At 44.3% G+C, this 189,208-nt stretch carries 173 protein-coding genes and 1 pseudogene (1 of these 174 running past the window's edge); 70 read left to right on the top strand and 104 right to left on the bottom strand.

What is annotated here, in order from left to right:
• Positions 1-489: 489 nt before the first annotated feature.
• The 4 genes from K0O23_RS09930 to K0O23_RS09915 all read left to right on the top strand — a co-directional run bounded on the left by K0O23_RS09930 (position 490) and on the right by K0O23_RS09915 (position 7,823).
• Entirely contained in the window at positions 490-1,125 is a 636-nt protein-coding gene (locus K0O23_RS09930) for a response regulator transcription factor (RefSeq protein WP_219877263.1), read from the top strand.
• Positions 1,126-1,260: 135 nt separating this feature from the next.
• A complete protein-coding gene (locus K0O23_RS09925; RefSeq protein WP_219877262.1) occupies positions 1,261-4,008 on the top strand; it encodes a sensor histidine kinase in 2,748 nt (915 codons plus the stop codon).
• An 883-nt stretch (positions 4,009-4,891) separates the two neighbouring features.
• A complete protein-coding gene (locus K0O23_RS09920) occupies positions 4,892-7,432 on the top strand; it encodes a PAS domain-containing sensor histidine kinase (protein ID WP_219877261.1) in 2,541 nt (846 codons plus the stop codon).
• A 1-nt stretch (position 7,433) separates the two neighbouring features.
• Entirely contained in the window at positions 7,434-7,823 is a 390-nt protein-coding gene (locus K0O23_RS09915) for a response regulator (RefSeq protein WP_219877260.1), read from the top strand.
• A gap of 160 nt (positions 7,824-7,983) precedes the next feature.
• Here the strand turns inward: K0O23_RS09915 and mnmE are convergent, their stop codons facing one another.
• The 9 genes from mnmE to K0O23_RS09870 form a co-directional block, all read right to left on the bottom strand.
• A complete protein-coding gene (mnmE, locus tag K0O23_RS09910) occupies positions 7,984-9,363 on the bottom strand; it encodes a tRNA uridine-5-carboxymethylaminomethyl(34) synthesis GTPase MnmE (RefSeq protein WP_219877259.1) in 1,380 nt (459 codons plus the stop codon).
• A 250-nt stretch (positions 9,364-9,613) separates the two neighbouring features.
• Positions 9,614-10,180 carry a thioredoxin family protein gene (locus tag K0O23_RS09905; RefSeq protein ID WP_219877258.1) on the bottom strand — a complete coding sequence of 189 codons (567 nt, stop codon included), beginning with the start codon at positions 10,178-10,180 and terminating at the stop codon, positions 9,614-9,616.
• A gap of 61 nt (positions 10,181-10,241) precedes the next feature.
• Complete coding sequence (locus tag K0O23_RS09900) at positions 10,242-11,120, bottom strand: metal ABC transporter permease (protein WP_219877257.1); 879 nt, start codon at positions 11,118-11,120, stop codon at positions 10,242-10,244.
• A 133-nt stretch (positions 11,121-11,253) separates the two neighbouring features.
• On the bottom strand, positions 11,254-12,537 hold the full coding sequence (locus K0O23_RS09895; RefSeq protein WP_219877256.1) for a metal ABC transporter permease: 1,284 nt from the start codon (positions 12,535-12,537) through the stop codon (positions 11,254-11,256).
• Between the two features lie 266 nt (positions 12,538-12,803).
• Positions 12,804-13,595 (bottom strand): metal ABC transporter ATP-binding protein, encoded by a 792-nt coding sequence (locus K0O23_RS09890; RefSeq protein ID WP_219877255.1) that lies wholly within the window; start codon positions 13,593-13,595, stop codon positions 12,804-12,806.
• Positions 13,596-13,598: 3 nt separating this feature from the next.
• Positions 13,599-14,534, bottom strand: coding sequence for a metal ABC transporter solute-binding protein, Zn/Mn family (locus K0O23_RS09885; protein ID WP_219877254.1), 936 nt, complete (start codon positions 14,532-14,534; stop codon positions 13,599-13,601).
• A 16-nt stretch (positions 14,535-14,550) separates the two neighbouring features.
• Positions 14,551-15,207, bottom strand: a complete 657-nt coding sequence (locus tag K0O23_RS09880) for a metal-dependent transcriptional regulator (protein WP_219877253.1) — start codon at positions 15,205-15,207, stop codon at positions 14,551-14,553.
• A 166-nt stretch (positions 15,208-15,373) separates the two neighbouring features.
• A complete protein-coding gene (locus K0O23_RS09875; protein WP_219877252.1) occupies positions 15,374-16,372 on the bottom strand; it encodes a 3-oxoacyl-ACP synthase III family protein in 999 nt (332 codons plus the stop codon).
• An 81-nt stretch (positions 16,373-16,453) separates the two neighbouring features.
• Positions 16,454-17,581: a glycosyltransferase gene (locus K0O23_RS09870; protein WP_219877251.1), complete on the bottom strand. Its 1,128-nt coding sequence runs from the start codon at positions 17,579-17,581 to the stop codon at positions 16,454-16,456.
• Between the two features lie 51 nt (positions 17,582-17,632).
• Here K0O23_RS09870 and K0O23_RS09865 point away from each other — a divergent pair, with 51 nt between their 5' ends.
• Complete coding sequence (locus tag K0O23_RS09865) at positions 17,633-18,445, top strand: 2,3,4,5-tetrahydropyridine-2,6-dicarboxylate N-succinyltransferase (protein ID WP_219877250.1); 813 nt, start codon at positions 17,633-17,635, stop codon at positions 18,443-18,445.
• Between the two features lie 537 nt (positions 18,446-18,982).
• On the opposite strand, the gene K0O23_RS09860 is transcribed toward K0O23_RS09865, so the two are convergent.
• Together K0O23_RS09860 and K0O23_RS09855 are read right to left on the bottom strand one after the other, a co-directional pair.
• On the bottom strand, positions 18,983-19,372 hold the full coding sequence (locus K0O23_RS09860; RefSeq protein ID WP_219877249.1) for a VOC family protein: 390 nt from the start codon (positions 19,370-19,372) through the stop codon (positions 18,983-18,985).
• A gap of 2 nt (positions 19,373-19,374) precedes the next feature.
• Positions 19,375-20,280 carry a 3-hydroxybutyryl-CoA dehydrogenase gene (locus tag K0O23_RS09855; RefSeq protein WP_219877248.1) on the bottom strand — a complete coding sequence of 302 codons (906 nt, stop codon included), beginning with the start codon at positions 20,278-20,280 and terminating at the stop codon, positions 19,375-19,377.
• Positions 20,281-20,716: 436 nt separating this feature from the next.
• Here K0O23_RS09855 and K0O23_RS09850 point away from each other — a divergent pair, with 436 nt between their 5' ends.
• Both K0O23_RS09850 and K0O23_RS09845 read left to right on the top strand, forming a co-directional pair.
• Entirely contained in the window at positions 20,717-20,869 is a 153-nt protein-coding gene (locus tag K0O23_RS09850; protein WP_162426218.1) for a lmo0937 family membrane protein, read from the top strand.
• A gap of 69 nt (positions 20,870-20,938) precedes the next feature.
• On the top strand, positions 20,939-21,088 hold the full coding sequence (locus K0O23_RS09845; protein ID WP_187065451.1) for a lmo0937 family membrane protein: 150 nt from the start codon (positions 20,939-20,941) through the stop codon (positions 21,086-21,088).
• A gap of 83 nt (positions 21,089-21,171) precedes the next feature.
• On the opposite strand, the gene K0O23_RS09840 is transcribed toward K0O23_RS09845, so the two are convergent.
• Entirely contained in the window at positions 21,172-21,861 is a 690-nt protein-coding gene (locus K0O23_RS09840; protein ID WP_219877247.1) for a hypothetical protein, read from the bottom strand.
• A 27-nt stretch (positions 21,862-21,888) separates the two neighbouring features.
• A complete protein-coding gene (locus K0O23_RS09835; protein WP_219877246.1) occupies positions 21,889-23,514 on the bottom strand; it encodes an ABC-F family ATP-binding cassette domain-containing protein in 1,626 nt (541 codons plus the stop codon).
• Positions 23,515-23,849: 335 nt separating this feature from the next.
• On the opposite strand from K0O23_RS09835, the gene K0O23_RS09830 reads away from it, so the two are divergent.
• Together K0O23_RS09830 and K0O23_RS09825 are read left to right on the top strand one after the other, a co-directional pair.
• Positions 23,850-24,320, top strand: a complete 471-nt coding sequence (locus tag K0O23_RS09830; RefSeq protein WP_219877245.1) for a DUF4199 domain-containing protein — start codon at positions 23,850-23,852, stop codon at positions 24,318-24,320.
• A 34-nt stretch (positions 24,321-24,354) separates the two neighbouring features.
• On the top strand, positions 24,355-24,813 hold the full coding sequence (locus K0O23_RS09825) for a DUF4199 domain-containing protein (protein WP_219877244.1): 459 nt from the start codon (positions 24,355-24,357) through the stop codon (positions 24,811-24,813).
• An 85-nt stretch (positions 24,814-24,898) separates the two neighbouring features.
• Here the strand turns inward: K0O23_RS09825 and K0O23_RS09820 are convergent, their stop codons facing one another.
• Positions 24,899-25,132, bottom strand: coding sequence for a hypothetical protein (locus K0O23_RS09820; RefSeq protein ID WP_219877243.1), 234 nt, complete (start codon positions 25,130-25,132; stop codon positions 24,899-24,901).
• Between the two features lie 321 nt (positions 25,133-25,453).
• Between K0O23_RS09820 and K0O23_RS09815 the strand changes: the two genes are divergently transcribed.
• Positions 25,454-25,852 carry a hypothetical protein gene (locus tag K0O23_RS09815; protein WP_219877242.1) on the top strand — a complete coding sequence of 133 codons (399 nt, stop codon included), beginning with the start codon at positions 25,454-25,456 and terminating at the stop codon, positions 25,850-25,852.
• A 62-nt stretch (positions 25,853-25,914) separates the two neighbouring features.
• On the opposite strand, the gene K0O23_RS09810 is transcribed toward K0O23_RS09815, so the two are convergent.
• On the bottom strand, positions 25,915-26,238 hold the full coding sequence (locus tag K0O23_RS09810; protein WP_317195672.1) for a hypothetical protein: 324 nt from the start codon (positions 26,236-26,238) through the stop codon (positions 25,915-25,917).
• A gap of 327 nt (positions 26,239-26,565) precedes the next feature.
• Between K0O23_RS09810 and K0O23_RS09805 the strand changes: the two genes are divergently transcribed.
• Complete coding sequence (locus tag K0O23_RS09805) at positions 26,566-27,378, top strand: murein L,D-transpeptidase catalytic domain family protein (RefSeq protein ID WP_219877240.1); 813 nt, start codon at positions 26,566-26,568, stop codon at positions 27,376-27,378.
• A gap of 74 nt (positions 27,379-27,452) precedes the next feature.
• Here the strand turns inward: K0O23_RS09805 and K0O23_RS09800 are convergent, their stop codons facing one another.
• On the bottom strand, positions 27,453-27,644 hold the full coding sequence (locus tag K0O23_RS09800; RefSeq protein ID WP_317195671.1) for a hypothetical protein: 192 nt from the start codon (positions 27,642-27,644) through the stop codon (positions 27,453-27,455).
• Positions 27,645-27,953: 309 nt separating this feature from the next.
• Between K0O23_RS09800 and K0O23_RS09795 the strand changes: the two genes are divergently transcribed.
• The 3 genes from K0O23_RS09795 (at position 27,954) to K0O23_RS09785 (ending at position 30,228) form a co-directional block, all read left to right on the top strand.
• The gene (locus K0O23_RS09795; RefSeq protein ID WP_219877238.1) at positions 27,954-28,766 is read left to right on the top strand and encodes a M48 family metalloprotease; all 813 of its coding nucleotides are present in this window, start codon (positions 27,954-27,956) and stop codon (positions 28,764-28,766) included.
• A 146-nt stretch (positions 28,767-28,912) separates the two neighbouring features.
• Complete coding sequence (locus K0O23_RS09790) at positions 28,913-29,185, top strand: hypothetical protein (RefSeq protein WP_219877237.1); 273 nt, start codon at positions 28,913-28,915, stop codon at positions 29,183-29,185.
• A gap of 134 nt (positions 29,186-29,319) precedes the next feature.
• A complete protein-coding gene (locus tag K0O23_RS09785) occupies positions 29,320-30,228 on the top strand; it encodes a diacylglycerol/lipid kinase family protein (RefSeq protein WP_219877236.1) in 909 nt (302 codons plus the stop codon).
• A 453-nt stretch (positions 30,229-30,681) separates the two neighbouring features.
• Here the strand turns inward: K0O23_RS09785 and K0O23_RS09780 are convergent, their stop codons facing one another.
• Together K0O23_RS09780 and K0O23_RS09775 are read right to left on the bottom strand one after the other, a co-directional pair.
• The gene (locus tag K0O23_RS09780; RefSeq protein ID WP_219877235.1) at positions 30,682-31,893 is read right to left on the bottom strand and encodes a metallophosphoesterase; all 1,212 of its coding nucleotides are present in this window, start codon (positions 31,891-31,893) and stop codon (positions 30,682-30,684) included.
• A 22-nt stretch (positions 31,894-31,915) separates the two neighbouring features.
• Positions 31,916-32,551: an LON peptidase substrate-binding domain-containing protein gene (locus K0O23_RS09775; RefSeq protein ID WP_219877234.1), complete on the bottom strand. Its 636-nt coding sequence runs from the start codon at positions 32,549-32,551 to the stop codon at positions 31,916-31,918.
• A gap of 174 nt (positions 32,552-32,725) precedes the next feature.
• On the opposite strand from K0O23_RS09775, the gene mtgA reads away from it, so the two are divergent.
• Entirely contained in the window at positions 32,726-33,460 is a 735-nt protein-coding gene (gene mtgA, locus K0O23_RS09770) for a monofunctional biosynthetic peptidoglycan transglycosylase (protein ID WP_219877233.1), read from the top strand.
• Positions 33,450-33,911 (top strand): YybH family protein, encoded by a 462-nt coding sequence (locus tag K0O23_RS09765; protein WP_246597021.1) that lies wholly within the window; start codon positions 33,450-33,452, stop codon positions 33,909-33,911. Before mtgA ends, K0O23_RS09765 begins: the two co-directional genes overlap by 11 nt.
• Before the next feature lie 90 nt (positions 33,912-34,001).
• Here the strand turns inward: K0O23_RS09765 and K0O23_RS09760 are convergent, their stop codons facing one another.
• The 3 genes and pseudogenes from K0O23_RS09760 to K0O23_RS09750 form a co-directional block, all read right to left on the bottom strand.
• Positions 34,002-35,132 (bottom strand): acyloxyacyl hydrolase, encoded by a 1,131-nt coding sequence (locus tag K0O23_RS09760; protein WP_246597020.1) that lies wholly within the window; start codon positions 35,130-35,132, stop codon positions 34,002-34,004.
• 123 nt (positions 35,133-35,255) lie between these two features.
• Positions 35,256-35,933, bottom strand: a complete 678-nt coding sequence (locus K0O23_RS09755; RefSeq protein WP_219877232.1) for a hypothetical protein — start codon at positions 35,931-35,933, stop codon at positions 35,256-35,258.
• A 157-nt stretch (positions 35,934-36,090) separates the two neighbouring features.
• Positions 36,091-36,883, bottom strand: a pseudogene (locus K0O23_RS09750) (tyrosine-type recombinase/integrase).
• 171 nt (positions 36,884-37,054) lie between these two features.
• Between K0O23_RS09750 and K0O23_RS09745 the strand changes: the two are divergent.
• Together K0O23_RS09745 and K0O23_RS09740 are read left to right on the top strand one after the other, a co-directional pair.
• Positions 37,055-37,432: an endonuclease domain-containing protein gene (locus K0O23_RS09745; RefSeq protein ID WP_219877231.1), complete on the top strand. Its 378-nt coding sequence runs from the start codon at positions 37,055-37,057 to the stop codon at positions 37,430-37,432.
• Positions 37,433-37,578: 146 nt separating this feature from the next.
• Complete coding sequence (locus tag K0O23_RS09740; protein ID WP_219877230.1) at positions 37,579-37,746, top strand: hypothetical protein; 168 nt, start codon at positions 37,579-37,581, stop codon at positions 37,744-37,746.
• Between the two features lie 54 nt (positions 37,747-37,800).
• Here the strand turns inward: K0O23_RS09740 and K0O23_RS09735 are convergent, their stop codons facing one another.
• From K0O23_RS09735 to K0O23_RS09720, 4 genes are all read right to left on the bottom strand, one after another.
• Positions 37,801-38,946, bottom strand: a complete 1,146-nt coding sequence (locus K0O23_RS09735; RefSeq protein WP_219877229.1) for an App1 family protein — start codon at positions 38,944-38,946, stop codon at positions 37,801-37,803.
• A gap of 57 nt (positions 38,947-39,003) precedes the next feature.
• The gene (locus K0O23_RS09730) at positions 39,004-39,834 is read right to left on the bottom strand and encodes a M48 family metalloprotease (protein WP_219877228.1); all 831 of its coding nucleotides are present in this window, start codon (positions 39,832-39,834) and stop codon (positions 39,004-39,006) included.
• 221 nt (positions 39,835-40,055) lie between these two features.
• A complete protein-coding gene (locus K0O23_RS09725; RefSeq protein ID WP_219877227.1) occupies positions 40,056-42,905 on the bottom strand; it encodes a M16 family metallopeptidase in 2,850 nt (949 codons plus the stop codon).
• An 81-nt stretch (positions 42,906-42,986) separates the two neighbouring features.
• On the bottom strand, positions 42,987-43,391 hold the full coding sequence (locus K0O23_RS09720) for a hypothetical protein (protein ID WP_219877226.1): 405 nt from the start codon (positions 43,389-43,391) through the stop codon (positions 42,987-42,989).
• Positions 43,392-43,533: 142 nt separating this feature from the next.
• On the opposite strand from K0O23_RS09720, the gene K0O23_RS09715 reads away from it, so the two are divergent.
• Positions 43,534-44,628 carry a DNA topoisomerase IB gene (locus tag K0O23_RS09715; RefSeq protein ID WP_246597018.1) on the top strand — a complete coding sequence of 365 codons (1,095 nt, stop codon included), beginning with the start codon at positions 43,534-43,536 and terminating at the stop codon, positions 44,626-44,628.
• Between the two features lie 521 nt (positions 44,629-45,149).
• On the opposite strand, the gene K0O23_RS09710 is transcribed toward K0O23_RS09715, so the two are convergent.
• Together K0O23_RS09710 and K0O23_RS09705 are read right to left on the bottom strand one after the other, a co-directional pair.
• Positions 45,150-45,779, bottom strand: coding sequence for a DNA-3-methyladenine glycosylase family protein (locus tag K0O23_RS09710; protein ID WP_246597017.1), 630 nt, complete (start codon positions 45,777-45,779; stop codon positions 45,150-45,152).
• Positions 45,780-45,950: 171 nt separating this feature from the next.
• Positions 45,951-46,994 (bottom strand): threonine aldolase family protein, encoded by a 1,044-nt coding sequence (locus K0O23_RS09705; protein WP_219877225.1) that lies wholly within the window; start codon positions 46,992-46,994, stop codon positions 45,951-45,953.
• A 79-nt stretch (positions 46,995-47,073) separates the two neighbouring features.
• On the opposite strand from K0O23_RS09705, the gene K0O23_RS09700 reads away from it, so the two are divergent.
• Positions 47,074-47,262 carry a hypothetical protein gene (locus K0O23_RS09700; RefSeq protein WP_187065478.1) on the top strand — a complete coding sequence of 63 codons (189 nt, stop codon included), beginning with the start codon at positions 47,074-47,076 and terminating at the stop codon, positions 47,260-47,262.
• A 108-nt stretch (positions 47,263-47,370) separates the two neighbouring features.
• On the opposite strand, the gene K0O23_RS09695 is transcribed toward K0O23_RS09700, so the two are convergent.
• Complete coding sequence (locus K0O23_RS09695; RefSeq protein ID WP_219877224.1) at positions 47,371-47,868, bottom strand: metallophosphoesterase family protein; 498 nt, start codon at positions 47,866-47,868, stop codon at positions 47,371-47,373.
• Between the two features lie 345 nt (positions 47,869-48,213).
• On the bottom strand, positions 48,214-48,852 hold the full coding sequence (pyrE, locus tag K0O23_RS09690) for an orotate phosphoribosyltransferase (protein ID WP_219877223.1): 639 nt from the start codon (positions 48,850-48,852) through the stop codon (positions 48,214-48,216).
• 109 nt (positions 48,853-48,961) lie between these two features.
• Here pyrE and K0O23_RS09685 point away from each other — a divergent pair, with 109 nt between their 5' ends.
• On the top strand, positions 48,962-49,642 hold the full coding sequence (locus tag K0O23_RS09685; protein WP_219877222.1) for an NUDIX hydrolase: 681 nt from the start codon (positions 48,962-48,964) through the stop codon (positions 49,640-49,642).
• Here the strand turns inward: K0O23_RS09685 and coaD are convergent.
• From coaD to K0O23_RS09665, 4 genes are all read right to left on the bottom strand, one after another.
• Positions 49,596-50,075: a pantetheine-phosphate adenylyltransferase gene (gene coaD, locus K0O23_RS09680; protein ID WP_219877221.1), complete on the bottom strand. Its 480-nt coding sequence runs from the start codon at positions 50,073-50,075 to the stop codon at positions 49,596-49,598. The genes K0O23_RS09685 and coaD overlap by 47 nt on opposite strands.
• Positions 50,076-50,112: 37 nt before the next feature.
• Entirely contained in the window at positions 50,113-50,490 is a 378-nt protein-coding gene (locus tag K0O23_RS09675; protein ID WP_219877220.1) for a four helix bundle protein, read from the bottom strand.
• Positions 50,491-50,568: 78 nt separating this feature from the next.
• A complete protein-coding gene (locus tag K0O23_RS09670) occupies positions 50,569-51,456 on the bottom strand; it encodes a DUF3822 family protein (protein WP_219877219.1) in 888 nt (295 codons plus the stop codon).
• An 82-nt stretch (positions 51,457-51,538) separates the two neighbouring features.
• Complete coding sequence (locus K0O23_RS09665) at positions 51,539-52,030, bottom strand: NUDIX domain-containing protein (protein ID WP_219877218.1); 492 nt, start codon at positions 52,028-52,030, stop codon at positions 51,539-51,541.
• A gap of 37 nt (positions 52,031-52,067) precedes the next feature.
• Between K0O23_RS09665 and K0O23_RS09660 the strand changes: the two genes are divergently transcribed.
• The 3 genes from K0O23_RS09660 to K0O23_RS09650 all read left to right on the top strand — a co-directional run bounded on the left by K0O23_RS09660 (position 52,068) and on the right by K0O23_RS09650 (position 54,745).
• The gene (locus tag K0O23_RS09660; protein ID WP_219877217.1) at positions 52,068-52,517 is read left to right on the top strand and encodes a PaaI family thioesterase; all 450 of its coding nucleotides are present in this window, start codon (positions 52,068-52,070) and stop codon (positions 52,515-52,517) included.
• A 295-nt stretch (positions 52,518-52,812) separates the two neighbouring features.
• Positions 52,813-54,219, top strand: coding sequence for an ATP-dependent DNA helicase (locus K0O23_RS09655; protein WP_219877216.1), 1,407 nt, complete (start codon positions 52,813-52,815; stop codon positions 54,217-54,219).
• 79 nt (positions 54,220-54,298) lie between these two features.
• Complete coding sequence (locus K0O23_RS09650; RefSeq protein WP_219877215.1) at positions 54,299-54,745, top strand: DUF1573 domain-containing protein; 447 nt, start codon at positions 54,299-54,301, stop codon at positions 54,743-54,745.
• Between the two features lie 144 nt (positions 54,746-54,889).
• Here K0O23_RS09650 and K0O23_RS09645 read toward each other — a convergent pair whose 3' ends face one another.
• From K0O23_RS09645 to K0O23_RS09615, 7 genes are all read right to left on the bottom strand, one after another.
• The gene (locus K0O23_RS09645) at positions 54,890-55,267 is read right to left on the bottom strand and encodes a DUF423 domain-containing protein (protein ID WP_219877214.1); all 378 of its coding nucleotides are present in this window, start codon (positions 55,265-55,267) and stop codon (positions 54,890-54,892) included.
• An 18-nt stretch (positions 55,268-55,285) separates the two neighbouring features.
• Positions 55,286-55,735 (bottom strand): DUF2750 domain-containing protein, encoded by a 450-nt coding sequence (locus tag K0O23_RS09640; protein ID WP_219877213.1) that lies wholly within the window; start codon positions 55,733-55,735, stop codon positions 55,286-55,288.
• Positions 55,736-55,852: 117 nt separating this feature from the next.
• Positions 55,853-56,773, bottom strand: coding sequence for a glycerophosphodiester phosphodiesterase (locus K0O23_RS09635; protein ID WP_219877212.1), 921 nt, complete (start codon positions 56,771-56,773; stop codon positions 55,853-55,855).
• Between the two features lie 68 nt (positions 56,774-56,841).
• Complete coding sequence (locus K0O23_RS09630) at positions 56,842-57,525, bottom strand: YggS family pyridoxal phosphate-dependent enzyme (RefSeq protein ID WP_219877211.1); 684 nt, start codon at positions 57,523-57,525, stop codon at positions 56,842-56,844.
• A gap of 288 nt (positions 57,526-57,813) precedes the next feature.
• Positions 57,814-58,866 carry a VWA domain-containing protein gene (locus K0O23_RS09625; protein WP_219877210.1) on the bottom strand — a complete coding sequence of 351 codons (1,053 nt, stop codon included), beginning with the start codon at positions 58,864-58,866 and terminating at the stop codon, positions 57,814-57,816.
• Positions 58,850-59,815 (bottom strand): hypothetical protein, encoded by a 966-nt coding sequence (locus K0O23_RS09620; RefSeq protein WP_219877209.1) that lies wholly within the window; start codon positions 59,813-59,815, stop codon positions 58,850-58,852. Before K0O23_RS09620 ends, K0O23_RS09625 begins: the two co-directional genes overlap by 17 nt.
• Positions 59,754-60,635 carry a DUF58 domain-containing protein gene (locus K0O23_RS09615; RefSeq protein ID WP_219877208.1) on the bottom strand — a complete coding sequence of 294 codons (882 nt, stop codon included), beginning with the start codon at positions 60,633-60,635 and terminating at the stop codon, positions 59,754-59,756. The genes K0O23_RS09620 and K0O23_RS09615 overlap by 62 nt, the downstream gene beginning before the upstream one ends.
• A 59-nt stretch (positions 60,636-60,694) precedes the next feature.
• Here K0O23_RS09615 and K0O23_RS09610 point away from each other — a divergent pair, with 59 nt between their 5' ends.
• On the top strand, positions 60,695-61,075 hold the full coding sequence (locus tag K0O23_RS09610) for a DUF4296 domain-containing protein (RefSeq protein ID WP_317195670.1): 381 nt from the start codon (positions 60,695-60,697) through the stop codon (positions 61,073-61,075).
• An 11-nt stretch (positions 61,076-61,086) separates the two neighbouring features.
• Here the strand turns inward: K0O23_RS09610 and K0O23_RS09605 are convergent, their stop codons facing one another.
• A complete protein-coding gene (locus K0O23_RS09605) occupies positions 61,087-61,443 on the bottom strand; it encodes a tRNA-binding protein (protein WP_219877207.1) in 357 nt (118 codons plus the stop codon).
• A gap of 285 nt (positions 61,444-61,728) precedes the next feature.
• Between K0O23_RS09605 and K0O23_RS09600 the strand changes: the two genes are divergently transcribed.
• On the top strand, positions 61,729-63,258 hold the full coding sequence (locus K0O23_RS09600; RefSeq protein ID WP_219877206.1) for an FAD-dependent oxidoreductase: 1,530 nt from the start codon (positions 61,729-61,731) through the stop codon (positions 63,256-63,258).
• Between the two features lie 82 nt (positions 63,259-63,340).
• Here K0O23_RS09600 and K0O23_RS09595 read toward each other — a convergent pair whose 3' ends face one another.
• The 5 genes from K0O23_RS09595 to egtB form a co-directional block, all read right to left on the bottom strand.
• Positions 63,341-63,928 carry a DUF922 domain-containing protein gene (locus K0O23_RS09595; RefSeq protein WP_219877205.1) on the bottom strand — a complete coding sequence of 196 codons (588 nt, stop codon included), beginning with the start codon at positions 63,926-63,928 and terminating at the stop codon, positions 63,341-63,343.
• Positions 63,929-63,997: 69 nt separating this feature from the next.
• Positions 63,998-65,347 carry an MATE family efflux transporter gene (locus tag K0O23_RS09590; protein ID WP_219877204.1) on the bottom strand — a complete coding sequence of 450 codons (1,350 nt, stop codon included), beginning with the start codon at positions 65,345-65,347 and terminating at the stop codon, positions 63,998-64,000.
• 401 nt (positions 65,348-65,748) lie between these two features.
• Entirely contained in the window at positions 65,749-66,906 is a 1,158-nt protein-coding gene (locus tag K0O23_RS09585; protein WP_219877203.1) for an aminotransferase class I/II-fold pyridoxal phosphate-dependent enzyme, read from the bottom strand.
• Between the two features lie 36 nt (positions 66,907-66,942).
• Positions 66,943-67,950 (bottom strand): L-histidine N(alpha)-methyltransferase, encoded by a 1,008-nt coding sequence (egtD, locus tag K0O23_RS09580; RefSeq protein ID WP_219877202.1) that lies wholly within the window; start codon positions 67,948-67,950, stop codon positions 66,943-66,945.
• Between the two features lie 4 nt (positions 67,951-67,954).
• A complete protein-coding gene (gene egtB / locus K0O23_RS09575; protein ID WP_219877201.1) occupies positions 67,955-69,223 on the bottom strand; it encodes an ergothioneine biosynthesis protein EgtB in 1,269 nt (422 codons plus the stop codon).
• A 238-nt stretch (positions 69,224-69,461) separates the two neighbouring features.
• Here egtB and K0O23_RS09570 point away from each other — a divergent pair, with 238 nt between their 5' ends.
• The gene (locus tag K0O23_RS09570) at positions 69,462-70,547 is read left to right on the top strand and encodes an o-succinylbenzoate synthase (RefSeq protein ID WP_219877200.1); all 1,086 of its coding nucleotides are present in this window, start codon (positions 69,462-69,464) and stop codon (positions 70,545-70,547) included.
• Between the two features lie 19 nt (positions 70,548-70,566).
• On the opposite strand, the gene K0O23_RS09565 is transcribed toward K0O23_RS09570, so the two are convergent.
• From K0O23_RS09565 to K0O23_RS09545, 5 genes are all read right to left on the bottom strand, one after another.
• Positions 70,567-71,028: a DoxX family protein gene (locus tag K0O23_RS09565; protein ID WP_219877199.1), complete on the bottom strand. Its 462-nt coding sequence runs from the start codon at positions 71,026-71,028 to the stop codon at positions 70,567-70,569.
• 149 nt (positions 71,029-71,177) lie between these two features.
• Positions 71,178-71,624, bottom strand: coding sequence for an RDD family protein (locus tag K0O23_RS09560; RefSeq protein ID WP_219877198.1), 447 nt, complete (start codon positions 71,622-71,624; stop codon positions 71,178-71,180).
• Positions 71,625-71,730: 106 nt separating this feature from the next.
• Positions 71,731-72,342, bottom strand: coding sequence for a trimeric intracellular cation channel family protein (locus tag K0O23_RS09555; protein ID WP_219877197.1), 612 nt, complete (start codon positions 72,340-72,342; stop codon positions 71,731-71,733).
• Between the two features lie 275 nt (positions 72,343-72,617).
• On the bottom strand, positions 72,618-74,891 hold the full coding sequence (locus K0O23_RS09550; RefSeq protein WP_219877196.1) for a TonB-dependent receptor: 2,274 nt from the start codon (positions 74,889-74,891) through the stop codon (positions 72,618-72,620).
• A 460-nt stretch (positions 74,892-75,351) separates the two neighbouring features.
• Complete coding sequence (locus tag K0O23_RS09545) at positions 75,352-76,047, bottom strand: SIR2 family NAD-dependent protein deacylase (RefSeq protein ID WP_219877195.1); 696 nt, start codon at positions 76,045-76,047, stop codon at positions 75,352-75,354.
• Positions 76,048-76,314: 267 nt separating this feature from the next.
• Here K0O23_RS09545 and K0O23_RS09540 point away from each other — a divergent pair, with 267 nt between their 5' ends.
• On the top strand, positions 76,315-77,538 hold the full coding sequence (locus K0O23_RS09540; RefSeq protein ID WP_317195669.1) for a pyridoxal phosphate-dependent aminotransferase: 1,224 nt from the start codon (positions 76,315-76,317) through the stop codon (positions 77,536-77,538).
• Between the two features lie 222 nt (positions 77,539-77,760).
• Positions 77,761-78,723, top strand: coding sequence for a hypothetical protein (locus K0O23_RS09535; RefSeq protein ID WP_219877193.1), 963 nt, complete (start codon positions 77,761-77,763; stop codon positions 78,721-78,723).
• A 157-nt stretch (positions 78,724-78,880) separates the two neighbouring features.
• Here the strand turns inward: K0O23_RS09535 and K0O23_RS09530 are convergent, their stop codons facing one another.
• The 4 genes from K0O23_RS09530 to K0O23_RS09515 all read right to left on the bottom strand — a co-directional run bounded on the left by K0O23_RS09530 (position 78,881) and on the right by K0O23_RS09515 (position 83,642).
• Positions 78,881-80,710, bottom strand: a complete 1,830-nt coding sequence (locus K0O23_RS09530) for a M2 family metallopeptidase (RefSeq protein WP_219877192.1) — start codon at positions 80,708-80,710, stop codon at positions 78,881-78,883.
• A gap of 140 nt (positions 80,711-80,850) precedes the next feature.
• Positions 80,851-81,378, bottom strand: a complete 528-nt coding sequence (locus K0O23_RS09525) for a nuclear transport factor 2 family protein (protein WP_219877191.1) — start codon at positions 81,376-81,378, stop codon at positions 80,851-80,853.
• A 96-nt stretch (positions 81,379-81,474) separates the two neighbouring features.
• On the bottom strand, positions 81,475-82,821 hold the full coding sequence (gene rmuC / locus K0O23_RS09520; RefSeq protein ID WP_219877190.1) for a DNA recombination protein RmuC: 1,347 nt from the start codon (positions 82,819-82,821) through the stop codon (positions 81,475-81,477).
• Between the two features lie 200 nt (positions 82,822-83,021).
• Positions 83,022-83,642: a hypothetical protein gene (locus tag K0O23_RS09515; RefSeq protein WP_219877189.1), complete on the bottom strand. Its 621-nt coding sequence runs from the start codon at positions 83,640-83,642 to the stop codon at positions 83,022-83,024.
• A gap of 351 nt (positions 83,643-83,993) precedes the next feature.
• Between K0O23_RS09515 and K0O23_RS09510 the strand changes: the two genes are divergently transcribed.
• From K0O23_RS09510 to K0O23_RS09500, 3 genes are read left to right on the top strand one after another with little or no spacing between them, the layout of a single operon-like run.
• Positions 83,994-84,539, top strand: coding sequence for an RNA polymerase sigma factor (locus K0O23_RS09510; RefSeq protein ID WP_219877188.1), 546 nt, complete (start codon positions 83,994-83,996; stop codon positions 84,537-84,539).
• Complete coding sequence (locus tag K0O23_RS09505) at positions 84,536-85,093, top strand: hypothetical protein (protein ID WP_219877187.1); 558 nt, start codon at positions 84,536-84,538, stop codon at positions 85,091-85,093. Before K0O23_RS09510 ends, K0O23_RS09505 begins: the two co-directional genes overlap by 4 nt.
• A complete protein-coding gene (locus K0O23_RS09500) occupies positions 85,077-85,541 on the top strand; it encodes a hypothetical protein (protein ID WP_219877186.1) in 465 nt (154 codons plus the stop codon). The genes K0O23_RS09505 and K0O23_RS09500 overlap by 17 nt, the downstream gene beginning before the upstream one ends.
• A 235-nt stretch (positions 85,542-85,776) precedes the next feature.
• Here the strand turns inward: K0O23_RS09500 and K0O23_RS09495 are convergent, their stop codons facing one another.
• Both K0O23_RS09495 and dbpA read right to left on the bottom strand, forming a co-directional pair.
• Positions 85,777-86,772, bottom strand: coding sequence for a zinc dependent phospholipase C family protein (locus tag K0O23_RS09495; RefSeq protein ID WP_219877185.1), 996 nt, complete (start codon positions 86,770-86,772; stop codon positions 85,777-85,779).
• Between the two features lie 43 nt (positions 86,773-86,815).
• Positions 86,816-88,324 carry an ATP-dependent RNA helicase DbpA gene (dbpA, locus tag K0O23_RS09490; protein WP_246597016.1) on the bottom strand — a complete coding sequence of 503 codons (1,509 nt, stop codon included), beginning with the start codon at positions 88,322-88,324 and terminating at the stop codon, positions 86,816-86,818.
• Between the two features lie 4 nt (positions 88,325-88,328).
• Here dbpA and K0O23_RS09485 point away from each other — a divergent pair, with 4 nt between their 5' ends.
• Positions 88,329-89,441: an AI-2E family transporter gene (locus K0O23_RS09485; protein WP_219877184.1), complete on the top strand. Its 1,113-nt coding sequence runs from the start codon at positions 88,329-88,331 to the stop codon at positions 89,439-89,441.
• Between the two features lie 12 nt (positions 89,442-89,453).
• Here the strand turns inward: K0O23_RS09485 and K0O23_RS09480 are convergent, their stop codons facing one another.
• From K0O23_RS09480 to K0O23_RS09470, 3 genes are all read right to left on the bottom strand, one after another.
• Complete coding sequence (locus K0O23_RS09480) at positions 89,454-90,215, bottom strand: hypothetical protein (RefSeq protein WP_219877183.1); 762 nt, start codon at positions 90,213-90,215, stop codon at positions 89,454-89,456.
• Positions 90,216-90,276: 61 nt separating this feature from the next.
• A complete protein-coding gene (locus K0O23_RS09475; RefSeq protein WP_219877182.1) occupies positions 90,277-91,023 on the bottom strand; it encodes a LytR/AlgR family response regulator transcription factor in 747 nt (248 codons plus the stop codon).
• 336 nt (positions 91,024-91,359) lie between these two features.
• The gene (locus K0O23_RS09470; RefSeq protein ID WP_219877181.1) at positions 91,360-92,397 is read right to left on the bottom strand and encodes a sensor histidine kinase; all 1,038 of its coding nucleotides are present in this window, start codon (positions 92,395-92,397) and stop codon (positions 91,360-91,362) included.
• 210 nt (positions 92,398-92,607) lie between these two features.
• Between K0O23_RS09470 and K0O23_RS09465 the strand changes: the two genes are divergently transcribed.
• Complete coding sequence (locus K0O23_RS09465; RefSeq protein ID WP_219877180.1) at positions 92,608-93,708, top strand: DUF5694 domain-containing protein; 1,101 nt, start codon at positions 92,608-92,610, stop codon at positions 93,706-93,708.
• 104 nt (positions 93,709-93,812) lie between these two features.
• Here the strand turns inward: K0O23_RS09465 and K0O23_RS09460 are convergent, their stop codons facing one another.
• The 3 genes from K0O23_RS09460 to K0O23_RS09450 form a co-directional block, all read right to left on the bottom strand.
• Positions 93,813-94,973, bottom strand: a complete 1,161-nt coding sequence (locus K0O23_RS09460) for an acyltransferase family protein (protein ID WP_219877179.1) — start codon at positions 94,971-94,973, stop codon at positions 93,813-93,815.
• A gap of 97 nt (positions 94,974-95,070) precedes the next feature.
• Positions 95,071-96,207: a helix-turn-helix domain-containing protein gene (locus K0O23_RS09455; RefSeq protein ID WP_219877178.1), complete on the bottom strand. Its 1,137-nt coding sequence runs from the start codon at positions 96,205-96,207 to the stop codon at positions 95,071-95,073.
• Between the two features lie 117 nt (positions 96,208-96,324).
• The gene (locus K0O23_RS09450) at positions 96,325-99,135 is read right to left on the bottom strand and encodes an outer membrane beta-barrel protein (protein WP_219877177.1); all 2,811 of its coding nucleotides are present in this window, start codon (positions 99,133-99,135) and stop codon (positions 96,325-96,327) included.
• A gap of 422 nt (positions 99,136-99,557) precedes the next feature.
• On the opposite strand from K0O23_RS09450, the gene K0O23_RS09445 reads away from it, so the two are divergent.
• Positions 99,558-99,992, top strand: a complete 435-nt coding sequence (locus K0O23_RS09445; protein ID WP_317195668.1) for a DUF2062 domain-containing protein — start codon at positions 99,558-99,560, stop codon at positions 99,990-99,992.
• A 75-nt stretch (positions 99,993-100,067) separates the two neighbouring features.
• Here the strand turns inward: K0O23_RS09445 and K0O23_RS09440 are convergent, their stop codons facing one another.
• The 4 genes from K0O23_RS09440 to K0O23_RS09425 all read right to left on the bottom strand — a co-directional run bounded on the left by K0O23_RS09440 (position 100,068) and on the right by K0O23_RS09425 (position 103,524).
• Positions 100,068-100,946, bottom strand: a complete 879-nt coding sequence (locus K0O23_RS09440; RefSeq protein ID WP_219877175.1) for an OmpA/MotB family protein — start codon at positions 100,944-100,946, stop codon at positions 100,068-100,070.
• 101 nt (positions 100,947-101,047) lie between these two features.
• On the bottom strand, positions 101,048-101,908 hold the full coding sequence (locus K0O23_RS09435; protein WP_219877174.1) for a methylated-DNA--[protein]-cysteine S-methyltransferase: 861 nt from the start codon (positions 101,906-101,908) through the stop codon (positions 101,048-101,050).
• Positions 101,909-102,002: 94 nt separating this feature from the next.
• Positions 102,003-102,722: a tetratricopeptide repeat protein gene (locus K0O23_RS09430; RefSeq protein WP_219877173.1), complete on the bottom strand. Its 720-nt coding sequence runs from the start codon at positions 102,720-102,722 to the stop codon at positions 102,003-102,005.
• A gap of 73 nt (positions 102,723-102,795) precedes the next feature.
• Positions 102,796-103,524, bottom strand: coding sequence for a tetratricopeptide repeat protein (locus K0O23_RS09425; RefSeq protein ID WP_219877172.1), 729 nt, complete (start codon positions 103,522-103,524; stop codon positions 102,796-102,798).
• A 354-nt stretch (positions 103,525-103,878) separates the two neighbouring features.
• Here K0O23_RS09425 and K0O23_RS09420 point away from each other — a divergent pair, with 354 nt between their 5' ends.
• The 3 genes from K0O23_RS09420 to K0O23_RS09410 all read left to right on the top strand — a co-directional run bounded on the left by K0O23_RS09420 (position 103,879) and on the right by K0O23_RS09410 (position 105,407).
• Positions 103,879-104,376 (top strand): cupin domain-containing protein, encoded by a 498-nt coding sequence (locus K0O23_RS09420; protein ID WP_219877171.1) that lies wholly within the window; start codon positions 103,879-103,881, stop codon positions 104,374-104,376.
• Positions 104,377-104,520: 144 nt separating this feature from the next.
• A complete protein-coding gene (gene parS, locus K0O23_RS09415) occupies positions 104,521-104,949 on the top strand; it encodes a type II RES/Xre toxin-antitoxin system antitoxin (protein WP_219877170.1) in 429 nt (142 codons plus the stop codon).
• Positions 104,946-105,407 (top strand): RES family NAD+ phosphorylase, encoded by a 462-nt coding sequence (locus tag K0O23_RS09410; protein ID WP_219877169.1) that lies wholly within the window; start codon positions 104,946-104,948, stop codon positions 105,405-105,407. The genes parS and K0O23_RS09410 overlap by 4 nt, the downstream gene beginning before the upstream one ends.
• A gap of 327 nt (positions 105,408-105,734) precedes the next feature.
• On the opposite strand, the gene K0O23_RS09405 is transcribed toward K0O23_RS09410, so the two are convergent.
• The 4 genes from K0O23_RS09405 to K0O23_RS09390 all read right to left on the bottom strand — a co-directional run bounded on the left by K0O23_RS09405 (position 105,735) and on the right by K0O23_RS09390 (position 109,820).
• Positions 105,735-107,117, bottom strand: coding sequence for an MBL fold metallo-hydrolase RNA specificity domain-containing protein (locus tag K0O23_RS09405; protein WP_219877168.1), 1,383 nt, complete (start codon positions 107,115-107,117; stop codon positions 105,735-105,737).
• A gap of 73 nt (positions 107,118-107,190) precedes the next feature.
• Positions 107,191-107,721 carry a GNAT family N-acetyltransferase gene (locus K0O23_RS09400; protein ID WP_219877167.1) on the bottom strand — a complete coding sequence of 177 codons (531 nt, stop codon included), beginning with the start codon at positions 107,719-107,721 and terminating at the stop codon, positions 107,191-107,193.
• A gap of 189 nt (positions 107,722-107,910) precedes the next feature.
• Positions 107,911-108,516 carry a hypothetical protein gene (locus K0O23_RS09395; protein WP_219877166.1) on the bottom strand — a complete coding sequence of 202 codons (606 nt, stop codon included), beginning with the start codon at positions 108,514-108,516 and terminating at the stop codon, positions 107,911-107,913.
• A gap of 320 nt (positions 108,517-108,836) precedes the next feature.
• The gene (locus K0O23_RS09390) at positions 108,837-109,820 is read right to left on the bottom strand and encodes an N-acetylmuramoyl-L-alanine amidase family protein (protein WP_317195667.1); all 984 of its coding nucleotides are present in this window, start codon (positions 109,818-109,820) and stop codon (positions 108,837-108,839) included.
• 329 nt (positions 109,821-110,149) lie between these two features.
• Between K0O23_RS09390 and K0O23_RS09385 the strand changes: the two genes are divergently transcribed.
• Positions 110,150-110,542 carry a hypothetical protein gene (locus tag K0O23_RS09385; RefSeq protein ID WP_219877165.1) on the top strand — a complete coding sequence of 131 codons (393 nt, stop codon included), beginning with the start codon at positions 110,150-110,152 and terminating at the stop codon, positions 110,540-110,542.
• 147 nt (positions 110,543-110,689) lie between these two features.
• Here K0O23_RS09385 and K0O23_RS09380 read toward each other — a convergent pair whose 3' ends face one another.
• The 6 genes from K0O23_RS09380 to K0O23_RS09355 all read right to left on the bottom strand — a co-directional run bounded on the left by K0O23_RS09380 (position 110,690) and on the right by K0O23_RS09355 (position 121,934).
• Complete coding sequence (locus K0O23_RS09380; protein ID WP_219877164.1) at positions 110,690-113,587, bottom strand: PD-(D/E)XK nuclease family protein; 2,898 nt, start codon at positions 113,585-113,587, stop codon at positions 110,690-110,692.
• 145 nt (positions 113,588-113,732) lie between these two features.
• A complete protein-coding gene (locus tag K0O23_RS09375; protein WP_219877163.1) occupies positions 113,733-114,194 on the bottom strand; it encodes a hypothetical protein in 462 nt (153 codons plus the stop codon).
• 129 nt (positions 114,195-114,323) lie between these two features.
• Positions 114,324-114,758: a VOC family protein gene (locus K0O23_RS09370; RefSeq protein WP_219877162.1), complete on the bottom strand. Its 435-nt coding sequence runs from the start codon at positions 114,756-114,758 to the stop codon at positions 114,324-114,326.
• A gap of 201 nt (positions 114,759-114,959) precedes the next feature.
• Positions 114,960-117,203 carry an ATP-binding protein gene (locus K0O23_RS09365; RefSeq protein WP_219877161.1) on the bottom strand — a complete coding sequence of 748 codons (2,244 nt, stop codon included), beginning with the start codon at positions 117,201-117,203 and terminating at the stop codon, positions 114,960-114,962.
• Between the two features lie 153 nt (positions 117,204-117,356).
• A complete protein-coding gene (locus tag K0O23_RS09360) occupies positions 117,357-120,758 on the bottom strand; it encodes a UvrD-helicase domain-containing protein (RefSeq protein WP_219877160.1) in 3,402 nt (1,133 codons plus the stop codon).
• Between the two features lie 636 nt (positions 120,759-121,394).
• On the bottom strand, positions 121,395-121,934 hold the full coding sequence (locus K0O23_RS09355) for a hypothetical protein (protein ID WP_219877159.1): 540 nt from the start codon (positions 121,932-121,934) through the stop codon (positions 121,395-121,397).
• Positions 121,935-122,571: 637 nt separating this feature from the next.
• On the opposite strand from K0O23_RS09355, the gene K0O23_RS09350 reads away from it, so the two are divergent.
• A complete protein-coding gene (locus tag K0O23_RS09350; protein ID WP_219877158.1) occupies positions 122,572-124,440 on the top strand; it encodes a DEAD/DEAH box helicase in 1,869 nt (622 codons plus the stop codon).
• A gap of 649 nt (positions 124,441-125,089) precedes the next feature.
• On the opposite strand, the gene K0O23_RS09345 is transcribed toward K0O23_RS09350, so the two are convergent.
• The 3 genes from K0O23_RS09345 to K0O23_RS09335 all read right to left on the bottom strand — a co-directional run bounded on the left by K0O23_RS09345 (position 125,090) and on the right by K0O23_RS09335 (position 127,854).
• Entirely contained in the window at positions 125,090-125,542 is a 453-nt protein-coding gene (locus tag K0O23_RS09345) for a ferritin-like domain-containing protein (protein ID WP_219877157.1), read from the bottom strand.
• Between the two features lie 81 nt (positions 125,543-125,623).
• Positions 125,624-126,862: a BaiN/RdsA family NAD(P)/FAD-dependent oxidoreductase gene (locus K0O23_RS09340; RefSeq protein WP_219877156.1), complete on the bottom strand. Its 1,239-nt coding sequence runs from the start codon at positions 126,860-126,862 to the stop codon at positions 125,624-125,626.
• Between the two features lie 131 nt (positions 126,863-126,993).
• Complete coding sequence (locus tag K0O23_RS09335) at positions 126,994-127,854, bottom strand: SDR family oxidoreductase (protein ID WP_246597015.1); 861 nt, start codon at positions 127,852-127,854, stop codon at positions 126,994-126,996.
• A 42-nt stretch (positions 127,855-127,896) separates the two neighbouring features.
• Between K0O23_RS09335 and K0O23_RS09330 the strand changes: the two genes are divergently transcribed.
• Positions 127,897-129,351: a phytoene desaturase family protein gene (locus K0O23_RS09330; protein WP_219877155.1), complete on the top strand. Its 1,455-nt coding sequence runs from the start codon at positions 127,897-127,899 to the stop codon at positions 129,349-129,351.
• Positions 129,352-129,513: 162 nt separating this feature from the next.
• A complete protein-coding gene (locus K0O23_RS09325; protein ID WP_219877154.1) occupies positions 129,514-130,401 on the top strand; it encodes a DNA/RNA non-specific endonuclease in 888 nt (295 codons plus the stop codon).
• A gap of 55 nt (positions 130,402-130,456) precedes the next feature.
• Here the strand turns inward: K0O23_RS09325 and K0O23_RS09320 are convergent, their stop codons facing one another.
• Positions 130,457-130,858, bottom strand: coding sequence for a nuclease A inhibitor family protein (locus K0O23_RS09320; protein ID WP_219877153.1), 402 nt, complete (start codon positions 130,856-130,858; stop codon positions 130,457-130,459).
• A 125-nt stretch (positions 130,859-130,983) separates the two neighbouring features.
• Between K0O23_RS09320 and K0O23_RS09315 the strand changes: the two genes are divergently transcribed.
• Positions 130,984-131,859, top strand: a complete 876-nt coding sequence (locus K0O23_RS09315) for an SDR family oxidoreductase (protein ID WP_219877152.1) — start codon at positions 130,984-130,986, stop codon at positions 131,857-131,859.
• 74 nt (positions 131,860-131,933) lie between these two features.
• On the opposite strand, the gene K0O23_RS09310 is transcribed toward K0O23_RS09315, so the two are convergent.
• From K0O23_RS09310 to K0O23_RS09285, 6 genes are all read right to left on the bottom strand, one after another.
• Positions 131,934-132,566 carry a hypothetical protein gene (locus K0O23_RS09310; protein ID WP_219877151.1) on the bottom strand — a complete coding sequence of 211 codons (633 nt, stop codon included), beginning with the start codon at positions 132,564-132,566 and terminating at the stop codon, positions 131,934-131,936.
• Positions 132,567-132,678: 112 nt separating this feature from the next.
• Entirely contained in the window at positions 132,679-133,491 is an 813-nt protein-coding gene (locus K0O23_RS09305) for a class I SAM-dependent methyltransferase (protein ID WP_246597014.1), read from the bottom strand.
• 72 nt (positions 133,492-133,563) lie between these two features.
• Positions 133,564-134,760 (bottom strand): dipeptidase, encoded by a 1,197-nt coding sequence (locus K0O23_RS09300; RefSeq protein ID WP_219877150.1) that lies wholly within the window; start codon positions 134,758-134,760, stop codon positions 133,564-133,566.
• 133 nt (positions 134,761-134,893) lie between these two features.
• Complete coding sequence (locus K0O23_RS09295) at positions 134,894-135,766, bottom strand: TolB family protein (protein ID WP_219877149.1); 873 nt, start codon at positions 135,764-135,766, stop codon at positions 134,894-134,896.
• A gap of 51 nt (positions 135,767-135,817) precedes the next feature.
• The gene (locus K0O23_RS09290; protein WP_219877148.1) at positions 135,818-136,321 is read right to left on the bottom strand and encodes a GNAT family N-acetyltransferase; all 504 of its coding nucleotides are present in this window, start codon (positions 136,319-136,321) and stop codon (positions 135,818-135,820) included.
• A gap of 91 nt (positions 136,322-136,412) precedes the next feature.
• On the bottom strand, positions 136,413-137,234 hold the full coding sequence (locus K0O23_RS09285; RefSeq protein WP_219877147.1) for an ankyrin repeat domain-containing protein: 822 nt from the start codon (positions 137,232-137,234) through the stop codon (positions 136,413-136,415).
• 297 nt (positions 137,235-137,531) lie between these two features.
• On the opposite strand from K0O23_RS09285, the gene K0O23_RS09280 reads away from it, so the two are divergent.
• Positions 137,532-137,948: an endonuclease domain-containing protein gene (locus tag K0O23_RS09280; RefSeq protein WP_219877146.1), complete on the top strand. Its 417-nt coding sequence runs from the start codon at positions 137,532-137,534 to the stop codon at positions 137,946-137,948.
• Positions 137,949-138,059: 111 nt separating this feature from the next.
• Here the strand turns inward: K0O23_RS09280 and K0O23_RS09275 are convergent, their stop codons facing one another.
• Positions 138,060-140,384, bottom strand: coding sequence for a S46 family peptidase (locus K0O23_RS09275; protein ID WP_219877145.1), 2,325 nt, complete (start codon positions 140,382-140,384; stop codon positions 138,060-138,062).
• A 352-nt stretch (positions 140,385-140,736) separates the two neighbouring features.
• A complete protein-coding gene (locus tag K0O23_RS09270) occupies positions 140,737-141,189 on the bottom strand; it encodes a YkvA family protein (RefSeq protein ID WP_219877144.1) in 453 nt (150 codons plus the stop codon).
• A gap of 209 nt (positions 141,190-141,398) precedes the next feature.
• On the opposite strand from K0O23_RS09270, the gene K0O23_RS09265 reads away from it, so the two are divergent.
• From K0O23_RS09265 to K0O23_RS09255, 3 genes are read left to right on the top strand one after another with little or no spacing between them, the layout of a single operon-like run.
• The gene (locus K0O23_RS09265) at positions 141,399-141,974 is read left to right on the top strand and encodes an SRPBCC family protein (RefSeq protein ID WP_219877143.1); all 576 of its coding nucleotides are present in this window, start codon (positions 141,399-141,401) and stop codon (positions 141,972-141,974) included.
• A 17-nt stretch (positions 141,975-141,991) separates the two neighbouring features.
• On the top strand, positions 141,992-142,372 hold the full coding sequence (locus K0O23_RS09260; protein WP_317195674.1) for an FMN-binding negative transcriptional regulator: 381 nt from the start codon (positions 141,992-141,994) through the stop codon (positions 142,370-142,372).
• A gap of 15 nt (positions 142,373-142,387) precedes the next feature.
• Positions 142,388-142,648, top strand: a complete 261-nt coding sequence (locus K0O23_RS09255) for a hypothetical protein (protein WP_219877141.1) — start codon at positions 142,388-142,390, stop codon at positions 142,646-142,648.
• Between the two features lie 85 nt (positions 142,649-142,733).
• On the opposite strand, the gene K0O23_RS09250 is transcribed toward K0O23_RS09255, so the two are convergent.
• From K0O23_RS09250 to K0O23_RS09230, 5 genes are all read right to left on the bottom strand, one after another.
• The gene (locus K0O23_RS09250) at positions 142,734-144,146 is read right to left on the bottom strand and encodes a PhoH family protein (protein ID WP_394371695.1); all 1,413 of its coding nucleotides are present in this window, start codon (positions 144,144-144,146) and stop codon (positions 142,734-142,736) included.
• A gap of 269 nt (positions 144,147-144,415) precedes the next feature.
• A complete protein-coding gene (locus K0O23_RS09245; protein ID WP_219877139.1) occupies positions 144,416-144,634 on the bottom strand; it encodes a hypothetical protein in 219 nt (72 codons plus the stop codon).
• Between the two features lie 514 nt (positions 144,635-145,148).
• The gene (locus K0O23_RS09240) at positions 145,149-145,682 is read right to left on the bottom strand and encodes a hypothetical protein (protein WP_219877138.1); all 534 of its coding nucleotides are present in this window, start codon (positions 145,680-145,682) and stop codon (positions 145,149-145,151) included.
• Between the two features lie 95 nt (positions 145,683-145,777).
• Positions 145,778-146,434 (bottom strand): AlbA family DNA-binding domain-containing protein, encoded by a 657-nt coding sequence (locus K0O23_RS09235; RefSeq protein WP_219877137.1) that lies wholly within the window; start codon positions 146,432-146,434, stop codon positions 145,778-145,780.
• Between the two features lie 148 nt (positions 146,435-146,582).
• The gene (locus K0O23_RS09230; protein ID WP_219877136.1) at positions 146,583-146,948 is read right to left on the bottom strand and encodes a DUF3127 domain-containing protein; all 366 of its coding nucleotides are present in this window, start codon (positions 146,946-146,948) and stop codon (positions 146,583-146,585) included.
• 176 nt (positions 146,949-147,124) lie between these two features.
• Between K0O23_RS09230 and K0O23_RS09225 the strand changes: the two genes are divergently transcribed.
• The gene (locus K0O23_RS09225) at positions 147,125-148,057 is read left to right on the top strand and encodes an isoaspartyl peptidase/L-asparaginase family protein (protein WP_219877135.1); all 933 of its coding nucleotides are present in this window, start codon (positions 147,125-147,127) and stop codon (positions 148,055-148,057) included.
• 89 nt (positions 148,058-148,146) lie between these two features.
• On the opposite strand, the gene K0O23_RS09220 is transcribed toward K0O23_RS09225, so the two are convergent.
• The gene (locus K0O23_RS09220) at positions 148,147-149,037 is read right to left on the bottom strand and encodes a cyanophycinase (protein ID WP_219877134.1); all 891 of its coding nucleotides are present in this window, start codon (positions 149,035-149,037) and stop codon (positions 148,147-148,149) included.
• 362 nt (positions 149,038-149,399) lie between these two features.
• Here K0O23_RS09220 and K0O23_RS09215 point away from each other — a divergent pair, with 362 nt between their 5' ends.
• Complete coding sequence (locus K0O23_RS09215; RefSeq protein WP_246597013.1) at positions 149,400-149,876, top strand: ferritin-like domain-containing protein; 477 nt, start codon at positions 149,400-149,402, stop codon at positions 149,874-149,876.
• Between the two features lie 164 nt (positions 149,877-150,040).
• Here the strand turns inward: K0O23_RS09215 and K0O23_RS09210 are convergent, their stop codons facing one another.
• Positions 150,041-151,903, bottom strand: coding sequence for a M1 family metallopeptidase (locus K0O23_RS09210; RefSeq protein WP_246597012.1), 1,863 nt, complete (start codon positions 151,901-151,903; stop codon positions 150,041-150,043).
• Positions 151,904-152,280: 377 nt separating this feature from the next.
• On the opposite strand from K0O23_RS09210, the gene K0O23_RS09205 reads away from it, so the two are divergent.
• The 5 genes from K0O23_RS09205 (at position 152,281) to K0O23_RS09185 (ending at position 157,973) form a co-directional block, all read left to right on the top strand.
• Positions 152,281-154,032, top strand: coding sequence for a L,D-transpeptidase family protein (locus tag K0O23_RS09205; protein WP_219877131.1), 1,752 nt, complete (start codon positions 152,281-152,283; stop codon positions 154,030-154,032).
• A gap of 45 nt (positions 154,033-154,077) precedes the next feature.
• Positions 154,078-154,611 (top strand): plastocyanin/azurin family copper-binding protein, encoded by a 534-nt coding sequence (locus K0O23_RS09200; protein ID WP_219877130.1) that lies wholly within the window; start codon positions 154,078-154,080, stop codon positions 154,609-154,611.
• Between the two features lie 599 nt (positions 154,612-155,210).
• The gene (locus K0O23_RS09195; RefSeq protein WP_219877129.1) at positions 155,211-155,639 is read left to right on the top strand and encodes a helix-turn-helix domain-containing protein; all 429 of its coding nucleotides are present in this window, start codon (positions 155,211-155,213) and stop codon (positions 155,637-155,639) included.
• Positions 155,640-155,748: 109 nt separating this feature from the next.
• Positions 155,749-157,101 carry a DUF2254 domain-containing protein gene (locus K0O23_RS09190; RefSeq protein WP_219877128.1) on the top strand — a complete coding sequence of 451 codons (1,353 nt, stop codon included), beginning with the start codon at positions 155,749-155,751 and terminating at the stop codon, positions 157,099-157,101.
• A gap of 41 nt (positions 157,102-157,142) precedes the next feature.
• Positions 157,143-157,973, top strand: coding sequence for an ion transporter (locus K0O23_RS09185; RefSeq protein ID WP_219877127.1), 831 nt, complete (start codon positions 157,143-157,145; stop codon positions 157,971-157,973).
• Positions 157,974-157,983: 10 nt separating this feature from the next.
• Here K0O23_RS09185 and alr read toward each other — a convergent pair whose 3' ends face one another.
• From alr to K0O23_RS09160, 5 genes are all read right to left on the bottom strand, one after another.
• Positions 157,984-159,135, bottom strand: a complete 1,152-nt coding sequence (alr, locus tag K0O23_RS09180) for an alanine racemase (protein WP_219877126.1) — start codon at positions 159,133-159,135, stop codon at positions 157,984-157,986.
• 6 nt (positions 159,136-159,141) lie between these two features.
• Positions 159,142-160,296 carry an amidohydrolase gene (locus tag K0O23_RS09175; RefSeq protein WP_219877125.1) on the bottom strand — a complete coding sequence of 385 codons (1,155 nt, stop codon included), beginning with the start codon at positions 160,294-160,296 and terminating at the stop codon, positions 159,142-159,144.
• A gap of 203 nt (positions 160,297-160,499) precedes the next feature.
• Positions 160,500-164,771 (bottom strand): PAS domain-containing hybrid sensor histidine kinase/response regulator, encoded by a 4,272-nt coding sequence (locus K0O23_RS09170; protein ID WP_219877124.1) that lies wholly within the window; start codon positions 164,769-164,771, stop codon positions 160,500-160,502.
• A 157-nt stretch (positions 164,772-164,928) separates the two neighbouring features.
• Positions 164,929-166,287 carry a sigma-54-dependent transcriptional regulator gene (locus K0O23_RS09165; RefSeq protein WP_219877123.1) on the bottom strand — a complete coding sequence of 453 codons (1,359 nt, stop codon included), beginning with the start codon at positions 166,285-166,287 and terminating at the stop codon, positions 164,929-164,931.
• Positions 166,288-166,821: 534 nt separating this feature from the next.
• A complete protein-coding gene (locus tag K0O23_RS09160) occupies positions 166,822-167,664 on the bottom strand; it encodes a DUF1206 domain-containing protein (protein WP_246597011.1) in 843 nt (280 codons plus the stop codon).
• 303 nt (positions 167,665-167,967) lie between these two features.
• Here K0O23_RS09160 and K0O23_RS09155 point away from each other — a divergent pair, with 303 nt between their 5' ends.
• A complete protein-coding gene (locus tag K0O23_RS09155; protein WP_219877122.1) occupies positions 167,968-168,483 on the top strand; it encodes a DUF4136 domain-containing protein in 516 nt (171 codons plus the stop codon).
• 677 nt (positions 168,484-169,160) lie between these two features.
• Here K0O23_RS09155 and K0O23_RS09150 read toward each other — a convergent pair.
• The 3 genes from K0O23_RS09150 to K0O23_RS09140 all read right to left on the bottom strand — a co-directional run bounded on the left by K0O23_RS09150 (position 169,161) and on the right by K0O23_RS09140 (position 172,833).
• Positions 169,161-171,155 (bottom strand): cation:proton antiporter domain-containing protein, encoded by a 1,995-nt coding sequence (locus K0O23_RS09150; RefSeq protein ID WP_219877121.1) that lies wholly within the window; start codon positions 171,153-171,155, stop codon positions 169,161-169,163.
• 493 nt (positions 171,156-171,648) lie between these two features.
• A complete protein-coding gene (locus K0O23_RS09145) occupies positions 171,649-172,305 on the bottom strand; it encodes an HD domain-containing protein (protein ID WP_219877120.1) in 657 nt (218 codons plus the stop codon).
• 42 nt (positions 172,306-172,347) lie between these two features.
• Complete coding sequence (locus K0O23_RS09140; protein WP_219877119.1) at positions 172,348-172,833, bottom strand: hypothetical protein; 486 nt, start codon at positions 172,831-172,833, stop codon at positions 172,348-172,350.
• A gap of 285 nt (positions 172,834-173,118) precedes the next feature.
• Here K0O23_RS09140 and K0O23_RS09135 point away from each other — a divergent pair, with 285 nt between their 5' ends.
• From K0O23_RS09135 to K0O23_RS09065, 15 genes are all read left to right on the top strand, one after another.
• Positions 173,119-173,952: a DUF481 domain-containing protein gene (locus K0O23_RS09135; protein ID WP_219877118.1), complete on the top strand. Its 834-nt coding sequence runs from the start codon at positions 173,119-173,121 to the stop codon at positions 173,950-173,952.
• An 89-nt stretch (positions 173,953-174,041) separates the two neighbouring features.
• A complete protein-coding gene (locus tag K0O23_RS09130) occupies positions 174,042-174,863 on the top strand; it encodes a polysaccharide biosynthesis/export family protein (protein WP_219877117.1) in 822 nt (273 codons plus the stop codon).
• A gap of 31 nt (positions 174,864-174,894) precedes the next feature.
• Positions 174,895-177,255, top strand: coding sequence for a GumC family protein (locus tag K0O23_RS09125; RefSeq protein ID WP_219877116.1), 2,361 nt, complete (start codon positions 174,895-174,897; stop codon positions 177,253-177,255).
• A gap of 281 nt (positions 177,256-177,536) precedes the next feature.
• A complete protein-coding gene (fcl, locus tag K0O23_RS09120; RefSeq protein ID WP_219877115.1) occupies positions 177,537-178,481 on the top strand; it encodes a GDP-L-fucose synthase in 945 nt (314 codons plus the stop codon).
• 192 nt (positions 178,482-178,673) lie between these two features.
• The gene (gmd, locus tag K0O23_RS09115) at positions 178,674-179,786 is read left to right on the top strand and encodes a GDP-mannose 4,6-dehydratase (RefSeq protein ID WP_219877114.1); all 1,113 of its coding nucleotides are present in this window, start codon (positions 178,674-178,676) and stop codon (positions 179,784-179,786) included.
• A gap of 91 nt (positions 179,787-179,877) precedes the next feature.
• Positions 179,878-180,753, top strand: coding sequence for an ABC transporter permease (locus K0O23_RS09110; RefSeq protein WP_246597009.1), 876 nt, complete (start codon positions 179,878-179,880; stop codon positions 180,751-180,753).
• Positions 180,754-180,787: 34 nt separating this feature from the next.
• The gene (locus tag K0O23_RS09105; RefSeq protein ID WP_219877113.1) at positions 180,788-182,056 is read left to right on the top strand and encodes an ABC transporter ATP-binding protein; all 1,269 of its coding nucleotides are present in this window, start codon (positions 180,788-180,790) and stop codon (positions 182,054-182,056) included.
• Positions 182,057-182,148: 92 nt separating this feature from the next.
• Positions 182,149-183,486 carry a glycosyltransferase gene (locus K0O23_RS09100; RefSeq protein ID WP_219877112.1) on the top strand — a complete coding sequence of 446 codons (1,338 nt, stop codon included), beginning with the start codon at positions 182,149-182,151 and terminating at the stop codon, positions 183,484-183,486.
• Entirely contained in the window at positions 183,483-184,190 is a 708-nt protein-coding gene (locus tag K0O23_RS09095; RefSeq protein WP_219877111.1) for a WbqC family protein, read from the top strand. The genes K0O23_RS09100 and K0O23_RS09095 overlap by 4 nt, the downstream gene beginning before the upstream one ends.
• 59 nt (positions 184,191-184,249) lie before the next feature.
• Positions 184,250-184,894, top strand: a complete 645-nt coding sequence (locus tag K0O23_RS09090) for an acetyltransferase (protein WP_219877110.1) — start codon at positions 184,250-184,252, stop codon at positions 184,892-184,894.
• Between the two features lie 9 nt (positions 184,895-184,903).
• Positions 184,904-186,055: a dTDP-4-amino-4,6-dideoxygalactose transaminase gene (rffA, locus tag K0O23_RS09085; protein ID WP_219877109.1), complete on the top strand. Its 1,152-nt coding sequence runs from the start codon at positions 184,904-184,906 to the stop codon at positions 186,053-186,055.
• A gap of 176 nt (positions 186,056-186,231) precedes the next feature.
• Positions 186,232-187,026: a glycosyltransferase family 2 protein gene (locus K0O23_RS09080; RefSeq protein ID WP_219877108.1), complete on the top strand. Its 795-nt coding sequence runs from the start codon at positions 186,232-186,234 to the stop codon at positions 187,024-187,026.
• Positions 187,027-187,046: 20 nt separating this feature from the next.
• The gene (locus tag K0O23_RS09075) at positions 187,047-187,763 is read left to right on the top strand and encodes an FkbM family methyltransferase (protein ID WP_219877107.1); all 717 of its coding nucleotides are present in this window, start codon (positions 187,047-187,049) and stop codon (positions 187,761-187,763) included.
• Between the two features lie 75 nt (positions 187,764-187,838).
• Entirely contained in the window at positions 187,839-188,876 is a 1,038-nt protein-coding gene (locus K0O23_RS09070; RefSeq protein ID WP_219877106.1) for a glycosyltransferase family 61 protein, read from the top strand.
• A 67-nt stretch (positions 188,877-188,943) separates the two neighbouring features.
• Positions 188,944-189,208 carry the start of a glycosyltransferase family 2 protein gene (locus tag K0O23_RS09065; RefSeq protein WP_219877105.1) on the top strand. The gene runs 569 nt beyond the window's last position, so the window shows 265 of its 834 coding nt (coding positions 1-265); it begins with the start codon at positions 188,944-188,946; its stop codon lies off the right edge, out of view.

Raw genomic sequence — 189,208 nt, 5'->3', positions numbered from 1 at the left:
TGGTCTGTTCTGTCATGGCTGTTACGAATTAAGTCTGCAAACTTTAAAACGTACAACAGCCGCTGGCAGAACAGATTTTTTGTGTTAAACCGCGTGTACTATCACGCAACTTGAGTTAATTAGTAAGCATGTAGTATAGGGAAACTTCAGGTAGCTCCTGAAGGCCGCGCCTATGTCACTCTGAACATCAAATGGCGGCATACTAAGAAACTTATGTCAGTTTATCCTCATGAACACGTATAGTGCTATGTAAATAACTTTTTGAGTGAAACATGCTCTAACATACAGCTTATAAAATGTGTTTCTTTGCGCCCCTTGCACTAATATCTATAGCAAGTCTTGGGGATGATAAAAATGAATGCATATTAATTTATGGGCACTGATCTTTACTATAAGCGTTAGGGTATGACAACTGATGTAGGCAAAGTGACTAGCTCAAAGAGCAGAGGCGATGCAGTTTAGAGAGGACTAATTAGTATTACATAACACATGACAAAAGTATTGCTCGTAGATGATTTTGCAGTAGTTCGGGAGGGCCTCAAAAGGCTGTTAAGCGGAGAAACTGGCATTGAAGTGGTGGCGGAGACAGGTGTTGGCGGGGATGTGCTTCGGATGGTAGAGAAACACAAGATAGACCTGATTATACTGGACATCAATTTGCCTGGTAAGAGTGGGGTTGACGTTCTGCAAGAGGTAAAGAAATATTTCCCAAAAGTAGTTGTACTGGTTCTAAGCATGCATGCGGATAAAAACTATGCTGTTCGTACGCTTAAGCTCGGCGCCTCTGCTTATCTCAGAAAAGACGCAGCCCCGGAGGAAATATTGAGAGCGATACGAAGGGTGCTGGCAGGAGGAAAGTACATCACTCCTGAATTGGCGGAATTCCTGGCGGATTTCCTGACAGAAGGTGACTTAAGGGAAGGCAAGCATAACTTACTGTCTAACCGTGAGTTTGAGGTTATGCGTAAACTTGCCGCCGGGCTTACACTCTCTCACCTGGCCAGGGAGATGAGTATTTCCGTGAGTACCGCCACAACCTATAAAAACAGAATTTACAGGAAGATGGGTTTTGCCTCTTCCACTGATCTGATCCGTTACTGCCTTGCTCACAACTTGGTGGATTAGGCATAATGAATCACGGTCTCAATTACAGTTAAACGTTACATAGGCTGAAAAGCCTGCTATGGGGAGAAACTTAATGTGTTGCGAGAGGTGTTGAGAAATGTTATCTACCATAAGCAACATCAGACTCATAAAAGTATGTTAACAAATGCCGCTAACCCGCCGGTAGAAGTATTGAAAGCCTTCGAAACAGTGCCGGACTTATACCTGATTATTTCCCCTGATTTGATCATTCTCACAGCTTCAGATGCTTATCTGCAGGCTACGCTCACTAGCCGCGAGAACATAGTGGGCAAGCTTATATTTGATGCTTTTCCGGATAATCCTGAGGCTGATGGTGCAAACGCAGTAAAAAACCTGCATGCCTCGCTGCAGCAAGTTTTGCTTACAAAGAAGGCGCACCGGATGGCCATTCAGCATTACGATGTGCCAATGCCGAAAGAGAAGGGAGGAGGGTTTGCCTTCCGGTACTGGCTTCCGCTTCACACGCCTGTACTAAATGAGCAGGGGGAGGTGAGCTATATTATTCAGAAGGTTGAGGATGTAACAGAACTTGTTACCAGTTCACGTCAGATAGAAAATTATGAGCGCATCATCCGAATGCAGCGACTGAAGAAGGGAATAACTGAAAAAAATGAACTCCAAGAGGAGTCCGAAATGGAGCTCACCAACAAGCTTTTCCGCTTCCTGGATATGTACAGGCTTGCCGTGGACCACACCCCCGACTTTATTACCCGGTGGGACCGGAATCTGAGGCTTGTTTTCGCTAATCCAGCCTTGGAAATCAAGACGGGTATCAGCTTAGAGCATCTGATGGGCAAAACTACCCTGGAGATGGGGCAGCCTGAAGAAAAGGCACAGGCCTGGATGGATAAACTGCAGTTAGTACTTGCCACAGGCGAACAAAAGGAACATTATAATACTGTCAAAACATTAAAAGGGGAGCGGCTGTACTATACACGCTTTATGCCAGAGTTTGACGAGGATGGTAATGTGGAATATGTGTTAGGCATTGGCCGAGACATCACAGACCTCAAAAATGCAGAGCTGGACCTAAAGGCAAGCAAGGACCTTTTACAGGCTGTCTTTGATACCTCCAGGGCTGGGATTGCGGTACTCGAGGCCGACGTTGCTGAAGATGGAAAGGCAGCTGACTTTGTCCACCGGTTGGTAAACAAGGAGCTTAAAAGGATGGGCGGCCGTGATCCTATAGGCACCAGGTTAACGAAATTTTACCCTGATGCGGAGAAGACAGGAATTCTGCAGGCATTTCAACAGGTTCATAATACAGGTCTGGCGGCAGACTTCGAACAGCCTTGTGGGGAGAACTGGTTCAGGTATGTTGTCATCAAACTTGAGGAGAAGCTCGTCTGTACCGTTGAGGACATCACGAAGCGAAAGAAGGATGAGCTGAAGCTCAGAGAGGCGCATGCCAATATTGAAGCTTCCAATACTACCTTTCAGCGCATGCTGGACGGGAGCATTTCAGCGATTTGTCTCCTGGACACAGTACGAGGCGTTGAGGGAGAAGTTATAGATTACGCATTCAGGGGCGCGAATAAGGCCTTTGAGGAGCTGTGCAAAGTCTCCGTGGAAGAAGTGTTGGGCAAAGGATTGCTGGAGGTGTTCCCAGGAGTACGGAAAGTGTTTTATGAGGATTATGTCAGGGTTATTGAGTCTGGTCAGCCCGTGCGCCTGGAGCGTTATTATCATGAAGACGGCTTGGACTTTTGGTTAGATGTTTCTGTTATAAAGAACGGGGATGGCATCATCCTGACTTTCCTTGATGTAACCTATAGAAAGGAAGTGGAGAAAACGCTCCAGAAACAGCTCCAGGTGCTCAGGCAGTCCGAGGAAGTAGTCCGCATGGGCAGTTGGGAGTATGATGTGAACTCCGGAACGCTTTACTGGTCGGAAGGAATGTATCACCTACTCAATCTTCCAAAAAGCATATCAGTAAGTTTAGAGACTTATCTGGACTTTACTGTCGAGGAGGATAAGCTGATTGCTAAAAATTTTGTGAATAGTCTGTGTACAGGCGGAAACATCTCCAATGAGCTGATACTTCGCCTGAGCGTTTCAGGGCAGGTACTTACCCATAAGATTACAACTTTTGCTATTTGGGAAGATGGGATGCCCTCTAAGGTGCTGGGGGTGAATGTTGATATTTCAGAGACAAAGCGGCTTGAGAAGGAAAACCTGTGCATGCAGTTGGAGCAGCAGAAAATACAGCTTTTAACTATTTTGGAAACACAAGAGGCGGAGCGGAAAAGAATCTCTGAGTCACTGCATAATGGTGTCAATCAGCTTCTTTTTGCTACTAGATTAAACCTACATGAGGCACAGAAGCATTTTGAAAGGAACAGTTTAGGAAGCATTGCCCTTTCATCGGCGCAGGAACTACTGAATGAGGCAATCAGCGCTACAAGAAGTTCAGCTCATGAGCTTATGCCGGCTTTGTTGCACGATTTTGGGTTAAAGGAGGCGCTCTGCAATTTGTGTTCTAATTACAGTCAAAGCGCTCTTCAGGTACATTGTGATACTACCGGTTGTCACGACAGACTGGAGCCACACCTGGAGATTGTACTGTTTCGTGCTTGTCAGGAATTAATCAACAACGTCATTAAGCATGCGCAAGCTTCTAAGGTATACATACTGCTATCGATGAAAAAAGGAAAGGTTCATTTGAATGTTAGTGATAATGGCATTGGGTTTTCTTATGCCTCAAGTAAAGCAAAAGGGCTGGGGCTAAGAAATATAAGAGATAGAATAAACCTACTGAACGGAAAGCTCACCATTAGGCACAGGGGCAAAGGAAAAGGAACGTTGGTGAAGATAACGGTTTCCTATAGTTTCTCTCATGAACTTTATACGCTTAGCAAGTAGAAGTTAATTCAACTGTACACATTTTATTGATGTGCATATCAAGCAGTTTAAAAGTATATACTGTAGTTGTTTTTAAAGCGATAATGGAAAAATGCTATTTGGACTTTTGCGCGATGCAAATTGGAGATTGCAATAAAACGTAGTCAATAGGATTAAAGAAGCGAACATGCTAATCAAGATAGTTATTTGATCAACATATTAGAAAATTAGTAAGCTCCACTTAATAAACATAAAAATGGAAGATTTATCTAAGTGATTTGAGCCATAAAAGCTAGCAGAAGTTAAAGCAGGCGCTGCCTATTATAAGTTCCTGCAACAAGCGAGCTGTCCCTCTTGTGGTTAGCATAAGAGGAGTGGTTAACACCGTTTTTTTTTGGTTAAAACCAGTTGCAACTGACGTGACTTGCCGCACGATTTACCGGCTGGCTGTATACAGTTGTTCTAGTCGCTGGATCAAGGACAGCATTTGTGCAGCCACCTCGATACTATCAGGGACACCGGAGACGAGCTCAGTCGCTTTGTCGAAAAGCTATGGGGTTGGTACCGACATGAGACATGGTGTCTCTGATGTACTTCCTGCTCTTAAGTTTGCCATCAAGCCTGTAGTTTGGTAGTGTTCTATAGGTGTTGAAGCATATTTCTGGCGACTCAGACTTAAAAATAGATGGTAGTATGTAAGAGGGAGCTCAACCTTAGCTGGAGCATGGACTTTATGAGTGACAGCCTTGCCTAGGGCAACAGGTTCAGGATTTTGAACGTGATAGACAATTGCAACCAGGACGCTGGCTATAGAAGTGGCCACTTCTATAGCCTCGATCAGAGTGATTAGCTAAACCAATACCGCATTTTAGGACAAAACGGAAAAAAATATTTAAAGCTAAGTATGAGTTCAGGTGTAACATCTCCCAATTACGAAAGGATGGTGAGGTATTCTCTCGATATAATCGGGAGTATTGACCGCAATGGTCTTATTGTTTATTCAAATGAGGCATGTAAAGCCATATTGGGGTATAGTAGCGAAGAAGTAATTGGACAACACTTCACCAGGTATTTACACCCCGATGAGGCGATTTCAGCCACACAGGCTATTAGCGAGACGCTTGCAAGCGGTAAAAAAGTCAATTTTGACACCAGCTTTTTTCACAAGTCAGGACATGTAGTTCCGATACGTTGGTCGGGATTTTGGTCTGAGGAAGATGGACTGATATACTGTGTGGGGCGTGACATGACAGATCAGGTTGAGCAAAAAAAGCTACTTGTGGAGCGGGAGCAGCGCTTCAGAACCCTATTTAACAATAGTCCTGACCTCGTCTTCGTGGAAAGCAGGGAAGGCGTGATCACTGAAGCCAATCAACAGTTTTTGTCTGTACTCGGCATCGTGGGAACGGAGGCTATTGGCTCTCCTGCATCCTCTTTCCTGTCCCCTCCAATGGCTTCCGTTAATGAAGCGAGTCTGCAACAAGTGTTTTTGGGGAAAACCGTGCGGTTCGATCTCGTGCTTGAGCATAACGGGGAAAAGAGCGTCTACGACACGGAGAAGCTTCCGATCAAGGTAGAGGGTAAGATTGTAGGTGCGCAGACCATTGCAAGGGACATCACCCCTATGCTGCATTCCTACGACACCATTCAGCGGCAGGCGCAGAAGCTCAACAGCATCTTCGAGAGCATCACTGATGCTTTCTTTGTACTAGACAAAGACTGGAACTTCGCCTATATCAACAGCGAAGCCGAGCGCCAGCTGGGATTAAACCGCACTTACCATATCGGGCGCAATGCTTGGCAGGAATTCCCGTCTGAGGTCAACGGTGATTTCTACAAGCAGTATCACCGCGCTGTTGAAACAGGGAAAGCCGTGCATTTTGAAGCTTATTTTGCGGGAACGGATATATGGGTGGAAGTAAAGGCATTCCCCTCCAATGAGGGCTTATCTATTTATTTTGATGATGTGTCAGAAAAGGTCAGGTCAAGGGATGAACTAAAGAAATTGTCCTTGGTTGCCAGCAGGACCACAAACGGAGTGATCATCATGGATAGAGCATTTCAGATCGAGTGGGTGAACGATGGCTTCACCAAGTTAACGGGGTATAGTCTTGCTGAGGCACGTGGTCATACACCCTTCGATCTGCTCTACCATCCTGAAGGGGATAGCAGTACTATAGATACAATAAAGGAGAAGATGATCCAGGGCAAGCCTGTTTCCTTTGAGGCGCTAAGGCGAAGGAAAGACGGTGGTGATGTGTGGATGTTGGTGCAGGTCAATCCTGTGCTGGACGATAAAAGCGAAGTGACACAATATGTGTTCATTCAATCTGATATCACAGAGAAAATCAAAACGAAGAAGGAGCTGGAATTGCTCTCACTTGTTGCAAGCAAGACCAACAACAGCGTTATCATCGCCAACAAGGACTGGCGGATCGAGTGGGTGAACGAGGGCTTCACAAGGCTGCTGGGCTACTCATTGGAAGAGGCTGTCGGCAAAAGACCCTCCGAGTTTCTCCACAACCACAAGACCGACAGTACAGCCTTCAACTCTCTTGAGGGCAGGCTGCTGCAGGGCAATCCAATCTCCTTTGAGGTGCTCAACATCACAAAAAGCGGTGAGGAAGTGTGGGTAAAGGTGGATATTACTTCTCTTTTCGACAAGAAGGGGGAGCTAACAAGGTTCGTAGAGGTCCACACGGACATAACGGCACTTAAAGCGAAAGAAGAGGAGTTGACCCAGTTAGCACAGGATCTCTACCGGCAGAACAAGGACTTGCAGCAGTTCACCTATATCGTCTCCCATAATTTGAGAGCTCCTGTTGCTAGCGCCTTAGGGCTTGCCAATTTAATTCCCCGAATCGATAAGCATACTGTCTTGCACGACAAATCCATGGTGCATTTGAAAGAAAGTATGCAGCGGCTCGACACCGTCCTGCGGGATTTGAATACGATACTCAGCATTCGAGACAGCAAGACAAGCTTGGAGAAAGAGGATATTAACCTGAAGCTTGTAATTGAACAGGCGCTCTCCTCCCTGCAGGAGCAAATCATCAAGTGCGGGGGCAATGTCACGGTTGACGTGACTGAAGACACCTTTGTCTATGCGAACAGGGCTTACATGTACAGTATCTTCTATAACCTGCTGTCCAATGCCATCAAGTACAGGTCCAAAAAACGAATTCTTGAAGTGCATGTCAAGTGTGAGGGCAGCGCAGAGAAGGGCACTCTTATTGCTATAAGCGATAACGGTTCTGGCTTTGATATGGACAAAGTGAAAGATCAGGTTTTCATGCTGTACAAGCGCTTCCATACTGACAGAGAGGGGCGGGGGATCGGCTTATACTTAGTCAAAACTCATATCGAGGCCATGGACGGACATATTGAGGTAAATAGCCAACCTGACAAGGGTACAACCTTCAATATATATTTACACAAAAATTAACATGAAAATTTACATCATAGACGATGATCATTTGAGTATATTCCTGACAGAGAACATGCTTTTATTGGAATATCCCACACTTGAAATCCGTACATACCTCTCTGCCCATGAAGTGTTGAGTGCTTTAGGTACCGAAGGCAGCGACTCGTACCCTGACATTGTCTTTCTGGACCTGAATATGCCCGCCATGGACGGTTGGGGATTTTTGGATGAGTTAAAGCAGCTTCACCCAGAAATAAAGAATAGGTGTAGGATCTTTGTGCTGACTTCATCTCTGAGCCTGGCAGACTCAGAGCGTTCTAAAGACTATGCCATCGTCTCTGGGTTGATACACAAGCCTCTACATCAATTAGATATAAAGCTTGTTTTTCAACAAAAAACAATAAATTAGATTATTTTAAATTACTACTAATCTATAGCTTGAGGTAGAAATAGATAACGAACTTGATATATATTTACAAATATTTTATTGTTAAAAGCAAGTTAAATAGCAAAAAAAGCCTGATTATCAGGCTTTTGATAAATGGTTGGAATTGTATTATTTTACAGAGTTACTTGCCGATGCAGAACTTGGTGAAAATATTGTCCAGTAGATCATCCGTTGTGATCTCTCCTGTTATCTCGCCTAAGCTGTAAAGTGCCCTGCGGATGTCGGCAGCTACCAGGTCGCCGCTCATGCTCAGGGCAAGGCCGTTAAGCACATCGTCCAGGGCTGCGTAGGTCTTGTTCAGGCTGTCTACGTGGCGTAGGTTGGTGACGATGGTTTGTTGCTGGGTGTTAAGCTTGCCCAGGTTCACTTTATTTACCAGGGCTTGCTTCAGGTCTTCCAGGTTGGCTCCTTCGGCTGCAGAGATCTGCACCAGGTTTTCTATACTTTCAAAAGCAATCAGTTTCTCATTTGATGCCTGGTCAATTTTGTTAGCTACAGCTATTAAAGGTAGGTTTTTCGGGTTTAGCCTGTCTAGCTCCGCCTGTACTTCATCGGCGGTTACTTCGGTGATGTCGAACAGGTAAATGATCAGCGACGACTGGCTTAGCTTCTGCATGGTGCGCTCTACACCAATGGCCTCTACTTTGTCGGTAGTTTCGCGCAGTCCAGCTGTATCGATGAAGCGGAAAGTTATACCTTCAATATTGATCTCATCCTCAATAAAATCACGGGTAGTGCCCGGTACATCCGATACAATCGCTTTCTCCTCGTTCAGGAGTTTATTAAGCAGCGTAGATTTCCCGGCATTCGGGTTGCCTACTATTACAGTGGGTACTCCGTTCTTGATCACGTTACCCAGCTCAAACGACTTGAGTAACTCCCGTATTATACCTTGGATATTTAGGATAAGCGTGCGCAACTGGTCACGGTCTGCAAACTCTACATCTTCTTCGCCGAAGTCCAGCTCCAGTTCTATCATAGAGGCGAAGTGAACCAGCTCACCACGAAGGCGTTTGATCTCCTGCGAAAAACCACCGCGCATCTGCTTCATGGCTACCTCATGCGACAGGGCAGAGTCGGAGGAGATCAGGTCGGCTACTGCCTCAGCCTGGGCCAGGTCGAACTGTCCGTTCAGGAAAGCGCGTTTTGTAAACTCACCTGCATTAGCCAGGCGTGCGCCGTTCTTCAGCAGCAACTTCACGATCTGCTGCACGATAAAGTCGGAACCGTGGCAGGAAATCTCTACCACATTCTCTTTAGTGTAGGAGTGCGGGCCAACAAACAGCGAAACCAGTACTTCATCCAGGATCTTGCCCTCGTCGCGGATGGAGCCAAAGTGAATGGTGTGGCTGGCTTGTTTTGTAAGGTCTTTGCCTTTAAAAACACTATTGGTAATGGTAATAGCCTCCGGACCGGACAAGCGGATTACGGCAATAGCACCCGTGCCCGAAGCAGTGGCTACGGCTACGATGGTATCAGTATTGTGAAGTGGATTGATCAAAGCAAGTATAAATTATGCGCTGTGCAAATTTACGGATTATTGTCTGAACTGTGATTTATTTGATTTTTTATGATGAACAGGACAACTTGTCGGGCTTAGTAACTATTTAGTTTTTGCATAATGCTACTTAGAGAAGTTCCTATCTACTCCCCTTAAATCCATTAACCCTAAAAATCCTGTTTAAGAAAAAATCAAACCAATCCCTGGAATCCCCTTAATCACCGGTCTTGTTTTTCGTATTCTTTAAAGTTCATTTCTTATGGTGATCTTCTCCGAAATAGCGCAGAATTTTGGAGAAGTTTTTAGCGTCCAGGTAACCGGGTACCGGGGCAATCATGTTAAATTTTTCGTCGAGGTAAACAGTGGTAGGGTAACTCATTTGCCCTTGCAGCAAAGCTACAGCCAACTCATGCGACCTGTATTCCGGTTTAAAAGTATAGGTATGGCCGTTCAGGGTGATTGGGTCTTTGCCTTCGGCATCTAATTTTACAGCATAGAAATGCTTGTTTACCAATGCGGCCACTTCCGGGTCTGTAAAAGTGCTCTTATCCATCTTTTTGCACCATCCACACCAGTCTGTGTATACATCGATCACTACTTTGCGGGGCTCCTGTTTCATGCGCGCTGCGGCCTGTTCTATGGTTAACCACTTAATTTTTTCGGCAGGTTTTGTGGTTGGTTTATCCGTGCTGGCAGATGCAGAGGCTGTTTGTTCTGCCGGAACCGAAGCATCTGTAGCAACCGTTGGCTGACTGTTGGTGCACGAGGCAAGTATACTTAAGGCAAGTATAGGAAGTATGGCTAGTTTGTTGAGCATGTATGTTTTTCTTTAATTACGCTTTGTTAACAAAGTACTGCCGGCGTAGGTTCTTTTATACTTAGTGCTGCACCGGTTGTATCAGTTTTTTGCTGATAAGGATGCCTCGCGACGGAGAAAAAAGAAACGCTAGCATAAACTCAATTCCTGTAACTGTGGCAATGGCACCAGCTATCGACCCATCTATCCATACTGCAAGGTAATAGCCAGTAATTGCTGCCACTACACCCAGCATCACCGAGAGTATCAGCATAGTTTTAAAGTTATCGGTAAGTAGGTAAGCCGTAGCAGGAGGGGCCACAAGCAAGGCCACCACCAGTATCGCACCCACCGACTCGAACGAGGCCACCGTTGTAAGGGATACCGCTGTCATGAGCAGGTAATACCACAGCGAGGTAGACACACCGATGGCTGCTGCATACCCTGGGTCAAACGCTGTCAGGAAAAGTTCTTTGTAGCCTATGATGATGAACGAAAGTATAAGTATGGTTACAATACCAAGCGTCCAGACGGTTCGCGGACCCATGCTCAGGCCTCCCTCCGTGATCCAGAGGTCGAGGGGGACGTAGGCAATTTCACCGTAGAGCACACAGTCCTGGTCCAGGTCTACCTGCCCTGCAAACACTGATATAAGTATGATGCCGATAGCAAACAGCCAGGTAAAGGTAACGCCAATAGCGGCGTCGGACTGTACACGGGCATATCTGTGGAAGAACTCTATCAGGAAAGTAGTGAGTACACCAAGCAAACCGGCACCGATCAGCATAGGCACAGAGTCGCGGGAGCCTGTCAGCAGAAAGGCAATTACAATGCCCGGCAGTACCGCATGTGAAATGGCGTCTCCTACCATGGCCATGCGCCGCAGTATCAGGTAGCAACCCAACAGGCTACAGCAGGAGGCCACCAATGATCCGGTAAGTATGATCCAGAATGCGTTCACTTTTTTATTGTTAAATCAGGATTTTCAGAATTACAAATGATATACAGGATTATCTAATATTATTCATTCTCCCTACCTTTCAAACTTTATAACTTTCAAACTTTATAACTCCCAAACACTCTACCTTCCTGTCTCATGGAATTCTTGCGCTGTGCGGATCCAGTTCAGGGTAATTGAGTTCCTCCAGCAGGCGTTGTTCCAGTTCCGGGGTGATGATATGCTCGATGGTCTCGGCGTCTTCGTGCACGTGGTCAGAAGCGAGGTGCAGGTACTGGGTTAAGTATAACTCCCAGAGGCGGTGCAGCCTTACGACTCTCCGGCCTCTTTTTATGCCTTCTGGTGTTAGAGACCAACCCGCTTTACTTCTTTCCAGATAGCCCTGTGCCCTTAGTTTTGCCAGACCATACTTTGCCTCCTTTGCCGGTATAGCGCGTTTATCAAGCAACTCTTGTAAGGGACGTGTGGTCGTGTAATCCTGCCTGTCCTCACCGAGATGGTAAAGCAGCTTAAGCAGGTTTTCTTCCAATATAAGTTTCTTATTGCGCCTTCTACGCAAAATGCGTGCTATCCAGCCTTTATTTGGTGCCAGTGCAAAGGAAAGTATGGCGATCATCGATACAATAAGCACGATCCAAGGGCCTGTGGGCATGGCAGGCGCGGTATACGACACGAAAGCCCCTGCAACCCCGGAAAATGCCCCTATGATGGCTGCCAGTACCAGCATTACGCCAAGCCTGTCAGTCCAGAAACGTGCTGCAGCGGCAGGGGTTATCAGCATGGCTGCCATCAGCACAACACCTACAGCTTGTATACCCACTACAACAGCCAGCACGGTCAGGGTGGTTAGCAGCAGTTCCAGCCCTCGTACAGGAAAGCCGATGGTTTTGGCAAAGGTCTCATCAAAGCACAGTAGCTTAAGTTCTTTATAAAAAAGTATGGTGGCAGCCAGTAAAAGTATAGCTACGATGCTGAAAGCGATCAGATCTTCGCCGACAAGCGAGGCGGCTTTGCCGAACAGGAATTTATCCAGGCCGCTTTGCGCCGCATTGCCGGAATGCTGAATGGCTGTAAGCAAAAGTATACCGACACCGAAGAAAACTGATAATACCAGGCCAATAGCAGTGTCCTCTTTAATGCGTGAGCGGGAAGTGATAAAGTCAATAAGTATGAGTGAGATCCAACCTGTAATAAAAGCGCCTACCAAAAGTATAAAGGGATTCTTTGTGCCCGAAAGTATAAAGGCCAGACAAACGCCGGGTAATACGGCATGTGCCACCGCATCGCCAACCAAAGCCCTTTTGCGCAGTAACGTAAAGCAACCCACCACAGCAGAACTACCCGCCAGCAACACCGAACCCAGCGTTACATAACGTACGTTGGCATCTGCAAAAGAGAAGAATTCGAGAAACTCTTTCATGGTTTGATTGATAATTGCTAGTTGTTTAATGGTTAATGGTTAATCGTTGATTGAAATGTAGAGACTCCAGTACCTTCGCAAGGCTGAAGACTTGCCGCCATGCACCAGCACAAGTGACACTTCGTATAACACTTGCGCTATGGGAATAGTAAAAACCAGAATCGATCAATGAACAACCAATAACCAAACCTATCGCTTCGTAACTGACTAGACGCAAAGTATTGCGTCTCTACATTCTTACCTCTCTAACTTTCTAACTCCCAAACTCAACGCTTCTCTCTCATCGGGAATTCTTGTTTGCGCAGGAGGTCGCCAACTTTTGTTAATACTGTTAGTTTGCCGCCGTAGGTTTGCTCCAGCAGTTCCTGCGTAAGTACTTTTTCGGTAGGGCCGGAGGCTACCAGGCGCATGTTCAGGAGCACTACCCAATCAAAATAATTGGCTGCCGACTGCAGGTCGTGGTGCACAACAATCACCGTTTTGCCCTGGTCGCGCATAGTACGCAGCAATTCAATAATAGCGGTTTCTGTTGCTATATCCACACCAGCAAAAGGCTCATCCATGAAGTATAGATCGGCATTCTGTGCCAGTGCTCTTGCCAGGAAAACGCGCTGCTGTTGTCCTCCGGAAAGCTGTGATATCTGGCGGTCAGCAAAGGCCTGCATTCCTACTTTTTCAAGGGCTTCCAGTGCAGCGTCCTTGTCGGCCTGGCGCGGTCTTTTAAAAAGGCCCAGGTTACCGTAGCGTCCCATTAACACCACATCAAATACAGAGGCCGGAAAGTCCCAGTCTACTGACTCGCGTTGTGGTACGTAGCTAATGCGTTTTCTGACTTCGTTTATCGGCTTATCAAAAATTCGCACGTAACCGCTACCGGAAGGTAACAAGTCCATCATCGCCTTTATCAACGTGGATTTACCCGCTCCGTTCGGCCCGATAACACCCACCAATGCACCGGCAGGTAAGGTAAGATCAACGCCCCATAAAACAGGTTTGCGGTCGTAACTTACAGTCAGGTCGTGTACTTCTACTACCGGGTTGTCTACTTGCAGTATCATACGCTATTTTAAAGAGGATACAATCGTGTTCACGTTGTGGCGTACCATGCCTACATAGGTTCCTTCAGGTGTTCCGTCCTTGCCTAAAGCATCGGAGTACAGGGTGCCGCCAATTATTACCTCATGGCCTTTTTGTTTGCTGCCAATCACCACAGCCTCAATTGCCTTCGGTGATACCGACGACTCTACAAAAACTGCTTTGATCTTATTATCAGCAATAAAGTTTACAAGTGTGGCCACATCCTGCAGCCCAAACTCCGAAACAGTTGAGATACCCTGCAAGCCTCTAACTTGTATATCATAAGCATCTCCGAAATAGCCGAAGGCATCGTGTGCCGTGATAAGTATGCGCTGGTCTGCTGGAATAGACTTAATTTCCTGCGCTACCCATTGGTGCAGCTCGTCGAGTTGCTGCGTGTAAGCAGCAGTGTTCTTTTTATATACTTCGGCGTTGGCAGGGTCTTTTTGCTGCAGTTCCATGCTCAGGTGCTGTACTACTTCTTTCCAGAGCATCACATTAAACCATACGTGCGGGTCGTGGCTGTCCTGGAACTGTGGGGAGCGTTTTAATTTATCTTGTGCTATACTTTCTGCGCCGGCTATTACTGTTTTCTGGCGACTTAATTTCTCCAGTATTTCTCCCATTTTACCTTCCAGGTGCAGGCCATTGTAAACCACTACGTCAGCTTCTGTTAGTTTCTGCAGGTCGCCTTGTGTTGCTTTGTACAGATGCGGGTCTACGCCGCTGCCCATGATTGCCTCCACATCTGCGACATCGCCAATTATGTTTTGCACGGCATCTTTCAGGATACTGGTGGTGGTAACTACTTTCATGCGTTCGCCAGCCAGTACAGCGCCTTTGTCTTCAGTTTGGGTGCAGGAGGTAAAGGCAAGCAGAGTCAAGACGCAGATAGAAAGTATAAATCGGGTAAGTAGCATATGTTCGTAAGGGTAATTATGCGGAGAGAAAAATGTTTTTGGAAACTTCGCTGGATATGAGCAATTTTCTGTTGTCTTCCAGTAAGATCTCAAAAGAGTTATCGTAAGGTATCTTGTCAATGATCTTTATTCTGGTGCCCAACGAAATGCCCATTTTGTCCAGGTATTTTAGGAACAGCGGTTGCGAATCGTTTACACCCACTACCACACCAGCATCGTTTACTTCCATCTCGGCCAGGAGTCGCTGTTTTTTTTGCTTCATTTCCCCGGTTTCGGAAGGTATAGGGTCGCCGTGTGGGTCGAATTGTGGAAAGCCCAGGAACTCGTCAAGGCGCCTGGTAAGCAGGGCAGAGGAGATGTGCTCGAGTTCTTCTGCCACATCGTGCACCTCATCCCAGTTAAACTTAAGCTTCTCTACCAGGAAAACTTCCCAAAGCCTGTGCTTGCGTATGATCTGCAGTGCAATGCGTTCTCCCTCTTCGGTAAGCGTTACTCCGCGATACTTCACATAGTTCACGACATTCTTGCCACTTAGTTTACGTAGCATGTCTGTTACCGAGGCCGCCTTGGTATCGAGTACCTCGGCAATAGCATTGGTGTTTACCTCCTGGGTGCCATTTTCCGACAGTTTGTAAATAGCCTTTATGTAGTTTTCTTCTGTGTAGCTGTGCACTTTGGTTGAATTTGGATGTGTGAATGAGTGGTTGGGAGAATAGTTATTCGTTGCTAGTTATTCGTTATTGGTTGATCGCATGGAAAGCAGGAAATTAGATTCATGCTTTTAACAATTAAACAATTAGCAATTAACCATTCACTCAACCACTCATTCAAAATTGAATTTACCAGCGTATCAGCGCAGAGGCCCATGTAAAGCCGCTACCAAAGGCAGCCAGGCAAACCAGGTCGCCTTTTTTGATGCGGCCTTCTTCTATGGCTTCGCTTAAGGCAATCGGAACAGAGGCTGCTGTAGTGTTGCCATACTTATGGATGTTGCTCATGACCTTTTCGGTTGGCAGCCCCATTTTCTGCTGTATGTAGGAGGTGATGCGCAGGTTGGCCTGGTGCGGTACCAGCATGTCTATGTCCTCTGGCTTGTAGCCGTTCTTTTCAAGAGCCTCCATAATCACTTCCGGGAAGCGCGTAACAGCATGTTTAAATACCATGTTGCCATTCATGTGAGGGTAAATAGATCCGCTATCGATCATCTCGTGCGTAAGGCGGTCTTTTTTGTTGCTACCTGGGTCAAGTACGGCAAGTTCTTCGGCAAATTCGCCATCGGCGTGCAGGTGCGTCGAAAGTATACCACTGTCGTTGCTCTCAGATGGGGTGAGTACTACAGCGCCAGCTCCGTCGCCGAAGATAACCGATACGCCACGGCCACGCGTTGTAAAGTCCAGGCCGCTGGAGTGAATCTCAGAGCCCACTACCAGCACATTGTTGTACATCCCTGTTTTAATGAACTGATCGGCTACGGAAAGCGCATAGATAAAGCCCGAGCATTGGTTGCGCACGTCAAGTGCCGGTATCTCTTTAATACCCAGTTCACGCTGCAACAATACACCCGAACCCGGGAAAACATAGTCAGGGCTAAGCGTTGCAAAAACGATCATGTCCAGGTCTTGGGCTTCCAGTCCGGCCATTTTCAGGGCTTTTTGGGATGCCTGCGCGGCCATGTTGGCTGTCGTGTCAACGCCTTCCTGAAAGTATCGACGCTCTACAATACCTGTCCGTTCACGAATCCACTCATCGGAGGTATCCATTAATTTTTCAAGGTCTTTGTTTGTTACGATACGCTTAGGCACGTAGTGGCCAACACCGGCTATTTTAGAGTTACGCATATTTTGATAGTCTTTAATATTACAAATATACTAATTTCTTCTAAATTTAGATTCGTCTAAAAATAAATTTTATAATTATGACTACGAAAGTGTGTCTTGCACAATACGAAGTAGTTTTGTTTCTTCTTCTTCCCAGAATATTCCGGCTGGGACACCAAAAGTATAAAAAGGTTGGTGCTTTACCTGTCCGACTAACTCCTCTACATGTACGCCAGAAAAATTAATGCAGACACCTGCCTGATGCTGTTGTACTATGGCTTGCCAGATGGGGTTTTGGGTTATCAGAATTACAAGGCCATGCGCCATGTACTCGTACAGCTTTGTAGGAATGCAGCTGAAGGTGCTCTCGTTTGGTTGGTAGGGGAGCAGCCCGATATTGCAATGTGCCATTTGGGCTATAATTTCTGTGTGCGGCACCAGCTGGTGGCCTCCTATCACGGTTATATACTTTTTACCTTTGATTAGTTGCTGTACTTTTTGCCAGGTTTCGTTATGCGCACAATAACCTATAATGGTAAGGGTAGTCAGAGGCTCATGTGCATGAAGCCGGGCCGCCAGTTTTATTGCGTCAAATATGCCATACTCCTGCGAAATTGTGCCGGAGTACAGAAGTCTGAGTGGCTGCCCCTCTAAATTAACAGGAGTTTTGGGAGTGCTGTAATGCTGCTGCTTTTTATACTTGTTCTCCAGGATAGTATAGCGTTTCTGGTGAAAGCTTAATTCTGAGGTATAGCATTTTTCTGCAAGTATAAAATGGGCCACGGCCGGTGCAACTAGTTTTTCTATCCTTTCCACACCTAAGGCCAATAGTCTTTTCAGAACAGCATTGTAGTTATTTTGTTTACGCAGATTTAGCGCATAGTTTTCGCGGACATCGTATACCAGTTTTGCTTTATACATTCGGCAATAAAAGTAGCTGGGCAAAAGCAGTTCGTGCGTGCCGGCAATAATGAGGTCGGGCTTAAGTGACTGCAGTAAACGGTAATAGGCTAGCTGTGCTGTAAGCCTGCCCAAGCCAAGCCGCTTGAAGTTGAACAGCGGATGAAAAATGACGTTGCCCGGAGCTGATAATGGCAACGGAGCAGCAAAGCCACAAATATGAACCTCAGTGTCAGGTAATTTGCTAAGCGACAAACCCAGTTTTTCATACATGCGGGTGTCATTAACAGGCTTAAGCAGCGAGGCAATCAGAATTCTCTTTTCAGACATCGTCTAAATTTAATACTTTTACGCATTATTCTTACTTAACTATATTTAGAGATGGCGCTAAGAGATATTATTGAGCAGGCATGGAATAACCGCGAACTGTTGCAGGAAAGCAATACAGTAGAGGCTATTCGCGCTGTAATAGAAGAACTTGACAAAGGAACCCTGCGCGTAGCCGAACCAAACGGCGACGACTGGCAGGTAAACGAATGGGTGAAAAAGGCGGTATTGATGTACTTCCCGATTCAGGCCATGAAAACGATAGAGGTAGGCCCGTTTGAGTTTCATGATAAAATTGCCCTGAAGCGTAATTATGAGCAACTGGGCGTACGTGTAGTGCCTCATGCGGTTGCACGTTACGGCGCTTACCTGGCTAAAGGCGTGATCATGATGCCTTCTTATGTAAACATTGGCGCTTATGTAGACTCCGGTACCATGGTAGATACCTGGGCTACGGTTGGTAGCTGTGCACAGGTTGGTAAAAATGTACACCTGAGCGGTGGTGTTGGTCTTGGCGGAGTGCTGGAGCCGGTTCAGGCTGCTCCTGTAATTATTGAGGATGGCGCCTTTATTGGTTCCAGAAGTATACTTGTTGAAGGTTGCCGCATTGGTAAAGAGGCTGTGATTGGTGCTGGTGTTACCATTACGGGTAGCTCTAAGATTATTGATGTTACCGGCAGTGAGCAGAAAATATATAATGGTTATGTTCCTCCGCGTTCTGTGGTAATTCCTGGCTCATACACGAAGTCTTTTCCGGCAGGTGATTTTCAGGTGCCTTGTGCCCTGATCATCGGTCAGCGCAAAGAAAGCACAGACTTGAAAACATCGCTTAACGATGCGTTGCGTGACAACGCGGTGGCGGTTTAAATATTGATTGCTGGTTGTAAATTGTTATACTTCGGCAATTTATAAGGTATAAAAGTGCCCTTGTTGGTTTTCAGCAGGGGCATTTTTACTTAGTACTTTCTGCCGAAAGTTTAGCGTAAGCGCAAATGTGGCTTAGAATGGCACCAGATTTCAGCTGCTTTGATTTGAAAAAGCAAGGATACAAAGGCCTTGGCTATACTTTATACTTTGCTATAGGCTTTAAAGTATAAATATGATAAAGTATAACATACCTCTGCTCTCAAGAGGGAAATTCTCTGAAATGTACTTTTCTGCTCACGCAGAAAGCCTTTACAAACTGGCAGCATGGTCAGCCACATTTACGCTCCGCTAAACTCTCGGCAGGATCTTTACTGACTTTCTACTTTCTACCTCTGCCAGACGCTCGCAGGATCTGCCCACGCTGCGAGGCCTTAAGTATAAATATAAAGCCTCTGCCGTTGGTACAGCAGAGGCTTTAAAGTTTAAATGTTTAATGAATAGAGTATTCATCATTCATAACTCATTATTCATTAAACATTACTTCCGTGAATGCATGGCAATACGGTTGCCTTCAGAGTCCAGAAAAACGCCCATATAACCAATGTCTTCAGCGATAAGCGTTTTCTCCTGAAGAACCTGACCACCGGCGACTTCTACTTTAGCCAGTTCGTTTGCCAGGTCTTCAGACGGGGAGGAGAAGTATACCAAAACCCCATCCGTGCTTGGTTTGTACCATTCCTTATGATAAATCAGTGTACCGCCGGCTCCGGTTCCTTCTTCATTGGATGGGAACCAGGCCATTTCCAGGTCTCCCATAGGGTGGTGCTCCATTTTAAACCCAAAAACTGCTTCGTAAAAAGTAACGGCGCGCTGCATGTCAGCTACTGGTATTTCAAACCATCCTACAACATTGTTCCTTAAACTCATGGCTATTGTACGAAATGTTTTTTCTTGAAACGATCAGCTACGATCAACTCTTTTGTGCCATGTGTCCAGGAGTAGAAGCCCTGGCCTGACTTTATACCTTTATGGCCTGCCTGTACCATGTTTACCAAAAGTGGGCAAGGGGCATACTTCGGGTTTCCAAAACCATCGTGCAGCACATTCAGAATAGAAAGGCAAACATCCAGGCCGATAAAATCTGCCAGTTGCAGCGGACCCATCGGGTGTGCCATGCCTAATTTCATGATCGTGTCTATTTCCTCTACGCCAGCAACGCCTTCGTACAAGCTGTAAATCGCCTCGTTAATCATTGGCATAAGTATGCGGTTAGCCACAAAACCCGGGTAGTCATTACACTCTGTTGGTACTTTACCTAATTGCAGCGACATGTCCATCACCTGGTTTGTAACCTCGTCAGAGGTAGAGTAGCCACGGATGATCTCCACCAATTTCATGACAGGCACCGGATTCATAAAGTGCATACCAATTACTTTGTCAGGGCGATCTGTTACCGAGGCGATTTTAGTGATGGAGATGGAGGAGGTATTAGAGGCAAGTATTGCTTCCGGCTTAGTAAAGTTGCTTAGGTCGCGGAAGATTTTAAGCTTAAGGTCTACGTTCTCTGTTGCTGCCTCTACTACCAGGTCGGCTTCTTTTACGCCTTCCTGCATGTTAGTATAAGTTGAAATATTTTGTAACGTCTGCTCTTTCTGCTCTTCCGTCAGGTTACCTTTCGCAACAATCCGGTCCAGGTTTTTAGAAATAGTGCCTAATGCTTTCTGAAGTGCCTCTTCCGAAATATCTACCAGCGACACCTGGAAACCGTTCTGGGCAAAAACATGTGCAATGCCATTACCCATGGTGCCGGAACCAATAACTGCTATTTTTTTCATACTTGGGTTAATGAGTTAAGAATTTATATATACAAAAATACTATAAATAAGTATAAGGTGCTTTTATTAGTTGACTGTATTAGAAGACTTCAATTACTGAAAATCGCCAGGATGCACATAAAATAAAATCCTGCTAATAAAATTAATCTAACAAATGCTAATAAGCTGATAATGTGCTTGTAGTGTATTTGAATACATGTGCCTTAAAACCAGTTACATGCTTAATTAAAATGCAGTATTTGTTTTGTTGAGAGAGCCATTTGAGGTTCAATTATTTAAATAAATACATGTGTTTATTTAAATCTTTTTATACATGTGCCCGTAAAAGCAATAAGCAAAAAATACAAATGCTGTTTTTTGTAACATCAACCGTATGAATACAGTATGAGTGAAGCATAAAACGCATTTGTTTATAAAACAACAAGACAAAACAACTATGGGAAATTTATTGTATATAATAGCTGTCGTACTGATAATCTTTTGGTTAATCGGTTTTCTGGGATTCCCGGATGCAGTTGGTGGTATAATCCACGTATTACTGGTTTTAGCTGTAATCGCAGTGTTATTACGACTGATACGGGGAGTTTAACCTGTTTGACAAAAATTCGTTATAAAGAATAATTAATATTTATTAAGAACTCACTAAACAAATAAAACTATGGGAAATCTATTGTATATTATTGCTGTAGTACTCGTAATTTTCTGGCTGATTGGTTTCCTAGGATTCCCTGATGCAGTAGGCGGTCTGATTCATATTTTACTTGTGATCGCCATTATCGTAGTACTTTTACGACTCATACGTGGTTAAAGCATAACGCTTTAACTTGTAAATACAGAACAATAAAAAAAGGCTGCCAGATCACTCTGGCAGCCTTTTTTTATAAATACTTCTTATCTTCTGAAAGGAATGTTGAACCCGGCCCTTATAACTGGATTGGAGTAGGGCGAATCTACGTCGTTAAAATTGTAGAGCAGCAGCAGGTCAAAAGAGCCTCTACCTGCACTTTGCCTGTAGCCCAGGCCTGCCAATGGCGTATACACCATGCGTCGGGTTAATTCGAAAGCGCCGTTATTAGTACGCCAATAGTTCTCGTAGCTCAGGGCTTCATACTCTGCGTGCACCAGCAGCGCACCGCTGTTTATAATGCCTCCCAGTACTTCGTGCTGGGCAAACACCCTACCACCAAAGTTTTGGAAAGTCTGACCGCCAGTTCTGATAAAATGGTACACAAAGCCGGGGCCTACACTGAACTTATCTGTTACTTTATATCCAAGTATGGGTAGCAGCGATATATTGGTGTAGTTACCAAACTGAAGTCCGAAACTTCCACCAAAGTATAAACGATCCATAAACTCGAGGTCTTCGCGTTCCTCCTGTTGCTGAGTTGGCTGTACCACCACAGGTTTTTCCTGAGCACGCTGTTGCGGCTTGGCCTTGTTGTCCTGTACCGGGGTAGGAGGGCCGGTTGGTAGTTCAGGCTTACGGTAAACTGTATCAGGTATTTGAGCAAAGGCAGGTAGGCTGGTTAATAGCACTAGCAGTAAACTCAGCAAATCTGCAACTCTGGTATATGGATTCATCTTTAAAGTAGAGGCTAAAAGCAAGGGTTACACCATAGCTGTGGCATACATCTTTTTACGAAGCTCTTTAATGTTCTCATCTGACAGGTACTCCTCGTAAGTCATACGCTTATCGATGATGCCGCCTGGTGTTAACTCAATAATACGGTTTGCAATAGTATCTACAAACTGTAAGTCATGAGAAGAGAACAGGATAGTGCCATCGAAGTCCTGAAGCGAGTTGTTCAGGGCAGTGATAGACTCCAGGTCCAGGTGGTTGGTAGGCTCATCAAAAACAAGCACATTGCCAGACTGAAGCATCATGCGGGAGAACATGCAACGCACTTTTTCACCTCCTGATAATACATTGGCTTTTTTCAGTGACTCTTCGCCAGAGAAAAGCATTCTACCCAGGAAACCACGGATAAAGCTCTCGTCCTTCTCTACAGAATATTGGCGCAACCAGTCTACCAGGTTAAGGTCTGTCTCGAAGAACTCCTGGTTATCTTTTGGGAAGAAAGACGACGTTATGGTTGTGCCCCACTTAAAGTCTCCGCCGTCTGCTTTATCTTCATTAAACAGAATTTTGAAGAAAGTAGAGGCTGCAATATCGTTACGGCCAATTACAGCTATCTTGTCGCCTTTGTCAACCATAAAGCTGATGTCGGTAAAAATCGGCTGGCCGTCTACAGACTTGCTCAGGTTCTCTACATTTAGTATCTGGTTGCCTGCTTCGCGCTCCGGCTTAAAGGCGATATAAGGATACTTACGCGATGAAGGCTGAATATCCTCCACGGTAAGTTTCTCCAGCAATTTGGCTCGCGAGGTAGCCTGCTTTGATTTGGAAGCGTTTGCGCTAAAGCGACGGATGAATTCCTCCAGTTCTTTACGCTTGTCTTCCGTTTTTTTGTTAGCATCTGCACGCTGTTTTAAAGCCAGCTGGCTTGACTGGTACCAGAAACCATAGTTACCGGCAAACATTTTTATCTTACCAAAGTCGATGTCGGCTACGTGCGTACACACGGCATCCAGGAAGTGACGGTCGTGCGATACCACGATCACTGTGTTCTGGAAATTATCAAGGAAGTTCTCCAGCCACATAATAGACTCAGCGTCCAGGTGGTTGGTGGGCTCATCGAGTAACAGGATGTCTGGGTTGCCAAAAAGAGCCTGTGCAAGCAAGATGCGTACTTTCTCGCTACCACTCAGGTCTTTCATTAACGAGTAGTGCAGGTCTTCGGTAATACCTAATCCACTCAAAAGCTCAGCTGCTTCATATTCTGCGTTCCAGCCTTCCAGGTCGGCAAATTCACCTTCCAGTTCTGCTGCACGTAAGCCGTCGGCCTCGTTAAAGTCAGGTTTTGCATATATCGCGTCTTTTTCCTGCATAATATCCCATAGGCGCTTATGACCCATGATAACGGTTTGCAAGGCAGGATACTCGTCATACTCAAAATGGTTCTGCTTTAAAACCGCCAGACGTGCAGTTGCCGGGATCTCAACAGAGCCTGTGTTCGGGTCTATCTCACCTGATAATATTTTCAGGAAAGTAGACTTACCCGCACCGTTGGCACCAATCAGGCCATAGCAGTTACCGGGAACAAACTTAATCGTAACATCTTCAAATAATGTGCGCTTACCGTAAGACAAGCTTACATTGTTGGTACTGATCATATAATATTATGTGTGAGATTTAAACTGAATCTGGCCGCAAAACTACGAAATAAAAACGGGGAATAGCGCAATCTACTGCAAACACTTAAGAGAAATGCACAAAGAAAGTATACTTTAATCCTTTTTAAATCAACTGTTTCCGGGCCATGGGCTAAAAATTTATACAACAAAGCACAACGCCACCTGTATTTCTGTAGTATATAGTTTTAATAATATACACTTGGCCATGCTGGTTATTGCAACGGTTATGCTTTTTAGCTGTTTTCTTAACCAAAAGCATGGTTAATCTGTTCATTTTAAAGATTTTAATTTGAAAATTATCAAACTATAACAGCATGGCATCAGAAAACATATCCTACATTAACATCTCAATTAAGTATGGAGTATTAGTAGGTATTGCGCACATCGTTTATTTTATTTTAATGGGCGTGTTTGGCCTGCAGCATATTATTGAGCTGTCCTTTATCAGCGCTGTTTTCCTGATAGTTGGTATTGTAAAGGCGATAGCTAATTTTAAACGTTTAAAAGGCGGGGAGATCAGCTACTTTCAGGGGCTCGGCATCGGGGTAATTACCGGCCTTGTGTCTTCTATCGTGCTTGCCGTTTTCCTGGTAATCTATATCAGCCTGATCGACGCTAGTTACCTGCAAAACCTGCAGGCGAGTGCCTTATTCCCGGACGGCCTGTCATTGCTGGCCCTGTTTGCCTTAACCATCGTATACGGTACCTGGCCTGGCTTCTTTATTGCTTTTATTGCCATGCAATGGTATAAGCGCAGAGATCACACCATGCCAGAACGTATTTAATTTAACAAGGTCTAAACTCCTTAAACTATAAGATATGGAAAAGATAGGCCTTAAGTATGGCTTACTGACTGCCGCAGGCCTGATTGCTTACTTTCTGCTAATGAGGCTTGTAGGCCTGACTCATATTGTTGAGCTCCGCTTTCTGAATGGTATCATCATGGCAATCGGCATAACCATGGCTATCAGAGCACTAAAGATAAAAGAAAAAGGGAACATCGGCTATTTTAGCGGTATTGCGTGTGGCACAATTACGGCAATTGTAGGCACTACTATTTTTGCGGCCCTTATGCTGGTTTATCTTAAGATTGGCGGCCAGTCGCTGGTAGAGGTTCTGTCTGCGGATCGTTACTTCGGTGAGCATGTGCAGTCTACGCCAGGGGTGGTTGTTTTTTCGGTATTGATGCTGGAAGGTGTAATCTCTGGTGTGCTGATATCCTTTATTGCTATGCAGTACTTTAAGCAGAAAGACCACAAAGTGCCCAACAGTCCCTGATACAGTATTTACTATACAATAAAACGAGAAGATCCCCTATCAAATACCGGTAGGGGATCTTCTCGTGTTATTGAGTTTTGGTTATTTAGTTTACTATCTGATCAGGCCGTTGAATTATTTGAACTACTACCTCGTGCATGTCACCTTCCTTGTCTTTCAGTTTATAGATCACCATCGGGTTGTCTGCGTCGTGAATGGATTTAATGCTGATGACTTGCTCACCTTCATCAAGCTTATCTTCTAACTGTGGTGTGAGGTCCTTAAATGCTTTAGCAAAATCTACTTCTAATTTACTCGGGTTGTAGTATGTTGTTCTCATGAGACTATCGTTGGGCAAAACCGGATGTAATTGCGATGGCCTTGCGGTTATACTTTTAAAAATACTATTTATAGCTGCTGTACTTTTTATACCCTTTCACAGGGGCAGGGTTTCATATAATTAGTGAATGCTGTAAGTTCTTTATAGTGTTTAATTGGATATCTGAAAAGTATAACATATTTTATTATTCTTATTTTTGGCTATATTAGAAAAGTATAAAAATAATGCTGATAATACCAAACCTGTTTTAAAAATTACCGTTTTACCTACCATATACCTTTGAGGAGACAGCACCGCAGGGATGATTTTAAAAACAGTTATATGAAAAGGATATTACTCTTAACTTTTGCAGCCACCATCTGTACATTTGCCACTGCACAGCGACTTAAATTAACAGACGATGCACTGGACAAGCATGTATTGGAGGTAAACATAAACGGACAAGCCATGGCCGCGCTTGAATTACAGGCAGAGCTAAACCTTACACAGGAACAGTATAAACTGGCAATGCAGTTAAACCAAAAACGCTACGAGCAAATAGCAGAGGCAGAAGAGGTGTACCAGGCAGATAATATACTTCGCTCCAAAGCAATATACAGTATTAACCTGGAAGCTGACAAATCCATTGGGGCTATACTAGACCCGAAACAACTGCGGGCCTTCCTGGAGTTGGAAGGACAACGCCAGTTACGCCTTGTAAGTGATAATGCCGATGAATAAGCATTGAAAGCTAATTAATTATAAACAACAAAGGCCCGGAAGTTATGCCGGGCCTTTGTTGTTTATAGTGGGTTTTTAAATGTAACTTCTGATACTTTTCCGGTTGGATTGATACGAACCTCAACCCAGTTTGCCTCCGATAGTTTGCTCCTGTCATCACATTGCGATCCCGGCTCTAAGTAATAGTAATAGATACGCTGGTTTCGCTCAAGCAGGCTTTCGCTGTCAGGTTTGCCGAGTAAATTGCGTACAACGTACTCTTTTTTTCCATATAGCTCTCTCCTGATCTTCTCAAACTCTCCTGTCAACTTCTGGCGTTGGCCGTTGCAGGCATAACGGTCATTTTTCCAGGTCTCGCTGTCAAAGCCTTTTAAACTATCAGGCACGCCACAGGCAGTAAGCAGCAGGCATAACAATAAATATACGGGTATCAATCGTTTTAACATAACAACGTAATTAAAGCACAAAACAGATGCGGCAGGCATATAGGTGCAAAGTTAAACGTTTATCGCCATAATTTGAGAATGTATCTATAGTTAGTAATGGGTAGTTTTAATTTATTGAAAACAAGAGTTTTATACTTGTGAGCATAGAAAAATGGCTTGAATTTAAAACCAGTTTCCTAAAGTATAAGACCTTTCCCGGAACAATTTGTACTGTTTCTCCTGTTGGTTTTATAATTGCGTAAACCTAAAGCTTAATATAAAACACCTATGCTAAGAATAGTTCTGACTTCTTTAACACTTGGATTATTATCTTTCACCACACCTGCCTCAATTACTTTAGAGGAATCAACAGCACCACTTTCTACCTTAAACCCATCCGCTTCCGGCAATGGTTCTTCGCTTTCTTACCATGAGAAAGAGCTTGTTTTCGATGCACATGTACAGGAAGTATACCAGCAGGCTGGACTTAAAAGTAAAGGACTTGATTTCGGTGTTTTCCGTAATGCTTATGTCGGCTTCCAGAATTTTAAAAATCAGAACCTGACCGCCTCATCCAAATCTATACTTACTGTAATAGATTTTACCAAAACAAGCAACCAAAAGCGCATGTGGATCATTGATCTGCAGGCTAAAAAAGTGCTTATTAACACATTGGTGGCACATGGCCGCAATACCGGAAATGTTACCGCCGATAAGTTCTCAAACCAGCCAAACTCTTACATGAGCAGCGTAGGTTTTTATTTAACAGATGCCACTTACTATGGTAAGCATGGGCTCTCGCTGAGGTTATCGGGCATGGATGATAAGTATAATTCCAATGCCATGGAGCGTGCTATTGTAGTGCATGGCGCTGATTACGCCACAGATGCGTTTATAAAGCAGCACGGTCGTTTGGGCCGCAGCCTGGGTTGTCCTGCTGTTCCGCGCGAAATATCAAAAGAAGTGATCGAAGCGATTAAGGACAAGACGGTGATGTACATCCATGGGAATGAGAAAAACTACACATCTGATTTCTTAAACCAAACCAACGCTGTAAATGCTTTTGCAGCTAATAAACTTAAGGATGTAACTACTGTATAGTAAAGTATAGCATACCTTAAAGGAAAAGCCCTGCTGGCCAATGCCAGCAGGGCTTTTCCTTTAAGGTAAAAAATTTATGCTTCGTCTTTTGTTGTTTTTATAAGGCTGATGCCTGAAAAGAAGAAGATAAGACCTACTATAAACGGAACTGCAGCTGTAAATTGTCCTACCGCTACGCCGTCGCCTCCCATTAAAAAGGCATAGGCTCCCCATATAATCCCGATGATGCCTAGTATCAACAGCACACCACCAAAGGTTCTTTTCATATTCATAGTTATACATTTTTAATATTACATGGTGTTACCATGAGGCAACACTGCTAGTATTACGTAATTTATATAATTAAGTATACCATTATGTTGCCCACTAGCCTCTATAAAACTTAATCATATAAGTATAACTCGATGTTTGTTTGCTATAGTATTTTCCTGAGGAGTTGTCTTTGAGAATGCCTTTAAACTATTATTTCTGCATTTCTTAGTTCTAGGATTCTAAAAATCGTAAAGGAGAAAAAACACCCTGTATTGACTGGTGGATTGTTATTTGCTAAGAAATATTAATGTATGATATAGAAAATGAGAGGAATAGTAAAATTTATTATAGCGGTGTTGATCGCGGCTGTTTCGTTGGTAACTTATTGGTGTAATACACAGGAGAATGAGTTTACTGGCGAAGAACAGCACGTGGACATGACTGTGGAGCAGGAGATTGCACTTGGCCTGCAGGCGGCGCCTCAGATGGCCGAGCAATACGGAGGCCTGCACCAGGACAGGGAAGCTGCCGCGCAACTGAAAGCGATAGGCCAAAAACTGGTTAGAAGCACCAAGGCAGGCGATACACCTTATGAGTTTGATTTTCACCTGCTGGCAGATGAGCAGACTGTAAATGCATTTGCTTTGCCAGGCGGCCAGATTTTTATTACAGCTGCTTTATTGAAACGACTGGAAACAGAAGGGCAGCTGGCCGGAGTGCTCGGGCATGAAATAGGGCATGTGGTTGCCAGGCATTCTGCAGAACAACTGGCAAAGGCAAAACTAACGCAAGGTTTAACAGGCGCTGCAGCTATTGCTACCTACGACCCAGACAACCCAGCCAGCCAAACAGGAGCCATTGCAGCCGCTATGATCGGGAAGCTTTTGAACATGAGCTATGGGCGTGATGACGAACTGGAATCGGACAGGCTGGCCGTGAGGCTGACAGGAGAGGCTGGTTATGACCCAAGGGCTATGATGCGTGTGATGGAGATATTGGAGAAGGCAAGTGGCGGGGCAGCCCGAGGACCAGAATTTATGCAGACACACCCAAACCCCGGAAACCGGATTGCAGAAATCCAGCGGGCAATTGCAGAGGAGTATCCGAATGGCCTGCCCGCTGGATTAGTACAATAATGTGAGGATTAACACAACTTTAACTAAAAGGCACTGTATAAGATAAAGTACAACATGGCTTTAGCCAATGTTGCCTCCCCGGTGCATTACCCAGGTAATGTGATAACTACTGATAGTTTCAATTTAACTATGAAAGCAATTTAATTATGGCAACTAATCAAAACAAGAAGGAAGATACTAACAAATCTGGTTCATCTTCTTCATCTTCGTCTTCAAAGTCGAGTACTTCGAAGTCGCCTCAGGCTAAGAGCAGTAGCTCTACAGGCTCAACCTCAAGAACTTCTGGTGCTTCTGGTGCTTCCGGAGCAGGCAAAACCGGATCAACCGGCTCTTCTGGATCATCCGGATCTAACAGATCAGGATCTTCCGGATCTTCCGGATCGTCAAACAGATCAGGTTCTTCAGGGTCAAACCGATAGTCTTTATAAGAATTGCCGACTTAAGTTGGCACAGGAAGCTAACTCCATTTAATGGAGTTAGTTTTCTTTTTTTTGAGCCACTTTATCCCGTTAATTTCGTAACAAAGGCAAGTAAATAGCATCACCCGTAAACTATGGAAGGCCACAAAAAGCATAATAATCTCCTGTTTGTTATTAACCCTATTGCCGGAGATATCGATAAGGAAGAGTTAGAGGAAGAAATTCAGGAAAAGTGTAGGGAGCACCACATTAACTGCGAAATATACCGAACCACCGGCGAAAACGATAAGGAAAAAATTAAGTCCTTACTCGCAAAAAGTAAGTATGATGGTGCCTTTGCAGTTGGTGGAGATGGAACCGTTAATATTCTGGGCAGTCTTCTGATTGGTTCCGATACACCGTTAGGAATTGTGCCGCTGGGTTCTGGCAATGGCTTGGCAAAAGACCTGAACATACCACAGGATACAGAAGATGCCCTGGAGCTTATTCACAGCCATGTAGTTCGCAACATCGATACTATTACACTTAATGGCCTGCCCTCAATACACCTGAGCGACCTGGGGTTTAATGCCCTTGTTGTAAAAAACTTTTGCGAGGGAGATACCCGCGGGCCTGGCTCGTATGCCTGGATTGCCTTGCAGGAGTACCTGAGCTATGTACCAAAGCACTATCGCATAGAAACTGATGTGGAGACGTTTGAGGGGGAGGCTTTTATGGTAACCATAGCGAATGCAAATGCTTTTGGCTCCAACGCCAACATTAATCCCGATGGTATTTTGAATGACGGGAAATTTGAAATTTGCCTGATAGAACCTTTTCCTAAAGCTGCCGGACTGGGTATACTTTATAAACTCTATACCGATAGCATTGATACTTCAGTTTTTACCCGAAAGATAAGTTGCCGCAGAGCTACCATATACAACACCCAGCACGAAGTAATGCACATCGACGGGGAGCCGATTGAGGAGGAGGAAGTGATTAATGTAGAAATGCACCCGAAAAGCCTGAAGGTTATACTTCCGTTGCCAGAGCCGGAGGAGTAGGGTTGGTTATTAGTTGTTGGTTGATCGTTAGTGGAGAATGTAGAGACGCAATACCTTGCGTCTTGCTTACTACAGTAATAAATCTGATCCTGGCGTAAGTCTTAAGCGATGTCTTAACTTGTGACGTGCCATGATAGGAAGCCTTCAAATTTCCGTGAGCCATATCTTTAACTTCTGCAAAGTATGGATTTATACTTTACACCTGCCAAAGTATAAATCCATACTTCATACCTCCGCAAGTCTGAAGACTTGCCGCCATACCAGCACGAGTGACACTTTATTTAACACATGCGCTATGGGGATCAGTAAAAACCAAAATCGAACAACGAATAACAAACAACCAATAACGAAACCCCTCGCCCTGTAGCAAACAAGACGCAAGGTATTGCGCCTCTACATTCCGGATGACAATCAGCAACGGACAATCAGCAACGGACAATCAGCAACTAACAATCAACTAACCGGCTGCTCACGAAGTATACTTTCCAGTTTTTTCCGGAACACGACCTGGCCCGCTTTGTTATCTTCTGCGGTAATGTGTGCCTCTATCCATACTTCGCCGGTATTGTAGTAGTTAAGCGTGAAAAATCCGGGTTGTTCAAGGGTAAAGGTTGCTTTGCCGCCTTTTTTTACAAAAGCTGTCTTGCTTCCTGAGCCGCTTACCAGGTAGTGGTTTTGCTGTACTTCGAAATGCTGCAGGTTGTGGTCGTGGCCGGCTACGTAAATAATGTTGCTGTACCTGTGCAGGATGCGGAGCAGGCGCTTACGCATTTTTTTATACTTTCTGTGGGCCATGTCTTCGTAAGCACCAAACAGCTGGCGGTAAAAAGGGTAAATAGAACCAAAAATCGGTAGCGGAATGTAAATGCGTTTATGCGCGGCCGTAAGTGGAAAGATGTGCTGTTTAACCGTAAACTTACCTCCATGAATGGCATTGCTGTAAAGCGGATGATGTGCAGCAATAAGTATGCGCTGGTGCCTGTTGCTTCGCAGTAACTTACTCAACTCGTCATAAAACCCGTCTATACTTTCGTATGGGCATCCGTCCTTTTTACCCATCGGTTTTTCGCCGCGCTGCACCCACCATTGTGTGTTTATCACTACCAGTAACAGACCTTCCGCCAGTTGCACCGCCACTGGCCCGGGACAGCCGTTTTCGGGCAGGTAAGCTATGTTTTCTCCGCCATGCTCCAGTATGTAGTTCTGCTGCAGCAGCATCTGTTGGTAACCGCCTTTACGGCCCTTTAGCCAGTCGTGGTTGCCGCTTATAAAAATGCCCTGTCCGCCGTATACTTTAAAATGCTCCAGTAAAACATCCAGCCTGTCAACTGCCAGTTTGCGGTGCCTGTTGCCTTCAGGAGGTAAACCGATAGGGTAGAGGTTGTCGCCTAAGAACAGTACAGTGCTGTTGGCATTGTTTTCCAGTTGCCAGGCCTCCAGCATTGCTAAAACAGGATCTGTGCCGTCGGTGGCAATGGCACCCACATCGCCCAGCATTGCTACTGTGTGCACAAGCCTTGCCTCCGGATCGGGATAATAATGCTGCCATCCTACTTCAGATAGCTTATAGTATGGCTTGCGTTTATACTTCAGCTCCTGCATATAACTGAACAGGAGATAGGCTATAAAAAGCGTGGGCAGTATAATTAGAAAGTAGGTGAGCATATAGTATAAAATAGCGTGCCGGCTAAAAGTTTGGAGGCGTGAGGTTTTTAAAGTGGCCGTTTTGCTTTACAAGGTCTTTTAACTGCTCTGTAGCCTCAATAATCGGTACTACCTGCTGCAGGTGTTGTAGTATGGCTTCCTGACGCTCTACTTCTGTTTGCATCTGCAGTAAGGTGTATTCCTGCTCCGTGTTCAGGCCCAGGTGGTGGGCAATATCAAAGCTTTTAAAGTCTTCCAGCAGGTCTGTAAACAGCTTATCCAGCCCCAGCGAGGAGTATAGTTTTTGCAGCAGGTCTTTAATTTTTAGTTTGGTAACTATGTCATCCTGGTAATCAGTTTCGAAAGTCTCTACTTCGCCGCCGGCATATAGCCTGCCCGGAGCCATCTTGTCAAATCTATCAATCTTAAACACACTTATGCCTTTGGTTCTGATGTCCATCTCTCCGTTGGCATGGGTCTTCTCTACCTGCAGTATTTCTATTTCGGTACCGTAAAGGCCTACACTGTTCTGAATAAAGGTGGGTATACCAAAGGTTTTTTCGTTCTCAATACAGTCAAGTACCAACTGTTTGTAGCGGGGCTCGAAAATATGCAGATTTAGTTTTTCGCCGGGATATACGACTACGCTCAGCGGGAAAAGCGGAAGGTATTTTGCCATACTTTGTGTAGAGACTTCAGCACAGAGGCTGTGCTAAACAGGTTTTACTTTGCTTGTGCTTAGGCTTACGGTTTTAACCTGAACTGTGTTAGATTTTGCTGGCATATAGGGTGACGTATATTGTTAAATATATTAAACACTGTACCTTTGCCCCCTCCAAAGCCATAGTATAAAATGAGTAAAAAACGATTAGGCCTCAGGCAGATAAAATTGCTTTTTGTAAAGCTGGTGCTAAGCCTTTTCCTGTTAAGTATAGCATGGGTGCTGCTCTACCGTTGGGTAGCGCCGCCGGCCACGCTGCACATGATCAAGCGCAGGGCTGAGGCCGGTGCAGCAGATAAAACCAACCCCGAAATAGACTACAGGTTCGTGAAGCTGGAGGAGATGTCGGATCAGTTGCCATTGGCTGTAGTGGCCTCTGAAGACCAGCTGTTTCTGCAGCACAACGGCTTTGATGTAGAAGCTATTATGGATGCCTTTAAGCGAAACCAGAAGGGGGGAAACATACGTGGTGGCAGCACCATTAGCCAGCAGGTAGCCAAGAATGTGTTTTTGTGGCATGGCCGCAGTTATCTACGCAAAGGCGTGGAGGCATACTTTACCCTGCTTATCGAAATGCTTTGGGGCAAACAGCGCATTATGGAAGTATATCTTAACATTGCCGAGATGGGAGACGGGGTTTTTGGCGTAGAGGCAGCATCTCAAAAATACTTTAAAAAACCTGCTAAAGAGGTAGGCCGGCAGCAGGCGGCTTTACTGGCGGCTGTACTTCCTAACCCTATTAAGTTCTCTGCTAAAAACCCATCCGGCTATACGTTAAGGCGCCGTACTAAAATTGCCCGTGCCATGGGCCGACTAGGTGGTACGACGTACATTAAATCTATACTTCCCCCTGAAGATGAAAAGTAACATAATTATACTTGCAAGCCTTATGCTGTTGCTGATAACAGCATGTGCACCAACTGCAAAAGTGCCTGTGCAGGATGCTACTGTAGCCAAAGCCGAGATCCGGAAAGTACTGGAGGAGCAGGCAGATTGCTGGAGCCGCGGCGATCTGGAGTGCTACATGCAGGGCTATTGGAAATCAGACTCGTTGCTGTTTGTAGGCTCCAAAGGGCTTACGTACGGTTGGCAGCAAACCCTGGACAACTACAAGCGTAGCTACCCCGATGCATCGGCCATGGGCAAACTTACCTTCGACCTGAAAGAGATGCGTGAACTCTCGCCGGAAACCATACTGGTAGTAGGCAAATGGCATCTGCAGCGCGAAGCAGCAAAAGGCAACCTCGAAGGCCACTTCTCTGTTGTTTTCAAACGCTTTGCAGATGGCTGGAAAATTGTAGCAGACCACTCCAGTTAAGCTTGTTTTTTGAATCGGTTATTTTTGTAGTGATAAAAGGGCTGCAACAGTATAAGCGGCATCTGACTGTAGTAATACCTAACATAATACCTACTTTAGCCTTAGCCCAACCCGCACATCCAGGAAATCGGCTACATGCCGGTGCGCTTTCAGGTTAATACCCCAGTATACTTTTTTAGCCGTATGATACTCCAGGCCGTAACGCTGGTATACAGGATCGCGGGCCTTGGCCGGTGCATAAACGTATACCCCCAGTTGCTGGCTAAACCTGAACCTGCCAATGTATAGTTCGTGGCCGGCAAGTAAAGCACCTCTTTGAAAGTCTTCATGCCTGCCCCTGTCTTTCAGGTCTTCTTTAAGCGTATAGTCGGCCACCCATTCTGCTCCGGCAGTTAAGGCACTGAGCCTGCCTAGCTTTTGGCTGGCGTAAGCTGTAACACCCACAAGAGGCAGCTTATCAGTGGGAATGTCTTTGCGGTCTTTCATGGTACCAAGTATGGCTACCAGGTAATGGCGTTCTTTTTTACCGGTTATACTTTCAAGAGGCTGGCGCTGCGGAAAGTGTGCCGTCCGTAAGGCGTAATCTATACCCAGCGAGGCAGACGGAAAATTAATGCCTTTATTTGGTTGCCTTATACCACCGTTGGATATGTGTTTGTACGTTGCTCCTGCGCGAAGCAGTAGATAGTCGTTCAGCCTGTAGTTTGCCATCAGATTTGCCACCAGCGGAAAACTAATTTTGGTGCTGTAAAAAAGGTTGTCAGGGTTAATTGTGGGGTGATATACTTCGTTCATATAAGCTATACCTGCACCCAGCCTGAACGACAAGCTGAAATCTTTATGGGCCGACAGGAAAGGCTCTACATAAAGTATAAGGGCATAGGCATTTCCAAGTACATCCGGTTTATCAAAATTATAAAAGGCAAAGGTTGCTCCCAGCCTGGGGTAAGCCTGCAGGTACTGCCAGGAAGCGCTGTCTGTAAAATGTATACTCAGTTCGGTTGAGATACCCCACGGGTTAGAATCTGCTACGTCTCTGATATCTTGTGAGTGGGGGATGATAAACCCATAATGCCCATGCAAGCCTAGGTTTATGGCAGGGCGGGAGGTGGTATCGGTATCTGAATTAGCTGTTAATGCAGAGAGGGGTACTGAGGCCGCAGGGAAGTTTACTAACCAAAGTATAAAAAGTATGATCTTAGCCTTTGTCATATCAACCATAGCAAACCCAAGGTTAGACTATTGCTTACGGCTATTTATGGCAGAGGTCAGAGTGAGTTAGGTTATTATAGGGATTCTGGTTTAACGGACTTGTACAGGCTAAGGCGAGGCATTAGCCGAAGCTTAAGCCTGTGCTTTGTTAACTGGATTAATTTTTCTGCTGCTCAATATTTCATAGGCAGCAGCTACTGCGTAATCTGCATACTGCCCACGGTTCTTGACTATTTCTTCCAGTTCAATATTTTGGAATCCGCTGTATCTGTCAAAAAACTCCCTTTTCTTTCTTTCAACGTATGCCTGATTCTTTTTTACTTGTTTTGGGCTTAGCCTTTCGTAGTCCAAGCTTGGAAAGAAGACTTCTATGTCTTCGTAAGGTATTCTTAGTTGACTAAGTAGCTCTTCAGGCTTAATCGTAAAATGAGTTATGATGAAAGTGTCGCTTGCTGTCTTTATTCTTAGGTAAGAGTATTCCCTATGTATCTTTTGAAATGGTCGAACATTAACAGAATCACAAGCCACAACTTCGTCTATTGAGAAGAGAAAAGTCTGTGTGCCTTTTTGTATTTCAACTAAACCTTGTGATGAATCTACTGCAACTACTTGGTCAACGTCATTACGCCAGTACTGGTAGTTAAGGTAAAGTATAGGTAGAATATAAGCTAATGCTAAAGTTGCCACGATGGCAATGGAATCTAGTCTATCTGACCATATGAGCCAAGATAAGAGGGGCATTATAAGAAGAAAGAGAAGCGGTTTGAACAGTATGCTTTTACCGTACTTGATTCTATAAACCTTTTTCATTCATTTCTTATTTCAGCTAACTTCTGTGTAAACGTCACCGTGACGTTTATCCGCCATATATGCGAAGGTGGTTTTGCCTGGATCAACTCGTTTTTTTGCGCTGTGCAGCTTTGCACGCATCTCCCTGTGCATATAGCTAAGCTAATATAAGTGATTATCATAAATTATCAAGCGGACTCGTGATTTTATCAAGCGCGTAACTGGTCACAAGGGTATAGATCTCCGTTGTCTTGCTGCTCCTGTGCCCGAGCAGGGTCTGGATATACCTTAGGTCGGTACCCTGCTCAAGCAAATGAGTGCCTGAGCGTGTGAGGTGTGGCTTTAGTTCTTACACTAGCCTTCTCCCTGGCGCCTCTGAAGACATTTCGCAGGCTTTCCACCGTGTACTGCCCGCCGTACTGCCCTTCAAAGAGCCACACCTTTGGGCGGTAAGCCTTGTAGTATTCCCGCAGGCTCTCAAGCAGCTTCTGCGAGAGCAGCGTGGTGCAGTCCTTCTTGCCCTTGCCACCGCGTATGAGCAGTATATTCCTGCCCGACTGCACGTCTGTGAGTCGGAGGTTAATCACTTCGCTGATACGCAGCCCGCCCGCGTAGAGTAGCTGTAGCATGCAGCGATGCTTCAGGTTATCAGTGGCCTGCAAAATACGCTTTACTTCTTCCTTGCTCAGCACGACTGGAAGCCTGGAGGGCTTCTCGGGCCGCTCTATCTGGCTAAGGTCGAGCGTGTGTCGGCCCAACACGCGATGAAAGTAGAACTTTACGGCGTTGATCGACTGGTTGATGAGCGAGAAAGAATACTTCTGGCTATGCACCATCTGCCTGTGATACTCGTTTATTTCTTGTGTACCAAAGCCGTTGATCATTTCCATTCCCTGTTCCCGTTGCCCGTTAAAAAAACGCAGCAGCAGCGAGTGGTAGGTGCGGATGGTGTTGAGCGAGTAGTTCAGCAAGTACAGCTTCTCAAGGTATGGTAGTGGGCAGGTGATATAATCCGTCCTCTTTAAGTATGTCTGCTCCCAGAGCCTGCGCAGCAGACAGGCGGATAGGCGCAGTAAGCTATTGTGCCTGGAGGGAACGATTCCCCTCTTGAGAGGGGTTAGGGGTGTGTTTCACTCTGCCAGATGAAGTATATGCATATTCCCTACAAACCTTACCTCAAAGAGTTGGCCAGGCAGCTGTGCAATAACAGTACCCTCGGTGAGGTGCTGCTTTGGCGGGAGCTGAAGGGCGGCGCCCTGCTCGGCCTGGACTTCCACCGCCAGAAGCCGCTCGACAGCTTCATCGTGGACTTTTACTGCCCTCAGTTAATGCTGGCCGTTGAGATCGACGGCGACAGCCACGACTATAAATTCGAGGAGGATATGCTGCGGCAGCGAAGGCTGGAGCAATTGGGCGTGCGCTTTCTGCGCTTCACCGACAGGCAGGTGAAGCAGGAGATGGCCAACGTGCTGCGCGAGATCGGTCAGTGGGTATCGGAGCGGCAGGGTACACACCCCTAACCCCTCTCAAGAGGGGAATAAGCTCTTACCAATGGCAGTCTCATCTCACTTAGTGGCGCCGAGCCAGAATTAAAGAAAGCGTAAGCAGCCATGTTACCCTTCTCAACTAGGCAAGCCCTGAGGGAAAAACCACCCTTAGAAAAACATTGCTCCAGCAGGCCGGCTTCGACTTCCGCCACTTTACCCACCTTTACCGCACCAGCAAAGGCAACACTTACCACTTCTGCTACGATTACGGTTACCTGCTGCTAGAAGACGAAAAGGTGCTCATCGTAAACTGGCAGCCCTACATGCATAAAAGCGAAAGCCGGTAAAGTATAATCTTATACGCTACCGGCTTTAATAGTATTTAAGGTATGGCCTGTAAGCTATTCCTCATCACCGGCCTCATCCACTTCAGCTTCTTTCTCTACTTCTTTCACTTTTTCTGTAAATATAAACCCACACTTGGCGGCATGTTCTGCTGCGGCGGCAGTGTCTTTTACAAGTAGCATCTCTACTTCGCCATCAGCTTTGAGCTCATCAAAGATCTTTTCTACTTTTTGGGTATGTTTTGCAATGGCCACATCTCTTATATAAATGGCCATAATACGGCCCGGGTGCTTTAGTACCACCTCTCGGTAAATGGCTGCATCCTGCTGGCCGCTGTCTCCGATAAGTATAAAGTTAAGCTTTGGGTAAGTTATAAGTATGTTTTCGATCTCTTTATACTTGTGGCTCATGTGGTCCGAATGGCCCAGCTTTGTTTCATCAATGCCAAAGTCGCGGAGCAGGAGAGGACCTTCGGGTATCTCATTTAGCTCCAGGAAATGATACAGCAGGTCGTAGTTGTTCCAGGGGCTGCTGCTTACGTAAAAGAATGGGTTGTTGCGCTTGCCGTTTCGGCCTAGCTGCAGCGATTTGTAAAACTGCGACACTCCATGAAACGGGATCCGAGTGTGGGCATTGTTAAGTAAAACGTTGCGTCCGGTTTCCAGCAGGCTGGTGGCGCCAGTTCGTACAATGGTATCGTCTATGTCGGAGATAATGCCGTACTCGGCATCTGGGGGCGGAACTAATACATAAGCTGTTTCTTTGATTCCGGGTTCAAAGCCTTTTACTGGAGCCTCTTTTAGTTCCAGATCGATGGGGTGCCAAATATCTTCCAGTTCAAGTGGGGTGTGCGGTTCGATGTTCAGTACAAAGTATCCTTCTACATCTGTTGTAATTTCGTGGGGCTGCTCCTGCAGGGTCAGCTGAACACGGGCATTGGGAATTTCATCGCTTTCGAAACGGCGGTACATGTTTAGCAGGTTCTCCCAGGTAGTATGGGTTTCTTCGGATTGCAGGATGCCCTTATCCACCAGCACACGGCCTTTTACATAAAGGCGCTCCGGGGTGCCATAACTGCGGTACGTAACAATCTGCAGCGGCCTGTTCTGCCAGAGTTTGTCTTTTAGCTTAAAGGTCAGGAAATCAATTTTCTCTTCGGCTTTAAGTATAGAGCTTGCCAGTTTTGCTTTTATTTTTTTCATAGTTAGACTTTGTCAAAACAAAATGCCTGCTGGTAGGGCAGGCATTTTTCATTTCTGTTAGTTCAGCGCATTTTTCAGCTGATTAAAATCGGTGTCTGCCGCTGAGGTAGTTTTACAGCCTTTTTGCTGTGCAAGTTGCTGAATGTTCTGGATTCTGTTTCCCGGATCAGGGTGCGTGCTCAGGAACTCCGGCGGATTACTTTGCTGTGCATTCTGTTGCATCTTTATAAAAAAGCCGGCAGCGCCGTCGCAGGCATAGTGGTTAGTGCCGGCCAGATAGTCTACAGAGGTGTTGTCGGCCTCTGTTTCGGCTTCGCGGCTAAAGCGCAAGCCTGCCAGTGATCCGGCTAACTGGGCGGCAATTGTCTGCAGTGTGCCAGGATCATTGCCTAAGGCTACCGATAAAAGCAGGGCAATGCCGTAGTCGCGTTGCAGCTGTTTTACGCTGTGGCGTTTATCGGCGTGGGCTATCTCGTGTGCCAGCACTCCTGCAAAATGGTCTTCGTCTTCCAGGTACTTTACTAAACCAGAGAACACATAGATATGGCCGCCAGGTGTGGCAAAAGCATTCAGGGTGTTATCGTCTTTAATGATTTTAACCGTCCACGGGAATTCGTTTCTATACTTAACCTGGCCTGAGTTAAGCACACGGTTTACAATACGGTCCAGGCTTTGGTACGCCTGTTGTGTTTTGGCGTTAGTGCTGTTTCGTTCCAATAATTTGCCCTGTGCGCGATACGTAGAGTCTACCTGCTCCGATACCTGCTGTCCTAGCCTGATATCGTCCTGGATAGAGAAAATAACGCCGTCGTTTTCTTCGCAGCTACTAAATAGTAAAAGGCTACAGAGTGTAAAAGCCCATAAGGGTATGTAAGTTAATCGGTTCATAAAGTATAAATCTGATTTTTAGTGCAACGCAGCAATTGCTGTTTAAGTACGCTTGCCTGGTTGTCTCGTCAAAAATAATGCAGATTTGCTGCTGCAACACACTCTACGATAAAAATAAGCCTGGGGGTTACGTGTTTTGCAAAGCGACACTTAGTTATTAATAGTACAAAAAAAGAGTCCCCGAAAAATTCCGGGGACTCTTCTAAAGTGTAGTATGTACCTTATTTTACGGAAGAGCTTCCGATTGGGTTGCCATCTGTATCTAATTCAACTACCTCGTAGTTAAGTGCTTGTAGTTTAGATAGCACCGTTTTCTTATCGCCTACCACCACAATGTGCATGTTGTTAACCGGCAGGTGTTTAGCCGCCAGTGCATCAATGTCTTTTTTGGTGATGTTGTTCAGAATATCCGTCTGCTTCTTCACAAAGTCTTTACTTAGGTCGTACTCGATGATGCGGCCCAGGAAACCGGCCTTCTGACCCGGCGTTTCATACTTGCGCGCATCCGACTGCCCGATAGAGCTCTTCATGAACTTCACTTCGTCTTCGGTGATACCGGTTTTGTGGAAGTTGGTAAGCTCCTTCATAAACTCGGTAACAGACTCGGCTGTTGCATCGGCACGTACACCGGCAGATGCTGTGAACGGACCTGCATACTTGCTTCCGCCATAGCCTGAACGTGCACCGTAAGTATAGCCTTTGTCTTCGCGCAGGTTCAGGTTGATACGGCTGTTAAAAGCGCCACCCAGTGCATAGTTCATCAGGCCAAGCTTATAGTATTCGCCAGTAGCGTCGTATGGCATAGCCACATAACCTATTCTTATCTCAGACTGTGCTGCGTCCGGCTTATCGATCAAATAAATACGGGTTTTATCAATCGCAGGGGCTTTGGTATCAGCTACCAGTTTCACATCTTTCTTCTTCCAGTTCTTCAGGAAGTTGAGTTTGCCGATGATCTCTTTCTCTGTGATGTCGCCAACCACAACAAGATCTGCAACAGATGGAGAGAAGTTGTTCTGATAGAACTTCTTCACATCATCCAGCGTGATGTTGTTGACTGTTTCAGCAGTACCTGAAGATGGCATTGCCGAGATGTGGTTTGCACCGTAAAGCAGCTTGCTGTAAACGTTGTTGGCAATTGTAGTAGGCTGTGTTGCCTGGTTGGCAATACCCTCCAGCTGCTGCTTCTTCAGGCGGTCAAAGTCATCCTGGTTAAACTTAGGTCTGAACATACGCTCTTCCATCAGGGCCAGCGTTTTGTCCAGGTTCTTCTTCAAGGTCTGAACAGATACGATTGTTTCATCAGTACCGGAAAAAATACTAACTCTGCTACCCAGTTTGTTAAGCTCATTGGTGAACTCCTCTGAAGTATAGTTTTCAGTATCCTCGTTTAGCATACCAGCTGTAAGCGATGCCACACCGGCTTTGCTCATGTCGTTGGCAGAAAGGCGGTGACCACCTTTAATAGACAGCTGCAGTGTTACAGTCGGGATTTCGTCAGACTTTGCTCCGATTACTTTTAAGCCGTTCTTGAACTTAGACGTATAATAGTTAGGTACTGCCACTACCGGGTTTGCACCAATTTCAGGGCGCTTGCTGCGGTCAAAAGTGTCAACAGCCTTGGTATACTTCAATCCGCTGTACTCATCTGATCCGGCAACAAAACCGTCTGTAGAAACAGTGTAGTTATCTGCCTTGGCAACCATATCCGACTTGCCTTTAGGTACCACGCTAAGTATAACTGCGTTTTTGCCTTTGATGTACTGGTTGTACACACGCATTACATCTTCTTTTGTAACAGCGTTAATGCGTTTGATCTCTTCCTGAATGTAGTTAGGGTTGTTTCGGAATGTCTCGTAAGCAGCCAGTTGGGATACTTTGCCGCTAACGCTTGCCATTCTGTTGATCAGGCCGCTTTCTGCCTGTGCTTTGAAGCGTACCAGGTCATCTTCTGTAACACCACGCGTCTCAAATTCTGCAATAGATTTGCGTACCAGCGCTTCCATATCAGCAAGCTTAGTGGTAGGGAAAGTAACTACAGAAATACCAAACTCACCAGCCAGTTCAGAAGTGGAGTTAGAAGTAGAGGCCTGCATTGCCTTCTGCTCTTTTACAAAGTTTTTGTAGAAGATAGAGTTTTTACCTTGGCCTAGTACTTCTGCCAGTACGTCCAGCGCAGGCTCATCTGTGTGGCCAGCCTCAGGAGTTGGGAAGGTCATGCGCAGCATCGGGAAACGCACGTTGTCTTCGTAAGACACGTAACGGTCTTTGTCCAGCCTGGCCACCATAGGTTTCATATCCTGTACGGCTGGGCCGGCAGGTATAGAGCCAAAGTATTTCTCCACCAGCTTTACTACTTCCTCCGGTTTTACATCGCCGCCAACTGTAACAGTAGCGTTATTTGGGCCATACCAGCGCAGGAAAAAGTTTTTCAGGTCGTTTACGTCCACGCGGTTAAGGTCTTCCAGGTAACCGATGGTTGTCCAGGAATAAGGGTGGCCGTAAGGATAAAGGTTCTGTGAAGTTTTTTCGTACACCAGGCCGTACGGACGATTGTCGTAGTTCTGGCCACGCTCATTTTTTACGGTTTCGCGCTGCACCTCGAATTTCTTCTGGGTTACAGCATCCAGTAAAAATCCCATGCGGTCAGCCTCCAGCCAAAGGGCTGTAGCTAACTGGTTACTTGGTACTGTTTCGAAGTAGTTTGTTCTGTCGCGGTTTGTTGTACCATTTAAAGTACCACCCGATTCCGACACGATCTTGAAGTGCTCCTCGTCGGCTACGTTGTCTGAGCCCTGGAACATCATGTGCTCAAAGAAGTGCGCAAATCCTGACTTGCCTACTTCTTCGCGGGCAGAGCCTACGTGGTACGTAACATCAACGTGCACTACCGGGTCGGAGTGGTCTTCGTGCACGATCAGTGTAAGGCCGTTAGACAGCTTATACTTTGAGTAAGGAATAACCAGCTCGTCGCCTTTTTTTGTTACCTTCTCAACGAGTTTTGTCTGAGCTTCGGCAGCACTTACTACACTTGCAGTAAGTACAATACTCAAACCAATTTGTTTGATCATGTTAGTTTAATTAAGGTAGAGTTATATCAACCAACAATATAACGCAAGCTACTTAAGTTTAAAAATAATATAGACGAACACCTATTTTGTTTCTCTTAATACCTGTTTTCCGAACATTACTGACACGGTAAACGTGAGCAGGGCAATTACCAGCATCGCGGTAGTTAGCAAAAATGCCATGCCTGCTGTTTCGGTGGCAGCGCTTTCCTGGTTTTGCTGCATCATGCCCAGTAGCTTACTAAAGTAAGTGGCAGAGCGCCAGCCAAGAAGTATAGTGAGCAGGCCAGCTTCTGCAGCGCCAAGTATAAATCCCCAGCGGTGCCCTCTGTTTAGAAAGTGCCCGGCCGTTAACCCGATCAAACCTCCTGCAGCGCCTGTAATCAGCGCTGTATTAGCCTGTTCGCCGGCAAGGTCTACCGCCACTGCCCCGCAGGCCAGTAAAAAGAAGCCGAAAAAAGCGTATAAATAGGATAGGTTTTTGTGCATAGTCTTAGGCTGTTTTGAGTCTAGGGTGAATAGTGCAAATATAGTTAGTTTGTAAAAGCATACATCAGATTGTTAACCAAAGTATAACCGCACTGCAAAACTTTTACGGGTAAGTTTAGTATGACTTGCTTGAGGTGTTAATATGGAGCCTCTGAAGATGGCAAGAAAGAACGAACTGCACGAATTATATGCCGACCCTGCCAAATCTGCTAACGGTGCCGGCCTGCGCTATACATCAGACAGTAAACCCGGTTATACCCGCAAAAAAGTAGGTAAAGGATACCAGTACCTGGATGCAAAAGGCGACAAAATCACGGACGAAAAGATACTGGATCGCATAAACGCTCTTGTTATTCCTCCGGCATGGACAGATGTTTGGATATCTAAATCTGCTAAGGGGCACTTGCAGGCTACTGGCCGCGACGCTAAGGGTCGTAAGCAATATATCTATCACCCGCAATGGCAGCAGGCGCGAAGTATGACCAAGTTTGGCAGGATGATCTCCTTTGGTAAAAGTCTGCCGGAACTGCGCGAAAAGATAGAGCAGGATATCAATTCCCGCCAACTCGACCGACGCAAAGTTACAGCCCTTGTACTAAGTATTATGGATAATGCGCTTATCCGGATCGGGAACCGGCATTATGCCAAGTCTAACCAATCGTATGGCCTTACTACGCTTCGCGACAGGCATGTAAAGTTTAACGGCAGTAGTGTTAAGTTCTCTTTTAAAGGAAAAAAAGGAGTGGAGCACGACATTGACCTAAAGGACCGCAGACTAGCCAGGCTGATTAAGAAATGCCGCGATATTCCGGGGTATGACCTGTTTCAGTATTATGACGAAAATGGTGAGCGGCAAACACTGGAGTCTGGCGACGTGAACGAATACCTTCGCGAGGCCACAAAGTATGACTTTACAGCCAAGGATTTCCGGACCTGGGGGGGCACCGTGCGCATGGTAGAGTGCCTGGAAAACGTGCTCGACGAAAACCCTGATCTGGGTAAAGAGAAAAGTATAAAAGAAGCTATAAAACAGGTGGCCAAAGGCCTAGGCAACACGCCCAGCGTCTGCACTAAGTATTACATACACCCGGAGGTCGTAAATTTATTCAGGGAGGATAAACTGCTGAAGTACCTGCAAAAGCATGATGCTGACGAATCGAAGGTAAAGAACTTGTCAGGTACCGAAGAACTGGTGCTGAAGATGCTGCGGAAAGTGGCTAAAGAGAACGGTGTTTAAAGACCGGTGATTAAAGGGATATGATTGATTAGAAGTATTTTGACCAATATTATTAAGATTTTACTGATTAAAGGATTAAGTCATGCCGCAAGTTTAGCGGCAGCGTAACTCGTGGCTTTGCATGAGGCCAATTTGCAACTGGCTTTCTGCGCAAGCAGAAAAGTATACTTTACCTGATTTATACTTTGTGAGGTTTATACTTTTTGGAAATTCCCCTCTTGGGAGGCGCAGGGGTGGGTTAATCTACAGTAGTCAAAGTATAAAGTATAGCTCAGGCCATCTGCGGACAGGTCGCGACCTGTCCCTACGAATCACGCCAGTTTGAACAGATTTTATACTGTAGCAGATTATGGTTTAAGTATAGCTCAGACCATCTCAACCCTTGCTTTTTCAAAGCAAAGCAGTTGAAAACTGCTGCCATACTTAGCCACAAGTTACACTACGCTAAACTTGCGGCAGATCCCTGTACTGTACAAAGTCTTGGTAATCAATCCAATCATTTTAATCTGTGGTCCACCGGTCTATTTAGGCATGTTATCCAGCGACTGCCACAGGTACTTACTGGCAATGGTGCGGTATGGTCGCCATGCCTCGGCGAGTTCTTGCATGCGCAGTTTCAGGGCTTTGCCGGTTTCTTCAAGTGCGTAATGTCGTTTCATGGCGTTCTGTATTCCCAGGTCATCTAAGGGCAACACATCTGGCCGCTCTAAAGCAAACATCAGCAGCATTTCTACGGTCCAGCGGCCAACACCCTTTATCTGTGTCAGGTGTTGTATCAGTTCCTCGTCGGGCATGGCATTTATCGTGGCATGGTCTAAGTTGCCTTTACTTGCAAATGCTGCTACATTACGCACATATCCGATCTTCTGAAAAGACAGCCCGGCGCTACGAAGGGCTTCATCCTCCATTTCCAATAGCAGATGAGGGTGCGGATAGCTTTCCGGGAACAGCTCTGTAAATCTTCTGAAAATAGTAGCCGCCACTTTTGTGCTCAACTGTTGCGATACTATGGCGCTGAGCAGTTTAAAGTATAAATCTTCCGATTTAGATGATTTCAGCGGTTGGCATTGCTTTACAATAGCAGCCATTACAGGGTCTTTGGCTAAAACAGCCATTACTTCAGATGCAGGATAATGGGGGAAATAGTTCATAGTTTTAAGTGGAATTAGGAATGCTGGATCAGGAGTTATGAATTGGAGATGCTCTCAACCTTAGAAGAGAACTGACATTTCGAACACCGTGGATATCTGGAATTTTGCGGCGATATGAAAAACTCCAGATATCCACGGTGTTTGAAATGACAACTAAATCAGAGTTTATTGTTACACTTCTACCTGCTGTTTACTCAGCGACTTAAGTACACTTAACGTATGCTGCATCATCTCGTCAGTTATATCCAGGTGAGTTACAAACCGGATCATCTGCGGGCCAAAGGCTGTGGCACGGATACCTTCTTTTGCCAGAGCTGCCACAAAATCTGCATCGGTATACTTGTCGTTCAGTTTAAAGATCACAATATTCGTTTCCACAGGCAGTACACTCTCTACATAATCGGTTTGCAGCAGCGTTTCTTCCATGGCTTTAGCTTTGCGATGGTCTTCCTTCAGGCGCTTTATGTTATTCTCTAAAGCATAGATACAGGCTGCAGCTAAATAACCGGCCTGGCGCATACCACCGCCAAAAACTTTTCGTACCCGTCGTGCTCTTTTAATAAAGTCTTTCGTGCCAAGCAACACAGAGCCTACCGGAGCACCAAGGCCTTTAGAGATGCAGATAGAAATGCTGTCGAAGTATAAACCATATTCTTTTGCAGCGTCGCCGGAGGCTACCAGGGCATTAAAAACGCGCGCGCCATCCAGGTGCAGGGCCAGGTTGTGGCGCTTGCATACTTCCGAAATTGCAGCAATCTCATTCAAAGTATAAAATGTGCCGCCACCTTTGTTGCAGGTGTTCTCCAGGGCTACCAGTTTGGTTTCCGGAAAATGCACGTTGTCCAATGGGCGGATATTTGCCTCGATTTGTGCTGGTGTCATTTTGCCGCGGTTGCCATGCACCAAAGCTGTGGAAGCGCCTGAGTTAAAGGCAATGCCACCGCCTTCGTACTGGTGAATGTGGGCCGTAATGTCGCAGATAACCTCTGTAAGCGGCTGTGTGTGCACTTTTATGGCTATCTGGTTTGTCATGGTGCCGGATGGGCAGAAGAGGCCGGCTTCCATGCCGAACATGGCTGCTGCTTTCTCTTCCAGGGCATTTACTGTAGGGTCTTCTCCGTACACATCGTCGCCAACAGGGGCGGCAAACATGGCCTGGAGCATCTCAGGTGTTGGTTTTGTAACGGTGTCGGAACGTAGGTCTGTTATGTTCATATCAATTTGATTCAGAAAAATACTTTACAATTCAAAAATAATGTTTTACTTTTGCCCTTCAAATTAAAACTTTGCAACGATGGGAGTTACTAGACTTAAAAGAAAAGACCGTAAGAATAAGGCGAGAGCAAACAACAAGGTTGCCAGAATTAAGCAGCTGTTGTTAACACCAGTTATCAAGAACGTTGACATGGACGAGCTAAGAGCTCAGTTCGGTGAAGCTCCAAAGAACAAGAAAGAAACAACTGAAGAAACTTCAGCTGAGTAGTCTTTTTACGGCAAAGTAAAACCATCTGCCTGCCAACGCTGTGAAAGCTTCGGTTGGCGGGTTTTCGAAAGACTTCAGAGTGTGTTTGCTCCTGCAGGCACACTTTTTTTATGCCCTTTTGCCAAGTTCAATTACCTGCAGGTTCTTTACCTGCCCGGCTTCAACATCAAACCGTACCATGGTTCGGATCTTGTGAAAGCCGTGCATGCCGGCCGCGCCCGGGTTAATGTGCAGCAGGTTGTTCAGGCTTTTATCCGTCATTACTTTAAGTATGTGCGAGTGGCCTGTAATGTATAGCTGCGGCGGATTATCTTTTACACTTTGGCGCACATCGGGGTGGTATTTGCCGGGATAACCGCCAATATGCGTCATCATCACATCCAGTCCATCTACAGTAAAGCGGTTTACCTTAGAGTGTACTTGCCGGATAGTAGCATCGTCTATATTACCATAAACGCCCCGTAGCGGTGCAATATCACTTAGCCTGTCAGATACTGCTATACTTCCAAAGTCCCCGGCATGCCATATCTCGTCACGGTCAGAAAGCAATCGGATAATCTGATCGTCGAGGTAGGAGTGGGTGTCGGAGAGGAGGCCTATTTTCATGACTAGGATTTTTAGGATTAAAAGATTGCCAGGATTGCTTGCCGCAGAAAGGGATTAAATTGATTTAAATGATTTTATGGTTGAAGTATAGCAGTGCATTGTTTAACCTAAACCTCAATACGGAAATCAGGAAATCCGAATGAGCATTATTTGTTTTTTGTAGGGACAGGTCGCGACCTGTCCGAGGATTGGCTGCATCTATAAAGCTTATACTTCAGCTATAACAAAGGCAGAAAGTCCCCCTTTGAAGGGGACAAAGGGGGATGTTTAATAGCTGCTATAAAACAAAGGAGACAAAAAGCAGACTTTGCCTCCTCCTAACATCCTTCTAGAACAAGATTAAAATTAAGCACCCCAGGTCTCCGGCGATCTTCTCCAATCAGCCAAAGTACTCATTGCACTCTCCGGTATATACCCATTTGCCACTGCAGCTTCTGTTAAAGCATTGTAATTGCTCAGGCAGTGCAGTGGTATTTCTGCTTTTTTGAAATTTTCTTCGGCCACGGCAAAGCCATAAGTAAAAATAGCGGCCATGCCTATCACTTCGGCGCCTGCTGCTTTTACGGCTTCTGCAGCTTTCAGCGAACTGCCGCCTGTCGAGATAAGATCTTCTACCAGCACAATTTTCTGCCCCTCTAAAATTCGGCCTTCTATCTGGTTGCCCATGCCGTGCTTTTTAGGCTCGGGGCGTACATACAGAAAAGGCATCTCCAGGCAATCTGCTACCAGGGCACCCTGCGCGATTCCGGCTGTGGCTACACCACCAATCGCCTCGGCATCCGGAAAGTTTTGTTTAATAAGTTCTGCCAACTGCTGCTTTATATAACTGCGGATATACGGGAAGGAAAGTGTTACACGGTTATCGCAGTAAATAGGTGAGTTCCAGCCGCTGCTCCACTTAAACGGCTGCTCTGGTCTTAGTTTTACGGCCTCTGTCTCTAGCAAGTATGAGGCTACCTGATGTGCTGTGTTCGTAGATTCCATGGGTCGAATTTACGTAAATAATCTTCCTTTTTAAGTTGAGGCGCTTTGAATAACGTGATTTATTTATCTATTTGTGTAAATTTCGCATTCATCTGACGTATCAAAATGCATGAACGTTTTCATTAACGATATTCCCCTGATCCTCAAAACAGCATCTGAAAAGGTGTATAAGCATGAGTATGACCTTGTTCTGAAGGCTTCTGATCACTTTACATCAAAAGACCTGGTAGGAGATGTGCTGATAAAAGATGCTGACGTGCTGCTGATTGACCGCCTGGTGCGCTTGATGGAAGTGAAGAAGCTGAAGAAACTAAAATCATTAACGCTGGTAACTGATAAAAAGAAGCGCTTGATCGAACACCTGAAAGATCAGTTCAAGATCGTGAAAGCTGCCGGCGGTTTAGTGGTAAAGGACGGCAAGATACTGATGATGTACCGCCTGGGCGTTTGGGACCTGCCTAAAGGTAAACTCGATAAGAAAGAGAAGGTAAAAGAAGGCGCCCTACGGGAAGTGGAAGAGGAGTGTAATATACAGGTAGAGGTGCTGGAAAAACTGCCAAAAACATGGCACTCTTACGCTTACAAAGGCAAGAAGATATTAAAGAAAACCAGCTGGTTTCTGATGAACTGCACCGACGACAGCCTGATGAAACCGCAGGCAGAAGAATTTATTGAAGAAGTACGCTGGATGACACCGGAAGAAGTGCTGGAGGTGCTACCCAACGCTTATACTTCCATTACCTTTATAGTGCAGCACTATCTGCAATCTCTGAAAACTGGAAAGGTATAAACTCGTCCACGTTGCCACCAAACCGGTGAATTTCCCGGATAATGGAGGAACTGATGGCTGCCAACTGCGGTGATGTGATCAGGAATACGCTTTCCAGGTCGTGGTTAACGTGCTTGTTAGCCTGTGCTATGGTATTCTCGTACTCAAAGTCGGTGGTGTTACGTAAGCCCCGTAGCAGAAACTGAGCACCTCTTTCGCGGGCATACTCTGCCGTAAGACCCTTAAAAGTATCCACCCGGATGTTTGGCTGGTCTGCAAAGAGTCGGGTCATTACCTCAAACATTTTATCTACCGGAATATAGCGTTGCTTGCTGCTGTTGTTACCGATAGCCACAATCACCTCATCAAAAAGCTTAGATCCCCGCATTACCACATCGTAATGTCCGTTTGTAAATGGGTCGAAAGATCCGGGGAAGAGGGCGATGCGTTTCATGTCAATTTTGAATGAGTGGATGAGTGAATGATTGAATTTATTTAATGGTGTTCTTTCTTGCTTTTGCTAATACGGATACTATCTCTGTTGTTTCTTTCATAAGACCTGAAACTGAGGACCTTGATATAGTGCCGGACTCTTCCAGCAGCTCAAGCCAAAATAGGGTTTCATCAGCCTCTTCTACTACAATGCTTATTTTAGAGTAAAACTCTGCTGCCGAACGCGCTCTGCAAGCGGCTCTATAGTTTGCTCCAACTGATGTAGCTGATCTCAAAAGCTGACGCTTCATGATAATTGCCTCATCCGTTCTTGGTAAGCTTTGACTGAAGCGAATTGTGTCTATAGCCAATTTCTTAGTGCGTTTACGAGACTGCTCTGCAAATTCCCATTTAGATGTGGAGTTGTTATTGCTCATTGAGTAATGGTGAATTGTTTCTCTTGCAAACTAATTAAGGTACTAAAATAATTCACTCATCCACTCATTCAAAATTCCTCATTCACAAAAATGCATACTATACAACTCAAAATACCTGTGCTCAAACAGGTCGTGGAATTTATAGCTGTATTCTACATCAGCAGGTTTTTTGCCTAGCTTCACATTACGGATATACTTTTGCAGCGTTGAAAACAGGGTAGAGTCGTGGGTGATATCTCCCCAAACAGTAATGGTCTCCTGCTCCGGGTTTAGCTTTAGCTCCTGCATCACAAATATGATGTAGTAAATAAAATCTTCAGGACTCAGGTAATGAAAAATATTGCAGAACTCGAGTCCGCTCTGGCCTGCCACCAGCACTGTTACATAATTACGCTCTACAAAAGCATAGATTTTACGCTCTGTTAGGCGGCTTGCCTGGTGAAGTATACTTTTAATGAGGGCACTTGTCTGGTGTACGATCTGCAGCGGACGATCCGGGAAAACATGTTGCAATGCTTCGTATAGTGCAGTGTCAATCGAGAAGATGTTAACGGCCTCCAGGCCACTGTGCCTGTAGGAAAACACATTGTCGTGCTGCGGATCAAACTGGCTGTGCAGGCGCAGGTAATCTAACTGATGATCGGGGTCGTAAAGCGTTTCGGGGACTAAGGTAAAATGCAGGTTACTGACAGAGACTCTTACAGTTTGCCAGTTTTTTTCCTGTAGCAAAGGGTTTTCCGTTGCCATTAAGCGCAGCTGCTCCGCTACCTGCACCGGCGAGAAAACAGATAAAAGCTCATAATCTTCCAACACTACAAATTTGTTGCGGCTTGTATCCACCACGGCCAGTCGCAGTGATCTGTGGCCCACTGCCATGTATAAGTTACAGGTGGCAGCCTGTGCCAGCGAAAATGCCTCGTCGTGGATCTTAAAGGAAAGCCGGAAGTGTGTGCTTGTTGTGTTCAAAGTATGGTTTTCTAAAGCATTGCCGAAACATGGCCAAGCTGCTTATGCAAGTATAAAAAAAATCTGGCAAACGGCAGCAAGGCTACTTACCTGAGATAAAATAATGGTCCTGGCCCAGTAGGTCGTCCAGAGAGATAAGGTATTGCAGCACACGGTGCTTATCAGGTAAGGGTATCGCCAATATTTCTTTGATTGGCAGCCACTGCGCCTTTTGTATTAACTGCTGCTCCCTGGTTACTTCAGGGTCTGAGCCGGTTAGCAATTCTCCATCTGTTATACTTACTTCAAAAAAGAACTCAACGGCATGCAGGGGTTGCTGCATAAACTCATTCACAAACAAAAAGCGGTTTATTTCTACATGTAGTCCAGTTTCCTCAAGCATCTCACGTTTTAAGCAATCTTTCATTGTTTCGCCGTAAGAAAGGCCACCACCTGGAGGAGCCCAAAACGCTTTGTTACCTATGGTATGGTCGTGCTTTATTAATAGCAGTTTATCATCTTTAATGCAGATGCCGCAAACGCGTACACGCAGCTTTTCTGAATAGCCGGCTGCTTTAGGATTTAATTCTGTCATGCTTGTTAAGCAATGGGTTTGGTCGTAAATTTACAGAATGATTCAAACGTTTAATCCTGATTTTGAACAGGACATACGCGAAAAGTTGGAGCGTCAGGAGTTTATGAAGCTCATGGGCTTTAACGTAACAAAGATAGAAATTGGCAGGGTAGAAGGCGAACTTATACTTGAACAAAAACACAAACAGCACAAAGGTTTTGCCCACGGCGGCGTAATTGCCACACTGGCTGATATCGTAGCTGGTTTTGCCGCTGTCAGTCTTGTTCCCAAAGGCCATCATGTAGTAACCGCCGAAATTAAGGTATCATACTTTCATCCGGGAGTTGGCGATAAGTTGCTGGCGAAAGGTTACGTAATAAAGCAGGGCCGCAAACTAAATTTCTGCGAGGCTGAAGTATACGTTGTTTGCGGTACTGACGAGCCGCTGCTGATTGCCAAGGCAAGTGCAAGTATGGCCAACATTAAGCCAGAGGAGTTAAAGAGATAGAGAGTTAGAGAGTTACAATGACCTCACAGAGTTTTACAAACCTGTGAACGTCTTGCTGGCTACAAAGCAGCGTTGTTGAGACGCAATACTTTGCGTCTTGGTAGCGACGAAGCAACTACTTTCACTTTGCTTAACGGATTTAAAAAGCAGCTTTCTCTGTTGTAAAGCAGGTAAGGAAAGTATGGTTAATAAGGGCCAGAGGCCCCTATATAGCAAGTCACGAGCGAGGACGCTCGCGCCATTGTACCTAATTACACGTCACCCATTCCTAATTTATCATTCATAATTAAAAAGAATGCGTCCAGTAGAAGCCTTACGTTCCAGTTTCCCATTTGAGCCAACCGAGGACCAGGCGATGCTTTTTACGAAACTGGACGAGTTTATACTTTCCAAAGAGCAGGAGCGGCAGGTTTTCCTTTTAAAGGGATATGCCGGTACGGGTAAAACAACCGTGGTAACTTCGCTTGTAAAGATACTGAACAAGTTTGGGTACAAGTATGTGCTGCTGGCCCCAACTGGCCGTGCTGCCAAGGTAATGTCGAGTTACAGCGGCAAACCTGCTCACACGATCCATAAAAAGATCTACCGGCAAACCGCCAATCCTTTCTCGGAAGGACTTGCTTTTACCCGCATGCCTAACAAAGCCGACAACACAGTCTATATAGTGGATGAGGCCTCGATGATCTCAGATGAAAGCGGCTTTGGAGAAAATGGTTTATTGCTGGACCTGTTGCAGTATGTGTTTGATAAAAAGAACAACAAGCTCTTGCTGATAGGCGACACAGCCCAGTTGCCACCGGTTGGCCAAACGCTTAGCCCGTCGCTGGACAGTGAGTACATGAAAAGCAACTTCCGGTGCCATGTGCAGCAGATGGAGCTAAAACAGGTGATGCGCCAGGCAGAAGCATCCGGAATTCTGATGAACGCAACCCAGCTGCGTGACCGCATGAAGCAGGAGAAACTGGAGATAAAGCTTTTTACCAAAGGCTGGCGCGACATTTACCAGATGACCGGGGAAAAGCTGGAGGATGGCTTACGATACGCCTATGATAAGTATGGCGTAGAAGGCACTATTGTTATTTGCCGGTCTAACAAAATGGCTAACATGTACAACCAGCACATCCGCAGGCGTATTTTCTTTGCTGAAGACGAGATTGGCGTAGGAGATTACCTCATGATTGTGCGTAACAACTACTTCTGGCTGGCTAAAGATTCCGACATAGGCTTCATGGCCAACGGCGACTTTGTGGAGGTAACCAAGATCATCCGCGACGAAGATATGTATGGCTTTAGGTTTGCCGATGTGCGGGTCAGGTTTGTAGATTATCCTGATGCACCGGAGGAAGAGGTAAAGATCATGTTGGATACACTTTATACCGATGCGCCGGCTTTACCGCAGGATCAGAACAAGAAATTGTACGAGGAGGTGCTGAAAGATTACATGGATATTCCGAACAAGCGTGAGCGTTACAAAGAGCTGAAGAAAAATCCGTACTTAAACGCTTTGCTCGTAAAGTTTGCCTATGCCCTTACCTGCCATAAAGCACAGGGTGGCCAATGGAAGGCCGTGTTTGTGGATCAGGGCTTTTTGAAGGATGATATGGTAAATGAGGAGTTTGCCAGATGGCTTTATACAGCCCTCACGAGATCCTCTGAGGAACTGTATTTGCTGAACTTTAACCAACAATTATTAGTTAGCTGACAAAAGAAAAGATATTTTGCATCGTTTTTGCTGCAATACAAGTATAATAGCTATCCCATTAATCTTAATCCTTTACAAAATGAAAAAAATACTCCTTTCTTTCGCATTTGCCGCATTAGTTGCCGGCGGCGCTGTGGCGCAGGAAAAACCAAAAGCCAAAGCTTCCGCACCATCAGAGCAGGCAGTTAATGGCCCTGCTCTTACCTTCGAAGAGAATGAGCATAACTTCGGCGACATTACTCAAGGCGATGTTGTAGAGCATGTATTTAAATTTAAGAACACTGGTACACAGCCGCTTGTAATTGAGCGCGTAGATGTAACATGCGGTTGCACAACACCAGCCTGGACTAAGGAGCCTGTAATGCCAGGTCAGAGTGGTTCTATTACAGCAAAGTATAACAGCGCCGGCAGACTTGGCCAGCAAAAGAAAGCAATTACAGTACATTCTAACGCTGCTGAAGGCGCGAAGCATGTGTACATTGTAACCAATATCAAGGAAAAAACAGGTACCAGCGCAAAGCAATAGTTTGCCATAGCACTTAAAGTATAAAAAAGAAGGGCTGCCAATTTTGGCAGCCCTTCTTTTTTGTGTCTATCACTTTATACTTGAGTAATCTTTTGTCTTTAGTCTAAAAACTTCTTTGTCCGCTGACTTAGTACTGATTTATACTTACAGCGCTTTCATGATAGCATAAAAAAGTGCTCCCCAGCCAACTATAAAAAATGTTCCACCAATAGGGGTAATAGCACCAAGCCAGGTTACGCCTGTTAGAACAAGTATGTAAAGCGAACCTGAGAATATAAGGATACCACCAAAAAAGCACCAGGCGGCCACCTGCAAAGCAGGTTGTTCTACCTTGAATAAGAGCAGGCCAACAGCTAGCAGTGCCAGCGTATGGTACATCTGGTATTTAACGGCAGTTTCAAATGTTTGTACACGGCCAGTGCTCTCCAGTACTTTGGCAAGCGCATGTGCACCAAATGCACCAATAGCAACGGTCAGGCCGCCCAGCGCGCTGGCAATTAAAAGTATAGTTTTCTGCGTCATGGTGAAGTATAAAACCTGCTACTCTTCGCCTTCCATGGCCTCAATTACCTGCTCTTCGAATTCCTGCTGGCTGTCGTATTGCGAGAATTCAAGTGTTTTGTCTTGTGACTTCAGTTCCTGCACCACATCAAGCGCAACCTCCAACGGCTCTATTTCTTTGCCGGTAAGGTCTGATGACCAGTTGGCGCCAACCAGTAAGGCATCGCTGTACATGCCTACGCACCAGTTCTCCAGAAACTCAACCACAGTGATAGACTCAGGTTTATAGTCTGCCCAGTCGTCTTCGGCACATGCTTTGGCGCCGGCTTCATCAGACCAGAATAAAATGACTTCAGTGTCTTCGAACTCAGCAGAGCTGGAGGTTGCCCAGGTATCGTCTTTGGCCAGGCCCCATACTTTGTTTGTGTCAACTATCGTTTTTACGAAAGTCTTGTAGCTTTTTTCGGTATCGGCTGCACTTTGAGTCATGTTTTTCTTTTTTATGTTTTTTGATCAGATACAAAGGTGTATACTTTTGAGCGTACTATAAAGATATGCTTTTTATTATTTACAGGGTGTTAAGGGCTAAATTCTTAGCAAACTCTTTTACAGATTCTTAAAAAGATCAGGATAATCCGTAATTATACCGTCAACACCCAACTCTTTCAGTTGTTTCATCTCTTTCAAATCATTTACCGTCCAGGGTATGACTTTCATGTTCAGGTTGTGCGCTTTTTGTAGCAGGTCAGGAGTTACCAGTTTGTAGTAGGGGCTGTAAACATTAGGCAAAAACCCCAGCTTTTCCAGGTTCTTTTCCAGGCTGTGCAGATTTTCGACAAGCAGTGATGTTTTAATCTCCGGGTACTTTTGTTTTAGTACCTGTAGCGTACGCACGTCAAAGGATTGTATGATAACATAAGGAGCTATCTTTTTCTCAAGTATAACCGCCATCAACCTCTCTACAAATTCATGTGGGGCAGGGTGGTATTTACCGTCGCCGGATGGTTTGGATTTGGTTTCGATGTTGTAGAACACCTGTGGCAGGTTATGATCGGCAATGTAGGCCTGTACAGTGTCGATCACCTCTGCCAGGAGTGGCTTATGCGCCTGCTGTAACTGCTGCTTTGGGAAGTTTTTGTAGAATTTAGACCCTACATCATAGCGCTTTATTTCACTGTAGTCCAGCTGGTAGAGCACATGCTTTTTAGCCTCGCTGGCTGGTATCTTTTTGCCATCGGGCAATAGCTCGTGCTTGCGATTAAAGTATGGGTCGTGGGAGAGGAGCACCCTGCCGTCTTTACTGATGTGGGCATCCATCTCCAGGGTTGTTACACCCAGTTCCATAGCCTTTATCATAGCAGGAATGGTGTTTTCAGGCATCAGTCCACGCGCGCCTCTGTGGCCTTCCATGTCAAAAGCGGGCATCTGTACAGTTGTAATAGCAGGGGAGGGCATAGATACAGTTTTTATAGATTTACAGGCATAGCATACAAATAAAAGCGTGAGGAAAAGTATAGTTTTAAGCATCAGTTTATACTTGCGATCCGCTCAATAATAGATATACTACGCTATAAATTTTAACTACGTCTTTAGATTTAGCGGTTGTAGGTCCTGCTGCCAAAAATTCCGCTGCCAACCCGAATCATGGTGCTGCCCTCTTCCACGGCTAGTTTCCAGTCAGAGGTCATACCCATCGATATTTCCTTAAAATCATTGTTAGCGAAGAAGAACTTCTCCTTTAACTGTGTAAAGCAACTGTGCAGGTACCGGAACTCTCCTCTAAGTTTTTCCTGATCATCGGTGTTCGTGGCGATGCCCATCACACCGGTTATCTGGGTAAACTTCATCATGCGGTACTCTTCTGATTGCAGCAGGGCGTCTGCTTCATCCATTGTCATGCCATACTTTGTTTCCTCATCGGCAATAGAGATTTGTAACATGCATTTTATAGGCAAAGTGCGGTTAAATAACTCAGCGCGCTTGTTTATTTCAACCAGCAGTTTCAGGCTGTCAACAGATTGTATGGTATCGATGAACTGGGCAATATACTTAACCTTGTTTGTTTGCAGGTGTCCGATCAGGTGCCAGGCTATATCATGTGGCAACAGATCACGCTTATCAACCAGTTCCTGCACTTTATTCTCGCCAAACAAGCGATGGCCGGCATCATAGGCTTCTTTTATAATTTCGGCGGGATGTGTTTTGCTTACGGCCACCAGGCGGCAGGGGGTGTTTCGTAATTGTTCGTCAAAGTATAAAATGTTGTCTTTGATGCTCATAGTTTAATTTTGAATTAGTGAATGAGTGTATGAGTGAATAATTGTTTATCCGTGTTCGTTATCGTTTACAGTAAGTTTCAGGTTATATATAAACGCAGCAAACTGAATTATGTATTTAGCTTTGTAGCCAGCAAGACGCAAAAGAAAGGTTTCTTGCTTCGTCGCTATCAAGACACAAAGTATTGCGTCTCTACATCCACGACGATCAACCAATAACCAATAACGAATCAAACGCTCTTCAACTTTCCAACTCCCAAACTCTCTAACTCTTTACCTCTCTACCTTAACTCAGTCTTCCAGCACATTGGTGATGAATGTGTTCTTTAAAAGCATCCAGCACATAAGCAGGAGTAGGGCCCATTTGAGGTATACCTGGTAATAATCACGGGTATCTCTGAAGCGCCTTTCTGTTACCTCGGTTTTTTCGAGGCGGTTAATGTTACGGAAAATTGCCTGCAATGCGTCTTTAGAATCGGCCCTGAAAAATGTGCCTTCGCCTATCTGTGCTATTCGTCGCAGGCTGGTCTCATCCAGTTTGGTCTCTACTGTTACTGTCTGGCTATTTTCGTCTACATCGTAGGCCACCATACCGTCTTTGCCTATACCGATGGTGTATAGTTTTACGCCGTAAGCAAATGCAATCTGCGCTGCCAGTTCCGGGTCCAGGCTGCCTGCAGTGTTTTCACCGTCACTAACCAGAATCACTACTTTACTTTTGGCTTCAGAGTCTCGCATACGGTTCAGGGCTACGGCCAGTGCGCTGCCAATGGCGGTTCCGTCGTTGGGTATCATTTTAAACCCGATATCATTTATACTTTCGCGCAGCAGGTCATAGTCTGTAGTAAGCGGGGCAAGCGAGTAGGCGTCTCCGGCAAATACTACGATACCGATTCTGTCCTGCACGCGGCCATCTATAAAATCAAGGGCGACCTCTTTAGCGGCTGTCAGGCGATTTGGCTTAATGTCAGTCAGCTCCATCGATCCGGATACGTCCAGGGCCAGTACAATATCTATACCGGCTGCGGTTTGCTCTATCTGTTCATTAACACGTTGTGGCCGGGCCAGTGCTACCAGCACCAACATGATAAAAAGCATAAACAGGATAGTGGGTATATGCCGGAGCAGGCTGGTCCACTGCCACTTTACCTTGTCTGAAAAGAGCGCCATGTCCAGCTTGTTCTTCGCGTTTAACGAAAAAAGCCATTTTAACAGGAAAAGCAATAACACAACCGGCAGCGCATAAAGCACAAACGGATACACCCAGTCAAAAGAGCGCAGGGTGCTATAGCTGAACCATTCCAGGCTTAGCCAATCCCAGAAATCATCAGGCAGTCTTTGCATTTCGGATCATTTCTCGTTGTGTTTTGTACCGGCTCTTGGCAAAGCGGCGCAGCATGCTCAGTGCTTGTTTCGTTTCGGTATCTGCTTCGGCGGCGGCGTTGCCATAAATAGCCTTGTCGCAGGTCCGCAGGGCTGTATTTACATCCTCGTCGTCGTGGTAATATTCCACAATCTCTTTAGTAGTAAATGAGTTGATGGCGCTGCGTTCCAGCTTGGTAAGGTAGTTTTTCCAGAGCGACACAGCTTTTTCCATACTTTGCGAGGAGCCCGACTTAACAAACCTGTCGAGGTGTGAGTTGTAGCGCGAAGCAAAATATAAATGATCTTTCCGGAGGCGGTAAAGCTTATACTTCCGGATAATGGCCTGCCCGAAGATAAACCATACAAGACTGACAAATACCAGGCCCGCCACAATATAGACCAGCAGCAAAGGCCAGTTAAACCGTTGCTCCACGGCAGCCAGCTTTGTATTGTCTTTTATAAGTAAAGGTTCCTGTAACTCAGTAACCAATTGCTGTACAATTACGGCATCGGCGTCTGCGAATACGCGCATGGTGTCTGACTCGTGCAAAATGTAAACGGGCATCGAGAGCTGCTGTATAGGTAAGGTCTCGAAGGTACGCAAGGTATAAACAGCGCTATCGGTGCTGATGCCGGCTGTGGTAGATGTTGGGAAGTATGTTTTGGCAACAAACTCAAAAGGGGTAAAGTTAAAGTTTGAGTCGGGTAGTATAACTTCTTGTGTGGCCGCGTGTTGATGCACTAAGGTGTATTGCAGTAATTGTCCCAGCTTTGCCGTGTCCTGGGCAAAACTACCTACCGGTTTTTTTATTTGCTGCCCCAAAACCGGAATTTGCAGTAAGAAGAAAAGTATTATAAAGGTAAGGTTACGCACTTCGCTTTGTTGTTTTGTTTCGTAGCCTGAACAGGTTAACCAGTTGCGGCACATAATCTTCGTTTGTTTGGATGGCCAGGTAATTGGCCTGGTATTTCTGGCAAATACGCACCACTTTGTCCTGGTTTTCCAGATACTGGTTCATGTAACGCTTGCGGAATTCGTCGCCGGATGTGTTCAGCCAGATGGTCTTTCCGGTTTCCTTGTTCAGTACCGGTACAATACCCATGGGTGGTACTTTTTGCTCCCTTATATCCTGCAACTGTATCACGATCAGGTCGTGACGCCTTGCCAGCATGGCCAGTTCCTTTTCGTAGTTTACATCAATAAAGTCGGAGATAAGCAGTATAATACTGCGGCGCTTTATAATATCGAGGGTAAGCCTTATTCCGGCAGCCAGGTTTGTTTTAGATGACCGGGGTTTTAGCTCACTAAGTGCTTTAATAATACTGTAAGCCTGCTGTATGCCTTTAGCGGGTTTAATGTATTTCTCTTTCTGGTCTGAGATGCAGATAATGCCGATCTGGCTCTGCTGCTGTGCCGCCGATAGAGCTAATACGCCACATATCTCTTTGCCCACGTCAATTTTCTGCTGCTTTCCGGTGCCTATACTTTGCGAGGCGCTTACATCCAGCATCAGGAAAACAGATTGCTCTTTCTCTTCACGGTAGGTTTTTACAAATATGCCGTGCCCTTTGGCCGATACGTTCCAGTCGATAGAGCGCACATCATCGCCGTACTGGTAAGAGCGTACATCGTCGAACTCCAGCCCTGATCCTTTGAAAACAGAATGGAAGTCGCCCTGCATTTGCGTGGTAATGGCCTTGCGAATGCGTATCTCATACTTGCGTAGCTTTTGAACAAGCTCTTTCATCTAACGATTACCCTGGCCTTAGATTTTAAAATTATGATATATTCTCGTAAATTTAAGCTGTGAAAACACTTTTCTACATACTTTTTTGCTTCAGCCTGTTTGCTTGTGGCCAAAAACAAACAAAAGTACCGGATAACCTGCTATCCCGCGATAAAATGGTTCAAGTGCTGGCAGATATTCATATTGCTGAGTCACAGGTAGAATCCAAGGTAATTTACCCGGATACGGCCCTGATGTCTTTTAACTTCAGGGAGAAAGAGATCTTTGAAGAGCACGGCGTAACAGAGCAGGAGTTCCGTAGTACTTACCAGTACTACCTGGATAACCTGAAGCAGATGGACGAACTCTACGAGATTATTGTAGATACCCTAAGTCTCCGCGAAACCAAAATGAGAGCATCCGGCAACGAGTTGAAAAAGCTTGATGATTTTGTAGAGTAAGTTTTATTCCACTACATCAGTTTACTTCCGTTCGGAACCCTGCCAGCTGGCTGGGCAAGTATAATATCCCCGTTCTCATCGGCAAAGCCGGTTACCAGTACTTCCGACATATACCTGCCTATCTGCTTTTTGCCAAGATTTGTGACGCAGAGCACCTGCATGCCTGGCAGTTCCTCTTTGGTATAATGCCTGGTAATCTGCGCACTGGACTTCTTTATACCTAACGGCCCCAAGTCTACAGTAAGTTTGAATGCAGGCTTTCTTGCCTCCGGAAAATCCTCGGCTGCTAATATAGTCCCTACTCTTATATCGGTTTGCTCAAAGTGTTGCCATGTTATGGTTTCCATGGCCTCAGATGGTGCATGCATATTATAGTTTAGTTTAGGTATGCTTGGCAACTGCAGCTAAATTATTTGATAATTGCAGCCTACCGGTAACCAAGTATAAAACTACAACCACTAAGATCAAAATAAAAGCTTGACAAAATGGGCTGCCGGAAGGTATAACACTTTCAGTCATGCTGCTCTGCTGCAATAAGTATCCCGAATGACCGGATAATGCATGTTCAGAAACTTAAGGGAAAGCACGCCGTAATGCAATGCAACAGGCAACTACTTACTTACAGAGGCCTGTCTTGTTCTAAACTTTATACTATGGAAAACCAATCTGGAGCTAGCGTACCTTTCTGGGTAAAGGGTGTGTCGTATACAGACACCCAAAAATTAAAGGATAATGTAACTTGTGATGTGTGTGTAGTTGGAGGCGGAATAGCAGGTCTCACTACTGCTTACCTTTTGGCTAAAGAGGGCAAGCGCGTTGTGCTGCTCGAAGCCAAAACCATTGGCGGCGGCGAAACAGGCCGTACCACTGCACATCTTTCCAACGCCCTGGACGACGGTTTTCCTAATCTTATAAATCTTTTTGGAAAAGATGGGGCCCGCCTGGCCTGTGTAAGCCATGGCCGCGCGATTGATAAGATAGAGGAGATTGCTAAGGAAGAAAGTATAGACTGTGATTTTAAAAAGATAAATGGTTACCTGTTTGCCAATAACCGGGATCAGGAAGAAGAATTAATGAAGGAACTGGAGGCCGTGCAGCAGATTGGCTGGCGCGATGTGGTGATGCGCAAGGAGTGCCCTGTTGCATCGCTTACTGCTTTGCCGTGCCTTCAGTTTCCAAATCAAGGGCGCTTTCATGTGATGAAGTACATTGCTGGTTTGCTGAAAGCGTTTATCGACAAAGGCGGACAGGTTTATACCGATACAAAAGCCGTTGATTTTAAATCGGGAACTGTAGCAGTTGTAACAGCGGAAAGTGGACACACTGTAGCATCAAACCACCTGGTTGTAGCTACCAATACGCCGGTAAACGACTGGGTTACCATGCACACCAAGCAGGCGCCGTATCGTACGTACGCCATTGGTCTGGCTGTGCCGAAGGGGGAGGTTCCGGATGCCCTGTTCTGGGACATGGATGATCCTTACCATTACATCAGGCTACAGCCGGCAGAAGACAGAGGCGCATCCACAGATTTGCTGATTATAGGTGGCGAAGACCATAAAACTGGTCAGGATGCACACCCGGACAAACGATTTTATGCCCTGGAGCGTTGGGCAAGGCTTAAATTCCCGATGGCGCAGGAAGTAGAGTATAGATGGTCAGGGCAGGTGTACGAACCTGTAGACAGACTAGCATTTATCGGCCGCAATCCGGGAGATGCCAATAACGTTTACATTGCCACCGGCGACTCAGGCCACGGCATGACCCATGGCACCATTGCCGGTATGCTGCTCACAGACCTGATCATGGGACGCAAAAATGAGTGGGAAAAGATATACGACCCTGCCAGGATAAGCCTAAAATCTGCAGGCGAGTTCTTAAAGGAGAACCTGAATGTGGCGGCCCAGATGAAAGACTATGTTACCCCAGGCGAGGTAGACGATCCGTCTCAGGTGATGCCAGGCACCGGAAGGCTGATGCGCAAAGGCACTACCAAGGTGGCAGTTTATTGCGATGCCGATGGCGTTAGACACGAATGCTCGGCCGTTTGTACACATCTGGGCTGCATCGTGAACTGGAATAATGTAGAGAAGTCATGGGATTGCCCATGTCACGGCTCACGCTTCGACCCATACGGGAGAGTTATTACCGGGCCTGCATCTAAAAATCTGGACAAGGCATAGACTAGCTATCAACAAGTATAAGATACAGTAAACAAGAGAGCCGGCTATACTTTACAATAGCCGGCTCTCTTGTTCTTACACCTTATCTGTAAGCCTGCAGTTCGTTCAGGCGTTGATTGATATTCTCTGCCCAGGCAGCTTCTTCCTGCTTATTTAATCCGTGGCTGCACGATTTATCGAAAAGGTCCTGCTCGGCTTTCCAATCTTTAAAAGCAGTGCTAACGGTTGTGCTCAGGTTTCCTTTTAAGTTGCTGCAGCTACTGCCCAGCTCTTTTAGCTTTTTGCGTAGCTGCCGTGCGTGCACTTCTGTCAGGTCAAAATGCAATTGCTCATGCTTTAAAAGCGAGGCAGATTTTTTGTTCTTAGACCATGACTCCTCTGGCAGGAAAACGCATTTTACATCATAAGAAAACGCATTGCTGGTGCATTTAGCATCAACGGCTAGGTTGGCGGCAGTTAATGCATGGTGCGGGTTCCCGGTTTCAGGAGCGCCTTTAAAATCATCCCAGGTAAGCCTGCGCGAGTCTGACCAGGTTAATTTTTCTACAGTTTTTGCTTCTGCTGTTTTAGCAGGCGAATTATTTGCAAGTGGCGCAGTTGCACGGGCTGTGGCCAGGGCAGGCGAAATAATGCCCGCCCATAGCGACAAGAGTAAGGAGGCAATAAGCATGTTAACTTCGGCTAAAAAGTTTAATCAGTTATAAAAGCGCAACGCAGCCTTTAAACTTTTAGTGCCATGTTATAATGCAATTTTTCGATACTGATTGCTAAGTGCCTTAAAACGAACGAATAAGAGTATGGCAGCCACCGATAAACCGACAAGTAAGCCCATCCAGACGCCGTTAACCCCGAAGCCTAATTTAAAGCAAAGCAGGTAACCCACAGGCAAACCAATAACCCAATAAGCCAGCAGCGAGATTAGGCTGGGAATGCGTACATCCTCCAAGCCGCGCAAGGCACCTAAACCCACAACCTGCACGCCATCCGATATCTGGAACAGCGCCGCAATAATAAGTAGGGTAGAGGCTAACTCGATTACTTCCACATCGTCGATGTACAGCATCGGAATCAGTTGGTTACCGGCTATCATGAGCAGTCCGCTTGCCAGCATAAAGAGCGCACCCATGGCAAAGCTGCTGAGACCGGCTACGCGCATCCCTCTGAAGTTGCCAAGTCCTTTCTGGTTACCCACGCGAATGGTAGCCGCTGCGGCAATGCCGCTTGCCATCATGTAGGTTACAGAGGCCACGTTTATGGCTATCTGGTGTGCTGCCAGCTGCTTGGCCCCCAGCCAGCCGATCATGATGGCAGAGAAGCTGAAGGCACCCATTTCAAAGATCATCTGGCCCGAAATTGGCAAGCCCAGCTTAAAAATGCGGTATACATGCAAAAACGAGAAATGCCGCAGGCGTAAAAAGTGACGGAATATCTCAAAACGCTTCGCAAAAAGTATGTAACCTGCCATCATCAGCGCCATTACTACCCTCGATATAAGCGTAGCCCAGCCGGCACCTACCAGCCCCATTGGTTCAATACCCAGCTTACCGTAGATCAGGATATAGTTAAGTACGATGTTTAGCGTGTTAGCCACTAACGTAATGTACATAGCCTGCTTCGTGAGCGAAAGTCCTTCTGCAAACTGCCTAAACGCCTGGAAAATCATAAGCGGCACCATAGACAGGAAGAGGATATTGATGTATGGAATGGCAAGCCTTACTACTTCTTCCGGTTGATCTAAATAGGTAATGTAAGGCGATAAAAAGTAGCCGGCGATAAATAAGAGTATGCCTAGCAAAACATTGGACACCAGTCCGTTTAGCAGCAAAAGCGAAATACGGGTATAGTTTTTCCGGCCATCGGCAGCGGCTATCAGCGGCGTTATACTATAGGAAACTCCAAGCCCAAACACCAGTGTGATCATAAAGATACTGTTGCCCAGCGATGCAGCTGCAAGTGGCAAAGTACCGATCTGGCCAACCATTAAGCTGTCGAATACGCTCACCATGATATGCCCTAACTGGCTAAGCACCACCGGGAAAGCCAGGGTGAAGTTTTTGGAGAAGTGCTCTTTGTATTCTGCGGTATTCATGGCAATAGCTTAAGAAGCTGCAAAATTAGCGCTTTTATTCCGGATACGGACCAGGATTTTTAGGACTAGGGGATGTGTGGAGGGCGCAAAACTGTACTTGTACGTTATATTCGTCTGTTTTCTCCGAAGCGCTATCCAACCACCCCTGGCCCCTCCTTGTCTAAGGCGGGGAGTTTTACTTACTGTTTCATCTGCCATCACAGTAGTAGCAGTTTTCTCTATTTTGTCATCCTGTTGAGGATCTTGGTAGAAGGGAGGTTAGGCTTTAGCAACAGAGTTTATACTTTTGCTAAAGTAATATCAGATTCCTCGCCTTAGACAAGGAGGGGCCAGGGGTGGTTGGATATAGCGCTGCGGATATCAATAAAATGACAGTTAGTAAAGTATAATATACTCTTAGGTTATGCTTTCTTAAACTCTGCCAGTGCCTTTTGCAACCTCTTGAGGGCCTCCTGTAGCTTTTCTGGTTCTACAGCAAATGAAAGTCGTGCATAGCCGGGGGCTCCGAAATTTTCGCCGGGGGCAATGGCCAGGTTATAGTTTTGCTGCAAGTGGTTTGCGAGATCGGTGCTGGTTGCCAATGTGTTACCCTGTAGTGTTTTCCTGTTCAGGTAGGCGCTGAGATCAGGGAAAAAGTAATAGGCGCCGTCTGGTAGGTAATAGTTTACCCCAGGTATGGCATCGAGGGTATCGGCCATTAGCTGTCGGTTTTGGGCAAGTATAGTTTGCATAAGTTCCAGTGCTTCGTCACGCTGTTGCATGGTAGCCTCTGCTGCCTCTTGTACAAATACACTTATACCCGACATGGTGCTGCCCTGGAAATTTATGCATTTTTTGATAAGTTCTTCCGGGCCAAGTATATACCCGATGCGCCAACCGGACATGGCAAACGACTTGGAGAAACCATTTACTAAGATGATGTTTTCTTTTTCTGCCCCCACGCAGGAAAGGAGAGAAGTAAAAGGCTGGCCGTAAGTAATATGGTCGTAAATCTCATCAGAAATAATGTATAGGTTCGGATACTGGTTTGTAACCTGTAGCAGCGCCTCCAGTTCCTCTTTTGTGTAGATCTTACCAGTAGGGTTGCCAGGGTTTGTCAGTAAAAGTATACGGCTGTTTTCGTTAAGCGACTGGCGCAGCATTTCCGGCGTTAGCTGGTAGGCGTTCTCCGGTTTTGTTTGCAGGGGTACCAGCGTGCCGCAGCTATACTTCATCAGTTCATGAAACCCGAACCAAGAAGGCATGGGGATGACAACCTCATCGCCCTGGCGCAGCAGCACCGAGAACAAGTTAAACAGCGCCTGCTTACTACCTGGTGTAATCAAAACCTGTTCCGGCTGTACATCCTGTCCCTGCTGTTTATACTTGTCGCATATAGCTTGCCGTAAGGCTGGCGTGCCTTCTGTTGGGCCGTAAAACGTTTCTCCGGCTCGCAGGGCATTAACGGCGGCTTCGGTAGCCATAATAGGGCTGGCAAAATAACTGGCACCAGAGGCAAGCGTAATTGGCTCCATGTAGGGCATCGGTAAGTATAAACAGGTTTGATCTTCTACCTGCAAGTATACAAGTATAAACTTTAAAGTGTATCCGGCAATCTATGAAACTGTGAACAGCACATCGGCAAATCTTTTTTCACTGTCGTAGTATACAGTTTCTACAGCAAAGCCGCAGAGTTTGCCCAGTTCTTCTATCTGTTCTAAAGAGTACTTGTGTGAGTTTTCGGTATGGAGTGCTTCCCAGGCTTCAAAATGATAGGTCTTGTCCAATGCCCGGATATATACATCCTGCTCTTGTAAGCTGATAAGGAAGCTGCGCATGACGCCCTCCAGTGGGTTATACATGGCGTAGTGGCGGAATTGCTCCACCTTGAACTCACCTCCCAGTTCCCGGTTTATGCGGTGCAGCAGGTTCAGGTTAAACGCAGCTGTGACCCCTGCAGTATCGTCGTATGCTTGCAGTATAACATCCGGATTTTTGCGTAGATCAATACCCATCAACAACCTGTCGCCGGGGCTGAGGTAACTGCGTATGCTTCTCAGAAATTCTATACTATCCTTTTTCTCGAAGTTGCCGATGTTAGAACCAAGGAAAAGCACTACCTTACGCTCCGATTTATTTTGCTGCAGCCATTCCAGGGCTTTAAAATACTCACCCACAACGGCCTGCACATCTACATCAGGCAATTCGCTGCGAAGGCTTTGCGTCAGTTGCTGCATGGCGTCTCCGGAGATATCTACCGGCACATAATCGAAGTCTGCCTGCTGCTGTGCCAGTTCGCCTAACAGGATCTTTGTTTTTAATGCATCTCCGGCACCCAGATCTATCAAGTGAAAAAAACCCTCACCGGCAAACCGTGTGCTGATAGCTTCTTTGTTGGAGGTAAAAACTTCGTGCTCTGCTCTTGTCAGGTAGTATTCGGGCAAACTCATTATCTGCTGAAAGAGCTGGCTGCCTTTGCCATCGTAAAAGTAGCGGGAGGGCAGGTCTTTCTGTTTAAGGCTAAGGCCTTTATCCACATCTTTGGCAAATGCGGCGGTATCGTTTGTGCCGTCTTTTTTGCGGCTCAGGTCTATCATGTGTGCCAGGGTAGCGTCTTGTTCCATTATTTTATTTTGATGCAAGCCGGATACCGTTGTATTGCCAGCGCTTGTCAGGGTGAAAAAAGTTACGATATGTAGTACGGATGTGGCTTTCAGGGGTAGCACAGGAGCCACCGCGCAACACCATCTGGTTAAGCATAAACTTGCCGTTATACTCGCCAATGGCCCCAGGGGCTTTGGTAAAGCCAGGGTAAGGATGGTAGGCGCTGTAGGTCCACTCCCAGGCATCGCCGTACAGTTGCTGCATGCCTTCTTTGGTAGCATCAGCTGCAGTAGGCTCTAAAATGTTGTTCTCTACAAAGTTACCGGTAGCAGGCGGGTATACTTGTGAGGCTGCTTCCCACTCAAACTCGGTAAGCAAGCGTTTTCCGGCCCAGTTGGCATAGGCATAGGCTTCGTAAAAACTGATGTGCGTAACAGGCTCATTCATATCTACTTTCTGCAGGCCGTGCATGGTAAAACGATGCCATTCACCTTCCTGCTCCAGCCAGTAAAGCGGTGCCTGCAGGTTGTCTTTTCTTACCATGGCCAAACCTTCGTCGAGCCAGTGCCTGAAATCCTGGTAACCGCCATCCTGGATAAATTCCAGGTACTCCCCGTTGGTCACCAGTCGGTTCATTACGGCAAAGTCCTCCAGCAGTACCTCGTGCACGCCCAATTCATTGTCGAAGCAAAAGTCGTTGCCCTGGTAACCAATGGTATAAACACCGTCGGGCACTTCCAGGTAATTAGCCTTAGCAGCTTTAACCGGTTGTTTAGATGATTGTGAAGAATAGGTTGGCAGCATCGGGTTGGTGCTCAGAATATACTTGATGTCGGTTATGAGCAGTTCCTGGTGCTGTTGCTCGTGTTGCAAACCAAGTTGCAGTACCGGCATCAACGCTGCCAATTTATCATCGCTTATACTTTGCAGCAACTTTTGCATGTGCTCGTCTATGTGCTGCCGGAAAGTATAAATATCGCGTAGCGGCGGACGGGTAAGCGTGCCCCGCTGGTCGCGTTGCACTCTGCTACCCACGCTGTTATAGTAGGAGTTAAATAAGTAGCCATACTGTGGATGAAACTCTTTGTAGCCAGGCAGGTGCGGCTTCAGCAGAAAAGTCTCGAAAAACCAGCTGGTATGGGCCATGTGCCACTTAGGCGGACTCACATCTACAATGGGCTGCACAACAGTGTCTTCCGGTTCCAGAGGCTGGCAAATGTGCTCGGTTTGGGTTCGTATCTGCTTATATTGCTGCAGTACCTGTTGCGGGGCGGCGGCTATGGCTATACTCATGGATACTCTGTTTTCGGTTGCCAATATTGTGTATGAAGTATAACAAATTGTTTGGCAGAGGGTTATTTAAATTTAAATCTGGCGGCAAATCATACATCGCATGTAAACGGTACAACTGTGTTTTATACTTCTCAAACTTATGCCTGCCTGATGCACGTATGCTTATACTTTGTACTCCATCTACGTCATAATTAGTGTTATTGGTTTATCTTGCCATACAATTGAGTTCCCGTAAACTATGAGCCTGAAACTTGCCTATACTTCCCACACCTTGCAGTTTAAGTTTGATGCACGAACCTCTCGTGGTGCTATCAGAGAGCATAAAGTAAACTATATCAGCATCTTTGATACTTCGCAGCCAGAGGTGGTTGGCATAGGAGAGTGCGCACCACTGGCAGGTTTAAGTATAGACCACAGGCCAGACCTGGAAGAGAAAATAAAGAAGGTAGCAGCCCTTGTGAATGCACAGAAAGTAAGTTTAGAGGCCGGCAAACCCTTACCGGATGAACTTGATTTATCTGTTTGGCCTGCTTTATACTTTGCCTTGGAAACTGCGATGCTTGATCTTAAAAACGGAGGCAAGCGCCTTATCTACAACAATGGTTTTAGCAGGGGCGAGGCAGGTATTCCGATCAATGGGCTTATCTGGATGGGAGATGGTGATTTTATGCGGGACCAGATCGCTAACAAACTGAAAGAAGGATACACTTGCCTAAAGCTTAAAATTGGCGGACTGGACTTTGGACAGGAACTGGAGATTCTGCAAAGTATACGGGAACGCACCCCAGCCGATTGCCTGACCATTCGTGTTGACGCCAACGGTGCTTTTACGGCTGAGGATGCTTTTAAAAAGCTGGAACGCCTGGCAAAATATGACATCCACTCTATTGAACAGCCCATAAAGCAGGGGCAACCCGAAGAGATGGCTCAACTGTGCGCTTACACGCCTGTTCCAATTGCTTTAGACGAAGAACTGATCGGGGTGCAGGAAATGAGTGAAAAGGAAGAGCTTCTGGACCAGATAAAACCCCAGTACATCATTCTTAAACCTACCCTGGTTGGCGGTTTAGCTGCAAGTGCCGGGTGGATAAAACTGGCAGAGGCTCGAAGTATAGACTGGTGGATGACCTCGGCTCTGGAGTCGAATATCGGATTAAATGCCATCAGCCAGTTTACAGCACAGCACGACATTACCTTGCCTCAGGGTTTGGGTACAGGGCAGCTATACCACAACAACATAGCATCGCCGTTGCACATAAAAAATGGAGAACTTTGGTATGCGTCAGATGCAGTTTGGGGAGAAATGTCCGGCCTAAAGGCTTAGCAGAAGCCGTTTTTATACTTTAGAAAGCTCTCAGGTTTGCGTGCATGGCTTTGTCTACGCTGAGTGAACCTGCGCCGCCTACTACCAATGCCCATGCCATGCCGATTACCAGCAGATGAAATTCGAAGCCTTCACCGGCCTGGTTGCCAGACCAGTTCATAAAGAAACCATAAGGCAGGTGCACAAAAAGTATAATACCGATAAACAGGCAAAGTATACAAAAAGCCCAGATGCGTGTCCAGAGACCGACAATAAGGCAGATACCACCTACAAACTCGATAATGATAACCAGCCAGGCCAGAAAACCTGGAAGTCCAGACACCTGTTCGAAGGCGCCCATAAATCCGGCCGGACCATGGCCGCCAAACCAACCCAGCAGTTTCTGAGCTCCGTGGGGCCAGATAACCAGCCCCAACATTACCCGGATAATTGTGAGGCTCCAGGTATCGGGGGTGGTAAGTAGTTTGTGCTTGAATTTCATAGCTTATCTACATGGTTAGTGCACATAAGCTATTACGCAATTTGTATGTGGTTGATTATGTGAAGTATAAATGATATGGCCGCTAAAACAAAACAGGGAGCCGGATAACATCCAGACTCCCTGTTTTCAACTCGGCTAAAAGTTGAAAGTTACTTTTTTACCACTCTTGTTCTGGAAATAGTATCGTGCCAGCCCGGGCCTGAACCCAGAAACGAAAAAACTTCGAAAGGTATAAAGCGGCAAAGTGTTCTTTTTAAGGCGTCTAATGGCGTTATCTTTTCCCCATCTTCTGTAACTACTATAGAACCCGTGATCATTTTGCCAACTGTTTGCCCGAAAATGCTTTCGAAACCCCAGTAATAGGTAAACATGATCAAGAGGCCTAAAACCATATCGTTAATTCCTGCTAATATAGATTCCATACCTGCGAGCCCAAGGGCAATTCCTATTACAATGGCAAAGGCATAAAAAGCAATGGTATCGATGATGTGGTGCAGAAAGCGCTTGTTTTTGCTTACATCGTAAAGAGGCACTGCTTCATCGTCAAAAAGAAAGGGGTCGTTTGTTTCAAACTGTTTGGTGTCGAGGTGTTCCATTCGGCTAAAAATGTTGTGTAAAGATGTTTATGTATTTAGGATATAGAATACAATCCTAAAGTAAATATAACAAGGGATAAACAAGATTCTATACTCTTACCAAATATTATTTCCGGAACTTCGGAAGCGTTAGTTTATACTTTACAGCCAGCAACCGGATAATAATGATAAACACTACAGCCACAAGGAAGCTCGTATTGCGTTCTACATCAAGCCTATACATAACCAAATATAGAGCTGCACCAAAAAGGCAGGCACTTGAGTAGATTTCTTTTTTGAACAGCACGGGCATTTCGTTGGTAAGGATATCGCGCAGCACCCCGCCCATAACAGCGGTAAACATGCCCATAATAGCAGCGATCTCCGGCCTAACGCCCATACTAAGTGCTTTTTCGGTGCCAACTATCGTGAACAGGGCTATACCCAGGGTATCAAAGAGCAAAAAAGTACGGCGCAATTTTGCCAGCCAGTTGTAAAACAGACCAGAGCAGACAATGCCAATCAATATGGTATACAGAAAAAGTATATTGCCGATCCATACCAACGGATAACTGCCCAGCAGCATATCGCGGAGGCTACCGCCACCAATGGCCGTTACGAAACCTGTAAAAGTCGCCCCAAACCAATCCTGCTCCTCGTCGCGCTCGCTCATAGCCAAGGCCCCCGACATGGCAAAAAAGAAAGTACCCAGCAGCTCTAAAATGTATTGTATCCCCAAAGTATAACTTTTTGCAAAGCAAGATAGGGTACAGGACGGTTAAATAAAAGTTAATAGAGTTATCGAGTTAGAGGGTTTGGGAGTTAGAATATGCAAAGACCTCGTAGCGTGCGCATTTCCTGCGAATATCTGGCTTTTGAAACAATCAGATTTTGAATAAGTGCATGTGTGAATGAGCGAATATTTATAACTTTTTTAACTCTCTAACTCTTCAACTCTCTAACTTTCCCAGACACTCGCAGGAGCTGCGCACGCTGCGAGGTCTTTTGACTGCTTTACATCAATCCAAACTTTAAGCCGACATAAAAAGTACGGGGCCTTGCCGGGCCATATAAATAGTTGCTGTCGCGGTTTTTGCCAATATCGAAATCCTTTTGGTACTGGTTAAACATGTTCTGTACTCCGGCGCTGAGTTGCAGGTCCTGCTTTATACTTTTAAGCGTAAAGCGGTAAGCCAGTTTCAGGTTGTTCTCTACAAAAGTTGGCGAAGTATAAAGTACATCCTCTACCACGCTAGGGGCGCCTCCAAAATGCGGCACCAGCATAGGCCCGGTAATTACCCCGGACAGGGCTGTTGTAAAGCGGCTTTGCGGCATCAGGGTAAACACATAATAGCCATAGGTATCGGGAGTGCGCAGGTAGGTTCGGGTTCCGGCAATTTCAGACGACCAGGCTATTGGGCTGTCGTAGCGGGAGCGTTGCATGGTAAGACCGGACTCTAACTGGAAAACCTGGTCGTAGTTAAGGCGGCCTTCCATTGTAATACCATGTACGGTTGAGTTGCCTCCGTTTTTGCGCAGCAGTTGCTGGTTGCCGTTTTCGTCTGTACCAATCTCTTCCAGTACAAAAGCATCATAAAGCCATGTATAAAAGGCATCTAGTGTAAACCCAAAGATCATGTGCTCACTTGGTTTGTTAAAATCTACAGAGGCGTTCATGCTGCGGGATGTTTCCTCTTTCAGGTTGGGGTCTACCTGTATCAGGGAAATTCCGCCACCGGCAAAGGCAATGTGCAGGTCTGTTTCAAAAGCCTGCGGTGCTTTAAAGCCCTCAGCATACGATGCCCTGAACTGCGTGGTGCTGCCTAACTTATAAACCGCACTGAGGCGCGGCGTGTATACCAGCCTGTTTACGTTGGTGTGTTTGTTTGCCCTGATGCCCGAAAGTATAGTAATTGCTGGCGATACATCCCAATCGCTTTGCAGGAACAGGCCGGTAAGATTTGTTTTTTGGTCTACCAGAAAGTTATAGGCCTCTATCTCGTCGAAAGTATAATCGTACAAATGCTCTGCGCCAGTGGTAAAGGTATTTGTGCCGCCTAAAAAGTTGTGCGAAGTATAGTTTAACTGCAAGCCCCCCTGCAACGTATGGTTTTTAGTATTACCCCAGCCGTCGGCTTGGTCTATGCCGGTGTAATGCACGCGCTTGGTGTTTTGCGCTGCAGTGTAAATGCTGTAAGATGTTTTACCATCCTTGGATCTATGTTCGTAGTTTACGCCTCCAACTAAAATATCGTGTATGCGGTATTCCGACTGATCTGCCTGATCTGCTGGTTTATCTAGCTTGTTACCGCCGTGGCGTAATTCGTGTATGCTCCAGCCGTTAACTTCCAGCCGGTCCTGTGAGGTAGGTTTAAAATATGCGTTAAAGCCAAAGGAGTTATTTTTGAGTTTAGATAATTCCGAATAACCGTCGCCGTTGGCATCGTAGGCTTCCTTATCGCGGTGCGATCCGAAGAAAGAGATGCCGGTATTTTGCTCCTCATTTACCACATTTACATTGGCATTAAAAAAATGGTCCCAGGCCTGTCCGTCTATAATAGCTGAGTTGGTGGACAAAGTATAGGAACTTTCCTGCGGTTCTTTGGTGATAATGTTTACTGTACCGGCAATGGCGCTGGAGCCATAAAGCACAGAACCTCCGCCCCGAACCACTTCCACACGTTCTATCATGTTAGCCGGAATCTGCTCTAGGCCATACAAACTCATCAGAGACGTAAAAATTGGCCGGCTGTTGACTAGCAGTTGAGAATATGATCCACCCAATCCATTCATCCGGAGCTGGGTATAGTTGCATGTCTGGCAATCGGTTTCCATGCGCAAACCAGGCTGAAAACAGAGCCCTTCGGATAATGTATTGGACTGCGTGAGGCTGAAGGTTTTGCTATCAAGCACGTTTACTGCCACCGGACTTTCCAGGCGACGGCGCGTGGTGCGTGTGCCGGTTACAACTACCTCATTTAATGTGGCGCTGGCTTCGGTTAATTTTATACTTAGTTTTTGTGTTGCACCCGGTTCCAGGTTTATACTTTGTTCCTGTGGCTTGTAACCAATTGCCGAGATCACTAACAGGTAACTGCCAGGGTCAACACCTTTCAGTATAAAGTTTCCTTTCTCGTCTGCAGCTGCGCCCCATTTTGTTCCTTTAAGCATAACTGAGGCATAGGTTATTTCGCCTTTTTGAGAAGTGATGGTTCCCTCAACAGAAGCCTGCTGTGCAGAAGCCAAAAAAGGAATAAATGTGAAGAGTAGAATTTTTAGGTAGACCATATGCTAAATTTATACTTAAGTAATTCTGTAGTTAGAAACGCAAAAGTATAAATTTAGGTTTGTCTAAAATAATAATTAAGAATATAATTGTTAAATTTTGGAATGCTAAATAATTCAAGTTGCCATATGCTGAATAATTGAGTTTACATCTGCTGGCATTAACCCACCCTAGAAGGGGTTAGAGGCATTGCCGTCTATTTAAGCAGAATGCCAATTATATTTTCATTTCGACATTCGGGAGAAATCTCTATAGAGTTCTCTTGAACTAGTTTTAGATAGATCTCTCACAACTACGCTGGTCCCTTTCGACTCGCGTCTCAGCCATGTTTGAGATGACAGTTTTTGCTTAGGTTGACGGCATTAGGGGGTATAGGAGGGTAATCAAACACCAGAAACAAATATCTCGCCTTGTGTAAAATAACAAAGGTGCTGATCTGTTTAGAAAAGCACCTTTGTGTTGCTACAAATATTCCTGCCGTAGAAGTTCTGCTACTTTTACCATGCCTGTAGTCGCTTTTTCTTCATAAAGAAACATGTTGTATCGTTTTCTCATGTCGGGCAACTTAGGGTCTATCACGAAAATAGGCGAATCATCGTCCACAAAATCTACGAGGCTGGCAGCGGGGTAAACTAACAGCGAAGTACCAACCACCAGGAAAATGTCGGCCTGCACAGTTTCTTCCATCGCTTTCTCCATCATGGGCACGGCTTCACCGAACCATACAATATTGGGCCTCAACTGTGATCCGCGTTCGCACTTATCTCCCAGGTTCAGTTCCCAGCCTTCAATCGGGTATACCAGGGTAGGGTCGAGGGTACTGCGGCTTTCAAACAGTTTGCCGTGCAGGTGAATTACGTTGGTAGAGCCGGCTCTTTCGTGCAAATCGTCTACGTTCTGAGTGATAATGCACATGTCAAAGTCCTTTTCAAGGTCGGCAAGGGCCAGGTGTCCGGCGTTGGGTATTACTGTGTGGGCGTTTTTGCGCCGTTGGTTGTAGAAATCAAGTACCAGTTCTTTGTTTTTCTGCCATCCCTGCGGCGAGGCAACTTCCATTACATCGTGGCCTTCCCACAGGCCATTGGCATCTCTAAAGGTGGCTATACCGCTTTCTGCACTGATGCCGGCACCGGTTAAAACAACTAGTTTCTTTTTCATACTTTATAAGTGTTGTTTTCACTAACATACAAAAAGGCTGTTAAAGTATAAACGCAAATTCAGGTTTTTACATCTGTTTGATTTATACTTTTTGATCCAGTTTATACTTTATACTAATGCGTATACTTGTTGTCAAACAGGTAAGTAGTTTAGATACCATTGTGCCATTAGCGTTCTAAAAAGCCAAAAATATAAGCGCAATTAAATCATCCTGTCCTTAACACATCATACTTTCTGTTGTAGTATCTTCGCTAAATTTTTTTGAATATGATCAACAGAAGCGAACGCCTGAACAATGTATCGTATGACCTGTGCGGGCCTTTATATGAGAGAGCGAAAGAACTGGAACTGCTCGGGCACAACATCACTAAACTAAACATTGGCAACCCTGCGCCTTTTGGCTTTGATGCGCCAGCTGCGGTTACAGATAAGATAATAGAAAGTCTGCACCAGGCTCAGGGCTATTCCGACCACAAAGGAATACTTAGTGCACGCAAGGCCATTAAACGCTATTATACATTTAAGGGGATAGCTGGCATTCATACCGATGATATTTGCCTGGGCAATGGCGTGAGCGAGCTTATTATGCAGGCGGTACAGGCCCTGCTGAACAACGGGAACGAAGTGCTGGTGCCCTCGCCGGATTACCCGCTCTGGACAGCCGCGGTGCGTTTTGCAGGCGGCAAGGCCATGCATTACCGTTGCGACGAAGAAGCAGACTGGTACCCTGACCTGGCTGATATTAAGAGCAAAATTAATAGCCGTACGCGCGCTATCGTTATCATCAACCCAAACAACCCAACCGGCGCAGTTTACTCCAAAGAGCTTTTGCAGCAACTGGTGCAGCTGGCAGAGGAGCATAACCTGGTGGTTTTTTCAGATGAGATCTACGATAAGATACTGTACGACGGCACGGTTTATACTTCCACGGCTACTATTTCGGAGGAGGTGCTTTGTGTTACTTTCGGAGGCTTGTCTAAAAACTACCTGGCAGCCGGTTTCAGGGCTGGGTGGATGTTGGTAAGCGGGGCAAAGTATAAAGCCAAGTCTTACCTCGACGGACTAAATACCATGGCCAGCCTGCGTGTGTGCAGCAATGTGCCCGCCCAGTTTGCCATAGAAACGGCTTTGGAAGGCGAGCAAACCATACTTGACCTGACCTTGCCAACCGGACGCTTAGGCCAGCAGCGCGCTATTACTTACGAAAAGTTAACCGCCATACCGGGCATCACCTGCGTAAAGCCGATGGGGGCGTTTTATATGTTTCCGAGACTGGACCTGAAGAAGTTCAACATCGAAAGCGATCAGCAGTTTGCCTTAGATTTACTTACAGAGCAGCACGTGCTGTTAGTGCCGGGCACAGGCTTTAACTACCAGCAGCACGATCATTTTAGAGTAGTTTATCTGCCAGAGCCGACAGAGCTTAGTTATACTTTGGATAAGCTGGCGTCTTTTCTGGGATCTTATCAGCAAGTGGAGTTTAAGCGTTAGAAATTCTGGAGTTGGAGTTTGCAGGTTTGGCTATTTATACTGTTAGATAATCTATAATAATCACTTATATTAGCTTAATTATATGCATAGGGAGATGCGTACAACGCTGCACAGCGAAAAAAAATGAGTTAATCCAGACAAAACCACCTACGCATATATGGCAGATAAACGTCACGGTGACGTTTATACAGTAGTTAGGTGGTATAAACTTTAAATTAAAAAATGAAAAGCACTCTTTGGGCATTGTTAGTTCTTATACCACTTTCGGTCTTAGGACAGGTGCCAAGGGAATCAAAGTTATTACCTGCAAAAGAATGGATAGCGTTTCAGTGGGAAGGCTCAACTCTAGGTAATCGGTATTTTGATAAAGCTTTTATGAACGTGCCCTTTCAAATTGACTCTATACCTCATCGTTTCAAGGTACAGTTTGACCTGGGCGCAACCAACTCCATGCTTTATGGCAACGCCATTGCTCCCTACTTACATGCTTATCCAGAGCTTGCGACAAAGTTAGATACAGTCAACAAGCCCTTCAGGATTCAGAGTAGACAGAACGGTAGCTTTAAAGACGTGGAAGTTCATCTGGAGAAAACAACTTTCAGATTAAAGCACCTAATGTATTTTGAAGGTTTCGGAGTGAAACTCACGTCGGATTCTGTCAGTTCGCCCACTATAAAACATGTCGGCACGTTAGGCGCTTCTTTCTTCAAGAATAAAGTGCTAGTTATAGATTACCCCAACCATCGGCTTTTGGTGCTTGACTCGCTTGATTCAGAAACTGAGAAGCGCTTTGATTTTTCAGAATGCAGGATTGACAAAGGAAGAGTAAAGCTTCCCTTCACGATTGGCGCCAAGACCTATTGGGTTATGTTCGATACAGGCTCTAGCATTTTTCCTCTAGTTACGAATAAGAAATATTTCAAAAAGCTAGCTGATGGCAGTGTTACAGACACCCTGACTGTGTCATCTTGGGGTAAAAGCTTTCCTGCATTGGGGAGAAAACCAAAGGAGCCGATAAGATTAGGTTCAACCGTGCTCACACAATCAAAAGTTTATCTGATGCCTAATTTTAACAGGTTCTTTAAAGAAGAAAGGATTATAGGGCTTACAGGTAATGCGCTTTTTCTTGAGAGTGTGATAGCAGTTGATTTCAAAAACGGTAAATTCGGTATATTGAAAGAATAATATCACCCAACCCAGTGCAGCCTTAACCCTTGCTCCGCTACAGGCTTCGGCTGCACTAGCACCGTTAAACCATAACACAAAAGCCGCAACAGGAGTACCTGCTGCGGCTTTTGTGTTAAATATTAATTCGGAATTGCTAACTCGTAATTCGTAATTATCAAAGTGTATACTTCCTTCCCTTATTCTGCTCCTTCAAATAGTCCATCAGCGGTTGGAAGTAGGCGATCATGGCGCGGGCACTTAGCTCTTCGCCGGTCTTTTCTTTCAGCATCTGGCGCCAGTCGGCAGAGGCACCCGGGTACATAATGTCGCTGAGGAAACTGCCTACCTCTTTGCTGCCATAGTAGTTCGTAGCGTGCGGGTCCTGCTTCAGGATGTTTTTAGCAATGTGGTCGTGCAACTGAAACAATATTACGTAGCTCATGGCATAATCGTAGTACTGTGCCGCATCGTCGTTAATGTGCGTTTTAGTGGCAGGGTCCAGGTAGTTTTCGCCTCGGTTTGCAGGTGGTACCATGCCCTGGTACTTTTTGGCCAGTTCCCACCAGCGCTTGTTCAGCTGATCAGCCGGTAAATTCTTGGCGTAGAAATCATGCTCCCACTCACTCATCACACCCGAGGCAAAAGGTATAAACGTTACGTAACTAAGCGCCTCTTTCAACAGTGTTTGTATTTCGTCTGTCTTAGCATTTTTATCGATCAGGTTAAGCTCAGCCAGGAAAGGTTTCTGCATAGCTGCCAGGCCCATTAAACTACCAATAGCCTCGTGGTAGGCACGATTAGCACCGCCACGCAGCAATACCGGCACGTCGGGGTTGGTGTAGGTCATGTAATAGTAAATGTGGCCCAGTTCGTGGTGGGTAGTTTCATACCATTCCGAGTTCGGCTCTACGCTCATGAGGCTGCGCACGTCCTTGTCCAGGTCCATGTGCCAGGCCGAGGCGTGGTTGTTCTTTTTATAGTTGGCGTTTGCCGGAAGCGGGTACAGGCTCGATTTGGTGTAAAAGGATTCTGGCATCGGATCAAATCCAAGGCTGGTGTAGAAACGCTCTGCCTGCTTTACCTGCCATTCGGCACCTTTTTGTTTCAGGGCACCGTCCAGGTCTATGCCTTCTACATTAACCATGGCACTCCAGTCCTGGCCCCAGCGGTTTGGCAGCCAGTGCGCCGGCAAATAATCCGGTACCTCTTTCACGCCATACTTCTTAGCCAGCTCGTAACGGGCATAGGTGTGCAGCTCACGGTAAAGCGGACGCAGTTCGTCGTTGATCTGCTTCATCAGGTCCATCATCTCTTCGCGCGTCATGCCATAGTCTGAAGCCTGGTAGGTGAAGTAGTCGTCGTAGCCGAGACTTTGTACTGTTTTATTGCGCAAATCACGCAGGTTCAAAAGGCCTTTTTTCAGCCCCGGTCCAACCTCTTTGCTGGCGTTCCATGCGGCCAGGCGCTTTTTCAGGTCGGTTTCGTTCTTCAGTATCTCGTCTATCTGGTTGGTGGTAACAGATTTCTCAAAGATGCGGTAATCGAAGCCGTACAGCTTTTCGGTTTGCTCTGTTTCTGCCTTGATGCGTGCCTTCACCACGTCCGGAATTATCTGCGGATTGTTGGCGCCGGTGTAAAGTATGGCCTCAAATTGCTTTACTTGAAGAGGAGTCAACTGATCCTTCTTTTCCAGCATGGCCTTGGCAGTATTGATATTTTCTACGCTGCCCGTAAAGGCTGCAAATGCCTCGTTTGCACGGCGTGTAGCAGCAGCATTGGTCGTATCGCCTTCTACAATTTTTGTGTTGGATGCCCACTCAGCCTCCGCAGACTGCGTGTACAAGTCCTGGTATGTTTTGGAATACTGGTCCAGGAATGCCTGTGCCTCCTTTTGTACTTCTGTTATTTCTGCGGTTACTGCTGTTTCAGCCGTTTCGGTTTTCTGGCTGGAGCAGCCACTTAAAAGTATAGCGGCAGTTAAGCCGGTAAAAATCAGTTTTTTCATAAGGTTAGATCGTGGTTATCTTTCTAATATACAAGGTTTGAGGGGGAGAAGCAATAAAGTGTTTACGTGTGTAACGTGGTGGAGGTGCAGCAAGTGTTATAAAGTATAAACGCAACCGGTAAGTGGTTGCGTTTATACTTTTACTCTGACAGGCCTAGCTGCTGTAAGAAAGCCAGCTGGTCGAAATACGTTACATCTTCCACTATCTTGCCATCCTTTACTTTCAGGCGGCAGAAGATCTTTAACTCAAAAGTTTTTCCTTTCATTTGCGGAGGATCATTGGGGCCAATGTTCTCTACCGTGCCTTTTGACACAAATTCTACTGCAACTTCATCTTTGCCATTGTAGATATAGTGCTTCACTTCGTCCTGTACGCCAGGAGCCATTTCGAACAGCGGACCATAAATTTCGGCTACAGCAGCTTTGCCACGCTTCGGCTCTGTCATCTCCGGAGATATAAATACAGCATCATCTGCATAGAGGGATGCCATGGCCTCGAGATCGTGCCTGTTAAAAGCCTGGAACATTTGCTGCATTACCTGAACAGTTTGCTGTTCTTTTGATGCTGTAGCCGCTGTAACAGGTTCTGTGTTAGCTGTTTCTGTTTCAGGTTGGCAGCCGAAGGTTGTACTGGAAAGGATAGCCATAATGATCAGTTTTTTCTTCATGGGTTAGGATTGATTAAGCTAATGTATAGAATTTTAGTAATATACAATGTGAAACTGCCTATAAATTTGCTGAACCTGATATACAGTAACCCTACTTTATACTTCTTCTTCTTTCGCTTCTTCTATACTTTCCGGCAACTGTGCTTCCTGCAGCAGGTTATCATCAATGGTTTTACTAGTTTTGGCACCTAGTTCACGCAGTATCTCTACACGGCGTATAAGATTGCCACGGCCATCGGTCAGTTTATTCATAGCCAAGGAATAAGATGACTGGCTTTGCTCGATATGCTTGCCAACCGTTTTAAGATCTTCTACAAAGCCTACAAACTTATCGTATAGCTTTCCGCTTTCTTCGGCAATCCGGATCACGTTGCGCTTCTGGTCTTCCTGGCGCCAAACGCCGGCTACGGTGCGCAGCGTGGCCAATAGAGTAGAGGTGCTCACCAGTACAATATTGCGGTCAAAGGCATCGGTAAACAGGTCGTGGTCGTTTTGTAGGGCAAGGCTAAAGGCAGGCTCCAACGGTATGTACATCATCACAAAATCCGGTGAATTTATACCGTTAAGGCGGTGGTAGTCTTTGCGGCCCAGGTCGGTGAAGTGCGTGCGGATAGAAGTGATGTGACTGCGTAAGTATACTTCCTGCTGGTTTTCGTCTTCGCAACTGCAATAGGCCTCATAGGCTACCAGAGAGAGTTTAGAGTCGATTACCAGGTGCTTGCCCTCCGGAAGGCGTATGATCACATCGGGGCGGTATACTTTTTTGTCGTCGTTCTGGCGTACTTCTTCGCGTTCGTAGTGCAGCCCTTTTCGTAAGCCGGACTTCTCCAGCAGGCTTTCAAGTAAGTACTCTCCCCAGTTGCCCTGGGTCTTGCTTTCTCCTTTCAGGGCGCGTGTCAGGTTAAGGGCATCCTGGCTCATTTGCTGGTTAAGGGAGGCGAGTTGCGTAATCTGTTCTTTCAGTGAAACGCTGTCTTTCAGGCTTTTTTCGTAAGTCTGATCCACCTTTGCTTCAAACTCTTTTATGCGTTCTTTCAGCGGCGAAAGTATACGCTCCAGGTTTTCAGAAGATGCTTTGTTAAAGTGCTCGGCATTGGTCATGAGTACCTGGTTGGAAATGCTCTGGAACTGCTGCAGGAATTTTTCGCGGAGTTGTTCGAGTTCTTTATTCTGTTCCTGCAGCCGTTTGTTCAGGTGTTCGTAGTCTGTCTCGGTTTTGGTGAGGGCATTGGTCAGTTCCAGTGTTTCGGTCTGGGCTTCGCGTAGTTGTGCTTTTAGCTGTTCAGCTTCATCGGCTTTTTGCTTTGCCTGCGCCTCCAGCACGCCTTGCGTAACAGCAGCCTGGTTAGCAGTTTGTTGCAAAGCATTTAGCTTTCCCTTCAGTGCCAGGAAAGCAATTACCAATCCTCCTAAAAATGCAGCTATTCCTACGATCATCTCCATAAGGTAAAAGTAAAGGAATTTAGCAATTGCAGCAATGGTTTTGCTAATAAAATTAGTTAAAGGCTATTGTCTGACTTCTGAGAGAAGGTAGCAGAGTTATGAAAGTTTAGCGGAACGGAGTATTTGCAATCAAAAGAAACACGCCCATAGTTACCTGAACCATGGGCGTGTGCTTTTATACTTTAAAGTATGTGGTATTCTTACAGGCTCTGTACCCAGCGGCGAAACTTGTGTTTCTGCTCAGGGTTTAACACAGAAGCGATATTTGTAAAGAGTTCGGCTCTGCATTTGCGCATGATGCGGATATGAAACTGCTTTTGCTCTAGTTTCTGTATTTCCTCACGCAATTTGCCTTGTAACGCTTTTAGCTTTTCATCCAGTTCAGGCTTTGTAATTCTTCCGGCTTTGTACGCCATTATATAATCTTCACGTGCGGCATTTGCTTTTCTGAGCAGTTGCTGGTGCATTTCCTGTACTTTGCTGCGGTGTTCTTCAATGCAAACAGCATGTTGCTCTACATAAGCTCTAACCGCCCTACGCTGGTTTTCGTCAAGTCTTAGTTGTTTAAGAATATAGGAAAGCCTACGTTCCGGCGATACAGTGTTGTTGGATGTCTGCGTGCTAAAAAGCGTTGTTTCAGTATCTCCTGTCACAACAGGGTTTTCAAGGTCATCAATGTCTGGCAGCTGATAAACTTCTGATTCAAACTCCAAAGCTGCCTCTTCTACAACAGGCTTTATGGCATTGTCTTTCTGGCAGGCTGAGAAGGTAAGCAATACTGACATAGCCAGTACTCCGAAGGTAAGTTTCTGGTTTCTCATGGTGTTTTAGGTTAGAGGTAGATTAACAAAGTATATTTTAATTTTATGATTTTGGTATACATCAGTACACAAATCCAGGTACCTGCACAGCCTGAAATTAGCAGTTAAACCTCTGGTTTTATAGCTTGATTAAACCACTGGCTTTACAGCATTTGTTATTATGAAGATGAAAAAGTATAAAAGTTAAATTACACAATATAAAATATTTTAATATTGTAATTAATTGCTTGATTTTCAGGGTGTAATTTCCCTCTTGGGAGTTGCAATACAAGATTATCAGCTACATATTTAACCTTTGGGCTTTTTTGTCTTCTAAGGTGTATGGATGGTTTTTTATAGCAACAGGATTTAATGGCAGAGACGACAGACGAAGAGATTTTGTCGATGTTTCGTGAGCAAAGTACAAAGAGCAAAGGCTTTACCTTGTTGATGAACAAATACAATGAAAGGATTTACTGGCATATACGGCGCTTGGTGGTATCTCACGAAGATGCGCAGGACATACTGCAGGAAACCTTTATAAATGTATACAACAAGCTGCATACTTTTGCCGGCGACAGCAAACTATACACCTGGCTCTATCGCATTGCCACCAACGAATGCATCCGGCTGTTCAGGACTAAAAAGCAGTTTTTAACCTCCTACGATGAACTGAGCGAAAAACTGATAAATACACTACATGATAACAGCACTGTGGATGGAGACAAAATACTAATTAAGTTTCAGGAGGCTATCCTGAGATTACCTGAAAAGCAGCAGCTGGTGTTTAATATGCGCTACTACGACGAGTTAAGTTACGAAGAGATAAGCCAGATACTGGATAGTTCGGTTTCTACCTTAAAAACTAACTACCATTATGCCAGCACGAAGGTTAAAGAGTTTATGATTAACGAATGATGGAAGATAAATTTGATTTTGATAAAGTTGGAAAGCGAATGCCTTACAAGGTGCCGCAGGACTTTTTTGATAAGATAACTGAAAGCACTCTAGCCGAGGCTGAACGCAGAAACAATGTCACAAAACAACCTAAACTACTCTTGTGGCGGGCACTTTCTGTGGCGGCCAGTCTGGTTATACTATTCACTGTAGGCTATTTTATGTATACCAACCGCACTGCCCCTAAAGAAAATATCATAGCCGCAGCACAGCAGGATACATTGCAAAATACTCCTGTAGTAAACGGAGATCTTCCGGAAACAAGAGAGCTGCCCAACCAAGAGACAACAACTGCCAAAGCAAGACCTGAAAAGCCGACCATAGCAACTGCACCAAAAACGCCTGCCCCTGCAGAAAGTCAGCAGCCAATACAACTAGCTAAAACAGATAGGCCGGAAACGCTTGACGATGTGCTGGCAAGTATAACAGATGAAGAATTATTCCTGTTGGCCGCCAAAGCGGAAACAGGCCTTGTAACATATGAGCAGACAATCACAGATGAACAAACTTTTTAGATTTTTTATACTTTGCTTTATCGGGTTGCTCCCTTTTGCAGCTCAGGCGCAGAACCTAAGAAATAACCCTAACCTTCAGGCACGTGTAACGCAGGCAAAACTGGTCGAGATTAAAAATGCGCTGGACTTGAGTGATGCTAAAATGAGTGAGCTTGCGCCTGTCTACAAACGGTATGAGGCAGAGATAAATGAAATAAATTTTGCCAGGCAAGGCAGGCTAATGGGTACCAATCCAGACAGTCTTAGTGCTGATGACGCTGACAAACTGATAACATCTCATTTGGATAATGCGATAAAGATCAGCACCATCCGCCGCAAATATTACAACGAGTTTAAGACTATCTTAACGCCGCAGCAGGTCATGAAACTATATAAATCAGAGGCACAGCTCAACAAAAAAGTAATGCAGGAGTTACGCCGGCGCCTCCGTAATAGGGCAGGGCAGTAAAGTGTATTTACAATAACAAAAAAGGCTATATCTGAAGTTGGTATAGCCTTTTTTGCATTTAACTTTAAGATGAAGAGGCTGCGTAGTCTGTCATCTCGAACAACGTGAGAGATCTTTATAGAATACTCTCTTCAATAATTTTAGATAGATCTCTCACGTTGTTCGAGATGACAGAAATAAAAGCGGCTATCCCAGTTCAAATGGGATAGCCGCTTTCATTTAATTGGATTTATACTTAACTGTTCGCTTTCTTCTTTAATGCCAGCACTCTGTTCTCCTGGAAAAGCGTGTTTTTCTGCCATGATTTTTTCTCTTCTTTCAGGGCTTTCTTCTTGTCTTTAGAGATCTTTCCGCCCATCAGTTTGTCCATATCCGGTTTGCCGCCATCTACCCAGCAAGTGTACCAAAAGTTAGATACCACTTCGGCAGAGTTTTGCATGCGCAGTGCTACGGTTGGGCCAAGCAGCTCTGCATACTTTTTAGCAAAGTCGTCGGAGTAGTATTTTCTTGTTCTGCCATTGCGCTCTACGGTTACATACTTTGTTTCTGGCGTGAATGATTTTGTTGCTTCCAGTTCTAGTGCCAGTACATCCGGGAAAAGCTTATGCGAGGCACGTACTACTTCCCAAATGGCAGTTTCGGTATCTGGTAAGTATTCTGCTTTCTTATTTTGCAGCCTGTAAGTTTGTGCGTGCATTTCCGGAACTTTAGACTCCCAAAGGCTGTGCAGGCCGTGCTGGTTTGTCAGCTGGCCGTCGTAGTTCAGGGTAGTGTGAAGTGGTACGTGAGCATCAGCAATGTAATGGCCCAGGTCAGCTGCATAAAAAAGTATACTATCGGCGTTCTGCTGTCTGAAGGCGTTGGTCAGGCGTTCTTTCATCACCATTACATGCCAGGGCACTATGCCATACTTTTTAAGCGTATCTATCGGGTACTTCTGTGCAGCTGCCTCCCAGGATTGCGGCATAGTATAAACAGCGTCTTCGCCGTAAACATCTACATCAATAAAGTGGCGCGGCGCTTCAGCAGGGTCGTTGCTACGGCGCTCGTCAGGGCGAACAGAATGCTGCACCAGGTAATCCTGGTTTTGGTAGAAAAAGCCCTGTATTTGCTTTGGCAGACCATAAATTGCCAACTGGTGCACAACTTTGTGGCCAAAAAAGCCCCATCCGTAGGAAATAATGCTGCAAGCCATAAAGGCCACTGCCAGCAACGCTATTCTTTTCTTCATGAATACTTTAGTTTAATCGGGTGCAAAGATAAGGTATAACCGCTTAGTCTTTTACTAGCTGTATTTTATACTTTCGGCCTTTGATTCTGCCCTCGCTTAACTTCGCTGCTATACTTTTACTTTGGGCTTCCGGCACGGCTACAAAACTCATGCGGTCCTGTACCTCAATTTTGCCGATCTGTTCAGCTTTTAGTCCTGCCTCTGCAATAAGAGCGCCAACAATATCGCGCGGGCTGATTTTGTCTTTGCGGCCACCACTAATGTACAATGTAGCAAATGCGGCAACAGCAGGAGTCTTGTTTTCGGCTGCTTTCGCTGTTAATTTATCTGCTGATAACCATTCATCCATTCGAACCTGTTCCCAGTCGCGTAGCTGTTTCTCGTCGCGGGGCGTGGCTAAAGTATAAACCGTTCCGCTTTTGCCGGCCCGGCCGGTGCGTCCGCTGCGGTGCAGGTAAGCTGCGGCATCAATGGGCAATTCGTAATGTATAATGTTCTGCAGCTTATCAATGTCAAGTCCGCGGGCTGCTATGTCTGTGGCTACTAACACCTGCGTGGTGCCGTTGCGGAAAAGGGTCATGGCTTTGTCGCGGTCTTTCTGCTCCATGCCGCCGTGTAGTGCTCTGGCTGCAAACCCCTGCTCCTGTAACTGTGCCGCAAGTTCGTCGGCAGCAATGCGGGTGTTTGTAAAAACTACCGTACCTACCGGGTTTATACTTTGCAGTAGCTGGCCCACGGTTTCCTTTCGCTTTTCATGATCTACTTTAATGCCGACAAGCTTTACCTGGTCTGGAATGGCGTTGGCAGAGGCTTTTACAAACTGCGGGTTCTTAAGCGAGTTGGCGATCAGCTCTTTTACATCATCGGGCATAGTGGCCGAGAAAAGTATGGTCTGGCGTTTATGTGGCAGGTTTGACAGTATCTGGTCAAGTTCTTCCTCAAAGCCCATTTCAAGCAGTTTATCCGCCTCATCAAGTACAACCTGCGTTACATGGCTTAGATCTAGGGTTCTGCGGTTAAGGTGGTCGGTAAGGCGGCCGGGAGTACCAACGAGCAACTGCGGCGGATGTGACAGAGAAGCACGCTCCTGCGAAAAAGAATGGCCGCCGTAAAAAGCACTCACTTTCAGGTTTTTTATCATTTTGCCAAACTGCTTCAGCTCCTGCCTTACCTGCACGGCCAGTTCGCGGGTTGGCACTACCACAATGGCCTGCACCTGTTGCAGGTCTGGATTTATACTTTGCAGCAATGGCAATCCAAAAGCACCTGTTTTCCCGCTTCCGGTTTCTGCCTGTCCGGCTACGTCCTGCCCATGAAGCAGCAATGGAATAGCACTTTCCTGAATAGGGGTTGGAATAGTATAGTTTAAGTCCTGCAGGCTTTGCAGCAGTGCAGGGTGCAGGTTCAGGTCGTTAAAAGTGGCCATGTTGTAAGTATAATTTAAGCAAAGGTACGGTTTAAGGGGCAATGGTATACTATGGATCTTAAAACTAAGCTTATAGGCAATTTGTGCTATCCGTAAAACTATAAATACCTGAATTGCAGTATGCATAGCTATGGGAGAGAAGTATAACACGATTAAGCAAATGACAATCGGACTCTTGTTCGGCATTCTGCTGGTGTATGTGCTGGTTACAACCCGGGAACTTTTGTACCCTATTTTTATGGCAGTGCTTTTTGCCTATCTGTTGTATCCTTTAGAAAAAAGACTTGAAAAGTGGGGGCTGCCCAGGCTACTGGCTAATTTTATAACAGTTATTTCAGCAATGGCTGCTTTTGTGTGCGTTATTATCCTGTTGTATAATCAGTTATCAGTTTTCCTCAGCGATTTTCCAGTGCTACAGGAAAACGCCCTAAAGAACCTGGACCGCCTGCAACATACCATAGACAGAAAGTTTAATGGCCAAAGCCCGGAGAATGAACGTTGGCTTAGAAAGCAGGTAATGGATGGACTGGAATTTAGCGGGAATTTCCTGAAAAACCTGCTACTTGCAACTACCAATACCCTGGTAAAGTTTGGATTGATGCCTGTTTATATTTTTCTGGCATTATACTACCGCAACAAATTCGCAAGTTTTATCTATCGTTTAACTCCAGTTCAATCGCACAAGGAAACCCATAATATCATTGAAGAGGTATCTCAGGTTACAAAGCGCTACATGGCTGGGGTGGTGATTGTTATTCTTATACTTTGTTTTATTAACTCAACCGGTTTGCTACTGATAGGGGTAGAGTATGCCATTCTGCTCGGTATACTATCCGCCTTCATGAATTTTATACCTTATTTCGGTACATTGATCGGCGGAGCTATTCCCCTTTTATACACATTTATTGTGCAGGGCGACCCTAATAAAGGCCTGGCTGTACTTGGCTTTTTTCTGGCAGTACAGTTCCTGGAAAACAACATTCTTACCCCAAACATTACCGGCAGCAAAGTAAACATTAACCCCCTTGTAACTATTCTGAGTATTATTGTGGGTGGCATGATCTGGGGACTGCCCGGTATGTTTGTAGCGGTGCCGTATGTTGGTATGTTCAAGATCTACTGCGACCATAATCCCGGACTTAGTGCCTGGTCGTTTTTACTGGGCACCGAAGGCACAGAAAAGCACGCATTAACATTGGATAAACTAAAGCGATTTATCGGGTTAAATGATAAGAAGGAGTAAAATGTGTTATTTTTATACTGCCAGCGATGTCTGTTTAGGCGATTCAGGCGCAGTACTTCCCATCAATAATTTACGCAGCGAGAAGAAATGCAGGGCATAGGCCAGCGGTACCAGCACTAACGGCAGGAACGAAACCGGAAACATGGTTACAAGCGTATTAGCTGGCTCGTTAAAAAATGTGCGGAACGGTACTGGTGCTGATAGTAAGGCAATAGTTACAATGTTAATCAGCAGCGCCAGCCCAAACAAGTTCCAGGCGATGGCCAGCCCACGCAGGTTACGTCCCTGCCCAAAGCAGATGTAAGCAAAGACCGGGGCAGTAATGCCAGTCAGCACATCCCAGTTCAGCCCTTCAAAAGTCATTTGTACAGGGGTGAGGCCATCCAGGAACTGCAGCCACAAGAATATCTCTACAGGCACCCGGAACACCTGCAGGTACATCAGCCAGGAGGCTGGGATAGCTCTCAGGAAAGTTCGTGTTCGTGCACTAAACGTAAGCCAAAGTATAGCAATAAGTGGCACAGGCAACAGTAGCATCAGCTTTGGCGGCATCGAAGAGAAGTCAGACAGAAAACCTGTAAGCGAAAGTATACTTACCAGCACCAGCCACCCAGTAATTACGAGTGTAATGGTCAGCATGCGTTTGTTTGCCACAGCCACGGGCATGCTCATGCGCGAAAATGTTTTGCGGACACCAGTAAGCACAAAGGCAAGGCAGATAAAAGTAAGGGCTATGTAGCCGGCTTGAACAAAAGGTAAATAGGTAGTTTCCATAGGTTTATCTTATACTTTACAGCCTTCCTGTCAAAAAGAAGGCATTGAGTGCTGCCTAAACTTATACTTTGTGCTTCTCCCGAACCATACTCAGGAAACCGTCACGGTAGGTTTCTCCAACCGGAATCTCTTTTTCGCCTATATAAACTGTATTGCCGTCTACCATGTTTACTTTGTCAATAGAGATGATGTAAGAGCGATGCACACGATAAAAAGGGGGTTGTGGCAGTTCTTCCGCCAGTTCAGTAAGTGATTGATATGTGATTAGTCGCTGCCCCGGCAGGTAAATAGACACATAGTTTTTCAGACCTTCCACATAAAGTATATCGCTGTAGGCAACCTTCAGGAATTTGTTTTTGCTTTCGCCCTTCACAAACATATAATCAGGAACAGCACTTGCTGCAGGCATATGAACGGATGGTTGCGTTGCTGCGAGAGCAGTAGGTTCCTGAAGCTGCATTATACTTTGGGCTTTGTGTGCAGCTTTAAAAAAGCGATCGAAGGGGATGGGCTTGAGCAGGTAATCGATCACATCATGTTCGTATCCCTCTAAGGCATAATCCGGGTAAGCTGTGGTAAGTATAACTTTGCACTTGTTGCCGCAGATCTTCAGAAACTGAATACCTGTGAGCTCCGGCATCTGAATATCCAGAAAAGCCAGATCTACTTTGCCATCCTGCACCATGTTAATAGCCTCTATGGGGCTGGTGGTGATGCCAACCATCTCCAGGAAAGGTATTTTGCTAATGTAGTCGGCAATTATATTGGCAGCGTAAGCTTCGTCGTCAACAGCAATACAACGGATCATAAGTTTGAGTTTGGGAGTTAGAGTATAATAGAGTTTAAAAGGTTAGTCTGAATCAGGATTTGTAGGATTAAATCATTTTTAGGATTAATATACTTTGATTATACTTAACATCTATCATGATCAATGTAATTTATGAAGTGCGTAAATCATGTTCATCCTAAAATTCTGTAAATCCTGATTCAGATAACTTGCAGCTTGCTAAAGTCCTCGCAGTGTCCGGAGGTCCTGCGAGCGTCTGATTGGAGGAACAGTCCAAATTTGATATGAGCGCATATTTATACTTTCTAGCTCTTACATACGCTCGCGTGTCATAAAGACGCCGCGAGGTCTTTGGGTTTATATTCCCTTCAGTTTTAGCACAGTTTTAAATTGCTGGCCATTGTCTTGTATATCCAGGTTATACTTTCCGGGATAGATCAGCTCTAGGCGGCGGCGGATGTTAGCAAGTCCGATACCGGTGGTCTGGTCTTTCTGATGCTGGTTGATGAGGTTGCTTACCTCAAAGTGTAGATCCTGGTTCTGCAGCTGCAGGTTTATCTGGATTGGTGCCTCCGGATCATCTGCCACGCCGTGTTTCAACGCATTTTCTACAAAGGGTATCAGGACCAGAGTTGCTACGCGTTGCCCATTTAGGTGGCCATGAATATCGAAATTAACAAAGAACTTATCTTCGAAGCGCAGGCGGTAAATGTCGAGGTAATTGTGCAGGTAATCTACTTCCTTTTGCAACTCTACTTTGCCGTCTTTACTCTCGTACAGCATGTAGCGCATCAGTTCGGATAATTTAATGACAGCATTGCCAAGTTTATCTGAAACCGGATAAGCCAGCGAGTAGATATAGTTTAGCGTGTTATATAGAAAGTGTGGGTTTATCTGGGTCTTAAGGAAAGCCAGTTCTGCCTGTATCTTTTCTTCGCGCAGCATCTTGTTTTCCTTCTCCTTCTCAAACGACTCCTGAATACCCCAAACTGCGGCACTGAACACCATCATGGGGGTAGCTCTGAACCAGTTATCGCCGATGTAGTAGAAAAAAGTGGTGCCTTCGGTATAATTACGAAAACCGAAAAGCAGCGGGTACAGCACTTCTTCAATCATGTATCGAGATGTAGTAAACACAAACGGGGCAATAGCCAACACTATTACAATCTGGATGATTCGTGACAACTGTGGCCACCTGGTCTCTTTAAAGAAAGGAGTATAAGCCAGTATGAAACAGTAGTAAAAAGTAACCATCATACTTGTTACAAAGGCTACCTGTATCAGCATCATAACACCTTTATTCGGAATCTCCTCCAGGTAAATACCAATAATGTTATAGGCATAGAACAGGAGCCAGGCGATAGCATGATACAATATAAGTTTACTTCTTTTCATGTGTTAAAAGTAACAAACATAGCTTTAATCCTATAAAATTTTATTCCAAGCTCCCGGTTTATAATACCAACCCTTCAGCTGCTTATACTAACCTCTGTTTTAGCAAAAAACCGGCTTCGGATAATTTTAAGAGGGGTTGGGATCATTTTATTTTAGTGGCAGTATAAAGGCTTCACCTTTGGATCATCATCAACGAAACAACTTATATTTATGAAAACTACAACTACCCTTCAGGCCATCGCAGCAAAGCTTTTTATACTTGTAGCATTTATACTTTGCATGGGTGGCAACCTAAGCGCACAGAACCAGATAGAGATCGTTATTGTGGCTTCGTCGCACCAGAACCCGGGGCCAGCAGAAAACTACAGGTATATCGTAGACAAGCTCAAAAGCTATAACCCGGATATGGTTTTTAGCGAGTTTCTATCTCCTGAAGAGTTGAAACAAGCGATATCCCAAAACTATTATGGAGCAAAGGCAGATGTAAAAAAGCGGAATTTCCTTCTGAGTAAAAACACTAAAACTCCGGCTAACTTGTCAAAGGAAATAGCTAAGGCTTATGCATCGCTGAATAAGTTCGCCTACTACCACAAAACCAGAATGGAGCTTGCCAGAAACTTATTTCTGAACTACGACAAAGCAAATGCAGAATACCAGTTTTATGTATTGGAGCAACACATGCAGCAGAAGTTTGGGAAAAGTGAGCAGGCTTTGTTCAATAAAATGTTTGGAGGAGCAGACTCGTTGCGTAAGGTTGGCCTGATCCGTAAAAACAGTGAATACCAGAAGATATACTTTCCGTTGATAAACGAATTGGGGCATGCTAAGATTTATGCTGCTGACTGCCAGAAATATGACGGCAACTGGAACAAAGCCTGGGCTAAATCGGATTCTCTGATTAAGGTGATGTATGCAGAGGCTAAGTCAGATACATCGTCAGCTGCTGCCCAGGCTGTAAAAGCTATCCAGAACTACTATAAATGGGCAGAGCAGAAGTCAAAAGAAATTGATACTGAAACCTATGGCTTTATGAGCACAGATTTATATGCAGAGTATAGCGATGTAGTAAACTTTTACGGAGGCACTAAGTTCTATGATTTGCCGGGCTATCCAAAAGAAGCGGTGCAGGAAATGCTTTACTGGTGGCAAAAGCGTAACGAAGGCATATGCGAGAACATTATTCGCCAGGCTCAGGACAAAGGTGCCGCAAAAGTTGTAATGGCTGTAGGAGCAGCGCACCGCAAAGGCATGGAAGATATTTTCGCTAAAATGCCGAATGTGAAAGTAGTAAACTATAACGATCTGCCCTAACTGCTAACAAATATTATCATATTGAACAGCTTGAGAAATCTGCAATTTTTCTAACCTATGAAATACTCCAGATTTCTCAAGCTGTTCAATATGATAGATCAGGTTCAAGCTGTAGTAACAGGCTTTGCCACCTCAACTGCAAATTCCTTTTGCTTCACGGACTTTAACCCAAACGGAACGCGCAGCCAGTTTACAGGCATAATAACATAGCGCACAAGTATAAAGCAAAGTATAAACGTACCTAAGCTGATGATGCCAAACTTTAGTCCTATACTTAGAGACAGGTTTTTTAAATAAAAACCAATGGCTACGATAATAGTCTGGTGGAGGATGTAAAACGGATATACCATTTCGTTTGCCTTTGCCAGGTAGTTGCTCTTAATGTTGAGATGCTGCAACGCAAAGCCAAGTATAGTCATTAGCCAGAACCAGCGGTTACTTTGTTTGATTGCAAAGTATAATGCTAGATCAGCTCCTTCGATATCTACCCAATTGTTCCAGTAAAAAGTATAAAGTATAAAATAAAACGTTGTGGCAACTGCAAGACTGAACCATCTTATACTTCTAACACGATCCTGCAAAGCAGGTGCCTTCATTAGCATAAAGCCAATCAGAAATATTGTGACGTACAGGTAGTGATTAGCCCAATCGTCTATCAAGGCATTAGTACCCGGAAAGTGCGGGTTAACCAGTACGCCTCCCATACTTAGCCAGGCAGCCGGAAGTATAAGCAGCAGCCAACCATTTAGCCAGCGCAGTTCTAAAGTGCTTTGGCGCAGGTAAAGTAGCAGGGGCAGGAGTATGAGGCTGTAAGTAAAAATGTAAGCCAGGTACCAGAGGTGGTGCCAGCTAAAATTACCTTGCGGGTAGGGTTCGAAGTTAAAAATTGAAGGATAGAAGCTGACGTAATCACTAGCTGAGCCTTGTGCCACGCGCTCAAAGTATACTTGTGGCGGTACAACCAACAGCATGCCCATGAGCAGCGGTATAAAAATGCGCTTCAGCCTGTCTTTGGCAAAGCTGCCTGCACTACGGTAGCCCAGAGCAAAGTATACGCCCACCCCAGACACCAGGAAAATAAGCGACATGCGCCACTGGCTCATAAAAGCCATCGGGACCTCCATCATCTCACTTAGCTGATTGTTTTTAACATGCCATTCCCAACTCACGAAGAACATGCCGGTATGGTAAAAGATGAGCAATGAAAAGGCCAGCACCCGTAGCCAGTCGAACTCGTAACGTCTTATCTTTCCTTGATTTTCCATAGCGTTTTGGTTTTGATACAAACCTAAGCATGGAGTTATAAAAATGAGGAATCTGCCGGTAAGTGCGAGGTGCTAGTTTATAGGGAAGTACTTATTTCTAGCTTATAATGGCGGTTTTACGGTATTCGCCGGGTGTCTGCCCGGTTTGTTTTTTAAAGGCTGCACTAAATGCTGACTTTGATAAATAGCCTGTTTCCTCCGCTACTTCCTCAATCTTGAGGTGATACAAGGCCGGATCTGCTAAGATCATCTTTGCTTCCTGTATACGTAGCTCTGCCAGGTACTCAAAAAAGCTTTTGCCCAAACACTCGTTTAGCACCTGCGATAGATAATGCGGTGAAGTATGCAACTGTTTAGCCAGGTTAGGTAACGACGCAGAAGGCTGGGTATAGAATTTTTCGGCTTCAGCACTTTTCAGTTTTTGCAGCAGGTCCTGCTTTGCTTCCTGGCTTAGCGCCGACTTTTCATACTTTGCCTGCACCACCGGTTGGAAAAAGGAGGAATCTGTCAGTATTTTAAAACTTATGTAAAATAGCTGTACAACCAGGAACATGGCAAGCAGATGATCACCCAGGTCGCGCTCATAGGTAAGTTTTATAGTGATAAGCAACACCAGCGTAGCAGCATAGAAGAAAAGCAGCAATTTTGCCCAGGAATAAAAGTATAAGTTTGGGTTGTTTGCTGTGCGGTAGCTACGCAAAAGTATATAGCCTAACACCAGGTACAGTGTGATGTGTAGTATGGTTAGCTCATTTACAGATTCAGACAATCGTAACGGATCAGGATGAACCGGGTAGGAGACAGGCAGGTGTTCCAGCTTAGGAAAGTACGCACTGATATAACCGTTATACTTTACTGCCTCCGGCTGCAGGGTAAAAAGCAGGTGATACAAAAAGTATAAGCCAAACGGCAGCAGGTGCAGCCATTGTTTCCGGGTCCAGTCTTTCCCGCTCAGGCTCCTGAAGAGTAGGTAAGTTAAGGGGCCAATGGCAAAGTTGATAGGTTCTGAGAAATCGACCAGTTGCAGAACCCGGAACATTAGCCCGGAATAGCACAGAAATATCTCCAGCAACAGGCAGGCGAAGCAGAAGACAAGCGCAGCCAGTAGCAGGAAGTGGTAAGGCTGACGGTGCGGCCGCTTAGCCAGAAACAGCAATGCCAGAAAGAAACCCTGCACCACACCTGCCAGTAGCACAGCCGTATACCAATCGAACCGGAAAAAGTCTGTTACCATTGTGCACAAAGTATAAAGCAAGTTACTATTTTTTTATAACTGCCTATACTTTGCAGCAATACAAACAAAAAGGCCCGCATTGCTGCAGGCCCTTTGTTGTCTAACCTAAATGTAATATTAATTTCTGTGCGGCATACCGCCACCCCAGTTGCCACGGCGGTTTTCCGTTGGGTCTGGCTGATTGCCGCCGCTCTTGAATTTGCGCAGGTTGTAGCTAAAGGTAAACATGAAGTAACGCTGCAACACTGTAGATTGTACGTCCTCAATGTAATCAGCTGCGATGTTACGCTGTATACTCACGTTCTGCTTTAACAGGTCGTTTACGCTTAAGCTGATCTCCCCTTGCTTGTTCTTGAAAATTTTCTTGCCAAGGCTCATGTTCCAAAGCAGGTAGCTGTTATCCACGCCTGCCGATAAACCTGAGTTATACTGGTGGTTCAGCTCGGTACGGTACACCAGGCCATCCCAAAGTATCCAGTTGTAGCGCAGGTTGGTGTTCTGAGTGTAATAGTTATTGTTGCGGGCTGTCTGTAGCGTATTGTCTACAATGTTGTAGTTACCAAACGTAGATACGTTAAAGTCAATTTTCTCGCTGATGTTACTACTGATGTTTACGCCCAGTCCAGCCGTCTTCGTGTTAGCATAATTCACTTCACCGTCAATCATGCCCGGTATTTTGGAATAACCAACAGAGCCATTCAGGTTAAAGTTAGAGCTGATGAAGTTGATTGGCTGACCATAGTTAAAGAACGAACGCACATTAACAAAGCCATCCAGGTTAACAGGGCGACTCAAACGTGCACCAACCGGTATTGTGTAAGCATCTGATGTCTTAAATGGCAGTGTTTCTCTATAGTTCTCGTTACGGATGTTGTACACGCTATTGGCAATGTAGTTTTGGGTAAAGCTACTAAACATACCTACAAAGAATACCTTATTAGTCTCAGGGTTAAAATTACGGTAACGCATATTAAAGCGACCCTGGTAATCCTGGTCTAGCTCTGGGTTGCCAATGCGTGGCTGTAACGTGTTAGAAATATCCAGCACGCCCTGTAGCTGCTCAACAGATGGCATATTGGTATTTGTGCGCAGGCTGATATTTAAATTACGAGAGTTTGTAAACTTATACTCGTACTCAGCTGAAGGAAGTATGTTTGTGAAGTTACGCTTCAGGTTAAACACATTCGGAAACTCATTTTCGCTCTCTAAAGTAGCATACTGGTATTTCACATCAGCCTGAAATCTTACTTTGTCCAGTCTGTACTGATAACTTGGGCCAAAGCTTTGAGAAATGTAGTCGCTTTTAAAGGTGTTACTCAGTTGCGCATTAAAATCAGAATAAGCGTTGTCTGTCTCTACAAAATCAAAGGCTCTTCTGTCTGAATCGTTTATCTGGTTATTTATGCCATACTCCAACTGCAGGCGGGAGTTTTCAGCCAGCCTCTGAGAGTAGTTCAGCTCACCTGACCACGACATGTTAGCTTTATCTGACGTAATGAACTGGTTACGGTAGCTGCTTCGGCTTGGGGCTATGTAATCAGTAATGTCAGCAAGTTCATAAAGGTCGCCGTTTGAGCTGCTGTAATTGGTGTTAACCGTTGCAGTTAAAATACGACCCGAATCTCCGAAACGGTGCGAGTACAGAATATTGTTTCTGAAGTTTAAGCTACCGATCTCATTGTTATTTCTTTCTACAGACTCAGACTCGGTGCCCTGATTGCTTGTTAAAAATGCGGTACTGTTGCGCAGCGTATTATTGTTCTGTATAGTTAAGCTAGGTGTAATCAGGAACCTGTTGTTCTGGTTCATGTTGTACTGTAAACGGAAGTTAAAGCGGTGACTTTCGTCTGCGTTGTTATTCGTACTTCGCTCAGTATACTCACGGTTAAGATCTGTTGCAAAATAGTCCTGGAAGCGGTATTGGTTGTTTACCGTTTCGCGGTTAGAGTAGTTGTAGTTACCGCTTACTTCCATTTTCTTGCCCCACATATCGTTGTAGCTGAGGCTGAAGTTGTTTGTGTTGATGATACCATTCGGAGAACCGCCGCCCCACATTCTGCGGCCTCTCATGCCACCTCCCGGGGTTTCGCCAATCGAGAAATCAGACATGTTGATGTTATTAGTAAGACCGCTAACTGTAATTCTTCGGTTGTTGTTAAAGTAATTTACAATTGCGCCCACCATAAAACGGTCATCGGTGCCGTAGCCGGCAGATGCCTTTCCTGTATAGCCGATACGGGCCTCTTTTTTCGTTCTGAAGTTCAGTGTTTTTAGTCTGTTGCCATCCTCAAAACCGCTGAAGGCTGCTCTGTCGCTTTGCGCGTCAAAAACCTCCACGCTTTCGATCATGTCCGCCGAAATGTTTCTGATAGCAGAACTGACGTCGTCGCCAGTCACACGCTTACCGTCAATCATCACCTGTCTAACATCTTCGCCCTGGGCCTGAATTCGACCTTCCTGTATCGTTACACCCGGCATTTTAGTTACCAGGTCTTCAGCGCTGGCGTCGGGGGCAGTTTTAAAGGCTTTGGCGTTAAACTGGGTGGTGTCACCTTTCTGCTCGCCAAGCGGCGCTCGGCCTACTACCTGTACTTCTTTCAAGGCGGTAGAGCCATCCTTTAGCAGCAGTTGGCCCAGGTTAAGCGGTGTGCTTTGTACCTGAATTGCTCTGGAAAATTTATCAAAGCCGATGTAGTTAATTTCTACAGTATATTCTCCGCTGGCAATACGCTCAAAACGGAAACGGCCTTCGGCATCGGTTACTGTAGCCGTAACAGAGGCATCAGTTGTTTTCTTAAGCACTACGTTGGCACCCGGTAAAGCAGTTTTGTCGGTTCCGCTTTGTACGGTGCCATAAACAGCCACGCTCTGTGCATAGGCATTAATCGTACTTACAATTAATAGCAGAATAAGTAGTATTCTCTTCATTTAGATTTTAAGATGATAGGATCTTGTTATGCTCGATTTGACTTAAAGCAATGGCAATAGTTTAATCTATAGTTGAAAAGATTTTAAATAGCTGGCATAAGTTATAAATACTAATGGTAATGGGCTTTAAATTAGTGTGTTAAGGCTGGTTGAGTTAAAATATGCAAAAGCCGTTGCTAAAGAATAAGGTTACCTGGTTCTAATAAAATTGTGGGGTTACTTTTTACCTTTATATGTATTAACATGCAATTGGCCGTGGTTCCGGATTTATTTTCAGATTACAATAGTTGCCTGCAACTAATTTCGTCAGAAAGAGGTCTTATTTTCGTAAGCTTCTACTTTCAGGCTTTCCCATTATTAACATCATTATGTCTTTGTCAGGTATCACGGTTAGTTTTTTCAGGCGCAGGCTCTTAAATCCTGTGGCTAACCTGCTTAAGCAGGGTATGACGCCTCCTAAACTTGCCGCAACTATTGCACTGGGTACAGTAGTAGGAGTAGTACCTGCTTTGGGGGTCTCAACCATGATTTGTACTGCTCTGGCTGCGCGTTTCCGGTTAAATATTGCCGCTACAATTCTTATAAGTTACCTTATACATCCGCTTCAGCTCTTGTTAATCATCCCATTTGCACGTATGGGAATTTTTATGTTTGGTTTACAGGAGCTTCGTTTTTCGCTGGAGGAGATGATCGAAATGTTCAGATCTGACTGGCTTGCAGCATTAAACCTTCTCTGGCAAGCAAATCTGGCAGCTGTCTCGGCCTGGGCTTTGCTTGCCATACCCATCGGAATTGTGCTTTACCTGTTGGTGCTGCCTATACTGATCAGGTTTATGCCTAAAAAGGTGCAGGCTTAAGTAGTTAAAGTCTAAAAAACAAAAGGCCAGCCCCTGATAAGAGGCTGGCCTTTTGCATAAGTATAAAAGTATACCTTAGGTTGTCTCCAGTATCTGGAACAGCTCATCCAGCTTAGGAGTAAGGATGATTTCTGTACGGCGGTTTTTCTGTCGTGCTTCTTTTGTCTTGGCATCATCCAGTGGCACATACTTCGAACGACCAGATGGCGTAACGCGGGTAGGGTCAACACCGGCATTAGTCAGGATACGGGTGATTTCGGTGGCACGCAACACGCTCAGGTCCCAGTTGTCCGACATGCCTACAGTTCCTTTAGATACCGGTACATCATCGGTGTGGCCTTCTACCAGTACGTTCACATCTTTCTGCTCCTTCAGTACAGATGCCAGTTTGCGAAGTGCTTCTTCACCTTTAGGGTCTACTTTAGTAGAGCCGGAGTTAAAAAGTAGCTGCTCGGCAAGGCTTACGTATACTTTACCGTTGCGCACGTTAATAGTCAGGTCTTTATCGTTAAAGCCAAGCAGGGCGTTGGTTACCTTGTTACGCAGGTTGGCTACAGCTCTTTCTTTCTCATCAAGTATGCGCTGTAACTCGGCCAGGCGCTGCTCACGTGCTTTCAGATCAGCGTTCAGGCGCTCGATCTGCGTTTTGCTCATGTTCAGGTTTTCACCAAGGGCTTTTCCTTCCTTCAGTGCCTGCTGCAGGCTTTGCTGGTACTCCAGTTTCTGTTGTTCCAGTTCGGCTTTGGCTTGTTCCAGGCTTTCTTTTTCCTCCTCCAGAAGAGCTTTCTGTTGCTCCAGGGTTAACTTTTGCTTCTCCAGGTCGGCTTTCTCCACTTCAAGCGTGTTCTTGCGGCTCATCAGGTCGTCATACTTTTTCTTAGACACCACGCAAGAAGATAAGGTCATACTTCCTGCCAATAGGAAGACAGAGGCTCTGAGTAAATTCTTTTTCATACGGTATTATACTTTGGCTAAATGTGTGCAAAGGGTTGATGAACAAATATAGCAAAATATGATTGCCGACCCCTGAAAAGTAAGATTATTTATACTGTTACTCAGAACATTGAAAGTTGCTCTGGTTGTAGTTCAATTTGTGTCTGGTTGCGAGCCGCTTCCCATCCGATCATAGCCATTTTACGCTCACTGCCCCAACGATATTCGCCAATGCCGCCCACGCTTTTAATTACGCGGTGGCAGGGAATAAGAAAGGCAATCGGGTTGCTGCCTATGGCGGTGCCCACGGCTCTGCTGGCGGTTGGCTGCCCGATGTGTTGCGCTAAAATGGCATAGGAGGTAAGGGAGCCTTCCGGTATGCGCAGCAGCGCTTCCCATACTTTCAGCTGAAATGGAGTGCCTTGCAGGTGCAGCTTTATCTTAGCTTTTCGCTCTTCTGTACTTTGCAGGAATGTCTGAACCTGTGCATGCTGCACATTTGAAGTATACTTCATACTTGCCTTTGGCCAGGTTTGCTGCAGTTCTGCCACAGCGGCTGCCTCATCCTGAAAGAAGTGCAAATAACTAATGCCTTTATCAGTGGAGGCCACTATGTAGTTACCGAATTGGCAGGAGTTTATACTATACTTTAGTTCCAGTTGCGCGCCCTGCTGCTTAAAAGTACCAGGCGTAATGCCCTCTATACTTACAAACAGGTCGTGCAGGCGGCTTGTGCCTGACAGGCCACAGTGATCTGCAGCCTCTGCCAGGCTTGAAGTCTGCGCCATTACTGCTTTAGCGTGTTGCAGCGTTAGGTACTGCAGAAATTTCTTTGGACTTACACCTGCCCATTCTGTAAAAACCCTCTGGAAATGGTAAGGGCTCATGCATGCCTGCTCAGCCAGTTCTTCGAGGCTTGGCTGATTTAAGGTGTTAGCCCTGATATAGGCTAATGCGCTGGCTACAGTCTGGTAATGGCTCATACTTCAAAAAACAGAAAACCAGTCATAACATCCAACCCGAATCTTGCTGATTTATTCTAAAAGTAAAGCCCCGGTTTTGGCCGGGGCTTCTGATTTATTCCTGTTCTGCAACTGCGTCTGATGATCTGAAGAATCCCTGGGGGTCTGGCATTATCTCTACCAGCTCTGAGATGTACGTATAATCTATCACGCTCATGTTAAGTATGCGGCTCTTATGCAGATAATCCCAGGCTTCTGGATATTTTTTCTCATAAAACCGCACCAGCGAGTAGTTGTAAAGTGCATAGGCATTCTGTGCGTTTGCAGCTATCGACTCATCAAGCAATGCAGTTGCTTTTTTAAGTTCTTTCTTCTTCTTTTTGCCATTTTTGTAAATAGCTAACTGTGCGGAAGCCATATCAGAAAGCAGCATAGAGTTTTTAGGGTCGATGGCTTTTGCTTTTTCGTAATAGGTAAGGGCTTCCTTGTTGTTATCCTTTGATGCTGAGATTAGTCCGAATGCCCAGTAGGTATCCATGTTGTTCGGGTTTAACAGCCAGGCCAGGTTAAAGCGATACATGGCTGTATCTACCTGCCCTTCGTTGAAATACTCCCATCCGCGCTCCATAAAAAACTGGCTCGCCTCCTGACGGTTGGTAAAGCTTTTGTCGCAACTGGTCAGAAATTTCTCGTCTTTCTGTTGCTGGGCCTCTGTTTTAGTCTTGTTACCGAACATAGGCAACACCAGGTGACTTTGATCCGTTTGCTGCTCCTGTGCAAATCCTGCGCTTGTGGCAAAAAGTATAACGGTAAGGGCAAATAATAATCGTCTCATCTTAAAAAGGTAGGTTAGTGTTACTAAACTTGCAACGCTATAAATTTAAGTCAATGGTACTTTAATAGCAAACTTATTGAACCGATGCCCGGGTATACACTCCTTTTGGGTCTTTTTGCTTATCCAGCAGCGCGGCTATAAAGGTTTTGTCGGCTTTTGCTTTTTTACTGCTGATGCTTTGGTGCAGGTACTCCCAGGCATGCTCGTACTCTTTCAGGTAATAACTGTTTATAGCCAACTTGTAATAAGCGCCGGTTTGTTTCGGGTTTATTTTTACAGCTTCCTGCAACAGTTTTTTGCTTTGTAGCAGATCGTCGGGACTGCTGGTGGCATAGAACCGGTTCAGGTGGCTGGTGGCCACATCGGTTAGCAACTGCGGATTGGTTTTGTCTTTTTCGAGTGCGAGGTAAAGTATAAACAGTGCCTTATCGTACGCTTTTTGTTCGCCGTATACTTTGCCATAACCCCATAATATATCATTGTTGGTGCTATCCATGAGCCAGGCACGACCAAAAAGATGGGTGGCAGAGTCTAGCTTATGCTCGTTAAAATTGCGCTGTGCCTGTAGCACGTAATACTTACCTGCCATCTTCCTGCTTTTAAACCGCTTTGTGTTATCTTTTAAAAACTTTTGTTGGCTGGCTTTTTGCCTGGCTGTTACAGGTTTTTTAACTGGAATTACGTCGGACATACTTAATACAGGCTGCTGGGCTACCTGCTTGTTTTCTGTGATGGCGTTCTGGGTGTTGCAGCCACTTATACCTGCTGTAACTAATCCAATCGCCACTATCCAATTTCGCATGTGAGTTTTTGTTTATCCAGGCCGTATAACGTTCTTTTGCTCAGTTTAGTGCCGTTAGCCGCTTTGCCAGAATTAGAGGACTAGCCTAAACTGTTGCAAATAGGCTGACGTATGGCTGGCAGCAGCTGTGTTTTACTGCTAAGTAAGCTGATGCTGATGTATGTGGTATGGGTTGTAATTATTTGTCTTACAGAGTGTTAATTACGTATGTGTAAGAAGTACGCTTTGCGAGGCAGTATCGGGTAAAGTAACTAAATCACTTACAAGCATTAATTCCTGTTTAATACTATTACAGGTTTGCTTTGATATACGCTGAAGTACACTTTAACACATCAATCTAAAATTTACATCATTATGAAAGCATTACGTAACGCAATAGGCCTTTTGGTTTTATGTCTTTTTGCTGTTCCCCTTAAAGCGCAGGAGCATAGCACCATGAAGCAGCATGGCAGCCAGGAACATATTATGCTGAACCCAGATCGTTTCGAATGGAAAGATGGTCCTATGTCGCTGCCTAAAGGTGCAAGGTTTGCTATTTTAGAAGGAGACCCATCGAAGGAAGGGCCTTTTACCCTGCGTGTGATGGTGCCTGCAAATTATAAGATACCGCCCCATTGGCACCCTGCTGTTGAGCATGTTACTGTTTTAAAGGGCAGCATTTATATGGGTGCCGGGGAGAAGCTGGATATGAGCAAGGCTACCAAAATATCTGAGGGTGGGTTGGCTGTAATGCCGATCAAGTTTATTCACTACGCCTTTACCACAGAAGAAGCTACTATTCAGTTACATGGTATTGGCCCCTGGGATATTATTTATGTGAACCCAAAAGACGACCCAAGACAGGCTAAATAATTATAGCTAAAGTTAGGGATTAGTTTGTGTAAACAGGCTTTTGCCTGGTGACGGGGTTGTGTTATACTTATTTATAAAATTATGCGACACTTGACGTTTTAATTAAGACAAGTTTCGTATATTTGAGTATTAACAAAACAAACCATGGGACAAGCCTTAAAAATTGGAGCCGACCTTAGTTATAAGCTGATTGACGACCGCGACGTGTTTATGCTGATAAGCACGGTGCGCGAAGGCATAAAGTATGCGCTGTTCCAAAGTATAGCTGACAAAAGTCCGTTTAGTACAGCGGAGTGGTCTGGCTATCTGCACCTTTCTGAACGCACCTTTCAGAGGTATAAAAAAGAGAAGCGGAAGTTTGATCCACTGCACTCTGAAAAGATACTTGAAATAACCCTGGTGTATAACAAAGGCGTGGAGGTGTTTGGCGACCAGGCCAACTTTGATGCGTGGCTGGAAGCGAAGAATGTGGCCCTCGGCGGCATCAAACCCAAAGAGCTGCTCGATAATACTTTTGGCATCGGCCTGTTAAAAGACGAACTAACCCGCATAGAGCACGGCGTCCTGGCATGATCGTTTACCGCCTTAGCAGAAGTAAATTCAGAAACGATTTATCAGGTAAAGGGGCAGAGTTAGCTGGCGGACGCTGGAACAGCAAAGGCATACCAATGCTCTATACCAGTGAATCTATTGCGCTCTGCACCGTAGAAATTGCCGTACACATGCCCCTGGGCATCGTGCCGCTTGATTATTACCTGGTGCGCATCGAACTGCCCGACTTTGAGGATATGCCGGAGATAAAGCTGGAAGACCTGCCCGAAGTATGGAAGACCTTTCCGCATGCCAACGTTACCCAGGAACTAGGCGACAACTTTATACTTTCCGAAAAACACCTCGTACTTAAAGCGCCATCTGCCACCGTGCAGGACAACTATAATTATCTTATAAACCCCCGCCACCCTGATTTCAGCAAAATAAAAGTTGTAGGTTCAGAGCCATTCGAGTTTGATAAGCGGTTATTTGTGAAGTAGTAGGGAAGAAGTACTTATTTGTCAGAATCAGGATATACAGATTTAGAAGAATCTTTAGGATTTTCTGCAATACCTGTAATCCAACCACCCATAACCCTCAGAGCTACGCTCGCTACCTTCGAACTCGCGTTCTTGGTAGTCTAAGGCGGAGAGCCTGCTGTTACTTTATTTAAATTATATATATGTTTCATTGCTGCGGCCATCACTCGGACAGGTCGCGACCTGTCCCTACAATAGGTTGCATTACACTTACTATTGTGATGGCAGGAGAAGAAGTAAGTAAAATTCCCCGCCTTAGACAAGGAGGGGTTATGGGTGGTTGGAAGATTACCACAAATTATACGTCGCACCCATCTTCGCGATAGCCACGTTCCAGCCATAGGTGTCGTTTATTTTTAAGCGTAGTTCTTCACTTGCCTGTGCTTCGCCGTGGTTCAGGAAAATGCGTGTAGGAGCTTCTTTAAAATGGCTCAGCCACCAAAGCAGATCGGCCTGGTCGGCATGGGCGGAGAGAGATCCTATCTGCTTTACTTCTGCGTGTACTGTATAGTAACTGCCGTGTATCTTGATATCGTTGGCACCGCTGCGAAGCAGGCTGCCACGCGTGCCCGGCGCCTGGAAACCGGCCAGCAGTACGGTATTTTTCTTATCGCCCAGGAGTTTTTCGAGGTAGTATAGCACGCGCCCGCCCGTAACCATGCCACTTCCTGCAATTATGATCTTAGGGTTTATGTTATCCAGTACATGCAACGATAGTTCGAAATCCCGGATAATGTGCACGTCGTGCATCATGGTGCGGCATTCGGCAGGGCTCAAACTGTGCCAGTCGGTGTAGTTAAGGTATAGCTCCGTCACGTTTATTCCCATCGGTGAGTCGAGGTAAATAGGCATGGGTGGTATACTTTTCTCCTGCCGTAGCGTGTTAAGTATAAGCAATAGTTCCTGGGCCCGCTCCACGGCAAAGCTCGGTATTACCAGTATGCCACCTTTGCTGAAAGTATGGTTTACTATTTCGGCAATTTCCTGGTAAGGGGAGGTTTCGCTGTGCAGTTTATCGCCATACGTAGATTCAAGTATAATATAGTCAGCAGTTGGCAGCAGGGCAGGAGGATGCATCAGCAGTGGGTGCCTGCGACCCAGGTCTCCCGAAAAAACAAACTTCCGGCCCAGGCATTCAAACTCTACAATTGATGAGCCAAGTATATGGCCGCTGTTCCGGAAACAAAATTTCATCTCTTCGTTCAGTTCAATCCATTTATCCTGTGGGTGTGTTTCAAAGAGGGGCAAAGTGCGCTCTACATCGCGCTCGTTGTATAATGGTTTAGCCGGATGGTGGCGGCTATAGCCGTATCGGTTAGCCTCCTGCGCATCCTCTTCCTGAATCTTGGCACTGTCGCGGAGTATGATGCCGGTTACATCGCGGGTTGGCTTTGTAGCGTATATGGGGCCTTTGAAGCCATATTTTACCAGCACTGGCAGGTAGCCGCAATGGTCCAGGTGGCCATGGGTAAGTATAACGGCATCCAGTTTAGCAACATCAAGCGGTGGTTTTCTCCAGTTAAGCAGGCGCAGTTCTTTTAAGCCCTGGAAAAGGCCGCAGTCTATCAGTACCTGGTGGTTATCTGTTTTAACCAGGATCTTAGAGCCTGTTACAGTACCTGCTCCCCCTAAAAACTTTAGCTGCAGTGGCGGTTGCTGTTCGTTTTTCATACAGGAGTAAAGCTATAACTTGTTTATTGCCGGAAAAATGATGTTTGTTAACCTTTAGTGAACTCAAAAGTGATCATTTAGGTAGTTTTATGCGCCAATAATAGAATTTAGCATTTTCGCGGCTAAGTATAAACCCATTTTTCTGCAACACCCGGATAGAAGGCACATTTTTTTTTGAAGTTTCCGCCAACACTATTTTAATGCGAGGTTGCTCCTGTGCCCACTGCAGAAAACCAGCCACTACTTTTGTCATCCAGCCTTTGCCTTCGTGGTTGGGATAAACACCATAGCCTATCTCTACTTCACCCTCAGCGTCCGGTCCTTTCTTGATCAGGAAATCGGCAACTACACGGTTCTTGGTTTTAGAGATGGCCAGCCATCGTGTGCAGTATACTTCGTTTTCGGGGGAGCATTCCTGCAGCCTCGGCAAAATGTAGTTGGTGTTCAGGTCCTGTAGCTGTTTTGGGTTAAAAAGTATGCTATCCCGTACGCCCAGTTCTGCGGTGATCTTTTCAGGATTTTCGTTGAAATTCTCTATTTGCTCTTTTGTGAGCGGAACAAGTATAAGTTCAGCTGTCTCAAAAGTAGTTTGAGTGGTTTCCATAGTAGTATGTGGTGAGGTCTGAAACAATAGTTTAAAGTTACCTATTGCATACTAAAAATGTAAACGACAGCCAGGATTAAGTTCAATGTTATTATGCAGGGCCTTGGTAAAAGAAGATAGTGAAGCGATTACATAAGAAAAAAGCTACTATACAGCATAGCAGCCCTTTCTTATACTCATTTATATATTCTATCTACCTCGTGATGGGAGATATATCTGTAAGCCAAGCGCAAGATTAAGGCCGGAAGAACCGCTACCTACCGAAATGTCGGCACTGGTTCGGGTGTATCCTAATATACCTTCTAAAGCCACATTTTGTGCCACAAAGTGGGCATATCCTGCTCTCAGGCCCAACACAGTTGAAAATACAGAATCACCTTCGCTGTCTTCTTCTGAGCTACCAGCTATACCAGCTACTGCTTCGCCAAACCAACGGTGTGTAGGTGCAGCACCCTCTGGAAAGTAATAGCGAACAAACGGGGTTAAACCATAGCGGAAAGTTTCACCGCCATCGTACACGTCTAAACCTAACTGTACTTCTGTACCTATCGCTGCATTATCGCTTATAAAATAACCTGCTCTTGGATTTATGTTTAAAGTAAAGAAGTCTGACTTAAAGTTCATACCGATATTGGCAATATTGGCACCAATAATCCAGTTGCCTTCCCGTACCGCTTCAGAAGAAACCGGAGCTGTAGTCTGTGGCCTTCGTTCCCTTATTTCATCAGTTATCTGGGCAAAGGCAGTATAACCTGTAATTGATAATAAAATCAAGAGTATAAGTAGTCGTTTCATTGTCTGTAGGTTTAGGGTTAGTTGATATATTTTGTATGTCATTGATTATCTGTTAATTATTTAACGTTTAAAAGCCTTCATAGTTACTTTAAATGAATAAATGAACATGCTTTAATTAATTTTTAATAGTATAAACTAGTATTAGAAAATACTAAACAGTGGTACTGGCTATAAATAATAAGAGGTGCTTAAGCAGGCATGAGGCCTGCAACAAGTGGTGGGTTACCTTCGTGAGGAACTCAGTTAGAAACTGGTTATATCAATTTTGGAAAAAGGCAAGTATCTGGCCCGAAAAGGAGCAACGCAAAAGTGCTCAGTTACTATTTTGTCTTATAATCAGCAATAATGCCTTCTGTAATCCAGTTTGCTAAGGCCTGCCGGTTGTTGGGTATAACAAAACGGCGCTGATCCAGGTTATTGCGGATATTACCCAGTTCTATAAATACAGTAGGCGGGTGGCTATATTTTACCACGTAGAGGCTGCTGCGGTGAGACACGGTACCTGAGTAGCTGCGCTCTGGCTGATGGCGGTTATACTTGTTATTAAAGGTTTCGTGTATGGTTTCGGCCAGTTTTTTGCCATCAGCGCTGTTCTCGTGATGGTAAAAGAACACATCGATGTTCTTGCGCTCGCTGCGGCTGTCTATATGCAGTGTTAGCATGCGCTGGTAAGCACCTTTATGTTTAGCGTAAAGCGAATTGATGGAGTTTACACGCTGCCGCAGGCGCTGTACCTGACTTCTGGAAATAGGCTGTCCGTTATAGTTTACTTCGTCACGGTCCATCTTCAGGATATTATCATCCCGGATGCCGTCTTTTTTATCCTGAATGATCATGTAAACAACTGCTCCGTGCTCCATCAGGCGGCGAGCCAAACGTATGGTTACATCATAGGCATATTCGTCTTCTGCCAAGTCGTATGGGCCGTACTTGCCTACAGCGCCGGGGTCTGGGCCGCCATGTCCGCTAACAAGATAATACACAGCACCCTTTAGTTTTTGGTCCAGTATCTCTACGCGTTCATACTTTTCACCAAATAGGGGCACGTGGCGTACTTTGGATGATGCCTCTATCAGTTTAGAAGAGGAAACTGAAGTAGTAGAGGCAGCAATATCAGATTTACCGGGTAATATATAGGTTCTGCCTGCGTACAGGCTGTTGTTTTCTCCTAAGTTGTCCTTGTTTAAATCAATAAAGTCTGAAAGTTTTGATGAAGAAATGCCGTGCCGCCTCAGCAATGTATAAATGCCATCACCTTGCTGGGCCACCACGCGCAGCATAGTGGTTTGGGCAAATGCCTGCACCGTAAAGAGTATGCATAATAAGGGTAAAACAAGTATGCGCAAAACGATATTTTTTTGAGATAACGAACTTGGGTAAAGCGATATTACTAAAAATGAAGGACGGATGAAAGTAAAAACGGCGACTTAACTTCTTTATTACCATTATTCACTATAAAAGGACAATCATCTGCACTCGAACCATGCAGACCAAACCTTATTGTATGTAGTTTGATTTTATCCTGAGGCAGCTTTTAAGAGTTACTTTGATCAAACCAGTTGCTTTAACAAATGTGTTTTGAAGACGTATTTTAAATTAATACTAAGCCAATGAAAACAAACAACTTAACTTTATGAACAATTTCGTTTTACTATATCATTTTGAAGATCAGCAACACGTTCAGCAATTTGAGCAGGCAATAAAAAAGCAGTTTGACAAACATAAAATGGAGCAGGACGGCCCATTTAAATACTTTGCTTTTGCTGATGTATCAGAACCTGGTGCAGTTGATAAACTGAATACCGTTCTTACCTCTATGGGAATGGGCAGGGAAGGGTATTTCGGAAAGGTAGACTATGTGGCGCTTTACTTCTCAAGAGAAAAAGACCCCGATAATATAAAGCGACAGTTGCTTATTGGCACAGATGACATGGTAGACAAAGGAGCACAAAGTATGGCAACTGATGCGCACCGCAATGCTATACAAAACCTATTGGCTTACGATTTCAGAAAGGTGAAGCGGTAATCCAACATAAGGGCAAGAACAAAAAGAAGCTTCAAATATATTTTGGGTAAGCTTCTTCTTTTGTGTAGCCTTATCTTGTACTGTAGCTCTGTTACACGCTATAACAGAAGTCTATGAAATCAATTCTAATCTCCCTAATCACTGGTCTTAGCGCGCACAAATTCCCCGGTAGGCGCACCACTGGCACACATCAAGATCCTGCGTCTTTTTTATGGGTTCTGCAGGGTCAAGCATGCTGTTAACGAAGTCGGATAGTAGTTGCTCAGAGGCTGGAATAAAGTCTTTTCCGGTTGCCTCCATAAAATTAAACTCCGAAGACAGCACTCCCGGGTCCAGGTTACGGAACGAGATGATGCCTGATTTTGGATCTATATTTAGCGGAGAAACATGCTGTGCGTTGTGCAGAATTTTCTCTGGTTCGCGTTGCAGGGTGCGGTGCAAAATGTATTCGTACAACCACAACTGGCGGGCTTTTCCATACTTGGCATCTGTTAAAAAGTGCAGTCCTACATCTTCGGGTTTAATGCGGAGCTGGTTCTGCTCTACCTTACCTGTTTTATAGTCAATTACGCGCAACTCATGGCCGGTTAGGTCTATCCTGTCGGCTTTGCCAGCTATGCGTACCTGCAGCGTTTCGCCGTTTACCTGCACTGGGAGTATGGCATCTAACGTATCTTCGAGGCGCAATACATACAGCGGCAGTTCATCTGAGGCTTTTAGCTTTTGCAGGTATTTCTCCAGCACCTCTATGGCTACTTTGTAGAGCAGGTAGTTCATGCCGCGCTCTGGCTTTGCACCTTGGGTTACTTTACTAAACTCTGCTTTGGTTTTGGCGGGTAAGGCCTGCAGCATCTGTTCAACATGTTCAGCTTGTATAGGCTCACCGCTTTGCACATGGGGTTTAAAGAAATCTTCCAGCACCTGGTGCACAATAGTACCAAACTGATCAGCACCTAACTGCTCTTCTACCTCGTCTATCTCCTGCATTTTAGCGATTCGGGCAAAGTAGTATTGCAGCGAACAGTTTATGTACATGTTCATGTGCGAAGGGTAGAGGCCACGCTCCAGCTCTTTCTTAAGTTGGGCAATGGTTTCCGGGGATTTCTCTATCAGGATATCCTCTTCATACTTGCGTGTCTGTTCCTGCTCCACTGCGGCTGTCATGTCGCGGAAGGTGATGCGCGGGTTGCGCAGCGCCAGGTCGTTTTGCAGTTGAAGTATAAAGCGGCTCTTCTCGCCAGAACCATACGTATCAGATGGCAATACATACAGCAGGTTTACCCGCTTAGCACGCTGCAGCAGGCGGTAAAAGTTATACGCCATCGAGCCTTCGTTCTCGGCGTAAGTTGGCAAACCAAACTGGCGCAGCACATCATAAGGCATCAGCGACTCGTGGCGCTTTGGTGCCGGCAATACGTTCTCGTTTACCGAAAGTATAATCAGGTTCTCAAAGTCCAGTGCACGGGTTTCGAGCATACCCATTATCTGCACTTCGGATATAGGCTCGCCGCTAAAGGGCAGCCTGGTTTGCCCGATCAGTTCGTATAAAAACTTCTTGAAGCTGCGCACCGATATTTTTTGCTCGCGGCAGTCAAAAATGGTGTCGAGGCGTTTTACTAAAGTATAAAATATGTACAGGTACTCTGTTTCGATGGTGTTGCGGCCATGGCTGTATACTTCGCGCAGCAGTTCAATAAGCAGGTACATCGACTCGATGATGTCATCGCAATCGCGCCAGCTCTTGAACAAAATCTCGAAAAGCGGGTGGTGGTTACTTAGCTCAAGCAATTCCTCTGCCCGTATCAGCACTTTATTCTCCTGTACCATCTTCTCCAGCACCTGCTGTATCATGCCATGATACTTTGCCTGCCCCGGATCATCATTCAAGTATAACTCATACCTCCGGATAAATGGGTGCGTGAGCAGTTTAGTAACCGACAGATGGTGGTACTGGTGCACTTTGTAGCCGGAATCATGCAGTTGCGTTACCCCGGTCAAGTGCACCTCAAAGAGCAGGTCTACCAGGTTAAACAGAGGGGTGCCCTTAAAGCTCAGACCCATGGTTACGTTATAAGTTGGAATCTCGTCGGGAATGGAGTGCAGCACCGGCAAAAGCAGGGTTTCGTCGGGTAGTACAATAGCTACCTGTGCGTGCTTGTCTTTTTCGCGTATTTCCTGCAACAGCTGGCCTGCCAGTTTGCCTTGCATGCTGGCATTGGCTACGCCAATTACGTTTATCTCCTTTTCATCCGTCAGCAACAGGTTTTGCTGCCAGTGCCATTCCGGTAGTTTCCAGGTGCTTTTATACTTTCGCAAAAAGCTGCCGGCGCGGTTTGGCGTGTTCTCGTCCATGTAAAAATCATCGCTGTCGAACAGTACCTCTGCCTTGTCGTGCTTCAGTAGTGTTTTGATGATCTTTTCTTCGGATGCGGTCAGGCTGTTAAGGCCGATAAAAATAAACTGCAGGCACTCACCTGATTTGGCTATACTTTCTATGTCGCGGGCTACTTTGCGGAAAGCCATTCCTGTGTAAGCCTGCTTATTCTGGAACAGTCGCTGCTGCAGGTTGTGATATGTTTTCTCGATGTTGTCCCAAAGGCTGAAGTATTTCTTTAAAGTAGGAGAGATATCTTTGCCCAGAAACTTTGGGTCCCAACGCTCCAATGCCTTTGCTTCGCTCAGGTAATCAAACAGTTTTCCGGTGTCAACTAAATTCTGGTCTATGCGGCTGAAGTCGTCCAGTAAAGTACCGGCCCAGGTTACAAACTGATCAAAATCGAGGTTCGGGTCCTGCTCGCGCATCAGGTCGTACAGCTCCAGCTGCAGGTTGATCGGCTCCACCACATCCGTTTTGGCCAGCTTCCGAATAAAGTCCTCCATGGAGTATACTTCCGGCGACCAGATAGGCTCCGGTGCAGCCTGTGCCAAAGCAGTTTTAAAGAAAAAACTCGCACGCCTGGATGGTAGCACAATGCACAGGTCGCTGATGTTCTCTTTGTACTTTTCGTAAATGTATTTGGCCGTTAGCTCCAGGAAGGTTTGCACTTGGGTAATTTAGTTTTGAGTGAGTGATCAGGATTAATGGATGGACTGGATTACCTATAAATGTCTAATAATTTCTTGTAGGTATATCTTAAAACAGGAGTGTTTACAAGCCAACTGATGTACCTTTTTATCTATAAATTTTATTCTACCACTTACTTCCTTGCAAGTTAACAAGGAAGTAAATTAAGAGCATAATTACATAAGTAATTCCATTAACTTTAACTGTTAAGCGAATGATTTTCGGCCAACTATATTTCTCACGTATGGCAACAAAAAAGAAAGGCAGCTCAACTAAAATTGTAGCGAGGAAAGCCATAAACATGCCGAAGAAGAATCCTTGCATCTGATATTCTCCATAGTTTGTATTGTTACTCCAAAAGTCAGAATTGCCAACCCAATCTGCCGTAAATGGGGCGACAAAGAAGAGTCCAGCAACCATTGAGATATAATTAGCCAGAATTATAAGCCAAGTTCTGTTAGCAGTTTCAAACTTTATTAAAAGTCCACTTTCAACAAGCCCTATAACAGCATTCATGAACAGTAAGTGATAAAACCCCAACATCATCATAGAAGAGCCGGCGTTTAATAAAACCAGATATAAATCCATTGTTAAGAAAAAGTAGGTTTAACTTTCTCGCAGGTACAAAGATGCTTTAATAAAGAATTCTCACTGTATGATTTTAGAATTTAAGTGTAGTTCATCCTGTCCATCCTTTAATCCTGTAAATCCTGATCCTTAATGTATCGACGGCATCTTCGTATTCCCATGATCATCCATTGGCAGGAACGGGTTATAGGCGATTTCCCACAGGTTATCATCCGGATCGGAGATGTAGCCGCTGTAGCCGCCCCAGAATACTTTCTCAGGACGCTTAACCACTCGGGCGCCTTTTTCCTCCAGCTGCGCCACTAATTCGTTTACTTCCTGCTCCGATCGCACATTATGTGCCAGCGAGTAACGTCTAAAACCGCTGCCTTCCGGATCAACGCCTGCATCGTCTGCCAGCGACTCCTGCGGGAAAAGGGCCAGCTGTATACCGTTCAGTTGAAAGAAAACTATTCCTTCTGTGCTGCTTTCTGTTGGTGTCCAACCGAACACATTCAGGTAAAAGTCGCGTGAGCGCTGCAGGTTTTTTACACCGACAGTAATAAGTGTTAAACGTTGTTCCATGTGGCTTCCCTTTAATCAATTCCTAAAAACAGGATTTGAAAACTAATGTATTATAAAAGTTTATACTTTGATAGGAGCTGCTACCTCAGAATAGGATAGTATACTTTATGGCTAAGGTAAGCATAAAAGAGATGTTAAAACGGAAAATTATTTGCTTAAAAAAAGCCTGTAATAAACCAGCCTTCAGCGCAAAGTATAAGCTCATGTGATGGCAACGCTGGCCGGAAAGCTGATGGTAAAAGTAGTGCCTTTATTTACCGTGCTCTCTACCCCAATTTTACCGCCTATCAGGTCTGCCTGCGTTTTGGTTAAGTATAAGCCAATGCCTTTAGAGTCTTTGTTGCGGTGAAAGGTATTGTACAGCCCAAACATTTTAGACTGCACTTTGTCCAGGTCTATGCCTAAGCCATTGTCGGAAACTGTAAGATAGACCTGATCTTCAGCGACCCAGGATCTTACCATAATTTCAGGTTGCCTGTTTTCAGCGCTATACTTTAAGGCATTAGACAGCAGGTTGTGCAGTATACTTTGGAGGTATACTTTGGGTACATGAAGTACAGGAACTTTCAGGTCGGTATGAATCTGTGCGTTTGTTGTCTGGATGGTTGCCTGCAGGTTCTGCTTTTCTTTCTGTATCAGTTCAGCAATAGGTACAGCCTCTTTTGCCAACTCCTGCTTTACAGCAGAGCGAAGCACCAGATTGAGGTCGTCTATGGTGGCAGACATGTTGTCAATCATTTTGCTCATGCGGTCCATAACTTCTACACCTGTTTCAGGACTGGGCTCTGCTTTGTAAAGGTCGTATAAACCCCGGATGTTGCTCATCGGAGAGCGCAGGTTATGTGCAATGATCTGAGCGAAGTCTTCCAGTTTTCTGTTCTTGAGTTGCAGTTCCTCCGCCGATGCGTTTAGTTCTTCATTCAACTCTTTCAATAGCATGGCCTGTTTTTGCATCAGCAGGGCAATAATGTCTTTTTGTAAAATCTGTGCAATAGTTATATCGCTCAAAGACCAGGGCAATGATTTGCCGCGCACTATATCTTCCCAGTGACTAAACGACTCGCGGGGATGTATGTAAGTGTTACCAGCTATTACAGGTTTTTCGGGGTTGCCGGCCCAGATCCTGGTTTCGTAGATTTCTGGCTTAAAGAAAAGTATAAACTCCTTATTATACTTTGAGATTTCGATGGCCAGAACACCACTGGCAACGCTGCGGTAGTTTACGGCATCGGGCAAATACCTGGAAAGCTCTCGGGTAGATGTAACCTGGTTTATTTCTCTTTCAGACAGCCATTCCAGTATTTCCATTAGCTCGCTTGGCTCAGGAGTTTTGCCGATCGTAGTCAGGCTACCGTTTAGGTACATGGCAGCACCGTGCCCCTCGGTAAGGTGCAGCAGGTTTATGGTTTCGTTAAACAGCCCCTGCCTGAAATCGCCGGCAGCTTTTGTCTGTTCTATTAGTCTTACTTCTGCAGCCTTGTACTTTGCTATCACCTGCTGGTCTGTTTTTTCCTGGTTGGCAAGTACTGTGTTGGCAAATGTAATGGCCGTAACCAGGCAAGTCTGGCGCTTCCAGAAGTTAATGAACCTGGCTGTTTGATGCTGGCACGCAATAATGCCCCAGAGTTTACCTTGCACAATAACAGAAACGGAGAGCGTGGCACCTACATCCATGTTCCTGAGGTACTCCAGGTGTATTTCGGATGGATTCCTTAACTCTGACTGAATGATGTTGGTAGGTGCATTTGTGGCAGGATCAAAGTATGGAACAATGTCTACGGCGGTAGCATGCACATCCGGTATCTGTCGAACGCATTTCTTAAGGAGCAGTTCCCGGGCCTGGGCCGGTATATCGGTGGCCGGAAAATGGTGGTGCAGATAAGAGTGTACGCCAGGTTTTACCCTTTCAGCGATTACTTCGCCATGCCAGTCTTGGTCAAAAACGTAAAGCATTACCCGGTCGTAATCAAGCAGGCGCTGCACGTAATTAACCAGGGCAAAGGTCTGTTCCATAAAAGAAGGTAATGCATTTAACTCCGTTTGGAACTGCGAAAAACTGAGGGCGTTCTCGAGCCTGTTTTCAGTTGCAGAAACCGCTAAGGGTTCGCACTCCAGCACCAGTTTATTTTCGCTAAAATGTATAAACCCGAAAAAACTTCTTTGCTGCAGTGTAACTGCTTGTGGGTTCAAAGGGTTTTCGATGTACACCTGATTAACAAGTGTAGCATATTCTGCATCAGAAATAATATGAGCAAGTGTTTTACCTAACAGGTTAGCCGGTGTAGTATCCAGAAAGTCGCCAATATTTTCGCTTACCTGCACTACCTCCAATGTGCTTCTATCCAAAATCAGCATAAACCCGTGAGGCTGAATTCTTCCGATGATATGTATGGGTTCTTTATCGCAGTTGGAAAGATCAACCTTCAGGTTTTTGTAATTTTGCATAATGCTTTGCTAAGCAGTTACCTTTATTTGTTAAAGTATTTAATACCCGGGAAGGACAATTTAAACTGCCTGTTCAGGTAAGTTTTAATTTGAACGCCTTTTGAGTATCATTAGCTAATAAGACTTATACTTTTATCTGCGTTGCTTTAACGTTTACAAAGCGAGGCCAAGTTGCGCAGCCGGTTTTTCTCCATATGCCCATGTTAGTACCTGCTGTGTATCAAAATAATAGAGTACGCATTTAACTTTTTTATAGCCCAGTTGCCTGAACCGCACAGCATAATGATCCAGCTTGTTTCGGTGTTCCGGCTCTGGCGGAGGCGTTTTAAACTCTATCAGCACCACAGCATCTCCCTCAAATACAATGCGGTCTGGTTTAAACAGGTAAGCCCTGGCGTCCAGCACTTCCTTCTCATGCTCCACCACTACATCCTTTGTAAAGTACCTGGCTAAGTCTTTATGGTTAAGCACTTCCGACAGCTTATTACGCAGTTCAGGCTTTTCCCGTTCGCTTATAATGCCTTCGTACACCATTTGCCGAAGTACTTTTTCCAGTTCAGAGGCAAAGGCAATACGTGCAAGGGCAAAGTGCAGCTTGCGGTTTTGCTGCCGTTGTTTTGTCTGCGTTTCAAAGTCGAACACGTTGTTGGCGTGCTGTTTAATTTTGAGGCGCTGCTCCCAGTCTGTTGCCACCAAATGCTCCAACGTATAGGTATGGCTGATATCCAATTTGTTATGCCGCACCTGTGGGTTGCCTTTTGCCAACTGGTAACAATGCCTGCCAAACTCCCACATACTTTTGTGCACTAGATAACGATACAGCAAATGGCTCACGTTTTTTGCCTGCCCGTCCAGTTTCGGTGCTTTGCGTTCTTCCAGCAGGTCTTTGGCGTTGCCTACTAAGTATAACCTGTCAATGGGGCGGGTAAGGGCAACATACAGCATGTTCAGGTTTTCGATAAAGGTTTTCTCTATTTCGGTGGAGTACTGATCTGTAAGTATGGTGTTCTCCAGTTTAGAGCTTATGTTTACTGCCACGCTGCGCAGCTTGCCTGTTACGCTTATTTCTTCCGGCAAATGGCTCCACATCAGCGAACCACGTTTTGGCTCTGTGCTCCAGTCGGCAAAAGGTATGATCACGATAGGGTAGGCAAGCCCTTTGGACTTGTGAATGCTGGTGATGGTAATGGCGTTGCGGTCTTTGGGTGTGTTTATACTTAGCTTGTCCTTTTGCACATCCCAGTAGGCCAAAAAGTTGTTCAGGTTATTGCTATGCTTCAGGCTATACTCCAGCACCAGGTCAAGGAATCGGAAAAGATACTCACTCTCATTGTTCTTGCCCAACAAATTAAAGACGCGGATAAGCTTTTCGGTTAATTCGTAGATAGACAGGTTTCCGGTTTCACGTTCCTGTACATCAAAGCCAAACACGCGCAGCTGATCGAAGAAAGACTGATTCTCTTTTTCGTTGGCAATGTCGGCAATGGTTTTGGTCATCTCCACATCCGGTATCACACCCAGCGCCACTTTACAAACCAGGTATAAAGCTTCAGACTTTGCCAGCGAGTCATTGGGCCGGTTAAACACCCGGAACATGGCCACGATGAGGTTAATTACCTCGGCAAACTGAAGCGAGAGCGAGTCCTGTGAGATGATGTCATACTTACGCTCTTTAAGGAAATTAGCGATGAGCTTGCTCTTGACGTTGGTGCGGCAAAGTATGGCCATGTCTTTTAGCTCATAGCCTTCTGCCATCGCTTCGGTAACCAACTGCAGCACCATATTCAGTGTGCTCTCGTCGTAGGTAAGGGCTTTCTCGTGTGCATAGCCCTCATACAGCTCGTCGGTGCGGTGGCAGTTGTTCAGGTCATACTTGTAGTTCAGGTCGTCGTCGTGGGTAAAAAGTACCTGTATCTGACCGCCGTTGTTCTGGCTACCTTCCGGTACCTGTTGCTTAAAGTCTTCGTCGTAGATAGACGTGAACATGCCAAAATCCTTGTGCCCTTCGCTGATGAATGAAAACAACTCATTGTTAAAGTCGATGATCTCGGAGCGGCTGCGGTAGTTGGTTTTAAGGTTTGCCGGCTCAAGTGCCTGGTCTACTGATTCGTAACGTTCTTTAATTAACGGACCATGGCGGCGGTTTTCATACAGCTGCTTGGTGCTTTGCTTGTACAGGTGCAGAATCTGCTCCATTTCGCCGCCACGCCATCGGTAAATCGCCTGTTTCGCATCGCCTACCACCATACTGAAATGTCCGGAGGCAAGGGCATTATCTACTAGCGGCAACAAGTTATTCCATTGCAGCACCGAGGTATCTTGAAACTCATCGATCAGGATGTGGTTATACTTTTCGCCGAGTCGCTCATAGATAAAGGGCACCGGCTCCTGCAGTACAATATCGATAATACGCTTGTTGAACTCCGAAATATGTACAGTGTTGCGATCCAGCTTTATCTCCTGCAGGCACTTCTCCAGCTCGTTCAGTACCGATACTTTGTACAGGTGCGGTACGATCTGTTGGATCAACGTATAAGTGCCGGCATAATGCTCTTTTATACTTTCGATATGGTAGTACAGGTCGGTGAGCGGCTGCTTTATACTATCGATCTGGCTTTTGGTATAAGCGCTTGCCTTGCCGGCGTACCATTTGTCGTCTTCTATGCTTTGGCGGGCGTAGTTGTTGCCGTAGTTCAGGTCGATATCCTTCTGTGAGAATTTGTTAAAGTAGCTCCATATTCCACGGTTGCCCTGGTAGAAATCGGCAGGGGAGAGGTCGGCGTTTTCGATTAGCTTTAGTCCCTGCATGCCAGCTTCCTGCACTACATCTTCAATCTTTTGCTTTGCCTCAAACAACTGCTCACGCACCAGCTTAAAATCCTCCAGGCTCAGTTGCTGAATGTCGGTAATGGCTTCGTACACTTGCTCGTTAAGCAGGTTTCGGGCAAAGTCCATCAGGTCGTCGGCCAGTAAAGTCCAGCTTTTACCTTCGCGGGCTTTCTCCAATACATACTGCTCCAGCGTTTGCGACAGCATATCGTCCTTGGCATCACTTACCTTATCCAGCAGCAGCGAAACAGCAGTGCTCAGCAGAGAATTAGAGTCCAGGTCTACTTCAAAATTATGCGGGATGTTCAGTTCTCGGGTAAAGGCCTGCACGATCTTGTTCACAAAGCTGTCGATGGTGCTGACGCTGAAGTCGGAGTAGTTATATAGTATCTGGCGGAACAGATTGGCTGCACGTCGGCGCACCTCTTCTACGTCCAGGTTTTCTTCAAGGTATTCCTGCTGTAAATCCGCTGTTATACTTTGCAGCAGGTGCTCACTCTTGGCTTTTTCCTTTTCTGATATGCTGTTATCGTTAAAATTGCGCAAGGCACCAAGTATACGCTCCTTCATCTCAGCGGCGGCATCGTTGGTGAATGTAATGGCAAGTATAGAGCGGTAATAGTCCGGGTCTGAAGTATGGAGAGCCAGTTTCAGGTATTCCTTGGTAAGATGGTAGGTTTTACCGGAGCCGGCAGAGGAGGAGTATATCTTGAATACAGAAGGCATATGCAGGTGTTTATACCTTAAAGATACAGTTTAGTAGCTGCTTTGCACAAGTTATACTTTGAAAGATTTTGTGAGAGATAATTATGTTGGTCCGTATTGACTTTTTAAATAGATGTGTTTTTATTATTATCAGACTGTTGCTTTTAGCAGTTTTTCGCCTCGCCGGCTGGGCCCTACTTTTTGTCTTGACACAAAAAGTAGGCAAAAAAGTCAAGACGCTCCAAACTCGCTGAACGCTCGAACAGTGGACCGTCATTTATGCACCTGGCAAAGGCCGTCGTTTTATAGCATTAAAAGATATTTATACTATATCACATTTGCAAAAACCGCTAGCAAAGAAGTGTCCATCCCAGTCTTTGCGTTGAGCGCCTTCTAGGTTTCCGGTGATGAGCGTGAGCGAGGCATTGCGACGAAGGAGCAAAGGAAAGATAGACAGCGCGATGCGAAAAGACGAGGCCTTGCGGCCTTGAGCACACCAAAGCCAAAGGTGAAACAATAGACAAGTAAGACTGAGGAATAAAGTTAAATAGAAAGAATAGCAGGAAGTAAAACCACTTCAAAAGCCTGGGAAATAAACCAGCAAGCCCTTCCTGTGCAGGGAAGGGCTTGCTGGTTTTATAGTTAATGAGTAGCTATCTATGCAAATGCAGGCTCAGCTACTTTAACTTCCTGCTTCTGCTGCGATGCAAAATCGTTAACGCACACATGGTACATGATACGCGCCATTGATACAGAGTAGTCTGTGATAATACAGTGCTGTTGCTCCGGGCTAAGTAGCGCCTTGCTGCTGCCCAGATTAAATTTGCTTAGCTCCATTACTTCGTCAAAATTCTGGCGAAGCATTTTTAAAGCTTTAAAAGAAGGCTCGTTATAGTATACTGGTATTACCTGGCACACGGCGTAGCTGCCTTTCGCTCTCTCTTCTTTCACCATCTGGCACAACGACTCAATGTTCATCTTGTCGAGGTCTGATATGATCACAAAAAACACTTTCTTCTGCTGAGAATTTGCTGAGCGGGCAGGCATGCTGCCTAGCAGCATGTTGCGGGTTATTTTAGTGCCTTGCTGAAAGCACTCATCCTTGAGGATCTTGTTGTGAATTTTAAATGCTAATGCACCGGAGGCTATTAGGTTAAAATCTTTGCCTTGAGTTGAAATTTTGGAAAAGTGTAACATAAAAAAATGAGACTAAAGGGTTTAAGGTTTATTTAACTAGCTTTTCAGGCTTGGGGCCTGCTTCTCATTAGCTTAGGTAAATAAGACTTGTCACACGGATATTTTAAGGTTAGTAGTAGTGGCGGGAGTAGTGGTTAGACTATTTGGGCATAAGGGTATAGCATTAGTTGGGTTCAGGTTCTGTTTTGTGTATCTACGGTGCAATTCAAATTAGTATACATCCGAAAACACTATATATGGTAAACGCACTGTTTCTAAGGGTGAATTGTTGAATATAACGTGTGAACTATATTTAAGTTACCTATTCTAATAATTTATTTAATTATTTTCATAAAAATAAAAAATTAATATTAGTTAAATCAAAATATCTTAATTTATAAGTAAACGTACCTATTCTTGAGGTGAGGGTAGTATTATGTTATGCCGATATACTGTTTTCAAATAAAATAGTTTAGTATAATAAATATTCGTACCTTTGCGCCCGATTTGGATACGGTCTGATTACTGTATAACTGGAACACCATCTGTTGGCAAAACCTAGTTGTTTTTAGTTTTTCGTGTCGCTCTCTACGTAGAGATAGGTTGATAAGCAGACTGCCTCCAGATGTGTCATAACAAAAAAGTTAGTAGTAATTAGATGAACAAAATCAGATTTGATGAGCTTCCGCTATCGCCGGAAGTTCAGCGAGCAATCGCAGACATGGGTTTCGAAGAAGCCTCTCCCATCCAGACAGCAGCAATCCCGGTTGTATTAGAAGGAAAAGACATTATCGGCCAGGCCCAGACAGGTACTGGTAAAACAGCTGCCTTTGGTATTCCTACCATTGAAAGCATCGATACAAATAACAGAAGCGTGCAAGCGCTTATACTTTGCCCAACGCGTGAGTTGGCTATCCAGGTATCCGGAGAAATCCAGAAGCTGGCAAAGTATAAAACTGGTATCAGCGTGGTGCCTATTTATGGTGGCCAGAGCTACGACCGTCAGCTGCGTGCTCTTAAGCAGGGTGTGCAGATCGTGATCGGTACGCCAGGCCGAGTGATGGACCACATTAACCGTGGTACACTGGTACTAGACAACGTAAGAAAGATCATACTTGACGAAGCGGACGAAATGCTTGACATGGGCTTCCGTGAAGATATCGAGTATGTATTGGAGCGTATCCCGGAAGATCGTCAGACAATCTTCTTCTCAGCTACTATGTCAAAGCCGATCATGGAGATGACCAAGCGTTATCAGACAGATCCGGTATTGGTAAAAGTAGTACACCAGGAGCTTACTGTTAGCAACATTGATCAGTTCTACTTCGAGGTTAGAAATAACATGAAGCAGGAAGTGCTTTCGCGCTTACTGGACATGTATAACCTTAAATCGGCCATCATCTTCTGTAATACCAAGCGTATGGTGGATGATTTGGTTTCGGGTTTGCAGGCACGCGGTTATTTTGCCGATGCACTCCACGGTGACCTAAACCAGAACCAGCGCTCTAACGTGATGGGCAAATTCCGTAACGGTACGCTGGAGATACTGGTGGCTACTGACGTAGCGGCTCGTGGTCTTGACGTTGAAAACGTAGAGGCTGTATTTAACTATGACCTTCCGCAGGACGAAGAATCTTATGTACACCGTATTGGCCGTACAGGCCGTGCCGGTAAGTCTGGTAAGGCTTTCTCTTTTGTAGGTGGCCGTACAGACGGGTACAAGCTGAAAGACATCATGCGCTATACAAAGGCGAAGATCGTTTTACAGCAGGTTCCATCTATGGAAGATGTAAATGAGATTCGCACTAATATTTTCTTCGACAAAGTGAAGGAAGTATTGGAGAAAGGCCACCTGGCAAAGCACATTGCGCGTATTGAGCGTTTTGTGAACGAGACAGAGGGTTATACTACACTTGATGTGGCTGCAGCGCTTCTCAAAATGAGCCTGAAAGAGCAGAAAGTTAAGGAAAAAGGCGCTGAGGCTGAGAAAAGCCTTTCTGCTACCAAAGAAGGTATGGACCGTCTGTTTATTACCATTGGTAAGAAAGACAGAGTTCACCCACGTGATTTGATCGACTTGTTAGCACAGAACTCAAGCATTCCGGAAGGACGTGTTGGAGACATCGACCTGTATGACAAGTTTAGCTTTGTAGAGGTACCAACAGAGTATACTGCGGAGATCGTAGCAAGCGTAAACCGCATTGAGTACGAAGGCCGCTCTATTGTTGTAGAGAAATCGCAGAAGAAAGGCTCTGGGCCTAAAGAAGGCGGCGGAGAAGACTTCGGATTTGAAGGACGCTCAGGCGGCGGCGAAAGACGCAGAAGCGGTGGCGGTGGCGGCTCTTTCAGAGACCGTGATCGTGGCGGCTACGGCAGAGGCGATCGCGGTGGAGACAGAGGCTTTGGCGGCGATCGTGGCGGTGACAGAGGCGGTGATCGCGGTGGTTTCGGAAGAGGCGATCGTGGTGGCGACAGAGGCGGAGAAAGAGGAGGCGACCGCGGTGGCTTCAGAAAGAGAAGATTCTAATTTGCTTCTAAAATTGTAACCTTGCCTTTAATCAGGCGTAAATAATATCATACAAGCTTTGAGTGTAAAAGCTCATAAAATTGTTAGAAAAGGCTGACTTGAAACGTCAGCCTTTTTGTTTTATACTGTTTTACAGGTCTTTATAAAATAGTTGAAATTATTTTCAATGTTTCGTAACTAACCGCTACACGGGGCGTAAAAGGAGTATCATAAAAAGGTTGGAAGATTAAGCTGACTGTTTACGCAGTTAGATATAACAAGAGTGAGATCAGACGGATTTCACTCTTGTTGCATTTTAGGGCTAGGGCAGTCCTTATTAATATAGGTGGTTAGTATATCTGGCGCAGGTATCCAACTCGTGCCTTTGAGTGTATTAGAGTCTCCATACTCGCGTATTTTATTGTTAGCATTAGGATGATATGCCAGACACTCGCATAACCTCTGGACACTGCGAGGTCTATGGAAGATCTTTTGCTGTTTGAGGCCTGGGATTTTGTAACAATAAAATGAATAGTTGGGTCCAGCTCTGAAGAAATCCCACCAATCAATCTAATCTCCATTAATTTGTGGTCCTAATCCCCTTAATCTCCGGTCCACAAAAAAAGGAGCCGAAGCTCCTTTCCTTAATTTATCATCAACCTATGTAATGTTAAGCGCTTTTAGCAGCATCGCGCAGTGAGCGGATGTGATCATGTGCGTTTTTCACGTCGTTATATTGCTGTTCTACAATTGCCTTAAGCTGTCCGGGCAAATCCTTTTTCAAAGCATCCTGGTAAGCGCTTACGGCATAATCCTCGCCACGCTCACATTCTTCAAGCACGCGCGCGCGGTCTTTAGACGTAATGGCAGATTTCAGGTCTATCCAGGCACGGTGAATGGTACCTTCGATAGAGCTCGACTCCGAATCGGTATGACCCATTTTATGCAGCTGGTCCTGCAACTCAGTTATCATGCTGTCGCGCTGCACCGCATACTTTTTAAAGAGGTCTTTCAGGTCTTTGTCTTCTACATCTTCAGAAGCAGTTTTATAGCCTTTTGCTCCGTCTTTGCAGCGTTCTATCAGGTGGTGTACTGTTGAAAATACTTCCTTATTACTTTCCATAGTTTTAAAATTTTGTCTTTTAATATGCAGATGTACTGATATAAGACAAAATTTGTTGCCTGCTAAGAATTTATATGCTGATTAAGAGACAGATGCAGCAATTGCCTGACCAGCCAGGTAGCCGGTGGTCCAGGCAGCCTGAAAATTGAAACCTCCCGTGATTCCATCTATATCCAGCACCTCGCCGGCGAAGTATAAACCTGGCTGCAGGCGGCTTTCCATGGTTTTCATATTCACCTGGCTCAGATCGATGCCGCCGCAGGTTACAAATTCCTCTTTAAAAGTAGTTTTGCCTTTAACGCTGAAAGGGGCACGATGAAGTGCTTCAATAAGCTTGTTTGTATTTTTGCCAGGTAACTCGGCCCATCGGGTATCTTCCGGAATTTCGGCAAGTATGGTTAAGGCTTTCCAGAGGCGCTGTGGCAAGTTAAATAAGGGATTGGTACTGACTACCTTTTTAGGGTGTGCCTGCCTGTACTGCTGCAGTTGTTCACGCAAAGTGTCTTCAGTGTATTCCGGTATCCAGTTAATCAGTGCCGTAAAAGTATAACCCAGATCATGAAACAGGCGTGCTCCCCAGGCCGAAAGCTTTAGTACGGCCGGGCCGCTATAACCCCAGTGGGTAATAAGCAAAGGACCTTCATACTCCAGTTTCTGTCCAGCGATACGAACTTTTGCTTTGGGAACTGATACGCCCATCAACTCTTTTAAGGCATTGTTGGGTACGTTAAATGTAAAAAGCGACGGAACAGGCTCCTGTATCGTATGGCCTAAGGCACGCAGCCAATCATAGCTCTGCGACTTTGGATTGCCCCCGGTGCTCACCAGTACTTTATCTGCGCTTATACTTTGGCCATAGCTCAGGGTAAGTATAAACCTAGGCTGGTCTCTATTTATACTTTGAGCCTCGATTTTTTCTACGCCTGTATTTGTTTTAATTGCAACACCCACACGCTTTGATTCCCGCATCAGGCAGTCGATAATTGTCTCGGAGTTGTCGGTAATGGGAAACATGCGTCCATCGGCTTCGGCTTTTAGCTTAACGCCGCGTTGCTCGAACCAGGCAATAGTTTCGGTGGCGCCAAAGGTCTTAAAGGCTTCTTTCAGCTGTTTAGCCCCGCGTGGGTAGTGTTGTGAAAACACTGTAGGCACAAAGCAGTTATGCGTAACATTGCAACGGCCACCACCAGACACGCGCACCTTCGAAAGTAGCTTGTTCGATTTTTCGAGTAAGGTTACCTGCGCTTTGGGGTTTGCCTCCGCACATGCTATTGCTCCAAAAAAGCCCGCCGCCCCGCCGCCTATTACAATTATGTTCATTGTTAAATTGTTAATTGGTGATTGTTGTTCTGGTTTAGCAGGAAAAGCAACGTTTAGTTTTTCTGAGCCAGGCATGATCATTAATCAGGTGATTTTTAACAATCAGCAACCAGCAATCAAACACAAATGTACTAAAAGAAAAACATAGGGTCGGGGTGGAGGAACACGTAGGCCAGGTCGTCCTTCATTTTTTGGCTTTTGATCAGCTTGAAGCGTGTTTCCTTCATGTCGTCGAACTCGGGTGGTGCTAAGCCCAGGTTTTCTGCTGCCTTCGGGAAAAAGTCTTTTCGGAGCGGGTGACTGTCGGCGCATGCATTGTATACCTGGCCCCATTTGTCCTGTTCTATAATGCGACTAAGTATAGCCACACAATCATCTAGGTGAATCATGTTCACAGGTGCATCGCCGTTAGGCAGGTGTTTTTTTCCAGCCAGGAAACGACCTGGATGCCTGTCGCCTCCCACCAGTCCGCCAAAGCGCACAATTGTCGTCACAAAGTCTTCACGTTCCTGAAAAAGCCGCTCTGCCTGCAGTAGCATGTTATCCGGCTCCAGTTCATCAGTAAAGCTGATATCCTCTTCGGTTACAATACGGTTAAGGTCTTGGTACACGGAGGTGGATGAGACGAAAAGTATACGGGTTATACTTGATTCAAGCAGTGCTTTTACCAACGTATGCATTTGTTGCAGGTAGCCTTTTCCGCCGTCAGATCGTAGTTTGGGCGGTATGTTTAGCACCAGCACATCAGCCTCCAGAAACTGATTTATACTATGTATTTGCTGGTTCTCCCCGCTGAGGTTTAACAGGTATGGTTCTATTCCTTTTTGTTGCAGCAACTCCAGTTTTTCCGGAGAAGTAGTAGATCCCTTTACAGTATAGCCCGATCTTACAAGCTGCTCTGCCAGGGGCAAGCCTAGCCAGCCACAACCTAACACACTGATTACCTGATTTTCTCCCATTTTATACTTTTGCTTTGCTTTAAACCCTAACAAATATAGCTGCTTCTGGTTTAGAGTAACAATTAAACGGCAACTATGGATTATGATGTTATACTTATAGGCTCAGGTTTTGGTGCGCTAACGGCGGCGGCTTTGCTAACGAAGCGCGGCCTAAAAGTATGCTTATTGGAGCAGGCAAAATACCCCGGTGGCTGTGCTACATCTTACAAGCGCAAAGGCTACTGGTTCGAGACTGGAGCTACTACACTGGTTGGCTTAGATGATCATATGCCCCTGCGCTATCTACTCAACGAACTTGAACTGAATATACCTGTGCGTAAGCTGGAGCCACCCATGCAGATACATTTGCCAAACAGACAAACTATTACCAGATACGGCAACCTGGAGGAGTGGATTGCGGAGGCGGAAGGTGTGTTTGGAAAGTATAAACAGCGGGAGTTTTGGGAGCATTGTTACCAAGTTAGCAGGCAAGTATGGCGAACCTCGCTAGAGCAGCGTAGTTTTCCGTTTTCAAATTTTAAAGACCTGCTACTTAGCATATACAGAATTCGTGCCGCTCAATTTAATTTATTACCGGCAGCTTTTAACACTATGCAGGATGTACTGGAAAAGTATGGTCTGCACCAGAACCAGTTGTTTGTGGATTTTGTGAACGAGCAATTGCTGATAACGGCACAGAACCATGCCGGCGAGGTAAATGAGTTGTTTGGTGCCACTGCACTTTGTTATACTTTGTACAGTAATTACTATGTTGATGGCGGCCTGATAAACCTGGTGAACCCAGTAGTAACCTATATCATCTCAAATGGGGGAGCTATAAAGTATGGACAGCAGGTTAAAATAGTGGAATCCCTCAGAAAAGGCTACAAAGTTACAACAGGCAAAGGAAGTTATTTTAGTAGGTTTGTCATTAGCGGAATTCCTTTAAACAATACACAGGAACTGTTCTCAGACAAAAGTATAAAAAAGAGATTACAGCCATATATAATGCCCTCGGAGAAACTAAACGGAGCATTTACGATGTCGATAGTGCTTAGTGGTGAGATTGCCCCAAGTGTGTTGTACCACCAGGTGCATGTTCCGGAAGGGCTTCCCGTGATAGGCAGTAAAAGCATTTTTATCAGTTTTAGCCATCCCAAAGATGGGTTACGCAGCAAAGCCGGAGAGTTGGTAGCCTCTGTTAGTACCCATGTAGCACACCCTGAGAAGCTGCAAATCACGGAAAAAGGGCAAATTGGAAATGCTATTCTGGAAGCCCTTGAGCTTGCCGGTATTTTAAAGCGTGAAAGTATAATTTACAACAAATCTGCCACACCTGGCGCTTGGATCTTTTGGACAAACCGGGCTTATGGGGCTGTAGGAGGTTATCCGCAGTATAAAAGTATAAAACCATGGCAGATGAAGGATGCCCGGCTAGACCATAAAGGTGCTTATGTTTGCGGTGATACTGTTTATCCCGGACAGGGCATTGTAGGAGTTTGCCTTAGCGGCATTATAGCGGCTGAAAAGCTATGGCAGGATCATTATTAAAATCTCCTTGAGCTCAGTGTTTAAACATTTAGAAAGATAGCTAAGCATCTTGAAATAGAGACAATTAAATAATAATATACTTCAGGTAAAATTTTACTTTGAAATAACAATCAATCCAAAAACATCCGACATATTTGAGTATCTAAAAAACACTATATGTCTATGCTAAAACACATCAAACAATTCATGTTTCTGTCTCTGGTGGGATGGATGCTGGTTTCCTGTTCGCAGGAGAATGTAACGCCTGGGGATGAGTCCCAGAAGATCGGTAAGATAAGCGAGGTTGCCAATGCGACAGCTACCAAGGATGGCAACAGGGCCATGGGTAACCCAAGTGGAGCGGGCACAAGCTACTCCAACTACCTCATCGATAAGGCACAGTATTCCATGTCGTATAACAGCTACCGAGGTACGCCAAACTGGGTAAGCTGGCACCTGAGCAGCGCATGGTTGGGCTCAACACCGCGCCAGGACGATTTCCGTGCAGACAACTCACTGCCAAGCAATTTTTATAGAGTGACACCTTCCGATTACACCGGCAGCGGTTTTGATCGTGGCCACAATTGCCCATCTGCGGATCGTACATTAACTGTAACCGACAATTCATCTACCTTCCTGATGTCTAACATGATACCGCAGGCGCCAACCAATAACCAGCAGACATGGGCCAACCTTGAAAACTACTGCCGTACGCTTATAAACCAGGGTAACGAGCTTTATGTGATTATGGGTAGCTATGGTACGGGTGGTACTGGATCTGCGGGTTACAAAACTACACTTGCCGGCGGTAAAGTAACAGTGCCTAACCGTATCTGGAAAGTTATAGTTGTGCTGCCTGTTGGCACAAGCGATGTTAGCCGAGTTACAAGTAGCACACGTGTTATTGCCATTGATACACCAAACTCAACCTCAATCAGCAGCAGCTGGGGAAGCTACCGTACTACTGTTGATGCTATTGAAGCTAGTACTGGCTATAACATTCTGTCAAATGTGTCATCAACGGTACAGAGTGTAATAGAGTCTAAAGTTGATACCGGACCAACTTCTTAATTTTTAAAGTTTAGCTAATGTAAAAGCGGACCGGCCTATAGCCGTGCCGCTTTTTTTATGTTTCTACCACAAGCGTTTTTAGGCCTGCATAATCTCCATTGTCAGTTTCACCTAAAATGTATACAGGCATGCTTATCTCGCTTATCTTATAGGCTTTTACATTTTTTAAATGCTCTTTTAGCTTTGCCTCCAGCTGTTTAAACCGTTCCGCGTTTTGTTTCTGAGTGGCATCTGCATCCGGATGCGGATTTTTCATGCGGTGCAGGAAATCCTCAACTGCCAGCACCTGTACTGCTGTGCCGGCTGGTTTTCCGTCCCACTCAACTACCAGTTCCGCTGTAAATGGCTCGTCTGGCTTTTCATGGAAATAAAATTCAAAAGCCTCGTCTGTTTCGCTGAGCATAAGTAGGCCATCGCTTGCTTTTAGTAACTCCTGTTTAAGTTGTTCTTTCTCCATAGTTTTAAAATCTAATGCTGTAAAGCAAATTCATTTTTTCGGGAAATTCTATCTATATGTTTATCTTTCGTAAAAGGGGTTCAAATAATTAGCTCCTGCAATAATAAGTATAAACAGACAACACTATGATAAAAGCTGAACCAATGCTGAAAGAAGGTGCGCTCAAAGGTAAAACCATTATCGTAACTGGTGGTGGTACGGGACTTGGCCGCTCTATGGTTAAATATTTTTTAGAACTGGGTGCCAATGCCGTTATCTGCAGCCGAAAAATAGATGTACTGGAGCAGGCTGCCCGTGAGCTGGAGGCTGAAACCGGCGGCAAGGTATTACCGGTTGCCTGCGATGTGCGCAAGTATAACGAGATTGAAGAGGTGCTGCAGAAAACGCTGGATACCTTTGGCCGTGTGGATGTGCTGGTGAACAACGCAGCCGGCAATTTTGTAAGCCCAACCGAACGCCTCAGCCACAAGGCTTTTGATGTTGTTACCGACATCGTACTAAAAGGCTCTTATAATTTTACACTAGCGGTTGGAAAGCATTGGATCGAGCAGAAGCAGGAGGGATGTATGCTGAACATTGTTACTACATATGCCTGGACCGGTTCTGGTTACGTGGTGCCATCGGCATGCGCTAAAGCTGGTGTGCTGGCACTTACCAGGTCACTGGCCTCTGAGTGGGCAAAGTATGGCATCCGATCCAACGCCATTGCTCCAGGCCCTTTCCCGACAGAAGGCGCCTGGACACGCCTGTTCCCGAAACAGCTTGCCGATAAACTGGATCCTGTAAAACGCATTCCTGTTGGCCGCTTTGGGGAGCACCAGGAACTTGCCAACCTGGCAGCCTATTTAGTATCCGATTTCGCAGCTTTTGTGAATGGTGAAGTGGTAACTATAGATGGTGGCGAGTGGCTATACGGAGCTGGCGAGTTCAATGCTTTTGACCAGATTCCGCAGGAGATGTGGGATGCCATGGAGAAGCAAATGCGCGGTAAAGGGCAGTAAACCTAAGAACTTTTGAAAACAGAAATGCCCCTACATTTTTTGTAGGGGCATTTCTGTTTATACTTTATTACGGTTTATTGGCTATTGGCAATCAGCATAAAAGCTAAGAGGTTTGCACCAAGGCCAATTCCCCAGTTTGTCCATACTTTAGCTGATTTCATTTTGCGGGCTTTCTTTTTGTAGCCGGCAGCATAATCAGGGTTTTGCAATAGCTGATAATTAGGAGCCTCCAGGTTTTGCATTTTAGGTGGCGATGTTGATGTGCCAATTGCAGGCACAAGCCCTACAAGCGGAGATAAAAGACTTGTGACCAGAACAACTGTACTTGCCGTTTTGTAGCCTTCATAAAACATTTCGGCATCGGTTTGCCCTCTGTTGTACTGCTGCAACGCGTTTTCTGATGTACCTACAGGCACCGAACCTGTATAGGAACCATTTCCTGCGGATGCTGTGACAGCACCTGACTCAGGTAGTTCAAATACCTCGTTTGTCTTGTTTTCATACTGAATCAGCATTACCTCAGCTTTCGGAAGCGAATAGATCGGGCCCTCCAGGTTGCTATAGCGTTTATACTTGATCTCAGTAAGTGATATTTCGAGTACTTTGGCCTCTACTTTTTCGCCGGTGCGTTTTGTAATAATATCCTGCGCCTGTAGTGAGGTAAGTGTGATGAGAAAAGTAACTAGTGAAAGTAAAGTTTGTTTCATGGGCTAAAAATTTGTTGTCTGTTTTAAACATCAAAAATAGCTGCCTGCCAATTAATTAACAACAGGCGGCATCAGTTTTTAAAGTTTGATAAACTACTTTGGCTTGCTCTGATCATACTTTGCCAATGCGCATAAACACCGGAAAAGTAACTTCTATACTTTTACCGTCCGGCCACTGCTCTAATAGTTGCGCTTTCAGGTCAGGAAGGGGTGAGGTGCCTTGCTGTTTGATATAATGCTGCACACTAGACCAGGAGCTCAAGTAACCCATAAACTGTTCTCTGGTCCAGGTGGCTTTTATCTCGAAACCGGGGCATGAAACTTCTTTATAAGGAAAAGGAATGGTATTGTAAGCAACATCCAGGTGGCGGCGTTCCGAATCCCAGTACGGGCCGGTGGTATGCTTATAGAAATACGTTATGATGGTGTCGATCTCATGGGAGATGCTTAGAAGTCCGTATCCCCAGATGGTAATAAAAGCACCGGGTTTTGCCACACGTTTTACCTCCTTGTGAAAAGCGTCGAAATCGAACCAGTGTACTGCCTGCGCCACCGTGATCAGGTTTATACTTTGGTCAGCTAAACCGGAGGCTTCTGCACCTGCTTTGGTATAGGTGATGTTAGGTTTGATGGTTGCTTTTTGCAGCTGTGCTTCGCTGATATCGGTGGCGTATACATGCTTATACTTTTCTGCCAGCACCGAGGCTACCTGTCCGTTTCCGGTACCGCAATCCCAGGCAGTTTGTATCACAACAGGTAAGGCAAACAGGAAATCGTAAAGTGCCTGCGGGTAATGCGGCCTGAAAGCAGCATAGGCAGCCGATTGCGCCGAGAAGTTGTCTTTGTGTTGGTAAGCCATACGGTATGGGTAAAGTATAATGTCATCTCGAACAACGTGAGAGATCTCTTTAGAATTAGTTCTCAAGGAATTTTGTAAAGATCTCTCCCGATGGTCGAGATGACAGTGCTGGAAGGCATTACCAAAGTATAAAGCTTACTACTTTTCGTTCGCTTTAAAAACCCTTAATGCGTTGCCACCCATTATTTTATAAATATCTTCCTCGCTATAGCCACGTGCCAGCAGCTCTTTGGTAATTACCGGAAAATCATCTACGCCATCCAGTTGCCGCGGCGTAGAGGTAACCCCGTCAAAATCTGAACCCATGCCTACGTAGTCCACTCCTACAAGCTTCACGATATAGTCCAGGTGGTCAAAAAGTATAGAAAGGGGCGGACGTACCTGTTCTACCTCTTCAGGGTATTTCTTACGCAGGTGTTCCGCTATGTTGGAGCCAGACCAATTCAAAGCTCTAAGTGAATCCATCTCCGCTTTATGCTTTGCCCGGAATGCGTTGTTGCGTTTATCAAATTCAGGATCAAGAAAGCCAGAGAAAAAGTTTAGTTGAATAACACCGCCGTTTTTGGCGATGGCTTTTATCTGGTCGTCTTTCAGGTTGCGCGGCACAGGTGCAATTTTGTGCACACAGCTATGCGATATCAGCACAGGTTTTTTAGTGACAGCCATGGCATCCCAGAAAGTTCTCTCGCCAACATGGCTCAAATCTACCATCATGCCCAGTTCGTTCATGCGCTGCACTACCTGTTTGCCATACTTTGTAAGGCCACGCTTAGACCTTGGGACTTTACCAGATGTTTCGTCTGCCGCCGACGTAGCCCATGGCGTGGAGTTGTTCCAGGTTAGGGTCATGTAGCGGGCACCATTCTTGTAGAGTTCGTCCAGCTTTTTAATGTCATTGTCAATCATGTGGCCGCCTTCCACACCTATCAGGCTGGCCAGTTTACCTTGTTCAACTGCTTTCATAATATCGCTATGAGAAGTAGCGAACAGCATCTGCTCCGGGTTGCGTGCTATAACAGCTTTCAGGGTATCTATCTGCAATTTGGCATACTTAAAGTTACCATTCTCATCGCTCCATACCGAAAAAAACTGCGCATCTACGCCACCTTGCTTAAAACGTGCCAGGTCGGAGTGTGTTTTACCGCGCAGGTCTTTGCTAATGTCTATACCTTTCAGCATTGAGATAAGCACATCGTTGTGGGTATCTACTAGTATGGCTTTTTGGTGTATACTTTTATAATCCTGTGCCTGCGCATAACCTAAAGTACCAGCAGAGGCAAGTGCCACCGTAAGGGCGCTTTTACGAAGTATGGATAGGCTGATAATGCTGTTCATGTCGAAGTTTTAGAAGTGTAAAGTATAAACTAGCTATCTGGCTATACTTATGCTGGCTTTTTACAACGTTTAGCTCGCCCCAAAGAATAGACTAAGCCGCTGTTTACAATCCTCAATATACTAAAATTATACCTTATTCGCTTACCACTACTGCCAGTTGGTTGTTTTCATTATTGGTTGCCATGCGGGTTATACTTTTGAGCAAAGTTGTATTGCCCTGAACCTTTACAGGTTGCCAATCCTGGTTTTTACCTGGTTTTAAAGTATAAATCTTACTTCCATCGCTGCTAAGTATAAAACCATTCTTCGTCCAGGTAATATCTTCTTTTTGGGGTAAAGTAGGAGCAATAGTAGTGATGGCTCCTGTTTTATGGTCGTAGCGCTTTATCAGCCATTGTGTGCTGTCCGACTTATCGATGAAGCTTATGGCGTTCTGGCCCGGAATCTTGTGCAGCGAACGGCCTATACTTTTTGCCAGTACTTTGTTCTGTTTTGTGTCGAAGTTGTAATGCTGTAGTTCGTGGCCTTTATCTGCAAGTATAAATAGCAGCAGGTTTTTATTATCGATCCAGGCATGGTAGCCCACCGTCAGGTTGTCTATCAGCACGGTTACCTCCTTGCTGTCGATGTTATATATGCCCAGGTCCTGTTGCCCGTTCTCCCGCTGAATGATGCAGGAAATATGCATGCCATCGGGCGTAAGGGTGGGAGAGAACTCGTTAACAGGCGTAGCGGTAAAGTCTGTGGTTTGCTTGCTGTTGAGGTTATAGCTGCGGATATCCATTTTACCATCGGCGTTGGCCGACGAGTAGTATACCAGCGGTTGAGAAGTATGAAAGGATGGCTGGTTGTCGTATCCCGGATGGTTGGTAATGTTGCGTGGGTTCGAAAGTATAACCTGGTTCTTCTTCACGGCCATGTCCAGCAGCAGAATGTCGGAAGATGGCTGTGCCAGCAGGAGTGTAGGACAGAGGAAGGTGAGTAGGTAAAGTATGTGTTTTTTCATGAATGCCTGTTTATGTAAGGTTAGCTGTTAATGAGTAGAAAGATAAGCAATTTATACTTCCCGCCTTACAGCATAGACCAATTCATCAAAGTACTCCCCGTTTTTAAAGAAGGTCTTGCTCATTTGTGCTTCTAACGTGAAGCCTGCTTTTTCAAGAGCTTTTTGTGAGCCGATGTTCGTGCCAAATGGCCTTGCGTAGATGCGGGTGATGTCCCAGTTTTTAAAGCCGTACGCTACCATCTCAGTTATAGCTTTTGAGATGATCCCGTTTCCCCAGTACGGTTCTGCCAGCCAATAGCCTAACTCCGCATTCTTTTGATAAATATCGCCCTGCGGATGTATGCCAATGCCACCGGCAGCCTCGCCATTAACTTCTATCGCCAGAATGTTTGGAGGAGATGCTTTTGAGGCAAATTCAATAAAGGCTATTCCGTTCTCCCTGGTATAAGGATGCGGAAAAACATCAGCCATGTTCCTGGCAACATTGTAGTTGTTGCCATACTTTACCAGACTGTTAATGTCTTCGGTGCGCCAGGGCCTTAGTATAAACTCCATCGTGAAAGTATAAAATGAGTGAGGTTGGTTACGTTACGCGTTAGGCTTCGCCGTGGAGTAGCTACGGTAAAGGTGTGGTTGGTACTCGTTTTTATTTGTGCTTATAATTTTTGAAGTCCAATCCTTTTGATTCAAGCTTTTCGATCAACTCCATTTTCTTCCTATGGCCTTCTGACTCTTCTTCATAGTTCATGAATTTGTTAAGGTAGTCTTGGATAAATAAGCTGTCACTACTCCTTACCCGCATTGGCTCTCGGACGTCTACATTTAATGAATCGATGTAGTAGTCTATTATCTCAAACTTACGAGAACTCACTGCCTCTGAGAAAGGAGTTTTCCCGCCAACACGTTTATTATAATCTGCTTTATGGGCGATTAAGAGTTTTACCATATCAAGGTTGAGGCGAGATGCTTGCAACAACGGTGAAGATGCAAGTATATGGTTGCCTTTCTCATTGGTGAACTCAGCTTCAATAGTATAGTTCGGCTCTGCGCCATGTTTAAGGAGCAACTGCGCAAACCTGTTGTCCTTCACCCACTCCATACTATTCCCATAAGGCTTTATTGACTCCATCAGTATACTGTACTTAGTATATGGATTTGTGAAGTTCGGGTCAGCTCCTAACTCCAGTAGCTTCTTGAAAGACTGGAAGTTCTCCACGTGGACACTTAAAGCTAATACATTAGAACCTGATTCGGATGTGACTTCCAAAAGCCTTGGATTCTCTTTTACCAAAGCTTCTATTTTACTCAAATTGTTGTTTTCAACTGCTTTAGCCAATTCATAAGCCTCAGTATTTTTGAATAAAGCTACACTTCTACTTGTCTGGGCACAACCAGTAGTTACCATGCCAACAAAGGCAAGACAAATTATGAACCTGAACAAAAAGATAAACTTCTTTAAGTCTCTCAAGTGGATTTATACTTTAAATGTGTACCAACGTCCGGCTAACAGGAGTACCAACTCCTACTATCTGCACTATGTGTGGAGTTTATTTTTGACACAAAAAAAGCTAGCAGCAGTGTACTAATATAGTGATTTTATGATTTGAGAAAATTTAAATTTTGTACAGTTTGTTATTGCAGATGTTAACCTTTAATGATCATAACTCTTATGAATGAAAAGGGGCTACAATAAAGCCGATTTAACTGCTATTAGTATGAACTATTCCCCTCTTGAGAGGGGTTAGGGGTGTGTTCTGTACGCACCATGGAGAAAAGAAAGCACATCCCATACAAGCCTTACCTTAAGCAGCTGGCCAGGCAGCTGCGCAACAACAGTACTCTTGGTGAGGTGCTGCTTTGGCAGGAGCTCAAAGGCGGCGCCATGCTTGGTCTGGACTTCCACCGCCAGAAGCCGCTGGATAGCTTCATTGTTGACTTCTACTGCTCTGAGTTAAACCTGGCCATTGAGATAGATGGCGATAGCCACGACTACAGCTATTCAGAAGATTTACAAAGGCAGAAACGATTAGAGCAATTTGGAGTTAAGTTTCTCAGGTTCTATGACCTAGAAGTAAAACAAGATATGGCAAATGTGCTTAGGGCAATTAAGGGCTTTGTACTTGAGTTTGAGCAGTTGGATGGACACACCCCTAACCCCTCTCAAGAGGGGAATAAGCTCTAGCATTTATTTCTGGTGCTACAATATTGAAAAAAGCATTATACTATAGCAATAAAGAGAAAGCCCCGCCTGTTATGTCAGGTGGGGCTTTCTCTTTATACTTAACAACTGATTTTACTGTACTTCAGCAGCTTCCTTCTTTTTCTTTTTAGCTGCTTTTTTAGCGGCCTTTTCTGCTTTGCGCTTCTCTTTCTCAGAGAGGTTAGAGGCCTCAGCAGGAGTAGCTTTCCGGCGTGCATCTACCTGCGGCAAACCTGACGTGTCGTCTGTTACCAGCGTCATCTCCTCTACCAGGTGGCCGGCGCCGGCAAACTTGTCTACAATAAAGAGCATGTAGCGCACGTCAACCGAAATGTTACGCACCTGGTCAGGGTTGTATACGATGTCACTCATAGTACCTTCCCAGTTCCTGTCGAAGTTGGTACCAATCAGCTGACCGTTGGCATTTATAACCGGAGAGCCGGAGTTACCGCCTGTGGTATGGTTAGAAGCGATAAAGGCAACCGGCAACTGTCCGTTTACACCGTAGCGGCCGTAGTCTTTCTTCTCGTACAGTTCCTTCAGGCGGGCTGGTATAGCGTAATCTTCTGCCGCACCCGATTCTGCTTTTTCAATGATACCTTCCAGCGTAGTATAATATTTATACTTTACGCCATCTACCGGCTCGTAAGGCTCTACCTTACCGTAAGCTACACGTAGCGTAGAGTTGGCATCCGGGTAAAACTTCTTGTCGCTCTGCATCTCACGCAGGCCGGCCATATAGGTTCTGTACAGCAGGTTCAGGTTGTCGTTTACCTTTGTGTAAGTAGGCATCACGTTCTTGCTGTAGTAATCCGAAATGCTGTTTGCCAGCTGTAAAGCAGGGTCGTTTTTCAGCACGTCTTTTTTACCGGCTTTCACATCAGCAAGGGCTTTTCTAACGCCAGCCTCCGATGTAAACACAGACTTGGCAAACACCTCATCGGCATACTTGTTAAAGTCGCCTTTATACTTGGTGCGTACCGTGGCAAAAGCAGTCGGGTGCAGGTTGGCGTCTATGTTCTTATAGTATAGATCCAGCAAAGCGGCAAACACCTTTTTATCGGTAGGGGCGTTGTAATCTTTGTAGAATCCGGCAACTGTTTTCTCCAGCTTATCTACCTGTGCATTAATGTCGTTCTGCGGGGCATTGGCTGCCAGCATTTCCTGCAGCTTTACAAACGTGTTGGCAAACCTGATGATCTCAACACCATAGGCAGCTTCGGTGATATAGTCGCGCGTGATCGTGATGCCGTCCAGTGCTTTGTAGTTTTTCTCGAACTCGGCCAGCAGGTTGCCATATGTTGCCTGGCGTGCAGGGTCTGCTGCTACCCAGGAGGCAAACTGCTGCTCCAGTTGCTTTTTCTTCTCAATCGCATTGGCCTTACGGATACCGCGGTTCTCACCGATCCACTTTTTCCAGGCATTGGCAATGCTTGCATACTTGGCGGCATACTGAATACGCACGGCGTCAGAAGCTTTCATGTCCTTGTCCAGGATGTTCAGCTTTGTTTCGCGGATGTTGATCTTGTGTGGGTTAGATACCGAATAGATCTCCTCAATCGCCTGTGAAGTTAGGTACTCGTTCGTACGGCCCGGGAAACCAAACACCATGGTAAAGTCATTCTCCTGCACACCGTTTAATGAGATAGGCAGGTGGTGCTTTGGCTTGTAAGGCTTGTTGTTTGGCGAGTAGTCTGCTGGCTCGTTGTTAGGGCCAGCATAAATCCTGAACAGGGAGAAGTCGCCGGTGTGGCGTGGCCACATCCAGTTGTCGGTGTCTCCACCAAATTTACCGATAGATGAAGGCGGAGCACCTACCAGGCGTATGTCGCGGAACGTTTCGGTAATGTACATGTAGTACTCGTTACCATAGAAGTATGGCTTAATAACAGCGTCGTAGTGCGTACCGGCTGTAGACTCTCTTCGAACCTTAGCCATGTTACGCTGGATGATGGACTCACGTTCAGCTTCTGTTTTGGCGTTGCTTGCGCCTTCCAGAATCTGCTTCGTAACGTCTTCCATACGCACGATAAAGGTGGCAGTAAGACCCGGGTTTGGTTTCTCCTCAGCCTTTGTCTTCGCCCAAAATCCGTTGGTCAGGTAATCGTTTTCCACTGAGCTGTGCTGCTGTATCTGGCCGTAACCGCAGTGGTGGTTTGTAAGCAAAAGGCCCTCAGGAGAGATCATTTCGCCGGTACAGAACCCGCCAAACGATACAATGGCATCTTTCAGGCTCGACTGGTTTATACTATAGATGTCTTCGGCAGAGAGCTTCATGCCCTTTTTCTGCATCTCGGTTTCATTAAGCTGCTTTAAAAGCAAAGGCAGCCACATGCCCTCGTCAGGAGGGGTAGCCGTAGTGATACCTATACTTAAGCAGGCAGCCGCAAAAAGGGATACTATGCGTTTGCTGATCATTGGTAAGTTAATTTGATTAGATTATTTAGCGCCTGAAGTTACGCAATTTTATACTTTTATCAGCAATAACAGGGCCATAGGTGGCGATTGGTGAATGTGTGAATGAGCGAGTGAGTGAATTCCTACTTTAAAATGAGTATCCGAGCTTACTGTCTGTTACTATTAGTTCAGGGTAGGGATTTTCGATAAGCGAGAAAACTATATGATTATACAGTTACAGGAAATTTCAGACTTCTCTCTAGTGTCCTACATAACAAGAAAAATATTCACTGATTCGCTCATGCACTTATTCAAAATTAAAAAGCTGCTTCCTTCTCAGAAAGCAGCTTTAAATTATAACTCTTAATGTGTACTAGAAAGTCCCGATGCGGGTGTGATCAAAACTGCGGTCATCTTCCCAATTTCTGAACTTGGTTATCTCAGTTTGGAAGGAACTAATGAACCATGCTATAAGGCTCAGGTCATCGAGCAAGCCCAGGCCAGGAATAAAGTCCGGTATAATGTCGATAGGCGTAACCAGGTATAAAAGTACGGCTACCCCAACTAACAACGACTTTGTTGCAACATTCCGGTACTCTCCACTCATGTATGCCTTCACAAGTCGGATAAAAGTATGCATCAGGTTTTTAACCTGCTGGAAACCCGTTTCCTTGCTTTCTGCATCTAATAGCTTTGTGTAGGCTGTGCTAAGCAGAAACGCTAATTTGGCAGGCTTAGCCATCAATACGCCTGCTCTGCCCATAAACTTCTTAAAAATTGGGTTTTGGGAGAGCTGTAGGCCTTTTTGTATCCAATCGCTTATCATATTATCTTATATATTTTAGTCTCTATGTTACCCCATACGATAACAGCGGGTTTTAAGCTAAGTTAATCTGATCAGAATAAATTTAAATAGATAAAATGTTAATAAATATTTACCCTTCATCGCTTGTTTACTAGCGAAATACTCCTTTAAATTGATACAGCAAATCCTGCTCGCATAACATCCAACAACCTTTTTTCCTGATAACGAATATGAGACTGCTAAAGATTGTGATTCTGGCTATAATGCTGCTGGCTGTTGCGCTTTTTGGCGCATCTTACCAAATGCCATTGCAGATAGAAGTAGAGCAAAGCATTGTGCTGGATGCAAAGCCGGAGCAGGTTTATACTTTATTAGAAAATCCTGCGGAGTGGGAGCAGTGGAACGCAGTAAACACAACAGCTGACCCAAGCATGATCAGGATGTACAGCGGGCCTATGTCTGGTAGCGGAGCACGCATGGAGTGGAGCGGTGATAAAGTGGGCACAGGAGTTGTTGTTTTTACAGAGAGCATCATCCCCAATCGCCTAACTTACAGGCAAAGCGACAAAAGCTCCTCTGACACTACCAATGGGATATTTACCTTAGAGCAGGTTGAGGATGGACACACAAAGCTGCATTGGAGGCAAACGGCAACTGTAAAAGATGAGCCAATAGCCAGACTATTTGGTGCTTGGCAGAAGTATAAAAAGCAGGAAGAGCTCGACAAAGGTTTAAGTGGCCTTAAAAGTATACTTTTGAAAAAAGCAGCCCAGCCAGTATCTAAGCGCAGGGTAGCTAACATGTAAGTTTAATTTAGTGCCCCATATACATTCTGATTCTTCATTCATCTACACAAAAGAAAAACTATGTACACGCCAACCCATTACCAGGTAAAAGATCAGCAAAAGCTGACAAGTTTATGCGCGAATTCAGTTTTGCCACCCTTGTCACCATACAAGATAATAAACCATTTGCCACACATCTGCCTTTTGTGGTAGAAAACCGAAATGAACAGCTAATTCTACAGACACATGTGGCGAAGCAGAACCCCCAATGGAAAGACCTGAAAGCAGGGCAGGAGGCGCTTGTTATATTTCAGGAACCGCATGCTTATATTTCACCTGCGCTTTATGAGAAGCAATTGAATGTACCCACTTGGAACTACTGTGCAGTGCACGCTTATGGTAAGCCCACGATTATTTAGCAACAAGAGGATGTGATGGCTGCCATGGAAGCCTCCATAAACTCTTTTGATGCCGGTTACATGCAGCAGTTTAAGAATCTTCCAGAAAAGTATGTTAAAGGCATGCTAAATGGTATTGTCATGTTCGAAATTGCTGTTACCCGCTTGGATGGAAAGTATAAGATCAGCCAAGGTAAAAGCGATGCTGATAAGAATAGTGTAATGGAAAGCCTGCTCGAAAGCAAAGATTCTACCATACACAGACTTGGGGAAATCATGCGGGAAGAGTATAGCTAACTCACTCACTCACATGAGTATAACACAAACGCCTGAGCTACTATACTTGTAGCTCAGGCGTTTTTATTTTAGCAGGACTTATACTTTAAAGTAACTCGTTGGCTAAGTTTGCCAGCTCAGAGCGCTCTCCCTTCAGTAGAGTAATATGCGCATACAATGGGTGGTTCTTTGCCCTGTCTATCAGGTACGACAAGCCGTTGCTCTGTGAGTCTAAGTATGGCGTGTCTATCTGGTAGATGTCTCCGGTAAAGATGATCTTGGTATTCTCGCCGGCCCTTGAGATAATGGTCTTTACTTCATGCGGTGTCAGGTTCTGCGCCTCATCCACAATAAAGATAATGTTGGACAAGCTGCGGCCCCTGATGTAGGCCAGCGGCGTAATCACGAGTTTCTCCAGTTCTACCATGTCCTTTATCTTCTGGTACTCCTTGCTGGTTTCTGAAAACTGGTTTTGTATATACTTCAGGTTATCCCAGAGCGGCTCCATGTAGGGGTTTAGCTTTGATTTGATATCGCCGGGCAGGTAACCGATGTCTTTGTTGCTGAGCGGCACAATAGGGCGGGCAAGGTAGATCTGCTTATACTCCCGGCGCTGCTCAATAGCCGATGCAAGTGCCAGCAGTGTTTTACCGGTACCTGCCACACCCTGCACCGATACCAGTTTTACCTGCGGATTAAGCAGCGCATGTAGTGCAAAGGCCTGTTCAGCGTTGCGTGGCTTTACGCCAAAGGCATTCAGTTTATCTACACGCTCCAGCTGCTTATCTGCTGCATTGTAAAAGGCCAGCACAGAGTTCTTAAAGCTCTTCAGAATATAGAAGTGGTTATCTGTAGGGGCTTCCGTGAATACTTTCTTTACATCGCAAATACCTTTTTCATAGAGTTCGTTGATAACGTTTGCCTGCACATCCTCCACAGTGTCGTTACCGGTATACAGTCCGGCCACATCCTGTATCTTACCAGTCTCGTAATCTTCGGCTACCAGGTTAAGGGCCCGTGCTTTCAGGCGCAGGTTAATATCTTTAGTAACCAGCACGATGTTTTGGTTTGGCATTTCCTGCTGCAGTTGCAGCGCAGAGTTGAGGATGCGGTGGTCGTTTTTGTCTCCAAAAATATTCACGGCATCCAGCGACGAACTATGGTTCATAAGTACCCTGAACTTGCCTTTGTTTTTCCCGTTCAGTGGCAGCCATTCCTGCAGTTTGTGCTCTGCTGAGAGCTTATCTATGAACCGGATAAATTCCCGGGCCTCAAAATTCTTGATGTCATTGCCTTTTTTAAAATTGTCCAGCTCTTCGAGTACCGTAATCGGGATAGCAACATCATGTTCCTGGAAATTCTGGATAGCGCTGTGGTCGTAAAGTATAACGGAAGTGTCAAGGACGAATATTTTTTTTTGATCTGTGAGAGACGTTTTTTTTGTGATTGGCTTGGGCTTTTTGCTTCCGTTTACAGCTGTTTTAATACTGTCTTGGTTGGTTTTGTTTGTTTTGCTTATGGTTGCCATAGGCGAGGGGTTTAGGGTGAAACCGAAAGTAAAATAGGTGCTTGTATTGTCTGGGGTGGCCCTTGACGTACAGGGGCTCTGTTTATAGTTGTTTACGAATATTTAGATGCACCGGCTAACGAATTACCTATCTAGTTTTTATATTTTTAATATAACGGGCTTATTAAATTTATACTTAACTGACTAGTAAATATTTACGTTTTACTAATTCTTAAACTAATTTATTAGTTGATTAGGGTGCTTATCTATACTTTAGTTTATCATGTCAAGACAACCGACATGCGTTTATACTTTGTGCTTCTGTTTATAGCTTTAAACCCTGTAGCAGCTAGTACCCAGGAAGTTGTTACGCCAAAGCCAGTAAAAATTTCCTGTAGTTCAAGCTCGATAAGTATGATAAGGAAGGCAGGATGCATGGCCGCTGGAAAATATACTTGGGCGATGATAATATCGTAATTCGCAACGGCAGGTTCAGGCATGGAAATGAGATGGGTGCCTGGCGTTATTATTATCCAAGCGGCTTAGGCTATATGCGCGAAAAGTATAAACGTAACAGCGAATTAATTCAGTATGGAAATACCACGAGAGTGGACAATTAGCCAGAAAAGGACTTGTTCGTTTTACAGAAACAAGTATTTTGGTTAAATACTTTTGGTCCGTTGACTGGGAAGTATACGATTTGGGAGGTTGCCACAGCCACACGGGAATTTATGAATCTGGAATTCTTGTTGGCAGGAGATAAGTAAATTTGAGACTTCTTAGAGGCTGTTTTGAATTTATTCGTTTGGCTGCAAAGTTGATTTTACGAAACCTGGCTTCGTCTCTTTTTCGAGCCATAGCGCTGCTATGCCACTCAAAAGGAGTCTCGCCAGAACCCTTAAATCTCTTTTTCGCTCCCAACAATAAAATCAAAACAGCCTCTTAAAAGGACTTAGAAAAGGATAATTAACGAAGTATACTTTGCATTCAGGACTACGGATTAGGGAGTAGATATCAGCAACTTTTTCCTTCACTCAGCATTAGTGTCAGTTCGTTTTCTATAGCCGGACTTAAAACCAGGATAAGATGCTCTGCAAATGCAGGGTTCTTTATTGACTTAGTATCCATTAACTCCACTACACCAATCGCTTCATTATCCTCAGATAAAAGTATAGTGCCCAGGTAGCTTTTAATATTTAATTTGCGGAGTATTTTGTCGTCCGGAAAATAATCCTGAACATCGAAGGGATAATAGCAAAATCTTTGTATCAATACCTTATCACACGGCGTCCCTTTCAAAGAGTAATTTGTATTCTTCAGTACTTTGTCTCTTTTAAGCATTACGCATGTGTTTATCTCATTTTTTTCCTTGTTTAAAAGCCCAATACCAATGTATTCCACGTTAGTATGCCTGCAAATAAATGAAGCTATCTTGAGAAGTATATTGTCCTTTTTAGGCTGATTGACAAGCAATATCGCACTGTCTAAAACTGAGTTTTCCTCTACTCCAGGCTCAAAATGCAAATAGTGAATATGCCTATACTCCATACCATTAACTCAAGAAAGTGATTTGGCTTTAAAATGTAATCTCCCATAGTATAAACGGGGTTCTGTGTCAATCGTTCTTAAAGTATAGTATGGCTTTAGCTTAGCGTATAATAATCTTCTTTCTCTTTATCATGCAGGCGCAGGTAGCCGTGGATAACCAGTTTTACCAGCGTGCGGTATGCCCTGCGCTGCGAAATGTTAGCTAGTTTCATGTACTGCTTAAGCGTAATACGCGGGTTTAACTGCAGGTACTCCAGTACAGAGGTCTCATGTTTCTCCAGGGGTAGCTTCTCAAATGCGGGCGAAGGCTCAGGTTGTTCGTTCTGCAGGGCTTTGTTAACCATCTTGCTTGTTTGCACACTTGTGTCCCTTACACGCACATAGCCACGCCAATCGTCTTCCTTTACTTTTGCAAAATGGGGTTTTAGTACACTTTCATGCACTGTAACTTTAAGCACTGTGCGGTGGTCGCTGTCTATTTCTTCATACTCCAGCGCAACCGGCGGGTCGCAGTAATGTTCTGAAGCCAGTCTCAATGTATGCAACTCCTCCTCGGGATCTATACCGCAGATATAGCCATTGTCTTTTACACCTATCAGTATTGTGCCCCCGCGGGTATTGGCAAATGAAACCAGGGTGCGGGCGATTTTCTCGGGCTGTGTAACACGCTGCTTGAAATCAACAGTATCGTTCTCGCCACGCAGGATCATGCGCCTGAGCTCTTCTAAGGGGTTATAGGGTGTGCTGAACATGGTGTCGGTTAATTAATCAAGTATACTGTATACCTGTTGCGGTGGTGGTGCTATATCCTTATAATTGAAATTGATGATTTAAGTTATACTTTACCTCAAAAAAAAAGCGAGCACATGGCTCGCTTTAAGTATGGTTAGTCTTGCTGAATTAGAATGGCAAGTCGTTATCAGCTTCGCTGCTGTAAAATGCCGGTGCTTCCTGCTGCGGAGCGCCTGCCGGAGCGCCAAAGTTATTCGCCGCCGGCTCCATTCTCCAGGCCTGCAGGTTGGTAAAGTACATCGTTTGGCCATTTTTTGTAAAAGGCTTACCACTAAGGTTAAATGTAACTTTCACTTCGTCACCTGTTTTAAACTGGTCTAACAGGCTGCACTTGTCCTGCGTAAGCTGAAACTTTACATACTGCGTGTAAGAGCCATCGGGAATCTCCAGCACGAATTCACGCTTTCTGAATTTTTCGCTTACCTGCTGCTCCTCAAATGCTTCGTAAAGTTTACCTTGGATATCAAACGACATAATTAATCTTTTATAATAGGTTATTTTGATAAGAACAAAGATAACTATTTTCCAGCTGAAAAAGGTCCTGCGTTAGGAGAATTTTAGTTGTTTTTTTAAGCTCAGGTTACAAAAACATCAACTGCTTTTCACTCTCAGGCGTAAGCCTTATTCTATACTTTAAAACAGAGCATTCTATGAAAAATTATGCCATTGCCATACATGGTGGAGCAGGTACCATAAGCAAGTCGTCGCTTACCCCGGAAAAAGAGAAAGCCTATAAAGATGCCCTGGAGCAAGCTATCATGGCCGGACACGGTGTGCTACAGAAAGGGGGTTCGGCACTGGATGCCGTAGAGCTGGCTGTGTTACACCTCGAGAATACCCCGCTGTTCAATGCCGGACGCGGATCTGTGTTTACCAATGAGGGGAAGCACGAAATGGATGCGGCTATTATGTGCGGTAAAACACTGGATGCTGGTGCTGTTGCAGGGGTACGGCATATCAAAAACCCGGTTAAACTGGCCCGTAAAGTAATGGATAAATCTGAGTTTGTGATGCTGATGGGGCAGGGTGCAGAAGAGTTTGCCCTGAACCATGACATAGAGTTTGCCCCTGCGGCCTATTTCTACGATGAGTACCGCTACCAGCAACTGCAGGATGCAAGAGAGTCAGGCAAAACCCAACTGGATCACTCCGAAAAAAAGAAGCATAAATTCGGTACAGTAGGAGCCGTAGCACTGGATATGGACGGAAATGTGGCAGCTGCCACTTCTACCGGTGGTATGACGAATAAAAAGTATAGCAGAGTAGGAGACACGCCACTTATAGGGGCGGGCAACTATGCCAATAACAAAACCTGCGCAGTTTCCTGTACCGGCCACGGTGAGTTTTTTATACGTGCTGTAGTGGCCTACGATGTTTCCTGCCTGATGGAGTACAAAGGCTATACTTTGCAAAAGGCCTGCGATGAGGTTGTAATGAAAAAACTGAAGTCCATTGGCGGAGATGGAGGTTTGATTGCCGTTGACACAGCCGGGGAAGTCGTTTTATCCTTTAACTCGGATGGTATGTACAGGGCAAGCAAGCTAAACGACCAGGAAACCTTTACTGCTATTTATAAAGACTAATAATAGTTGCAGAGCGTAAATGTAATATAATGGCGTTGCCCCTATTGTTAGTTCAGGCTAGGGCTGTGGCCTCATAGTTCACATTTCCACTATTTTTCAAGTTGAAGCCTGGCAGGTTTCAGGTCTTCGGTATCCTTAAAGAACTCTCTAGTTTCGATGTTGTAAACGTTGCCCTTTGCCAACACATGCATGATCAGGTTCGAGATGGATACTGGCCTTCCAGCATCTATACTGTTAATATTAGTATACTTTACATCATGGCTGTCAGCAATCACTACAAGATTTGAGCCAATGGTCTCGATCATGTGGCCTTCTGTAATTAATACGCCGGTATCCTCGCCCAGGCCAATGCCAACCGTTTTTGGGTGTGTAACTACGGCTTCCATTAACCTGCCAAACCTGCCGCGTGTTACAAAATGGGTATCTATGATCACATCGTCAATAAGATTTAAACCATGGCCTATTTTAACAGAACCTTTTAGTAATGACTCCGGAGCACTGCCGCCTTTAATCATCACTTTGGACATGGCCATAGCCCCGGCGCTGGTGCCCGCAATAATGAAATCCTCGTTCTCGTAGCGGTGTTTCAGAATATCCACAATTTCGGTTCCATGAAACATCCTGATAATCCTGGATTGATCTCCACCGCTAAACATCACACCGTCTGCTTCTCTGATACGCTTTATATATTCCGGTATATGCGCATCTTCTTCAGTTTTGATGTGCATCATGTTTACATTTTCAGCACCAAGAATACCAAAGGCACTCAGATAACGTTCCCCAACTTCCTCAGGTATCATTGAGGCAGTCGTAATTACCTCTATCTGTGGCTTTTTAACGGGTATCTCCTTTAAGAAGCGTTTAAGTATACCCAGTTCAAAGAAGTCTAAGTAATATTTACGCTTTGATTTGGGGTTTGGGTAGCTTCCTTTGTCTTCGTTGCCTCCAACTGCTATTAGTTTTCCTTTAGGTCTGTTCACGTTAGATTTTAATATTTATACAGGTTGATGGTATCTGATTTACACAGCTACTGCTTTATACCCTCATCAATGGCATAAAATCTCCTGATTACAGTACCGCTTTTAACGAAAATCGTTTCAAAAAACCTGCCTAAGCTACCATATACCATTATTTATTGTATTGGATTTATATAGTGCAATAGGTTTATATTGTATTGGTTATATTATATATAATTGGCATTTCACTATCATACATGCGTTGTTGCCTAATAAAAACAATATTTTATAGAACCCCGGGTATAACCTGCCGTATAGATACCACGAGTAACATATAGAATACATTTTTAAACGCGTAACCTTTCCAAGCTATGAAACTAAACAATTTGAAAGACCTATTAATCCACGAACTGAAAGATATCTATAATGCCGAACAGCAAATCACGAAAGCGCTTCCGAAGATGATGGAAGCCTGCTCATCTGACAGGTTGCGAATGGCATTTGAGGATCACTTTAAGGTGACTGAAAAACAAATTCAGCGCCTTGATAAAGTTTTTGAGATGGTAGGCGAGAAGGCTACCGGCGAAAAGTGTAAGGCGATGGAAGGTATCATTAAAGAGTGCGAATCCATGATGAGTGAGCGGGCAGACAAAAGTGTAATGGATGCTGCACTTATAGCTTGCGCTCAGCGCGTAGAGCATTATGAGATTGCCGCTTATGGTACTGTACGTACTTACGCTAACCAGTTGGGCATGCAGGATGTGGTAAAACAGCTAGAAATGACGCTGAAAGAAGAGAAACAAACCGATGCCCTGCTAACGGAGATCGCCGAACAGGCAGTTAACATTAAAGCCGAAAGATAAAAGAAGTGAGTTTTTTAACTCTCTGAAGCGATACTGAAAAAACTCTGTACTTTCGCCTGGCTTAACCAAGCAGGTAATGAAAGTGACAGAGTTTTCGCTTTTAAAGAAAACAACAAAGCCCGACCTTAATTGGCCGGGCTTTATTTATGTTACCAAAGTGTAGGTTACTTTAACAACTCATCTAGGGTAACTGTAGATACTGCATGGTAATTTGGTCTTGCCTTGGCATAGATGGCAAGCGCCTTTTTCTTACCCTCTGGTGTGGCATTAAGCGCTTTATAAATCGGAACCAAAAACTTACGACGTCCCACATTGGTCAGGAAAGTCTCCAGGGCTTTATCTGCTGTGGCATAGTTATTTTTAATGGAGTGCAGGAACCAGGCAGCTAATACCTCAGAGTTTCCGGAATTGGTAAAGTTGAAGGCTTTATCTAAATCGGCCATCTGCTGCAGGCTCATGGTTTCAGGCAGCATGCGTATAAAGTGCAGCCACTCGTGGCTCGACCAGTCTTTAGTGGTAAGTTGGGCAGCAGGCTTGCCGCTTTTCCAGGCATTGTAGGCCTCTTCTACTTTGGCAAAGCGGCTGGAGGCAGGCGCGGTAAAACCTTCAGGTAAACCTGGAGAGTAAACCCATCCTTCAATATTAATCTTCTCAGCCAGTTCTTCGTCGCCTTTGATCAGCTCTGAGCGCAGAAAATCAAGAAACTTATCTGTGCTGGTGCTCTGAAAAGCGAAGGTGTTAAAATAGTCGTTCACAAACTGATCAAAGCGTGCACGGCCAACGGCTTTTTCAATGTTTTGTAAAAAGAAATTTCCTTTCTCATAGGCAATGTCTGTTAAACCTTCGTCAGGGTCGCGGCCTTCCAGGTCCAGTTTCAGGTGTGTGTCTGCATTGTCAGCGCCTTTATCAGCGATGGTGTGCTTCAGGTCCTGATAGCCTAGTACATTTAACATGTCTGCATACTCTTTACCATAGAGTTCTTCCATAATGCGGCGCTCAAAGTATACGGTAAAGCCCTCGTTCAGCCAGAAGTCGTCCCAGGTGGCGTTGGTAACCAGGTTGCCGCTCCAGCTGTGTGCCAGTTCGTGCGCAATAAGGCTGGTAAGCGATCGGTCTTTAGCCAGCACGGTTGGTGTTACAAAAGTAAGGCGCGGGTTTTCCATGCCGCCAAACGGGAAAGATGGAGGTAGCACCAGCAGGTCGTAACGGTCCCATCTATACTTGCCGTAGATCTTTTCGGCGGCTACCAGCATTTTATCCATTTCGGCAAACTCGTAGGCAGCAGCCTTAATAGTGGCAGGCTCTGCGTAGATACCTGTCTGCGGTCCCACTTTCTCAAATACCAGGTCGCCAACCGACAAAGCCATCAGGTAAGAAGGGATTGGCTGCTTCATCTCGAAAGTATAAACGCCTGTGCTGTTCTTTTGCACCGGGTTTTCGGCACTCATTACAGCCAGCAGCTCTTTAGGCACTTTAACCTTGGCATTGTAAGTAAAGCGTATGCCCGGGCTGTCCTGTATCGGAATCCAGGTACGGGCAAGTATAGCCTGCGATTGCGTAAACAGGAACGGGTGTTTTTTTCCGGCTGTCTGCTGTGGGCTTAGCCATTGCAGAGCCGCCGCATCAGGGGATGTTTTATACTTTATGGTTACTTTTTTGGTGTCTGGCTTGATCTTAACTGTAAGAGACTGGCCCATAAACTGGTTTGTTTCGCCTAGTTCAAAGGTTGTTTCCTCTATATTGTCGCCAAGGTATGCATTCTCAATCTGCAGGTTTCTGCTGTCGAAAACGATCTTATCGGTTCCGGTCAGGTTATCGATCAGGTAGGAGGCAGTGCCACTAATGGTTTTCTGGTCAAAGTTTACGTCAATGTCCAGGTCCAGGTGCTTTGTTACTGCCTCAGCTGGTTGTGCATAGCTGTGCACGTCTGCCGGCAATTTCTCTGTTGCGGTCTGCTCTGAAGTCATAGTTTCGCCATCTGAGGTTGGTTGTGATGTACAGGAAGCAAGCTGTAAGGCGCCTGCCATGCTTAAGCCAAGTAGGCAACGTTTGTATGGTGTCATAGGTTTTTAAGGATATCTTAATATACTAAGATAGGCATTTATTCAGCTAAACGAAAAACAGGCTTTACCAAATAACTTGTTTCCTGTTCCATGGCTTTGGTTTTTGAGGCAATGTTTTTGATCAGGTTACAGTATATAGCCATAAACAAAGTATGCACAACATGAGAATACATAAAATGTAGGGATATAACTTTTTGTACTGTTATATAGTACATATAGCTTGAATGACTATATAAACATACTATTGTTGTTAAAATTGTATAAATCTAATAATCTTATTGTGATAATTGAAAGTGTGCAGCGCATCAAACCTGATGCTGCTGTTTTAAATATATAAAAGTATGAGCCCTTATAAAGTATATAAAAAGATCCTGCTACTAACTACATTGGTGGCCTTTATATCTCTTTCTGGCTGCAATAACTCAGAGGGAGATACAACAGCCGAAAATGGTTTATCTAAAGTAGGAGACCTGTTCGGCAAAAAGGAATTGCCCCAGCCCACAACAGACAGCACAGATATTGTGAACTTTCTCAAGAATCAACCTAAATTCCGTAAGCACGACGACCTGATGTTCATGTTCTACGGAGAAAGAGGATATGATCTGGCCTGGTTCAGAGACAATGAACTGGTGCCTGAGGCCGAAAAGTTTTTGTCTGTTATTGAGCAATCTTCAAAAGAAGGACTACAGCCAGACAACTACCGTGTAGTAGACTTTGAGACAATGTTCAAAAAGTTTAAAGCTATGGATGGTCAGGACTCTGCCCGCCTTGACTTACAAAAGAAAATAGACCTGGGCCTTACAGCTTCATACTTTAACTATGCTTCTGATTTTTACAGAGGTCGCATAGATCCCAATGCAGATAATAATGTAAAATGGGACGTTAAGAAAAACAAGATCAAGCTGCACAAAGCTTTACAGACGATCTTAAAAGAACGCGAAAGCACTTACCCTTACTACGAGTTCGAAGCCCTGCATGCCGGTTACGCAAATCTTAGAACTGCGCTTGCAAAGTATAGGGAGATTGAAGAAAAAGGAGGGTGGCCAAAAGTTGAACTCGGAAAGAAGAAAATTCTGGAAAAAGGGGACACAGCAGCTGCAGTACTTACTATCCGGAAGCGGCTGAACCCTGATCAGCCTTTAAACGAAGCTGATAAAAAAATGCGTTTGTTCGACGAGAACCTGGAAACACAGGTAAAGAAGTTTCAGATGCTGCATGGCCTGGCACAGGACGGCAAGGTAGGTGGTAATACCTTAAAGCAGATGAATGTGCCAATTGATGACCGCATAAACCAGATAATGATCAATATGGAGCGCTGGCGTTGGATACCAAAGCGCATGGTGCCCAAAAGTCTTGACCAAAAGTATATCTGGGTCAATATTCCAGAGTATAAAATGTATATCTACGAAGACCCGGACAACGACCCGGAGGCCGAGCGGCAATATCAGGAAGTGATGAATATGCGAGTGATCGTAGGTAAAACTATGAATTCTACTCCAATCTTCAGCGATAAGCTGGAGTACGTGGTAATGGCACCTTACTGGAATGTTCCGAATAGTATTGTAGAAGCTGAGATCAAGCCTGCCATACTTCGTAACCCCGGTTACCTGGCCTCTCAGAACATGGAAGTAGTAACCAAGGAAAAGAACCCAAAGCAAATCGACCCTTATTCTATTGACTGGGCCAGTGTAACGGAGAAAAACTTCCCATACATGGTAAGGCAGCGCCCAGGACCAAAAAACTCGTTGGGTTCTATTAAATTCCTGTTCCCGAACGAGTATAACGTGTACCTGCACGATACACCAGCAGATGCATTATTCAGCCAGAACCAGCGTAACTTCAGTCATGGTTGTGTAAGGGTAGAGAAACCGATAGAGCTAGGCAAGTACCTGCTCAAGGATATGCCCGAATGGAATGAAAATCGCATCAGGGAGACAATAAACGGTGGCGAAGAAACATGGGTAACATTGCCTAAGCACGTACAGGTATACATTGTGTACTTTACCAGCTGGGTAGATAAGGACGGTAACGTGCACTTCAGAGAAGACCTTTATGGGCATGATAAAAAACTGCAGCAGGAATATTTTGGTTAAGTCTGGTACGCAGCCAAAGTGTACTTCTCCATTAAATAGTAACGCATGAAAAGTGTAAGCATTATCCTGTATTCTGTTACTGCACTCTGGCTGTTAGGCTGTAATTCTGCCACAGACTCCAATGGTATTGAAGTGCCAGCAGACATACATGATACAACCAGTGCCCGCATTACAGAAGATAAGGATACTACGCTGCAACATGTAGAGGAGATAATCTTAAAAGCCATTGGTAACAGCCCGGAGGATATGATCTTTGACCAGGACACGCTTGAGGTTAAAGTGAACACATTCGTAAAGCTTACTTTCATTAATGAAGGCGCAGACCAGTCTATGATCCATAATGTGGTTTTTACCCAGCCAGATAAGTATAAACTTGTGGCTTTGGCAGGTGCAAAGGTAGGAGCACCCGGTAACTACGTACCCGAAAGTGAAGCCGTAATCGCAGCTTCGCCGCTTGCCTTGCCCGGCCAAACCGTAGAGATGGAATTTACCGCTCCGTCTGAGCCTGGTACGTATGGCTTTGTGTGCACCTATCCCGGGCATTGGCAAAAAATGAACGGTACTCTCATTGTGAAGTAAAGCTTTAGTTGCACTGTAGTTTTTGTAGCCTCAATTTTTGCAATTAGAAAGGGCGCTGCTCGAAATGTGTAGCTCTTGTAAAAATTCAATTATTATATTAACTGTTCTTCTTTGCTGCTTTCTGTGTAACATGGTTGCTAATTGCACAGTTTTATGGAGTACTGCCATTTGAAATCTTCTACTCCTTCTTTTGTTAAATTAACCTCGCCTAATAGCTTAAACAATAGTATTTTAAGGGATTGTGGATAACTCGTTTTATCCACAATCCCTTATTTGTGTTAGTGCCAACCTGTCAGTATAGTATGTTCTGATACAAAAGTATATTTTTTTACTAACTACCTGTGCAACAATAAGAAAGTCAGATAAACAGCTGTGTTGCCTGGTGTATAGCCTTGATTTACATTTGTATATACATTTGTAAATTGATAGTTTATAATTTATATGCGGTTGTTTTAAACTATTTAAAATATGGGTTTTATGATAAATATGTAATCTGTTACTTTAATATTATGAAGGTGGGTTATACACATGGTTTGCATTAATAAAAGTGCAGTGTTACATTTGTATATACATTTGTAAATAGGCGAAATCAGAAAGATATGATTGACAGGATCAGGGAATTAATGGAGCATAAAGGATTTACTTCTTCTCAGTTTGCAGATACTGTTGATGTTCCGCGGGCAGTTATCAGTCACATTCTCAGTGGTAGAAATAAACCCAGCCTCGAAGTTGTAACTAAAGTTGTATCTGCCTTCCCGGACGTGAGTATGAGTTGGCTCTTGCTGGGAGAGGGCGATATGCTAATACCTTTAGCAGCGCCTGTTGCATCTTTAATTGATGCTGCTCATACTGCAAATGCAACACCTAAGCCACAGAATTTAACAGAGGATAGTAGTACAGACTCAGGTAAAGTGCAAAAGAAAAAGGCTGCAACTCATACTTCTGAAGTAAATGATTTGCCTGGGAAAACAATTGAACAGATCGTGATTTTTTATAGCGATAAAACATTTACAGCTTACAAACCCTAAAACCTACTGTCTGGAATTAGGCAGTAATACAACATCTCAGAAACCTACTTACTGCTGTGCAAGTACACCTGCAATATAGTATTGCAGTGTTCCCGTATCTGGCCAACATATGAAAAGAATCTTTAGCAAAATCAGATTTATCTACTACTACATTGTAAACAGCATTGGGTTTTACCCAACGCTTATTTCGCTATTTTTTGCTTTGTTAGCCCTCATAATGCTTTACCAGGAAACACTTGGCCTGAGTAAATCTTTAAAAGACAATCTGCCTTTTGTAATTATCAGCAACAGCGAAACAGCCAGGCTTATTCTAAGCTCTATAACAACAGGTATCATCTCGCTTACAGTATTCAGTTTTACCATGGTAATGCTGGTGTTAAACCAGGCTAGTTCCAACTTCACGCCCCGGGTTATTCCGGGACTAATTTCATATAAAGCGAACCAGCGGGTATTGGGGCTGTACCTGGGCACCCTCATTTATACACTCATCATCATGGTGAATGTTAATTCTGAGTTTTACAGTATTCCCTTGCCAGGATTCTCTATTTTTCTGGCAATGTGCTTTACCATTATATGCCTGGGTTTCTTTGTATACTTTATACATTCTATTTCCTTATCCATCCAGATAGAAAGTATACTTGAAAGTATTTATGAAGTAACCTGCAAGGAACTAAAAGAGGAAATTAAGCAGGATAGCAAAAAAAGACCTTCCCAAGGTTTACAGTCAGAAAAATGGCTGTCTCTTAAAAGCCCAAAAACAGGTTACCTGCAAAGTATAGAGCAGGACGCTATTGTTGAGCTGTGCCGGAAGTATGATGTGGTACTTTGCTTTGAACAGCCTTTAGGTAGCTTTTTCATAGAAGGAGTGCCTTTTGCCAGAATAAGCAGGGAACTGGCTTTAGAAAACGAGTTCACAGAAGAATTATTTGTTCACCTGAATTTTTACAGGGAAGAAAGGCCGGATGTGAATTACCTCTTTGGTTTTAAGCATATCACCGAAAGTGCTGTAAGAGCCCTCAGCCCAAGCCTCAACGACCCAGGCACTGCCATAAAAGCTATAGATTATCTTTCTGCCTTGTTTATACTCCGGATGCAGCTGACGGATGAGAAAGTAATTAGAGATGATACAGGAAACTCCCGTATCGTATTTCTGCAAGAGACGTTTGAAGAGGTGATGAGCCTCAGTCTAAGCCCGATAAGACTTAACAGTAAGAGCAACAGTGCCGTGGTGCTGCGGATGCTTTTCCTTTTTCGGAGCCTGCTTTTCAAAGTAGAGGAGTACGCTCACTTAAAACCAATCCTGTATAAAGAAGCCGATCTTTTGCTGCAGGATGCAGATAAGAACATTGAGAACAGCGGAGACCGGGAGAAAATTAACTACCGGGTAAAAGAGCTGAACGACATGCAGGTGCTGCACAAAAACCTGCCATTGCTAAGTAGCAGTGTCTCTGACAAGAATTGAGTATATTGCAGTACATTTGGTATACTGGCTAAAAACATAGAATGACTCAGGCAAAGAAGCACAGTCTGCGGAAAAAGATCTATACTATAATCTTTGAAGCTGAAACCCCTGTTGGTAAGTTTTTCGACATTGCTTTGCTGATACTTATACTTTCTAGCGTAACTGTGGTAACACTAGAGAGTGTGGTCGAGTTAAGAAAAAACTATCTATCAGTGTTTTTAACATTGGAGTGGATCTTTACCATTATCTTCACGATCGAGTACTTTTTAAGAATCTATAGCTCACCAAAGCCGTTTAAATACATCTTTTCCTTCTTTGGCCTGGTAGATCTGCTTTCCATTATTCCTACCTATCTAAGCCTTTTTATACTTGGTTCGCAGTACTTCCTTGTAATCAGGGTGCTGCGTTTGTTACGGGTGGCACGAATCTTTAAGCTTACCAGGTTTATTAACGAAGGGCAGGTGCTTTCTAAAGCATTGCGGGCAAGTATGGCCAAGATTCTTGTATTCCTGGGGGTGGTGCTTACCATAGTAGTAATCGTGGGTTCTATGATGTATATAATCGAAGGGGCTAAAAGTGGTTTCACAAGTATACCCATCAGTATTTACTGGACAATAGTAACGCTTACAACAGTAGGTTATGGCGACATTGCCCCACAGTCTGCCTTGGGCCAGGTGTTGGCTAGCTTTATAATGATCATGGGGTATGGTATTATTGCTGTGCCCACTGGTATAGTTTCAGTTGAGCTTGCTAAAACAGAAAGAGAGGCACTGGCTACTACAAAAGTATGTCCTAACTGCCATAAAGAGGGCCACTTTAATGATGCCAACTATTGCTTTAACTGCGGTTACAGTTTCAGCAATTTTCAGTAGGCGGAAGTAATTATGAAATGATCATGCGCGGGATGTTCATGGGCAGTCGTGTGAGCAGCTCGTAGTTCAGTTGGGTGCTAAGCTCTGCAAAAGAGGCCACACTTATACTTTCGTTTTCCTGGATGCCCAGCAGTACCACTTCATCTCCTTTTTGTACGCCTTCGATGTTTGTTACGTCCACGGTTAGCACGTTCATGTTTACAATGCCAACTACACCTGCGCGCTGTCCTCGCACCAATACCTGGCCCTGGTTGCTCAGGCTGCGGCTATAGCCCCAGGCGTAGCCTACGGGTATAATGGCCATCACCATCTGCCTTGGAGCCTGAAATGAAGTACCATAGCCCACATAATCACCTGCATTAACATGCTTGAGGCTCATAATATGACTTTTCCAGTTAATAAGTCGGCGTAAAGGATCTTGCTTGCGCTGTAGCTTGCCCAGATAACTGGAGTAGGTCTCCGGGCTGGGCCAGAACCCGTACTGCATAATGCCAATGCGCACCATGTCGAATCGGCTTTCCGGGTAAGTCATCATGGCAGCAGAGCAAGCAGTGTGCAATTGCTCCGCCTGTATTCCTTCTAATTTTAGTGCCTCTACCTGTTCGTTAAAAAGGTTTATCTGCTCTGTTACCCGCTTATGGTTTTGCATGCTTTCAGCGCCGGCAAAGTGGGTGCAGATTCCTTTTAGTCTAACATGGTCACGGCACTCCTCCAGAAGGGACTTGGCGATTCGGAGTGTATGCGATTCAAAGCCGGTTCTGTTCATACCTGTTTCAAGCTCCAGGTGAATGATTGCTTTTTTACCTACTGTCTTCGCTGCTTTGGCGGCTTCCCGCAACCTGTCCGGTTCAAAAACAAAAAACTCCAGTTCCTGTTCTATGGCCCATTCCAGCTCCGCGTTGTCGAGGTAACCCATTATCAGGATGGTAGCAGGCCGGGTAATTGCACTAAGCAAACGCTGTGCTTCGTCGGCACTGAACACGGAGAAATGGTCTACGCCGCACTCTTGTGCAAGCTTGGCAAATTGCTCTATGCCATGGCCGTAGGCATTGCCTTTTATTACAGACGATAGCTTAACATGCGGGCCGATCTCCTGCTTTAAAAAGTTGATGTTGTTTTGAAGTGCTGATTTACTAATCTCGATGTAAGAGCTATGAAGCATAAGGTGTTATAGGTTCATGGTGTCTGACGCTAAAGTATAAAACAGTACGGCGCCCGTAGGGATTATTGCGTCCGGAAAATCGTAGTCTGCGTGGTGCAGTTGCGCCTGGTTTAAGCCGGCACCTAAACCCAGCAGTGCACCTTTGTACTTGCCTGTAAAGTGCCCAAAATCCTCAGACCATTTAAAGGGCTGTACGGCTTCCTGCACGTCAAGTTCCAGTTTAGTGGCAGCCTGCTTTACCAGTGTAACCGCCTCTGCATGGTTAACCGTAGCCGGAAATTCCTCCACAAAACGGATACTATACCCCAACCCATGCTTTTCTGAAATAGTTTGGACGGATGCAGAAGAGAGATGCTTTAGTAAATCCAGGTCAGTCTGCTGGTAGGAGCGGAGTGTTGCCATTACGGTAGCATAACCGGGATTGGTACCAAACGCCACCTCACCCAAACGTGCATGAATTACCGTTAGCAGCGCCAGGTCCTCAAATCTTTCTTTCTGAAGTATAAGCTCATTAAAAACAAGTATGATCTCGGCCATTGCCTGACCAGGATTAAGTCCGTTTTCCGGCTCCGCTGCATGCGACGACTTCCCATTCAACTCCACGATCATGCCTGTAGATGCGGCGGCAAAGGAATTGTTGCGCACCACTACCTGGTTCTCCGGGTAGCCGGGCAGATTATGCAGCGCAAATACGTAGTCCGGCTTTAAATCTTTAAACTGCTGATCTTGCAGCACAGCAAAAGCGCCTTGCCCGGTTTCTTCTGCCGGCTGAAACAGAAGTATAACCTTGCCCTTCGGTAGTTTGTTTTGGTGCAGCAGCTTGGCCAGGCCAGCAAGTATAGCCATGTGGCCATCGTGCCCGCACTTATGGCTTATACCTTCGGTTGCCGAAGCATAAATCATGTTGTTTACTTCTTGTATAGGCAGCGCATCCAGCTCCGCTCTGAAAAGCACTGTAGGCCCACCATCCGAAATGCCGTTGAAAATAGCAACTACACCGGTTCCGCCTATGCCGGTGATTAAAGTATCTGGGTTATACTTTTGCAGGAACTGTGTGACACGCGCTGCAGTCAGGTGTTCTTTTCCTGAAAGTTCCGGATGCTGATGCAGGTCATGGCGCAGGGCGATTATTTCATTAAAATCAGGGAGGTTGTTCCGCATGGCAATATGGTTGTAGCTCTACTGTGGTTCATTTTGTTTGCTTTACTTAAAGAGCATACTATGTAGCTGCCTTGAGGGTTCTTGAAACTTAGCTTCTAAAAAGTATGTAGGTATTAACTTCTTTCAAAAAACTATAAGTAAAGCAAACAAGGGCAGGAGCAAAGTAAAAGGCCGCTACAGCTTAGTTATAGTGGCCTTTATACTTATACTTCAGACTTCATTTGCTCCAGTACCTGTGCCATTACCTGCTGCAGATAGGCAATGTTCTCTGTCACACCCTCGTCAGGTTTCTGTGCTTTGGCCCCGAACTCTATCTGGCGTATCACCTCTTTTAGTTTTTCGATGCGTAACGTATCAATAGTAGGCTTTAGTTTATGCGCTGCAGCACTTACGCCTGCCCAGTCGCTGTTCTGTTTTTTTAACTCTATATCGGCAAGTGTTTCCGGTACTGTTTGTATAAACAGGTTTTTGGTTCTTTGTATGAATGCCTCGTTTCCCCTGGACATCTTATGCAAAATGCTAAGATCATATAATGGCTCAGATGGAGCATCTGCCGGTACAGTTGCATTGCCTAAGTGATCACCTTTTCTCATTCTTGCTTTATGAGGAAGCACACTGAAAATTTTAAGGTACAGGTCTTCTTCTTCAAATGGCTTAGAAATGTATGCGTTCATGCCAATGCTCAGGTATTTTTCGGCATCACCCTTTAGTGCGTTTGCTGTTAAGGCGATAATCGGAATGCTTGACTTCTTTTTATCCGGGTTAGAACGTATCAGATGCGTGGCGTCAAGTCCACTCAATTCTGGCATCTGAATATCCATCAGCACGAGGTCATAAGAGTTTTGCTCAACCATGTTAACAGCCTCACAGCCATTATGCGCGACATCCACCTTAAACTTCCAGTTCTCCATAATCGACTTTGCCAGGAAGATGTTCACTTCATTGTCTTCTGCCAGTAACACCCTGGTGCCTTCCAGAACAGTAAAGTCTGTTTTGTCTTTTTGCTGGCTTATAAATGCCTTGTCTTTATACTTTGGATAGGTTAATACAAACTTGAATGAACTACCTTCGCCTTCGTGGCTTTCTACCCATATTTCGCCGCCCTGCATCTCCACAAGGTTACGGCAAATGCTAAGCCCCAGGCCAGTACCGCCATACTTGCGGGTGGTGCTGGAATAAGCCTGCGAGAAACCTTCAAAAATATATTCCAGTTTATCTGGCGGAATGCCAATGCCAGTGTCTGTAACAGCAAACTCGATCATCAGGTTATCTTTAGTTTCCTGCAGTACCTGGCAGCTAAGCGTTACACTACCTGATTCTGTGAATTTTATGGCATTGTTAAGTAAATTCAGCAACACCTGGTTCAGGCGGTAGGGGTCGCCTGTAAGTATGTTATGTGAAACCTGCAGCGGCTTGGTCAGGTACACAAGTCCTTTTTCCTCTGCCTTGTAAATCAGGGTTTGATAAGCTGATTTTATAGTGTCGCTTATGTTGAATGGTATCTCTTCCAGTTCCAGCTTGCCGGCCTCTATTTTGGCTATGTCCAGGATGTCGTTTATGATCACGAGCAGGTTGTCAGCCGATTGCCTGATAATTTTGATGTAGTTCTGCTGCACAGGGTTTAGCGGACTTTTATTCAGCAGGCTGGCCATGCCCATTATGCCGTTCATAGGCGTGCGTATCTCGTGGCTCATATTTGCCAGAAAGTTCTCTTTTACCCGTGCCGATTCTTCTGCAGCCTCCTTCGCCTTCTTTAGCTGCTGTTCTGTGTGCATTCTGTCTGTAATGTCCTGGGCTATGCAGATAATGTAGGGTTCTGTACCAGGCTCATCAACTTTATAGTTTTTGTAAAACAGGAATCGTTCTTCCTTCTCCTTGTTTAGTACTGTAAATATGCCTTCAACAAGGTTTTTAGTCTTAAACTCCTTCAGGTAGCTGGCAAAGTTGGCGCGATGGTGCTCTGGCAAAAAGTTCTTTAGGTTATGGCCTACCATTTCTCCGGCAGTATAGCCCAGCATGTCGAGCATATAGGGGTTTGTCTCCTGCAGCACACCCTGCATGTTATGCGTGCAGAAATAGGCGCGGCTATACTTTATAAGGTCACGGTATTTTTTTTCACTGGCCTGCATTGCTTCCTCTGCCTTGCGTCTTTCTGAAATATCACGTACAGCAGACTGAATTTTAATTACCTCCCCGTCAGCATCAAGTATGGGTTTAATATTGGTTTCTACCCACTGCACGGTGCCGTCTTTGCGGAGAAGCCTGTGCTGCACAAAAATATTCTTGTGCTCCAGCAGGTAATCCGTGTTTCCTTTCTGGCCTAACAGTTCAATATCGTCAGGGTAAAGTATGTCTAAGGGCATGCGGCCAATAAGCTCTTCGGGTTCGTAGCCTAACAACTCTTTACACGCCTTTGATACATAGATGTAGCGTCCGTTAGGTTCGTGCAGGCTAATCAAGTCTTTAGAGTTTTCCGACAAAAGTCTGAACAGTTCTTCGCTTTCACCGAGACGTTGCTGTGCTTTACGTTGCTCTGTTATATTTGTGGCAATGCCGAGCACATGCACTTCGCCATTACTGGCTATAAATGGCTTTTTTATCGTGCTTAGCCACACAACCTCCCCATCAGGTTTGGTAAATTTCTCTTCCAGCCTTACTTCCTTACCTTCTGCTATTACCTGCTTATCAACTATGTTATAAAAAATAGACTCATCCTCAATAGCGTATAAAGTACTTGGATTGGAACCAATAATTTCATCAATAGATTTTCCGAACATCCTGGCGCATTCTGCATTGACAAGTGAGAATTCACCTGCCGCATTCTTTACAAAGATCAGGCTGGGGCTTGTGTCTACCACCTGGCGTATAAACTCGTTCTTCTCTTTTACTTCCTGTGCAGCCTTTCGTTCTTCAGTATTGTCTCTGATAATGGTAAGGGCCTCTGTTTCGCTATACTTTATAACCCTGCCTTCATAATAGCGTGTTCCGTCAGGGAAGTCGAGCTCATAATAAGTTTGCTCATACTGCCCTGTACCTATTACGCGCTGCACCAGTTGCAAAAGCCTTCCGGCTAGCGGCTTAGGAAGCATATTGCTTATATTGTTCCCAATAATGCTTTCATTCGGAACAAGCAGGTGCGTGTCATACACATTTTTCATGTCCCGGTAAACTCCCTCGTTGTCTATAATAAACATGAGGTCAGGAATGGCTGCCAGAATAGCTTTGTTTTTAGCTTCGCTGGTTACAATTTCCTCCTGCGCTTTTCTGAGGTCTGTAATATTTAATCCGTGCCCTATTACAAGTTCTACCTCGCTATTGGCGTTAAGCACTGGGTTTAACCGTCGTAAAAAGTGTAGTTCCTCCCCATCTTTGCCCTGAAGAGATTCCTCAAACTCTACAAGGGATTTCTGCTCGAGCACCTGTTTCAGGTATCCGCTGCGCTCCTGCATGCGCTCTATCGGAACTCCGCGGTAACGGCTATATTCTTCGTTTGTTTTGCCGATGATCCACTCCCGAAGCTCCGGGTCCTTAACGGCCGCAGGATTTAGGAATACATACTTTAGGTTATTGTTGTAAACAGCTACATCAGAGGGGATGTGGTTTAATATGGATTCGTAGAAATTTTTTTGCCGCAGCAATTCCTCGCTTTTCTTGCGTAAGGTAGTCACGTCTTCTGCAGAACCTATAATCTGTTTTACCTGTCCTGTTTCATTTCTCCTGAACACACTTTCACGGCAAAAGAGATGCTTGATTGTGCCATTTTTACAGCGTACCTTATACTCTACCTCCAAAACTTTACCGTCAGCAGTTCGTCGCATGTGGTGCACATGCCTGTACAGTTTCATCCTGTCTTCCGGCAGTACAAGCGACCTGAGCATGGCCCGGGTAATGGTGGCTACATCTGTATCTGTGTATCCTAAAACACTTTTAATGTGTTCGTTCAGGTAAATATTTCTATTTTCCTCTAAATCATATATGTAAATGATGTTAGGGATAGTTTGTGCTATGTTTTTTACAAAGTTCCGGCTCTCCTGTAAGGCTAACTCTGCTGTGTCCCGCACCTGCAGGTCTGCCAGGCAAATAACATGATATTCGTGCTCAGGTACCGGAGCAGTAAAAATGCTATAGTATTTACCGCTGATGTTGGTCTGTAAAGTATGCTGGCCCTTTTGGGCGAATAAGTGGAGCTTGTGCCGTAACAAACGCTTAAAGGCAAACAGGCGGTTACCAGACAGGTTCGATAAAAAGCCGCTTCCGGATTCGTTTATAGATTGAATATCGCCCTGATAGGTGTATTTAAGAATGATCTGCCCTGATGAGGTGCCACTGCTTTGTATAACGCTGGGTGATTCTTCCTGTATGAATGCATGAATGACCTGGGCCTGTGCGTCTGCTAATTTCTCTGCTGCCAGCCTGGCCGCTTTCTCCTGCTCTAACAGTTGCAATAAATCCGCAACATCCTGGTCTTTTTTCATTTAAGAGTAATTAACGCTTACAAGATAAACCATTTACATGTTAAAAAATTCATTTCAATTGAATAGCCCTATTAATATAGATTTAAGTCAGCTATCAGTTGTTAAAGTATAACTTTACTGTAAATGCTAAGCTTTTGCGTAAGCAGAAAACAGCCAACTATTTTAAGATCAGTTCTTTGTTCTGTATCATTCTGTAGATCGTAGACTTGCCTATATCCAGTTTATCGGCCACATAAAGTACATTATAATCATACTTGTCTAAAAACCGCTGTATGATTTCCGTAGTATAGCCTTTAAGTGTACGTTCTGTTGCCAGAAAGTCTTTGTCGGAGTTACTCGCTGTTAAGTTAATGTCATGCTCCTGAATCTGCTCATCGTCTGATAGTACTACGGCAAGTTCTACGATGGCTCTTAATTCCCGCACATTACCCGGAAAAGAGTAGGAGAGAAGCTTTTTCTGCGCTTTCTCGGACAGGCTTTTTTTACCCAGGCCATTCTCTTTTGCAAAAGCGTCAATAAAGTACTTCGCTAAAATAAGTATATCGCTTCCTCTTTCGCGGAGGGGTGGCAAAAGTATAGGAAGGCCTAGTAAACGATAATAAAGGTCTTCTCTAAAGTTGCCTTTCTTTACCTCTTCTGATAAATTTTTATGCGTTGCCACGATAATGCGCACATCAACCGGCACAAGAGCGTTGCCGCCTACACGGGTAATTTCTTTTTCCTGCAGTACGCGCAGCAGCTTGGCCTGCAGGCTTACATCCAGTTCCCCGATCTCATCCAGGAAGATGGTACCTTTGTTGGCTTCTTCAAACTTGCCCAGTCTGCGCGATACGGCTCCTGTAAAAGCGCCTTTCTCGTGGCCAAATAATTCGCTCTCTATCAGCTCTTTGGGGATAGCTGCCACATTTACAGCAACATAAGGTGCTTTACGGCGGGTACTGTTATAATGTATGGCTTTGGCAACAAGTTCTTTGCCTGTACCGGTTTCTCCGTTAATGGAAACAGTAATGTTGGTTTTAGAGGCCTTGTCCATCATGGCGAATACGCGCATAATGGGTTCGCTTTTACCGATTATTACTTTGCTAAAGTCATACTTCTGGCCTATCTCTTCGCGCAGCTGGCTTATTTCCTCACGGAGCGAGACGTTTTCTCTTATTTTGTTTACAGTGTTCCAAAGGCGTTCAGGGGTATCCTCGTCTTTTACAATGTAATCGTAAGCACCTTTTTTAAGCAGGTTTACGGCCGTAGCCACATCCTCCTGGCCCGAAATGACTACGACTTGAGTATCAGGACTTTGCTCTTTTATACTTTTTAAAACCTCGTCGCCGTTTTTATCAGGCAGTGAATAGTCCAGGGTAACAACATTCGGACGCTCGTACAGGCTAGCAAGGCAGTCTTTAGCGGAATGGAATTTTTTTAACTCGTAATCAGGGTTAGAAGACAGATGATACTCCAGCAATTCACTATACCAAACATCATCGTCCAGAATAAAGATCTTAAAGGGCGTATTTTTCATGTAGTATTAAGCCGCATTGTGTTCGGTGGTTTCAAAGATAGCATAAAATGCATTTTATGTAACTGTTTTTTAGCAGTTTATGTACTATTTACTTTGCTTGTATTGTGTAAAGTGTTATGCGTCAGTAATGTATGGTTTTGTCTGACTGTGGTGCGTAATACATCACAAATATAATTATCCGGGCAAAATAGTTATACTTAAATGCGGGCAACTGAGTGGTAAACTCAAGTGGCTGATTAATTAACTTTAGAAAAGCCATCCTAAAACCGATTTTTAGCCACTCCAGGAGCGAACACATTCAATAAAAAGGCGGAATCTTAGCAGGCATAAATTACCTGATAAATGTATACCAGGCGCAACTGCTACCTAAAAGTATATTGTACCCTGTAAATTGACGGGCAGAGACTTAGCTTCACGTCTAGAGGAAAAGTGAAACAAAAGCAGCTCAAAAACTCCTTTCTGCATTCACAAACTGTACATCATTTTACACAGGATGGCTTAATCAATCCCGATCACTCTTTGTTGCTGCTACTCTCAACTCGTACTGATAGGCTGGTACTTAGCCCTCATAAACATAAAGATACCATAGAATACGAGCCCTACAGCAACGGCACCGAGTAAAAAAGATCCATAAGAGGAGTCTTCCAGAAAACGGAATGCATCGCTGCTACCGCCTGCCTTCTGTGCGTTAGAGCTCATGGCTGCTTTCAGGAACATAAAACCAATCACAAGCCATACTACTCCACGAGCAATATACCCGATTTTCCCCATTCGCACCATTTTTCCTTCCAGTTCATGTTTGAGGCCAGCTCCCTGTACTTTTTTCTTATACTTGTCCGAAATACCGTAGTAGATCTGGTAAACACCCGCTGCCATGGTGCCTACTGCCAGTATTCCTACCAACCATTGCCCAAATGGCTGCTGTAATAATTCGCTGGCCAGTGTTTCCCTGGAATCACTGCCACTGCCATTACCGCTACGCTGGCCAAGCACCATTTTGGCTGCCAGGTAGGCAAGTGCGCCATATACCAGTCCGCTGAAAAGGTAGCGAATGCGTACTGCAACGGCCTTAGCGTCGTTTCCTTTATTCTCGGTATCTTGTACTGCCTGTATAATGCGCCAAATAGTATAGCAAACCAAGCCGATGGCCACTATCCCCAAAAGCCATTTTCCGAAAGGTTGCTCCAGAATAAACTGAAATACGCCTTGCTTGCCGGCATCTTGCGTGGAGGAATTTCTGCCTAGCTCAAAAGCAGCCATAAAAGCTAGAATACCTACCAGGCAATACACCACACCTTTAGCAGCAAGACCTACCCGTGCAAAGTTTTCTACCCACTTTGGGGGTGGGGATGGCATATGTGAAGAAATATCTGTCATAATAATATGTTTAAAATTTAATGTTTATTTTTCACATACACGTAATAGCTTATTTAGAGTTTGATTTTAGGGAGATGAATTCTGTAATCTTCCTAAAAAAATATAAGCTTGCCTGGGTATCTGCCTTACTGTAGTCATCTTAAAGGCATAACCTTAAAAAGTGTTTTTACTCACAGCATTTAGCTGTTAACTTTGGGCAAAGTCATTCAGCACATGTTTTCTAAAAATAGAAGTATGAGAAACCATTGTTTACCAAATTTTCTGGCCACCCTCTTAGTAATATTTACGCTCAGTTCCTGTGTAGTGACGTCAGGGATAAAAAACACAAGTGCCATTATAGCACCTGGCGCTAATACCAAGCTTTACCGCACCTACAGCTGGTACCAGCCAGCACCAGCCGAAGTAACCAGCTATGACAAAGGATATAGAGCTAACCTGCACGAAAATATTGTAAAAGCAGTGGAGGCAGAGCTACAGGAAAAGGGGTATAAGAAAGTTGCGGAGAACCCGGACGTGCTATTAGCTTATGATGTAAGTATATCGGTGCCACTGGAAAAAGACAAGCCGGAAAACTTTGCTCCGGGCTTTGGCTACAGTTATGCTTACATGAGCGGATACCGTTACAACTATGGTAATTCCGGCTTGCCAGGCTACAGAGCTGTAGATCTTTTTAAGTCTGGTACACTGATCATTGACATGATAAACCCTAAGAGCAACCAACTAGTTTGGCGCGGATGGACAGAAGGAGCCCTGGACAATTTTAACGCCGGCGCCGGCAAAGTACAGCAGGAAGTAGAGGAGATACTGAATAAGCTGTAGGCTTGAATAACTGTGCTCGACTAATTTTAATGAAGCAAAAAAACTCTTTCGCTTGTGCGAGCTTATAGTCTTTAACTTGTCCCGTAACTTTTCTGGAATAGGCTCTAACCTAGTAGAATTGTCCCCTCTAGGGCAGGGCAGTTTCATTCTAATAAAAATTGAAAAAAAATATTTGTCATTCTGTAAAGAACCTTGGTAGAAGGGAGATTAAGCTATCCTCCCAGCAACCAAGATCCTTTCAGGATGACAGAAAAAATCAGAATGAAACGACCCTGCCCTCAAGTGGCCAGTTGCTCTAAGAGAGATGCAAGTACTGAAAAGATATGGGACAAGATGAGGTCTCCAGACTCGTGTTTTATGGTGGTGTAGAGTCTCTGACTTTACTGGGCCGGAGGCCCAGATTATAGCCAGTCACGAGTCGCAGATCCCGGACTTGTTTCGGGACGAGGACGCTCGCGCCATGATGGTTTTTAACAGAATGAACCAGCTCTGCTCCTTAGCTAACCTTATAGTGAAAATTAAAACAAATGTATGCCGCCAGTTTTAACGCAGCGGTAACTGGTGGTAAAGTATAATAACCAGATTGTATAGGTATAGGCATAAAAATGAATAACGCCAGTTACAAACTGGCCTCATGGCAATCCACAAGTTACGCTTCGCTAAATTTGCGGCATTACTTACTCAGGCTTAAGAAAATTATTAAAGCGCGTTACATCAGAGGGTTTTCCTACAACATACACAATATCACCTGTCTTAATTTGTGTAGTTGCGTTAATGTCAAGGAGGGTGGTATTATTTCGTTTAATGGCTACAATAGTGATATTAAACTTGTTACGCACATTTGCCTCAACCAAAGGTTTGCTTATGATGTCTTCGTCGTTGGTGTAAACCCTTAAGCTCGCAACCTCTATATCCGGAATGTCAAGCTCCAAGTTTCTTACTGCATTATTCCGGCCGGTAAAGCTGCGAAGCATATCATAGTTATCTGCCCTGATCATGTGCGTAAAGCTTTCTATCTGATCGCGGGGCATCAGGTATTTGGTAAGAACGCGGGTGAAAATCTCAATAGATGTTTCAAACTCTTCAGGTATAACCTCGTCGGCCCCAATGCGGTAATTTTCTTCCATCTCCTGTATAAAGCGCGTTCTTACAATAATGTGCACTTTTTCGCTTACCGACCTGATGCTGGCAATAATGCGCTTTGTAGCCTCGGGATCTGAAATGGCTATAACCACTACCCGCGCCTTGTGTATGTTTACATGGGAAAGTATGATACCATGCACTGCATCCCCGTAGAGTATAGGTTCGCCGAGATGCCTTTCCTGGCGCACTGTCACCGCATTTAGCTCAATAATAACGTAAGGTATGCTGGCATGCTTGGCTGCCTTGGCCACGTTTCTGCCATTAATCCCGAAGCCGATGATGACAATGTGGTCGTTCAGGTCCGGGATGTCGTGGTGATCGGCAGGTGCATGTTGCTCAAAAGGCATAGGTTCTTTACTTCCCCCGATCATAGAGCTGATGGATGAACTGATGCGCTGGTACGATCCTATCACAAAAGGGGATATACCCATCGTTAACAACGATACCGACAAGAAGTACTGGTACGTCTCCTGCGAGAGCACCCCATTAGTTATGCCCGTGTTGGAAAGTATAAAGGCAAACTCACCTACCTGGAACAGGGATAAGCCCACCATCAATGAAATTCGGATCGGGTACTGAAGTATACGGGCTGCTACGGTAGCCACAAATCCCTTTAACAGCATGGTGGCAAACGTAAGCGTAAGTATAACCAGCAGGTGCTGCATCATAAAGCTAAAGTCCAGCAACATGCCAATCGACACAAAAAAGAAGCTTGTAAAGATCTCCCTGAATGGAAGTATGTTGCTAGTGGCCTGGTGACTGTATTCCGACTCAGAGATAATAAGCCCGGCCATAAATGCGCCCAATGCAAGTGATAAACCTAAGCTTGATGTTAACCATGCCACGGCAAAGCAGATAACCACAATGCTAAGTATAAACAGCTCTTTGCTTTTTGTGCGCGCCACAATGTAAAGTAACCTGGGTACCAGGTAGCGTGCGCTTATCAATACAAATACAATTACGAAAACGCCTTTTAGCGCCATTAGCGTAAGTTCCCATGCAATGTTTTGTGTGCCACCAGCCATTAAAGGGGTTAGCAGCATCATGGGTACTACAATAATATCCTGGAAAATAAGGATGCCCAGCACCACTCTGCCCTGCGGACTGTTGATCTCACCTTTGTCCTGAAGCAGTTTTAGCACGATGGCGGTACTACTTAAGGAGATAAGGAAGCCCATAAAGACAGCCTCACCGGTATTGAATTTCAGGAGCAGCATAATTCCGGCCACCAGCACAATGGTTGCCAGCACCTGCGTAGTTCCTCCCAGGAGTACCGTGCGTTTGATCATGGCCAGGTTCCGAAGTGAGAACTCCATGCCGATGATAAAGAGCAAAAGGATAACACCTATTTCTGCCAGGATTTCGATCTCATGGGTATCATGGATAAGGCTTAAGCCATAAGGGCCAGCAATTACCCCGGTTGCCAGAAAACCAAGTATAGTAGGGAGTTTAAAGCGCTGGAAGAATAGTATAACTACTACAGCCAGGCCAAGTATGATCACAACATCAGGGAGTAACGGTATCTCCATTTAGTTAATTTCTGGTTGTTAATTTGTTGATGGTTATATTGTTTATTTGTTGTTCGATTGTAGAGACGCAATATTTTGCGTCTTGGCTATGAAACAACATACTTCTCTATAATTCTCCCTGGTCTCTCCTGGCACTTGCTATGCTGGGAAGCCTTCAGACTTCCGTAAGCCATTGGTTATACTTTGGGATGTCTGCTATTGCGAACTTTAAGATAAACTGCCTTGTAGTAAGCTATATGCAAGGTATTGTGTCTCTACGAACTTTTTCTCCGCAAGCCTGACCTGCCCCGGAGCATTTCGGGGAGACTTGCCGCCATGCACCAGCACAAGTGACACTTCATTTAACACTTGCGCTATGGAAATTAATAAAAACTAAAATCCAATAACGAATAACCAACAACTAATAACGAAACTTACCGCCCTGTGGCAAACAAGACGCAAAATATTGCGTCTCTACATTCCCTAACAACCAATAATTAACTACTAACAACCATCACTTCCCTTCCCACTCTTTATAGAATTGCTCCAGAAAATTCTCCATGTACTCGTGCCTTTGTTGCGCCATCTTTTTGGCAGTGTTAGTATGCATACGGTCTTTTAGCAACAAAAGCTTTTCGTAGAAGTGGTTGATGGTGGGGGCGGTGCTGCTTTTATAAGCCTCAAACGAATCATGTAGTACCGGCTTTACTTCCGGGTTGTACAGTTCGCGGTTTTTATGTCCTCCGTAAGCGAAGGTTCTGGCAATACCTATGGCACCAATGGCATCCAGCCTGTCGGCATCCTGCACAATGCGCCCTTCTATACTTTGCATCGCCGACGACGTGCCTGCACCCTTAAAGGAAAGCTCTTGTATGATGGTGCAAACATGTTGTATATCAGACGCTGGCAAAGTGCACTTTTCCAGCCATTCACGAGCCATACGTGGGCCAACCGTTTCATCGCCGTTATGGAACTTATGATCACCGATGTCGTGCAACAGTGCGGCCAGTTCCACAATAAACAGGTTGGCACCCTGTTCTTCACGGGCTATACTTTGCGCATTTTTCCAGACGCGGAAAATGTGCCACCAGTCATGCCCGGAGCCTTCCCCAGACAGTAGTTGTTTTACATAAGCAGCCGTTTCGTGTATGATTGTTTCGTTAGTTGGCATAAATCAGTAGAACTCTAAAGCCCAAAACTCAACAATTATTCTTTAAGCATCAAGTATAGCTATTTTATTAAGTACCGCTTCTTTTTGCAGTTTGTGTAGGGAAATACTTTCTAAAAGTTGCTTTTCCAGGAGGTCTGCCCAAGTATGTAAGTATAAAACCACATCATCGCGCACATTATGTTTCAGAAAACCTGCGTTGGGTGGGAGGTAGTTCAATATGTGCTGATCTGATAGCCGCTCCAGGTGCGAAAGGTCTTCCCGTGTAAACCCGGTTTCCAGCATTTTATCTATTACTGCGTCGAGTGGCAATCCGCTTTGCGGACAGTATTCGCGCAATTGCTCCGCCCAGTCGCCGTGGCGTGTCATGGCAGCCTCGTGAATTGCCCCTTTGCTATACTTTGTGATGGTTTGCGCCAGGTGCCCGCAGTTGCAGCTACCCATGTGTCCCCATTGATAAGGAGCGCCATGTTGTAAACGATCGGCCGTATCACGCAATAACCCGATGATCTTTATTGAAGTTCTAGCCATAGTATTGTAGATTTGCTATTAAACTTTGGTTTCGAGATGCGTTTTTCATGCTGATCAATATTATGGCGCGAGCGTCCTCGCTCGTGTCGAACTATAGTTGGGCCTCAGGCCCAGTCGGATTGCAAATCCAACATTATAGTAAGTCACGGATCACAGATCCGCGCCAGCAAATGATAGAATAAACCAGTCATCTTAGCTAAAAAGAACGCTTTCTCCTTCTTAATACGCTTGTGAGTTGATTATGTGGGAGAGAACTCAAACAGTAGCCTGAAACAATATTCTGTAATGACTTCTTATAAACAGTACATATTACCCTTTGTTTTTATTCTCTTCTTTATCCTGGCTGGGCAGCATACCAGTGCGCAGATACTCAATATAGAACGCGCCAGAATTAGCCAGGACACAGCCAATTACCTTACAGGTAAGGCAGGCATCAATTTCTCTATGTTTAACCGGAATGCCGGCAAAAACAACCCGAATAACTACCTGCAGCTTACCTTTACCGGTGATCTTGCGTATATCTCGGGCAAACACAGTTACTTGCTTTTGAACTACTATAACTACCTGCTGGTAAACTACGACTCTCCCGAACAGCGAAATACCGTGGCCAGCACCGGCTATTCTCACCTCCGGGCCAACCTTTTCCGGAAACGAAAGCTGTCTTACGAGCTTTTTGCCCAGGCACAGGCCGATAAGGCCCGCGGATTGGAACTTCGTACCCTCTTGGGAGGCGGCGTAAGGCTGGCTATACTCCGCGACAAAGACTTAAGCTTATACTTTGGAACTGGCCTGATGCACGAGCACGAAGAGTGGGAAAATCCGGAAATGGACCAAATGCTTGTCGTATCTGATCTGCTAAAATCTACCAACTACTTTAGCGCTAAGGCCAAGCTTAGCGAGACAATCAGTACCGACGGCATTGTATACTACCAGACAGGCTACGACAAAAGAATCGATGACTTCCGGAACAGAATAAGCGGTGATGTTTCCTTAAATTTTAAGGTGAACAGCAAATTCTCCTTCCGAACCAATTTTAACTGTGTGTATGAGGATGAGCCAATTGTACCAGTTACCAGATTTGTATATTCCATCTCTAATGGCATACAAGTGAATTTTTAAATCAGATTTTGACTAAAAAACTGTCAATGCTATTTAATTAAACAATAAAATGCCTAATTTGTACTTTGTAAATTAAGCATAAATGTAAATTGAAGCTTGATTTAAGTTTTAACCCGAAGACCACCAGACAAATGCGCAAACCCTTTATCGCATTTTATATACTTATTGGCCTTATATGTTTTTCTTCCTGTGTGCCGCAGAAGAAGGTCATGCTGTTGCAGGATAACCCGGAAATAAAAAACCAGGCCAACGCTGATCAACTACTGAAAACATTCGACTTAAAGCAGCCGGTTTACACTTTGCAGCCTGGGGATGTGCTATCGCTGAAGGTACAGAGCACTACCAAATCGGAGTATAATTTTCTCGGTGCAGGAACCGTAACAGCAGGAGGAGACCCTATACTGGAAGGATACACTTTAGATGCTGAAGGAAATATGGTACTACCTGTGGTAGGCAAAGTAAACCTGAAAGGACTTTCTTTACCAGATGCAAGGTTAAAAGTAACAGAAGCACTGCAGCCTTACCTTAAAGAACCAACAGTAAACATGCGATTGCTGACATTCAGGTATACCATTGTGGGTGAAGTAGGGGGACAGGGGCAGTATACTACTTACCAGGATAACATCAATCTTTTGGAAGCCATTGCTAATGCCGGTGGTTTTGGACCTTACTCTAACAGAGGCAGCATCAAACTTATCAGGTACGAGAACGGCCAGGCTAAGCTCTATAAGTTTAGCTTGCTGGATGACAATGTACTGGCGCTTTCCAATTTTTATTTGAAGCCAAACGATACTATCGTAATAGATCCATTGCCTGCGAAGTATTTTAGAGAAAATGTCATAGCTAATGTGGGTTTAACCCTTTCATTATTTACGACATTACTATTGTTAGGTGATCGTTACTTGTTTTAATTTTAATCTGTCACCGAAGTTTAATAAGAACATGCAGGATAATGGCTTTGATGTAATGAAGTTTTTAGGTAAGGTACTTAATTATTGGTACCTCGTCGTAGCTTCTGTATTTATTGCACTGTTAATTGCCTTCCTTGTCAACAGATATACTATTCCCCTTTTTGAAGTTAGGTCTGCTGTAATGATTTCTGAACCTGTTAAGGAAGGTGCATCAGCAGCGGCTATTCTTTATGGGAATGAGATGTTTCAAGGCGCTAAAGGATTGACAAATGAATCTATAGTACTAAAAACTTCAGGCCTTGTACTGAAAACTTTGAAAAAACTCGATTTTGGTGTTTCCTATTTTCAAGAGGGGAATATTAAATTAACAGAAGTCTACGGTGGTGCATCCCCAATATCTGTTAAAGTAGATTCACTTTCAACTGCAATACCATATGGTATTATGTTTAAAGTAGACCTTATGGATGATAATAAGTACAAATTATCATCTGAAGATATGTTATGGAACACAATTGTACAAAATAAAAGCTTTATTATAGGTAAGAAGTATAACCTTAATGGATTTGTTTTTAAGCTCGATGTAACTTACAGAGATGACTCCAATCCTAATCAGCTTCTTTTTACTATCAACGACATTGCCTCACTTTCAAAATTTTATGCTGCAATGCTTGACGTGTCTCCTTATGCACCAGGTACATCTGCGCTAACTTTGAAACTTACCGGGCACACGCCAGATAAGGATGTAGACTTTTTAAATGCCCATATGGAAACGTATCGGCAAAACAATCTGGCAATAAAAAATACCAATGCTGTTAATACGCTTAACTTTATAGATGAACAGTTACAACAAATAAGCGACTCCTTATATTTTATAGAAACCAGATTAGAGGCATTTAAAAGGAGAAACTCAGCTCTTAACTTAAGTAGTGAGGGAGGAAGAATCGCCAATGAAATAAAAGCCTTTGAGAGCGCAAAGGCAGAGCTTCTTGTAAATCAAAAATATTATGATTATTTACGTAATTACTTAAGAAGAGATAGTAATAGTGAAACACTTATTGCTCCTTCTAACTTAGGAATTGAAGACCCCATACTAAATAGTTCTATTTCAAAAATAATCGAACTGCAGTCGGAGATTTCAGTTATCTCACAAAATGCTAAAGCTGCAAACCCATTAGTAGCAGAGGAATTAAAGGTAAAAAGGCAGCAATTAAGAGAGCTTAAAGAAGTGTTACTGGAAAACTTAACTAGTATTGAAAGTGCAAATAATATTACGCTTAGGGATCTTAACAATCGTATTGCCGTTGCTTCTAGTTCTTTGAATAAGTTGCCTTCTGCCGAAAGGCAGTTAATAAATATCCAGCGGCTTTATAGTTTAAGTGAGGATCTGTATGTCTTCTTGATGGAGAAAAGAGCTGAAGCTGGTATCTCCAAATCTGCAAATACTTCTGATGTAACCATATTGGGTGAAGCCTATGTTTCAGCTCCAATTTCTCCAACTCCTGTAAAAAACTACACCATTGCGTTGATACTCGGCTTAGCTTTACCTATAGGGCTGATTTTTTTAAAGGATGTTCTAAACAATAAAGTAAGTACGACAGAGGATGTAAAGAAACTTACCTCTTTACCTATACTGGGTATGGTGGGCCATAATAAAAAGGAAAACGTAAATCTGATAGATCAGAGTCCTAAGTCTGCTCTTTCCGAGGCCTTTAGAACAGTTCGCTCCAACCTGCGCTTTATGACGAATAATGAACATGAGGATGGGAAAATATTCGTTATTACATCTTCTATAAGCGGGGAAGGAAAAACCTTTTCAGCAAAGAACCTGGCCTATATTTTCGCGATTTCGGGGGAGCGTACCATTTTGATTAACGCTGACATGCGAAAACCAAACAATAACACAGATTTTGGCGTAAGTAGCGGAGTCGGTCTAAGCAATTACCTGGCAGGGTATGCTAACTTAGAAGAAGTTATTCACCCCACCATACAGGATGGCCTGTACATTTTGCCTTCCGGTGATATTCCTCCTAATCCGTCAGAATTGCTTTTAAATAAAAGGATGGGTTTCCTGATCGAAGAGTTAAAGCGGCGGTACGATTATATCATCCTGGATACGCCACCCGTTGGCATACTATCGGATGGCCTTGAATTAATGCAGTTGGCAGATGCGAACATCTATATGGTGAGGCAGGATTATACGCTAAAAACCTTCCTGACCAATATTCAGCAGCAATATGAAGCCGGTAAAATTAAGAACACAGCCATCTTATTCAACGACGTAGACTTTAAGAAACTTAGTTACGGCTATGGCTATGGTTACGGCTATGGCTATGGATATTATGCAGAGGATGGTCAGGCACAACCCTGGTGGAAGAAGTTAACGAAAGTGTAAATTTACCTCCCCCTGCCCCTCCTAAAAACAGGAGGGGGTGTGTTGCAAGTTGAATTATGTTTTTGCACTTCTGGATTGCAAATCCAAAAGTGCGTATTTAGTCCTTTGTTGGGACAGGTCGCGACCTGTCCGTGCTACGGCTTATGCTAGGAAAATTATACTTTGAAAAAGGCAAATTAAGATTCCCCTCTTTAGAGGGTTAAGGGTGTGTTTTATAACACAATAAATTTAAAGACAGTATTAGAACATAGAGTAAATACATTTGAGCATAAACCTAAACTATGGAGTTAAACGATAAAATATATGTCGCTGGTCATCGGGGAATGGTGGGTTCTGCCATTGTTAGAAGATTGACAAGCGAAGGTTACACCAATATTATCACACGTACCTCATCAGAGTTAGACCTGCGTAATCAACAAGCAGTTTTTGATTTTTTCCAAACTGAGAAACCAGACTACGTATTCTTAGCTGCTGCTAAGGTAGGCGGCATCCAAGCAAACAACACTTACCGCGCTGAATTTTTGTATGATAACCTGCTGATCGAGGCAAACATCATCCACGCAGCATATTTGAATAAGGTAACCAAGCTAATGTTCCTCGGTTCTTCCTGCATTTACCCTAAAATGGCACCACAACCACTTAAGGAAGAGTATCTGCTTACAGGGCCTTTGGAGCAAACCAATGAGCCTTATGCTATTGCAAAAATCGCCGGCATCAAACTTTGTGAGGCTTATCGCGATCAGTACGGTTGCAATTTTATTAGTGTAATGCCTACCAATCTATATGGCTACAACGATAACTACGACCTGAATAACTCTCATGTGCTTCCGGCGCTTATCCGCAAGTTTCATGAAGCTAAAGAAAAAGGAGCTTCAGAAGTGGTAGTATGGGGTACCGGTAGCCCGATGCGTGAGTTCCTTTTTGCTGACGACCTGGCAGACGCCTGCCTCTACCTGATGGAGCACTATAATGAAAAAGAACTCGTAAACATAGGAACCGGAGAAGACATTACCATTAAAGACCTGGCACTACTGGTTAAGGACGTAGTGGGCTTTGAAGGAGAGTTAACTTTTGACACTACAAAACCAGATGGTACACCGCGTAAACTGATGGACGTAAGTAAATTACACAGTACGGGTTTCAGGAACAAAATCGAACTGCGGGAGGGTATTGCGCTGGCGTATGCAGACTTTAAAGAAAAGCACCCCACCCCAGCCCTCCCCTAAAAACAGGGGAGGGTGCCCCAATTGTAGTTCCAAATTCCCCTCTAGAGAGGGGTAGGGGTGTGTAAGTGCATTATTGAAATTAACACAACCCAGCCTATTATCAAGAAACATAACATACATCAGAAACCTAACTTCAAATAAGAAGTATAAGCATCTGAATATATAAACCCTTTATCTATTAAACACATTACAATGAAGACAGCCCTTATAACCGGCGTAACCGGACAAGACGGAGCATATTTAGCAGAACTACTTTTAAGCAAAGGATATAAAGTACACGGCGTTAAACGCAGAAGTTCTATGTTCAATACAGACCGTATTGACCACCTGTACCAGGACCCGCACGAAAAGAACATCAACTTTAAACTGCACTACGGCGATCTGACAGACTCAACCAACCTGATCCGTATTATCCAGGAAACACAGCCTGACGAAATCTACAATCTGGCTGCTATGAGCCACGTGAAGGTAAGCTTCGATACGCCTGAATATACGGCCAATGCCGATGGTTTGGGTACATTGCGTATCCTGGAAGCAGTTCGTATCCTTGGCCTTACCGAGAAGACTAAGATTTATCAGGCATCTACATCAGAGCTTTACGGTTTAGTACAGGCTGTGCCTCAGTCTGAAACAACCCCCTTCTATCCACGCTCACCATATGCAGTAGCTAAGCTGTACGCTTATTGGATAACCGTAAACTACCGCGAAGCCTATAATATGTTTGCCTGCAATGGTATATTGTTTAACCATGAGTCTCCGCTAAGAGGCGAAACCTTTGTTACGCGTAAGATCACGCGCGCTGCAGCCCGTATTGCTTTAAACCTACAGGACAAAGTTTACTTAGGTAACCTGGACGCTAAACGTGACTGGGGCCACGCCAAAGATTACGTAGAAGCCATGTGGCTTATTCTGCAGCAGGAAAAACCTGAAGACTTTGTGATTGCTACAGGTGTTACCACAACAGTACGTGATTTTGTAAAAATGTCTTTTGCTGAAGTAGGAATTGATATTGAGTTTAAAGGTGAGGGTGTGGATGAGAGAGGTTACGTTGCCGCTTGTAAAAACCCAGAGTACCAGCTGGAAGTTGGAAAAGAGGTAGTATGTGTAGACCCTAACTATTTCCGTCCGACAGAAGTAGAGCTACTGATCGGTGATCCAACAAAGTCTAACACTAAGTTAGGATGGAAACCTAAATATGATCTTGCTGCACTAGTTAAAGATATGATGCAGTCTGACCTTGAATTGTTTAAACGCGATACATATTTGATGGAGGGTGGCCACCGCGTGCTCAACTACCACGAATAGAGATAGGATAAGTAAAATATAGCGTCACTAATTTATATACCTCAAAAGGATTTCTTATTTTTAAGAAACCTTTTGAGGTATATTTTTACACATGATGAATACATTTTCCGGAATGAAAGAACAAGATGAGGATTGGACACTGATCATTAAACCACACTCCAATCTTTTTGATTTACAGCTAAAGGAAGTGTGGCGTTACCAAGATCTGTTATTTCTCTTTGTTAAAAGAGATTTTGTAGCACAGTATAAACAAACAATACTTGGCCCTTTATGGCATTTTATACAGCCTCTTTTCACAACTATTATGTTTTTGGTTGTTTTTAACAAAATAGCTAACATTCCTACCGATGGTATAAAGCCTATTCTTTTCTATATGAGTGGCATAGCAATCTGGAATTACTTTAGTAGTTGTTTAACAGCCACTTCTAATACCTTTTCTGCCAATGCTGGTATATTTGGCAAAGTCTACTTTCCAAGGCTTGTTTTACCGCTTTCCATAGTAGTGTCGAATGTTGTGAAATTTGGAATTCAGTTTCTCCTTCTTTTGTCGCTGATGATTTACTTTGCTTTTAATGGAGAGCAGATTCATTTTGGTTTGAGTTGGCTTTATATACCAGTACTGATTATCATGATGGCATTTATGGGGTTAGGGTTGGGCATCATAATATCTTCGCTTACAACTAAATACAGAGATTTTACGGTATTGCTTGGTTTTGCAGTTCAACTGTTAATGTATGCTACACCAATCATTTATCCACTTTCATTTTTAATCGGAAATAAATACGGTTGGCTTATTTCCTGGAATCCACTTACCCCAATTGTAGAGGCTTTTCGTTTTGCTTTATTCGAACAAGGTACTTTCTCTCCTGTATCGCTTATGTATAGTGCTGTTTTTATCATAGTTGTATTCTTTTTCGGCTTAGTAATGTTTAACAGAGTAGAGCGTTCATTTATGGATACTGTTTAATGATGAATATTCATATAAAACTAATCATTAAGTAATGAGTGAAATAGTAATAAGTGTAGAAAGTTTATCTAAGCAGTACAGGCTTGGAACTGTTGGAACTGGCACACTCTCTCATGATTTAAATCGTTTTTGGCATAAAATTAGAGGCAAGGATGATCCTTATATAGAAGTTGGGCAAGAAAACGATAGAACCTCTAAAGGTACTAGCGACTATGTATGGGCTTTAAGAGATATTAATTTTGAAGTTAGACAGGGTGAGGTATTAGGGATTATCGGTAGAAATGGTGCTGGTAAATCAACTCTTCTCAAACTTTTAAGCCGTACGACATCTCCAACTATCGGCACTATAAAAATGAAAGGCAGAATAGCGAGTCTTTTAGAAGTTGGTACTGGCTTTCACCCTGAACTTAGCGGTAAAGAGAATATTTATTTAAACGGTGCGATTTTGGGAATGACTCGACAAGAGATAAACAGTAAGTTTAATGAAATTGTCGAATTTGCCGGAGTTGAAAGATACGTTAATACACCAGTAAAGCGATATAGTTCTGGAATGTATGTAAGATTAGCTTTTGCTGTTGCAGCGTACCTGGAACCCGATATATTAATCGTCGATGAGGTTTTAGCAGTTGGAGATGCTGAGTTCCAACAGAGGGCAATTGGAAAATTAAAGGATGTTAGTGCAGGACAAGGTCGTACTGTATTATTTGTAAGTCATAATATGGGCTCTATAGCACAACTCTGTACAAAAGGGCTATTACTTCACAATGGGAAAGTAGCTTCAAATAAAAATATCGATATTGTTATTGAAGATTACCTTGAAAAGAACCTTAGCATTACTTCAACATATAAAAGTTTAGAAGATAATGCTAAGAACGTGCAAGTTTTATGGGCTGAAATTGTTGATGAAGATGAAAAACCTTCTGATAATTTCAGCAACCAGGAAGATATCTATATAAGATTCGAAATAAAAAACTTTTCTAATGAGAGAGGAATGGTCTGCTCAATAGGCCTTCAAGATCAACTGGATAGAAAGATATTTACTGATCAGATTTCTATAGAAGCAAATTCTGGTTATACTACTTTTAAAGTAAAACTTCATAAAAGCATATTTAGACCTAACCGATTTAAAGTAAGTATTGCTTTACATATACCTAATATAAGACTCGTTGAAGTCATTGAAAACGCTTTAGCCTTTGAACTAGTTGATTCTGGAAGCGAGTTTTCATTGTATGGCAAAACAGATAATGGATTTATGATTCCTCCTGTTGTTTGGGAAATAGAAAAGAATAATCTAATTATTTAAATTTTAATTTACGCTAAAAATATAGATAAAAGATCAAGTATGCTAGCGAATCTCTAACAGATATTGAATTAAAGATTCTTATTATTAAAACCATGAGTAGAAAAATTGTAGTGTTTGCAACAAATGATCACGGTGGTGCTGGTGAATCTGCTTATAGGGTTACAAAAGCAATTCGGACACTTGGAGATGAGGCATGTTTGGTAGTTAAAAATAAAACCAAGTTTGATTCATTTGTTATTAGAGTTGAAGAGAAAGGAACTGAAAATAAAGAAGTTGAAAGAATATCAGTTTTTGAAAATATATATAGGAGATTTAATCTAAAGAGAGATAATAAGGGAAAGACTAAATCGATTGATACTGGTGAAATTATACTAGATGAGAATTACTACTTTTTTAACTTAAATGAGTCTATTTCGCTTAGTTCAGCTGAATCTATACTTAAATGCTTACCTTTCAAGCCAGAGATAATATTATTAGCATGGGTATCTGATTTTATAAGTACAGGTACTGCTTTGGAATTGCAAAAGTATACAGGTGCCAAAGTCTATTTCTTAATGACAGATATGGCTCCAATTACAGGAGGTTGCCATTATGCTTGGGATTGTAAAGGATATACATTAGATTGTAGTAATTGCCCGGCTATTCTATCAAAAGAGCATAAGTATAAAGCAAATCAAAATTATTTATATAAGAGTAAAAATATTTTAGACGGTAACTTTAAAGTTATTGCTGGTTCTGGATGGTCACAGCGCCAAGCATCAGAGTCCTCTTTGTTTACAAATCAAGAAACAATACCAATTCTGAATGGTCTGATTGATTTTTCAGTTTTCAATAATTCCAATAGAGGTATAGCTAAACAAGTTTTTGGTATTTCCCCGAATTCAAAAGTTATTTTTAGTGGAGTTACTTATACAGATGAGAAACGAAAAGGAGTTGCAGCATTTGTAGAAAGCTTGAAAGATTTGTACAACCAACTACCTGTTGTAATAAGAACTAATACAAAAGTTTTGATTGCAGGAATGAATATTCAGCAAAATAAACTTGTACAACAGATTCCCTTTGATATTATTCCAGTAGATTTTATCAAAGACAATAGGTTACTTTCTTTAGCATATCAGGCTGCAGATGTTTATGTATGCTCTTCTTTAGAAGATACTGGACCAATGATGGTTAATGAGGCTCTTGCCTGTGGTACTCCTGTTGTAGGATTTGAAATGGGGCTTATTTATAATATGGTAATAAATAATTATAACGGCTTCAAAGCACCATTAGGTGATTACAAAGAAATGGCTAATGGCATGAATAAAATTTTGAATTTAGATATTAATTCGTTTGCATCTTTTTCTTCTAATGCAATAAAAAGTGTTCAAGAGCATGCATCTTTAGTGACTTTAGAAAAAGTTCTTAAGCAAATTGATATGATTTCATGAAAAAAGTCGCCATACTTCAATCAAATTACATTCCCTGGAAAGGCTATTTTGATCTTATAAATACTGTTGACGAATTTATCATCTATGATGATATGCAATATACTAAAAGGGACTGGAGGAATAGAAACAAAATTAAAACTTCAAATGGTCCTTTATGGCTTACAGTTCCTGTTGAAGTAAAGGGTAAATTCTTTCAAAAAATTAATGAAACTAAAGTTGAGGGAAATGACTGGGCTGTAAAGCATTTTCAGACGATCACACAATACTATTCTAAATCTAAGTATTTCGCTGACTATAGTGGTATAGTACAGCAGGCTTATAAACAAGCATCTTCAGAAGAATTACTATCTAACATAAATTTAATATTTATAAATCTTATTTGTAATCTTTTGGATATAAAGACTAAAATATCATTTTCTAGCAATTTTCAACTAAGAGAGGGCAAGAGTGAACGTCTATTAGGATTAGTTAAAGATACTATGGGGAGTGAGTATATTTCTGGTCCAGCTGCTAAGAATTATTTAAATGAGGAAATTTTTAAAACAGAGAAAGTCAATGTTACATGGATGGATTATAGTGGATACAAAGTGTATAAACAGCTATTCCCTCCCTTTGATCATGCAGTAAGTATACTTGATTTACTTTTCAATGAGGGGCCTAATGCAACAAAGTATATGAAAAGCTTTTTAAGAGAGAATGAGTAATCAAACTAAATTACCTTTACCAAATTATTTCTGTATCACTGCCATAAAAGGTCCTTAAGATGAAAAGAATAGCAGTAATCGGAGCAGGAACGTTGGGTGTACATATTGCGCATTATCTTCATCAAGATGATAATATGTCTTTTGCTGGTTTCTATGATGACATACAGCAGAAGGGTACAACTACAGACTATGGAGCTGTTATAGGATCTTTTAATGATATACATAGTGACTTTGAGAAGAAGGTGTTTGACCAACTACTAATTGGCGTTGGTTACAATAATATTAATGCAAGGCAGCAGCTTTATGAAAGATTTGCATCGGATATTCCTTTTGCAACTTATGTTCATCCAACTGCATATGTTGATCCATCTGCAGAAATAGGCTTTGGAACTGTTGTGTTTCCAGGATGCGTGTTTGATAGAAATGCTTTAATAAGAGACAATGTTTTATTAAATATTAGCTGTTCTATAGCCCACGATACGGAAGTTAATAGTGGCTGCTTTTTGGGGCCTGGAGTTAAACTTTCTGGTTTTGTTACTGTTGGCAAGAGTTGTTTTTTGGGTGTAGGAACTACAGTTATTAATAATATAACTGTATGTGATAATGTACAAACAGGTGGAGGTACTGTTGTAATTTCAAACATTAATGAGTCAGGAGTTTATGTAGGTGTACCTTCAAGATTAATAAAAAGTGTTCATACTTAATCTTATCTTATGATATCATTTAATAAACCTTACTTTTCTGGAAAAGAAACCGAATACATTCGGCAGGCCGTTGAATCCGGTAAAATTTCAGGTGACGGAATTTTTACAAAACAGTGTCACAAGTTCTTTGAGGATAAGTATGGGTTTAAGAAAGTACTTTTAACCACCTCTTGCACAGATGCATTAGAGATGGCAGCCATATTAATCAATATTCAACCAGGCGATGAGGTTATTGTTCCTTCCTACACTTTTGTTTCTACAGCAAATGCTTTTGTTTTGAGAGGAGCTAAAATAGTTTTTGCTGATAGTAATAAGTTAAATCCTAACATTGATGCAGATTTAATAGAATCACTTATAACGCCAAAAACAAAAGCTATTGTTCCTGTTCATTACGCTGGTATTGCCTGTGATATGGACAAGATTATGGCATTAGCGGATAAATATAACTTATTTGTAATAGAGGATGCAGCTCAAGCAGTAGATAGTTATTATAATCAAAAACCATTAGGTAGTATAGGACATTTAGCTGCCTTCTCATTTCATGAAACAAAAAATATAATAAGTGGTGAAGGAGGGATGTTAGCTATCAATGATGAACGTTTTGTAGAACGAGCAGAGATAATTAGAGAAAAAGGAACAAACAGATCTCAATTCTTTCGCGGTGAAGTTGATAAATATAACTGGGTAGATATCGGATCTTCTTATTTACCATCCGAAATTATTTCTGCATTTTTATTTGCTCAAATTGAAAACTTAGAGCAAATACAAAATAAAAGGATCAAAATATGGGAAAGATACTATAATAACTTGCTGAACTTAGAGTTAGATGGTAATATAAATTTACCTTTCATACCAAACTATGCTACTAATAATGGACATATGTTCTACCTTATTTGCAAATGTTTAGAATTTAGGTCTGGTTTAATCAAGACACTAAAGGAAAATGGTATACAAGCTGTTTTTCATTACTTGTCATTAGAGAAGAGTCCATATTTTATTGATAAGCATGATGGAAGGTTTCTTCCTCAATCAGAAATGTACACAGATTGTCTGGTAAGGCTGCCTTTGTACTATGACCTCCAAAATAATGACATTGACGATATTTGTAATATTATAGAATCTTATTTGTGCAAAAGCAAAAAGGTTACTGTAGTCCATTAACTGTATTTTATGAGTTGCCTTTTACCACCTTTTCTTTTAAAAAGTGCCTCGACCATTACTATCTATATTATTGTACACTAATTTAGAAAGTTGAATATTTAAGTTTAAACCTTGATTGAAGCATAAATTTTATTCTTATGGTTTAGGTGCATTAAGTTATAATCTAATATTACATAATGAAAATAAGTATTATTACAATCAACTATAATAATGCTCTTGGTTTAGAAAAAACGATTGTAAGTATTCTGTCACAAAAGTGTATTAATTATCAATATATTATAATAGATGGTGAATCTATTGATGGAAGTGTAGATATAATAAGAAAGTATCAGAATGATGTGTGCTACTGGAAGAGTGAACCTGATAATGGTATTTATAATGCAATGAATAAAGGCATTTTTGCTGCCAAAGGTGATTATATTCTTTTTTTAAATTCAGGAGATACTTTGGATAATGAAAATACACTTAACACTATAGCTAGTACACTAAAAGGTGAGGATATAATTTACGGAGATTTAATTATAAAAGAGGATGAAAAATCCTGGCGTAAGTCCTATCCTGATAAGCTGACCTTTAAGTTTTTTTTAAAAGAATCCTTGCCTCATCCAGCTACTTTTATAAAAAAAGATCTATTCAATCGTATAGGGCTCTATAATGAATCCTTTAAGATTGTTTCTGATTGGGAGTTCTTTTTGCTTGCAATAAATAAATTTAATTGTTCTTATAAACATGTACCTTTTATTGTTTCTCATTTTACTTTAGATGGTATAAGTTCAAAAGAAGAATTTAGAGCAGTCAGAATCAAGGAGAGTGAAGAAGTTTTTTCTCTGCATTTCCCAACATTTGTTGAGGATTATAAAGATTTACATGATGTGACTTTAGAAGTAGAGAAAATTACAAGTTCTAAGTTGTTTCTGTTTCAGAAAAAGCTTTTTCAATTTGTAAGCTATTTTAAATTATTAAATAATTAGTTTGATACAAGTTTCTCACTATGTTCCTAAAGCCTAAGCGATTATCCTTTAAAACAGCAGTTAAATTAAGGCTATATCATTTATTCAGGAGGTTTCTTAACATTAGCTTCTCTGAAAGCTATTCTCAATTGGGTGAGGACATAGCAATTAAACATATTCTGTTTGAGTTTTTAAATACAAATCGTGGGGTTTATGTAGATGTAGGATGTAATCATCCTATACTATACTCAAATTCATTTAAGTTCTATTTGCTGAACTGGAGAGGTATTACAATTGATTTAAATAAAAAGTTGGTTTCTCTGCATAAAATTGAACGAAAGGATGACATACAGGTTGTCTCAGCTGTTTCTGATGTTGTAAGAGAAGTAGCAGTTTATGAATTTGAAAGTGATTTAGTTAACTCTATAGATGAAGACTTTTATAATCATAACAAGGAGTTCTTTAAGACAAAGAACACATCGAATAAAGTAGTAACTAAAACACTTACCCAAATATTGGATGAAACAAGTGTTGAAAAGGTTGACCTTCTATTAATCGATGTAGAAGGACATGATCTTAACGTTTTAAAATCATTAGATTTAGACAAATATAGACCAAAGCTTATAGTAGTTGAAGTACATGATTTTGACTTAGGAAGCTCCAGTCAGCATCCTTTAGTAAACTATCTAACGAACAAACACTACAAAATGATAGGCTATTTGATTGCTAATGGTTACTTCATTGATGAAAGGCTTTAAACGCTTAAATTTTAATGGACTCTTTTTCTTCTAGTTTTACTAATATTCCAATTTACAGATAAGTTTAGTTTGATTATGAGTTCTGTAGATAATTATAGCTTGTTGAACAAGTATAGAATAAAACGTAAAAAACCACAGAACTACACTGATGGAGAACTTGATTTTTGTAAATATGAGTTTGAATATGATACAAATGATGTAGTATTTAAAACTCATCAATACTGTAGTTTAAGTTACAAAGGTATTGTATATAAATATCTGTTTAAACTTGACTCATCTACTCTTGTTCATGAGATTTTTAAACCTAAAACCTCAACTATAATTCATGACTTATTGTCTAAAAAAAAGAAATTTATTTTAGATAACAGCAAATATCTACTCGTTTATGATGAATGGTCTTCTAATCATTATCACTGGCTTATTGAAGTTGTAGCCAGACTTTGGTTAATAAAATCAAAAATCCATGAGTATAAAATCATCTTACCCAATAATCAATACATTAGTGAAGTTGGCTTACAAATATTAGATCTTCTTGAGTTAAAGCCTAAAGCTTTTGTTTTTATCCAACCAGATGAAATCTTCTTGTTTAAAAAATTATCAATTGTTTCTCTACCTTGTAGTACAGGTAGAATAAATGATTTAATAATTCAGAATATCAGTGAAGCATTTAGGAGAAAATATGATTATCAATTAGCTGCTGCTTATAAAAAAGTTTATATAACAAGAGAGGGAGCTATCAATCGTAAAGTTTTAAATGAATTAGAGGTTATTAGAGTATTGAAGAGTAGAGGCTTCGAGATAATTAGATTCGAAGAACTTTCACTATACGACCAGTTCCTTTTAGCATCTAGTACTAAAATAATGGTTTCTATACATGGTGCTGGCCTTGTAAATATGCTTTTAATGCCAAGAGGTGCCGCTGTGTTAGAATTTAGAAGGGATAAAATATACCACAACCAATGTTATTGGCACCTCGCAGACAGTATTGGTTTAAAATACTTTTATTTATTCGGTAATCCAGATAGTGATAATGTTATAGAAGGAAAAGGATGCAACTTAACAATTGATATAGATAAATTACTTTATACTATAGATAAGATAGAGGTTAGTTGATCTTATATCTAGTTAATTTTATCTACATTATTCATATTTATCTGACTAGTAAAATGGTTCTTACATTATGTCCCCATCAATATCAGTTATAGTCCCATGTCATAATCAAGCACAATTTTTAACGGAAGCTCTTGAATCCTTATTGCTACAAACTTACCCAAATTGGGAATGTATAATTGTTAATGATGGATCTAAAGATAATACTGAAGAGGTTGCATTGCATTATACATCTATTGATAAAAGATTCCAATATCTTTATTCCTCAAATAAAGGTGTTTCTTTAGCTCGTAACAGTGGAATTGATTTAGCAAAAGGCGAATTTATTTTACCAC

It is taken from the genome of Pontibacter aydingkolensis (assembly GCF_019443125.1).
GTDB lineage: Bacteria > Bacteroidota > Bacteroidia > Cytophagales > Hymenobacteraceae > Pontibacter > Pontibacter aydingkolensis.
The sequence above is the reverse complement of the archived record's forward strand: the minus strand, read 5'-3'. Positions and strand labels throughout refer to the sequence as shown.

Coding starts and splice junctions, on each gene's coding strand:
- K0O23_RS09170 (WP_219877124.1), bottom strand. CDS start 164,771: ATGAAAAAAGACCAGGATGTTGCGGATTTATTGCAACTGTTAGAGCAG.
- fcl (WP_219877115.1), top strand. CDS start 177,537: ATGGAGTTAAACGATAAAATATATGTCGCTGGTCATCGGGGAATGGTG.
- K0O23_RS09925 (WP_219877262.1), top strand. CDS start 1,261: ATGTTAACAAATGCCGCTAACCCGCCGGTAGAAGTATTGAAAGCCTTC.
- K0O23_RS09280 (WP_219877146.1), top strand. CDS start 137,532: ATGGAGAAAAGAAAGCACATCCCATACAAGCCTTACCTTAAGCAGCTG.
- K0O23_RS09505 (WP_219877187.1), top strand. CDS start 84,536: ATGATGGAAGATAAATTTGATTTTGATAAAGTTGGAAAGCGAATGCCT.
- K0O23_RS09855 (WP_219877248.1), bottom strand. CDS start 20,280: ATGAAAAAAATAGCAGTTATTGGTTCCGGCACCATGGGTAATGGCATT.
- K0O23_RS09185 (WP_219877127.1), top strand. CDS start 157,143: ATGACTCAGGCAAAGAAGCACAGTCTGCGGAAAAAGATCTATACTATA.
- K0O23_RS09465 (WP_219877180.1), top strand. CDS start 92,608: ATGAAAACTACAACTACCCTTCAGGCCATCGCAGCAAAGCTTTTTATA.
- K0O23_RS09430 (WP_219877173.1), bottom strand. CDS start 102,722: ATGAGACGATTATTATTTGCCCTTACCGTTATACTTTTTGCCACAAGC.
- K0O23_RS09385 (WP_219877165.1), top strand. CDS start 110,150: ATGAACAATTTCGTTTTACTATATCATTTTGAAGATCAGCAACACGTT.
- K0O23_RS09800 (WP_317195671.1), bottom strand. CDS start 27,644: ATGAAAAGAACCTTTGGTGGTGTGCTGTTGATACTAGGCATCATCGGG.
- K0O23_RS09295 (WP_219877149.1), bottom strand. CDS start 135,766: ATGAAAAAACACATACTTTACCTACTCACCTTCCTCTGTCCTACACTC.
- gmd (WP_219877114.1), top strand. CDS start 178,674: ATGAAGACAGCCCTTATAACCGGCGTAACCGGACAAGACGGAGCATAT.
- K0O23_RS09735 (WP_219877229.1), bottom strand. CDS start 38,946: ATGAAAAAAATAAAAGCAAAACTGGCAAGCTCTATACTTAAAGCCGAA.
- K0O23_RS09785 (WP_219877236.1), top strand. CDS start 29,320: ATGGAAGGCCACAAAAAGCATAATAATCTCCTGTTTGTTATTAACCCT.
- K0O23_RS09140 (WP_219877119.1), bottom strand. CDS start 172,833: ATGGCTAGAACTTCAATAAAGATCATCGGGTTATTGCGTGATACGGCC.
- K0O23_RS09125 (WP_219877116.1), top strand. CDS start 174,895: ATGCAGGATAATGGCTTTGATGTAATGAAGTTTTTAGGTAAGGTACTT.
- K0O23_RS09095 (WP_219877111.1), top strand. CDS start 183,483: ATGAAAAAAGTCGCCATACTTCAATCAAATTACATTCCCTGGAAAGGC.
- K0O23_RS09535 (WP_219877193.1), top strand. CDS start 77,761: ATGAAAAGCACTCTTTGGGCATTGTTAGTTCTTATACCACTTTCGGTC.
- K0O23_RS09845 (WP_187065451.1), top strand. CDS start 20,939: ATGGGAAATCTATTGTATATTATTGCTGTAGTACTCGTAATTTTCTGG.
- K0O23_RS09080 (WP_219877108.1), top strand. CDS start 186,232: ATGAAAATAAGTATTATTACAATCAACTATAATAATGCTCTTGGTTTA.
- alr (WP_219877126.1), bottom strand. CDS start 159,135: ATGCTTCATAGCTCTTACATCGAGATTAGTAAATCAGCACTTCAAAAC.
- K0O23_RS09265 (WP_219877143.1), top strand. CDS start 141,399: ATGAGACTGCTAAAGATTGTGATTCTGGCTATAATGCTGCTGGCTGTT.
- K0O23_RS09795 (WP_219877238.1), top strand. CDS start 27,954: ATGAGAGGAATAGTAAAATTTATTATAGCGGTGTTGATCGCGGCTGTT.
- K0O23_RS09320 (WP_219877153.1), bottom strand. CDS start 130,858: ATGGAGAAAGAACAACTTAAACAGGAGTTACTAAAAGCAAGCGATGGC.
- K0O23_RS09210 (WP_246597012.1), bottom strand. CDS start 151,903: ATGGCAGGCGCCTTACAGCTTGCTTCCTGTACATCACAACCAACCTCA.
- pyrE (WP_219877223.1), bottom strand. CDS start 48,852: ATGGAATCTACGAACACAGCACATCAGGTAGCCTCATACTTGCTAGAG.
- K0O23_RS09455 (WP_219877178.1), bottom strand. CDS start 96,207: ATGGTAACAGACTTTTTCCGGTTCGATTGGTATACGGCTGTGCTACTG.
- rffA (WP_219877109.1), top strand. CDS start 184,904: ATGATATCATTTAATAAACCTTACTTTTCTGGAAAAGAAACCGAATAC.
- K0O23_RS09715 (WP_246597018.1), top strand. CDS start 43,534: ATGGAGCCTCTGAAGATGGCAAGAAAGAACGAACTGCACGAATTATAT.
- K0O23_RS09700 (WP_187065478.1), top strand. CDS start 47,074: ATGGGAGTTACTAGACTTAAAAGAAAAGACCGTAAGAATAAGGCGAGA.
- egtB (WP_219877201.1), bottom strand. CDS start 69,223: ATGAGTATAGCCATAGCCGCCGCCCCGCAACAGGTACTGCAGCAATAT.
- K0O23_RS09675 (WP_219877220.1), bottom strand. CDS start 50,490: ATGAGCAATAACAACTCCACATCTAAATGGGAATTTGCAGAGCAGTCT.
- K0O23_RS09765 (WP_246597021.1), top strand. CDS start 33,450: ATGAAAAGTAACATAATTATACTTGCAAGCCTTATGCTGTTGCTGATA.
- K0O23_RS09330 (WP_219877155.1), top strand. CDS start 127,897: ATGGATTATGATGTTATACTTATAGGCTCAGGTTTTGGTGCGCTAACG.
- rmuC (WP_219877190.1), bottom strand. CDS start 82,821: ATGGAGATGATCGTAGGAATAGCTGCATTTTTAGGAGGATTGGTAATT.
- K0O23_RS09895 (WP_219877256.1), bottom strand. CDS start 12,537: ATGAAAGAGTTTCTCGAATTCTTCTCTTTTGCAGATGCCAACGTACGT.
- K0O23_RS09710 (WP_246597017.1), bottom strand. CDS start 45,779: ATGAACTATTTCCCCCATTATCCTGCATCTGAAGTAATGGCTGTTTTA.
- K0O23_RS09570 (WP_219877200.1), top strand. CDS start 69,462: ATGAGCCTGAAACTTGCCTATACTTCCCACACCTTGCAGTTTAAGTTT.
- K0O23_RS09150 (WP_219877121.1), bottom strand. CDS start 171,155: ATGGAGATACCGTTACTCCCTGATGTTGTGATCATACTTGGCCTGGCT.
- K0O23_RS09420 (WP_219877171.1), top strand. CDS start 103,879: ATGAAAGCATTACGTAACGCAATAGGCCTTTTGGTTTTATGTCTTTTT.
- K0O23_RS09105 (WP_219877113.1), top strand. CDS start 180,788: ATGAGTGAAATAGTAATAAGTGTAGAAAGTTTATCTAAGCAGTACAGG.
- K0O23_RS09460 (WP_219877179.1), bottom strand. CDS start 94,973: ATGGAAAATCAAGGAAAGATAAGACGTTACGAGTTCGACTGGCTACGG.
- K0O23_RS09755 (WP_219877232.1), bottom strand. CDS start 35,933: ATGAAAAAGGTTTATAGAATCAAGTACGGTAAAAGCATACTGTTCAAA.
- K0O23_RS09530 (WP_219877192.1), bottom strand. CDS start 80,710: ATGAAAAAACTGATTTTTACCGGCTTAACTGCCGCTATACTTTTAAGT.
- K0O23_RS09865 (WP_219877250.1), top strand. CDS start 17,633: ATGGCGCTAAGAGATATTATTGAGCAGGCATGGAATAACCGCGAACTG.
- K0O23_RS09365 (WP_219877161.1), bottom strand. CDS start 117,203: ATGCAAAATTACAAAAACCTGAAGGTTGATCTTTCCAACTGCGATAAA.
- K0O23_RS09190 (WP_219877128.1), top strand. CDS start 155,749: ATGAAAAGAATCTTTAGCAAAATCAGATTTATCTACTACTACATTGTA.
- K0O23_RS09345 (WP_219877157.1), bottom strand. CDS start 125,542: ATGGAAAGTAATAAGGAAGTATTTTCAACAGTACACCACCTGATAGAA.
- K0O23_RS09825 (WP_219877244.1), top strand. CDS start 24,355: ATGGAAAAGATAGGCCTTAAGTATGGCTTACTGACTGCCGCAGGCCTG.
- K0O23_RS09640 (WP_219877213.1), bottom strand. CDS start 55,735: ATGACTCAAAGTGCAGCCGATACCGAAAAAAGCTACAAGACTTTCGTA.
- K0O23_RS09930 (WP_219877263.1), top strand. CDS start 490: ATGACAAAAGTATTGCTCGTAGATGATTTTGCAGTAGTTCGGGAGGGC.
- K0O23_RS09890 (WP_219877255.1), bottom strand. CDS start 13,595: ATGATACTGCAAGTAGACAACCCGGTAGTAGAAGTACACGACCTGACT.
- K0O23_RS09665 (WP_219877218.1), bottom strand. CDS start 52,030: ATGACAGAATTAAATCCTAAAGCAGCCGGCTATTCAGAAAAGCTGCGT.
- K0O23_RS09160 (WP_246597011.1), bottom strand. CDS start 167,664: ATGACAGATATTTCTTCACATATGCCATCCCCACCCCCAAAGTGGGTA.
- K0O23_RS09815 (WP_219877242.1), top strand. CDS start 25,454: ATGAAAAGGATATTACTCTTAACTTTTGCAGCCACCATCTGTACATTT.
- K0O23_RS09405 (WP_219877168.1), bottom strand. CDS start 107,117: ATGAAAAACGAACAGCAACCGCCACTGCAGCTAAAGTTTTTAGGGGGA.
- coaD (WP_219877221.1), bottom strand. CDS start 50,075: ATGAAACGCATCGCCCTCTTCCCCGGATCTTTCGACCCATTTACAAAC.
- K0O23_RS09920 (WP_219877261.1), top strand. CDS start 4,892: ATGAGTTCAGGTGTAACATCTCCCAATTACGAAAGGATGGTGAGGTAT.
- K0O23_RS09340 (WP_219877156.1), bottom strand. CDS start 126,862: ATGAACATAATTGTAATAGGCGGCGGGGCGGCGGGCTTTTTTGGAGCA.
- mtgA (WP_219877233.1), top strand. CDS start 32,726: ATGAGTAAAAAACGATTAGGCCTCAGGCAGATAAAATTGCTTTTTGTA.
- K0O23_RS09875 (WP_219877252.1), bottom strand. CDS start 16,372: ATGCGTAACTCTAAAATAGCCGGTGTTGGCCACTACGTGCCTAAGCGT.
- K0O23_RS09325 (WP_219877154.1), top strand. CDS start 129,514: ATGCTAAAACACATCAAACAATTCATGTTTCTGTCTCTGGTGGGATGG.
- K0O23_RS09225 (WP_219877135.1), top strand. CDS start 147,125: ATGAAAAATTATGCCATTGCCATACATGGTGGAGCAGGTACCATAAGC.
- dbpA (WP_246597016.1), bottom strand. CDS start 88,324: ATGCATACTGCAATTCAGGTATTTATAGTTTTACGGATAGCACAAATT.
- K0O23_RS09725 (WP_219877227.1), bottom strand. CDS start 42,905: ATGATCAAACAAATTGGTTTGAGTATTGTACTTACTGCAAGTGTAGTA.
- K0O23_RS09840 (WP_219877247.1), bottom strand. CDS start 21,861: ATGAATCCATATACCAGAGTTGCAGATTTGCTGAGTTTACTGCTAGTG.
- K0O23_RS09905 (WP_219877258.1), bottom strand. CDS start 10,180: ATGCTCAACAAACTAGCCATACTTCCTATACTTGCCTTAAGTATACTT.
- K0O23_RS09395 (WP_219877166.1), bottom strand. CDS start 108,516: ATGAAACGACTACTTATACTCTTGATTTTATTATCAATTACAGGTTAT.
- K0O23_RS09870 (WP_219877251.1), bottom strand. CDS start 17,581: ATGTCTGAAAAGAGAATTCTGATTGCCTCGCTGCTTAAGCCTGTTAAT.
- K0O23_RS09275 (WP_219877145.1), bottom strand. CDS start 140,384: ATGATCAGCAAACGCATAGTATCCCTTTTTGCGGCTGCCTGCTTAAGT.
- K0O23_RS09485 (WP_219877184.1), top strand. CDS start 88,329: ATGGGAGAGAAGTATAACACGATTAAGCAAATGACAATCGGACTCTTG.
- K0O23_RS09630 (WP_219877211.1), bottom strand. CDS start 57,525: ATGAGCATCAAAGACAACATTTTATACTTTGACGAACAATTACGAAAC.
- K0O23_RS09830 (WP_219877245.1), top strand. CDS start 23,850: ATGGCATCAGAAAACATATCCTACATTAACATCTCAATTAAGTATGGA.
- K0O23_RS09235 (WP_219877137.1), bottom strand. CDS start 146,434: ATGTTCAGCACACCCTATAACCCCTTAGAAGAGCTCAGGCGCATGATC.
- K0O23_RS09230 (WP_219877136.1), bottom strand. CDS start 146,948: ATGTCGTTTGATATCCAAGGTAAACTTTACGAAGCATTTGAGGAGCAG.
- K0O23_RS09545 (WP_219877195.1), bottom strand. CDS start 76,047: ATGAAAAAGAAACTAGTTGTTTTAACCGGTGCCGGCATCAGTGCAGAA.
- K0O23_RS09375 (WP_219877163.1), bottom strand. CDS start 114,194: ATGGATTTATATCTGGTTTTATTAAACGCCGGCTCTTCTATGATGATG.
- K0O23_RS09515 (WP_219877189.1), bottom strand. CDS start 83,642: ATGAGAAACCAGAAACTTACCTTCGGAGTACTGGCTATGTCAGTATTG.
- K0O23_RS09635 (WP_219877212.1), bottom strand. CDS start 56,773: ATGCTTAAAACTATACTTTTCCTCACGCTTTTATTTGTATGCTATGCC.
- K0O23_RS09705 (WP_219877225.1), bottom strand. CDS start 46,994: ATGAACATAACAGACCTACGTTCCGACACCGTTACAAAACCAACACCT.
- K0O23_RS09470 (WP_219877181.1), bottom strand. CDS start 92,397: ATGAAAAGAAGTAAACTTATATTGTATCATGCTATCGCCTGGCTCCTG.
- K0O23_RS09075 (WP_219877107.1), top strand. CDS start 187,047: ATGTTCCTAAAGCCTAAGCGATTATCCTTTAAAACAGCAGTTAAATTA.
- K0O23_RS09255 (WP_219877141.1), top strand. CDS start 142,388: ATGGCTGCCATGGAAGCCTCCATAAACTCTTTTGATGCCGGTTACATG.
- K0O23_RS09775 (WP_219877234.1), bottom strand. CDS start 32,551: ATGGCAAAATACCTTCCGCTTTTCCCGCTGAGCGTAGTCGTATATCCC.
- K0O23_RS09350 (WP_219877158.1), top strand. CDS start 122,572: ATGAACAAAATCAGATTTGATGAGCTTCCGCTATCGCCGGAAGTTCAG.
- K0O23_RS09790 (WP_219877237.1), top strand. CDS start 28,913: ATGGCAACTAATCAAAACAAGAAGGAAGATACTAACAAATCTGGTTCA.
- K0O23_RS09540 (WP_317195669.1), top strand. CDS start 76,315: ATGATCAACAGAAGCGAACGCCTGAACAATGTATCGTATGACCTGTGC.
- K0O23_RS09200 (WP_219877130.1), top strand. CDS start 154,078: ATGAAAAGTGTAAGCATTATCCTGTATTCTGTTACTGCACTCTGGCTG.
- K0O23_RS09245 (WP_219877139.1), bottom strand. CDS start 144,634: ATGCCTGAACCTGCCGTTGCGAATTACGATATTATCATCGCCCAAGTA.
- K0O23_RS09450 (WP_219877177.1), bottom strand. CDS start 99,135: ATGAAGAGAATACTACTTATTCTGCTATTAATTGTAAGTACGATTAAT.
- K0O23_RS09565 (WP_219877199.1), bottom strand. CDS start 71,028: ATGAAATTCAAGCACAAACTACTTACCACCCCCGATACCTGGAGCCTC.
- K0O23_RS09660 (WP_219877217.1), top strand. CDS start 52,068: ATGATTCAAACGTTTAATCCTGATTTTGAACAGGACATACGCGAAAAG.
- K0O23_RS09205 (WP_219877131.1), top strand. CDS start 152,281: ATGAGCCCTTATAAAGTATATAAAAAGATCCTGCTACTAACTACATTG.
- K0O23_RS09720 (WP_219877226.1), bottom strand. CDS start 43,391: ATGCACAAAAACCTATCCTATTTATACGCTTTTTTCGGCTTCTTTTTA.
- K0O23_RS09560 (WP_219877198.1), bottom strand. CDS start 71,624: ATGGAACACCTCGACACCAAACAGTTTGAAACAAACGACCCCTTTCTT.
- K0O23_RS09595 (WP_219877205.1), bottom strand. CDS start 63,928: ATGCTTATTGCCTCCTTACTCTTGTCGCTATGGGCGGGCATTATTTCG.
- K0O23_RS09655 (WP_219877216.1), top strand. CDS start 52,813: ATGCGTCCAGTAGAAGCCTTACGTTCCAGTTTCCCATTTGAGCCAACC.
- K0O23_RS09650 (WP_219877215.1), top strand. CDS start 54,299: ATGAAAAAAATACTCCTTTCTTTCGCATTTGCCGCATTAGTTGCCGGC.
- K0O23_RS09270 (WP_219877144.1), bottom strand. CDS start 141,189: ATGATAAGCGATTGGATACAAAAAGGCCTACAGCTCTCCCAAAACCCA.
- K0O23_RS09300 (WP_219877150.1), bottom strand. CDS start 134,760: ATGAACAGCATTATCAGCCTATCCATACTTCGTAAAAGCGCCCTTACG.
- K0O23_RS09500 (WP_219877186.1), top strand. CDS start 85,077: ATGAACAAACTTTTTAGATTTTTTATACTTTGCTTTATCGGGTTGCTC.
- K0O23_RS09620 (WP_219877209.1), bottom strand. CDS start 59,815: ATGTGCCGCAACTGGTTAACCTGTTCAGGCTACGAAACAAAACAACAA.
- K0O23_RS09360 (WP_219877160.1), bottom strand. CDS start 120,758: ATGCCTTCTGTATTCAAGATATACTCCTCCTCTGCCGGCTCCGGTAAA.
- K0O23_RS09615 (WP_219877208.1), bottom strand. CDS start 60,635: ATGAAAGAGCTTGTTCAAAAGCTACGCAAGTATGAGATACGCATTCGC.
- K0O23_RS09110 (WP_246597009.1), top strand. CDS start 179,878: ATGATGAATACATTTTCCGGAATGAAAGAACAAGATGAGGATTGGACA.
- K0O23_RS09135 (WP_219877118.1), top strand. CDS start 173,119: ATGACTTCTTATAAACAGTACATATTACCCTTTGTTTTTATTCTCTTC.
- K0O23_RS09480 (WP_219877183.1), bottom strand. CDS start 90,215: ATGGAAACTACCTATTTACCTTTTGTTCAAGCCGGCTACATAGCCCTT.
- K0O23_RS09625 (WP_219877210.1), bottom strand. CDS start 58,866: ATGCAAAGACTGCCTGATGATTTCTGGGATTGGCTAAGCCTGGAATGG.
- K0O23_RS09860 (WP_219877249.1), bottom strand. CDS start 19,372: ATGAGTTTAAGGAACAATGTTGTAGGATGGTTTGAAATACCAGTAGCT.
- K0O23_RS09100 (WP_219877112.1), top strand. CDS start 182,149: ATGAGTAGAAAAATTGTAGTGTTTGCAACAAATGATCACGGTGGTGCT.
- K0O23_RS09495 (WP_219877185.1), bottom strand. CDS start 86,772: ATGAAGAAAAGAATAGCGTTGCTGGCAGTGGCCTTTATGGCTTGCAGC.
- K0O23_RS09590 (WP_219877204.1), bottom strand. CDS start 65,347: ATGAATACCGCAGAATACAAAGAGCACTTCTCCAAAAACTTCACCCTG.
- egtD (WP_219877202.1), bottom strand. CDS start 67,950: ATGGAACAAGACGCTACCCTGGCACACATGATAGACCTGAGCCGCAAA.
- K0O23_RS09885 (WP_219877254.1), bottom strand. CDS start 14,534: ATGCTACTTACCCGATTTATACTTTCTATCTGCGTCTTGACTCTGCTT.
- K0O23_RS09090 (WP_219877110.1), top strand. CDS start 184,250: ATGAAAAGAATAGCAGTAATCGGAGCAGGAACGTTGGGTGTACATATT.
- K0O23_RS09695 (WP_219877224.1), bottom strand. CDS start 47,868: ATGAAAATAGGCCTCCTCTCCGACACCCACTCCTACCTCGACGATCAG.
- K0O23_RS09400 (WP_219877167.1), bottom strand. CDS start 107,721: ATGGAAACCACTCAAACTACTTTTGAGACAGCTGAACTTATACTTGTT.
- K0O23_RS09475 (WP_219877182.1), bottom strand. CDS start 91,023: ATGATCCGTTGTATTGCTGTTGACGACGAAGCTTACGCTGCCAATATA.
- K0O23_RS09805 (WP_219877240.1), top strand. CDS start 26,566: ATGCTAAGAATAGTTCTGACTTCTTTAACACTTGGATTATTATCTTTC.
- K0O23_RS09850 (WP_162426218.1), top strand. CDS start 20,717: ATGGGAAATTTATTGTATATAATAGCTGTCGTACTGATAATCTTTTGG.
- K0O23_RS09290 (WP_219877148.1), bottom strand. CDS start 136,321: ATGGAGTTTATACTAAGGCCCTGGCGCACCGAAGACATTAACAGTCTG.
- K0O23_RS09525 (WP_219877191.1), bottom strand. CDS start 81,378: ATGAAGAAAAAACTGATCATTATGGCTATCCTTTCCAGTACAACCTTC.
- K0O23_RS09145 (WP_219877120.1), bottom strand. CDS start 172,305: ATGCCAACTAACGAAACAATCATACACGAAACGGCTGCTTATGTAAAA.
- K0O23_RS09835 (WP_219877246.1), bottom strand. CDS start 23,514: ATGATCAGTACCAACAATGTAAGCTTGTCTTACGGTAAGCGCACATTA.
- K0O23_RS09645 (WP_219877214.1), bottom strand. CDS start 55,267: ATGACGCAGAAAACTATACTTTTAATTGCCAGCGCGCTGGGCGGCCTG.
- K0O23_RS09820 (WP_219877243.1), bottom strand. CDS start 25,132: ATGAGAACAACATACTACAACCCGAGTAAATTAGAAGTAGATTTTGCT.
- K0O23_RS09315 (WP_219877152.1), top strand. CDS start 130,984: ATGATAAAAGCTGAACCAATGCTGAAAGAAGGTGCGCTCAAAGGTAAA.
- K0O23_RS09600 (WP_219877206.1), top strand. CDS start 61,729: ATGGAAAACCAATCTGGAGCTAGCGTACCTTTCTGGGTAAAGGGTGTG.
- K0O23_RS09195 (WP_219877129.1), top strand. CDS start 155,211: ATGATTGACAGGATCAGGGAATTAATGGAGCATAAAGGATTTACTTCT.
- K0O23_RS09355 (WP_219877159.1), bottom strand. CDS start 121,934: ATGTTACACTTTTCCAAAATTTCAACTCAAGGCAAAGATTTTAACCTA.
- K0O23_RS09730 (WP_219877228.1), bottom strand. CDS start 39,834: ATGAACCGATTAACTTACATACCCTTATGGGCTTTTACACTCTGTAGC.
- K0O23_RS09425 (WP_219877172.1), bottom strand. CDS start 103,524: ATGCGAAATTGGATAGTGGCGATTGGATTAGTTACAGCAGGTATAAGT.
- K0O23_RS09310 (WP_219877151.1), bottom strand. CDS start 132,566: ATGAAACAAACTTTACTTTCACTAGTTACTTTTCTCATCACACTTACC.
- K0O23_RS09240 (WP_219877138.1), bottom strand. CDS start 145,682: ATGGAGTATAGGCATATTCACTATTTGCATTTTGAGCCTGGAGTAGAG.
- K0O23_RS09915 (WP_219877260.1), top strand. CDS start 7,434: ATGAAAATTTACATCATAGACGATGATCATTTGAGTATATTCCTGACA.
- K0O23_RS09510 (WP_219877188.1), top strand. CDS start 83,994: ATGGCAGAGACGACAGACGAAGAGATTTTGTCGATGTTTCGTGAGCAA.
- K0O23_RS09780 (WP_219877235.1), bottom strand. CDS start 31,893: ATGCTCACCTACTTTCTAATTATACTGCCCACGCTTTTTATAGCCTAT.
- K0O23_RS09760 (WP_246597020.1), bottom strand. CDS start 35,132: ATGGTTGATATGACAAAGGCTAAGATCATACTTTTTATACTTTGGTTA.
- K0O23_RS09070 (WP_219877106.1), top strand. CDS start 187,839: ATGAGTTCTGTAGATAATTATAGCTTGTTGAACAAGTATAGAATAAAA.
- K0O23_RS09550 (WP_219877196.1), bottom strand. CDS start 74,891: ATGGTCTACCTAAAAATTCTACTCTTCACATTTATTCCTTTTTTGGCT.
- K0O23_RS09175 (WP_219877125.1), bottom strand. CDS start 160,296: ATGCGGAACAACCTCCCTGATTTTAATGAAATAATCGCCCTGCGCCAT.
- K0O23_RS09745 (WP_219877231.1), top strand. CDS start 37,055: ATGAAGTATATGCATATTCCCTACAAACCTTACCTCAAAGAGTTGGCC.
- K0O23_RS09410 (WP_219877169.1), top strand. CDS start 104,946: ATGATCGTTTACCGCCTTAGCAGAAGTAAATTCAGAAACGATTTATCA.
- K0O23_RS09435 (WP_219877174.1), bottom strand. CDS start 101,908: ATGAGCCATTACCAGACTGTAGCCAGCGCATTAGCCTATATCAGGGCT.
- K0O23_RS09370 (WP_219877162.1), bottom strand. CDS start 114,758: ATGGAACAACGTTTAACACTTATTACTGTCGGTGTAAAAAACCTGCAG.
- K0O23_RS09605 (WP_219877207.1), bottom strand. CDS start 61,443: ATGCATGCACCATCTGAGGCCATGGAAACCATAACATGGCAACACTTT.
- parS (WP_219877170.1), top strand. CDS start 104,521: ATGGGACAAGCCTTAAAAATTGGAGCCGACCTTAGTTATAAGCTGATT.
- K0O23_RS09165 (WP_219877123.1), bottom strand. CDS start 166,287: ATGAAAAATACGCCCTTTAAGATCTTTATTCTGGACGATGATGTTTGG.
- K0O23_RS09440 (WP_219877175.1), bottom strand. CDS start 100,946: ATGAAAAAGAATTTACTCAGAGCCTCTGTCTTCCTATTGGCAGGAAGT.
- K0O23_RS09685 (WP_219877222.1), top strand. CDS start 48,962: ATGAACGTTTTCATTAACGATATTCCCCTGATCCTCAAAACAGCATCT.